This is a genomic window from Micromonospora yangpuensis (genome assembly GCF_900091615.1).
GTDB classification, from domain to species: Bacteria; Actinomycetota; Actinomycetes; order Mycobacteriales; family Micromonosporaceae; genus Micromonospora; species Micromonospora yangpuensis.
Genome location: NZ_FMIA01000002.1, coordinates 1,131,885 through 1,362,570 on the forward strand (window position 1 = coordinate 1,131,885; position 230,686 = coordinate 1,362,570).

General features: G+C 72.0%; 191 protein-coding genes, 2 tRNA genes and 11 pseudogenes (2 of these 204 only partly in view). 118 read left to right on the plus strand and 86 right to left on the minus strand.

Annotation, left to right across the window (positions count from 1 at the left end; genetic code table 11):
- Positions 1-104: the 5' portion of a DUF397 domain-containing protein gene (locus GA0070617_RS05455; protein WP_091434544.1), read on the minus strand. 82 nt of this gene lie to the left of the window's left edge; 104 of the gene's 186 nt are visible here — the first part of the coding sequence; it begins with the start codon at positions 102-104; its stop codon lies beyond the left edge, outside the window.
- Positions 95-865, minus strand: coding sequence for a helix-turn-helix domain-containing protein (locus tag GA0070617_RS05460; protein WP_091434546.1), 771 nt, complete (start codon positions 863-865; stop codon positions 95-97). Before GA0070617_RS05460 ends, GA0070617_RS05455 begins: the two co-directional genes overlap by 10 nt.
- Positions 866-1,118: 253 nt before the next feature.
- Between GA0070617_RS05460 and GA0070617_RS05465 the strand changes: the two genes are divergently transcribed.
- Positions 1,119-1,391: a hypothetical protein gene (locus GA0070617_RS05465; RefSeq protein WP_091434548.1), complete on the plus strand. Its 273-nt coding sequence runs from the start codon at positions 1,119-1,121 to the stop codon at positions 1,389-1,391.
- Between the two features lie 5 nt (positions 1,392-1,396).
- On the opposite strand, the gene GA0070617_RS05470 is transcribed toward GA0070617_RS05465, so the two are convergent.
- Together GA0070617_RS05470 and GA0070617_RS05475 are read right to left on the minus strand one after the other, a co-directional pair.
- The gene (locus GA0070617_RS05470) at positions 1,397-2,476 is read right to left on the minus strand and encodes a hypothetical protein (RefSeq protein WP_091434551.1); all 1,080 of its coding nucleotides are present in this window, start codon (positions 2,474-2,476) and stop codon (positions 1,397-1,399) included.
- Positions 2,477-2,498: 22 nt separating this feature from the next.
- On the minus strand, positions 2,499-3,857 hold the full coding sequence (locus GA0070617_RS05475; RefSeq protein WP_091434553.1) for a hypothetical protein: 1,359 nt from the start codon (positions 3,855-3,857) through the stop codon (positions 2,499-2,501).
- Positions 3,858-4,103: 246 nt separating this feature from the next.
- Between GA0070617_RS05475 and rsmA the strand changes: the two genes are divergently transcribed.
- From rsmA to GA0070617_RS05500, 5 genes are all read left to right on the plus strand, one after another.
- Positions 4,104-4,976 carry a 16S rRNA (adenine(1518)-N(6)/adenine(1519)-N(6))-dimethyltransferase RsmA gene (gene rsmA / locus GA0070617_RS05480; protein WP_091434555.1) on the plus strand — a complete coding sequence of 291 codons (873 nt, stop codon included), beginning with the start codon at positions 4,104-4,106 and terminating at the stop codon, positions 4,974-4,976.
- Between the two features lie 186 nt (positions 4,977-5,162).
- Positions 5,163-6,116, plus strand: a complete 954-nt coding sequence (locus tag GA0070617_RS05485) for a 4-(cytidine 5'-diphospho)-2-C-methyl-D-erythritol kinase (RefSeq protein ID WP_091434557.1) — start codon at positions 5,163-5,165, stop codon at positions 6,114-6,116.
- Between the two features lie 80 nt (positions 6,117-6,196).
- Entirely contained in the window at positions 6,197-8,002 is a 1,806-nt protein-coding gene (locus tag GA0070617_RS05490) for an ABC-F family ATP-binding cassette domain-containing protein (protein WP_091434559.1), read from the plus strand.
- Between the two features lie 96 nt (positions 8,003-8,098).
- Positions 8,099-8,554 carry a DUF4383 domain-containing protein gene (locus GA0070617_RS05495; protein WP_091434561.1) on the plus strand — a complete coding sequence of 152 codons (456 nt, stop codon included), beginning with the start codon at positions 8,099-8,101 and terminating at the stop codon, positions 8,552-8,554.
- A gap of 95 nt (positions 8,555-8,649) precedes the next feature.
- Complete coding sequence (locus GA0070617_RS05500) at positions 8,650-9,126, plus strand: DUF4383 domain-containing protein (RefSeq protein WP_091434564.1); 477 nt, start codon at positions 8,650-8,652, stop codon at positions 9,124-9,126.
- A 67-nt stretch (positions 9,127-9,193) separates the two neighbouring features.
- Here the strand turns inward: GA0070617_RS05500 and GA0070617_RS05505 are convergent, their stop codons facing one another.
- Positions 9,194-9,865: a TetR/AcrR family transcriptional regulator gene (locus GA0070617_RS05505; protein ID WP_091445933.1), complete on the minus strand. Its 672-nt coding sequence runs from the start codon at positions 9,863-9,865 to the stop codon at positions 9,194-9,196.
- Positions 9,866-10,003: 138 nt separating this feature from the next.
- Here GA0070617_RS05505 and GA0070617_RS05510 point away from each other — a divergent pair, with 138 nt between their 5' ends.
- From GA0070617_RS05510 to GA0070617_RS05550, 9 genes are all read left to right on the plus strand, one after another.
- Entirely contained in the window at positions 10,004-10,849 is an 846-nt protein-coding gene (locus tag GA0070617_RS05510) for a helix-turn-helix domain-containing protein (RefSeq protein WP_091445935.1), read from the plus strand.
- A 30-nt stretch (positions 10,850-10,879) separates the two neighbouring features.
- Positions 10,880-10,951, plus strand: a tRNA-Gln gene (locus GA0070617_RS05515).
- 104 nt (positions 10,952-11,055) lie between these two features.
- Positions 11,056-12,549, plus strand: a complete 1,494-nt coding sequence (glmU, locus tag GA0070617_RS05520) for a bifunctional UDP-N-acetylglucosamine diphosphorylase/glucosamine-1-phosphate N-acetyltransferase GlmU (protein ID WP_483308207.1) — start codon at positions 11,056-11,058, stop codon at positions 12,547-12,549.
- Positions 12,550-12,681: 132 nt separating this feature from the next.
- Positions 12,682-13,662 (plus strand): ribose-phosphate diphosphokinase, encoded by a 981-nt coding sequence (locus tag GA0070617_RS05525; protein ID WP_091434567.1) that lies wholly within the window; start codon positions 12,682-12,684, stop codon positions 13,660-13,662.
- Between the two features lie 258 nt (positions 13,663-13,920).
- Complete coding sequence (locus GA0070617_RS05530) at positions 13,921-14,601, plus strand: 50S ribosomal protein L25/general stress protein Ctc (protein ID WP_091434569.1); 681 nt, start codon at positions 13,921-13,923, stop codon at positions 14,599-14,601.
- Positions 14,602-14,698: 97 nt separating this feature from the next.
- Positions 14,699-15,289, plus strand: a complete 591-nt coding sequence (pth, locus tag GA0070617_RS05535; protein ID WP_091434571.1) for an aminoacyl-tRNA hydrolase — start codon at positions 14,699-14,701, stop codon at positions 15,287-15,289.
- Between the two features lie 119 nt (positions 15,290-15,408).
- The gene (locus GA0070617_RS05540; protein WP_091434573.1) at positions 15,409-16,218 is read left to right on the plus strand and encodes an inositol monophosphatase family protein; all 810 of its coding nucleotides are present in this window, start codon (positions 15,409-15,411) and stop codon (positions 16,216-16,218) included.
- 70 nt (positions 16,219-16,288) lie between these two features.
- Positions 16,289-17,200 carry a sulfate adenylyltransferase subunit CysD gene (gene cysD / locus GA0070617_RS05545; RefSeq protein ID WP_091434575.1) on the plus strand — a complete coding sequence of 304 codons (912 nt, stop codon included), beginning with the start codon at positions 16,289-16,291 and terminating at the stop codon, positions 17,198-17,200.
- 89 nt (positions 17,201-17,289) lie between these two features.
- Positions 17,290-18,534 (plus strand): sulfate adenylyltransferase subunit 1, encoded by a 1,245-nt coding sequence (locus GA0070617_RS05550; RefSeq protein ID WP_091445939.1) that lies wholly within the window; start codon positions 17,290-17,292, stop codon positions 18,532-18,534.
- Between the two features lie 51 nt (positions 18,535-18,585).
- Here GA0070617_RS05550 and GA0070617_RS05555 read toward each other — a convergent pair whose 3' ends face one another.
- The 3 genes from GA0070617_RS05555 to galE form a co-directional block, all read right to left on the minus strand.
- Entirely contained in the window at positions 18,586-20,298 is a 1,713-nt protein-coding gene (locus GA0070617_RS05555; protein WP_091434577.1) for a hypothetical protein, read from the minus strand.
- 48 nt (positions 20,299-20,346) lie between these two features.
- Positions 20,347-21,510, minus strand: coding sequence for a galactokinase (galK, locus tag GA0070617_RS05560; RefSeq protein ID WP_175440732.1), 1,164 nt, complete (start codon positions 21,508-21,510; stop codon positions 20,347-20,349).
- A 98-nt stretch (positions 21,511-21,608) separates the two neighbouring features.
- Positions 21,609-22,541, minus strand: coding sequence for a UDP-glucose 4-epimerase GalE (gene galE, locus GA0070617_RS05565; RefSeq protein WP_229688182.1), 933 nt, complete (start codon positions 22,539-22,541; stop codon positions 21,609-21,611).
- A 191-nt stretch (positions 22,542-22,732) separates the two neighbouring features.
- On the opposite strand from galE, the gene trpS reads away from it, so the two are divergent.
- From trpS to GA0070617_RS05585, 4 genes and pseudogenes are all read left to right on the plus strand, one after another.
- Positions 22,733-23,758: a tryptophan--tRNA ligase gene (trpS, locus tag GA0070617_RS05570; protein ID WP_091434585.1), complete on the plus strand. Its 1,026-nt coding sequence runs from the start codon at positions 22,733-22,735 to the stop codon at positions 23,756-23,758.
- A gap of 70 nt (positions 23,759-23,828) precedes the next feature.
- Complete coding sequence (locus tag GA0070617_RS05575; RefSeq protein WP_175440449.1) at positions 23,829-24,380, plus strand: 2'-5' RNA ligase family protein; 552 nt, start codon at positions 23,829-23,831, stop codon at positions 24,378-24,380.
- A gap of 99 nt (positions 24,381-24,479) precedes the next feature.
- Positions 24,480-25,337: pseudogene (locus GA0070617_RS05580) on the plus strand (YihY/virulence factor BrkB family protein); the annotation flags it as partial.
- A gap of 524 nt (positions 25,338-25,861) precedes the next feature.
- Positions 25,862-26,302, plus strand: a complete 441-nt coding sequence (locus GA0070617_RS05585; RefSeq protein WP_091434589.1) for a hypothetical protein — start codon at positions 25,862-25,864, stop codon at positions 26,300-26,302.
- Between the two features lie 276 nt (positions 26,303-26,578).
- Here GA0070617_RS05585 and GA0070617_RS05590 read toward each other — a convergent pair whose 3' ends face one another.
- Positions 26,579-28,243: a glycoside hydrolase family 13 protein gene (locus GA0070617_RS05590; RefSeq protein WP_091434591.1), complete on the minus strand. Its 1,665-nt coding sequence runs from the start codon at positions 28,241-28,243 to the stop codon at positions 26,579-26,581.
- Between the two features lie 148 nt (positions 28,244-28,391).
- A complete protein-coding gene (locus tag GA0070617_RS05595; RefSeq protein ID WP_268239623.1) occupies positions 28,392-29,471 on the minus strand; it encodes a LacI family DNA-binding transcriptional regulator in 1,080 nt (359 codons plus the stop codon).
- A gap of 196 nt (positions 29,472-29,667) precedes the next feature.
- Between GA0070617_RS05595 and GA0070617_RS05600 the strand changes: the two genes are divergently transcribed.
- Genes GA0070617_RS05600 through GA0070617_RS05615 form a run of 4 tightly spaced genes read left to right on the plus strand, consistent with a single transcriptional unit; the run spans position 29,668 to position 35,208 of the window.
- A complete protein-coding gene (locus tag GA0070617_RS05600) occupies positions 29,668-30,921 on the plus strand; it encodes a sugar ABC transporter substrate-binding protein (protein ID WP_091434594.1) in 1,254 nt (417 codons plus the stop codon).
- Positions 30,921-32,561: an ABC transporter permease subunit gene (locus tag GA0070617_RS05605; protein ID WP_091434596.1), complete on the plus strand. Its 1,641-nt coding sequence runs from the start codon at positions 30,921-30,923 to the stop codon at positions 32,559-32,561. The genes GA0070617_RS05600 and GA0070617_RS05605 overlap by 1 nt, the downstream gene beginning before the upstream one ends.
- Positions 32,558-33,412 (plus strand): sugar ABC transporter permease, encoded by an 855-nt coding sequence (locus GA0070617_RS05610; protein WP_091434597.1) that lies wholly within the window; start codon positions 32,558-32,560, stop codon positions 33,410-33,412. Before GA0070617_RS05605 ends, GA0070617_RS05610 begins: the two co-directional genes overlap by 4 nt.
- Entirely contained in the window at positions 33,409-35,208 is a 1,800-nt protein-coding gene (locus GA0070617_RS05615) for an alpha-amylase family glycosyl hydrolase (RefSeq protein ID WP_091434599.1), read from the plus strand. Before GA0070617_RS05610 ends, GA0070617_RS05615 begins: the two co-directional genes overlap by 4 nt.
- A gap of 51 nt (positions 35,209-35,259) precedes the next feature.
- Here the strand turns inward: GA0070617_RS05615 and GA0070617_RS05620 are convergent, their stop codons facing one another.
- Positions 35,260-35,991: a DUF305 domain-containing protein gene (locus GA0070617_RS05620; RefSeq protein ID WP_229688140.1), complete on the minus strand. Its 732-nt coding sequence runs from the start codon at positions 35,989-35,991 to the stop codon at positions 35,260-35,262.
- Between the two features lie 253 nt (positions 35,992-36,244).
- On the opposite strand from GA0070617_RS05620, the pseudogene GA0070617_RS05625 reads away from it, so the two are divergent.
- The 10 genes and pseudogenes from GA0070617_RS05625 to GA0070617_RS05670 form a co-directional block, all read left to right on the plus strand.
- Positions 36,245-37,654: pseudogene (locus GA0070617_RS05625) on the plus strand (LVIVD repeat-containing protein); the annotation flags it as partial.
- A gap of 395 nt (positions 37,655-38,049) precedes the next feature.
- Entirely contained in the window at positions 38,050-38,277 is a 228-nt protein-coding gene (locus GA0070617_RS05630) for a GntR family transcriptional regulator (protein ID WP_091434603.1), read from the plus strand.
- 225 nt (positions 38,278-38,502) lie between these two features.
- A complete protein-coding gene (locus tag GA0070617_RS05635; RefSeq protein ID WP_091445943.1) occupies positions 38,503-38,844 on the plus strand; it encodes a hypothetical protein in 342 nt (113 codons plus the stop codon).
- 269 nt (positions 38,845-39,113) lie between these two features.
- Positions 39,114-40,181, plus strand: a complete 1,068-nt coding sequence (locus GA0070617_RS05640; protein ID WP_091434604.1) for a BMP family lipoprotein — start codon at positions 39,114-39,116, stop codon at positions 40,179-40,181.
- 178 nt (positions 40,182-40,359) lie between these two features.
- Complete coding sequence (locus tag GA0070617_RS05645) at positions 40,360-41,835, plus strand: ABC transporter ATP-binding protein (RefSeq protein ID WP_342341803.1); 1,476 nt, start codon at positions 40,360-40,362, stop codon at positions 41,833-41,835.
- On the plus strand, positions 41,832-43,157 hold the full coding sequence (locus GA0070617_RS05650) for an ABC transporter permease (protein WP_091434608.1): 1,326 nt from the start codon (positions 41,832-41,834) through the stop codon (positions 43,155-43,157). Before GA0070617_RS05645 ends, GA0070617_RS05650 begins: the two co-directional genes overlap by 4 nt.
- A gap of 5 nt (positions 43,158-43,162) precedes the next feature.
- Positions 43,163-44,443, plus strand: a complete 1,281-nt coding sequence (locus GA0070617_RS05655) for an ABC transporter permease (RefSeq protein ID WP_091445945.1) — start codon at positions 43,163-43,165, stop codon at positions 44,441-44,443.
- A gap of 14 nt (positions 44,444-44,457) precedes the next feature.
- Positions 44,458-45,165: a cytidine deaminase gene (locus GA0070617_RS05660; protein ID WP_091434610.1), complete on the plus strand. Its 708-nt coding sequence runs from the start codon at positions 44,458-44,460 to the stop codon at positions 45,163-45,165.
- A 7-nt stretch (positions 45,166-45,172) separates the two neighbouring features.
- A complete protein-coding gene (locus tag GA0070617_RS05665) occupies positions 45,173-46,453 on the plus strand; it encodes a thymidine phosphorylase (protein WP_091445947.1) in 1,281 nt (426 codons plus the stop codon).
- Positions 46,454-46,550: 97 nt separating this feature from the next.
- On the plus strand, positions 46,551-47,231 hold the full coding sequence (locus GA0070617_RS05670) for a DUF4272 domain-containing protein (RefSeq protein ID WP_091434613.1): 681 nt from the start codon (positions 46,551-46,553) through the stop codon (positions 47,229-47,231).
- A gap of 29 nt (positions 47,232-47,260) precedes the next feature.
- On the opposite strand, the gene GA0070617_RS05675 is transcribed toward GA0070617_RS05670, so the two are convergent.
- On the minus strand, positions 47,261-48,226 hold the full coding sequence (locus GA0070617_RS05675) for a putative RNA methyltransferase (protein WP_091445949.1): 966 nt from the start codon (positions 48,224-48,226) through the stop codon (positions 47,261-47,263).
- A gap of 101 nt (positions 48,227-48,327) precedes the next feature.
- Between GA0070617_RS05675 and GA0070617_RS05680 the strand changes: the two genes are divergently transcribed.
- On the plus strand, positions 48,328-49,410 hold the full coding sequence (locus tag GA0070617_RS05680; RefSeq protein ID WP_091434615.1) for an adenosine deaminase: 1,083 nt from the start codon (positions 48,328-48,330) through the stop codon (positions 49,408-49,410).
- Here GA0070617_RS05680 and GA0070617_RS31330 read toward each other — a convergent pair.
- A complete protein-coding gene (locus tag GA0070617_RS31330; RefSeq protein ID WP_229688139.1) occupies positions 49,373-49,693 on the minus strand; it encodes a hypothetical protein in 321 nt (106 codons plus the stop codon). The two genes, GA0070617_RS05680 and GA0070617_RS31330, sit on opposite strands and share 38 nt — an antisense overlap.
- Before the next feature lie 500 nt (positions 49,694-50,193).
- Between GA0070617_RS31330 and GA0070617_RS05690 the strand changes: the two genes are divergently transcribed.
- The 4 genes from GA0070617_RS05690 to GA0070617_RS05705 all read left to right on the plus strand — a co-directional run bounded on the left by GA0070617_RS05690 (position 50,194) and on the right by GA0070617_RS05705 (position 55,221).
- A complete protein-coding gene (locus GA0070617_RS05690) occupies positions 50,194-53,745 on the plus strand; it encodes a sensor histidine kinase (RefSeq protein ID WP_091434619.1) in 3,552 nt (1,183 codons plus the stop codon).
- Positions 53,742-54,146, plus strand: coding sequence for a roadblock/LC7 domain-containing protein (locus GA0070617_RS05695; RefSeq protein ID WP_091434622.1), 405 nt, complete (start codon positions 53,742-53,744; stop codon positions 54,144-54,146). Before GA0070617_RS05690 ends, GA0070617_RS05695 begins: the two co-directional genes overlap by 4 nt.
- Positions 54,147-54,245: 99 nt before the next feature.
- The gene (locus GA0070617_RS05700) at positions 54,246-54,626 is read left to right on the plus strand and encodes a DUF742 domain-containing protein (RefSeq protein WP_091445951.1); all 381 of its coding nucleotides are present in this window, start codon (positions 54,246-54,248) and stop codon (positions 54,624-54,626) included.
- A 1-nt stretch (position 54,627) separates the two neighbouring features.
- On the plus strand, positions 54,628-55,221 hold the full coding sequence (locus tag GA0070617_RS05705; RefSeq protein ID WP_091434623.1) for a GTP-binding protein: 594 nt from the start codon (positions 54,628-54,630) through the stop codon (positions 55,219-55,221).
- 644 nt (positions 55,222-55,865) lie between these two features.
- Here the strand turns inward: GA0070617_RS05705 and GA0070617_RS05710 are convergent.
- The 9 genes from GA0070617_RS05710 to deoC all read right to left on the minus strand — a co-directional run bounded on the left by GA0070617_RS05710 (position 55,866) and on the right by deoC (position 68,282).
- Positions 55,866-58,622, minus strand: a complete 2,757-nt coding sequence (locus GA0070617_RS05710; RefSeq protein ID WP_229688138.1) for a transposase — start codon at positions 58,620-58,622, stop codon at positions 55,866-55,868.
- Positions 58,623-58,685: 63 nt separating this feature from the next.
- On the minus strand, positions 58,686-59,675 hold the full coding sequence (locus GA0070617_RS05715; RefSeq protein WP_091434628.1) for a DNA primase: 990 nt from the start codon (positions 59,673-59,675) through the stop codon (positions 58,686-58,688).
- Positions 59,676-59,781: 106 nt separating this feature from the next.
- The gene (gene cydC / locus GA0070617_RS05720; protein ID WP_091434630.1) at positions 59,782-61,722 is read right to left on the minus strand and encodes a thiol reductant ABC exporter subunit CydC; all 1,941 of its coding nucleotides are present in this window, start codon (positions 61,720-61,722) and stop codon (positions 59,782-59,784) included.
- Positions 61,719-63,494 (minus strand): thiol reductant ABC exporter subunit CydD, encoded by a 1,776-nt coding sequence (gene cydD / locus GA0070617_RS05725; protein WP_091445954.1) that lies wholly within the window; start codon positions 63,492-63,494, stop codon positions 61,719-61,721. Before cydD ends, cydC begins: the two co-directional genes overlap by 4 nt.
- 147 nt (positions 63,495-63,641) lie before the next feature.
- On the minus strand, positions 63,642-64,547 hold the full coding sequence (locus GA0070617_RS05730) for a M56 family metallopeptidase (protein WP_091434631.1): 906 nt from the start codon (positions 64,545-64,547) through the stop codon (positions 63,642-63,644).
- A gap of 10 nt (positions 64,548-64,557) precedes the next feature.
- Positions 64,558-64,956 (minus strand): BlaI/MecI/CopY family transcriptional regulator, encoded by a 399-nt coding sequence (locus tag GA0070617_RS05735; RefSeq protein ID WP_091434633.1) that lies wholly within the window; start codon positions 64,954-64,956, stop codon positions 64,558-64,560.
- 62 nt (positions 64,957-65,018) lie between these two features.
- Positions 65,019-65,843 (minus strand): aldehyde dehydrogenase family protein, encoded by an 825-nt coding sequence (locus GA0070617_RS05740; RefSeq protein WP_091434636.1) that lies wholly within the window; start codon positions 65,841-65,843, stop codon positions 65,019-65,021.
- A complete protein-coding gene (locus tag GA0070617_RS05745) occupies positions 65,836-67,287 on the minus strand; it encodes an aldehyde dehydrogenase family protein (RefSeq protein WP_091445958.1) in 1,452 nt (483 codons plus the stop codon). Before GA0070617_RS05745 ends, GA0070617_RS05740 begins: the two co-directional genes overlap by 8 nt.
- Before the next feature lie 5 nt (positions 67,288-67,292).
- On the minus strand, positions 67,293-68,282 hold the full coding sequence (gene deoC / locus GA0070617_RS05750; RefSeq protein ID WP_091434637.1) for a deoxyribose-phosphate aldolase: 990 nt from the start codon (positions 68,280-68,282) through the stop codon (positions 67,293-67,295).
- 134 nt (positions 68,283-68,416) lie between these two features.
- Here deoC and upp point away from each other — a divergent pair, with 134 nt between their 5' ends.
- Both upp and GA0070617_RS05760 read left to right on the plus strand, forming a co-directional pair.
- Positions 68,417-69,049 (plus strand): uracil phosphoribosyltransferase, encoded by a 633-nt coding sequence (gene upp / locus GA0070617_RS05755; protein ID WP_091434639.1) that lies wholly within the window; start codon positions 68,417-68,419, stop codon positions 69,047-69,049.
- 246 nt (positions 69,050-69,295) lie between these two features.
- Positions 69,296-69,973, plus strand: a complete 678-nt coding sequence (locus tag GA0070617_RS05760) for a GOLPH3/VPS74 family protein (RefSeq protein ID WP_091434641.1) — start codon at positions 69,296-69,298, stop codon at positions 69,971-69,973.
- 129 nt (positions 69,974-70,102) lie between these two features.
- On the opposite strand, the gene GA0070617_RS05765 is transcribed toward GA0070617_RS05760, so the two are convergent.
- Together GA0070617_RS05765 and GA0070617_RS05770 are read right to left on the minus strand one after the other, a co-directional pair.
- On the minus strand, positions 70,103-70,306 hold the full coding sequence (locus GA0070617_RS05765; RefSeq protein ID WP_091434643.1) for a DUF397 domain-containing protein: 204 nt from the start codon (positions 70,304-70,306) through the stop codon (positions 70,103-70,105).
- Entirely contained in the window at positions 70,299-71,183 is an 885-nt protein-coding gene (locus GA0070617_RS05770) for a helix-turn-helix domain-containing protein (RefSeq protein WP_091434644.1), read from the minus strand. The genes GA0070617_RS05765 and GA0070617_RS05770 overlap by 8 nt, the downstream gene beginning before the upstream one ends.
- A 293-nt stretch (positions 71,184-71,476) precedes the next feature.
- On the opposite strand from GA0070617_RS05770, the gene GA0070617_RS05775 reads away from it, so the two are divergent.
- The 3 genes from GA0070617_RS05775 to GA0070617_RS05785 are packed head-to-tail and all read left to right on the plus strand — an operon-like array spanning position 71,477 to position 74,987.
- The gene (locus tag GA0070617_RS05775) at positions 71,477-72,007 is read left to right on the plus strand and encodes a PadR family transcriptional regulator (RefSeq protein WP_091434647.1); all 531 of its coding nucleotides are present in this window, start codon (positions 71,477-71,479) and stop codon (positions 72,005-72,007) included.
- Positions 72,004-72,699, plus strand: a complete 696-nt coding sequence (locus tag GA0070617_RS05780) for an ABC transporter ATP-binding protein (protein ID WP_091434650.1) — start codon at positions 72,004-72,006, stop codon at positions 72,697-72,699. Before GA0070617_RS05775 ends, GA0070617_RS05780 begins: the two co-directional genes overlap by 4 nt.
- Positions 72,696-74,987, plus strand: coding sequence for an ABC transporter permease (locus GA0070617_RS05785; RefSeq protein WP_091434652.1), 2,292 nt, complete (start codon positions 72,696-72,698; stop codon positions 74,985-74,987). Before GA0070617_RS05780 ends, GA0070617_RS05785 begins: the two co-directional genes overlap by 4 nt.
- Before the next feature lie 60 nt (positions 74,988-75,047).
- Here the strand turns inward: GA0070617_RS05785 and GA0070617_RS05790 are convergent, their stop codons facing one another.
- Positions 75,048-76,766 (minus strand): phospho-sugar mutase, encoded by a 1,719-nt coding sequence (locus GA0070617_RS05790; RefSeq protein ID WP_091434655.1) that lies wholly within the window; start codon positions 76,764-76,766, stop codon positions 75,048-75,050.
- Between the two features lie 49 nt (positions 76,767-76,815).
- Complete coding sequence (locus GA0070617_RS05795) at positions 76,816-79,122, minus strand: serine/threonine-protein kinase (protein WP_229688137.1); 2,307 nt, start codon at positions 79,120-79,122, stop codon at positions 76,816-76,818.
- A 200-nt stretch (positions 79,123-79,322) separates the two neighbouring features.
- Between GA0070617_RS05795 and GA0070617_RS05800 the strand changes: the two genes are divergently transcribed.
- The gene (locus GA0070617_RS05800) at positions 79,323-80,906 is read left to right on the plus strand and encodes an acyl-CoA mutase large subunit family protein (protein WP_091434659.1); all 1,584 of its coding nucleotides are present in this window, start codon (positions 79,323-79,325) and stop codon (positions 80,904-80,906) included.
- A gap of 461 nt (positions 80,907-81,367) precedes the next feature.
- Positions 81,368-82,624 carry an amidohydrolase gene (locus tag GA0070617_RS05805; protein WP_091434662.1) on the plus strand — a complete coding sequence of 419 codons (1,257 nt, stop codon included), beginning with the start codon at positions 81,368-81,370 and terminating at the stop codon, positions 82,622-82,624.
- A gap of 86 nt (positions 82,625-82,710) precedes the next feature.
- On the opposite strand, the gene GA0070617_RS05810 is transcribed toward GA0070617_RS05805, so the two are convergent.
- Complete coding sequence (locus GA0070617_RS05810; protein WP_091434664.1) at positions 82,711-83,757, minus strand: DUF4349 domain-containing protein; 1,047 nt, start codon at positions 83,755-83,757, stop codon at positions 82,711-82,713.
- A gap of 116 nt (positions 83,758-83,873) precedes the next feature.
- Here GA0070617_RS05810 and GA0070617_RS05815 point away from each other — a divergent pair, with 116 nt between their 5' ends.
- The 3 genes from GA0070617_RS05815 (at position 83,874) to GA0070617_RS05825 (ending at position 86,448) form a co-directional block, all read left to right on the plus strand.
- Positions 83,874-84,500, plus strand: coding sequence for an MBL fold metallo-hydrolase (locus GA0070617_RS05815; RefSeq protein WP_091434666.1), 627 nt, complete (start codon positions 83,874-83,876; stop codon positions 84,498-84,500).
- 4 nt (positions 84,501-84,504) lie between these two features.
- On the plus strand, positions 84,505-85,572 hold the full coding sequence (locus tag GA0070617_RS05820) for a hypothetical protein (protein WP_373868299.1): 1,068 nt from the start codon (positions 84,505-84,507) through the stop codon (positions 85,570-85,572).
- Positions 85,573-85,659: 87 nt separating this feature from the next.
- On the plus strand, positions 85,660-86,448 hold the full coding sequence (locus tag GA0070617_RS05825; RefSeq protein WP_229688135.1) for a helix-turn-helix domain-containing protein: 789 nt from the start codon (positions 85,660-85,662) through the stop codon (positions 86,446-86,448).
- Between the two features lie 105 nt (positions 86,449-86,553).
- Here the strand turns inward: GA0070617_RS05825 and GA0070617_RS05830 are convergent, their stop codons facing one another.
- Positions 86,554-87,009, minus strand: a complete 456-nt coding sequence (locus GA0070617_RS05830; protein ID WP_091434668.1) for a gamma-glutamylcyclotransferase family protein — start codon at positions 87,007-87,009, stop codon at positions 86,554-86,556.
- Positions 87,010-87,115: 106 nt separating this feature from the next.
- On the opposite strand from GA0070617_RS05830, the gene GA0070617_RS05835 reads away from it, so the two are divergent.
- A complete protein-coding gene (locus GA0070617_RS05835) occupies positions 87,116-88,519 on the plus strand; it encodes an NAD(P)H-quinone dehydrogenase (RefSeq protein WP_091434670.1) in 1,404 nt (467 codons plus the stop codon).
- 74 nt (positions 88,520-88,593) lie between these two features.
- On the opposite strand, the gene GA0070617_RS05840 is transcribed toward GA0070617_RS05835, so the two are convergent.
- From GA0070617_RS05840 to GA0070617_RS05860, 5 genes are all read right to left on the minus strand, one after another.
- On the minus strand, positions 88,594-89,217 hold the full coding sequence (locus tag GA0070617_RS05840) for a DedA family protein (protein ID WP_229688134.1): 624 nt from the start codon (positions 89,215-89,217) through the stop codon (positions 88,594-88,596).
- A gap of 348 nt (positions 89,218-89,565) precedes the next feature.
- Positions 89,566-91,497 (minus strand): ABC transporter ATP-binding protein, encoded by a 1,932-nt coding sequence (locus tag GA0070617_RS05845; protein ID WP_175440735.1) that lies wholly within the window; start codon positions 91,495-91,497, stop codon positions 89,566-89,568.
- Positions 91,498-91,661: 164 nt separating this feature from the next.
- Positions 91,662-93,395 carry an ABC transporter ATP-binding protein gene (locus tag GA0070617_RS05850; RefSeq protein WP_091434676.1) on the minus strand — a complete coding sequence of 578 codons (1,734 nt, stop codon included), beginning with the start codon at positions 93,393-93,395 and terminating at the stop codon, positions 91,662-91,664.
- Positions 93,389-93,859, minus strand: coding sequence for a MarR family winged helix-turn-helix transcriptional regulator (locus GA0070617_RS05855; protein ID WP_091434678.1), 471 nt, complete (start codon positions 93,857-93,859; stop codon positions 93,389-93,391). The genes GA0070617_RS05850 and GA0070617_RS05855 overlap by 7 nt, the downstream gene beginning before the upstream one ends.
- A 25-nt stretch (positions 93,860-93,884) precedes the next feature.
- Positions 93,885-94,331, minus strand: coding sequence for a DoxX family protein (locus GA0070617_RS05860; protein WP_091434680.1), 447 nt, complete (start codon positions 94,329-94,331; stop codon positions 93,885-93,887).
- A 116-nt stretch (positions 94,332-94,447) separates the two neighbouring features.
- Between GA0070617_RS05860 and GA0070617_RS05865 the strand changes: the two genes are divergently transcribed.
- Complete coding sequence (locus GA0070617_RS05865; protein WP_175440450.1) at positions 94,448-95,029, plus strand: TetR/AcrR family transcriptional regulator; 582 nt, start codon at positions 94,448-94,450, stop codon at positions 95,027-95,029.
- A 73-nt stretch (positions 95,030-95,102) separates the two neighbouring features.
- Here GA0070617_RS05865 and GA0070617_RS05870 read toward each other — a convergent pair whose 3' ends face one another.
- A complete protein-coding gene (locus tag GA0070617_RS05870; protein ID WP_091434684.1) occupies positions 95,103-95,615 on the minus strand; it encodes a MarR family winged helix-turn-helix transcriptional regulator in 513 nt (170 codons plus the stop codon).
- Between the two features lie 54 nt (positions 95,616-95,669).
- On the opposite strand from GA0070617_RS05870, the gene GA0070617_RS05875 reads away from it, so the two are divergent.
- Positions 95,670-97,304 (plus strand): MFS transporter, encoded by a 1,635-nt coding sequence (locus tag GA0070617_RS05875; RefSeq protein ID WP_091434687.1) that lies wholly within the window; start codon positions 95,670-95,672, stop codon positions 97,302-97,304.
- Here the strand turns inward: GA0070617_RS05875 and GA0070617_RS05880 are convergent.
- The gene (locus tag GA0070617_RS05880) at positions 97,268-98,707 is read right to left on the minus strand and encodes a GuaB1 family IMP dehydrogenase-related protein (protein WP_091434689.1); all 1,440 of its coding nucleotides are present in this window, start codon (positions 98,705-98,707) and stop codon (positions 97,268-97,270) included. The genes GA0070617_RS05875 and GA0070617_RS05880 overlap by 37 nt on opposite strands.
- A gap of 67 nt (positions 98,708-98,774) precedes the next feature.
- Complete coding sequence (locus GA0070617_RS05885) at positions 98,775-99,371, minus strand: LysE/ArgO family amino acid transporter (RefSeq protein WP_091445961.1); 597 nt, start codon at positions 99,369-99,371, stop codon at positions 98,775-98,777.
- Between the two features lie 90 nt (positions 99,372-99,461).
- Here GA0070617_RS05885 and GA0070617_RS05890 point away from each other — a divergent pair, with 90 nt between their 5' ends.
- Positions 99,462-100,397, plus strand: a complete 936-nt coding sequence (locus tag GA0070617_RS05890) for a LysR family transcriptional regulator ArgP (RefSeq protein ID WP_091434691.1) — start codon at positions 99,462-99,464, stop codon at positions 100,395-100,397.
- A gap of 139 nt (positions 100,398-100,536) precedes the next feature.
- On the opposite strand, the gene GA0070617_RS05895 is transcribed toward GA0070617_RS05890, so the two are convergent.
- The 7 genes from GA0070617_RS05895 to GA0070617_RS05925 all read right to left on the minus strand — a co-directional run bounded on the left by GA0070617_RS05895 (position 100,537) and on the right by GA0070617_RS05925 (position 107,155).
- Positions 100,537-102,288, minus strand: coding sequence for an acetyl/propionyl/methylcrotonyl-CoA carboxylase subunit alpha (locus GA0070617_RS05895; RefSeq protein WP_091434694.1), 1,752 nt, complete (start codon positions 102,286-102,288; stop codon positions 100,537-100,539).
- Positions 102,289-102,479: 191 nt separating this feature from the next.
- Entirely contained in the window at positions 102,480-103,133 is a 654-nt protein-coding gene (locus tag GA0070617_RS05900; RefSeq protein WP_091434696.1) for an O-methyltransferase, read from the minus strand.
- Positions 103,134-103,142: 9 nt separating this feature from the next.
- Positions 103,143-103,799 carry a Maf family protein gene (locus GA0070617_RS05905; protein ID WP_091434698.1) on the minus strand — a complete coding sequence of 219 codons (657 nt, stop codon included), beginning with the start codon at positions 103,797-103,799 and terminating at the stop codon, positions 103,143-103,145.
- 9 nt (positions 103,800-103,808) lie between these two features.
- Positions 103,809-104,975, minus strand: a complete 1,167-nt coding sequence (gene mycP / locus GA0070617_RS05910; protein WP_373868298.1) for a type VII secretion-associated serine protease mycosin — start codon at positions 104,973-104,975, stop codon at positions 103,809-103,811.
- Entirely contained in the window at positions 104,972-106,408 is a 1,437-nt protein-coding gene (locus GA0070617_RS05915; RefSeq protein ID WP_091434700.1) for a coiled-coil domain-containing protein, read from the minus strand. The genes mycP and GA0070617_RS05915 overlap by 4 nt, the downstream gene beginning before the upstream one ends.
- Positions 106,405-106,863, minus strand: coding sequence for a hypothetical protein (locus tag GA0070617_RS05920; protein ID WP_091434702.1), 459 nt, complete (start codon positions 106,861-106,863; stop codon positions 106,405-106,407). The genes GA0070617_RS05915 and GA0070617_RS05920 overlap by 4 nt, the downstream gene beginning before the upstream one ends.
- Before the next feature lie 85 nt (positions 106,864-106,948).
- Positions 106,949-107,155 (minus strand): acyl-CoA carboxylase subunit epsilon, encoded by a 207-nt coding sequence (locus GA0070617_RS05925; protein WP_091434704.1) that lies wholly within the window; start codon positions 107,153-107,155, stop codon positions 106,949-106,951.
- A 92-nt stretch (positions 107,156-107,247) separates the two neighbouring features.
- Between GA0070617_RS05925 and GA0070617_RS05930 the strand changes: the two are divergent.
- A pseudogene (locus GA0070617_RS05930) lies at positions 107,248-108,408 on the plus strand (serine/threonine-protein kinase); the annotation flags it as partial.
- Between the two features lie 1,362 nt (positions 108,409-109,770).
- A complete protein-coding gene (locus GA0070617_RS05935) occupies positions 109,771-109,986 on the plus strand; it encodes a hypothetical protein (protein WP_139135585.1) in 216 nt (71 codons plus the stop codon).
- A gap of 25 nt (positions 109,987-110,011) precedes the next feature.
- On the opposite strand, the gene GA0070617_RS05940 is transcribed toward GA0070617_RS05935, so the two are convergent.
- The gene (locus tag GA0070617_RS05940) at positions 110,012-110,764 is read right to left on the minus strand and encodes a GH25 family lysozyme (protein ID WP_091434710.1); all 753 of its coding nucleotides are present in this window, start codon (positions 110,762-110,764) and stop codon (positions 110,012-110,014) included.
- Between the two features lie 100 nt (positions 110,765-110,864).
- The gene (locus GA0070617_RS05945) at positions 110,865-111,095 is read right to left on the minus strand and encodes a Uma2 family endonuclease (RefSeq protein WP_268239633.1); all 231 of its coding nucleotides are present in this window, start codon (positions 111,093-111,095) and stop codon (positions 110,865-110,867) included.
- A 114-nt stretch (positions 111,096-111,209) separates the two neighbouring features.
- Between GA0070617_RS05945 and GA0070617_RS05950 the strand changes: the two genes are divergently transcribed.
- From GA0070617_RS05950 to GA0070617_RS30410, 3 genes are all read left to right on the plus strand, one after another.
- Complete coding sequence (locus GA0070617_RS05950; RefSeq protein ID WP_091434712.1) at positions 111,210-111,953, plus strand: M50 family metallopeptidase; 744 nt, start codon at positions 111,210-111,212, stop codon at positions 111,951-111,953.
- A 128-nt stretch (positions 111,954-112,081) separates the two neighbouring features.
- On the plus strand, positions 112,082-112,582 hold the full coding sequence (locus tag GA0070617_RS05955; RefSeq protein WP_091434714.1) for a SigE family RNA polymerase sigma factor: 501 nt from the start codon (positions 112,082-112,084) through the stop codon (positions 112,580-112,582).
- The gene (locus GA0070617_RS30410) at positions 112,575-113,495 is read left to right on the plus strand and encodes a hypothetical protein (protein ID WP_091434716.1); all 921 of its coding nucleotides are present in this window, start codon (positions 112,575-112,577) and stop codon (positions 113,493-113,495) included. The genes GA0070617_RS05955 and GA0070617_RS30410 overlap by 8 nt, the downstream gene beginning before the upstream one ends.
- Before the next feature lie 147 nt (positions 113,496-113,642).
- On the opposite strand, the gene GA0070617_RS05965 is transcribed toward GA0070617_RS30410, so the two are convergent.
- Complete coding sequence (locus tag GA0070617_RS05965; protein WP_091434717.1) at positions 113,643-115,226, minus strand: acyl-CoA carboxylase subunit beta; 1,584 nt, start codon at positions 115,224-115,226, stop codon at positions 113,643-113,645.
- A 111-nt stretch (positions 115,227-115,337) separates the two neighbouring features.
- Here GA0070617_RS05965 and GA0070617_RS05970 point away from each other — a divergent pair, with 111 nt between their 5' ends.
- Positions 115,338-116,213 (plus strand): biotin--[acetyl-CoA-carboxylase] ligase, encoded by an 876-nt coding sequence (locus tag GA0070617_RS05970; RefSeq protein WP_091434719.1) that lies wholly within the window; start codon positions 115,338-115,340, stop codon positions 116,211-116,213.
- Positions 116,214-116,398: 185 nt separating this feature from the next.
- The gene (locus GA0070617_RS05975) at positions 116,399-117,010 is read left to right on the plus strand and encodes a PH domain-containing protein (protein WP_091434721.1); all 612 of its coding nucleotides are present in this window, start codon (positions 116,399-116,401) and stop codon (positions 117,008-117,010) included.
- A 13-nt stretch (positions 117,011-117,023) separates the two neighbouring features.
- Here GA0070617_RS05975 and GA0070617_RS05980 read toward each other — a convergent pair whose 3' ends face one another.
- Together GA0070617_RS05980 and GA0070617_RS05985 are read right to left on the minus strand one after the other, a co-directional pair.
- Positions 117,024-117,752, minus strand: coding sequence for a GtrA family protein (locus GA0070617_RS05980; protein ID WP_091434723.1), 729 nt, complete (start codon positions 117,750-117,752; stop codon positions 117,024-117,026).
- A gap of 64 nt (positions 117,753-117,816) precedes the next feature.
- Positions 117,817-118,353 carry a GtrA family protein gene (locus GA0070617_RS05985; RefSeq protein ID WP_091445967.1) on the minus strand — a complete coding sequence of 179 codons (537 nt, stop codon included), beginning with the start codon at positions 118,351-118,353 and terminating at the stop codon, positions 117,817-117,819.
- A gap of 428 nt (positions 118,354-118,781) precedes the next feature.
- Between GA0070617_RS05985 and GA0070617_RS05990 the strand changes: the two genes are divergently transcribed.
- The 3 genes from GA0070617_RS05990 to GA0070617_RS06000 all read left to right on the plus strand — a co-directional run bounded on the left by GA0070617_RS05990 (position 118,782) and on the right by GA0070617_RS06000 (position 122,341).
- On the plus strand, positions 118,782-120,626 hold the full coding sequence (locus GA0070617_RS05990) for a phosphoenolpyruvate carboxykinase (GTP) (RefSeq protein WP_091434725.1): 1,845 nt from the start codon (positions 118,782-118,784) through the stop codon (positions 120,624-120,626).
- Between the two features lie 43 nt (positions 120,627-120,669).
- Positions 120,670-121,509 (plus strand): hypothetical protein, encoded by an 840-nt coding sequence (locus tag GA0070617_RS05995; protein WP_091434727.1) that lies wholly within the window; start codon positions 120,670-120,672, stop codon positions 121,507-121,509.
- A 61-nt stretch (positions 121,510-121,570) separates the two neighbouring features.
- Entirely contained in the window at positions 121,571-122,341 is a 771-nt protein-coding gene (locus GA0070617_RS06000; RefSeq protein WP_091434730.1) for an isoprenyl transferase, read from the plus strand.
- Between the two features lie 51 nt (positions 122,342-122,392).
- Here GA0070617_RS06000 and otsB read toward each other — a convergent pair whose 3' ends face one another.
- The 3 genes from otsB to GA0070617_RS06015 all read right to left on the minus strand — a co-directional run bounded on the left by otsB (position 122,393) and on the right by GA0070617_RS06015 (position 124,286).
- Entirely contained in the window at positions 122,393-123,217 is an 825-nt protein-coding gene (otsB, locus tag GA0070617_RS06005; protein ID WP_091434732.1) for a trehalose-phosphatase, read from the minus strand.
- Between the two features lie 109 nt (positions 123,218-123,326).
- Positions 123,327-123,680, minus strand: coding sequence for a hypothetical protein (locus GA0070617_RS06010; RefSeq protein ID WP_091434734.1), 354 nt, complete (start codon positions 123,678-123,680; stop codon positions 123,327-123,329).
- Positions 123,681-123,845: 165 nt separating this feature from the next.
- Complete coding sequence (locus tag GA0070617_RS06015) at positions 123,846-124,286, minus strand: helix-turn-helix domain-containing protein (protein ID WP_091434736.1); 441 nt, start codon at positions 124,284-124,286, stop codon at positions 123,846-123,848.
- 264 nt (positions 124,287-124,550) lie between these two features.
- Here GA0070617_RS06015 and GA0070617_RS06020 point away from each other — a divergent pair, with 264 nt between their 5' ends.
- The 5 genes and pseudogenes from GA0070617_RS06020 (at position 124,551) to GA0070617_RS06040 (ending at position 128,995) form a co-directional block, all read left to right on the plus strand.
- Entirely contained in the window at positions 124,551-124,907 is a 357-nt protein-coding gene (locus tag GA0070617_RS06020) for a hypothetical protein (RefSeq protein WP_091445969.1), read from the plus strand.
- A pseudogene (locus tag GA0070617_RS31335) lies at positions 124,904-125,182 on the plus strand (hypothetical protein); the annotation flags it as partial. The gene GA0070617_RS06020 and the pseudogene GA0070617_RS31335, both read left to right, overlap by 4 nt.
- A gap of 595 nt (positions 125,183-125,777) precedes the next feature.
- Positions 125,778-127,217 carry an RNA 5'-3' helicase PhoH2 gene (gene phoH2 / locus GA0070617_RS06030; RefSeq protein ID WP_091434740.1) on the plus strand — a complete coding sequence of 480 codons (1,440 nt, stop codon included), beginning with the start codon at positions 125,778-125,780 and terminating at the stop codon, positions 127,215-127,217.
- Between the two features lie 296 nt (positions 127,218-127,513).
- Positions 127,514-128,233, plus strand: coding sequence for an aggregation-promoting factor C-terminal-like domain-containing protein (locus tag GA0070617_RS06035; protein ID WP_091434742.1), 720 nt, complete (start codon positions 127,514-127,516; stop codon positions 128,231-128,233).
- A gap of 120 nt (positions 128,234-128,353) precedes the next feature.
- On the plus strand, positions 128,354-128,995 hold the full coding sequence (locus GA0070617_RS06040; RefSeq protein ID WP_091434743.1) for a rhomboid family intramembrane serine protease: 642 nt from the start codon (positions 128,354-128,356) through the stop codon (positions 128,993-128,995).
- A gap of 51 nt (positions 128,996-129,046) precedes the next feature.
- On the opposite strand, the gene GA0070617_RS06045 is transcribed toward GA0070617_RS06040, so the two are convergent.
- Both GA0070617_RS06045 and glpX read right to left on the minus strand, forming a co-directional pair.
- Positions 129,047-129,991, minus strand: coding sequence for a DMT family transporter (locus GA0070617_RS06045; RefSeq protein ID WP_091434745.1), 945 nt, complete (start codon positions 129,989-129,991; stop codon positions 129,047-129,049).
- Between the two features lie 18 nt (positions 129,992-130,009).
- Positions 130,010-131,041 (minus strand): class II fructose-bisphosphatase, encoded by a 1,032-nt coding sequence (glpX, locus tag GA0070617_RS06050; RefSeq protein WP_091434747.1) that lies wholly within the window; start codon positions 131,039-131,041, stop codon positions 130,010-130,012.
- 171 nt (positions 131,042-131,212) lie between these two features.
- Here glpX and GA0070617_RS06055 point away from each other — a divergent pair, with 171 nt between their 5' ends.
- Together GA0070617_RS06055 and GA0070617_RS06060 are read left to right on the plus strand one after the other, a co-directional pair.
- Positions 131,213-131,860 carry a DUF4245 domain-containing protein gene (locus tag GA0070617_RS06055; RefSeq protein ID WP_091434749.1) on the plus strand — a complete coding sequence of 216 codons (648 nt, stop codon included), beginning with the start codon at positions 131,213-131,215 and terminating at the stop codon, positions 131,858-131,860.
- 231 nt (positions 131,861-132,091) lie between these two features.
- Positions 132,092-132,958, plus strand: a complete 867-nt coding sequence (locus GA0070617_RS06060; protein WP_091434750.1) for a hypothetical protein — start codon at positions 132,092-132,094, stop codon at positions 132,956-132,958.
- A 153-nt stretch (positions 132,959-133,111) separates the two neighbouring features.
- On the opposite strand, the gene GA0070617_RS06065 is transcribed toward GA0070617_RS06060, so the two are convergent.
- Positions 133,112-133,333 (minus strand): exodeoxyribonuclease VII small subunit, encoded by a 222-nt coding sequence (locus tag GA0070617_RS06065; RefSeq protein ID WP_091445971.1) that lies wholly within the window; start codon positions 133,331-133,333, stop codon positions 133,112-133,114.
- Positions 133,334-133,602: 269 nt separating this feature from the next.
- A complete protein-coding gene (gene xseA / locus GA0070617_RS06070; RefSeq protein ID WP_091434752.1) occupies positions 133,603-134,826 on the minus strand; it encodes an exodeoxyribonuclease VII large subunit in 1,224 nt (407 codons plus the stop codon).
- Between the two features lie 151 nt (positions 134,827-134,977).
- Between xseA and GA0070617_RS06075 the strand changes: the two genes are divergently transcribed.
- Positions 134,978-135,970 carry a 4-hydroxy-3-methylbut-2-enyl diphosphate reductase gene (locus GA0070617_RS06075; protein WP_091434754.1) on the plus strand — a complete coding sequence of 331 codons (993 nt, stop codon included), beginning with the start codon at positions 134,978-134,980 and terminating at the stop codon, positions 135,968-135,970.
- Between the two features lie 179 nt (positions 135,971-136,149).
- A complete protein-coding gene (locus GA0070617_RS06080; RefSeq protein WP_091434756.1) occupies positions 136,150-136,644 on the plus strand; it encodes a hypothetical protein in 495 nt (164 codons plus the stop codon).
- 209 nt (positions 136,645-136,853) lie between these two features.
- Here the strand turns inward: GA0070617_RS06080 and GA0070617_RS06085 are convergent, their stop codons facing one another.
- Positions 136,854-140,150, minus strand: a complete 3,297-nt coding sequence (locus GA0070617_RS06085) for a S8 family serine peptidase (protein WP_091434759.1) — start codon at positions 140,148-140,150, stop codon at positions 136,854-136,856.
- A 171-nt stretch (positions 140,151-140,321) separates the two neighbouring features.
- The gene (locus GA0070617_RS06090; protein ID WP_091434760.1) at positions 140,322-141,485 is read right to left on the minus strand and encodes a DNA recombination protein RmuC; all 1,164 of its coding nucleotides are present in this window, start codon (positions 141,483-141,485) and stop codon (positions 140,322-140,324) included.
- A gap of 156 nt (positions 141,486-141,641) precedes the next feature.
- On the opposite strand from GA0070617_RS06090, the gene GA0070617_RS06095 reads away from it, so the two are divergent.
- Positions 141,642-142,391: a hypothetical protein gene (locus tag GA0070617_RS06095; protein ID WP_091434762.1), complete on the plus strand. Its 750-nt coding sequence runs from the start codon at positions 141,642-141,644 to the stop codon at positions 142,389-142,391.
- Between the two features lie 166 nt (positions 142,392-142,557).
- Here the strand turns inward: GA0070617_RS06095 and ppc are convergent, their stop codons facing one another.
- The 7 genes and pseudogenes from ppc to GA0070617_RS06130 form a co-directional block, all read right to left on the minus strand.
- The gene (gene ppc, locus GA0070617_RS06100) at positions 142,558-145,344 is read right to left on the minus strand and encodes a phosphoenolpyruvate carboxylase (protein ID WP_091434764.1); all 2,787 of its coding nucleotides are present in this window, start codon (positions 145,342-145,344) and stop codon (positions 142,558-142,560) included.
- 211 nt (positions 145,345-145,555) lie between these two features.
- On the minus strand, positions 145,556-149,548 hold the full coding sequence (locus GA0070617_RS06105; protein ID WP_091434766.1) for a ThuA domain-containing protein: 3,993 nt from the start codon (positions 149,546-149,548) through the stop codon (positions 145,556-145,558).
- 39 nt (positions 149,549-149,587) lie between these two features.
- On the minus strand, positions 149,588-150,766 hold the full coding sequence (locus GA0070617_RS06110) for a multicopper oxidase domain-containing protein (protein WP_091434769.1): 1,179 nt from the start codon (positions 150,764-150,766) through the stop codon (positions 149,588-149,590).
- Positions 150,767-150,845: 79 nt separating this feature from the next.
- Positions 150,846-152,309, minus strand: a pseudogene (locus GA0070617_RS06115) (OmpL47-type beta-barrel domain-containing protein); the annotation flags it as partial.
- A 1,308-nt stretch (positions 152,310-153,617) separates the two neighbouring features.
- Positions 153,618-154,322 carry a cyclase family protein gene (locus GA0070617_RS06120; protein ID WP_091434771.1) on the minus strand — a complete coding sequence of 235 codons (705 nt, stop codon included), beginning with the start codon at positions 154,320-154,322 and terminating at the stop codon, positions 153,618-153,620.
- A 349-nt stretch (positions 154,323-154,671) separates the two neighbouring features.
- Positions 154,672-155,376, minus strand: coding sequence for a hypothetical protein (locus GA0070617_RS06125; protein WP_091434773.1), 705 nt, complete (start codon positions 155,374-155,376; stop codon positions 154,672-154,674).
- 610 nt (positions 155,377-155,986) lie between these two features.
- The gene (locus tag GA0070617_RS06130) at positions 155,987-156,874 is read right to left on the minus strand and encodes a helix-turn-helix domain-containing protein (RefSeq protein ID WP_091434775.1); all 888 of its coding nucleotides are present in this window, start codon (positions 156,872-156,874) and stop codon (positions 155,987-155,989) included.
- Positions 156,875-157,390: 516 nt separating this feature from the next.
- On the opposite strand from GA0070617_RS06130, the pseudogene mfd reads away from it, so the two are divergent.
- From mfd to GA0070617_RS06150, 4 genes and pseudogenes are all read left to right on the plus strand, one after another.
- Positions 157,391-160,861, plus strand: a pseudogene (gene mfd, locus GA0070617_RS06135) (transcription-repair coupling factor); the annotation flags it as partial.
- A gap of 49 nt (positions 160,862-160,910) precedes the next feature.
- Positions 160,911-161,693: a SurA N-terminal domain-containing protein gene (locus GA0070617_RS06140; RefSeq protein WP_091434776.1), complete on the plus strand. Its 783-nt coding sequence runs from the start codon at positions 160,911-160,913 to the stop codon at positions 161,691-161,693.
- A gap of 2 nt (positions 161,694-161,695) precedes the next feature.
- A pseudogene (locus GA0070617_RS06145) lies at positions 161,696-162,661 on the plus strand (nucleoside triphosphate pyrophosphohydrolase); the annotation flags it as partial.
- 108 nt (positions 162,662-162,769) lie between these two features.
- Positions 162,770-164,389, plus strand: coding sequence for a DUF885 domain-containing protein (locus GA0070617_RS06150; protein ID WP_091434780.1), 1,620 nt, complete (start codon positions 162,770-162,772; stop codon positions 164,387-164,389).
- 174 nt (positions 164,390-164,563) lie between these two features.
- Here GA0070617_RS06150 and nudC read toward each other — a convergent pair whose 3' ends face one another.
- Together nudC and GA0070617_RS06165 are read right to left on the minus strand one after the other, a co-directional pair.
- Positions 164,564-165,322 (minus strand): NAD(+) diphosphatase, encoded by a 759-nt coding sequence (gene nudC / locus GA0070617_RS06155; RefSeq protein ID WP_244891675.1) that lies wholly within the window; start codon positions 165,320-165,322, stop codon positions 164,564-164,566.
- 425 nt (positions 165,323-165,747) lie between these two features.
- Positions 165,748-166,437, minus strand: coding sequence for a hypothetical protein (locus GA0070617_RS06165; RefSeq protein WP_091434787.1), 690 nt, complete (start codon positions 166,435-166,437; stop codon positions 165,748-165,750).
- A gap of 325 nt (positions 166,438-166,762) precedes the next feature.
- Between GA0070617_RS06165 and eno the strand changes: the two genes are divergently transcribed.
- From eno to GA0070617_RS06200, 7 genes and pseudogenes are all read left to right on the plus strand, one after another.
- Positions 166,763-168,046 carry a phosphopyruvate hydratase gene (gene eno / locus GA0070617_RS06170; protein WP_091434789.1) on the plus strand — a complete coding sequence of 428 codons (1,284 nt, stop codon included), beginning with the start codon at positions 166,763-166,765 and terminating at the stop codon, positions 168,044-168,046.
- Between the two features lie 31 nt (positions 168,047-168,077).
- Positions 168,078-168,677 (plus strand): FtsB family cell division protein, encoded by a 600-nt coding sequence (locus tag GA0070617_RS06175; protein ID WP_091434791.1) that lies wholly within the window; start codon positions 168,078-168,080, stop codon positions 168,675-168,677.
- A 26-nt stretch (positions 168,678-168,703) separates the two neighbouring features.
- Positions 168,704-169,261 (plus strand): annotated as a pseudogene (locus tag GA0070617_RS06180) (DUF501 domain-containing protein); the annotation flags it as partial.
- An 80-nt stretch (positions 169,262-169,341) separates the two neighbouring features.
- A complete protein-coding gene (locus tag GA0070617_RS06185) occupies positions 169,342-169,872 on the plus strand; it encodes an amino-acid N-acetyltransferase (RefSeq protein WP_091434792.1) in 531 nt (176 codons plus the stop codon).
- Positions 169,873-170,059: 187 nt separating this feature from the next.
- Positions 170,060-171,304 (plus strand): hypothetical protein, encoded by a 1,245-nt coding sequence (locus GA0070617_RS06190; RefSeq protein ID WP_091434794.1) that lies wholly within the window; start codon positions 170,060-170,062, stop codon positions 171,302-171,304.
- A gap of 235 nt (positions 171,305-171,539) precedes the next feature.
- A pseudogene (locus GA0070617_RS06195) lies at positions 171,540-172,466 on the plus strand (Ppx/GppA phosphatase family protein); the annotation flags it as partial.
- 89 nt (positions 172,467-172,555) lie between these two features.
- Positions 172,556-173,233 (plus strand): endonuclease V, encoded by a 678-nt coding sequence (locus tag GA0070617_RS06200; RefSeq protein WP_373868297.1) that lies wholly within the window; start codon positions 172,556-172,558, stop codon positions 173,231-173,233.
- Here the strand turns inward: GA0070617_RS06200 and GA0070617_RS06205 are convergent.
- Complete coding sequence (locus tag GA0070617_RS06205; RefSeq protein ID WP_091434798.1) at positions 173,230-173,487, minus strand: hypothetical protein; 258 nt, start codon at positions 173,485-173,487, stop codon at positions 173,230-173,232. The two genes, GA0070617_RS06200 and GA0070617_RS06205, sit on opposite strands and share 4 nt — an antisense overlap.
- The gene (locus GA0070617_RS06210; protein WP_373868296.1) at positions 173,484-173,810 is read right to left on the minus strand and encodes a DivIVA domain-containing protein; all 327 of its coding nucleotides are present in this window, start codon (positions 173,808-173,810) and stop codon (positions 173,484-173,486) included. Before GA0070617_RS06210 ends, GA0070617_RS06205 begins: the two co-directional genes overlap by 4 nt.
- Before the next feature lie 313 nt (positions 173,811-174,123).
- On the opposite strand from GA0070617_RS06210, the gene GA0070617_RS06215 reads away from it, so the two are divergent.
- From GA0070617_RS06215 to GA0070617_RS06255, 9 genes and pseudogenes are all read left to right on the plus strand, one after another.
- Entirely contained in the window at positions 174,124-174,342 is a 219-nt protein-coding gene (locus tag GA0070617_RS06215; protein WP_091434800.1) for a winged helix-turn-helix domain-containing protein, read from the plus strand.
- 939 nt (positions 174,343-175,281) lie between these two features.
- A complete protein-coding gene (locus GA0070617_RS06220) occupies positions 175,282-175,968 on the plus strand; it encodes a dienelactone hydrolase family protein (protein WP_091434802.1) in 687 nt (228 codons plus the stop codon).
- A gap of 61 nt (positions 175,969-176,029) precedes the next feature.
- Positions 176,030-176,743 (plus strand): uracil-DNA glycosylase, encoded by a 714-nt coding sequence (locus GA0070617_RS06225; protein WP_091445978.1) that lies wholly within the window; start codon positions 176,030-176,032, stop codon positions 176,741-176,743.
- Between the two features lie 80 nt (positions 176,744-176,823).
- A complete protein-coding gene (locus GA0070617_RS06230; protein ID WP_091434804.1) occupies positions 176,824-177,576 on the plus strand; it encodes a DUF4129 domain-containing protein in 753 nt (250 codons plus the stop codon).
- A gap of 31 nt (positions 177,577-177,607) precedes the next feature.
- Positions 177,608-178,195, plus strand: a complete 588-nt coding sequence (locus tag GA0070617_RS06235; RefSeq protein ID WP_091434806.1) for a hypothetical protein — start codon at positions 177,608-177,610, stop codon at positions 178,193-178,195.
- A complete protein-coding gene (locus tag GA0070617_RS06240) occupies positions 178,192-179,193 on the plus strand; it encodes an AAA family ATPase (protein WP_091434808.1) in 1,002 nt (333 codons plus the stop codon). The genes GA0070617_RS06235 and GA0070617_RS06240 overlap by 4 nt, the downstream gene beginning before the upstream one ends.
- A pseudogene (locus GA0070617_RS06245) lies at positions 179,193-180,551 on the plus strand (DUF58 domain-containing protein); the annotation flags it as partial. The gene GA0070617_RS06240 and the pseudogene GA0070617_RS06245, both read left to right, overlap by 1 nt.
- A 10-nt stretch (positions 180,552-180,561) precedes the next feature.
- Positions 180,562-181,122: a hypothetical protein gene (locus GA0070617_RS31340; RefSeq protein WP_091445980.1), complete on the plus strand. Its 561-nt coding sequence runs from the start codon at positions 180,562-180,564 to the stop codon at positions 181,120-181,122.
- A gap of 91 nt (positions 181,123-181,213) precedes the next feature.
- Positions 181,214-182,545, plus strand: coding sequence for an NAD(P)/FAD-dependent oxidoreductase (locus GA0070617_RS06255; protein WP_091434810.1), 1,332 nt, complete (start codon positions 181,214-181,216; stop codon positions 182,543-182,545).
- Between the two features lie 89 nt (positions 182,546-182,634).
- On the opposite strand, the gene GA0070617_RS06260 is transcribed toward GA0070617_RS06255, so the two are convergent.
- Positions 182,635-184,524, minus strand: a complete 1,890-nt coding sequence (locus GA0070617_RS06260; protein WP_373868306.1) for a hypothetical protein — start codon at positions 184,522-184,524, stop codon at positions 182,635-182,637.
- 362 nt (positions 184,525-184,886) lie between these two features.
- Here GA0070617_RS06260 and GA0070617_RS06265 point away from each other — a divergent pair.
- The 3 genes from GA0070617_RS06265 (at position 184,887) to GA0070617_RS06275 (ending at position 186,551) form a co-directional block, all read left to right on the plus strand.
- Positions 184,887-184,967, plus strand: a tRNA-Leu gene (locus tag GA0070617_RS06265).
- A gap of 109 nt (positions 184,968-185,076) precedes the next feature.
- Positions 185,077-185,892, plus strand: coding sequence for a Bax inhibitor-1/YccA family protein (locus tag GA0070617_RS06270; RefSeq protein WP_091434812.1), 816 nt, complete (start codon positions 185,077-185,079; stop codon positions 185,890-185,892).
- Positions 185,893-186,227: 335 nt separating this feature from the next.
- On the plus strand, positions 186,228-186,551 hold the full coding sequence (locus GA0070617_RS06275; RefSeq protein ID WP_091434814.1) for a hypothetical protein: 324 nt from the start codon (positions 186,228-186,230) through the stop codon (positions 186,549-186,551).
- 177 nt (positions 186,552-186,728) lie between these two features.
- Here the strand turns inward: GA0070617_RS06275 and GA0070617_RS06280 are convergent, their stop codons facing one another.
- From GA0070617_RS06280 to GA0070617_RS06290, 3 genes are all read right to left on the minus strand, one after another.
- Positions 186,729-187,991 (minus strand): acetyl-CoA C-acetyltransferase, encoded by a 1,263-nt coding sequence (locus GA0070617_RS06280; protein ID WP_091434816.1) that lies wholly within the window; start codon positions 187,989-187,991, stop codon positions 186,729-186,731.
- 106 nt (positions 187,992-188,097) lie between these two features.
- Positions 188,098-188,898, minus strand: coding sequence for an SGNH/GDSL hydrolase family protein (locus GA0070617_RS06285; RefSeq protein ID WP_091434818.1), 801 nt, complete (start codon positions 188,896-188,898; stop codon positions 188,098-188,100).
- Positions 188,895-189,944 (minus strand): SGNH/GDSL hydrolase family protein, encoded by a 1,050-nt coding sequence (locus tag GA0070617_RS06290; protein ID WP_091434820.1) that lies wholly within the window; start codon positions 189,942-189,944, stop codon positions 188,895-188,897. The genes GA0070617_RS06285 and GA0070617_RS06290 overlap by 4 nt, the downstream gene beginning before the upstream one ends.
- Positions 189,945-190,246: 302 nt before the next feature.
- Here GA0070617_RS06290 and GA0070617_RS06295 point away from each other — a divergent pair, with 302 nt between their 5' ends.
- From GA0070617_RS06295 to GA0070617_RS06305, 3 genes are all read left to right on the plus strand, one after another.
- Positions 190,247-190,603: a YkvA family protein gene (locus GA0070617_RS06295; RefSeq protein WP_091434822.1), complete on the plus strand. Its 357-nt coding sequence runs from the start codon at positions 190,247-190,249 to the stop codon at positions 190,601-190,603.
- Between the two features lie 73 nt (positions 190,604-190,676).
- A complete protein-coding gene (locus tag GA0070617_RS06300) occupies positions 190,677-192,047 on the plus strand; it encodes a cystathionine beta-synthase (protein ID WP_091434824.1) in 1,371 nt (456 codons plus the stop codon).
- Between the two features lie 191 nt (positions 192,048-192,238).
- The gene (locus GA0070617_RS06305; RefSeq protein ID WP_091434826.1) at positions 192,239-193,201 is read left to right on the plus strand and encodes a peptidase associated/transthyretin-like domain-containing protein; all 963 of its coding nucleotides are present in this window, start codon (positions 192,239-192,241) and stop codon (positions 193,199-193,201) included.
- A gap of 63 nt (positions 193,202-193,264) precedes the next feature.
- Here the strand turns inward: GA0070617_RS06305 and GA0070617_RS06310 are convergent, their stop codons facing one another.
- The 6 genes and pseudogenes from GA0070617_RS06310 to GA0070617_RS31345 form a co-directional block, all read right to left on the minus strand.
- Positions 193,265-193,774 (minus strand): GNAT family N-acetyltransferase, encoded by a 510-nt coding sequence (locus GA0070617_RS06310; RefSeq protein WP_091434829.1) that lies wholly within the window; start codon positions 193,772-193,774, stop codon positions 193,265-193,267.
- Positions 193,775-193,783: 9 nt separating this feature from the next.
- Positions 193,784-194,698 carry a ribonuclease Z gene (locus tag GA0070617_RS06315; protein ID WP_091434831.1) on the minus strand — a complete coding sequence of 305 codons (915 nt, stop codon included), beginning with the start codon at positions 194,696-194,698 and terminating at the stop codon, positions 193,784-193,786.
- A 520-nt stretch (positions 194,699-195,218) separates the two neighbouring features.
- Positions 195,219-196,403 carry an osmoprotectant NAGGN system M42 family peptidase gene (locus tag GA0070617_RS06320; protein ID WP_091445983.1) on the minus strand — a complete coding sequence of 395 codons (1,185 nt, stop codon included), beginning with the start codon at positions 196,401-196,403 and terminating at the stop codon, positions 195,219-195,221.
- Positions 196,400-198,301, minus strand: a complete 1,902-nt coding sequence (gene ngg, locus GA0070617_RS06325; RefSeq protein WP_091434833.1) for an N-acetylglutaminylglutamine synthetase — start codon at positions 198,299-198,301, stop codon at positions 196,400-196,402. Before ngg ends, GA0070617_RS06320 begins: the two co-directional genes overlap by 4 nt.
- Before the next feature lie 2 nt (positions 198,302-198,303).
- A complete protein-coding gene (locus tag GA0070617_RS06330; RefSeq protein WP_091434835.1) occupies positions 198,304-200,088 on the minus strand; it encodes an N-acetylglutaminylglutamine amidotransferase in 1,785 nt (594 codons plus the stop codon).
- Positions 200,089-200,461: 373 nt separating this feature from the next.
- Positions 200,462-200,539: pseudogene (locus GA0070617_RS31345) on the minus strand (peptide-methionine (S)-S-oxide reductase MsrA); the annotation flags it as partial.
- Between the two features lie 29 nt (positions 200,540-200,568).
- On the opposite strand from GA0070617_RS31345, the gene GA0070617_RS06335 reads away from it, so the two are divergent.
- From GA0070617_RS06335 to GA0070617_RS30415, 9 genes are all read left to right on the plus strand, one after another.
- Complete coding sequence (locus GA0070617_RS06335) at positions 200,569-202,206, plus strand: recombinase family protein (RefSeq protein WP_091434837.1); 1,638 nt, start codon at positions 200,569-200,571, stop codon at positions 202,204-202,206.
- Between the two features lie 922 nt (positions 202,207-203,128).
- Positions 203,129-203,260, plus strand: coding sequence for a hypothetical protein (locus GA0070617_RS31990; RefSeq protein ID WP_268239621.1), 132 nt, complete (start codon positions 203,129-203,131; stop codon positions 203,258-203,260).
- A gap of 145 nt (positions 203,261-203,405) precedes the next feature.
- Positions 203,406-203,888 carry a hypothetical protein gene (locus tag GA0070617_RS06340; RefSeq protein WP_139135587.1) on the plus strand — a complete coding sequence of 161 codons (483 nt, stop codon included), beginning with the start codon at positions 203,406-203,408 and terminating at the stop codon, positions 203,886-203,888.
- A gap of 132 nt (positions 203,889-204,020) precedes the next feature.
- A complete protein-coding gene (locus tag GA0070617_RS29705; RefSeq protein ID WP_139135588.1) occupies positions 204,021-204,218 on the plus strand; it encodes a hypothetical protein in 198 nt (65 codons plus the stop codon).
- 189 nt (positions 204,219-204,407) lie between these two features.
- A complete protein-coding gene (locus tag GA0070617_RS06345) occupies positions 204,408-205,076 on the plus strand; it encodes a hypothetical protein (protein WP_091434840.1) in 669 nt (222 codons plus the stop codon).
- Positions 205,073-205,327: a hypothetical protein gene (locus GA0070617_RS06350; RefSeq protein WP_091434842.1), complete on the plus strand. Its 255-nt coding sequence runs from the start codon at positions 205,073-205,075 to the stop codon at positions 205,325-205,327. The genes GA0070617_RS06345 and GA0070617_RS06350 overlap by 4 nt, the downstream gene beginning before the upstream one ends.
- Before the next feature lie 391 nt (positions 205,328-205,718).
- Positions 205,719-205,916 carry a hypothetical protein gene (locus tag GA0070617_RS06355; RefSeq protein ID WP_139135589.1) on the plus strand — a complete coding sequence of 66 codons (198 nt, stop codon included), beginning with the start codon at positions 205,719-205,721 and terminating at the stop codon, positions 205,914-205,916.
- Between the two features lie 316 nt (positions 205,917-206,232).
- A complete protein-coding gene (locus tag GA0070617_RS29710; RefSeq protein ID WP_139135590.1) occupies positions 206,233-206,769 on the plus strand; it encodes a hypothetical protein in 537 nt (178 codons plus the stop codon).
- Positions 206,766-206,939, plus strand: coding sequence for a hypothetical protein (locus GA0070617_RS30415; protein WP_175440451.1), 174 nt, complete (start codon positions 206,766-206,768; stop codon positions 206,937-206,939). The genes GA0070617_RS29710 and GA0070617_RS30415 overlap by 4 nt, the downstream gene beginning before the upstream one ends.
- 270 nt (positions 206,940-207,209) lie before the next feature.
- Here GA0070617_RS30415 and GA0070617_RS06365 read toward each other — a convergent pair whose 3' ends face one another.
- The 3 genes from GA0070617_RS06365 to GA0070617_RS06375 all read right to left on the minus strand — a co-directional run bounded on the left by GA0070617_RS06365 (position 207,210) and on the right by GA0070617_RS06375 (position 209,963).
- Positions 207,210-208,166, minus strand: coding sequence for an HNH endonuclease (locus GA0070617_RS06365; protein WP_091434848.1), 957 nt, complete (start codon positions 208,164-208,166; stop codon positions 207,210-207,212).
- Between the two features lie 4 nt (positions 208,167-208,170).
- Positions 208,171-209,304, minus strand: coding sequence for a hypothetical protein (locus tag GA0070617_RS06370; RefSeq protein ID WP_091445985.1), 1,134 nt, complete (start codon positions 209,302-209,304; stop codon positions 208,171-208,173).
- A 476-nt stretch (positions 209,305-209,780) separates the two neighbouring features.
- Positions 209,781-209,963, minus strand: a complete 183-nt coding sequence (locus GA0070617_RS06375) for a hypothetical protein (protein WP_139135591.1) — start codon at positions 209,961-209,963, stop codon at positions 209,781-209,783.
- Positions 209,964-210,166: 203 nt separating this feature from the next.
- Between GA0070617_RS06375 and GA0070617_RS06380 the strand changes: the two genes are divergently transcribed.
- On the plus strand, positions 210,167-210,382 hold the full coding sequence (locus GA0070617_RS06380) for a winged helix-turn-helix domain-containing protein (protein WP_229688128.1): 216 nt from the start codon (positions 210,167-210,169) through the stop codon (positions 210,380-210,382).
- Positions 210,383-210,433: 51 nt separating this feature from the next.
- On the opposite strand, the gene msrA is transcribed toward GA0070617_RS06380, so the two are convergent.
- Positions 210,434-211,096, minus strand: a complete 663-nt coding sequence (gene msrA / locus GA0070617_RS06385; RefSeq protein WP_091434854.1) for a peptide-methionine (S)-S-oxide reductase MsrA — start codon at positions 211,094-211,096, stop codon at positions 210,434-210,436.
- A 131-nt stretch (positions 211,097-211,227) separates the two neighbouring features.
- Here msrA and GA0070617_RS06390 point away from each other — a divergent pair, with 131 nt between their 5' ends.
- Complete coding sequence (locus GA0070617_RS06390) at positions 211,228-211,692, plus strand: hypothetical protein (RefSeq protein ID WP_091434856.1); 465 nt, start codon at positions 211,228-211,230, stop codon at positions 211,690-211,692.
- A 367-nt stretch (positions 211,693-212,059) separates the two neighbouring features.
- On the opposite strand, the gene GA0070617_RS06400 is transcribed toward GA0070617_RS06390, so the two are convergent.
- The gene (locus GA0070617_RS06400; RefSeq protein ID WP_175440738.1) at positions 212,060-212,461 is read right to left on the minus strand and encodes an HIT family protein; all 402 of its coding nucleotides are present in this window, start codon (positions 212,459-212,461) and stop codon (positions 212,060-212,062) included.
- A 123-nt stretch (positions 212,462-212,584) separates the two neighbouring features.
- Between GA0070617_RS06400 and GA0070617_RS06405 the strand changes: the two genes are divergently transcribed.
- From GA0070617_RS06405 to ilvA, 3 genes are all read left to right on the plus strand, one after another.
- Positions 212,585-213,727 carry a cystathionine gamma-synthase gene (locus GA0070617_RS06405; RefSeq protein ID WP_091434862.1) on the plus strand — a complete coding sequence of 381 codons (1,143 nt, stop codon included), beginning with the start codon at positions 212,585-212,587 and terminating at the stop codon, positions 213,725-213,727.
- Between the two features lie 16 nt (positions 213,728-213,743).
- The gene (locus GA0070617_RS06410) at positions 213,744-215,147 is read left to right on the plus strand and encodes an amidase (RefSeq protein ID WP_091434864.1); all 1,404 of its coding nucleotides are present in this window, start codon (positions 213,744-213,746) and stop codon (positions 215,145-215,147) included.
- A gap of 101 nt (positions 215,148-215,248) precedes the next feature.
- Positions 215,249-216,469, plus strand: coding sequence for a threonine ammonia-lyase (gene ilvA, locus GA0070617_RS06415; RefSeq protein ID WP_091445987.1), 1,221 nt, complete (start codon positions 215,249-215,251; stop codon positions 216,467-216,469).
- 53 nt (positions 216,470-216,522) lie between these two features.
- Here the strand turns inward: ilvA and greA are convergent, their stop codons facing one another.
- Entirely contained in the window at positions 216,523-217,023 is a 501-nt protein-coding gene (gene greA, locus GA0070617_RS06420) for a transcription elongation factor GreA (RefSeq protein WP_091434866.1), read from the minus strand.
- Positions 217,024-217,156: 133 nt separating this feature from the next.
- Positions 217,157-217,591: a DUF4307 domain-containing protein gene (locus tag GA0070617_RS06425; protein ID WP_091434868.1), complete on the minus strand. Its 435-nt coding sequence runs from the start codon at positions 217,589-217,591 to the stop codon at positions 217,157-217,159.
- A 261-nt stretch (positions 217,592-217,852) separates the two neighbouring features.
- Here GA0070617_RS06425 and mca point away from each other — a divergent pair, with 261 nt between their 5' ends.
- The 6 genes from mca to purE all read left to right on the plus strand — a co-directional run bounded on the left by mca (position 217,853) and on the right by purE (position 225,986).
- Entirely contained in the window at positions 217,853-218,734 is an 882-nt protein-coding gene (mca, locus tag GA0070617_RS06430; protein ID WP_091434870.1) for a mycothiol conjugate amidase Mca, read from the plus strand.
- A 48-nt stretch (positions 218,735-218,782) separates the two neighbouring features.
- The gene (locus GA0070617_RS06435; protein ID WP_091434872.1) at positions 218,783-219,070 is read left to right on the plus strand and encodes a hypothetical protein; all 288 of its coding nucleotides are present in this window, start codon (positions 218,783-218,785) and stop codon (positions 219,068-219,070) included.
- Between the two features lie 209 nt (positions 219,071-219,279).
- Complete coding sequence (locus GA0070617_RS06440) at positions 219,280-221,784, plus strand: putative bifunctional diguanylate cyclase/phosphodiesterase (RefSeq protein ID WP_244891699.1); 2,505 nt, start codon at positions 219,280-219,282, stop codon at positions 221,782-221,784.
- 122 nt (positions 221,785-221,906) lie between these two features.
- A complete protein-coding gene (locus tag GA0070617_RS06445) occupies positions 221,907-224,045 on the plus strand; it encodes a thioredoxin domain-containing protein (RefSeq protein ID WP_091434876.1) in 2,139 nt (712 codons plus the stop codon).
- Between the two features lie 245 nt (positions 224,046-224,290).
- Positions 224,291-225,454 carry a 5-(carboxyamino)imidazole ribonucleotide synthase gene (locus GA0070617_RS06450; RefSeq protein ID WP_091434878.1) on the plus strand — a complete coding sequence of 388 codons (1,164 nt, stop codon included), beginning with the start codon at positions 224,291-224,293 and terminating at the stop codon, positions 225,452-225,454.
- A gap of 61 nt (positions 225,455-225,515) precedes the next feature.
- Positions 225,516-225,986 (plus strand): 5-(carboxyamino)imidazole ribonucleotide mutase, encoded by a 471-nt coding sequence (purE, locus tag GA0070617_RS06455; RefSeq protein WP_091445990.1) that lies wholly within the window; start codon positions 225,516-225,518, stop codon positions 225,984-225,986.
- Positions 225,987-226,126: 140 nt separating this feature from the next.
- Here the strand turns inward: purE and GA0070617_RS06460 are convergent, their stop codons facing one another.
- Positions 226,127-230,686 carry the 3' portion of an SCO7613 C-terminal domain-containing membrane protein gene (locus tag GA0070617_RS06460; RefSeq protein WP_229688127.1) on the minus strand. 537 nt of this gene lie beyond the right edge of the window, so the window shows 4,560 of its 5,097 coding nt (coding positions 538-5,097); the start codon falls outside the window, past its right edge; it ends in the stop codon at positions 226,127-226,129.

Here is a 230,686-nt window from a genome sequence, read left to right on the forward strand (position 1 = left end):
CGTACCGCGACCAGGTCGGGCAGATTGTCGGCCACCTCGACGCAGTCGCCGCCGTTGCCGCTGCTGCGGGTGCTGGTGCGCCACCGTGCTCCGGTCAGGTCCATGTCTCGGCCACCTCGCTGATCAGGTCGACTGACTGCCAGTGGGAGAGCGCCTCGGCCCGCACGTTCTCCCAGACGTTCAGTATCGCCGCGATGTCGTCGGCGTCGCTGACCACAGTGCCCTGCAACTGGTTGTCCAGGTAACCGGCCATCTGGTGGTCGTCGGCGGTGGCCAGCACGAACGGCCCGTTCAGCCCGGCGTAGGCCCCGACCGTGGCGGGCACCACCTGGATCTTGACATGGTCGGCCTGGGCGGCGGTGACCAGCGCGGTCAACTGCTCGCGCATGGTCGCCCGGCCGCCGACCGGGCGGCGTAGCACCGACTCGTCGACCACGGCGGCCAGCCGCGGCGGGTTCTCCGGCCGGGCGAGAATGGCCTGCCGGGCCAGCCGGTTGGCCACGTGCCGCTCGATGTCCTGGCGGGGCAGCAGACCACCGCCGGTGAGCACGGCGCGGGCGTAGGCCTCGGTCTGGAGCAACCCGGGCAACACCGTCGACTGGTACGACCGCAGCAGCACCGCCTCGCTCTCGATGTCCTGCCAGGGACGAAACCAGATGGGCTCCCGACGTCTGGTGGTGTCCGGCCAGATGTCCACGATGTCCCGGCCGAGCGCCTCGGCTGCCGCCGCCCGGTGCCGGGGATGCGGCACCCGGTCCTCCCGCAGCCACCGGGCGGGCGTCTTCGGGTCGACACCGACTCGCTCCGCGAGGGACTCCAAGGTGTGCCCGGTCTCGTGCAGAGCTGCTCGGAGCAGGTCGTTCATGGCTCTCCCCGGGGGTAGCAACGAATATCCACGCACCATATCGCTACGACCTGTAGTTGTCCGGTGACGTGCCGGAAGGTGGTGTCCAGGACGGCGTGGCCGGTGGAGGTCGATCCCCCTGACCCGGCGGTCACGTACGTCACCGGGAGCCGGCGCGGGCCCGCCCTGCCCACGCCGGCTCCCGTCCACCCCGGACGACCGCTGCAGTGAACGATGTCGCACCGGCCGCCGGGCCGGCCGCTGGGAGGAAACGATGCCGCACCCGTATTCGAACCAGCGTCGGTACCGCCTGGCGCACGAGCCGACCCGGCCGGCCTGGCGGTGTCAGGCGTGCGGGACCAGTTGGCCCTGCTCGGCGGCGAAGCTCCGCCTGCTGGGGCGGTTCCGGGCGGACCGGGCGGGGTTGGTGACCCACCTGACCGGCCTCCGGGAGCAGGCCGCGGCCCAACTCGCCGATCTCGGGCAGCCGATCCCGCCGGCGACCCTCGACGATCGTTTCGTCGACTGGGCCCGCCGCCGTGAGTAGCCCGCTCAGCGCGGGCCGCGCCCGGGGTTCGGCTGATTGGGGACGGGGCGGCGTTGGATGGGTGTGCCGGATGTGTTGGTGCCGAGTGGGGCGTCCGGGCGGACCTGGTTTCGTAGCCGTGCTTCGGCCATGCGGGCCACGTCGGGTGTGGCCGTCGTGGGGTTCGACTGACCGGGGACGGGTCGACGTTGGATGGGTGCGCCGGAGGCGCGGGTGCCGAGTGGGGCGTCCGGGCGGACCTGGTTTCGTCGCGGCGCTTCGGCCAGCTGGGCCACGTCGGGCACCGCCGCCTGTCGCGGGCGGTACTCCGGCAGGTTGATCCGGTCGTACTCGGCCTCGGTGATTCGACGTTCCCCCGGGCTGGGGTGCGCCAGGTACGGGGGAGTGCTGGCTACGTGGAACGTGCTGGGCCGGCTCGGACCCGGCACGAACGTCGCCGGATCGCTGCGGTCCGCGGGGCGGATCTCGACACTGCTCAACCAGGCGTACCGCGCGTTCAGTTCGGCGAGGCGCTGATCGGTGTGCAGGTTCCTCGGCGCCCAGCCGGCCCGGTGCCAGGCGTTCAGCTCGTGGTCGTCGATGGCGAACCGGTGTGGTTCGGTCATGCGCCGGCCCACCGCGACGGAGACGTGTCCGCCCCGTTCGATCCGGTAGTTCCGTGGATTCCTCGCCCAGAGCCGACTGAACGTTCGGGGATGGATGATCATCGCCGGGACGCGGATGCGGTCGTTCTTCTGGGGTTGTCGTCCCTGGCTCCGGCATCTGTCCAGGTAGGCCCGGGCGGCGAGGGCGTAGACGTCGGAGCTGTACTCCAGTCTTCGCGTGCCTACCCGGACGAAGCGGGCGCTTCCCTCGGGCAGCAGGCCGTCCGATTCGAGTAGTCGGCGCACCCGGACGGGCATGGTCGTAGGGCCCAGCCACTGGGCGCTCTCCTGGTTGGTCCAGTCACCGAGGGCTCGCAGGGCCCAGTTGTCGGCGGTGGTCGTACGCCAGTCCCGGACGTTGTCGACGGTGAGCCCACTGCGGCGTGCGGTCAGGTAGTGGCCGGTGAAGGCGATCCAGTCGGCATCGTTCCAGGTGTTCACGAGGACCCTCCTGTTGGTGTCATCAGGTGCGCCCGGAACGGGCGGTGCCGGGGCGGGGCAGGGAGGCCGGAGAGGTTGGCCGGCTCGGGGCAGACGACGGTGCGACGGTGGCCGAGCCGGCTGCGCCGTGCTGGGGTGACTGGAGGTTCGCCGCCTGGTCGACCTGGAACGTCGACGTCGGAGTCGGGGCAGTCAGGGCGGGCGGCTGCCGTCGTGGGTAGTCCGGCGGCGTTCCCTGGGTCGACTCCGGATTCTGCTGTCCGGTGGGTGCGTTGAACGCGTACGCCGGCAGGGTCAGCGGTTGGTTGTCGGCGTCCCGGGGCTGCGGGAGCCGCGGGGTGGGCGGGCGGGTCTGCTGGTACGGCGGCGGAGCGTCCGGCGTGCCGAGCGTCACGTACGTGGTCGGTCGATGCGGGCTGGGGACGAACGTCTCCGGACGGTCGGGCTGGGCGGGCACCTGCATCGTGTTCTTCGCCCAGTCATAGCGCAGGGCGAAATCCGAGTCCGGTGGCACGTTCCTCGGTTGCCAGCCGGCGGCGATCCAGGTCCTCAGTTGGTGATCGTCGATGTCGTGGAGATGGGGTCGCTCCAGCCGGTCGCGGATGTCGATGCTCATCGACTGCCGCTCGACCCGGCGGATCCCGTTCTCGCTGTTCCAGGCGTGGCTGACCGTCCGCGGGTAGACCACTGTGCCCTGGATGCTGATGTTCGTCGGTCCCCGGCTGTCCGGGCGGGAGCCCTGCCCACCCTGCCGGGAACTCTCGCCCGCGGGAACGGCACCCCGGCCCGCCTGGGCCGGACCGTCACCACCCTGGCGGGAACTCTCGCCTGCCTCGGCCGGGCCGTGGCCGTGCGGGGCGGGGGCCCGGGCGCTCTTGTCCCGAGGCCGGTCCGCCGGTGAGGGCTGTGCCGCCGTGGCCGTGGGTGGCGGCGGTGCCGAGTACCGTGCCAGGTGGGCCTTGCCGGCTGCGGCGTAGGCCGCGGAGCTGTACTCGTAACGGTGGGTGTAGTACCGGGCGAAGACGGCTGTTCCCGCCGGTAGGAGGCCGTTGTCTTCGAGACGTTGGCGGATGGCGGCGGGCATCCTCGCCGGGCCGAGCCAGTCCTTGCTCTTCGGGTCGACCCACCCGCGTAGGGCCCGCAGGGCCCACCGGTCCTGCGGGGTCATGAGCCAGTGCGCGCGGTCGCCCCGGAGGCGACCCTCAGCATGGGCAGCCAGGTAGTGCCGGGTGAACGCGATCCACTGCTCGTCGGTCCAGGCGTTCGCCGTCTCGGCGCGGGGGGTGGGATCGACGGGTATCCCGGTCGGTCGGGTGGGCTGGCGGGGTACTCCGGTCGGTGGGGTGGGCTCGACTGGCGTTCCGGTCGGTCGTGGGGGCATCGTGGCTGGTCCTTCCGGCTCTGCGCGCTTCTGCTGACTGACGGGCACGACGAGCGACCGTTCGGAAATGTGACCCGTGTCATACCTTCTCCTGGCCGCCCGCCGACGTCGTGTCGGGGCAGTTCGGGGCGGGCCGGATCCGCTCGGGTCGAGCCGCTCGGGCCGGTGAGAGGGGAACCCCGCTATACCGGATGCGTTAATAGGGGGCCCTTCCTTTCCAGAGGGTGAGCCGTAGGCTGTCGGGTCATGGCCGTAGACCTGCTCGGACCGGCGCAGATCCGGGAACTCGCCGCCCGGTTGGGCGTGGCACCGACGAAGAAGCTCGGCCAGAACTTCGTGCACGACCCGAACACCGTCCGCCGGATCGTCACCGCCGCCGGGCTCACCCCGGACGACGTGGCGCTGGAGGTCGGCCCGGGGCTCGGCTCGCTCACCCTGGCGCTGCTCCCGGTCGCCGCCGGGGTGCACGCCGTGGAGATCGACCCCACGCTGGCCGCCGCGCTGCCCGAGACCGCCGCCCGGCACGCCGGCCCGTACGCCGACCGGCTGACCGTGCACCGGGCCGACGCGCTCCGGGTCACCGCCGCCGACCTGGGCGAACCCGGCCCGACCGCGCTGGTGGCGAACCTGCCGTACAACGTCGCCGTGCCGGTGGTCCTGCACCTGCTGGCCGAGCTGCCCACCCTCCGGCACGGCCTGGTGATGGTGCAGAAGGAGGTGGCCGACCGGCTGGTCGCCGGTCCCGGTTCCAAGGTGTACGGCATCCCGTCGGTCAAGCTCGCCTGGTACTCCCGGGCCCGTTCCGCCGGCCGGGTGCCGCCGAACGTGTTCTGGCCGGTGCCGAACGTCGACTCGGGGCTGGTCGCCTTCACCCGACGCGAACCGCCCCGACCCGACGTACCCCGTAAACGGGTCTTCGCCGTGGTGGACGCGGCGTTCGCGCAGCGCCGTAAGACCCTGCGCGCCGCGTTGGCCGGCTGGGCCGGCGGCGCGGACCGGGCCGCCGCCGCGCTCACCGCCGCCGGGGTCGACCCCAGCGCGAGGGGTGAGTCACTCACCGTCGAGCAGTTCGCCGCCATCGCCGCGTCGGCCCCGACCGGTACGCCGGCGGCCCACTAGGCTGTCGCGGTGCCGGTCTCGCACGAGCCCGGCGCGTGCAGCAGAATCCGCAGGACGAGTACGCGGGTCACCTGGTGACCCGCCCACCTGGTCGGCAGCCGGCTACCCGCCGACCGCCGACTCCGCCGAGGAGTTGACCGTGGAGAAGCCGTTCGACATCCGGCAGTGTTTCCGGGGTCTTCCCCGGTGACCGAGGCCTGGCGACCGGACGAGGACGAGCAGCGTCGACGTGGGGCCAGCGGCCCGGTCCGGGTACGCGTCCCCGCCAAGGTCAACCTGCACCTCGGGGTGGGGCCGCTGCGTCGGGACGGCTACCACGAGCTGAACACGGTCTACCACGCCATCTCGATCTTCGATGAGCTGACCGCGCGGCGGGGTGACACGCTCAGCCTCACCATGGAGGGCGAGGGCACCGGTGAGCTGGCCCTGGACGACTCCAACCTGATCATCCGGGCGGCCCACGCCCTCGCCGGGTACGCCGGGGTGCTGCCGCACGCCCGCCTGCACCTGCGCAAGCAGATCCCGCTCGCCGGTGGGCTGGCCGGTGGCAGCGCCGACGCCGCCGCCGCGCTGGTGGCCTGCGACACCCTCTGGGGCACCGGGCTGTCCCGGGAGGAGTTGGCCGAGATCGCCGCCGACCTCGGCTCGGACGTCCCGTTCCTGATCCACGGCGGTACCGCGCTGGGCACCGGCCGGGGCGAGGCGGTCAGCCCGGTGCTGGCCCGCCCCACCACCTGGCACTGGGTGGTCGCCATCGCCGACGGTGGCCTCTCCACCCCGCAGGCCTACCGGGAGCTCGACCGGCTGCGCGAGGCCGGCTCGGCCGGCCCGCCGTTGGGCAGCATCGACGGGCTGCTCGCCGCCCTGCGCCAACGTGACCCCCGGGTGCTGGCCGCCGCGCTCGGCAACGACCTGCAGGACGCCGCGCTGGTCATGCGGCCCGCGCTGGCCGCCACGCTGAAGGCGGGCGAGGCCGCCGGCGCGCTCGGTGGCATCGTCTCCGGCTCCGGCCCGACCTGCGTGTTCCTCGCCGCCGACGCCGCCGACGCCGAGCGGATCGCCGTCGAGCTGGAGAACGCCCAGGTCTGCCGGGAGGCCCGGGTCGCCCACGGCCCGGTGCTGGGCGCCCGCGTCACCTGATCCGGCCGCGTACCCTTGGGGCTCAGGCGTCCCGTGGTGCTGCCGGCACCGGGACGCCTTGATCATGGGAGGTACGTGGGGTGGCCAACATCGTCAACCTGGACCGGGTGTCGAAGGGATACGGCGCGGCCGGGCCGTTGCTCACCGACGTGTCCCTCGGGCTGGACGACGCCGACCGGATCGGGGTCGTCGGGCTCAACGGCGCCGGCAAGTCGACGCTGCTGCGGCTGCTGACCAAGCAGGAGGAGCCGGACGACGGCCGGGTCACCCACCGTCGTGACCTGCGGGTGCTCTGGCTGCCGCAGGCGCTGACCCTCGACCCCGGGGCCACCGTCCGGGACGTCGTGCTCGGCACCGCGTGGCTGGCCGAGTCGATGGGCGCAGAACACGAGTGGGCCGGTGACTCGGGGGTGCGGGCGATCCTCGACGGGCTCGGCATGCCGCACCTCGGCCTGGACCAGCCGGTCGGGCCGATGTCCGGGGGCGAGCGCCGTCGGGTGGCCCTGGCCGCGCTGCTGGTCCGCGACGCCGACCTGCTGATCCTCGACGAGCCGACCAACCATCTCGACGTCGGCGGGGTGGACTGGCTGGCCCGGCACCTGGTCGGGCGCAAGTCCGGCGCGCTGGTCGTGGTCACCCACGACCGGTGGTTCCTGGACGCGGTCTGCACCGACACCTGGGAGGTCGGCGACCAGACCGTCCGGGCGTACGAGGGCGGTTTCGCCGCCTGGACGCTGGCCCGCGCCGAGCGGGAACGGGTCGCCGCCGCCACCGAGGCCCGGCGGCAGAACCTGCTCCGCAAGGAGATCGCCTGGCTGCGCCGGGGCCCGCCGGCCCGTACCTCCAAGCCGCAGTTCCGCATCGACGCCGCCAACGCGCTGATCGCCGACGTGCCGCCGCCGCGCGACACCATGTCGCTGCAACGGTTGGCCACCAGCCGGCTCGGCAAGCAGGTGTACGACCTGGAGCACGTCCGGCTGCACGCCGGGCCGAAGGAGATCCTGCACGACACCACCTGGCAGGTCGGCCCCGGTGACCGGATCGCCATCCTCGGCGCGAACGGCGCCGGCAAGACCACCCTGCTGCGGATGCTGGCCGGCGTGACCCGCCCCGACGGGGGGCGCTTCGCCGTCGGCTCCACCGTGCGGCCGGCCTTCCTCAGCCAGGAGCTGGCCGAGCTGCCGACCCGGCTGCGGGTGCTGGAGGCCGTCGAGGAGGTCGCCCGCCGGGTGCAGCTCGGCGACCGGGAGATCTCCGCCGCCCAGCTCGCCGAGGTCTTCGGCTTCGACGACCGACGGCTCTGGACCCCGGTCGGCGACCTCTCCGGTGGGGAACGCCGCCGGTTGCAGCTGCTGCGGTTGCTCGCCGCCGAGCCGAACGTGCTGCTCTTCGACGAGCCCACCAACGACCTGGACACCGACACCCTGGCCGCCCTGGAGGACCTGCTCGACTCCTGGCCCGGCACCCTCGTGGTGGCCAGCCACGACCGGTACCTGATCGAGCGGGTCACCGAGTCGACGTACGGGATGTTCGGCGACGGCCGGCTGGTGCACCTGCCCGGCGGGGTGGACGAGTACCTCGCCCGCGCCGCCGACCGGCGGCAGACGCCGGTCGCCACCGCGACCGGTGGGGCGGCGGCCGGCCCGACGGCGGCCGGCATGTCCGCTGCCGAGGCCCGTACCGCGAAGAAGGAACTGAGCCGCCTGGAGCGGCAGATCGGCAAGCTGGACCAGCGGGAGGCCGTACTGATGGACTCGCTCGCCGCGCACGCCACCGAGTACGCCAAGGTCGCCGAGCTGGACGGGGAGCTGAAGGAGGTCCGGGCGGAACGGGAACGCACCGAGGAGGCCTGGCTCGCCCTGGCCGAGCAGGTGCCCGGCAACTGACCCGGCCGGCCCCGGGTGGGGGTGTGCGGCGTCACAGCTCGACATGCGGGACAATCGTCGGCGACCCCGCACCCGAACGGCGTTGGAGACTCAGCCATGGCCCACACCCCCGTCAACCATCCCGCGCGGCCGATCTACCGGGCGCTGGGCGCGCTCACCGGTCTGTACTTCGTGGTCTTCGGCGGGCTCGGTCTGGTCGCCAGCGCCGGTGGCGAGCTCCTCGCCCGCGACGACACCAAGGTCCTCGGCCAGGGGACCAACCTCGGCTTCTCGCTGTTCAGCCTGGTGGTCGGGGTGGCCGTGCTGGCCGGCACCGCGCTCGGGCGCAACCGGGACGTGGCGATCCACGGCTGGCTGGCCTACCTCCTGATGGCGGTCGGCCTGGCCGGCCTGGCCTTCCTGCAGACCGAGGCGAACGTCTTCAACTGGACCATCACCACCGTCATCGTGGTGATGTCGCTGGCGCTGGTCCTGCTGATGGTCAGCATGTACGGCAAGGTCGGCACCGACGACGAGCACGAGGCCTGGCAGAAGGCTCGACTGGTGCTCTGAGGGCGCGCCGGGGCCGATCGGTCGGTTCGCCGGACGCCGCCGGACGCGACGGGTGACAATTCGCTCGAATCGTCACCCGTCGCGGAGGTCACGTCATGGCGCACTTCCCGGTGAACCACCCGGCCCGCCCGCTCTACCGGGTCTTCGCCGGCCTGGTCGGGCTCTACATCCTGGTCTTCGGCTGCTGGGGGGTCGTGGTGACCTGGGGGGAGCCGTTGTTCGACCGGGGCTCGATCTGGGTGCTCGGGTTGCGCACCAACCTCGCCTTCTCGCTGGTCTCGGTGCTCTTCGGCATCGTCCTGCTGGTCGGGGCCTCCCGCCGCGGCAACCTCGGGCACTACATGAACCTGACCGCCGGGGCGGTCTTCATGGTCACCGGACTGGCGATGATGTCGGTGCTGCAGACCGAGGCGAACGTCCTCAACTTCTCGATGTCCACGGTCGTCGTCTCGCTGCTGTTCGGGCTGCTGCTGCTCGCCACCGGCCTGTACGACAAGATCGGCCCGGAGGAGCACGCCGAGGCCCTGCGGCACAGCCGCAACCACCCGGTCGCCGACACCGGCTCCCGCTGACCCACCCCGGGCCCGGTCCACGCCCACCCCGGGCCCGGTCGACGCCCGGCCCGGGTCAGGCCGGGGCTCAGTGGTCCCGGGGGGTGATCAGGCCGGGGGTGGCCTCCAGGTGCGACAGGCCGTTCCAGGCCAGGTTCACCAGGTGGGCGGCGACCGTCTCCTTGCCCGGCTGGCGCGCCTCCAGCCACCAGCGCCCGGTCAGCGCGACCATGCCGACCAGCGCCTGCGAGTAGAGCTCGGCCAGCTTCGGGTCGTACCCCCGGTGGGAGAACGCCGTACCCAGGATGTGTTCGACCTGGTGTGCGACGTCGTTCATCACGCTGCTGAAGTTGCCGGTCGCGGACATCAGCGGGGCGTCCCGGACGAGTACCCGGAAGCCGCTGGTCTCCTCCTCGATGTAGGCCAGCAGCGCGAGGGCCGCCTGTTCCAGCAGCTCGCGGGGGTGCCCGGCGGTCAGCGCGGTGGTGATCCGGTCGAGCAGCGCCCGGACCTCCCGGTCCACCACCACCGCGTAGAGCCCCTCCTTGCCGCCGAAGTGCTCGTAGACCACCGGCTTGGAGACCTTGGCGCGGGCGGCGACCTCCTCTATCGAGGTCGCGTCGAAGCCGCGCTCGGCGAACAGTTGGCGACCGATCGAGATCAGTTGTTCCCGGCGTTGGGCGGCCGACATCCGTACCCGGGAGGTGCCCCCCACCGCAGCTCGTCGTCGTCGCGTGCCGCTCTCGTCGGGTTCCGGAATGCCCTTGGTGCCGTGCCCGTCTCGGTCTACCACCCGGCAATCCTGCCAGGTGCCGCCGGATCCGTCGGGACCGTCGTCGCCTTCCGGCCGGCTGTGCCGGGCCGGGAAACGTCGTACCGGCCGCCTAGCGTGTCGACCATGGTCGATGACGTCGCCGCCGAGGTCCGCCGGCTCCGCACCGAGGAGCAGCTCTCCGTCCCGCAGATCCGCGCCCGGACCGGCCTCGGCCGCAACCGGGTGCACGAGCTGCTGCGCGGCGTCCCACCGCCGGACTGGACCCGCCGGCCCAACGCTCGGGACGACCTGCGCGCTGAGGCGGAGGCGCTGCGGGCCGAGGGGCGGACGGTCCCCGAGATCGCAACTCACCTGGGCGTCAGCAAGTCCACCGCCCACACCTGGGTGGCGCACATTCCGCTACCGCTCGACGGCCCTGCAGCCGAGCGACGTCGGGCCCACGCCCGCCAGATGAACGAGGCCCGGTGGGCGCGGTACGAGAAGGACCGGGAAGCTGCCCGGGTCGACGTGCGGGAGCGGGCGGCCGAGGTGGTGGGTGTGCTCAGCGAACGAGACCTGTTGCTGCTGGGTGCCGCGATCTACTGGTGTGAGGGGACGAAGTCCAAGCCGTGGCGGCGCGACGACCGCCTCCAGTTCGTCAACACCGATCCAGGGCTACTGTCGATCTTCCTGGCGTTCCTGGCTGCCTGCAGCGTCGCGCGGACCGTACCGGCATATCGGGTGAGCATTCACGAGTCGGCGGACGCCGAGGTGGCAGCCAGGTGGTGGGCCGCTCGCCTCGACCTGCCCATCGGCAGGTTCCAGCGCCCCACCCTCAAGAAACACAACCCGAAGACGGTTCGTCGCAATGTCGGCGGGAGCTATCACGGCTGTCTGGTGATCACCGTGCCGAACAGCAGTGAGCTCTACTGGCGGGTTGAGGGTATGATCGCCAGGCTGTTCCGGATTTCCGGTGGTGCATCTCGGTAGTTGCAGGGGAGTGCATGGCTTGACTTCCGATGGGATGTGGGGTAACGGCAACCCGCAGGCCTTTGGAGCCTTGAGCTCCTGGTTCGAATCCAGGCATCCCAGCTCATATCGGACAGTTGGTATAAGTCGACAGGTCGGCTGGCGGGGCTGTCGCCGGTGGTTAGAGTGGCGGCGAGACTGTCCGCCGTACCGACGGGAGCCCTGTCGTGCCCCAGCCCCTCCTCCGCACCGTCGTCGTGCTCGCCGCCGGTGAGGGCAAGCGGATGAAGTCGGCGCTGCCCAAGGTCCTGCACCCGCTGCTCGGCCGGACTCTGCTCGGGCACGTGCTGACCGCCGCCGAGCCGCTGGCCGCGGACCGTACCGTGGTCGTGGTGGGCCACGGCGCCGACCAGGTCCGGGCGCACCTGACGGAGGTGGCCCCGCAGGCCGACGCGGTGCTCCAGGCCGAGCAGCTCGGCACCGGCCACGCGGTCCGGATCGCCCTGGACGCGGTCGCGGACGCGGCCGGCACCGTGGTGGTCATCAACGGCGACGTACCCCTGCTCCGTCCCGAGACGGTCGCCGCGCTGGTCGAGGCGCACGAGGGCGCGGGCGCGGCGGCGACCGTGCTCGCCGCCGAGGTGCCCGACCCGACCGGTCTGGGCCGGATCGTGCGGGACGCCGCCGGCCGGCTGGAACGCATCGTCGAGGAGCGTGACGCCACCGCCGAGCAGCGGGCGGTACGCGAGATCAACGCCGGCATCTACGCCTTCGACGCGCTCCGGCTGCGCGATGCGCTGGGCAAGCTCTCCACCGACAACGACCAGGGCGAGGAGTACCTGACCGACGTCTTCGCCCTGCTCGTCTCCACCGGTGAGCCGGTGGCCGTGCACGTGGCCGTCGACCACACCGAGACGCTCGGCTGCAACGACCGGGTCGAGCTGGCGGCGCTGCGCCGGCTGCTGCGCGACCGGGTCAACGAGGGCTGGATGCGTACCGGGGTCAGCATCCTGGACCCGGCGACCACCTGGATCGACGTGACCGTCGCGGTGGACCGGGACGCGGTCATCGACCAGAACACCCAGCTGCGCGGCGGCAGCGTGGTCGGTGCCGAGGCGGTGGTCGGCCCGGACGTGACGCTGATCGACACCGTCGTCGGCGCGGGGGCCAGCGTGTTGCGCAGCCACGCCGTGCAGGCCGAGGTGGGCCCGGGGGCCAGCGTCGGGCCGTACGCCTACCTGCGGCCGGCGGCGAGACTTGCCGAGCGGTCCAAGGTCGGCACCTTCGTCGAGGTCAAGAACTCCGAGCTGGGCGTGGGTGCGAAGGTGCCGCACCTGTCGTACGTGGGGGACGCGACGATCGGGGCGAAGGCCAACATCGGCGCGGCGACGATCTTCGTGAACTACGACGGGGTGAACAAGCACCGGACCACGGTGGGGGAGGCGGCCTTCGTGGGCTGCGACACCAGCCTGATCGCCCCGGTCGAGGTGGGCGCCGGGGCGTACGTGGCGGCGGGGAGCGCGATCAGCCAGGACGTGCCGCCGGGTGCGCTGGGGGTGACCCGGGCACCGCAACGCAGCATCGAGGGCTGGGTGGCCCGGAAGCGGCCGGGCACCGCCTCGGCCGCTGCCGCCGAACGCGCTGCTGCCGCGGCGGGCGGGGAGTCGATTTCCGTCGATGAAGGTCAAACGGTCGAGGATGCGCCGGGCGACGCCCGGTAGGCAAGCGAAGGTGAGCGAATCCACGGGGGCGGCCAGCCGGTGGGTCTGGCGGCCGACGGGGTAGATACTGCAACCGAAGAAGTCTCGGCCAACCCACCGCCGGGCACACCGACCAACGGGAGCAGACGGGCCATGGGCAGCATCGTCGCCGAAAACCGCAAGAGCCTGATGCTTTTCTCCGGACGTGGTTTCCCGGAGCTGGCCAGGGAGATCGGCGAGGTGCTCGGCGTCGCGCCGACCCCCGCCGACGCGTACGACTTCGCCAACGGCGAGATCTTCGTACGGTTCAAGGACTCGGTGCGTGGTTCGGACGCCTTCGTGGTGCAGTCCGTCACGCACGGGGTCAACACCTGGGTCATGGAGACCCTGATCATGGTCGACGCGCTGAAGCGTGGTTCGGCCAAGCGGATCACCGTCGTCCTGCCCTTCTACCCGTACTCCCGGCAGGACAAGAAGCACCGCGGCCGGGAGCCGATCTCGGCCCGGTTGATCGCGGACCTGCTCAAGACCGCGGGGGCGAACCGGATCCTCACCGTGGACCTGCACACCGCGCAGATCCAGGGCTTCTTCGACGGCCCGGTGGACCACCTCTTCGCCATGGACATCCTGGCCGAGTACGTGGAGCGTAAGTTCGCCGGCCGGCCGATGACCGTGGTGGCGCCGGACTCCGGGCGGGTCCGGGTGGCCGAGCGCTGGACCGACCGGCTCGGCGGCTGCCCGCTGGCCTTCATCCACAAGACCCGCGACCCGCTCAAGCCCAACCAGGTGGTGGCGAACCGGGTGGTCGGCGAGGTCGAGGGCCGGGTCTGCCTGATCGTCGACGACATGATCGACACTGGTGGCACGATCTGCAAGGCGGCGGACATCCTCAAGGACTCCGGTGCCGCCGACGTGATCGTGGCGTCCACCCACGCCCTGCTGTCGGACCCGGCGAGCGAGCGGTTGGCCAAGAGCCCGATCAGCGAGGTGGTGGTGACGAACACCCTGCCGCTGCCGCCGGACGCGCAGCTCGACAAGCTCACCGTGCTGTCGATCGCGCCGCTGCTGGCCCGGGCGATCCGGGAGGTCTTCGACGACGGTTCGGTGACCACCCTCTTCGGCGGCCTCAGCTGAGCCTGCCGGGGGGTGGCAGGTCCGCGCCGGAGGTGTCGGGCCTGCCGGGGGTACTGCCGTCGGGCCTGGAAGGCGCTCGGGTAGACTAGTGCGGTTGCCACGGCGAGGGTGCCCGGCGGGCCGCTGATGAGAGCGCCGCACGGAGGCACCGTCATCGACGCGGTGCTCCGGGCAGTCGATCCATTGAGCCCCTGCGAGCCCCTCGCCCAGCACCGCCAGTCGACAAGCCGCCGCAGCGAAAGCATCAGGAGTTTCCCCGTGTCCGAGGTAAAGATCAGCGCCGAGCCCCGTACCGAGTTCGGCAAGGGTGGTGCCCGTCGTACCCGCCGGGCCGGCAAGGTGCCAGCCGTGCTGTACGGCCACGGCGAGAAGCCCAAGCACATCGCGCTGCCGGCGCTGGAGTTCGCCGCGGCGATCCGGCGCGGTGGCGCCAACCAGCTCTTCGCGATCGACGTCAGCGACGGCACGCAGGTGCTGGCGCTGCCGAAGGCGATCCAGCGCGACCCGATCCGGGACACCTTCGAGCACGTCGACCTGCTGCTGGTCCGGCGGGGCGAGAAGGTCACCGTCGAGGTCCCGGTGCAGCTGACCGGCGAGGCGGCCAAGGAGACCCTGATCGTGCACGACCACGCCACCCTCTCGGTGATCGCCGACGCCACCAAGGTGCCCGACCACCTTGAGGTCTCGATCGCGGGCCTGGAGGCCGGCAGCCAGGTCACCGCCGGCGACGTCGAGCTGCCCTCCGGGGTCGAGCTGGCCGGCGACGCCGAGCAGACCGTCGCCACGGTCACCGCCGCGCCGACCGCCGAGCAGCTTGAGGCGACGCTGCCCGAGGCCGAGGTGGCCGCCGAGGAGACCGAGGCTACCGAGGCCGCCGAGGACGAGCAGGCCGAGGCGACCGAGGGCGAGCAGCCGGCCGAGGCGCGCGCCGAGGCCTGATCGGTCTCGCGCAACACCGGCCGACCGGCTGGATCTCATCGTTCGACAGGCGTCCCCGGCTCCGGGGGCGCCTGTCGGCGTATCGGAAGGGGCACGAGTGACCGACGAGGCGGGTCCGTGGCTGGTGGTCGGCCTGGGCAACCCGGGTCCCCAGTACGCGGCCAACCGGCACAACGTCGGGTTCATGGTGGCCGAGCTGCTGGCTGCCCGGGTGGGTGGCCGGTTCGGCCGGAACCGGCGGTCGATGGCCGAGGTCGCCGAGGGACGACTCGGGTACGGCGGCCCGAAGCTGGTGCTGCTGAAGCCGCTGACGTACATGAACCTCTCCGGCGGGCCGGTCGCCGCGCTTGCCCAGTTCTTCAAGGTGCCGCCGGCGCGGATCGTCGCGGTGCACGACGAACTGGACATCGCCTACGGCCAACTGCGGATCAAGTGCGGCGGCGGCGAGGGCGGGCACAACGGCCTGCGCTCGATGTCGAAGTCGCTGGGGACCAAGGACTACGTACGGGTGCGCTTCGGCATCGGCCGCCCGCCGGGCCGGCAGGACCCGGCGGACTACGTACTGTCGGACTTCTCCGCCGCCGAGCGCAAGGAGCTGGAGTTCCTGGTCGATCGGGCGGCCGACGTGGTCGAGTCGGTGGTCACCCGGGGCGTGGAGCCCACCCAGAACCTGTACCACGGCGGTTGAGCCGGACGGGCCGTCCTCGGCTTCCGGCTCGCTGGCCGGTAGTCTGCGGCCTTTGACGTTTCGACGGCGCGACCGGGGTCGTGTCGGGTCGACGGGAGCGGGTTGTGGGCAGTCCTCCGATGATCGACGGTGCGTTCGCCCGGTGGCTGGCGGACCGCGCCGGCCAGGCCCTGGTCGAGGTACGCGCCGAGCTGGGCTTCGCCGACGCGGGCGCGTTGAAGGCGGCCGGGGACAAGACCTCGCACGAGCTGATCCGCGCCGAGCTGGCGAAGTGGCGGCCGGCGGACGCGGTGCTCTCCGAGGAGGACGCGGACTCCCGGCAGGTGGGCGGGGTCGATCCGGCCGGCCGGCTGACCGCCGACCGGGTGTGGATCATCGATCCGTTGGACGGTACCCGGGAGTTCTCCGAGGCGGGTCGGTCGGACTGGGCGGTGCACGTGGCGCTCTGGGCGCGCGACGCCCCGACCTCGCACGGTCTGGTCGCCGCCGCGGTGGGGCTGCCCGCGCAGCACCGGGTCCTGGCCACCGACCAACCGCCGCCGTACCCGCCGATGACGCTGGCCGCGGCGACCGGGGCCGGTGAACGGACCATCCGGTTGGCGGCGAGTCGGAGTCGGCCGCCGGCCTTCCTGACCGAGTTGGCGGCCGACGTGGGTGCGGAGTTGGTGCCGATGGGGTCGGCGGGGGCGAAGATCGCGGCGGTGGTGACCGGTGAGGTGGACGCGTACATCCATGCGGGTGGCCAGTACGAGTGGGACTCGGCCGCGCCGGTGGCTGTGGCGACGGCCACCGGGCTGCACGCTTCCCGGATCGACGGATCTGCGCTGAAATACAACGGGACGGATCCTCGCCTGCCTGACCTGCTGGTCTGCCGCAAGGATCTGGCCAACCGGTTGCTTGCAGCGTTGCAGAGGCATTCCGTAGCCTGAGTGTTCTTCACCTGTCCGACCGGAAAGGTCTGGAATCCATGAGCGGCACCCACCGAAACGAGGCCGGGTCATGACCTCACCCGCGGCCTACCAGGTCTCCCATCTCGATGCCCTGGAGGCGGAGAGCATCTTCGTGATGCGGGAGGTGGTGGCGGAGATGGCGCGGCCGGTGTTGTTGTTCTCCGGTGGTAAGGACTCGATCGTGATGTTGCGGTTGGCGCAGAAGGCGTTCGCGCCGGGGTCGGTGCCGTTTCCGGTGATGCACGTGGATACCGGGCACAACTTCGTCGAGGTGCTGGAGTACCGGGACGCGCGGGTGGCGGGGTTGGGGCTGCATCTGGTGGTGGCGTCGGTGCCGGAGGCCCTGGCGTCGGGGTCGGTGCGGGAGTCCGCGGATGGGATGCGGAACCGGTTGCAGACGCCTGTGTTGTTGGAGGCGGTGGAGAAGCACCGGTTCGATGCCCTGTTTGGTGGGGCGCGTCGGGATGAGGAGAAGGCGCGGGCGAAGGAGCGGGTGTTCTCGTTCCGGGATGAGTTCGGGCAGTGGGATCCGAAGAACCAGCGGCCGGAGTTGTGGTCGTTGTACAACGGTCGGCATCATCCGGGTGAGTCGATTCGGGTGTTTCCGTTGTCGAACTGGACCGAGTTGGATGTGTGGCACTACATCGGTCGGGAGGAGATCCCGTTGCCGTCGATCTACTTCGCGCACGACCGTGAGGTCATCGAGCGGGATGGCATGTTGTACGCGGTGAACGAGTTCATCCGCCCGCGTGCCGGTGAGGTCCCGTTCGTGGAGCGGGTCCGCTATCGGACGGTGGGGGACGCCTCGTGCACGGCGGCGGTGCGCTCGGACGCGGCTGATGTGGCGGCGGTGGTCGCCGAGGTGGCGGCGACGCGGATCACGGAGCGGGGGGCGACCCGGGGTGATGATCGGGTGAGTGAGGCCGCGATGGAGGACCGTAAGCGGGAGGGCTACTTCTGATGAGCGTGCACGTGGAGTCTTCCGGGGCCGCAGCGCCCGAGGCGACGGTCGGGCCTGAGGCGACGGCTGCCGGGGTGGCCGGGCGGCCGATGGATCTGTTGCGGTTCGCCACCGCCGGCAGTGTCGACGACGGTAAGTCGACGTTGATCGGCCGGCTGTTGTACGACACCAAGAGCCTGTTCACCGACCAGTTGGAAGCGGTCGAGGCGGTGTCGGCGGCGCGGGGTGACGAGTACACCAACCTCGCGCTGCTGACCGACGGGTTGCGGGCGGAGCGGGAGCAGGGCATCACGATCGACGTGGCGTACCGGTATTTCGCGACGCCGCGGCGGAAGTTCATCATCGCCGACACCCCGGGGCACATCCAGTACACCCGCAACATGGTCACCGGCGCGTCCACCGCCGACCTCGCGTTGATCCTGGTGGACGCCCGCAAGGGCCTGGTCGAGCAGTCGCGGCGGCACGCGTTCCTGTGCTCCCTGCTGCGGGTGCCGCACCTGGTGTTGTGTGTGAACAAAATGGACCTGGTCGACTACGACCAGGCCGTGTTCGACACGATCGCCGACGAGTTCACCGCGTTCGCCGCGAAACTCGACATCACCGACCTGACCATCATCCCGGTTTCGGCGTTGAAGGGCGACAACATCGTCACCCGGTCGGCGGCGATGCCCTGGTACGAGGGCCCGGCCCTGCTGCACCACCTGGAACACGTCCACATCGCCTCGGACCGCAACCTCGTCGACGTCCGCTTCCCGGTGCAGTACGTGATCCGTCCGCAGTCGACCACCGTCACTGACTACCGGGGCTACGCCGGGCAGATCGCCTCCGGCGTGCTCAAGCCCGGTGATGAGGTGATGGTCCTCCCCTCCGGGTTCACCTCGAAGATCAGCTCGGTGGAGACCGCCGACGGGCCGGTCGAGGAGGCGTACCCCCCGATGTCGGTGACCGTCCGCCTGGCCGACGAGATCGACATCTCCCGGGGGGACATGATCTGCCGCCCCAACAACGCCCCGGCGGCCACCCAGGACATCGACGCGATGCTCTGCTGGATGGACGAGAGCCAGCCCCTGCGGGTGGGCGGGAAGTACGCCATCAAGCACACCACCCGCACCGCCCGGGCCATCATCCGGGCGTTGAACTACCGCCTGGACATCAACACCCTGCACCGGGACGAGGCGGCCACCGAGCTGAAACTCAACGACATCGGCCGGGTCCGGCTGCGCACCACCGTCCCGCTGCTGGCCGACGAGTACCGCCGTAACCGCACCACCGGCGGGTTCATCGTCATCGACGAGTCCACCAACCGCACCGTCGCCGCCGGCATGATCGTCTGACCCGAGGCCGGGCACAGCTGCCGCACTCCCCGTCAGGGGGAGTGCGGCAGTCTACTTGCGGTGGCCCTTGCCGGCCGGACGCTTGCCGTGCCGGTCGATGGGGGGCAGGGTCCGGGAGGAAGAGGGAACGGCCTCGGCTGAGGGTTCGCGGAGGGCTGCGGAGGTAGCCTGTGCGGTGTTCTGGGGCCGGTCCTGCGGGCTGTTGGGTGGGAGGTAGATGAGGGGATCTGTGGATTTTGCTGTCCAATCATGCTTCAGCCTCTCGGGGTCCAACCCTTCGGCCTGCGCATACAAGCTGACATCTTCCAACGTCGGGAGCCTGTGGGTTCCTCGGATGCGGTACATGAACCGAGCGACGGCGCCGTAGGTGTGCACGTTGGGATCGAACACACCCTCCGACTGGGGTGTGTAATCGATCGGCTTGGCCAGCTTGGCGGGCTGGGGGGCAGGTTCACCGCGAGGGGTTAGTATCAGTTTGGTAGTAGGCCCTCTTGCGCCTAGTGGGATGGACAGGGTCCCCTGGATCCCCTTCTCTTCGGCGAATCTTTTGAGATGACTGGCCCCCACGGTGTTGCGATAGAAGCTGCCCTTCCTCGTGCTTCTCACGAATTTCACCACCTCGTCGAGGTAGTAGTCCCGAGGGGCCTGGGTTGGATGGTTTCCCGCCTCCACGTGCGGGGAGTGGGTTCCGGAGGTGGCCCCTGCTGGCTGCTGCGGACTGAGTCGGGCGATCGCGGCCGTGGCGACCGACGCGGGGTCGCCGAGGTCGGGTAGGTGGCGGCGCTCCAATCGGGTGTTTCTTCTCTTCGGAGAATCGGGGAGCTGAAGCTCGTTGGGAGGAAGTCCTCTCGCTTTCTCGAACATTCTCAGATGCTCAAGTTTGATTTGGTTCACATCTATGACCATAATGCCTTTAGAGCGTAAGAAATCAACGACATCGCCGTAGGTGAAGTGTTCTGAGTCCTGAGAGGACTGCTCGCCTCCCGGCATGATCGGCTGATAAGTCGATCTGAGTGCCAGTTTCGCGTCGTACCTTCTGCGGGCAGGAAGTCTAAGTTGGCCGACAGGTAGGCCCTTGTGCTGCTCGAAGAGTCGAACGTGTTCGCTTTTGAGGTGCTCCGACCGGATGGATGGGGCACCTGTTTTCCGAATGAAATCGACGACCTCGCGGAGGGTGTACTCCTCGGAATTTCCGGGAGCCCGGTTCCCCGCCTCGCCCGGGATGGGCGCGCTGGCGGGTGTCCGGCGGGCAACTTCCCGGTGGCTCGGGCCCGCCCGCCCTGCCGGCACCGGCGACGTGAGTCGGGCGACCGCGGGCATGGTGGCAGGGAGTTGCGGGGAGGGAGATCGGGGCAGCGGCCGGGGTGGGCTGGTGGGGACCCCGAACCCCGGCGAGACCACCGACTCCGCCGGAAGGAACTGTGACGGGGAGTACCGGTTGATCTGGTAGGGCAGGGGGGTGCCCGACCGGAACGGGGGTTCGAGGTCGCCGAATGCGCCCTCGTGGCCCGGGTTGCCGAAGTTGTCCAGGTCGCCGCCGGTCGTCTCCATCCAGTCGGCCGGGGCGCCGATCTCCCCGTCCGGCTGGGTGTACTCGTACGACATGGGGTCGCCGAGGTCGGGCACGAGGTGGCCCTGGTCGGCGGTGGGAAAGGGTTCGTCGAACGAGAAGTCGGGGGTGGCAGGGTTCAGGGGTGGGGTCGCGTAGGAGAACTGATCCGCATCCCAGTCGTAGTAGTCGTAGTTCGGATCCGGGTAGGCCATAGGGCGGACACGCCTTCCGTCGTCGCGGGATGCGAGGGGGCTGCCTGATCACAGGAGGGGGGTGGCGCCGGCGGCGGGGAGGGCGGTGAACCAGGTGGGTGCGGGGAAGCCCCGTCGGGCGTAGGCAGCACGGACCGCCTCGGCCACCGCACCAGCCGAGTCGGACTCCACCAGGGCCAAGACGCAGCCCCCGAACCCGCCCCCCGTCATCCGGGCCCCCAGGGCCCCGGCGGCCAAGGCCGCCTCCACGGCGGTGTCCACCTCCGGCACGGTGATCTCGAAGTCGTCCCGCATCGAGTGGTGGGAGGCGGTCAGCAGGGGGCCGATCTCGCGGATCCGGCCCGCCCGCAGCAGGGCCACGGTGTCCAGCACCCGCTGGTTTTCGGTGACCACGTGCCGCAGCCGTCGCCGGTCCCGCGGGTCCGGTAGCCGGTCCAGGGCCCCGGGCAGGTCGGCGACCCCCACCTCGCGCAGGGCGGGTACCCCCAGCAGTCCGGCGGCCCGCTCACAGGAGGCCCGGCGGGCGGCGTACTCTCCGTCGGCGTGCCGGTGCGGGGCCCGGCTGTCCACCACCAGCAGGGCCAGGCCGGCGGCGGCCAGGTCGAACGGGATCTGCTCGACCTGCTCGGTACGGCAGTCCAGGAAGAGGGCGTGCCCGGCCCGGCAGCGGAGCACCGCCGACTGGTCCATGATCCCGGTGGGGGCACCCACGTAGGCGTTCTCCGCCCGCTGGGCCAGCCGGGGCTGCTCCTGCACCGGCAGGTCCAGCCCACCCAGGTCGACCAGGGCGGCCAGCACCGCCGCCTCCAGGGCGGCCGAGGAGGAGAGCCCGGCACCGAGCGGGACCTCCGAGGCGATCGTCAGGCGGGCACCGGGGACGGCATGCCCGGCCTCCCGGAGAGCCCAGACCACCCCGGCGACGTACGCCGCCCAGCCGGTGACCCGGCCCGGCCCGGCCACGTCGTCGGCGGTGAAGGTTACCGGCTCGTCGGCCAGCTCCGACCGGACCGTCCAGCGCTGCCCCTCCTGCGGCGCGGCGGCGACCACGGTACGCAGGGGCAGGGCGAAGGGCAGGACGTAACCGTCGTTGTAGTCGGTGTGCTCGCCGATCAGGTTGACCCGTCCGGGTGCCGCCCAGCGGCCGGCGGGCGGCTCGCCGTACCCGGACCGGAAGGCCGCCTCGGCCCGCTCCGCGACGTCCCCCGCGGACAGCTGCCCGGCGAACTCGGCGGCGGTCTGCCGCCCGACGGGCTGGACGGCGTTCCCGGTGGTCACTGCGGCCGACCGCTGCCCGGCGGTGTCCTTGGTGGTCACGACGGCTGGACCGGGTGGTGTGCCTGGTAGAAGGTCCAGGCGTCGGCGACCATGTCGTGCAGGGTCGGCTTCTGCGGCACCCAGCCCAACTCGGTGCGGGCCAGGGCCGACGAGGCGACCAGCTCGGCCGGGTCACCGTCGCGGCGGGGAGCCATCTCCACCGGCACCGGCCGGCCGGTGACCTCGCGGACCACCTCGACCACCTGCCGGTTGCTGAAGCCGCTGCCGTTGCCCAGGTTGTAGATCCGGTGCCGGCCGCCGACTGCCGCGTCGAGGGCGAGCAGGTGGGCGCGGGCCAGGTCGGCGACGTGGATGTAGTCGCGCACGCAGGTGCCGTCGACGGTCGGGTAGTCGTCGCCGAAGAGTTGGAGCTTCTCCCGCCTCCCGGCCGCGACGTCCAGGGCGATCGGGATCAGGTGCGTCTCCGGGTCGTGCCGCTCACCGAGGGCCACGTCGCCGGTCAGGTGGGCGCCGACCACGTTGAAGTAGCGCAGCGAGACGGCGGCCAGCCCGTGCCCGACCGCCTCCGAGGTCAGCGCCATGTCGACGGCGAGCTTGGTGGCCCCGTACGTGTTGGTGGGAGCCTTGACGGCGGTCTCCGGGATCGGCAGCTCCAGCGGGTTGCCGTAGACGGCGGCGGTGGAGGAGAAGACCAGTCGGGGGACCCGGGCGGCCCGGACCGCGTCGAGCAGGGCGAGCGAGCCGACGGTGTTGTTCTGCCAGTACAGCTCCGGCCGGACCATCGACTCGCCGGCGGCGATCAGCGCCGCGAAGTGCAGGACCCCGTCGAAGCCGGCGTCCGGGGTGAGCACCCGGGCGGCGTCGTGGATGGACGCCTCGACGTGGGTGGCCTCCGGGGCGAGCGCGGCCCGGTGCCCGGTACGCAGGTCGTCTAGGACGACCACCTGGTGACCGGCGTCGAGTAGCATCCGGGTCACCACGCTGCCGATGTAGCCGGCGCCGCCGGTGACGAGCAGTTTCACGTACTTCCTCCTGCCTTCGCCGCCGCTGCGGCGCGTTCGCGTCCTCCGGTGTCTACCACGTACCGCCCAGCGGGGCTCCCCGGCTTACCGCCGGCCCGTCATGACGTACCCCGGGGGTTGCTGACAGAATTACCGCCATGTCCGAAGCTGTCGCCCGTCCCCGCGTCTTCTCCGGTATCCAGCCGACCGCCGACTCCTTCCACCTCGGCAACTACCTGGGCGCGGTCTGGCACTGGGTGGCCCTGCAGGATACCCACGACGCGTTCTACTGCGTGGTCGACCAGCACGCGATCACCGCCGGACACGACCCGAAGGTGCTGCACCAGCGCACCCGCAAGGCCGCCGCCCAGCTGCTCGCCGTCGGGATCGACCCGGAGCGCAGCACCCTCTTCGTCCAGTCCCAGGTGCCCGAGCACGCGCAGCTGGCCTGGATCCTGGGCTGCATCACCGGGTTCGGCGAGGCCAGCCGGATGACCCAGTTCAAGGACAAGTCGCAGAAGCAGGGCAGCGACCGGGCCAGCGTCGGCCTCTTCACGTACCCGGTCCTGCAGGCCGCCGACATCCTGCTCTACCAGGCCGACGCGGTGCCGGTCGGCGAGGACCAGCGCCAGCACCTGGAGCTGAGCCGCGACCTGGCCCAGCGGTTCAACAACACCTTCGGCAAGACCTTCGTGGTCCCGGCGGCGCACATCGTCAAGGACACCGCGAAGATCACCGACCTGCAGGAGCCGCGGGCCAAGATGAGCAAGTCCGCCTCGGCACCCGGGGGCATCATCGACCTGCTGGAGGATCCGGCCCGTTCGGCCAAGAAGATCCGCTCGGCGGTCACCGACACCGGCCGGGAGATCATCTTCGACGCCGAGGCCAAGCCGGGCATCGCCAACCTGCTCACCATCTACTCCGCGCTCACCGGGCGCGGCATCGACGAGCTGGTCGGGGCGTACGCCGGCAAGGGCTACGGCGACCTGAAGAAGGACCTGGCCGAGGTGGTGACCGACTTCGTCAGGCCGATCCAGCAACGCACCAACGGGTACCTCGACGACCCCGCGCAGCTGGACAAGCTGCTCGCCGCCGGGGCGGAGAAGGCCCGCGCGGTCGCCGAGCCGACCAACCGTGCGGCCTACGAGCGGGTCGGCTTCTTCCCGCCGGTACGCAGCCGGTAGCGCCCCGGGACGCGGACGGTAGGCGGTTCGATAGGTGGACGGTTCGGGGCACAAAGGGGTGGCGCGGGGCGTGGAGCACAGGAACGGCTCGGTCGAGGTGGGCGACACGATCCAGATCGGGGTCGCGGTGGACATCCCGGAGCCCTGGGGTGCCCTGCTCACCCGACGCCGGGCCGAGGCCGGCGACCCGCAGGCGGCCGACATCCCGGCCCACGTCACGCTGCTCGGCCCGACCGAGATACCGGTGACCGCGCTGCCGGCCGTCGAGTCGCACCTGTCCTCGGTCGCCGCCGCCCACCTGCCGTTCACCCTGCACCTGCGGGGCACCGGCACGTTCCGCCCGGTCACCCAGGTGGTCTTCGTCGCGGTGGCCGCCGGGATCAGCGAGTGCGAGCTGCTGGCCGCCGCGATCGGCTCGGCGAGCGAACTGCACCGCGAGGCCCGCTTTCCGTACCATCCGCACGTCACCGTCGCCCAGGACGTCGCGCCGGAGGCCCTGGACCAGGCGTACGAGGACCTGGCCGACTTCTCGGCGATGTTCGAGGTCGACTCGTTCACCCTCTTCTCGCACAGCGGCCAGGCGCGGTGGCAACCACGCCGGGACTTTCCGCTGGGCGGCTGACGGGCCGCCGATCGGCGGATCGCCGGCGTGGAGCGGCTGGGCCTGCCGGTCGGTGACCGCAGGAGGGCGGAGATCGGCAAGGATGACACCGTGGACGTGATGGGTCGGCTGACCGCCGGCATCGACCGCCGGCTGACCGCCGTACGCCGAAGGTCCTCGGCCTTCGACCACTTCTGGCGGGCCGGGGAGCTGTACGCCGAGATGCTCGGCGGACGGCTCGCGGCGGCCATCGCGTACTACGGTTTCTTCGCCGTGTTCGCGTTGGCGCTGGTCGCGTACTCGGTCTTCGGCGCGATCCTGGAGGACAACGACGACGTCAGCGAGGCGGCGGCGGATTTCCTCGGGGAGAACCTGCCGTTCCTCGACCCCGCGCAGATCGCCCAGAGCAGCGGTACCGTCGGCGTGATCGGCCTGGTCATCCTGGTCTTCACCGGCATCGGCTGGATCGAGGCGATCCGCTCCTCGCAACGCCTGCTGTACCGGCTCAACCAACAGCCCGGCAACCTGGTGATCCGCCGGCTGGTCGATCTCGTGGTGCTGATCGGCATCTTCCTGCTGCTCGGCGTCTCGGTGGCCGCCGTCGACGCGCTGGAGTCGCTGCTGCGGTTCCTGCTGCGCAGCACCGGCTCGCTCGGCCTGACCACGATCAGCGCGGTACTCAGCGTGGTGGTCAACGCCGTCCTGGCCACCGCGTTGCTGGTCGCCGTGCCCCGGCTGCGGATGAGCCGGAACCGGCTACGTCCGGTGGTGCTCTTCGTGGCCGTCGGGATCACCCTGCTCAACACCGTCGGCCGGTTCTACGTGGTACGCACCGAGCGGAACCCGGCGTACACGGTGGTCGCCGGTGCTGTCGGGCTGCTGCTCTACCTCTACCTGCTCAACCAGTTGGTGCTCTTCGGGGCCGCGCTGGCCGCCACCAGCCGACGCGGCCGGGTGGTGGACCTCGCCGAGGCCCCCGCCCCACCCCCACCCCCGCCGCCGCCCCCACCGCCGCCGTCGTCCCCGGCCTCGGGCTCGGCCTCGGGCTCCGCGCTGTCCCCGGGCTCGGTCCCGGGTTCGGGCTCGGCCTCGGGCTCGGCCTCGGGCTCGGGCTCGGGCTCGGGCTCCGCGCTGTCCCCGGCCTCGGGCTCGGTCCCGGGCTCGGCCTCGGGTTCGGTCCCGGTTCCCGGTTCGGTACCGGTCCCCGCTTCGGTCCCGGTCCCGTCCTCGGTTCCGGGCTGGGCCTGTGCCCAGGCTCCGCAGGACCGGGACCTCGACGGGGAGACCGATCCCGGCACCCCAGGTGGGGCAGGTTGACCTGCGGCCGGCCGGGCTCCCCCAGCAAGATCGACGCAGTTTCCTGGATGTAGGGGCTCTCGGGGCGTCCGAATACCCCGACATCCAGGAAACTGAGTGGATCATGGGGCGAATGATCACGCGACTGGCTGACAATTCGGGCAAATGCCGTACAGCCCCTCACGTTTCCGGCCCATCATGAGCCGGTGGGCGCACTCGTGACGTTGGACCTGCCGGAGGACTCGCCGATCCTCGGCCTACCGTGGATCATCACCTTCGGGCCGCTCAGCGACGCCGACGAGTGGGAGCCGGTGGTCTGCGGGCCGTACGAGCGACCGCACGCGTTGGCCCTGGCCGAGGCGGTGGTCGCCGAGGAGCAGCTGATGGCGGTGGTCGAGCCCCTGCTGCCGGCGGTCTCCGCCGACGAGATCCGTGACGAGATCGCCGCCGCGCAGGCCACCGCCGAGTCCGAGGCGGCCCAGCTCGAAGAGGTCGACCTGTACGGCGACTACGAGGAGACCGTCGACGAGGAGCAGGAGCGCACCGAGGCCGAACGCCACGCCGAGCCGCTCACCGCCCCCACCGAGGCCGAGCTACGTGCCGGCTTCACCCGCATCGCCACCATGCTCACCGGCAAGGGCTCCTGACACCCCCGCCGCCCGCCGCCGCTGCCCCGCCACCAACCCCCCGCCGCCAACCCCCTGCCGCCAACCCCCCGCCGCTGCCCCGCCGAAGCGCCGCCAGCCCTGGCACCGGGGTGAGAGGGGTTCCCCTCTCTACCGAATGCGTTAACAGGGGGCCCTTCCTTACAGACGGAGCGGTGCCCGGGCCCCCCTTGGCCCGGGCACCGCTTCCACCACACCCCCCACCACAAGGGGTTCACGGCCGGTCGTCTCGCCCGAACGACCGGGATGCGGAGTCTGTTACCCCGCTGGGCGCCGGTCGAACCATGCCGCCGCGTCGATCGGCAGCAGGTGACCGGGGGACTGTTCGGTGAGGGGTGCGCTGGCGGCGATCGGCTGGCCGTAGCCGTCGACGGTCACCGGTGCCCCGCTGAGGTTGACCACGCAGGTCAGTTCGGTGTCGTCGGCGGCGCGGCGGAAGGCCAGCACGCCGGGGCCGGTCTCCAGCCAGGTCACCGCGCCGCCGTCGGCGGCCAGCGCCGGGTGTTCGCGTCGGATCCGCAGCGCGGTGCGGTACAGCTCCAGGGTGGAGCCGGGTACGCCGGTCTGGGCGGCCACCGACAGGACCCGCCAGGTGGCCGGGGCCGGCAGCCAGCTCAGCTCGCTGCCGGCCGGACCGAAGCCGTACGGGGCCAGTTCGCCGCTGAACGGGATGGGTACCCGGCAGCCGTCGCGGCTCTCCCCGGTACGGCGGAAGGACGGGTCCTGGCGCAGTTCGTCGGGGAGGTCGAGCACCTCCGGCAGGCCCAGTTCCTCACCCTGGTAGAGGTAGGCGCAGCCGGGCAGGGCGAGCATCAGCAGGCTGGCCGCCCGTGCCCGACGCAGTCCGATCTCGCCGTCGCCGTACCGGGTGACGTGCCGTTGCTTGTCGTGGTTGGAGAGCACCCAGGTGGTCGGCGCGCCGACGATGGTCGCCTCGGCCAGCGCCGTGTCGATCACCTTGCGGAACGAGTCGGCCGACCAGGTGGCGTCCAGGAAGTCGAAACTGAAGGCCTGGTGCAGCTCGTCGGGGCCGATGTAGCGGGCCAGGCGTTGCGGGGTCTCGGCCCACGCCTCGGCCACCGCCATCCGGCCGCCCGGGTAGCTGTCCAGGATCGGCCGCCAGGCCCGGTAGATCTCGTGTACCTCGTCCTGGTCGAAGTAGGGCAGTCGGCCCTTGCCGAGGAGTTCGGACTGGCGGCGACCGGTGGTCATGGTGCTGAAGCCGACGTCCGGCAGCCCCTCGGCCTTGATCATGCCGTGGGCCACGTCGATCCGGAACCCGTCCACGCCCCGGTCGAGCCAGAACCGCAGGATGTCCTCGAACTCGGCGCGTACCTCGGGGTGCCGCCAGTTGAGGTCCGGCTGGGCCGGGTCGAACAGGTGCAGGTACCACTGGCCGTCGGCGACCCGGGTCCAGGCCGGCCCGCCGAAGATGCTCTCCCAGTCGTTCGGCGGCAGCTCACCGTGCTCGCCCCGGCCCTCGGCGAAGAGGTAGCGGGCGCGTTCGGCCGAACCGGGGGCGGCGGCGAGCGCGGCGGTGAACCACGGGTGCGCGCTGGAGGTGTGGTTCGGCACCAGGTCGACGATGATCCGCAGCCCCAGGGCGTGCGCCTCGGCGATCATGTGGTCGAAGTCGGCGAGGGTGCCGAAGCTCGGGTCGACGTCCCGGTAGTCGGCGACGTCGTACCCGCCGTCGATCATCGGCGAGGTGTAGAAGGGGGTCAGCCAGAGCGCGTCGACGCCCAGGTCGCGCAGGTACGGCAGGCGGTCGCGTAGGCCGGGCAGGTCGCCGATGCCGTCGCCGTCACTGTCGGCGAAGCTGCGGACGTACACCTGGTAGACGACGGCGGCGCGCCACCAGTCGTCGTCGGTCAGCGGCGCGCAGGAGCGGGCGGTCAGCGGCGCGGAGGGGCTGGCGGTCATCGGTGTCGGACCCCGTTTCGTGACGCGGGACGGCGGCACCCGCAGCGGCGCGGATGGTGGATGGTGCGGTGCTGGTGTCCAGCAGAATGCCGGCAGAGGACTGCAAGAGTCAAGCAGCTCTTGCGCAAGGAACGCGGTAGTTCGACGGTCAGGCGGTCGCGGCGAGCGCGGACGAGGGGGCAGCCGGCGGGGTGGGGCGCTGCCGCCGGCCGCCCCGGGCGACGACCGCGGTGGAGCCCCGGACCACCAGCTCCGGGCGGAACAGGTACTCCGAGTGCGGGGCGGCGTGGCCGTTGATCTCGTCGACCAGGGCCCGTACGGCGGCCACCGACATCCGGGTCACCGGCTGGCGCATGGTGGTCAGCGGTGGGTCGGTGAACGCCATCAGCGGTGAGTCGTCGTAGCCGACCACGGAGAGGTCGCCGGGGACGGTGAGCCCGCGCTGCCGGGCGGCCCGGATCGCGCCGAGGGCCATCAGGTCGGAGCCGCAGACGATGCCGGTGACCCCGCGCTCCAGCAGGCGGCCGGCGGCGGCCTCGCCGCCCTCCACCCCGAACAGCGACAGCTCGGCCAGCTCGTCCAGCTCGGTGCCGTCCACTCCGGTCAGCCGGGTCATCGCGGCCCGGTAGCCGGCCACCCGGCGGCGTACCGGCACGAACCGGTCCGGGCCGGTGACCAGGCCGATCCGCCGGTGCCCGAGGGCGACCAGGTGGGCCACGGCCAGCTCGGTGGCCTCCCGGTCGTCGCAGGAGACGAAGGGCGCGGCGATGTCCGGGACGTACCCGTTGATCATGACGACCGGCAACGGCCGGGCGATCAACGTCCGGTAGCGGTCGTGGTCGGCGGAGGTGTCGGCGTGCCGACCGGAGACGAAGACGATGCCGGAGACCTGGCGGTCCAGCAGCATCTCGACGTACTCGTCCTCGGTGACCCCGCCCGGGGTCTGGGTGCAGAGCACCGGGGTGAACCCGCTCTGCGCCAGCGTCGACTCGATCACCTGGGCGAAGGCGGGGAAGATCGGGTTGTCCAGCTCCGGGACGACCAGTCCGACCAGGCCGGCGCTGCGTTTGCGCAGGCGGGCCGGGCGCTCGTAGCCGAGGACGTCGAGGGCGGTCAGGACGGCCTGCCGGGTCTCCGCGGCCACGCCGGGTCGGTCGTTGAGCACCCGCGACACCGTGGCCTCGCTGACGTCGGCCTGTTGGGCGATGTCGGACAGTCGAGCGCGCATGGCCGCACTGTAGCCCACCGACAACTTCTTGCGGACTGCTCTGCAAGACCTTCCATTCCATGCAACGTCTTGCTAACGTCCCGGCAACACGCGAGAGCAGCGGCGCAGGACATCGCGCGCCGGTTGGCAAGAAACTTCCAGCTTTCCACTGGCGAGTCGCCCGTCCCGGCGGCTCGCCATGACGACAGGAGTACCGATGCGCATCCGTACCGCGGGTGTGGTCGCCGCCCTCGGCCTGGCGCTCGCCGCGTCCGGCTGTGGCGGCGCCGACGGCAACGACGAGCCGGCCGCCACCGGGTCCACCCCGGCCACCAGCGGCAAGCTGGTGATCTGGGCCGACGACAAGCGGACCGCCGCCCTCAAGCCGTTCGCCGAGAAGTTCGGCCAGGAGAACGGGGTCACCGTCGAGGTGCAGGCCGTCTCCAAGGACCTGCAGACCAACTTCGTCACCGCCGCCCAGCAGGGCAGCGGCCCGGACGTGGTGGTCGGCGCGCACGACTGGATCGGCAACCTGGTGCAGAACGGCGCGATCGAGCCGGTGCAGCTCGCCGCCGACCAGCGCGGTGCCTTCAACGAGACCGCGATCAAGGCGGTCACCTTCAACGGCCAGCTCTACGGCGTGCCGTACGCGCAGGAGAACCTGGCGCTCATCCGCAACACCGAGCTGGCCCCGCAGGCGCCGAAGACCATCGAGGAACTGGTGGCCACCGGCAGGAAGCTGAAGGCGGAGAAGAAGGTGAGCGAGATCCTCTGCCTCCAGGTCGGGCAGAACGGCGACGCGTACCACATCTACCCGCTGTACACCTCCGGCGGCGGCTACCTCTTCGGCACCGCCGCCAACGGCGACTACGACCCGACCGACGTCGGGGTGGGCAAGCCGGGGTCGGTCGAGGCGTTCAAGAAGATCGCCGCGCTCGGCGAGAAGGGCGCGGGTGCGCTCAAGCGCTCCATCGCCGACACCAACTCGATCGCCACCTTCACCAGCAAGAAGTGCGCCTACCTGGCGTCCGGCCCGTGGGCCACGACCGACGTCAAGAAGGCCAACCTCGCGTACGACATCTCCGCCTTCCCCGGCTTCGCCGGCGGCAAGGAGGCGCAGCCGTTCGTCGGGGTCCAGGCGTTCTACGTCGCGGCCAAGGGCAAGAACAAGGCGCTGGCCCAGGAGTTCGTGGCCAACTACACCACCAAGCCGGAACTGGCCGTCGCCCTGTACGAGGCCGAGCCGCGCCCGCCGGCGCTGACCGCCGCCCTCGACCAGGTCAAGGGCGCCGACCCGGACCTGGCCAAGTTCACCGAGGCCGGACGCAACGGCCAGGTGCTGCCGGCGATCCCGGCGATGGCGGCGATCTGGGATCCGTTCGGCAAGGCCGAGGCGGCGATCATCGGCGGGGCCGACCCGGAGAAGACGATCACCGCCGCCGGCAAGACGATCACCGGTTCGATCAAGTAATGCGCACGTCGCTGTCCGGCCCGGGGTCCACGTCGACGACCCCGGGCCGGGAGCCCGCCGGCTCCCGGCCCACCCCAGGGCGTCGTACCGCGCGTCACGACGCGCCGATCACCCCGGCCGGCCTCGCGGTCAAGGTGATCCTGCTCGGCCTCACCGCCGGGATCGCGGTCTGGGCGGCCTTCCCGCTGGTGGCCGCCGGGGCGTGGGTCGGGTTGGCACTGCTGGTGGCCACCACCGCCGGCCTGGGCTACCTCTACCTGGGACGCCGGCACGTACCGGCGAAGTACCTGGTCCCCGGGACGCTCTTCCTGATCGCCTTCCAGGTGCTCCCGGTGCTGTACACGGCCAGCACGTCCTTCACCAACTTCGGCGACGGCCACCGGGGCAGCAAGGACGAGGCGATCGTGGCCATCCAGACCGCCTCGGTGCGGCAGGTGCCCGGCTCCACCGAGTACGCCCTGACCATCGCCACCACCGGCGACCCGGCCGGCGGGCCCCTGGTCTTCCTGGTCACCGACCCGGCCACCGGTGCCGTCTCGGCCGGCGACGGCGACGGACTGCGGCCACTCGACCCGGCCGAGGTCACCGTCGCCGCGGGCGGGCGGGTCACCGAAGCGCGGGGCTACACGGTCCTCAACGTCGGGCAGGCAAGCCTCCGCAGCCAGGAGATCACCGACCTCGTGGTGCCGACCGCCGGGGGCGCGCTGCGCTCCTCCGGCCTGTCCCGCGCCTACCAGGGCACGGCGGTCCGGGCGTACGACGCCGACTGCGACTGCGTCCGCGACACCGAGACCGGGCGGGTCTACCCCGCCGACGCCGAACTCGGCTCCTTCGTCGCCGCCGACGGTGAACGGCTGGCCCAGGGCTGGCAGGTGGGCGTCGGGCTGCGCAACTTCACCCGGGTGCTCACCGACCCGGCCATCTCCGGCCCGTTCTTCGGCACGCTGGTCTGGAACTTCGCCTTCGCCGTCGGCTCGACCGGGGGCACCTTCCTGCTCGGCATGTTCATCGCGTTGGCGCTGCACTCGCCCCGGATGCGGGGCACCAACCTGTACCGGGTGCTGCTGATCCTGCCGTACGCCATGCCGTCGTTCGCGATGCTGCTGATCTGGCGGGACATGTTCAACACCGACTTCGGCCTGATCAACAACGTCTTCGGGCTGGGCGTGGACTGGTTCGGCGGCGAGTGGACCGCCCGGTTCGCGGTGATCCTGGTGCAGCTCTGGCTCGGCTACCCGTACATGTTCCTGGTGGCCACCGGCGCGTTGCAGGCGATCCCGCGCGAGCTGACCGAGGCGACCAGCGTGGACGGGGCCTCACCCTGGCAGTCGTTCCGGGCGGTCACCCTGCCGCTGCTGCTGGTCGCGCTCTCCCCGCTGCTGATCGCGTCGTTCGCGTTCAACTTCAACAACTTCAACGCGATCTACCTGACCACCGAGGGTGCGCCCTTCCCGGCGGACAACCCGACGAACGGCGCCACCGACCTGCTGATCACCTACACCTACCGGTTGGCGTTCGGCGCGCAGGGCGCGGAGTTCGGGTTCGCGGCGGCGATCTCGCTGTTCATCTTCACCATCGTGGCGGTGGTCTCCGCGGTGAGCTTCCGCCGCACCCGCAAGCAGGAAGAGGTGTACGCATGACCACGCGCTGGTTCACCCGGGTCGGCTGGCGGCACCTGGTAGGCGTACTCGCGGTGGGGTTCAGTCTCTTCCCGATCCTGTTCGTCTTCTCCGCCGCGCTCAACCCGCAGGGCACCCTCTCCTCCACCACGCTGGTGCCCACCGACGGGCTCTCGCTGGCAAACGTCGGCGAGCTGTTCGAGCGCACCGCGTTCGGCAGGTGGTTCGTCAACTCGCTGCTGATCGCCGGGCTCGCCTCGTTCGCCTCGGTCTTCCTCTCCTCGCTGGCCGCGTACGCCTTCAGCCGGATGCGCTTCGCCGGGCGGCGGGTGGGGCTGCTCGCGCTGCTGCTGATCCAGATGTTCCCGCAGTTCCTGGCGATCGTGGCGATCTTCCTGATCTTCGGCACGATCACCGACCTCTGGCCCGCCATCGGCTTCAACACCCCGTGGGGGCTGCTGCTGCTCTACCTCGGTGGCGCGCTCGGGGTGAACACCTGGCTGATGAAGGGCTTCTTCGACACCCTGCCGAGGGAACTGGACGAGTCGGCCACCATGGACGGGGCCACCCACGCCCAGGTCTTCTTCCGGATCATGCTGCCGCTGGTGGCCCCGATCCTGGCGGTCACCGGCCTGCTCGCCTTCATCAGCACGATCAACGAGTTCCTGATGGCGAACGTCTTCCTCACCAGCACCGACTCGAAGACCCTGGCCGTCGGCATGTACGGGATGTTGCAGGGCAACGAGCGCAACAACAACTTCGGCATCTTCGCGGTGGCCACCCTGCTCACCGCGATCCCCACCGTGCTGGTCTTCCAGTTCCTCCAGCGCTACATCGTCTCCGGGCTGACCTCCGGGGCGGTGAAGGGATGAGGCCGCACCACGACGGGTCCGCGCTGTACGTACCGGAGCAGGCCCCGGCCCTCGGTGACACCGTGAGCGTCTTCGTCCGGGTCCCCGCCGACGACGACGTGCGCACCGTGCACGTGCGGACGACCCCGGACGGGGAGCCGAAGTTCGCCGAGGCGGTCCTCGACCGGCGTACCGGCGACGAACTCTGGTACCGGGCGGAGGTACCGGTCCGCAACCCGGTCAGCAGGTACCGGTTCCTGCTCAGCGGCCGGGGCACCCGCCGGTGGCTCGACGCCGCCGGGGTGCACGACCACGACGTGCCGGACGCCGGGGACTTCCGGCTGGTGGCGTACGACCCGCCGCCGGCCTGGGTGCGCGACGCCGTGGTGTACCAGATCTTCCCGGACCGGTTCGCCAGGTCCGCCGCCGCCGACACCCGGACCGTCCCGGACTGGGCGATCGGCTGCGACTGGGACACCCCGGTCGTCGGGTACGGCCCGCAGACGCCCCGCCAGTTCTACGGCGGTGACCTGGACGGGATCACCGAACGCCTGGACCACCTGGACCGGCTCGGGGTGAACACCGTCTACCTCACCCCGGTCTTCCCGGCCCGCTCCAACCACCGGTACGACGCGGCCAGCTTCGACCACGTCGACCCGCTGCTCGGCGGGGACGCGGCGCTGGCCCGGCTCGCCGCGGCGGTGCACGCCCGGGGTTGGCGGCTGATCGGCGACATCACCAGCAACCACACCGGGGACGCGCACGAGTGGTTCACCTCGGCACGCGACGGGTCCGCCGCCGAACGCGAGCTGTACTACTTCGACGCCGCCGGTGACTACGAGTCCTGGAACGGGGTCCGGTCGCTGCCCAAGCTGAACTGGGGCAGCGCCGAACTGCGCCGCCGGTTCGCCACCGCCGACGACTCGCTGCTGCGCCGCTGGCTGCGCCCGCCGTACGGGCTGGACGGGTGGCGGGTCGACGTGGCCAACATGACCGGCCGGCGGGGGCGGGACGCGTACACCCACGAGGTGGCCGCCCTGCTGCGCCGGACCGTCGCCGAGACCCGACCGGACGCGCTGGTGGTCGGCGAACACGGCCACGACCACACCGGTGACCTGGACGCCGACGGGTGGCAGGGCACCATGAACTACGTAGGCTTCACCGACCCGGTCTGGTCCTGGCTCAAGCACGGCGACGAGCCGGTGCCGAACTTCCTGGGCACCCCGGGCGGGGTGGTGCGGCGGTCCGCGCCGGAGGTGCTGGCCACCATGGACGTCTTCCGGTCGCTGGTGTCGTGGCGGGCCTACACCCACTCCTGGCAGCTGCTCTCCTCGCACGACTCGGCCCGGATCCGGACCGTGGTCGGCGACGCCGCCCGCCACGAGGTCGCCGCCGGACTGCTGGCCACCATGCCCGGTACGCCGATGGTCTTCGCCGGGGACGAGTGGGGGTTGACCGGCGGCAACGGCGAGGGATCGCGTACCCCGATGCCCTGGCACCGGCCGCAGGACGTCGACCAGGGCACGTTCGCGGCGTACCGGTCGCTGTTGGCGCTGCGGCGCGACGAGCCGGCGCTGCGCCACGGTGGCCTGCGCCGGGTGTACGCCGACGCGGACACCCTGGTCTTCCTGCGGGAGTCGCCGGCCGGGTCGGTGCTGGTGCTGGCCCGTCGGGCGGCCGGGCGGCCGGTCCGGCTGGTCGGGCTGCCGGCCGCCACCAACCGGTACGGCGGCGCACCGGACCTGCGTCCGGACGCCACCGGCGCGCTCGTGCTGCCCGCCGACGGCCCCACGTTCCAGGTCTGGCGACTCGGCTGACACTGGTCTCCCCGGCCCGGCGACTCGTCGTCGCGGCCGGGGTGCACCGGCTCAGCCGGCCAGGGCTTCCTTCATACGCTGGATCTCCACCGCCTGCTCCAGGGCGACGCTGGTGGCCGACTCGTTGACGATCGGGTCCACCCCGAGGGTCTGGGCCTGTTCGGCCATGGTGATCGCGCCCTGGTGGTGGTTGGTCATCATGTCGACGAACCGTTTGTCGAAGTCGGCGCCCCGGGCGTTCTCCAATGCCTTCAGCGCCTCCGCCGACTGCATCCCGGCCATGTCGTGTCCGTGCTGGTCACCGGCGGTGTCACGGGTGAGTCCCTTGGCCGCCAGCCAGCTCTCCAGCGCCTTGATCTCCGGGCCCTGGGCGGCCAGGATCCGGTCGGCGATCAGGGCGATCTGCTGGTTGCCGGCGCGCTCGGGGGCGAGCCGGGCCATCACCAGGGCCTGCTCGTGGTGCGGGATCATCATGGTGACGAAGCGGACGTCGGCCGCGTTGTAGGTGGCGGCCGGCCGGGGTGTGTACTCGTTGGACGGCACCTGCCGGGCGGTCTCGCCGGGGCGACCCGGCACCAGCACCGGTGCGGTGGAGTCCGGCAGACCGGGCAGGTCGATGGGGTCCGGGCTGGCGGCGGCGCTCGCCGTCGGCTCGGGATCGTCGTCGCCGGCCAGCCCGACGGCCACCGCGACTCCGGCCACCAGCACGCCGACGACGGCCAGCTCCACCAGCGCGATTCCCCGCCACCGGCGGGAACGTCCCCGGATCCGTTCGCCTAGCACAACCCGTCTCCTGCCGCTGACCCATGGTTGGCCGGGATCGTAGCGTGGCCTGGCCTGGGCTGGAAGGCCACCGGAAGCGATTTGGACGGTTACTCCGACCTGCGGTTTTTGTTCAACCCTTCGGGTGAGGGGCGTTACTTGATCGTTACCTGGTCCGGTTCCCGGATGTGATGCAGATCACAATCTCCTGGTGGGGGGCGCGATATGGTCCCGCTACCTCTCCGACCCATCCCCCGCAGAAGGGTGTCACTAGATGTTCAGAAGAACCCCACAAGGGACGCGGAGGCTCGGGGCCATCAGCCTTGCCGCCAGCACCCTCCTGCTCCTCACCACTGTGGCCGGTGCCCCCGCCAGCGCCGCCGCGGTCGAGGAGGCCGCCGACCCGGGCTACGTGATCCCCGGGGTCGACGAGATCTCGATGAGCAGCAACTTCCGGACCATCGCGAACCTGCCCAAGTCCGGCGCCTTCGGGGCGGAGTCCGCCTACAACACCGACATCGCCTTCCAGGGCAACTACGCGTTCGTCGGCAACTACGACGGGTTCACCACCTACGACATCAGCAAGCCGCGGAACCCGAAGGTCGTCAGCCAGGTCGTCTGTCCCGGCGCGCAGAACGACATCACTATCTACGGCAACCTGCTGTTCCTGTCGGTCGACTCGTCGCGCAACGACGACTCGTGCAACAGCGTCGCCCAGTCCGCCTCGATCAAGAGTTCGTGGGAGGGCATCCGGATCTTCGACGTCAGCAACAAGGTCAGCCCGACCTACGTCAAGGCCATCGAGACCGACTGCGGCTCGCACACCCACACCCTGGTCCCCGCCAAGACCAAGGACAAGGTGTACGTCTACGTCCAGTCGTACAGCCCGAACGCGAACTTCCCGGACTGCCAGCCGCCGCACGACAAGCTGTCGATCATCGAGGTGCCGCTGAACGACCCGACCAACGCGTCGGTGGTGGCCACCCCGAACCTCTTCCCGGACACCCTCGGGGCGACCTCGACCAGCGGCTGCCACGACGTCACCGTCTACGCGGAGCTGGACCTGGCCGCCGGCGCCTGCATGGGTGACGGTGTGCTGATGGACATCTCCGACCGGACCAACCCGGTCGTGCTCAGCCGGGTGCGGGACACCAACTTCGCCTTCTGGCACTCCGCCACGTTCAACAACAACGGCAAGAAGGTCATCTTCACCGACGAGCTGGGCGGCGGTGGCGCGGCCACCTGCAACCCGACCATCGGCCCGAAGCGCGGCGCGAACGCCCTCTTCGACATCGAGGGTGCCGGTGCCGACCGCAAGCTGGTCTTCAAGAGCTACTTCAAGATCCCGCGCGAGAACAAGAGCACCGAGAACTGCGTGGCCCACAACGGCTCGCTGATCCCGGCCATGGGCCGCGACATCATGGTCCAGGCCTGGTACCAGGGTGGCATCTCGGTCTTCGACTTCACCGACTCCAGCAACCCGAAGGAGATCGGTTTCTGGGAGCGGGGCCCGCTCTCGGACGCCCGCCTGGTCCTCGGCGGCTCCTGGTCGGCGTACTACCACAACGGCTTCATCTACTCGTCCGACATCCAGAAGGGCTTCGACGTCCTGAAGATCGCGGACGGCCGGACGAACAACGCCGAGGCCGTGGTCGTGGCCAACGAGAGCAACGTGCAGAGCCAGGTCAGCTTCCCGGACTGTACCCAGGTGCTGACCACCCGGGTCAACAGCGGCCTGAACATCAAGTCCGGCACCACCTGCCTGGACCGCGCCACGGTCAACGGGACCATCAAGGTCCACCCCGGGGCCAGCCTGATCGTCTACAAGGGCGAGATCAACGGTGAGGTCAACGCCAACGGGGCCGAGCTGGTCTCGCTCTTCGAGAGCACCGTCAACGGCGGCGTGAAGGCCGTCGGTGCCAAGACCACGATCAAGAACACCACGGTCACCGGCAAGATCAAGCTCAGCTAGTACGCCCCGCGCCACCGCCTCGGCGGTGCGGTCCGCACGTCACGACGCCCGGCCGGACCCCTTCCCGGCCGGGCGTTGCCGTACCGCGCAGTGGGGTATGCGGGACGATGAGCCCGGTGCCGATCCCGCGCACCGCCCGAGAGATCGAGGACGATCTCGTCCGGCGCATCGCCGCAGGCGAGTTCCCGCGGGGTTCCCGCCTGCCCACGTACGACGCCCTGGCCGCCGAGTACGGCTCGGCCCGGCGCACGGTGGCGCGAGCCCTGGACGCACGCAGGTCGCGTGGCGTCGTGGTGGGCGTACCCGGCTCCGGCAGCTACCTCTCGGAGGCCTAGCTCCGCCCCGCGCGCCCCACCCGACAACGCTGGATCGGGGAAACAGTGGCATCCCGGCGGGCCGAGGCCACCATTTCCTGGATCGTGTGGCGCGGCGGTGGCGCGGCGTGGCGGTGGCGGCGTGGCGGGGCGGCGCGAGCGCGGTGAGCCCGTGGAGATCACGGAACGGGCTCGGTCGGCGGGCCGTCTACTACGCGGCGTCGTTGATGGGGCAGGATGGTCGCCATGGAAGCTCTTCGGCTGGTACTTCTCTATCTGCACCTGATCGGTTTCGCGCTGCTGCTCGGCGGTGCGATCGCCCAGTACGTCGGCGGTCGGCTGCGGATCAACGCGGCGATGCTCTGGGGCGCGGTGATCCAGTTGGTCACCGGCATCGGGCTCTCCGCGCCGCTGCGCGACGGGGACGAGCCGGCGCCGGCGAAGCTTGTTACCAAACTGGTGCTCGCGCTGCTGATCTTTGTCATGGTCTTCTTCTCCCGCAAGCGGGACTCGGTCGCCCGGGGCCACTTCCTCGCGATCATCGGGTTGACCCTGGTCAACGCGGCGGTGGCGGTCTTCTGGCGGTGACCCGCAGCCGGTGTGGACCGGCTGGTGAAGCGAGTGTCGACCGGCCGATGACGGACCCGGTAAGTGATTTGTCCCACCCAAGGGTTACGTAGCGGTAACAAGGGTTCAACAGTCGTGCACGATTGTCGGCCGGTGGGTGGACGCGGGCGTACGCTTCGCGTCCGTAACGTGGGAGACCGGCGGCAAGGCGCAGGTCCTCCCCAAGGGCAGCCACCGCTTCTGGCGCGGTGTGCAATGGGAAGGGAGACGTCTTGCGCTCTGTGCGTGGGATGCGGATCGCCTCCGTCGTGGCGACGGGTGGGCTCGTGTTGGGTGCCGCCGTGGCGTGCGGCGAGGCACCCGAGGAGAACAACAGCGCCGGCAGCGGTGAGACGAAGTACACGGCCTGCATGGTGACCGACGTCGGCGGCATCGACGACAAGTCCTTCAACGCCTCGGCGTGGAAGGGCCTGGAGGACGCCAAGGCCGAGAACGACAACATCGAGGTCAAGTACACCGCGTCGAAGGCCGAGGCGGACTACGAGGTCAACCTGACCGGGTACGTCAACCAGAAGTGCGACTTCATCCTGGCCGTCGGTGGCCTGATGGGTGATGCCACCTCCAAGATCGCCAAGGCGAACCCGAACCAGCAGTTCGGCATCGTCGACGCGAAGGTCCCCGAGACCAACGTCTACCCGATGCAGTTCGACACCGCCCAGGCCGGCTTCCTCGCCGGGTACCTGGCGGCCGGCATGAGCCAGTCGGGCACGGTGGGCACCTACGGCGGCCTGAAGATCCCGCCGGTGACCATCTTCATGGACGGGTACGCCGACGGCGTGGCCCACTACAACACCGCCAAGAGCAAGAGCGTCAAGGTCGTGGGCTGGAACAAGGAGACCCAGAACGGCTCCTTCACCAACGACTTCGTCAAGCAGGACGAGGGCAAGAAGGTGAGCGACGCGCTGGTCGCCCAGGGCGCGGACATCATCATGCCGGTCGCCGGCGGCGCGGGCCTCGGCACCACCGGTGCGGCCCAGGCCTCGGGCGGCAAGTACAACACCATCTGGGTGGACGTCGACGGCTGTGAGAGCACCCCGAACTGCCCGGCGATCATCACCACCGTGGTGAAGAACATCCCGGGCGCGGTCAAGGAGGCCGTCCTCAAGGCCGCCGGTGGCGAGCAGCTGGAGGTGAACCCGGGCTACCTGGGCACCCTGGCCAACGAGGGTGTCTCGATCGCCCCGTACCACGACTTCGACAGCAAGGTTCCGGCCGAGCTGAAGTCCGAGGTCGACAAGCTGAAGGCGGACATCTCCGCCGGCACCGTCAAGGTCACCTCGGCCGCGCAGCCGAAGTGACCCGGTCCGGCCGGCCACCGGTGATCGACTCACCGGTGGCCGGTCGGTTGGTACCCGGTTCCGGGCCGTCGGCCGGCTACGCTGCACCATCCCCCGCTCGCACGCCCCGGAGGTTGCGCTGAGACTCGAACTGCGCGGCATCACCAAGCGGTTCGGTGACCTGGTCGCCAACGACCACATCGACCTGACGGTGGAGCCAGGAGAGATCCACGCCCTGCTCGGCGAGAACGGCGCGGGCAAGTCCACCCTGATGAACGTGCTCTACGGGCTCTACCAGCCGGACGAGGGCGAGATCCTGGTCGACGGGAAGGCGCTGAGCCTCAAGGGTCCCGCCGACGCGATCGCGGCCGGCATCGGCATGGTGCACCAGCACTTCATGCTGGTACCGGTCTTCACCGTCACCGAGAACATCATGCTCGGTGCCGAGCAGGTCCGGGGCGGCGTCGCCGGGTTCCTCGACCGGCGGCGGGCCCGCCGCGAGGTCGCCGAGGTCTCCGAGCGGTACAACCTGCGGGTCGACCCGGACGCGGTGATCGAGGACCTGCCGGTCGGCATCCAGCAGCGGGTGGAGATCGTCAAGGCGCTCACCCGCGACGTCGACCTGCTTATCCTCGACGAGCCGACGGCGGTGCTCACCCCGCAGGAGACCGAGGAGCTGCTGACCGTGATGCGGTCGCTCAAGGCCGCCGGCAAGTCGATCGTCTTCATCACCCACAAGCTCGGCGAGGTCAAGGCGATCGCCGACCGGATCACCGTGATCCGGCGCGGCCGGACCGTCGGCACCGCCTCCCCCGAGGCGAGCCGGGACGAGCTGGCCGCGCTGATGGTCGGGCGCAGCGTCCGGCTCACCGTGGACAAGCAGCCGGCCGCCCCGGGCCGGCCGATGCTGGAGGTCTCCGGCCTGGTCGTCGACGACGACCGGCAGGTCCGCGCGGTGGACGGCGTCGACCTGACCGTACGCGCCGGTGAGGTGCTCGGCGTGGCGGGTGTGCAGGGCAACGGCCAGACCGAGCTGATCGAGGCGGTGATGGGCCTGCGGCCGGTGCTCGCCGGCACGATCAGCCTGGACGGGCAACCGGTCGCCGGCTGGTCGACCAAGAAGGTGCTCCGCGCCGGGGTCGGCTACGTGCCGGAGGACCGCAGCGTCGACGGGCTGGTCAAGGAGTTCACCGTCGCCGAGAACCTGGTGCTGGACATCTACGACCAGCCGCCGTTCGGCCGGGGGCTGGCGCTGCGGCCGGAGGCGATCGCCAGCTCGGCCAAGGAACGGATCGACCAGTTCGACGTGCGTACCTCCTCGGCCGACGCGCCGGTGGGCACCCTCTCCGGCGGCAACCAACAGAAGGTGATCGTCGCCCGGGAGCTGTCCCGCCCGTTGAAGCTCTTCATCGCCGCCCAGCCGACCCGGGGCGTCGACGTCGGCTCGATCGAGTTCATCCACAGCCGGGTCATCCGGGAACGCGACGTCGGCACCGCCGTACTGGTGGTCTCCAGCGAGCTGGACGAGGTGATCGGGTTGGCCGACCGGATCGCGGTGATGTACCGCGGCCGGATCATCGGCGTGGTCGGCCCGGACACCCCCCGTGAGGAGATCGGCCTGCTGATGGCCGGCATCACCCCCGACACCACCGGGACCAGCGAGGACGAGGCATGACCAACCCAGTTCCCCCCTCGGGATCACCGGACAAGGAGCCGGCGACCGAGGAGCGGGCCACCCGGAGCGCCACCGCCGACACCGAGCGGGCCGAGGCGGCGACCACCGCGCCGGCACCGCAGCGGGGGCCCTCGCTGGGGCAGGCGTTCCTGGCCAACCTCTGGGCGGCCAACACCTTCATGGTGACCCTGCTGTCGCTGGTCCTGGCGATGCTCGTCGGTGCGGTACTGATGATCATCTCCGACCCGGAGGTGCTGGCCACCTACAGCTACATCACCGCCCGCCCGAGCGACGCGCTCAACGCCAGCTGGACGCTGGTCAGCGAGGCGTACGCGAACCTGTTCAAGGGCGCGGTCCTCGACCCCGACGCGGTCGGCTTCCAGGCCGCGATGGGGCCGATCTCCGAGACGCTCACGTACACCGCGCCGCTGGTCTTCACCGGCCTGTCGGTGGCGCTGGCCTTCCGCGGCGGCATGTTCAACATCGGCGCCCAGGGGCAGGCCACCATGGGTGTCATCCTGGCCGCGCTGGCCGGCTTCCTGCTGCCGCTGCCGCCGGGGCTGCACCTGCTGGTCGCGGTGCTCGCCGGTGCCCTCGGCGGGGCGATCTGGGGCTTCGTGCCCGGCATCCTCAAGGCCCGCACCGGCGCCCACGAGGTGATCAACACGATCATGCTGAACTACGTCGCCACGTACTTCCTGGTCTGGTTGATCGTGCAGAACGGCATCCAGGACCCGAACCGGACCGACGCGATCAGCCGGCCCGTGGACGCCTCGGCCCAGCTGCCCCGGCTGCTCGGCGACAACCTGCGGGTCCACGCCGGCATCATCCTCGCCGTCCTGGCCACCTGGGCGGTGGCCTGGCTGCTCAACCGCTCCACGCTCGGCTTCGAGCTGCGCGCGGTGGGCGCGAACCCGGACGCCGCCCGCACCGCCGGGATCAGCGTCACCCGGACGTACGTCCTGATCATGGTCTTCGCCGGGATCCTGGCCGGCCTGGGCGGCTCGAACATGGTCCTCGGCTCGACCGCGACCGCGTTGACCCCGCTGGTAGTGGCCCAGATCGGCTTCGACGGCATCCTGGTGGCGCTGCTCGGTCGGGTCAAGCCGTGGGGGGTGGCGCTGGCCGCGCTGCTCTTCGGCGCGCTGCAGGCCGGCGGGAACCGGATGCAGTCGTACGCGGGGATCTCACTGGAGCTGGTCACCGTGCTCCAGGCGCTGATCGTCATCTTCATCGCCGCCCCCGCCCTGGTGAAGGCGATCTTCCAGCTCCGGGCGGCCCGCGCCGCGCGGCTGCAGACGAGCCTGGCGAAGGGCTGGTGACCAACATGTCCACCATGGCTGTCGAAGACGTCGCGGTCGCACCTGTCGACGCGGGGTTCTGGACGCGTACCCGCAAGGTCGGCCTGGTGCTGGTCGCGCTCGGCCTGCTCGGCGCGGTGCTGTTCGGGGCGCTCGCCACCGGCGAGCAGGCCCGGTTCACCCTCAGCGAGGACTCCGCCGGGGCCGCGCTCTCCATCCACGGTACGGTCGGCGCGGTCGCGTTCGGACTCGTCGCCCTGCTCGCCGGGGTGGCGATGCTGGCCGGCCTGCCGAAGCGCTGGTTCACCCTGGTGCTCGGGGTCGGGCTGGTCGCCTTCGTGCTCTCCTTCCTCTGCTGGCAGGTCTCGGACGCGCCGCCGGGGCAGAACTTCATGCCGCTCGTCAACATCCTGCGCGGCACCTTCGTCCTGGCCCTGCCGCTGATCTTCGGTGCGCTGGCCGGGGTGCTCTGCGAACGCTCCGGCGTGGTCAACGTGGCCATCGAGGGGCAGTTGCTGATGGGGGCGTTCAGCGGGGCGCTCTTCGGCAGCATCAGCGGCAGCGTCTGGGTGGGCCTGGTCGCGGCGGCGATCGGCGGCGCGACCATCTCGTTGCTGCTGGCCGTCTTCGCCATCCGCTACCTGGTCGACCAGGTGGTCATCGGCATCGTGCTGAACCTGCTGGCGGTCGGCGTCACCGGCTTCCTCTACGAGCGGCTGATGCAGACCGAGGCGGACCGCTACAACAGCGCTCCCCGGTTCGGCAACTGGGAGATCCCGCTGCTGTCCGACATCCCGCTGCTCGGTCCGGCGCTGTTCCAGGGCAACATCTTCCTCTACCTGGGTCTGCTGCTGGTGCTGGTGCTGCACGTCGGGCTCTTCCGGACCCGGTGGGGGCTGCGGACCCGGGCGGTCGGCGAGCACCCCACCGCCGCCGACACCCTCGGCGTCAAGGTGCTCCGGCTGCGCTACCTCAACGTGCTGCTGGCCGGGGTGGTCGCCGGCATCGGCGGGGCCTCGTACACCCTGGCGCTCTACTCGTTCACCAAGAACATGATCGGCGGTAAGGGCTTCATCGCCCTGGCCGCGCTGATCTTCGGCCGGTGGAGCCCGACCGGGGCGCTGCTCGCCGCGCTCTTCTTCGGCTTCGCCGACCAGCTCGGCACCTACCTCGGCGCGATCAACAGCATCATTCCCAGCCAGTTCCTGGCCATGCTGCCGTACCTGGCGACGATCCTGGCGGTGGCGGGCCTGGTCGGTCGGGTCCGGGCACCCGCGGCCGACGGCAAGCCGTACATCAAGGGCTGAGTGGGGGACCGGACGTGACGGAGATCGACTGGGGGCGGCTGCGCGCCGCGGCCACCGAGGTGATGCGGCACGCCTACGTGCCGTACTCGAAGTTCCCGGTCGGGGCGGCGGCCCTGGTCGACGACGGCCGGATCGTGGTGGGCTGCAACGTCGAGAACGCCGCGTACGGGGTGGTGCTCTGCGCCGAGTGCGGGGTGGTCTCCGCGCTGCACGCCACCGGGGGTGGCCGGCTGGTCGCCCTCTCCTGCGTCGACGCCACCGGTGAGCCGCTGATGCCCTGCGGCCGGTGCCGGCAGCTGCTCTGGGAGCAGGGCGGCCCGGAGTGCCTGATCGAGTCGGCAGGCGGGCCGCTGCGGATGGCCGAACTGCTGCCGCACGCCTTCGACGTGGCCGACCTGGAGGCGGTGACCGGGGAACATCCGGTGCCGGTGGTGCCGGACCGGCTGGCCGCCTGGCGGGGCCGGGGCACGGTCTTCGTCCACCCCGACCTCTCCGCCGGTCAGCAGGTCTGGACGGCCTACTGGGAACGCTCCGCCGGGGACACCGAGGGCGCCGAGACCGGGGTACTGGAGGAGGGGCCGAGCTGGGCGGCCTCGGACGAGGCGATCGAGTGGGGACTGGCGCGTACGCCCCGGGTGGTCGTGGTGGACGCGGCAGGGACGATCTTCTGGGCGGGCGAGGGTGAGCCGCCGATGGAGATCCCGGTTCGGTGGGGTGGCTGAGGTAGTGATGGGTACTTTTGCGGCGGTCGACGTCATCCGGGCCAAGCGCGACGGCGGGGTGCTCTCCGACGGGCAGATCGACTGGGTGGTGGACGCGTACACCCGGGGGGTGGTCGCCGACGAGCAGATGTCGGCGCTGGCGATGGCGATCCTGCTCAACGGCATGACCGGGCCGGAGATCGCCAGGTGGACCGCCGCGATGATCGCCAGTGGGGAGCGGTTGGACCTCTCCACGGTGCCGCGCCCCACCGTGGACAAGCACTCCACCGGCGGCGTCGGTGACAAGATCACGTTGCCGTTGACCCCGCTGGTGGCCGCCTGCGGGGCCGCCGTGCCGCAGCTCTCCGGACGCGGGCTCGGCCACACCGGCGGCACGCTCGACAAACTGGAGTCGATTCCGGGCTGGCGGGCCACCCTGGGCAACGACGAGTTCCTCGCCCAGCTGCGCGACCTCGGCGCGGTGATCTGCGCCGCCGGTGCGGGCCTCGCCCCCGCCGACCGCAAGCTGTACGCGTTGCGTGACGTCACCGGCACCGTCGAGGCGATCCCGCTGATCGCCAGCTCGATCATGAGCAAGAAGATCGCCGAGGGCACCGGCGCACTGGTGCTGGACGTCAAGGTCGGCTCCGGGGCGTTCATGAAGTCCGTGGCCGACGCCCGTGAGCTGGCCCGGACCATGGTGGAGCTGGGTGGCGCGCACGGCGTCCGGACCGTCGCCCTGCTCACCGAGATGTCCACCCCGCTCGGCCGGGCCGTCGGCAACGCCGTCGAGGTCGCCGAGTCGGTCGAGGTGCTGGCCGGAGGCGGCCCGCCCGACGTGGTGGAGCTGACCCTGGCGCTGGCCCGGGAGATGCTCGACGCCGCCGGCCTGCCCGACGCCGACCCGGCCGCCGCGCTGGCCGACGGGCGGGCGATGGACAGCTGGCGGGCCATGGTCCGGGCCCAGGGCGGTGCCCCGGACGCCCCCCTGGCCAGCGCGAACGAGGTCGAGGTGGTACGCGCCGGAGCCGACGGGTACGTCGCCGCCGTCGACGCGTACGCCATCGGGGTGGCCGCGTGGCGGCTCGGTGCCGGCCGGGCCCGCAAGGAGGACCCGGTGGTCGCCGCCGCCGGGGTGGTGCTGCACAAGCGGCCGGGCGAGGCGGTGCGGGCCGGTGAACCGCTGTACGAGCTGCGCGCCGACGACGCCGGGCGGATACCCGCGGCGCTGGCCGAGGCGGCCGAGGCGGTCCGGATCTCGGCCACCGCGCCACCGGTCGCACCGTTGGTCATCGAGCGGATCGACTGAGCGGGGCGGCGTCGGTGCCGACCAGCTCAACGACTATTCTCCCTGGCCGGGGGGAACAGACCGGCGCCGGGACGACGTCAGACAGGGGTCTTCAGCCGTGACCGTACCTGCCCCCGACCCGCAGGCCGTCCGGGAGGCGAGCCTGGAGGAGCTGGAGCGGCTCCGGCTACCGCTGCCGCCCAGCCAGTTCCCGCTGGTGTGGGAGAGCGGCGACGAGATCGAGCTACGCCCCACCGGCGAGATCGAGGCCCGGATCGCGGTGCTGCACGTCATCCTGGCCCGCTGCTTCGGGATGCCGCCGCAGGCCGCGATGAGCTGGCTGCTCGGCTCGCACCTGGTCGACCTGGTCACCCCGCCGGAGTGGCAGTTCCTGATGGGCGGTCGGGGGGACCACCGCTCCTTCGTGCTGCACCACGACGCGCTCTTCTCGCTGGCCTGGGTGCTCGGCCTGACCAAGCAGCTCGACCCGACCCTGCCGGTCGACGAGCGGCTGGTGGAACGGCTGCCGCAGATCTCGGTGGGGGAGACCTTCGACCAGTGGCGGGGCCGGATCCTCGCCGCGCCGCAGCATCCGGCCGACGCCGCCGCCCTGCTCGACCTGCACTACTGCCTGGACTGGGCGTACCTGGAGTTGGAGAAGGCCGGCCGGGCGCTGCCCGGTCTGGTCGACGCGAACGCCATCGGCCAGCGCCGGTGGGCGCTGGAGTGGGCGGTGGTGCTGCGCGGCCCGTACCACGACGAGCCGCCCGGCTGGGAAGAGGTCGACCTCTCCACCTGAGGGCTCCGGCCGGTGGGTGGCCCGGCCGGTCAGCGGGGGCGGTGCACGCCGAGTCGGACGGCCAGGGTCACCGTGACCGGCTCGGGCCGGGTGGCGATCCGCTCGGCCAGCGCGCCCGGGTCGGTGTGCCAGGCGCTCGGGCCCATGCCGACCAGGGTGCCGACCTCGGCGTGGGTAAGGCTCAGCCGGCCGCGCAGCACCGTCGCGGCGACCTCGGTGAAGTGCCCGGCCAGGCTCCCGGCGACCCGGTCGGCCTTGGCCGGATCGACCCGGAGCAGCCCGAGCGCGTCGACCAGCTCGGTGAGATGGTCCTCGGCCGGCGTCACCACCAGCAGCCTGCCGTCGGTAGCCAGCACCCGACGGAACTCCGCGCCGTTGCGCGGGGCGAAGACGTTGAGCAGCACCGCGACGCAACCGTCGGCCAGCGGCAGCCGCTGCCAGGTGTCGACAAGCGCCGCCGCCGCGCGCGGATGCGCCCGCGCCGCCCGGCGCAGCGCCGGCTTCGACACGTCCAGGGTCAACCCCACGGCCCCGGGCAGCGCCGCCAGCACCGCCGCGAGGTGCCAGCCGGTCCCGCCCCCGGCATCGACCACCAGCGGGTACGCCGCCCGCCCTGGCTCATCGGTGCGGTCCGGCGGTACGGCCTCGGTCCGTGCGGCCCCGGTCCGTACGGCCTCGGTCCGTGCGGCCCCGGTCCGCGTGCTGTCGGTCGGCTCGGTGGCGGCCAGCGTGGCGGTGCGGGCGGCGTCGGTCAGGGCGGTGGAGATCGCGGCGTAGTGGCCGGCGGCCAGGAAGTCGCTGCGGGCGGCCACCATCTCGGCGGTGTCCCCGACGTGTGGGGCCCGTCCGGCGAGCAGGTTGACGTAACCCTGCCGGGCCACGTCGAAGCTGTGCCGGCGTGGGCAGCGCAGCGTCCGGGCGGTGCCGGCGACGGCCTCGGCAAGTGGCTCGGCACAGACCGGGCAGCGCAGCCGGTCGACGACGTACGGGTTCATCCGGGCCATCCTCGCAGTCGGCGACGGACCCGGTGCCCTCGACCGGCGTGGCGGTGGTGGTCCCGGCAGCGGTCCGGGCGGCGGCTGACTAGGGTCTGCCCATGGCAGCGATCTCGTACCAGGACATCGTCAAGGCGCCGAAGGCGCTACTGCACGACCACCTCGACGGCGGGCTGCGACCGGCGACGGTCGTCGAGTTGGCCGCCGAGGTCGACCACGAGCTGCCCACCACCGACCCGGAGGCGCTGGGCCGCTGGTTCGTCGAGGCGGCCAACTCGGGCTCGCTGGAGCAGTACCTGGAGACGTTCGCGCACACGGTCGCGGTGATGCAGACCGAGTCGGCGCTGCGCCGGGTGGCGGCCGAGTGCGCGCTGGACCTGGCCGCCGACGGGGTGGTCTACGCCGAGGTGCGGTTCGCCCCCGAGCAGCACCTGGAGCGGGACCTGACCCTGGACGAGGTGGTGGCGGCGGTGCTGGCCGGCTTCGCCGAGGGCAGCGCGGCGGCCGCCGCGGCCGGTACGCCGATCCGGGTGGGCACCCTGCTCACCGCGATGCGGCACGCCGCCCGGTCACAGGAGATCGCCGAGCTGGCGGTCCGGCACCGGGACACCGGGGTGGTGGGCTTCGACATCGCCGGTGCCGAGGCCGGCTTCCCGCCCACCCGCCACCTGGACGCCTTCGAGTACCTCCAGCGGGAGAACTTCCACTTCACCATCCACGCCGGGGAGGCCTTCGGGCTGCCCTCGATCTGGCAGGCCATCCAGTGGTGTGGCGCCGACCGGCTCGGGCACGGGGTACGGATCGTCGACGACATCACCGTCGGCGCGGAGCCGCAGCTGGGTCGACTGGCCGCGTACGTGCGGGACAAGCGGATCCCGCTGGAGCTGTGCCCGTCGTCGAACGTGCAGACCGGTGCCGTGGCGTCGATCGCCGAGCATCCCATCGGGCTGCTGCGGGACCTGCGGTTCCGGGCCACCGTCAACACCGACAACCGGCTGATGAGCGGCACCTCGATGTCCCGGGAGATGGCGCTGCTGGTGGAGGCGTTCGGCTACGGCTGGAAGGAACTCCAGTGGTTCACCATCAACGCGATGAAGAGCGCGTTCATCCCGTTCGACGAACGGCTCCGGATCATCGACGAGGTGATCAAGCCGGCGTACGCGAAGCTGCTCGGCCAGCGGTGACCGACGGCTGCCCCAGGCCGGCCACCCGGCGCAGCACCTCGGCGGCCCGGGTCGGTTCCGCACCGAGCGCGGCCTGTCGGCGCAGCACCTGAGGCTCGGCGCGCAGCAGCGCGATCCCGCGTCGTACCAGCAGGCCCGGGGCCTTGCGCCGCTGCGCCAGGTCGCGGGCGAGCCGGCGCAGGAAGGTCGTGCCGCGCGGCCGGCGCAGCGCGTACGCCCCGGCGAGCAGCCCCTGCCGGCGACATTCCGCGACGATCTCGGCGGCGAAGATACCTTCGGCCATGAAAAGTGGCGATCCGGTGAGTTCGAGTGTCCTTGTGTCCACTCTGCGGTCCGCGCCGAGCGCGTAGACGGGTACTTCGGCCCGGCCCTGTTGGGCCAGAAGGGCAATGGCCGCCACCGCCGCGCCCGCGTCCCAGGCCTCGGGTGAATCCCAGTCCACCAGCCCGTTACGCCGGGGCAACGTAGGGTCGTCACCGTCCTTGTAGAAGTCATCCAAACAGAGGACGGGAAGACCCGTTCGATGCGCTATGTACGACTTTCCGGAGCCGGACGCGCCGGCGAGCAAAACAACGCGATGAAGGTGTGTCATTACCGTGGGTGACTCCGCCCAGGCAGATTGCCAGCAAATTGCATCAACATCTCATCACACCGTCCGTGACTGCCAGGCTGGGCTTTCTCTTTGCGTGACGGCGTGATGGAATCTCGGAGGTCCGACCCGCCGGGTCGGTCGCTGGGCGTTGCCCTGGCAACGCGCGAAGCTGTGATCGCAAGGGCGGTGACGTGAGCAAACGACCAAAGACGGCAGGCTCCTTCCGGTCGCGGCTGCGCCCCACCGGGCGGCTGCGCGACATGCCGATCTGGTCCAAGCTCGGTCTCATCATGATCGTGCCGACCATCGCCACGGTGGTCGTGGGTACCAGCGGTCTGGTCGACCACCTGGACACGCTCAACACCGCGAACCGCGCCGGCGACCTGGCCAACCTCACCGGCTACTCGGGTGACCTGGTCAACTCGCTGCAGGACGAGCGGACCTCCGCGGTGCTGTTGCTCGGTGCCGCCAACGGCCCGACCAAGGAGCGCTACCGCGAGGCGTACGGTCAGGTCAACCAGCGGGTGGACGACGCCAAGGGCCCGTACTCCCAGCAGCGTTCCGAGGTCGACGACCTGCCGAACAGCCTCGACGTGCTGCTCAACCGGATCGACGAGAACCTCACCGAGCTGCCCGGCACCCGCAGTCAGGTCTTCAACGGCCGACTCAAGCTGACCGACGCGGTCCGCACGTACGAGGTGCTGATCAAGGACCTGCTCGACATCCGCGACTCCGCCGCGCAGCTGGCCGGGGACAACGACCTCGGCGAGCGCATGCGCGCCGCCGCGGCGACCGCCCAGTCCAAGGAATGGCTGTCCAAGCGCCGGGTGGTGGTCCACCGCGCGCTCATCCAGCAGACCCTCAACCCGGCCCTGCGTGAGGACTACATCGCCACCGGCACCGGCCAGGACCAGTTCCTGGAGAGCTTCTTCACGGTCGCCAACGAGGCCGAGGAGCAGTTCTACACGGCCACCGTCGCCGGCCCCGACCTGCGCGAGGCGGACAACTACAACGGTTGGATCAAGAGCAACACCACCGAGAGCATGGCCGACGCGCCCTTCGGACCGGACCAGTGGGACGGCGCGATGACCGCCAACGCCAAGCTGATGCGGACCGTGGAGACCAAGCTCGACGGTGACGTGGTCCGACAGGCCGACGCGATCCGCTCCGACGTCCAGCGTCAGGTCTTCCTGGAGACCGGCCTGCTGCTGAGCATGCTGCTGCTGGCCATCCTCTTCGCGTACCTGGTCGCCCGCTCGATGGCCAGGTCGCTGCGGGAGCTGCGCCAGGGCGCGCTCAACATCGCCCAGTACGGCCTGCCGCACGCGGTGGCCCGGCTGCGGGATCCGCAGCTGACCGGCCAGCTCTCCCCGGTGCAGCTGGCCAACCAGATCGCCGAGCCGCTGCCGGTGCGCAGCAAGGACGAGTTCGGTCAGGTGACCGAGGCGTTCAACGCCGTCCACCTGGAGGCGGTCCGGACCGCCGCCGAGCAGGCCGCGCTGCGGGCCTCCGTCGCCACCATGTTCGTCAACCTGGCCCGTCGGTCGCAGATCCTGGTCGACCGCCTGATCGGTCACCTCGACCGGTTGGAGCGCGGCGAGGAGGACCCGGACCGGCTGGCCGAGCTCTTCCAGCTCGACCACCTGGCCACCCGGATGCGCCGTAACGACGAGAACCTCCTCGTCCTCGCCGGCGCGGACTCCACCCGGGTCCAGCGTGAGCCGGCCGCCCTGATCGACGTGCTGCGCGCCGCCCAGTCCGAGGTCGAGCACTACACCCGGATCGAGTTCGGCGTGATCGACCGGGACATCGAGGTCGCGGCGCACGCGGTCAACGACCTGGTGCACCTGGTCGCCGAGCTGTTCGACAACGCCACCGCCTTCTCACCGCCGGACTCCCAGGTCATGGTGGAGGCCCGGCGGGTCGGCGAGCGCGCCTCGCTGTACGTCGAGGACCGGGGCATCGGCATCAGCGTCGACCAGCTCGCCGACCTCAACGAGCGGCTCGCCACGCCACCCCAGGTCGACGTGGCGGTCTCCCGGATGATGGGCCTGGTCGTGGTCGCCCGGCTGGCCTCGCGCCACGGCGTCAAGGTGGAGCTGCGTCCCGGCACCGACCGGGGCACGGTCGCCGACGTCACCATGCCCACCTCGGTGCTGGTGCCGCGGGCACTCTCCGGACGGCAGCAGATGCCGGCGCTGCCGGCCTCGGCGGGTGGCCTCCTGCCGGCCGGACCGCAGTCGTCCAGCCCGCAGTCGTCCGGTCCGCAGTCGTCCGGTCCGGCGCCGGCCTTCGGTGGCTCGTCGACATCGAGCTTCGCGGGCTTCGGTGCCGCGCCGGCGCTGGGCAGCGCGCCGACCGGCCAGATCCCGGCGCAGCGGACGGGCGGCTCGGGCAACCAGATGACCCTCGGTGGCCGGTCCGTCGACCCGGCTCCGCGCAACGGCACCCCGGTGACCGCCGGTCCGGGCCGGGCCCTGCCGGCCTGGTCCGACCTGACCGGCGCCACCGGCACCAACGGTGACGACTCCTTCGGCGCGCCCCGGACCGCCAACGGGCAGCAGATCGACCCGCTGCCGCAGCGTCGCGCCGGCGGCGACGGCGACCCGATCGGCTCCGGACAGCAGCCGGCCATCCCGCGTCAACCCACCTCGTACGCCCCGCCGGTGTCGAGCCCGCCGGTCTCCGGCGCCCCCATCTCCGGCGTGCCGGTCTCGGGTCAGCCGATCTCCGGTGCCCCGGTCTCCGGTCAGCCGGTGTCCGGGTCCCCGGTCTCCGGTCAGCCGGCGTACCCGGGCACCGGGCAGTCGGACAGCGGCGGCTTCGCCGCGTTCGGCGGGACGGGTTCCGGGCTGCCGTCGCGACCCGCCCCGAACGCGCCGGCACCGCCGGTCTGGCCACCGGTTCCGGGTACGGAGCGCGAGGCGGCCACCCCGCCGGTGCCTGAGCGGCTGGCCGCAGCCCTGGACATGACCACCGAACTGCCCCGGGTGCCCCGTACCGACCCGGAGCAGCGGCCCGCGGCGCAGGACACCGCCCGGCAGCCCGCCCCGGCTCCGGCCCGCCCCACCCAGCAGAACCGGAAGCCGTACGCCGACGAGACGATGGAACTGCCCATCTTCCGCGAGCTGGAATCGGCCTGGTTCCGGACCCGCCGACCGGGGTCGGACGAGACCACGGGAGCCGAGGCTCCGCAGCCGGTGCCGGTGAGCGCGGCGGCCACCCAGCAGATCCCGGTGGTCGACGCGAACGGCCGACCCGTGCAGCGGACCGCCACCGGGACAGGTGACACACCGATGGCAGACACCCCGAGATCCACCGGATCGCCGGGCGACGACGGGCCGGACCAGCGGGGCGGGGTCGCCGACGCCTTCGGCTCCCGTCGTGCCGGCCAGCCGCCGTACCAGGGTTGGCAGACCGCCGCCGACGACGGCTGGCGCGCGGCCACCGCGGCGAGCGAGGTGCCGGTCGCGGCCACCACCCAGACCGGTCTGCCGAAGCGGACCCCGATGGCGCAGCTCGTGCCCGGTGCGGTGGAGAAGCCGACCACGTCGGTCCAGCGGCGGACGCCGGAGGCCGTACGCGGTCTGCTCTCCGCCTACCATCGAGGGGTGCAACGCGGCCGGACCAATCCGTCCGACGGCAACCCGACCAACCCGGGGGAGACCCCGGGAGGGCAGCAATCCTCGCAGTCTGGCTCAGGCTCAGCGGCCGGGAGCGGGCAGAAGGAGCAACAAGGATGACTACTACGCAGGATCTCGGTTGGCTGTTGGCCAACTTCGCCGACCGGGTGCCCGGCGTCGCGCATGCGGTCGCCGTCTCCGCGGACGGCCTGCTCCTCGCGTCGTCACGAGACCTCCCCCGGGACCGGGCCGACCAGTTGGCCGCGATCGCGTCCGGGCTGGTCAGCTTGACCCAGGGCGCGGCCCGCTGCTTCGAGGGCGGCGCGGTGCTACAGACAGTGGTCGAGATGGACAATGGCTTCCTGTTCCTCATGTCCATCTCCGACGGCTCGTCGTTCGCCGTGCTCGCCGCCCGTAGCTGTGACGTCGGGCAGGTCGGCTACGAGATGGCGTTGCTGGTGGACCGGGTGGGCGACGCACTGACCCCGCAGACGCGGGCGGCTGCGGGCATGCTGGGCTGATCCACCCGCTGACCGGCAGGTCGGCAGGGCAACGAGAACAGGTACGACGAGTGCCACCGGTGAAGACCGGTGCCGGGTACGAAGGAGGTGAGCGGCGACATGGCCGATCGTGACGAACCGACCGGAGCGTTGGTCCGTCCATACGCCGTGACCCGCGGTCGTACCCGTCCCCGGTTGGACATCGCACTGGAGGCACTCGTCGAAACGACGGTGCGCGGCCGGGCCACCGCCAATGGCAACAGCGGTGGCCAGGGCCGGGAACACCAATATATTGCCGCGCTGTGTGACGGACGCGTGCAGTCGCTCGCGGAGATCGCGGCGCGGATGCAGCTTCCGCTTGGCGTGGCCCGGGTGCTCATCGCCGACATGGCGACGGATGGCCTGGTCGCGGTCCACGAGCCGACCATTCTGGACGACTCGGATGACGCGGTGGGCACTGAACTGCTGGAGAGGGTGCTGAGTGGACTTCGCAGGCTCTGACATGTCGCGCCGCCCGCCGACCCCGAGCGGGCGGGTGACCTCGGCGAAGATCGTTATCGCCGGTGGTTTCGGTGTCGGTAAGACGACGCTCGTCGGCTCGGTCTCCGAGATCACGCCGCTGACCACCGAGGCCATCATGACCTCCGCCGGTGTGGGCGTCGACGACACCCGGCAGGTGCCGGGCAAGATGACCACCACCGTGGCGATGGACTTCGGCCGGATCTCGATCGACCGGGACCTGATCCTGTACCTCTTCGGTACCCCGGGTCAGACGCGTTTCTGGTTCATGTGGGACGAGCTGGTCCGGGGCGCGATCGGGGCGGTGGTGCTGGTCGACACCCGTCGGCTGGCCGACTGCTTCGCGGCGATCGACTTCTTCGAGCACCGACGGCTGCCGTACCTGGTGGCCATCAACTGCTTCGACGGGATGCAGTACCACGACCCGCAGGACGTCCGGGACGCCTTGGCGATCTCCCACGACGTGCCGGTGGTGGCCTGCGACGCCCGTAACCGGGAGTCGACCAAGCACGTACTGATCTCGCTTGTCGAGTACGTGCTCACCATGCGTCGCTCGCGCGCCGTCGCACCGGCCTGACCGGCCCGCTCAGCACCCGGTGACGGCACTGCCGACCCCGGGCGTACGTCGCTGACCCCCGCTCGGCGAGTAACCGCGTCCGCCGGGTCTGTGGCGTCTGCACCGCGTCCGTCGGTCCTGCACGTCCCCACCGCGTCCGTCGGGTCTGTGGCGTTTTCATCGCCGTCCGTCGGTCCTGCTGCGGACCGACCAGCCTGTCCCCACCGCGTCCGCCGGGCCAGCGTCGGGCCCGCGCTGCGTCTCGCCTTGGTCTGCGGGAGCCGCACCGGGTGGGTCCCGGGCGTCCAAGAAGGCCCATCGCCGGGTTACCGGTGACGTGGTTGCCGGGGTCCTGACGGGTGCCATGCGCTCGGGCATGGTGCCCTGTGGCCGCCGGTCTGGCCGTCCGCCGGTCTGGCCGTCCGCCGCTCGGCCGGGCGCCAGTCTGGCCGGTGACGGCCCCCTGAGCCCGCCCGGTGGGAGTGTCGCGCCCGTGCGGTGGTTCCCGCACCGTCGCCGTGGCTCATCACGAAGCGGCAGGCGTCATCCCGCCGACAGCCCTACCGGTGCCAGGAGCCGCCGCGCCCGGGTACTCCCCGATCAGCTCTGTGAGAGGGGTGCCCCGCTCTACCGAAAGCGTTAAGAAGGGGCCCTTCCTTACACCTTTAGTAGCCGGCGGAGCGGAACTCGTACTCCCGGTCGTCGTCGCGGTCACCGGTGTCCCGGCTGAAGTCCCAGCCCCCGGCGGCCTCCCGGCCCGGTCGGCCGCCGACGGCGAAGCCGCCGATCTCCTGACCACGACGCCAGCCGCGGAAGTATCCGGTGGTGTTCTCGGCGAGGCTGGCCGCGTCACGCACTATGCGCAGGGGACGCTCCTCGCGGAGCGGCGAGCCGGGCACCAGGTTGGCCTGGGGTACCCGCTTGGGCAGGCCGGCCGAGGTCGCCGCACCAACCGCAGGCTCGGCGGCCTGCTCGGCGGCCTGCCAACCGGTGTCGGCGGTGCTCGTCCACTCGATGTCGGTCTCGTCGCCGTGCCCGACGAACCAGGCGGACTTCGCCGCGGCGAAGATGAGCAGGTCCCCGTCGCCCTCGTCGGCGATCGGCGGCGGCCGGTGCTCCACCGGGGGCCGGTGCTCCACCGGGGGCCGGTGCTCCAGCGGGGAACGCTGCCCCAGCGGCGAACGCTGCTCCAGCCCGGAGCGCTCACCCAGCGGTGAGCGGTGTTCCAGCGACGGGCGCTCCAAGGAGGCCCGCTGTTCCAACGAGGTCCGGTGCTCCAACGAGGACCGCTGGTCCGACGCGGAACGCTCCTCCAGTGGTGACCGGTGTTCGAGCGAGGCGCGCTGTTCCAGCGAGGGACGGCGCTCCAGGGACGACCGCTGCTCCAACGACGCCCGCTGCTCCAGGGAAGGCCGGTGCTCCAGCGACGAGCGCTGCTCCAACGATGGGCGCGGCTCCAGGGATGAGCGCTGGTCCAGGCCTCGGCGCTGGTCCACGGGGGAGCGTTCGCCCAGCGGAGGACGGTGGTCGAGCGGGGAACGGTGACCCGGCGGGGGCTGTTCGGCGCGGGCGGCGGCCCGGCCACCACGCGTGGCGTCCTCCCCGACCAGCCGCAGCGGCGGGTTCTCCAGCTGCGGCGGGTCGGCCGGCGCGGTGCCGCCGTCGCGGCGCGTCCGGTCGCCCAGCGGCGGCGGCTCGACGAGCCGCAGCATCGGCGGCTCCGGGGGCAGGTCGTCGGCCAACCAGGGCGGGGTGACCCGGCCGTCGGTCGTACCGGGGTCGGTGTTCGAGTCGATGCTCCGGCCGGCCGGCTCGCCGGGGTACGCCACCGCGTTGTCGGCGGAGCTGTCGGAGTGGTCGTCGGCGTTGGCGACCAGCGGCCAGTTCGCCCGTGACCCGGGCGGTGCGGTCGGCTCCGGACCGGGCCGAGGGGTGGGCACCGGCACATTCAGGTCGGTCACGCTGAAGCCGCCCGTCGGCGGGTCCCCGGCAGTGGTCTGCGGGCGGGGCGGGATCACCGTACGCTGCCGCTCCGCGCGGGCGCTGTTGATCGCCGCGGTGGTCAGTGTCGGACGGAAGGGCTCACCGGCCTCGGCGGGCGGCACCTTGTGGCGCTGCGCCGGGGTGATCGGGGTGATCCCGGGCGGCGGCGGTGGCGGCGCGGAGACCGGCCGGTTGGCCGGCGGGTCCACCCGGGTGGGCGCGTCGATCAGCGAGGGCCGGGGCTCGGTACGGCCGGGCGGCGTCGAGACCGGCGGTCCGGCCACCGCGGCCGGGGTAAGCGGGGACGGTGCCACCGGCGGCGGAGCGATCGGGGTCGGTGCCACCGGCGGGGGACCGAGGGGGCGGGGTGGCGGTGGTGGCGTGCCCTGCCCGACCGGCTCGGGGCGGCTGCGCCGCCCGCCACCGGGTGCCGGTGGCGTCTCGACCGGCCGGACGGACCGGAGCCCGGGGCCGCTGCCACCGGTCCCGGGCAGTTCGCCGACGGCTTCGCCCCGACGCGCGGCGGCCCGGCGGCCGGGGACCGGCGTGGGGGCGGTGACCCGGGCGCTGAGCGCGCTCACCAGCGCCTCGCAGCCGGCGTCGCAGGCCCGTACCGAGGCGACCGCCTGCCGGACGGTCTCCGCGACCGCAGAGGTGAGCGCGCGGTTGACGGTGGCCCGTCGGGGCGTCTCCGAGATGGCGACCCGCAGCGCGGTGACCGCCTCATTGATCTCGTCGGCCTCCGCCACGCCGTCGGCGGCGAGGTGCGCCGCGACCGCGTCGGCGGCGACCGAGATCTCCCGGCCCCGGGCCATGGTGCCGGTCAGCATGCCGGGCTCCGGCAACGCGTCGAGCACGGCCAGCGCGACCGGCTCGGCCGGGTCCGGGTACGCCCGCAGCGCGGCCGGGTACAACTCGCGGAGCACCTCACGCAGCGCCGCCGCCGCCGCGTGCCTGCCGGTGGACAGGGCCGCGTGCGCGGCGAGCACCTGCTTGTAGTTGGCCAGGTCACGGGGAGCGGGCAGGGTGACCGCCGACAGCGCGCCGGCCTGCAACGCCCGGGCCAGGCCGACGGCCCGCCGCTCGGCCGGTGCGGAGTGCATCTCCTCCACCGAGTCGTCGTCGGCGAAACGCTCGGCGAAGTCGTCCACCGAGTCGTCGTCGGCGATCGCGAGTGGACGACCGGCGGCACTGAGCAGCGAGGTGATCGTGTGGTCGTCGCTGTCGGCGGCGATCGCCGCACCGCTCGGGCCGCCCGAGCGCTCGACGAGCAGCGCGACCAGCCGGGCGTAACCGGCTGGTTCGTCGCCGATCTCACAGAGATGCAGCAGACGGCCTGCGTCGTCGACCACGGCGGAGGTCAGCGCCGAGCCGGCCGCGGCCGATCCCTCGGTCGCATCCGCCGAGGCCAGACCGCAGTACACGCGCACGAGCGCCACGGCGTCGTCCTCCTCACGAACACAGGTCGTTCTCTGCCAGTGACTGATGCTCCCTGGTGCGGGTCAGTCGCGCCAGTCCACCACTGCAGAGATCTTCCCGACAATGGTGCGCCAACCCAAACTGGCGGTCTGCGCCCCGATCTTCTTCAGCCGTCGGCGACCGAGGAAACCACCGACCCCGCCGTTGACGGTGGCCCGCAGCGCCTCGTCCAGGTCGTCGAGGCTGGAGCCCGAGGAGAGCATGTCCAACACCGACGGCAGACGCAGCGAGTACGCCAGGTCACGGGCCACCTCGCCGGCCTGGATCAGGAGGTTGGGATCCCAGGTGTCGTGCCCGCCGCGCAGGTTCTCCACCACCAGGTCGAGCTCGTAGGTGTCCTCGTCGAGCGGGACGACGTCGGCCGGTTCGAGCCGTTCGGACAGTTCGCGCCAACCATCCAGTTGGGACAGGTCGTTCGGCGCGCCGGACCGGACGAAGGTGACGAGCGACTCCGGGGTCTTGAAGAGCAGCAACCGCCCCTGGTGGGTCAGGAAGGCCGGCACCTCCTCGTCACCGGCGTCGTCGTCCGTCTCGTCCTCGTCCTCGTCGTCCTCGGCGGTGTCGCCGCCGGCCCGCTTGCCAGCGGCTTCCTTGTCGCTCTCGGCGAACTCCTCGGCGACCTCCTCGTCGAGGATCACCACCGTCTCGTCGTCCTCGTCCTCCGCCTCGGCGGCGGCCTGCCGGCGGGCGAGGAACGGGTCGTCCTGGTCCCGCTCGGTCACGTCCGTCGGGGTGACCTCGCGAGCCGGCCGGTACGCCCGCAGCGTGAAGCCGGTGCCGGCGGGCAGGGCGACCTCCACCGGATCGATCCGCGTCTCGGCCCAGAGCGCGCGGTCGGGTGCCGTGGTCGGCTCGGCGACAGCCTCGATGTCGACCTCGTCGGGCTCGGCCGACCCGGTGGTCTCGTCGGACTCGGCCGATCCCGTGGTGTCGTCGAGCTCGGGCTCGTCGGCGTCGGGCCGTTGGGGCGACTGACGGGCCACGCTGACCTCCGTATGCTTCGGGTTGCCCACTCGTCGGCCTTCCGACCGCCAAGTGACTCTGGGCACATACCCTAGTGGGCGACTCCGGTACCGCGCTGCGCGCACCCCGCCGGCACGTCGGATCAGGGCCGGAGGATCAGGGGGCCAGGGCGAGGTAACCCCGCTCGGCGGCCTCCTGCGCCAGCCACTGGTCCCGGTACCAGCCGGGCACCCGGACCAGCTCGGCGTGCGGACCCTGCTGCACCACCCGGCCGGAGTCCAGCACCAGGATGTCGTCCAACGCGTCAAGTCCGCTGAGCCGATGGCTGATCAGCAGCACCGAGTGCCCGGCCGGGGTGGCGGCCAGCGCCGAGGCGAGGACGGCGTCGGCGGCGGCCGGATCGAGCCCCTCGGTCGGCTCGTCGAGCACCAGCACCCCCGGCGCGGCCAGCAGGGCGCGGGCCAGGGCGAGTCGTTGCCGCTGCCCACCGGAGAGCTGTTCGCCCTGCTCACCCACGATGGTGTCGTACTGCTCGGGTTGGGCGCGTACCCAGTCCAGCAGCCCGGCCGCGGCGGTCGCCGCGGTCAGTTCCCCCGGGTCGGCGTCGGGGCGGCCGAGCAGCAGGTTCTCCCGGACCGAGGCGTGGAAGACGTACGCCTCGGCGAGCAGGCCGCCCACCGTGCGGGGCAGCTGCTCCGCCGGTAGCTCGGCGAGGTCCACGCCGGACAGGGTGACCCGCCCGGAGCGGGGCCGGACGGCACCGGTGAGCACGGCGGCCAGGGTGCTCTTGCCGGCGCCGCTCGGCCCGACCACGGCGACCCGGCGGCCGGCCGGCAGGTCCAGGTCGAACCGGTCGAGGGCGGCCGGGCCGCCGTCCCGGTACCGGACGGTCACCCGGTCGAACCGGACGTCGCACGGCCCCTCGGCCGGCTCCGAATGGGCCTCGGGCGGCCCCTCGGCCGGCTTCGAATGGGCCTCGGGCGGCCCCTCGGCCTGGCGCGCCGCGCTCGTCGGGGCGGGCGAGGTGGCCGGCGGGTCGAGCAGCGCGGCGACCCGGGCCAGCCCGGCGCGCAACTGGGTCCACTGTCGGGCGGCACCGACCAGGGCCAGGGCGATCTCGACGGCGGCGAGGGTGCCGACCGCGAGTACCCCGACGAGCACCCCGTCCACCCCGGCGCGGAGTGCGACCAGCACCACCGCGGCGGCGGTCAGTCCGGCCACCAGCACCCCGGCCGCGTCGACGGCGAACCCGACCGCGGCGAGGCGGCGCTCCAGCCGGCCCAGCCGGTCGGCCCGCTGCCGGGCGGCCCGCCACGCGTACCCGGTGGCGCCGAAGGCGGCCAGGTCGGCCGCGCCGTGGGTGAGGTCGACGGCGTCCGCGGCCAGTTCACCCCGCAGCGGGGCGACCTCGGCGGCCCCCCGGCGGGTGAGCGCGGTGGCCAGCACCGGCAGGACCACCCCGGCCACCAGCAGTCCCAGCGCGAGCGCCCCGGCGGCGGCCGGGGAGACCAGCGCCGCCCCGCCCACGGCCAGCACCCCGACCAGCCCGGCGGCGGACGCCGGTACGAGCACCCGCAGCAGCAGGTCCTGCACCGTCTCGACGTCGGAGACGAGCCGGCTGAGCGCGTCGCCCGAGCGTTGCCCGACGCTGTCCCGGCTGGCCGCCAGGCTGGCGAAGACCCGGGCCCGTACGTCGGCGACCAGGCGCAGCACGGCGTCGTGGCCGGCGAGGCGCTCGGTGTAGCGGAACACCCCCCGGCCGATGGCGAGCGCCCGGACGGCGACGATCGCCACGGTGAGCCGGTCCAGCGGTGGCTGGCCGGCGGCGCTCATCAGCAGCCAGGTCGCGGTCGCCATCAGGGCCAGTCCGGCCAGCTCGGTGGCCGTGGCGAGCAGCCCCGCGCCGAGCAGTCGGCGCAGGTACGGCCGGGTGAGCCGCAGCACGGCCCGCTCGGCGGCGAACCGGCCCGACCGGCTCGACCGGCTCGGTTGGCTCGGCTGGCCCGGTTGGCTCGGCTGGCCCGACTGGCTCTGCCGGCCCGGCTGCCCGGTCCGGGCCCCCGACCCGGCGGGGACGCTGGTGGGCTCGTCGCTCATCGCAGGGCCTCGGCGGTGGGGGTGAGTTCGGTGACCCGGCCGTCGACGACCCGCAGGATCCGGTCGGCGTCGGCGAGCAGGGCGGGGCGGTGCGCCACCAGCAGGGCGGTCCGCCCGGCGACGAGGCGGCGGGTGGCGGCCAGCACGGCCGTCTCGCTGGCGGTGTCCAGCCGGGCGGTCGGCTCGTCGAGCAGCACGATCGGGGCGTCCCGCAGGAACGCCCGGGCCAGCGCCACCCGCTGCCGTTGCCCGCTGGACAGGCCGTGGCCGCGTTCACCGAGCCGGGTGGCGAGTCCGTCGGGCAGTGCGGCGAGCACCTCGTCCAGCGCGGCGTCCCGGACCGCGCGGGCCAGCTCCTCGTCTGGGGTGTCCGGCGCGCCGAGCCGGATGTTGTCGGCAAGCGTGGTGGCGAAGAGGTGGGCCCGCTGCGGCACCCAGGCCAGCTGCCGACGCCAGGCGTCCCGGTCGACCCCGGCCAGGTCGATCCCGGCCACGGTGATCCGGCCCTCGGTCGGGGTGACGAAGCCGAGCAGGAGGCCGAGCAGGGTGCTCTTGCCCGCACCGCTGGGACCGACGACCGCGATCCGCTCGCCGGGCCGGATGGTCAACGTCACGTCGCGCAGCGCCGTGGTACGCGGGTAGGCGACGCTCACCCCCACCAACCGGATCTCGCCCCGCCCGTCCGGAACCGGCCCGCTCCCGGCCGGGCTGCCTCCCGCCGGGCTGCCTCCCGCAGGGCCGGTCCTGGCCGGGCCGGCGGTGGCGGTCGTTGTCACGGCGAGGGCCGGGCCGGCGGTGGCGGTCGTGGCGGTGTCCCGGCCGGGGGTGTCGGTGGTCACCTCGAAGGCGTCGTTGAGCGCGGTCAGCCCCTCCATGCTGGCGTGGAACCGGGCCCCGGCGGTCCGCAGCGGAAGGTACGCCTCCGGGGTGAGCAGCAGCACCAGCAGGGCGGTGGCCAGCGTCAGCCCGCCGTCGAGCAGCCGGATGCCCACCGGCACGGCGACCAGCGCCACCGACAGGGTGGCTACCAGTTCCAGCACCAGCCCGGAGAGGAAGGCGATCCGCAGCGTCCGCATGGTGGCGACCCGGTGCCCGTCGGCCATCCGGTGCACCACGTCGACCTGGGCGCGGGCCCGGCCGAAGGCCCGCAGGGTGGGCAGGCCGGCGACCATGTCGAGGAAGTGCCCGCCGAGGCGGGACAGCCGTCGCCACTGCCGTTCGGTGGCGGCCTGGGCCTGCCAGCCGAGCAGCGCGCCGAAGATCGGGATCAGCGGCAGGGTGGCCGCGATGACCAGCGCCGAACTCCAGTCGGCGACCAGGACCCGCAGCAGGACGGCGGCCGGCACGGTGACGCTGAGCAGCAGCTGGGGGAGGTACCCGGTGAAGTAGGCGTCGAGCGCGTCGAGCCCGCGTCCGGTGAGGGTGGCCAGTTGGCCGGCGCGCTGCCCGGCGACCCAGCCGGGGCCGTTGCGGCCGACCGCGCCGAGCAGCTCACCGCGCAGGGTGGCCTTGACGATCGCGGCCACCCGCGCGGCCACCGTGCCCTGCGCCCAGGTGAGCGCCGACCGGGCGGTCACCGCCACCAGGAAACCGGCAAGCGCGCCCCGGTCGAGCCGGCCGTCGAAGCCGGCCGCCAGCAGCGTGGCCAGCGCGGTGGCCTGCGCGACGATCAGCAGTGCCGCCAGCACCGCGAGGGCGGTGAGCAGCACGAGGTCGCCCCGGGCCGCGGGGACCCGGCGCAGCAGTCGCGGATCGAACGGACGGCGGTTCACCAGTACGTCGGTGTCCTGTCGTCGGGTCGTCCTCGGAACACCCACCAGCACATCGCCGGAGAGCCTAGTCGGGCCGGCAGGAGGGTTTCCCAGCGCATGGAGGCCACCTCGACGTGGGTCGGGGCCCGGGAACGGGCGGGCCGGGGATCAGGTGAGGAAGAGGGTGATGGGCAGCGCGGCCAGGGTGGTGGTGGCCGCCAGGACGATGGCGCCGATCAGGCGGGGCGGATGGTCGGCGACCAGCAGCCGCTGCACCCGGACGTCGAGGTCACGGTCGCCGAGGCCGAGGGTGCCGGCCGGGGTGATCCGGTTGCCGGCGGCGGCGAACCGGCGCAACGCCCCGGCCAGGGGGGCCTCGGCGTGCAGGTGCCGGGCCTTGTCGTCGGCGCGCATCTCGACCAGCAGGGCGACCCGGTCGTGCGCCCGGCGCACCCAGCGGAGCCAGGGCAGCGCCCGGCAGAGCGCGGTGAACGGCAGCAGCACCAGGTCGTGTCGCTCCTGGGCGTGGGCGCGTTCGTGGGTGAGCACCGCGGCCAACTCGGCCCGGTCCAGCAGGTCCAGCGTGCCGGCGCTGACCACCACCCGGGGCCGCATCCCGGGCAGGCAGTAGGCGGCGGCACCGGGATGGTCCAGCACCAGCGCGCCGGGGGCCGCCGGGTCGTCCCGGGCGACCAGGGTCAGCAGGTCCCGGTGGCGGCGCTGGGCGCGTACCGTGCCGTGGATGCTGCGCACGGTGGTGGCCAGCAGCACCGCGCCGATGCCGAACCCGACACCCACCAGCCCGAGGTGCACCGCCCCCACTCCGGCCGGCAGCCTGCCGTGCAGGAGGTCGTCGCCGAGGGCGACCAGCGCGCTGCCGGTCGGCCGGTCGTACGCGGCGACGCCGAGCGCCATCGGCAGACCCATCGCGGAGAGGCCGAGAGCCAGGCCGATCGCCTGCCAGCAGAGGATCGCCACCCCCGGGCCGCGCCAGGTCCAGGTCGACCGGGCCAGCACCTGGGCGAAGAGCCAGCAGGCCAGCACCGCGGCGGCGAAGTGCACGGCGTACGCCATGGTCGTCGCCCTACCGGGCCTGGGGCGGGGCGGGGCGTTCGGTGCCGGCGGCCTCGGCGGTGAGCGCCGCCCGGAGCACCTCGGCCTCGGTGCCGGTCACCGACCGGGCGAAGCGGACCAGCGCGGCGTCCCGGCTGCCACCGAGGTCGAGCGCGTCGAGCATGAGCTGGGCGATGTGCGCCTCCCGGGTGGCCGAGGCCCGGTACCGCCAGGCCCGCCCCTCCCGCTCGCGCTGCACCATGCCCTTGCCGGCCAGCCGGTCCAGGACGGTCATCACCGTCGTGTACGCCAGCTCGCGGCCGTCCAGCGCCTCGGCGACCTCCCGCACGGTCACCCCGCCAGACGTGTCGGGCACACCGTCCCACAGCACGTCCATCACCGCACGTTCCAACTCACCCAGCCGAGTCACCCCCCAATCCTACCCCCCGTAGTAGATCCCCACCCCACCCCGGGCCTGCCCCGGGGTGGGGGTCAGGGGGCTTTGGGGTGCCAGACGGTTTTGGTCTCCAGGAGGGTGGTCATTCGGGTCAGGGCGGGGGTGGTGGTCCAGTCGTGGTCGGGTGGGAGGGGGCGCAGGACCCGCTTGAGGTTCTCCGCCGCCTTGGCCTCCAGGTCGGTGGCGAGGGCGGGGTCAGCGATGCCGGCCAGGTCCAGGGCGTTGACGTCCAGGTGGGCGGCGAGGGTCGGGACGGTCTCGCCGATCGCGCCGGTGAGCAGGTTGACCACGCCGCCGGGCAGGTCGGAGGTGGCCAGCACCTCGGCCAGGGTCACCGCCGCCAGGGGGGCCGACTCGCTGGTGGCCACCACCACCGTGTTGCCGGTGACGATCGCCGGGGCGATCACGCTGACCAGGCCCAGCAGCGCCGGGGACCCGGGGGCCACCGCGGCCACCACCCCGGTCGGCTCGGGTGCCGAGAGGTTGAAGTACGGGCCGGCTACCGGGTTCGCGCCGCCGTACACCTGGGGGAGCTTGTCGGACCAGCCGGCGTACCAGACCCAGCGGTCGACCGCCGCGTCCACCTCGGCGGCCGGTACGCCGAGGGCGACGAACTGCTCGCGGCGGCCCTCCAGCATCTCGGCGATCCGGTAGAGGATCTGGCCCCGGTTGTACGCGGTCGCGCCCGACCAGCCCTTGCCGGCGGCGCGGGCGGCGACCACGGCGTCCCGGGCGTCCTTACGGGAGGCCAGGGCGACGTTTGCGGACTGCACGAGATACGACCGTCCCGACTCGCTGCGCGGGAACTTCCCGCCGATGAAGAGTTTGTACGTCTTGCGTACCGCGACCCGCTCAGACATCGAGATACGCCTCCAGCCCGTGCCGGCCGCCCTCGCGGCCGTAACCCGACTCCTTGTACCCGCCGAACGGCGAGGTGGGGTCGAACTTGTTGAACGTGTTGGCCCAGACCACCCCGGCGCGCAGCCGGTCGGCCGTCCAGAGGATCCGCGAGCCCTTCTCCGACCAGATGCCGGCCGAGAGCCCGTACGGCGTGTTGTTGGCCTTCTCCACCGCCTCGGCCGGGGTGCGGAAGGTAAGCACGGACAGCACCGGGCCGAAGATCTCCTCCCGGGCGATCCGGTGCGCCTGGGTGACCCCGGTGAAGATCGTCGGGGCGAACCAGAACCCGCGTTCGGGCAGCTCGCACGGGGGTGACCAGCGCTGCGCGCCCTCGGCGGCGCCGGCGTCGGTCAGCTCCCGGATCCGGGCCAGCTGGGCGGCGGAGTTGATCGCGCCGACGTCGGTGTTCTTGTCCAGCGGGTCGCCGACCCGCAGCCGGGCCATCCGGCGCTTCAACGACTCCAGCACCTGCTCGGCGACGTTCTCCTGGACCAGCAACCGGGAACCGGCACAGCAGACGTGCCCCTGGTTGAAGAAGATGCCGTTGACGATCCCCTCGACCGCCTGGTCGACGGGGGCGTCGTCGTACACGATGTTGGCGGCCTTGCCGCCCAGCTCCAGGGTGACCTTCTTGGTGGTCCCGGCGGCCGAGCGGGCGATGGCCTTGCCGACCTCGGTGGAGCCGGTGAAGGCGACCTTGTCCACGCCGGGGTGCTCGACCAGGGCGCGGCCGGTCTCGCCGGCCCCGGTGACGATGTTGACCACGCCTGGCGGCAGGTCGGCCTGCTGGCAGATCTCGGCGAAGAGCAGCGCGGTCAGCGGGGTGGTCTCGGCCGGCTTGAGCACCACCGTGTTGCCGGCGGCCAGCGCGGGGGCGATCTTCCAGGCCAGCATGAGCAGCGGGAAGTTCCACGGGATGACCTGCGCGGCTACCCCGAGCGGCGGCGGCACCGACCCGCCGCGCCGGCCCGCCGACCCGGGGCCGAACCCGGCGTACTCCAGCTTGTCGGCCCAGCCGGCGTAGTAGAAGAAGTGCGCGGCGACCAGCGGCAGGTCGACGTCGCGGGCCTCCCGGATCGGCTTGCCGTTGTCGAGTGACTCCAGCACCGCCAGCTCGCGGGAGCGTTCCTGCAGGAGCCGGGCGATCCGGAACAGGTACTTGGCCCGGTCCCGGCCGGGCATCGGACCCCACACCTTCCGGTACGCCTTGCGGGCGGCCCGGACCGCGCGGTCCACGTCCGCCTCGCTGGCCCAGGTGACCTCGGCGAGCACCTCCTCGGTGGCCGGGTTGACCGACTTGTGGCGGTCCTCGCCGTCGACGAACCTGCCGTCGACGAACAGCCCGTAGGACGGCTTCAGGTCGACGATCGCGCGCGACTCGGGCGCGGGGGCGTATTCGAACATCACGGTCAGTCCAGGGTGAAGTAGTCGGGACCGGAGTAGACGCCGGTCGTCAGCTTGGTGCGCTGCATCAGCAGGTCGTTGAGGAGACTGGACGCGCCGAACCGGAACCAGTCCGGGTCCAGCCAGTCCGCGCCGACGGTCTCGTTGACCAGCACCAGGTACTTGATCGCGTCCTTGGTGTTCTTGATGCCGCCGGCCGGCTTCACGCCCACCTGCCGCCCCGTGGCGGCCCGGAAGTCACGGACCGCCTCCAGCATCACCAGGGTCACCGGCAGGGTGGCCGCGACCGGGACCTTGCCGGTGGAGGTCTTGATGAAGTCGCCGCCGGCCAGCATCGCCAGCCAGGAGGCCCGGCGCACGTTGTCGTAGGTGGCCAGCTCGCCGGTCTCCAGGATCACCTTCAGGTGCGCTGCCGGCCGCCCCTGGCGACCGCCATCAGCAGAGCCGCAGGCCTCCTTCACCGCGACGATCTCGTCGTACACCTCGGCGTAGCGGCCGGCCAGGAAGGCACCCCGGTTGATCACCATGTCGATCTCGTCGGCGCCGGCGGCCACGGCCGCCCGGGTGTCGGCGAGCTTGATCTCCAGCGGGGCCTGGCCGGACGGGAAGGCGGTCGCCACGCTGGCCAGGTGTACGCCGGAACCGCGCAGCACCTCGGCCACGTGCCCGACCATCGCCGGGTAGACGCAGACCGCGCCGACGTGCGGGCAGGACGGGTCGGCCGGATCGGGGCGCAGCGCCTTGGCCGCGAGGGCGCGTACCTTGCCGGGGGTGTCCGCCCCCTCCAGGGTGGTCAGGTCGACCATCCGGATGGCCAGGTCGATGGCCTGGGCCTTGGCGGTGGTCTTGATGGAGCGGGTGCCGAGTTGGGCTGCCCGCTGCTCCGCGCCCACCTGATCCACGCCCGGTAGGCCGTGTAGGAAGGTCCGCAGAGCGGTCTCGGATCGTCCCAGCTCGGTGAGGTCCGACCGGGCCGACGTCGTTGTCGCCGTCATGCCGGGAAGTCTACGCAGCCCCGGATCGGTTGATCTTGAGCGAGCGGCGTGCGCACCCCGCCGGTGGTGAGCGAGGTCGCTGGTCTGCCCACGGGCACGGTGCCGACGGCGACCGGCGGGTAGGTTGAGCGATCGTGGACGTACACGTCATTGACCATCCGCTCGCCCAGTCGCGGCTGACCGCCATGCGGGACACGCGCACCGATTCCGCCACCTTCCGGGCAGCGCTGCACGAACTCACCACCATGCTGGTGTACGAGGCCGCCCGCTCCTTCCCCGTGGAGAAGTACCCGGTCCAGACCCCGGTCACCGGCGCCGAAGGCACCCGGCTGGCGAACCCGCCGCTGCTGGTCCCGGTGCTGCGGGCCGGGCTCGGGATGGCCGACGCCGCCCTCGGGCTGCTGCCGGAGTCGTCGATGGGCTTCGTCGGCCTGGCCCGCGACGAACAGACGTACGAGCCGCGCGCCTACATGGAGTCGCTGCCCCGCGACCTGACCGGCCTGCCGGTGCTGGTGCTCGACCCGATGCTGGCCACCGGCGGCTCCCTGGAGCACTGCTGCCGGCTGCTGGCCGACCGGGGCTGCACCGACATCACCGTGCTCTGCGTACTGGCCGCACCGGTCGGCATCGAACGCCTCGCCCAGTCGGGTCTCCCGCTGCGGCTGGTCACCGCCTCGATCGACGACGGCCTCAACGACAGCAAGTTCATCGTGCCCGGCCTCGGCGACGCCGGCGACCGCCAGTTCGGCGGCATGCCCCGCTTCTAGCTGTAAGGAAGGGCCCCCTGTTAACGCTTTCGGTATAGCGGGGTTCCCCTCTCACACCCGTAGGCCGGACACGCGGCGGCGGGGCGGGACACGCGGCGGCTGCGGGCGGGGCGGGGCGCGCGGCAGCGGGGCGGGGCGCGCGGCAGCGGTGGGTGGGGCGTGCGGCGACTGCCGGGGGAGGGCCGCTTCTCACCTCACGGGCGAGTCGATGCGCGGGGGTGCGGAGACCGGCTAGCGTCTGCGGCCATGACTGGTGTTGCGCTCGCCGAAGAGTTGCTCCTGCTCGCGTACGACGATGAAACCGGCAAGGCGACCATGCCCCGGATCAGCCTTGACCTGGGCATGGCCGCGGCGGTCCTGGTGGAGTTGGCGCTCGCCGGGCGGGTCGCGTACGACAGCGGGAACCTGACCGTGGTGGACCCCACGCCGACCGGTGAGCCGACCGTCGACGAGGTGCTCGCCCGGATGGCCGACGAGCAGCCCCACTCGCCCTCCTCCTGGGTGCAGCGGCTTCGCCACGGCCTGCGGGACCGGATCCTCGGCGACCTGGTCGAGCGGGGTGTGGTGCGTGACGTCGAGGAGACCGAACTCGACTTCATCGTGGTCCACCGGTACCCGACGGTCGATCCGGCGGTGGAGGAGGACACCCGGCGGCGGCTGACCGAGGCGCTCACCGGTGGCCCGGCACCCGACGAGCGGACCGCCGCCCTGGCCACCCTGGTCGCCGCGGTACGCATGGAGCCCGCGCTCGGGCTGACCGGCGAGGACGCCCGCGACGTGGGCAAGCGGCTGGAGGAGATCGCCGGGGGCGCCGGCTTCTCCGGTGAGATCAGCATGGAAGATTCGGTGGTACGCCCGTCGATCGCGCTGGTCGTGGCCGTGCTCGGGCAGGCGATCAACGCCGCCCTCGGCCCCCGCCGCTGAGGGCCCGGGACGCTGCGGGCCCAATGCCACTGAGCGCCCCGGACGCTGCGGGCCCATGCCACTGAGGGCCCCGCCCGCCGTACCTCATTGGTTTTCGGGTGGGGTGCGGCGGCCGGGCGGGGCGGGGAGTCAGTGCCCGAAGCGGTGGGTCCGGACGGCGCGGACGAAGTCGGCCCAGCCGGCCGGGGCGAGGGTGAGCACCGGTCCGGCCGGGTCCTTGCTGTCCCGGACGGCGACGACGCCGGTGAGGTTGTCGGCGACCTCCACACACTCGCCACCGTTGGTGCCGCTGTGGGTGCTGGTGCGCCAGCGGGCTCCGGTCAGGTCATTCATAGCACTCTCCCAGGATGGCGTCGATCAATTCCATCGATTGTCGCTCATCGAGGGCGAGGGATTCCAGCCCGGACCAGACCCGTTCGTACGCGATGATTTCCTCCGGCTGGTCGAGATAGAGCGCGCCGGTGAGCCCCTCGACGTAGACGGTCGGTGGCTCGCTCGGGTTGCCGACGGCGTTCGTCGGGAAGTCGAGCAGGACGAAGGTGCCGGCCTCGGCGGCCAGCGGCGGCCCGGCGGCCAGCGGCAGCACCCGGACGGTGATGTTGGACCGTTCGCCGACCGCGAGCAGGTGCCGGAGCTGCTCGGCCATCACCGGTCGGCCCGGCACCGGGCGGCGGAGCACCGCCTCGCTGAGAACGACGGTCAGGTCGGGAGCCGGTGGGAGCCGCCGGGCCAGTAGCCCCTGCCGCTGGATCCGCAGGCTCACAATTTTCTTCCGCTCCTCCTCGCTCAGCTCCGGCCGGTTGTGCAGGAAGAGTGCGGTGGCGTATCCCGGGGTCTGGAGTATTCCCGGGACCAACTCGGCGTTGTAGTACCGCACCTGGCGGGCGACATTTTCCAGCCCGATGTAGAGCGAGAACCAGATCGGAATGGACCGGCCGTACGCGTGCCACCAGCCCTCGGCCTTGCTCAACTCGGTGAGCCCGAGCAGCACGGCGGCCTGCTCCTGGTTGGCCCGGTACAGCTCGCAGAGCACCCGGACGTCGGGGCCGCGCGCCGCGGTCAGGCCCCGCTCGATCCGCCAGATCTTCTGCCGCGAGCAGTCCAGCTCGTCGGCGGCCGACTCGATGGTGACCTGCGCGTCCTCCCGGAGCTTGGTGAGCAGTCTGCCGAGTTGTCGGCGTGGTACCGAAGAACCGTTCGTTGCATGCATCGTGCAACACCTTTCCGTCCCGAAATGCAACAGCCGAAAGCCACAAATGAAACGTGCCGAAGAATGCAATCACCATGGCGTCGGTAAATGGCCGGACTTGACGCGGAGATACTAATTATCAAACGTTCTGCAGGCAAGCGATGACGGTGGGTGTCTGGGTGGGCGTCGGGTCGGTCAAGGTCAACTGCCGGCCGGGCGCGGCAGTCGCGAAGGGCCATCTCGGGTCTCGGGTGCGCGCTCCGCCTCCGGCTGGGTCTACACGCAGTGTATAGCTCGTGTGTATAGTGTGCCTCATGTCTGTTGGCTTTGCACTGTTGGGCCTGCTGGAGCACGGACCCCGGCACGGCTACGAGTTGAAACGCTCCTACGACGACCAGTTCGGTCACGGCCGGTCGCTGCACTACGGGCAGGTCTACGCGACCCTGGCCCGGCTGCTGAAGAACGGCCTCGTGGAGGTGGAGTCCGAGCCCGGTGACGGCCCGGACCGCAAGCGGTACGCGATCACCTCGGCCGGTGTCACCGACGTGGAGCAGTGGCTGAGAAAACCGGAGCAGCCCGAGGCCTACCTGCAGAGCAAGCTCTACACCAAGGTCGTGCTGGCGCTGCTCACCGGCCGGGACGCGACCGACCTGCTGGACATCCAGCGCGCCGCCCATCTGGGGCAGATGCGGGAGCTGACCAACCGCAAGCTCACCGGTGACCTCGCCGACCAGCTCGTCTGCGACCACGCCCTGTTCCATCTCGAAGCCGACCTGCGTTGGCTGGAGCTGACCGCCGCCCGGCTGGACCAGCTCAGCGCCCAGGTGCGGAAGGGGAACCGATGACCGTCCCGACGACCGACGCGCCGCTGCTGGCGGCGGAGGACCTGACCAAGGTCTTCGGTGCCACCCAGGCCCTGAGCGGCGCATCCCTGCGGGTGTACGCCGGTGAGGTGCTGGCCCTGATGGGGCCCTCCGGGTCCGGCAAGTCCACCCTGCTGCACTGCCTCGCCGGGATCGTCGCTCCCGACGCCGGCCGGGTCAGCTACGCCGGCCGGGACCTGTTCGCCGGCTCCGACGCCGAGCGCAGCGCCCTGCGCCGTACCGACTTCGGGTTCGTCTTCCAGTTCGGTCAGCTGGTGCCCGAGCTGACCTGCCTGGAGAACGTGGCGCTGCCGCTGCGGCTGGCCGGCACGCGGCGCAAGGAGGCGGCCCGGCGGGCGGCGGCCCTGCTGGCCCGGCTGGAGGTCGCCGAGGTGGCGGACAAGCGCCCCGGCGAGGCCTCCGGTGGGCAGGGCCAACGGGTCGCGGTGGCGCGTGCGCTGGTCACCGGCCCCAAGGTGATCTTCGCGGACGAGCCGACCGGCGCACTCGACTCCCTCAACGGCGAACGGGTGATGCAGCTGTTCGTCACGGCCGCCCGGGAGACCGGCGCGGCGGTCGTGCTGGTGACCCACGAGGCGCGGGTGGCGGCGTACTCCGACCGGGAGGTCGTGGTCCGCGACGGCAAGGTCCGGGCCCCGGAGTACGCCCGATGAGCGCCCCCGGCCGGCGCGGCCCGACGGCGTGGCTCCACGACCTGTTACTCGGGGTACGGCTCAGCGTGGCCGGCGGTCCGACCGGCTGGGCCCGGCTGGCGATGACCGCGGTCGGGGTGGGGCTGGGCGTGGCGATGCTGCTGACCGCCACCGCGTTGCCCACCGTCGGGCTGGCCCGCTCCGACCGGAGCGAGGGACGGGACCCGGGCCCCGACGTGACGGCGGCCGGCCCGGACACCCTGCTCTACGCCGAGGCCGACACCGACTGGCGTGAGCTCCGCGTCGAGGGGCTGCTCGTGCAACCCGAGGGTGGTCAGGCGCCGGTCCCACCCGGGTTGAGCCGGCTGCCCGCCCCCGGCGAGATGGTCGTCTCGCCGGACCTCGCCGAGCTGCTGGCCTCCCCGGACGCCCGCCTGCTGGTCGAGCGGCTGGATGCCACGGTGGTCGGCACCATCGCCCCGGAGGGCCTCGCCGGCCCCCGCGACCTCTACTACTTCCGCGGTGCCGACTCGCTGGCAGCCGGCTCCTTCGGCGTGAGCCGGACGGACACCTTCGGTGGCGGTGGCGGCCCGGGAGACAGCGGCAGCCTGCCGGCGGTGCTGCTGGTGCTCTCCCTACTCGGGGTGGTCGTCCTGCTCCTACCCGTCATGATCTTCGTGACCACCGCCGTACGCTTCGGCAGCGAGGCCCGGGACCGGCAGCTGGCCGCGATCCGACTGGTCGGCGCGGACACCACCATGACCCGCCGGATCGCCGCCGGGGAAACCCTGGTCGGGGCGTTGCTGGGGATGGTCGTCGGCGCGTTGCTCTTCTTCGGCGTCGGTCGGCTGGTCGGTGAACTCCTCCCGGTCAGGTTCAGCTTCTTCCCCGCCGACCTGCGGCCGGTGCCCGCCCTGGTGGCCCTGGTCGTCCTGGCCGTGCCGACCGCCGCCGTGCTGGTCACCCTCTCCGCGTTGCGGCGGGTGATGATCGAACCGTTAGGTGTGGTGCGGCGGGGTCGTGAGCGCCGTCGTCAGCTCTGGTGGCGGCTGCTGCCCCCGGCGCTCGGCCTGCTGCTGCTCGCCCCGCTGACCGGCCGGATGTCCGAGGTCACCGGCGAGCTGGTCGAGGTACAGGTCGTCGCGGGGATCACCCTGCTGCTGCTCGGCCTGGTGCTGCTGCTGCCCTGGGTGGTCCAGTCGGTGGTCCGTCGGCTCGGGGGCGGGGGTGTGGCGTGGCAACTCGCCGTGCGTCGACTCCAACTCGACAGCGACACGGCGGTCCGGGCGGTCTCCGGCATCGCCGTCTCGGTGGCCGGCATCATCGCCGTGCAGGGCGTGCTCGGGGCCGGGCAGCTCGCCGCGATCGGCCGGTACGGCGACACCAGCCAGTTCCAGGCCTCCGTGTCGACCTACCGCGAGCCGGCGGACCGGCTGGCCGGCCAGGTCGCCACGGCCCTCGCGGAGGCCCCCGGCGTGGGTCCGGTCACTGCGGTCTCCCAACTGCGCACCAGTCCGGACACGCCGGCCTACGTGGAGATGTGGATCGCCGACTGCGACGGTCTGCGACACTACGCCGACCTGCCGAGCTGCGCCGACGGGGACAGCTTCGTCGCCAGCGGTCGGGAGCGCCCGGAGGTCGCCCCCGGGGCGACCGTCACCTTCGACACCGACGGCGACCAGACCAGGTGGACGGTGCCGGCCGACATGCGCGCGGTCGAGCAGTACGACAAGCTTGTCATGGCGGACCTGCTGGTCACCCCGGGCGCGCTGGGCGCGCCCGCGCCAGAGCCGGTCACGTACCTCGCCGGGTTGGACGGCACCGACCCGGACGCGATCGAGCAGCTGCGCACCGCCGTCTACCGGATCGACCCGCTCGCCTTCGTCACGGGCTTCGCGCGGCCCGGCAACGGCCTGCTCGGTGACTTCGAACAGGCGCTGCAGGTGGGGGCGATAGCGCTGCTGCTGATCATCGGGGCGAGCCTGCTGGTCAACGTCCTGGAACAGCTCCGCGAGCGCCGGCGGCTGCTGGCCGTGCTCACCGCCTTCGGCACCCGACGCCGGACCCTCTCCGGATCGGTGCTCTACCAGGTGGCGATCCCGGTGCTGCTCGGGCTGGCCCTGGCCGTCGTCACCGGCGGAGGGCTGGGCGCGCTGCTGCTCGCCATGGTGGACGAGCCGATCGTCTTCAACTGGGCGGCGATCGCCGGTGTCTCGGGCACGGCAGCGCTGGTGGTGCTGGCCGTCACCGCCGCCAGCCAGCCGCTGCTGTGGCGACTCACCCGGCCCGACGGGTTACGCAGTGAGTGACCCCGGCACCGGCCCACCCACGGGCCGACGGGCTGCGCCGCGAGTGACCCCGGCACCGGCTCACCACCCCAGGGCCGTGGCCACCTCGGCGCGCAGGGCGCGCAGCGCGGCGTCCGCGCGCTGGCGGGCCGCGCCGAGGTCGCCGCCGTCGACCGGTTCCACCACCTCCAGGTACGCCTTGAGCTTCGGCTCGGTGCCCGACGGTCGGACCACCACCCGGGCGGTTCCGGTACGCAGGATCACCACGTCGGCGTCGGGCAGCAGGTCCTCCGCCGAGGTGACCGGTGCGCCGAGCAGACTCTGCGGGGTGTGCTGCCGGAGTCGGGCCATCGCGTCGGCGATCTGCGTCAGATCGGTCACCCGGACGGAGAGCTGGTCGGTCTGGTGCACGCCGAACTCGGCCGCCAGCTCGTCCAGCCGGTCGGTGAGCGTCCGCCCCTGCGCCTTCAGCCCGGCAGCCAACTCGGCGACGGTCAGCGCGGCGGTGATGCCGTCCTTGTCGCGTACGTGGTCCGGGGCGACGCAGTAGCCGAGCGCCTCCTCGTACCCGTAGGCCAGCGGGTCGGCGCCGTCACCAGCCCGGACGATCCACTTGAACCCGGTGAGCGTCTCGGCGTACGGCCGGTCCCGGGCCGCGCACATCGCCTTGAGCAGGGACGACGAGACGATGGTGGTGGCGAAGCAGCCCTGGACGCCCCGGCGCATCAGGTGGTCGGCGAGGAGCACCCCCACCTCGTCCCCGCGCAGCATCCGCCAGGCCGACCCCGCCCCGGCACTGTCTGCCGCCCCGGCACTGCCTGCCGCCCCGGCACCGGCGGGTTGGCGGACGACGACGGCGCAGCGGTCCGCGTCCGGGTCGTTGGCGATGGCCAGGTCCGCGCCGGTGGCCTCGGCGAGCGCCACGAGGCGGTCCACCGCGCCGGGCTCCTCCGGGTTGGGGAAGGCGACCGTCGGGAAGGCCGGATCCGGCTCGGCCTGGTCCGGCACGATCCCGGGGATGCCGAAGCCGGCCCGGGCGAAGGCGGCGGTCAACACGGCGGCACCTACCCCGTGCAGCGGGGTGTACGCCACGGCCAGGTCACGCGGGCCGCCCGGGGCGACCACCGCAGCGGCCCACTCCACGTACCCGGTCGTCAGGTCGTCGCCGAGCAGCTCACCGGTCGGACCTAGCGGCACCTCGGTGAGCGGGCCGACGGCCCGGATGGCCACCTCGATCCCGGTGTCGGCCGGCGGCACGATCTGCGCCCCGGCACCGGTGGCACCGCCCAGCTCGGCACCGAGGTAGACCTTGTAGCCGTTGTCCTGCGGCGGGTTGTGGCTGGCGGTGACCATCACACCGGCCGCCGCGCCGAAGTGACGGACCGCGTACGCGAGGACCGGGGTGGGCAGCGGTCGGGGCAGCACCAGCGCCGGGCGGCCCGCCCCGGTGGCGACCTGGGCGGTGCGGAGCGCGAACTCGTGCGAGCCGCGCCGGGCGTCGTACCCGATCACCAGCGGGCCGGTGGCACCCTGGGCGGCGAGCCAGCCGACCAGGCCGGCGGCGGCTCGGGTGACCACGGCCAGGTTCATGCCGTTGGGGCCGGCGCGCAGCGGGCCCCGCAGCCCGGCGGTGCCGAAGGTCAGCGGCCCGGCGAAGCGGTCGGCCAGCTCGGCGGCGCTGTCCGGCAGCCGGTCGAGCAGGGCCCGCAGCTCGTCCTGGCTGGCCGGGTCGGGGTCGTCGGCGAGCCAGCGTTGAGCCTGCCCGCGAAGGTCGTCGATGTCAGTGGTGTCCGCCGCCATCTGATGTTGATAGCACGACGGCGGACCGCCACGTGTCGCCCCCGGCAGCTCAGCCGGCGGAGGTGAGTTGGAAGGACTTCACCATCTCGTCGAAGATCGGTTTGCTCTCCTCGAACCGGTCGTGGCCGGAGGTGAGATAGAAGGAGTACGCCTTCCCCTCGTGCACCACCCCGCGCCACACCCCGTGCCGCCGCTTGTCACCCTCGCCGCAGGTGTACTCCAGCTCCGCCGCCGCCTTGCCGGCCAGCTCCTTCTCGTCCAACGCGAGTTGGTTGTACGGCTTGGCGCAGGTGTTTCGGGTCCGCAGCCCGTCCGCGGCGACCTCGGCCCAGCGGACCGAGGTGGTCCGGAAGTCCTCCACGATGATCCGCACCCGGCGGCCGGAGTCCTCCGGGTCGGTGTAGTCCACGAAGCTGCCGCCGGTGGCGCGCTTCCAGTCCTTGGGCACCATCACCCGTACCCCACGGGCGGAGTGTTCCCGCAGCTCCAGGTCACTGCCGACGGGAGCGGCCGAGGGGGTCGGGCCGGCCTGCGGCGCGACCGGCTCCTCGTCGCCGCCGCTGAACAGCACGATCGCGCCGATCAGCAGCACCACGGCCAGCCCGCCGGCCGCGGCGAGCTGCACCTTGCGGGGCAGCGCCCGCACGGTGGCGACCAGCCGGTCACCGGCCCCCCGGGCGCCGCCGGTGCCGCTGCTCGCGGCGGGGGTGGTCCACGGCTGGCCGGTGCCCGGCACCGACCACTGGTTGCCACCGTAGCCGCCGCCGGGCGGACCGGCGGCCGGAGCACCCCACGCCGGCACGGCCTGGGTGGCGTCGGCCCGCCCACCCGCGCCGGGCGGAGCACCCCACGCCGGTACGGCCTGGGTGGCGTCCGCACGGCCACCGCTGATCCGCTGGGTGGCCTCGGGGCCGCCGGCGTCGATCCGCTGGGTGGCCTCGGGCTGGCCACCGATCCGCTGGGTGGCCTCGGACTCACCGGCACCGGCACCGGCATCGGCACCGAAACCGGCGGACCGGTTGGTGCCGTAGGTGGTCTGGGGGCGCTTGCCGAAGGGGACCGCCTGGGTGGCGTCGGCCGCACCGGCCGCGGACCGGCCGGCCGCGTCGGCCCGGTCACCGGCACCCAGCCGCAGGGTCGCCTCCGCCTGGTCGTCGCCGCCGGGCTTGTCGGTCGACCCCGTCCGGCCCGGGGCCGGCATCGCCCCGGTCGGCGTGTGCAGCGGACCGGCCAATGCGTCCGCGCTGGTCTCGTCCAGTGCGGCGGCGCTGGCGGCGGGCTTCTTCGGCCGTCCGAGCCGGCGCAACTCGGCGAGCCGGTCGGTGAGCGACTCGCCGGGGCCGATCATCGCCCGGCCACCGATCTGACCGCTCGGCTTCGGCTCCGGCGTCGCCACCGCCGGTGCCGGTGGCGACACCGGGCGCTGCACGGGCACCACGGCGTACGGGTCGGTCACCGAGTGCACCGCGGTCGCGGTGCTGGTCAGCGGCCCGGCGAGCAGCTCACGCAGGGTGGCGCGGGCGGTGTGCACGTCGGTACGGCGGGCCGGGTCCTTCTCCAGCAGACCCATCAGCACCGAGGTCAACGGGCCGCTGCGGGACGGTGTGGCGGGCGGATCCTCGACCACGGCGTGCATGGTCTCGATCGGGTCACCCTTGTCGAAGGGAGGCCGGCCCTCCACCGCCGTGTAGAGCGTCACGCCGAGCGAGAACAGGTCGCTCGGTGGCCCGAAGTCCTGCCCCATGGCCCGTTCCGGGGAGATGAAGTGCGGCGAGCCGAGCACCATTCCCGGGGTGGTGAGCTGCACGTCGGTGGGCATCCGGGCGACGCCGAAGTCGGTGAGCACACAGCGCCCGTCGGTGCAGATCAGCACGTTGGCCGGCTTGACGTCGCGGTGCAGCACCCCGATCGAGTGCGCCACCTCCAGCGCGCCAAGCAACGCGATGCCGATCTTGGCAACCGCCCGGGGGGCGACCGGACCGTCCTCGATCACCATGTCGGCCAGGCTGCGGGCGTCCAGCAGCTCCATCACGATCCAGGGGCGACCACCCTCGGTCACCACGTCGTACACCTGGACCACGGCGGGATGCTGGATGGCGGCGGCGGCGCGGGCCTCCCGCAGGGTGCGTTCGTACATCGAGTCACGGTCACTGGGGGCCAGGCCCGGGGGAAGGATGACCTCCTTCACCGCGACGTCACGGCGGAGCAGGGTGTCGTTGGCACGCCAGACCGTGCCCATACCGCCGTTGCCCACCGGCGAACGCAGTGAGTAACGGTCACCGATGGTGGTGCCGGGTGCCGCACGTCCGTTCGGGGGACTGACTTGTCCACCGCTCCACGTCGGAATCTGAGTCACAGAAAAGCCACCGGGGGAGTTCGAGGGGGGCTGGGACACAACCCCCCTATCTTGCTTGTTCCGACGCCCGATGCGAAACCCGGCGCGACGGACGTTTACTGAAACGATGGTCCCGACCCGGGGGTTCACCTCCGGTGTCGGCGGCGTGATGTGCGCAATCCCTCACCCGGCTGACCAGCTGAGCGGCCTACCATCCGGTGATGAGCGAACGGCGGTCGAGCGAGTCCGGTTTTCCCATCAAGGACGTCTACACGGCGACGGACCTCCCTGCGGACCTCGACGAAAGCCTCGGTGACCCGGGCAGCTACCCGTACACCCGGGGGGTCTACCCCACCATGTACACGTCGCGGCCGTGGACCATGCGCCAGTATGCCGGGTTCGGCACCGCCACCGAGTCCAACGCGCGGTACCACCAGTTGTTGCGGGCCGGCACCACCGGCCTGTCGGTCGCGTTCGACCTGCCCACCCAGATGGGGTACGACTCGGACGACCCGATCGCGCACGGTGAGGTGGGCAAGGTCGGGGTGGCCATCGACTCCATCGAGGACATGCGGCTGCTCTTCGCCGAGATCCCGCTGGACAAGGTCTCCACCTCGATGACCATCAACGCCCCCGGCTCGGTGCTGTTGCTGCTCTACCAGCTCGTCGCCGAGGAGAACGGGGTGCCGGGCACGGCGCTCAACGGCACCATCCAGAACGACATCCTCAAGGAGTACATCGCCCGGGGCACCTACATCTTCCCGCCGAAGCCCTCGCTGCGGCTGGTCGCCGACACCTTCGCGTACTGCCGGGCGGAGGTGCCCCGGTGGAACACCATCTCCATCTCGGGCTACCACATGGCCGAGGCCGGCGCGAGCCCCGCGCAGGAGATCGCGTTCACCCTGGCCAACGGCGTGGAGTACGTCCGCGCCGCGATCGCCGCCGGGCTGGCCGTGGACGACTTCGCGCCCCGGCTGTCGTTCTTCTTCGTGGCCCGGACCACCCTGCTGGAGGAGGTGGCGAAGTTCCGTGCCGCCCGGCGGATCTGGGCCCGCCTCATGCGCGACGAGTTCGGGGCGAAGAACCCCAAGTCGATGATGCTGCGCTTCCACACCCAGACCGCCGGGGTGCAGCTCACCGCCCAGCAGCCCGAGGTGAACCTGGTCCGGGTGGCGGTGCAGGGCCTCGGTGCGGTGCTCGGCGGCACCCAGTCGCTGCACACCAACAGCTTCGACGAGGCGATCGCGCTGCCCACCGAGAAGGCGGCCAGGTTGGCTCTGCGCACCCAACAGGTGCTGGCGTACGAGACTGACCTGACCGCCACCGTCGACCCGTTCGCCGGCTCGTACGTGGTGGAGGCGATGACCGCGGAGCTGGAGACGGCGGCGGACGTGCTGATGCAGCGGGTGTTCGAATACGGGTCGGCGGTGGAGGCGATCGAGGTCGGCTTCCAGAAGCGGGAGATCGAGCAGTCGGCGTACCGGATCGCCCAGGAGATCGACTCGGGGGAGCGGGTGGTGGTCGGCCTCAACCGGTTCACCGTCGACACCGAGGAGCCGTACGAGCCGTTGCGGGTGGACCCGACGATCGAGAAGGCGCAGGCCGAGCGGTTGGCCACGCTCCGTGAGCAGCGGGACGCCGACGCGGTACGGCGGTGCCTGGCCGAGCTGCGCTCGGCCGCCTCGGGCACCGGCAACGTGCTCTACCCGATGCGCGAGGCGCTGCGGGCGCGGGCCACGGTGGGTGAGGTGTGTGGCACCTTGCGCGAGGTGTGGGGCACCTACCGCCCGAACGACCGGTTCTGACCCCGGTACGGGTCGCGCAGGGCGCCGGTCGAGGTGATGATCGTGAGCGCACGGGGTAATCCGATCGGGTGAAGCGGGACGCACAGCGTGTGCGGTCGAGCCGGGGTCCGGCGTGTGAGCGTCGGGGCTCCGCTGTTGCCGGGTGTCGTCGGGTAATTGTCGGAGGGTCACTCTCCTAGAGCGGCCAATGCGACAATTCGGCACGACGATCGTTGGTCCTCGGTACCGATTTGGTGATTGCCGGCCGGTTACGCGTTGTAGGAGGTGTGGGGCAGATGACCGCCTTGAACCCCGATCTACCTGCTGTCCCGCAGATTGTCGACCCCTCTCACCAGGGCGTACGTGACGCTTTGCGGTCTGATCACTACCGGAACGAGGTTGCGCAGCGTCACCGTCGGCGGTCTAGGCTGTCTGCTGTCCCACCCGAAGATCCATCCATTTCTAGTGATCGAGAATTCGACGTGACGAGTGCTTTGACGCTGCCCGGTGCCGGCCAACTCGGCTCGGATCCGCAGCTTCCAGCCGGGTCCCAGCCGCTGCCCTTCGAGCTCGACCACCTGCTCGCCCGCCGGGTGCCGGGGCTGATCGCCACCCGCCGTCACATCCACTCCCACCCGGAGCTCTCCGGCACGGAGTTCGAGACCGCGGCGCTGGTCGCCCGGGAGCTTTCCCTCGCCGGGCTGCACCCCCGGCTGCTGCCCAAGGGCAACGGCGTGATCTGCGACATCGACGGCCGCCCCGACGGTCCGGTGGTGGCCCTGCGGGCCGACATCGACGCGCTGCCGCTGACCGACGCCAAGGACGTGCCGTACCGCTCGACGGTCGACGGGGTCTGCCACGCCTGCGGGCACGACGTGCACACCACCGTGCTGCTCGGGGTCGGCATGCTGCTGGCCCAGCTCGCGGACGCCGGCCAGCTGGACGGTCGGGTCCGGCTGCTCTTCCAGCCGGCCGAGGAGATCCTGCCCTGCGGGTCGCTGGAGGTCATCGAGGCCGGCGGGCTGGAGGACGTGGTCCAGATCTTCGCCCTGCACTGCGACCCGAACCAGCCGGTGGGCAAGGTCGGCCTGCGGGTCGGCCCGATCACCGCTGCCGCCGACAACGTCACCGTCCGGCTCAGCGGACCGGGCGGGCACACCGCCCGCCCGCACCTCACCGTCGACCTGGTCGACGCCCTCGGCCGGCTGGTCACCGAGGTGCCGGCCCTGGTCAGTCGCCGGGTACCGGCGAACAGCGGCCTGCTGCTGGTCTTCGGCCACGCCGCCGCCGGCACCCGGAACAACGTCATCCCCTCCGAGGCCTCCGCCTCCGGCACCCTGCGGGTGATGGACCGCGACACCTGGGAGCTCGCCCCCAAGATCGTGTCCCAGGTGGTCCGGGACGTGATCGCCCCGACCGGGGCCACCGTCGACCTGGAGTACCTGCGCGGACGTCCCCCGGTCAGCAACGACGCCCGCGCCATCGACGTGCTCACCGCCGCCACCGCCGCCGCGCTCGGCCCCGAGGGGGTCGCCGAGACCCCGCAGAGCATGGGCGGCGAGGACTTCTCCTGGTACCTGGAGCACGTTCCCGGCGCGCTGGCCCGGCTCGGCGTCGGCCGGACCGGCCCCAACGTCGACCTGCACCGCCCCACCTTCGACGTCGACGAGCGGGCCATCCCGGCCGGCGTCCGGGTCCTGGTACAGACCGCCCTGCGGGCCCTGGCAGCGGCTCGCTGACCGTCGGGCCCGTGCTCGCTCCGCGCTCCACCAAGCTCTAGATCTTGGACACTTACCGTCCAAATAGGACGGTAAGTGTCCAAGATTCACTTCGGGTCGTACCCTGAGGGTTGGGTGGGGGGTGCGGGGGGCGGGGTGGGTGCGCCTGTCGGGGTGGGTGTGGGGGGCGGGGTGGGGGTGGGGGTTTGGGTGGGCGGGGCCAGCCCGAAGCGGGTGGGCGGCCCGCCCGGTGGGGGCGGCGTCGACCGCTTCCGGCGGCGCAGCCACACGACCAGTGCCCCTACCGGTACGCCGAGCACGATGAGCCACGGCAGCAGTGCGCCCAGCACGGTCAACAGGACCGTCACCGATATCCCGAAGACCCGCCAGCCGGCGCGCAGGCCGGCCAGGAAGCCCGTCTCGGACTCCTCCTCGGCGGTGCTCGCGTCCGCCCCGACCAGGGTCACCGTGATGGTGGAGAGCGCCGTCAGGTCCGCCAGCCGGCGCTTCTTCGCCTCCAGCGAGGCCAGGTCGGCCTCCCGCCGGGCCAGTTCGCTCTCCAGGGTGACCAGGTCGCTTATCGACTCCGCGCGGGCCAGCAGCCGTCGGGCGCTCTCCACCCGGGCCCGCTGGGTGGCGATCCGCGCATCGAGGTCGACCACCGCCTCGGTGACGTCCTCGGTGCTGATCCGCCGGGACTCCTGCCGGCCCAGGCCGGCGAGCTGGTCGAGGATCGAGGTGAACTTCTCCGCGGGTACCCGAAGTTGCAGTTCGGCGCGGGCGTTGCTGCCGGTGCTGTGCCGTTCGTCGGCGCCGACGAACCCGCCGGCCCCGGTGGCCGCGGCGGCGGCGTCCCGGGCGGCGGCCTCCACGTCGCCGTCCACCCGGACCCGCATCGTTCCGCTGTAGACGATCGACCGCTGCTCCACCCGCAGGTCGGTGGCCCCCCGCTCCGGCGGCGGGGCCTCGCCCTCGGCCGGGGCCCGCCCCGCCTCGGGGGCCTGCGGCAGGGCCGGCTGCGGGGCTGCCGCATCCGACCTGGCGGTGCCCGAATCCTCCGAGCCGCCCCGGCTGCACCCCCCGGCGGCCAGTACCGCTACCAGACCCAGCGCCGCCAGGGTCCGCACCCGTCGCCGTCTACTGCCTGTCGTCATTCCCCGCTCCCGTCCTCGACCCTCGGCGTGCGATACGTCGGACGCGGCGCGGTGCCGCGCCGGTTCCGGCAGACTGCGCTTCAGGACGTCACGATTGAGTAAATCGAGGAGGAGCGATGCAGCTCACCAAGTACGCCCACTCCTGCCTCCGGATCGAACACGAGGGTGCGGTGCTCGTGGTCGACCCGGGTGGGTTCTCCGAGCCGGCGGCGTTGACCGGGGCGGACGCGGTGCTGATCACCCACGAGCACCCGGACCACGCCGACGTCGGGGAGATCACCCGACAGCTCGACCGCAAACCGTTCGTCATCCACGGCCCGGCGTCGCTGTCCGGGGTGCTCGGCGACGCCGCCGAGGTGCTACGCCCGGTCGAGCCGGGCCAGACGTTCACCGCGGCGGGCGTGCCGGTCCGGGCGTACGGCGGCCGGCACGCCCTGATCCACCCCGACATCCCGGTGGTGGACAACCTCGGGTACCTCCTCGACGGGACCGTCTACCACCCGGGGGACTCACTGGTGGTCCCGGACGTACCGGTGGAGACGCTGTTCGCGCCGATCCACGCGCCGTGGTCGAAGTTCTCCGAGGTGCTCGACTTCATCCGGGCGGTCGCCCCACGCCGCGCCCTGGCCCTGCACGACGGTCTGCTCAACGACAACGGCCTGACCGTGCTCAACCGGCAGTTCACGGCCCTGTCCAACTGCGAGTACCAGCGGTTGGCACCGGGCACCCGGCTCGACGGCTGAGCCGGTGCCGGAGTCCTCCTCCGACGACGTCGTCCGGCGGCTGTACGGCACGCCACCGGCGCGGTTCGTCGCCGCCCGGGACGCCGCCGTCGCCGAGGCCCGCCGGGCCGGCGACCCGGCCACCGCCCGTCGGCTCGCCCGACTGCGCCGACCCACCGTCGCGGCCTGGCTGGTCAACCTGCTCGCCCTGCGCCGGCCGGACCTGGTCGCCGAACTGGCCGGGCTCGCCGAGGCGCTGCGGTCGGCCCAGCGCGAGCTGCGCGGCCCCCGGCTACGGGAACTTTCCGCCCAACGGCGTGCCGTCGTCGGTGCGCTGGTCGCCGAGGTCCGCCGGCTCGCCGCCGAGGAACCGGCGGCGCCACCGGCCGGGAAACTGCCGCTGGCCGAGGTGGAGGCCACCTTCAACGCCGCGCTCTCCGATGCCGGGGTGGCCGAGCAGGTCCGCTCCGGCCAGCTCCGACGGGCCGCCAGCTACGCCGGATTCGGCGAGGTGCCCCGACCACACCTGCGGCTGGTCACCGGCGGGGAGGAGGTGCCGGCCGTACCCGAACCGGCGCCGGCACCGTCGCGCGGCGGGCCGGACCGGGCGGCCCGGACCGAACGGGCCCGTCGGCGTCGGGCGTTGGAGCGGGAGCTGGCGGCGGCGCGTACCGGGGCGGACCGGGCGGCGGCGGAACTGGCCGGCGCGGCGGCGGCCGAGCGCGACGGCGTCGCCGCCCTGGCCGCTCTCGACGCCGAACTGGCCGAGCTGGAACGGCGTCGGGCCGGTGCCGAGCAGGAGGTGCAGCGGGCCCGGTCGGCCCGCCGGGCGGCGGAGCGGACCCACGCCGCCGCCCGGCGGCGCGCCGGCGAGGTGGAGGCCGCGATCGAGGCCCTCACCGAGCAGACCTCCGCAGCCCACCCCACCGAGGACGGTCCCGGCGACACCACCGGGCAGCCTCCGGACGCCGGGCCGGCATCGGGCGGTGGGCAGGCTTCGGCCGCCGGTGCCGCCGGTGCCGCCGGTGCCGCCGGTGCCGCCGGTGCCGCCGGTGCGCGGGGCAGCGGACCGGGCCGTCGCCGGGCACACTGACCAGGATGAATGGGTACGCTCAGTGAAGCCGGGCGGGGAGGCGGGAATGAGTACATGCGGTGGGCTGGGCCGCCCGGGACCTCGGACATGACGCCGGAGCAGATCGCCACCGCCAGCCGGGCCGTGGTGCTCGCCCTCGGCGATGCCTACAACCGGGATGCCGGCACCCTGCGCCGGGCCCGGTTGCTCGGCATCTCCGTGTGGGCGTTCCGGGTCACCGGCTGGGCGGGGCCGCTCGGTGACGTCTCCGCCGGTACGGTCACCGCCGCGCTCGGCCTGGTCGCCCCCGACGCGGTGGCCGAGGGGTGGGAGACGGCGACCCGGACGGTACGCCCGGTCGAGGTGGCCGCCGTGAGCCTCGCCGAATGCTGCCGGTGGGGTGACGAGCGGCTCACCGCGCTGCCCGGGGTGGACCGGCTGGCCGCGCTGCTGGTCCGGGTGGTCGCCGCGGCGGACGCCACCGGGATGCCACTCTTCGCCGCCTGGCGGGCCATGCCGGTGCCCCGCGACACCCCGGGCGCGCGGGCCGCCGTGGGGCTGCGCCTGCTGCGCGAGCACATCCTCGGCGGGTACCTGATCGCGTCGCGGGCCAGCGGGCTGAGCCCGCTTGAGGCGCTGCTCGCCGGAGGGCGGGGTGAGGCCGACGCGATCGCCTGCGGATGGCTGCCGCCGTACCCGCCGGTCGGCCCGCTGATCCGGCGGCAGCTGCGGGCGGAGATGGTGACCGACCGGCTGATCTCGACCGCGTTCCGGGCGCTCAGCTCGCGTGAGGGCATCGAGCTGGTGCGCCTGCTCAACGAAGCCCGGCGGCACCTGACGGAACCCGAGGTCCGGCGGCACCTGACGGGGCCCGGGGACCGGCGGCAGCCGGACTGACCGGCCGGGTCAACCATCCGTCACTCTGTGTGATTCACCGCCGGGGTGGCCCCCCGGCGGGCGCCCGGTGTGCCGACGGCGCAGACTGTGGGGGTGACAGTCGTGCTACGCCGAGGCGGTGCCGGTGGGGCGGGACCGCAGCTCCAGGACGTAGTCGTCCGGCGCGCCCGCCTTCTCGGCGGCGTTGGCGATCTCCGAGAGGTACCAGGACGTGGGCAGGCCGCCCTCGTACCCGGTGAAGACGTAGATCCAGGCGGTCACGTCCCCGTCCAGCGTCTCCACGCGTACGTGCAGCTTGCGGTAGGTGCCGGCGGTCACGCCCTCCAGCTCGTCGAGCTGGGCGGCGTCGTACGGGTGGATGTCGTAGAGGGCCACGAAGACCCGGTCGCCGGGCGACTCCACGACGGTGCTTACCGCACCCTCCCAGCCGATCACGTCCTCACCGGCGAAGGTGAGTCGCCACCCTTCGAGCCAGCCGACACCCACCATGGGCGAGTGCGGGCAGTAGGCGCGCATCCGGGCGGGGTCCAGGTTTGAGCCGTAGGCGGCGTAGTGACGCACGGCGATGACGATAGCCCGACGGACGGGTGAGGGAGAATACGACGGTGCGTGTCGGACGCGATGGGGAGAAGAAAGTCACTGTGGGCACGAGCGAGGGGCGGAACCGGTGAGCCAGATCGTGATCATCGGCGGTGGGCCGGCCGGTTACGAGGCCGCACTGGTGGCCGCGCAGTTGGACGCCGAGGTGACGGTGGTCGAGGCCGAGGGCGCCGGGGGCGCCTGCGTGCTCTCCGACTGCGTCCCGTCGAAGACCTTCATCGCCAGTTCCCAGGTGGTCACCGCGTACCGGGACAACGAGGCCTTCGGGGTTCTCTCCGCCGGGCTGGAGGCGGTCACCGTCGACGCCACCCTGGTCCACGAGCGGGTCAAGCGGCTCGCCCTGGCCCAGTCCGCCGACATCCAGGCCAAACTGGTCAAGGCCGGGGTGACCTTCGTGGCCGGCAGCGCCCGGCTCGGCGAGGACATGCTCGGGCACACCCACCGGGTCATCGTCACCCCCGCCGACGGCGGCCCGGAGTACTCGCTGGACGCCTCGACCGTGCTGGTCGCCACCGGCGCTACCCCCCGGCAGCTGCCCACCGCCGTGCCCGACGGGGAGCGCATCCTCACCTGGCGTCAGGTGTACGACCTGCCCGCCCTTCCGGAGCACCTCATCGTGGTCGGCTCCGGCGTCACCGGCGCCGAGTTCGCCAGCTCCTACCTCGCCATGGGTGTCGAGGTCACCCTGGTCTCCAGCCGGGACCGGGTGATGCCCCACGAGGACGCCGACGCCGCGATGGCCATCGAGCAGGTCTTCCGGACCCGCGGCATGAGCATCCTGAACAACTCCCGCGCCCAGGGCGTCCGCCGTACCGCCGACGGCGTCGAGGTCGAGCTGGCCGACGGTCGTACGGTCACCGGCTCGCACGCGCTGATCGCGGTCGGCTCGATCCCCAACACCGACGGGCTCGGCCTGACCGAGTACGGCGTGGAGCTGGCCAAGGGCGGTTACGTGACGGTGGACCGGGTCTCCCGGACCAACGTGCCCGGCATCTACGCCGCCGGTGACTGCACGGGGGTGCTGCCGTTGGCGAGCGTCGCCGCCATGCAGGGGCGGATCGCGATGTGGCACGCCCTGGGCGAGGCGGTCCGGCCGCTGCGGCTGCGTACCGTCGCCGCCAACGTCTTCACCGACCCGGAGCTGGCCACCGTCGGCGTCTCGCAGGACGAGGTGGACGCCGGCCGGATCCCGGCGCGTCCGGTGATGCTGCCGCTGTCCGGCAACGCCCGGGCCAAGATGGACGAACTCTCCGACGGCTTCGTGAAGCTGTTCTGCCGGCCGGCCAGCGGGCAGGTGATCGGTGGTGTGGTGGTGGCGCCCAAGGCCAGCGAGCTGATCCTGCCGATCACCATGGCCGTGGAGAACAACCTGACCGTCAACGAGCTCGCCCAGACCATCACCATCTACCCCAGCCTCTCCGGCTCCATCACCGAGGCCGCCCGCCAGCTCATGCTCCACGAGCTCGAATAACCCGCCCCGAGCGCCCGCCGGTCGCGGCAGCTCCGTGGCTGTGGTCTGCCGCGCAGGTGGGCGCCACCCCGCGGTCAGGTGGCCGGTGGCAGTGGGGGTGCGGGTGCGGGTGCGGGGTTGCGGGGGCCGAGCAGGGCCATCGCCCAGCCGGCCGCCGCGAAGCCCACCGCCGCCACCCCGGCCACCAGGGCGAGACGCCAGGCCGACCCGGTGAGGGCCACCCCGCCGAGATGCCCGACCAGTACCCCGTACGTGGCCCAGCCCAGCGCCGCGGCCGCGTCGTAGCAGAGGAACAACCGGTACGGGTACCGGCTGCGGCCGGCGGAGAAGCAGGCCGCCATCCGTCCGCCGGGCACGAAGCGGCAGAGCAGGATGACCAGCGGCCCCGGCTGGCGTAATCGGTGCAGGACCCGGGCGGCGGCCCGCCGGGCCCGGCCGGCGACGGTGGTGCGGGGTGGCCGGCGGTCCGGGGCGACCCGGCCGAGCAGGTAGCAGGCCAGGTCGCCGACGAAGACGCCGAGCGCGCCGACCCCGATCGCCAGCGGCAGGTTCAGCTCGCCGTAGACCGTGAGCGCACCCGTGGTGATCATGAGGAGCTGGGTGGGGATGATCGGCACGAAGGCATCCGCCACCAGCAGCCCCAGCAGGACGAGGTACGCCCAGAGGGGTGACGTGACATCAACGGGTGCTTCGAGCATGACCGCCATCTCGCCGGGTTCGGCCCATCGGACGTTGCCAGCCTGAGGGTACGTCCCTCGTCACCTGGGATGGGCCCGGCTGCTGGTGACGCCGACCACCGTAGCGATCAACCAGAAACAACGACACACCGTCACGACGGTGACGGGACAACCGTGATCTGACCGCAACGGGTGACCGCCAGTCGTCGGATCGGGGTCGACCGCGTACCGTTGTCTGCGCGCGGCCAAACGACGTCAGGTCCCCCGTTCCTGGCGGTCGGGGCCGCCGGGCCGCCGGCAGGTCCCGTGCCGGCGGCCCACCCTCAACCGCCCGGCCCCGCGCCCGCCAGTTGCCGTTACCGGGCGGGATCAGCCCGCGACGGGCTCGGGCACCGCCTCGCTGTCGGTGGCCACCACCGGCTGGGAGAACTGCGCCTGGTACAGCCGGTGGTACGGCCCGTGCGCGGCGAGCAACTCCTCGTGGGTGCCCTTCTCGACGATCCGGCCCCGCTCCATCATCAGGATCAGGTCGGCGTCGCGGATGGTGGAGAGCCGGTGGGCGATGACGAAGCTGGTCCGGTCCGAACGCAGGGCCGCCATCGCCCGTTGCAGCAACACCTCCGTGCGGGTGTCCACCGAGCTGGTCGCCTCGTCCAGGATCAGCAGGGACGGCTCGGCGAGGAAGGCGCGGGCGATGGTGATGAGCTGCTTCTCCCCGGCGCTGATGTTGCTGCCCTCGGAGTCGATGACGGTGTCGTACCCCTCGGGCAGGCTGTGCACGAACCGGTCCACGAAGGTGGCCCGGGCGGCGGCCAGGATCTCCTCCTCGGTCGCCTGCGGCCGGCCGTAGGCGATGTTCTCCCGGATGGTGCCGCCGAAGAGCCAGGCGTCCTGGAGCACCATGCCGACCCGGCCCCGCAGGTCGTCGCGGCGCATGGTGGTGACGTCCACCCCGTCGAGGGTGATCCGCCCGGCGTCCAACTCGTAGAAGCGCATGATCAGGTTGACCAGGGTGGTCTTGCCGGCACCCGTCGGCCCGACGATCGCCACCGTCTGACCCGGCTCGGCCACCAGGGACAACTCCTCGATCAACGGCTTGTCGGCCGCGTACCTGAAGCTGACCTGCTCGAAGGCGACCCGGCCGCGCGGCTCGGTGATCCGGGCCGGCTCGGTCGGGTCGGGGCTCTGCTCCTCGGCGTCGAGCACGGCGAAGACCCGCTCCGCCGAGGCCACGCCGGACTGCAGCAGGTTGGCCATCGAGGCCACCTGGGTCAGCGGCTGGGTGAACTGGCGGGAGTACTGGATGAACGCCTGCACGTCGCCGAGGCTCATGGTGCCGCTGGCCACCCGAAGGCCACCGATCACGGCGATCACCACGTAGCTCAGGTTCCCGATGAACATCATCGCCGGCATGATGATCCCGGAGACGAACTGGGCACCGTAGCTGGCCTTGAACAGCTCCTCGTTCTTGGCGTGGAAGGCCGCCTCCACCTCGTGCTGCCGGCCGAAGACCCTGACCAGCTCGTGGCCGGTGAAGGCCTCCTCGATCTGCGCGTTCAGCTGGCCGGTGTGGGTCCACTGGGCGATGAACTGCCGCTGCGAGCGCTTTGCGATCTGCTGGGTCACCACCACCGACAGCGGCACGGCGACCAGCGCCACCAGGGCCAGCAGCGGCGAGATCACGAACATCATCACCACCACCCCGACCACGGTGAGCAGCGAGGTGAGCAGCTGGCTCAACGTCTGCTGGAGGGTCTGCGAGATGTTGTCGATGTCGTTGGTGACCCGGCTGAGCAGCTCACCCCGGGGCTGCCGGTCGAAGTAGGGCAGCGGCAGCCGGTTGAGCTTGTCCTCCACGTCGGCGCGCAGCCGCAGCATGGTCCGCTGCACCACCCCGGTGAGCAGCCACCCCTGCCACCACAGCAGCAGACTCGCGGCGAGGAAGAGCACCAGCGCCAGCAGCAGCACCCGGCCCACGGCGGCGAAGTCGATGCCCACCCCGGGCACCACGTCCATCCGGGCGAGCATGTCGGCGTAGCTGTCGTTGCCGGCCGCCCGGGCCGCCGCCACGGCCTGCTCGGCGGTGGTCCCCTCGGGCAGGGACCGGCCGATCACGCCGGTGAAGATCAGGTCGGTGGCGTGCCCGAGCAGCTTCGGCCCGATGACGGTCAGCGCGATGCTGACCACCGCCAGCGTGATGATCGCGACCAGCTGCACCCGGTGCGGCTGTAGCCGGCGCAACAACCGACGAACCGACGGACCGAAGTTCATCGACCGCTCGGCGGGCATCCCGGCATTCATCCACCCGTGACCGCCACGAGGCCCGCCCGGCAGGCGCTTGGGCGTCACCTCACCCTCCGGCGTCGCCCCCTCCGCGGGCTCCGGTCCGTCGGTCGGTCCCGGTCGTTCGGTGTCGCCGGGTTTCTGCTCGGGTACGGCCACTGCCCGCTCCTCGCTCTGCTCGCTCATGCCGGCACCTGCGTGGTCTGTTGGGAGGCGACGATCTCGGCGTAGGTGGGGCAGCTCTCCAGCAACTCGGCGTGGCGTCCGACGCCGACGACGGCACCGTCCTCCAGCACGATGATCTGGTCGGCGTCGATGATGGTGGAGACCCGTTGCGCCACGATCACCACCGTGGCGTCCGCGGTGACCGGCCGGAGCGCGGCGCGCAGGCGGGCGTCGGTGCCGAGGTCGAGCGCGGAGAACGAGTCGTCGAAAAGGTAGATCTCCGGTTTGCGGATCAGCGCCCGGGCGATCGCCAACCGTTGTCGCTGACCGCCGGAGACGTTCGTGCCGCCCTGCGCGATCGGCGCGTCCAGGCCCTCCGGCAGCTCCGCGACGAAGTCGCGGGCCTGGGCCACCTCCAACGCCGCCCAGAGGTCCGCGTCGGTGGCGTCCGGGTCGCCGTACCGCAGGTTGCTGGCGATGGTGCCGGTGAACAGGTACGGCCGTTGCGGGACCAGCCCGATCCGTTGCCACAGCTGCTCGCCGGCCAGCTCGCGGACGTCCACCCCGTCCACCAGCACCGCGCCGGAGGTGACGTCGACCAGCCGGGGGATGAGGGAGAGCAGGGTGGTCTTGCCGGCACCGGTGCTGCCGATGATCGCCGTGGTCTGGCCGGCCCGGGCCCGGAACGAGACCCCGCGCAGCACCGGGGCTGCCGCCCCGGGGTACTGGAATCCGACGTCCCGTAGCTCCAACTCGCCGTGTGTGGTCAACTCGCCGGCCGGCCGGGTCGGGGGCAGCACCGAGGAGGGGGTGTCCAGCACCTCGACGATCCGCTCGGCGCAGACCGCCGCCCGGGGCACCATCATCAGCATGAAGGTGGCCATCATGACGGCCATCAGGATCTGCATCAGGTACTGCAGGAAGGCGGTGAGCGCGCCGACCTGGATCGCTCCGGCGTCCACCCGCTGGGCGCCGAACCAGAGGACGGCGACGCTGGAGACGTTCAGCACCATCATCACCACGGGGAAGATCAGCGCCATCAACCGACCGGTACGCAACGCGGTGGCGGTCAGCTCGGTGTTGGCGACGCCGAACCGCTCGGTCTCGTACGGCTCGCGGACGAAGGCCCGGACCACCCGGATGCCGGTGATCTGCTCGCGCAGCACCCGGTTGACCGCGTCGATGCGGGTCTGCATGAGCCGGAAACCCGGCACCATCCGACGGATGACCGCGCCGAGCGTGACCGTCAGCACCGGCACGCTCACCAGCATCAGCCAGGAGAGCCCGATGTCCTCCCGCAGCGCCATCACCACCCCGCCGACGCTCATGATCGGCGCGGCGACCAGCATGGTGCAGCTCATCAGGACGAGCATCTGCACCTGCTGCACGTCGTTGGTGTTGCGGGTGATCAGCGAGGGCGCGCCGAAGTGGGCCACCTCGCGGGCGGAGAACCGGTTGACGTGTCCGAAGATCTCCGCCCGGAGATCCCGGCCGAAGCCCATCGCGGTGCGCGCGCCGAGCCGGACCGCGGCGATCGCGCAGACGATCTGCAGGAGACTGACCAGCAGCATCCACCCGCCGGTGCGCACGATGTAGTCGGTGTCACCGCGGGCCACCCCCAGGTCGATGATGTCGGCGTTGAGGCTCGGCAGGTAGAGCGAGGCCATCGTGCCGACGAACTGGAACAGCACCACCGCCAGCAGCGGCCGGTGGTAGGGCCGGAGATAGCCCCGCAGCAGCCGGATCAGCATCGATGACCTCCGTCGGTGGTGAGCTGTGGATCCTCGCCGTTGCCGATGACTTCGAGGAGGAACTCGCGGACCACCGCGGCCCGCGCGGGGTCGTGGTCGACCGAGGTGAGTGGCTGCTCGGCCCGGCTGGCGGTATTGACCGCGGTGACCTTCGCCCGCCCGGCGGCGGTGAGGGCCAGCCGCACGGTACGCCGATCGGTGGCGTCGCGCTGCCGAATTACCAACCCGTCGCGCTCCAGCGTGTCGATGATGCCGGTGAGGGTGGCCGGCCGGACGAAGCACCGCTCGGCGACGACGCCGTGCGGCTGCTCCCCGTGCTGGCCGATGGCGGTCAGCGCGCCGAGCCCGGCCTGGGTCAAGCCGTGCTCGTCGGCGAGGTAGCGGTTCCACCGTTGGCTCGCGACGTGCGCCGCGACCACCAGCAGTCGCCCGAGGGGCACGTCGCTGAGCGTTATCAGGTCCACACCCGGAAGCTTAGCCCCCTGACTGTCAGGGGCCAAACGATATGGTCAGGGCCGTGCCGACGAAGAGGAGCTGCAGGACGGTGCGCGGCAGGAGGGGGGTGACCGGTCGCCCGTCCAGGGTCAGTCGACGCCGCGCGGCCGACACGTTCGCCGGGAACATGGCGACCATCAGCACCGCCAGCGCGGCGGCCGTCGGTCGGGCGGTGGTCGGGAGGAGCAGGCCCACCGCGCCGGCCAGTTCCAGTACGCCGGTGAGGGTGACCAGGAGGTCGGGTCGGGGGAGTCGGGGCGGCACCATGGCGATCAGGTCCGCCCGGCGGCGGGGGGTGAAGTGCGCGATGCCGGTCAGGATGAAGAGGGCGGCGAGGCCGACCCGCAGGGCCGGCTGCCAGGCGTCGAGCGCGTCCACGCCGAGCAGGCCGGCCAGCCGGGCCAGGGCGGCGCCGACGATCAGTGCGAGCAGGGGTGCCACGGGACCTCCTCCGTCCGGAACTTGTCAGTGACAAGACTTCCTCGCGGATCGCTATCTTGTCAATGGCAAGATTCTCCCGAGCTGTCATCTTGTCAACGACAAGTTATTCTTTCCGGGTGACCGGACCACGTGCGTACCATCACGGCGACCTGCGCCGGGTCTTGCTCCGCGCCGCCGTGACGGCGCTCGACGAGGTCGGGCCGGCGGCGCTCAGCCTGCGCGACCTGGCTCGGCGGGCGGGTGTCTCGCACGCCGCGCCGGCCCACCACTTCGGCGACAAGGCCGGGCTGCTCACCGCCCTGGCCGTGGAGGGCTTCGACCTGCTGGCCGAGGCACTGCGAGCCGCCGGCGGCGACCTGCTCGACGCCGGCGTGGCGTACGTCCGGTTCGCGGTCGACCACCGCGCGCACTTCGAGGTGATGTTCCGGCCGGAGCTCTACCGGCCCGACGACGCCGCGGTGGTCGCCGCCCGGGCCAGGGCCGGTGCCGAGTTGCGCGCGGGGGTGGGCGGCCGGTCGACCGGCCCGGCCGAGGAGCGGGAGGCCGACGTCCTGGCTGCCTGGTCGATCGTGCACGGCTTCGCCACCCTCTGGCTGTCCGGCGCGTTCCCCGAGCGGGTCGGCGCGGACCCGGAGGCCGCCGCCCGGGTCGTCATCCGCCGGCTCTTCACCTCCCGCCCCGAGTCGGCCGACAGCTGACGGGCGCCGAGCGGCTGCGGGTCGCGCGGGTCCGGCCCCGGACCGGACTGGCCGCGCAGCCTCGGCGCCGGGGTCAGGCCGGGCGGCGGGGCGGGTCGGTGGGGCTGGCCGCGGCGTACCCGCGCATCACCTCGGCGACCTCGCGCAGGAACGCGGTGGTGGCGGCGGCCTGCTCCGGGGTGAGCCGGTCGACCGCCTGCTCGATCCCGGCCAGCATCGGGTCCAACGCCTCGACGACCTCGGTGAAAGCCTGCTCGGTGACCTGCAGGGCGACCCGGCGGCGGTCGCCCGGGTGCGGGGTCCGCTCGACGTGGCCGGCCTGTACCAGGCGGTCGACCAGGGTGGTCGCGGAGGCGGACCGGATGCCGAGCCGGTTGCCCAGCTCGACCGGGCCGAGCGGCTCCGGGCTGGAGACGAGGTGGTCGATCGCGGCGGCGTCGGTCGCGCCGATGCCCAGCCGTCTGGCGAGGGCACCCCGGGTGTCCCCGGCGGCCCGGATCACCGCGCGCAGGGCGCGGGCGGTCTCGCTGCGGCCCGGACTCTCCCGGGGTCCCTGGTGTGTCGACGTTGACCCGGTGCCCGCCATGGGTAGAAGCTAGCAGCACAGGTAGCTAGATAATCTAGCAATCAGGGAGGCGTCGTGCCGACTCAGGGACGTGGGCGCTGGTGGGGACTGCTGGCGATCAGCCTCGGCGTCGCGACGATCATCGTGGACGCCACCATCGTCAACGTCGCCGTACCGGCGATCATCGACGACCTCGGCATCACCTCCAGCGACGCGCAGTGGGTGCAGGAGGCGTACATCCTGGTCTTTGCGGCGTTGTTGCTGGTCGCGGGCCGGTTCGCGGACCGGGTCGGCCGGCGGCGGATCTTCGTGGTCGGCGTGGTGGTCTTCGTCGCGGCCAGTGTGCTCGCCGCGCTGGCCGGCTCGGGCGAGGCGCTGATCGGCGCCCGGGTGCTGCAGGGACTCGGCGGCGCGATGATGCTGCCCACCTCACTGTCCCTGCTCAACGCCACCTTCACCGGCCGGGAACGGGGCACCGCCTTCGCCATCTGGGGGGCCACCATCGGTGGGGCCGCCGCCCTCGGGCCGTTGCTGGGCGGCTGGCTCACCACCGAGTACTCGTGGCGCTGGGCGTTCGGGATCAACGTCCCGGTCGGTGTGGTCGTCGTCGCCGCCACGCTCGCCCTGGTCGCCGAGTCCCGCGACGAACGCGCCGAGCGCGGCGTCGACTGGCTCGGCGCGCTGCTGTCGGTGCTCGGCACCACCGGCGTGGTCTTCGCCCTCATCGAGGGACGTAGCTACGGATGGTGGCGGCGCGAACAACCGTTCCGCCTCTTCGGGCTGGACTGGACCAGCGACATCTCACCCGTGCCGGTCGCCGCCGGGCTGGGCCTGCTCGCCCTGACCGCCCTCGTCGCCCAGCAGTGGCGCCGCAACCGGGCCGGGCGGCCCGCCCTGCTCGACCTGTCGCTGTTCGGCATCGGCTCGTTCCGCAACGGCGTCGTCGCGGCGGCCATCGTCAGCCTCGGCGAGTTCGGCCTGCTCTTCGCGTTGCCACTGTGGTACCAGAACGTCCTCGGCTACAGCGCCTTCGGCACCGGGCTGGCCCTGCTGCCGCTGGCGGTGGGCAGTTTCCTCTCCAGCGGGCTCGGCGCGCTCCTCACCCGACGCTTCGGCGCCGTGCGGGTGGTCCAGGTGGGCGTCGCCGCCGAGCTGGTCGGGGTGGCCGGGCTCGGGCTCGTCGTCGCACCGGACACCACCTGGTGGGCGCCGCTCGGCCTGCTCTTCGTCTACGGCGTCGGCGTCGGACTGGCCACCGCCCAGCTCACCGGGGTCTCGCTGCGCCAGGTGCCGGTCCGGCAGAGCGGACAGGGCTCCGGGGTGCAGAGCACCGCCCGGCAGGTGGGGTCCGCGTTCGGCGTCGCGGTCCTCGGCACGGTGCTCTTCGCCAGCCTCGGCGGCATCCTCGGCGACCGCCTCGCCGACCAGCCCGGCCTCGACCCGGGCCAGCGCGACCAGATCGTCACCGCCGTCCGGCAGAGCGGCGGCGCGGCCATCGGCGGCCTCGCCGCCGACCCCCGGACCGCGGCCGTCGCCGAGGAGGCCCGTACCGCCTTCTCCACCGCCACCCGGTACGCGGCCTTCGCCGCCGCCGGCTTCCTGCTGCTCGGCCTGGCCGCCTGCGCGCGGCTGCCCCGCGAAGCCCCCGCTTCCGAACCGGATGCGGGCGCCGGTCACCAACTGGTGGGCAGGGGCATCCCCTCGGTGTAACCGGCGGTGCTCTGCACGCCGACCACCGCCCGCTGGTGGAACTCGGCCAGGTTGCGCGCCCCGGCGTAGGTGAACGCGCTGCGTACCCCGGCGATGATCTCGTCGATCAGGTCCTCCACGCCCGGCCGCTGCGGGTCGAGGTACATCCGGGCCGAGGAGATGCCCTCCTCGAAGACCGCCTTGCGGGCCCGGTCGAAGGCGCTGTCCTCGGCGGTCCGCGCGCTCACCGCCCGCGACGAGGCCATCCCGAAACTCTCCTTGTACCGGCGACCGTCCTCGTCGGTGTAGAGGTCGCCGGGGGACTCGTACGTGCCGGCGAACCAGGAACCGACCATCACGTTGGACGCCCCGGCGGCCAGGGCGAGCGCGACGTCCCGGGGATGCCGTACCCCACCGTCGGCCCAGACGTGCCGCCCCAGCTCACGGGCGGCCCTGGCGCAGTCGAGCACGGCGGAGAACTGCGGGCGGCCGACCCCGGTCATCATCCGGGTGGTGCACATCGCCCCCGGACCCACGCCGACCTTGACGATGTCCGCCCCCGCCGCCACCAGGTCACGCACCCCGTCGGCGGTCACCACGTTGCCGGCCGCCACCGGCACCGGCGGGTCCAGCGCCCGGACCGCCCGCAACGCGGAGATCATCCGCTCCTGGTGGCCGTGCGCGGTGTCCACCACCAGGGTGTCCACCCCGGCCTCCAGCAACGCCCGGGCCTTGCCGGTCACGTCACCGTTGATGCCGACCGCCGCCGCGATCCGCAGCCGTCGCCGGTCGTCCACCGCCGGTCGGTAGAGGGTGGCCCGCAACGCGCCCTGCCGGGTCAACACCCCGATCAACCGGCCCGCGTCGTCCACCACCGGCGCCAGCCGGCGGCGGGCCGTCGAGAGCCGGTCGAAGCCGGTACGCGGGTCGGCGTCGGCCGGCACGGTGTGCAACTCGGTCGACATGACCTGCTGGACCTGCGCGAACCGGTCCACGCCCTCGGTGTCGGCCTCGGTGACCACCCCCAGCGGCCGGTCCTCGTCGTCCACCACGATCACCGCACCGTGCGAACGCTTCGGCAGCAGGTGGATGGCGTCGCCGACGGTGTCGGTCGGGCCGAGGGTGATCGCCGTGTCGTGCACCAGGTGCCGCTGCTTGACCCAGCCCACCACGGTCGCTACGACCTCGATCGGGATGTCCTGCGGGATCACCGCGATCCCACCCCGCCGGGCCACCGTCTCGGCCATCCGCCGACCGGCCACGGCGGTCATGTTCGCCACCACCAACGGGATCGTGGTGCCCGTACCGTCGGCGGTGGCCAGGTCCACGTCGAGCCGGGAGCCGAGGTCGGAGCGGGCGGGCGCCATGAAGACGTCGTTGTAGGTCAGGTCGTGCGCGGGAACGGTGTCATGAAGAAACCTCACCTGGTCATTCTTCCCGCGAACCGCCCGCCGCGCCCGTCGGTGCCGCCGCAACCACCGGTAACGGTGGTCACCCCAGCAGCAGCGTCGCGGCCACCACGACCATCACCACCGCGATCAGGCCGTCGAGCACCCGCCAGGCCCCGCCGCGCGCCAGCAGCGGCGCCAGCCGGTGCGCACCCGCGCCGAGCGCGGTGAACCAGACCACGCTCGCGGCCACCGCACCCAGCCCGAAGACCCAGCGGTACGCCTGCTGCTGGGCGATCCCACCGAGCAGCAGCACCGTGTCCAGATAGACGTGCGGATTGAGGTACGTGAAGGCGAGCGCGGCCAGCAGGGTGGCCCGCAACGTGGCCGGTGGCCGGTCCGCCGGGGAGAGCGTGTCGGGGCGCCACGCCCGACGCAGCGCCAACCCCGCGTAGCAGAGCAGGAAGGCGGCCCCGCCCCAGCGGATCGCGGTGAGCAGGGTGGGCTGGCCGGCGACCACCTGACCGACCCCCGCGATACCGGCGGTGATCAGCAGCGCGTCGGAGACGGCGCAGGTCACCACCACCGGTACCACGTGCTCCCGGCGCAGCCCCTGGCGCAGCACGAAGGCGTTCTGCGCGCCGATGGCGACGATCAGGGCGAGCGAGATGGAGAACCCGGCCAGCGCCGAGGTGACCAGTTCGGTATCGGTGGAGAGCACCAGGTGACGGTACGAGCGGGTGGTCACACCAGTCCAACTGAACTTTCTGCACTGCCATAAGCTGAGCTGATGGAAAGGCTGGACGCCACGCAGCTGCGTACCCTCGCCGCCGTGGTGGCCGAGGGCAGCTTCGAGGCCGCCGCCCAGACGCTGCACGTCAGCCAGTCGGCGGTCAGCCAGCGGATCCAAGCCCTGGAGGCCACCGTCGGGCAGGTCCTGGTCCGGCGCAGCCGCCCCTGCCGGGCAACCACCGCGGGCCAACCGCTGCTACGGCTCGCCGGGCAGCTGCTCCTGCTGGAGCGGGAGGCGTTGACCGAGGCCCGCGGCCCGCTGACCGGTACGCCCCACGCCCCCGGCGCACCCGTCCGTACCCGGGTGGCGGTGGTGGCCAACGCCGACTCCCTGGCCACCTGGTTCGTCACCGCGCTGGCCCGGCTCCCGGCGGAACTGGCGGTCTCCTTCGACATCCGGCAGGACGACCAGGAGCACACCGCCGAGCTGCTCCGCGACGGCTCGGTGATGGCCGGGGTGACCGCCCAGCGGGTAGCGGTGCAAGGCTGCCGGGTACGCCCACTCGGCGCCATGCGCTACCTCGCGCTGGCCGCACCCGCCGCGGCCGCCCACTGGTTCCCGGACGGCCTGACCGTCCCGGCCCCGCCTGCGGCGGCTTTGGCGCTTGCGGTGGCCCCGGTTGTCGTCTTCGATCGCCGGGACCGGGTGCAGCACCGGTTCATCCGGTCGCTGGTCGGGCGGGACCTCGACCCACCGGTGCACTACGTGCCGTCGGTGCCCGCCTTCAGCGAGGCGATCCGCCGTGGCCTGGGCTGGGGCCTGGTGCCCGAGCAGATCGCCCACGCCGACCTCGCCAGCGGTGCCTGCGTGGACCTCACCCCCGGCCGGTACGTCGACGTGCCGCTGTACTGGCAACACTGGCGGCTCGACTCACCGGTCCTGGACACCCTCACCGACGCCGTCCGCTCCGCCGCCGCCGACGCCCTACGCTGAACCGCGCCGTAGCGCCTTCCGCCGTAGCAACCCCCGCCGTAGCGCCTTGCGCCATCACGCCTTCCGCCGGTAGCGCCTCGGGCCCGAGGTGTGAGCGGGGTGCCCCGCTATACCGAAAGCGTTAACAGGGGGCCCTTCCTTACGAGATGGTGCAGATGGGGGTGCCGGCGGTGATCACCGCGCCGACCTCGGCGGCCAGGCCGTTGACCGTGCCCGCCCTGTGGGCGTGCAGCGGCTGCTCCATCTTCATCGCCTCCAGCACCACCACCAGATCGCCCTCGGTGACGATGTCGCCGTCGGCCACCGCGATCTTCACGATCGTGCCCTGCATCGGGGAGGTGAGCGCGTCCCCGCTCACCGCCGCGCCGGCCTTGGCCCCGCCGCCGCGTCGGGCCGGCTTGCGGGCACCGGGGACGGCGCTGGTCGTACCACCGCCGAAGCCGGCGGGGAGGCTGACCTCCAGCCGCTTGCCGCCCACCTCGACCACGACGGTTTCCCGCTCGGCGGCCGGCTCGGCGGGGCCGGCCACGGCGGCGAACGGTGGCACGGTGTTGTCGAACTCGGTCTCGATCCACCGGGTGTGCACGGTGAACGGCTCGGCGGTGAAGGCCTCGTCGCGCACCACGAGCCGGTGGAAGGGCAGTGCGGTGGCCATCCCCTCGACCACCATCTCGTCCAACGCCCGGCGGGCCCGTTCCAGGGCCTCGGTCCGGGTCTCACCGGTGACGATCACCTTGGCCAGCAACGAGTCGAAGTTGCCGCTGACCACGTCACCGGCGGCGACGCCGGTGTCCACCCGCACCCCCGGTCCGGTGGGCAGCCGCAGTGCGGTGACCGTGCCCGGGGCGGGCAGGAAGTCGCGGCCCGGGTCCTCCCCGTTGATCCGGAACTCGATGGCGTGCCCGCGTGGGGTCGGGTCGGTGGTGTGCCGTAGCTGCTCCCCTTCGGCGATCCGGAACTGCTCACGGACCAGGTCGATGCCGGCGGTCTCCTCGGTGACCGGGTGCTCCACCTGCAGCCGGGTGTTCACCTCCAGGAAGGAGATGGTGCCGTCCCCGCCGACCAGGTATTCCACCGTGCCCGCGCCGTGGTAGCCGGCCTCCCGGCAGATCGCCTTGGCGCTGTCGTGGATCTGGGCCCGCTGGGCGTCGGTGAGGAACGGCGCGGGTGCCTCCTCCACCAGCTTCTGGTGCCGGCGCTGCAACGAGCAGTCCCGGGTGCCGACCACGATCACGTTGCCGTGCTGGTCGGCCAGGACCTGCGCCTCGACGTGCCGGGGCTGGTCCAGGTACCGCTCGACGAAGCACTCGCCCCGACCGAACGCGGCGACCGCCTCCCGGGTGGCCGACTCGAACAGCTGCGGGATCTCCGTCATGCTGCGGGCGACCTTCAGGCCACGCCCGCCACCACCGAAGGCGGCCTTGATGGCGACCGGCAGCCCGTGCTCGGCGGCGAACGCCATCACCTCCTGCGGGTCGGCGACCGGGTCGGCGGTGCCGGGGACCAGGGGAGCGCCGGCCCGTTGGGCGATGTGCCGGGCGGTCACCTTGTCGCCGAGGTCGCGGATCGCCTGCGGGGTCGGCCCGATCCAGGTCAGCCCGGCGTCGATCACCGCCTGGGCGAAGTCGGCGTTCTCGGAGAGAAAGCCGTACCCGGGGTGGACGGCGTCCGCGCCGGAGCGGGCGGCCACGTCCAGCAGCTTGTCGATCCGCAGGTACGTCTCGGCCGCGCTGTCCCCACCGAGGGCGTACGCCTCGTCGGCCCCGGTGACGTGCAGCGCCTGCCGGTCGGAGTCGGCGTAGACGGCGACGCTGCCCAGCCCGGCGTCGCGGCAGGCCCGGATGACGCGGACGGCGATCTCGCCGCGGTTGGCGATGAGTACCTTGCGCACCTTGGTGGCTCCTCCCGGGAGGTCGTTGACCGGGAGTGTATCGGCCCCACTACGCTCACCTAACGATCGCTAAGTGTGGCATTCTGCACTCCACCCCAGCTCACCGCCACCCACCCCCACCTGCAAGGAAGGGCCCCCTGTTAACGCTTTCGGTATAGCGGGGAACCCCTCTCACACCTCGCGGACAGGCGTCAGCGGACCCGGGCCAGGGTGAGGCCGTCCGCCACCGGCAGCATGACCGCCTCGACCCGGACATCGGCGAGCACGTCGTCGTTGAAGGCGGCGATGGCCCGGTCGGCCTCGTCCCGGGGCGCCACCACCCGGCCGCCCCGCAGCACGTTGTCCACCAGGATCAGCCCACCCGGCCGCATCCGGGGCACCAGCTCCGCCCAGTAGACCGGATAGCCGGTCTTGTCGGCGTCGACGAACGCCAGGTCCAGGTACCGTTCCTGCGGCAACTCGCGCAGCGTCTCGGCGGCCGGCCCGATCCGCAGCTCGATCCGGTCGTCGACCCCGGCCCGCGCCCAGTAACGCCGGGCGATGCCGGTGTACTCCGTCGAGATGTCGAAGCAGGTCAACCGCCCGCCGTCGGCGAGACCACGGGCGATCGCCAGCGACGACAGCCCGGTGAAGGTACCCACCTCCACCGCCTGCCGTACGCCGGCGATCCGGGTGAGCAGGGTCAGGAACGCGGCCTGCTCCGGCGCGATCTGCATGCCGGCCTCCGCCGGCAACGCCGCCAGGGTCTCCTCGGCCAGGTCACGCATGATCTGGTCCGGCGGCGATCCGTGCGCCACCAGGTACGCGTGCAGTTCATCGGTAAGCGGCAGCGACTTCAAGGTCATGCCTGGACGTTAGACCAGTGGTTGCACCGATTGTCCGCCCGGCGCGACCTTCGTCCACAGATCGACGATCCGCAGCCCCAGGTCGGCGAGCAGCCGGCGCAGCAGCGGCAGTGACAAGCCGACGACCGTACTCGGGTCGCCCTCGATCCCGTCCAGGAACACCCCGCCGATCCCGTCGATCGTGAACGCACCGGCCACCGCCAACGGCTCACCGGTGGCGACGTACGCCGCGATCTCCTCGTCGTCGATCTCGGCGAAGTGCACCACGGTCGAGGCGACCGCCTCGGCCCGCCGCCCGTCACCGACCTCGATCAGGCAGTGTCCGGTGTGCAGCACCCCGCTACGCCCCCGCATCCGCTCCCACCGCCGGCTGGCGTCCGCCGCGTCGACCGGCTTGCCGAGAATCTCCCCGTCGAAGGCCAGCACCGAATCGCAGCCGATCACCAACGTCCGCTCGTCGGCACCGGTCCGTAGCCGACCGAGCACCGCCTCCGCCTTCAGTCGGGCCAGCTCCAGACACAGATCCTCGGCCCGCTCGCTGACCACCTGGGACTCGTCGACCCCACTGACCAGCACGTCGGGCTCGATCCCGGCGGCCTGCAGCAACTTACGACGGGCAGGGCTCGCCGAGGCGAGCACGAGACGTAACGGCATCGAGTCAGGCACGCCCCGAACCTACCGGCTGATCCTCGGCGGTGGATCGTCGCCACGACGCCGACGCCGGACCACGTACGCCCACGCTCCGCCGCCCACCACCAACACCCCGAGCGTGACCAGACCGCGCACCGTCGACCCGTCGCCGCCCGCCCCCCGACCATCCGCCACCGGCCCGGCCGCCGTCGAGGTCGGTCCCTGACCCGCCGACGCATCCGCCGTCGGCAGTGCCGACCAAGACGGGGGTACGTCTGCCGTCAGCGCCGCCACCAGATCGATCACCCCATACCCGTACTGGTCGTCCCGACCGGGCGGCCCCTTGTCGACAGCGGTGTAGGTGAGCCGGTGTACGACCTCACGTGCCGGCAGCGACGGGTACTTCGCCCGAATCAACGCCACCGCCCCCGCCACAATCGCAGTGGCCCCGCTGGTGCCGGTTCCCTTCGAATACTTGCCCTGGTAGCTGGTGCTGTAGAGGTCGACAGCGGGCGCAACCACATCGATCTCCGGCCCGGTAACCGAAACAGTTGCGTGGTTGCCCTCCCGATCGATGCCTCCCACCGCAACGACGCCGGGTTCGCTGGCCGGGTACCCGACAGCCTGCTCCCGGGGCTGATTCCCTGCGCCCGCAACTACAACAATATTTGAAGCGGCTGCTTGTCGGACTGCCTGAGTAAGTCGAGGGCTGGAGCCTCCACCGCTGGAGATGCTGATGACATCTGCGCCGCGGGAGACAGCATACTCAACGCCTTGAGCGAGGGCCTCCGGGTCGCCATCTGCCAGCGGCGGGGAATCATAGATGGGAAGGATCTTTGCCTTTGGTGCGACCCCTAGAGCGCCGAGTTGACCTTGTCCGTGGGCGGCGATGAGGCCAGCCATGGAAGTGCCGTGACTGTCCTGGTCGCGTCGGCCGTCCCCGTTGCCCCCGGGAATTATATCTGTTCCTGGAAGAAGGTTTTCGCGAAGGTCGGGATGGGGATCAACGCCCGTATCCGGGACGGCTACTAAGATTCCTTCACCCTTGCCGAATTTGTGAACTTTAGCAATTCGCAGGAATTGCAAGTGCCATTGCTCTCCTCGAATTCTCTCAAGGTCTGGATTTTGGTTGAACTGGAGACTGTTGGTGGGCGGGGCGGCTGCCAGAGTTAGTGCAATAATGGCCAGGAAGCGAAACGCGTAGGATGTCAACGGTTCAGGCCGATTGCCGGACCAGGATCGATCGGACCGTCCTCGTCTGGCGGCCGGACTACCGGCGCAACCCCCTGATCGGTCTCCCACGGGTGATCGGGATCCCAGTGGCGTGAATCGGCATCTTCGTAATCTCGGCGACTTGGTCGGCTAGGAGCGGCACCAATTCCCGGGGCGCCGCCAAGCCCGAAAGCACCACCACCCGGTGTCATGCCGTGTCCGTTGAAATGAGGTCCTCGCCCGGAGTTGGGACGCGAACCGGCCCCACCGGTCGGCCCAGTGCCAGCACCACCGCCACCGATGAGACCTCCGATGGGATTTACCCGCCGAGGTGGGACGCCCCCGGGTCCCGGCTGTCCCAGGCCCATTCCTGGTGCTCCGCCGATGATGCCGCCGGGCGGCATCGCTCGTGGCGGGGGCGGCTGCACGGTGTGAGGGGAGCCGGTCCCTAGCCTTCCGACCGGACTGTGAACGGGGCCGGGTAAACCCCGGCCTGTCGTGGTGCCAGGGGAGACAATTGGTGGTACGCCCAACCCGAGACCAGGCGAAGGCGATGGCGCAGCGGGCATGGTTGCCGGAGATCCGAGGTTCACGGCTGCCGGAGCCGGTATCAGTCCACTGCCGGTGCCCCCGAGTACTGGACCCACCACTGGTGTGGACGATCCCGCTGCCGGTCCGCCCAGCACCGGGCCTGTAGTCGGCGCGGTGGGTGTGGAGACCGGCCCGATCGTCGTTGCCGGATTGTTCGACGAGACGTTTCCGGCCGCCGGAAGCGGCACCGGGACAATCGGCGGAATTATTGGTGCTTGGGTGCTCGTTATTGCAAACACGTCAGGGTCAGTATTTTGAATCGGAGAGCGTGGAAGAGGTGGTTTTTGGAGCATTACCTGGGCGTGTTGGAGTTCGCTGCCGAGCCCCGACATCATGCGGCGGGCCTGTGAGTTCAGTGCCTCCAGGTCGGCGTCGCTGACCGGTGGCCGTGCCGGTAGGCGGCTTCCCGCCACCGCCTTCGGATCGGCGACCATCGTCTCGTACGCCTGCTTGTCCTGGCTCTTCGCGACGTACTGGTCGTAGATCTTCTTCAGGTCGTTGCGGGTGGTGGTGATGGCCTGGGTCGCGGCGGAGAGCGCGGTGTAGTTCGCGGCGGCGGCGTCGTGGGTGCGCTGCACCCGGTCGATCAGATCGTCCAGCTCGCCGAGGTAGGCGCGGGCGGCGGCGTTGGTCTCGGGCGGCCAGGCCTGGGCCAGGCCGCGACGGTACTCGTGCAGTCGACCGAGGTGGGTGGTGGCCAGGTCACAGACCTTGCGCCAGCCGGCGACCTGCTGCCACTGGGTGGTGGTGTCCTGGTCCTGCAGGCAGGCCCACATGTTCGGCACGCTCATCAGGTGCCAGTCGGTGAGCCCGGCGGTGCGTCCGCCGCCCCGCTCGATCATGGGAGCACCACCGGGCCGGCATCGTCGGGGCCGGTGGGGTCGACCAGTCGGGGCGCGGGGACGGGCAGCGCGGGAGTGTGCGCGCCGGCAAGGGCCTGTTCGACGTCACCTACCCGGGCGGCCGAGAAGGCGTCGGTCTTCTCGTACTCCCGGGCGACCGTGCCGGCGGCCTGGGCGAGCCGGCCGGTCATCCCGCCCACGGCGTAGACCGTGTCGGTGGTGGCCTGCTGGGTCTCGTGATGGGCCCGGAGGAAGTGGACCAGCTCGATGAACGCGTCGCAGGGATTCGGCAGCTTCGCCTGCATGTCGTGGGCGATGTACGCCAGGTGCGGTGCGTAGTTCTTCTGCACCTCGGCTTCGAGCTTCACCGCGAACTCGCGCAGCTGGCGGATGTCGGCCTCGATGCTGCCGTAGCCGCTCAACCAGGAAGCTGGGCGGTCCTCCTCCGGGATCATCGACCCTCCCCATGCGTCACGGCATCGTCTCCCTGAGTGAGATTAGCCGCTCCCAGGTGGCCCGTCAGCCCCGCATCCCGGTGTCTCAGCGGGGCAGGCCGGAGGCGCGCCACCCGCCGGTGCCGCGGGTCGCACCGGCCGGGTGGGCGCTGCGGGCCCAGGCGGACGCGGTGGGCCGGACGGGCGGGGCGCTCGGACGGGACCGGGCCGCGAGCACGCCCACCAGGGCGACCAGTTCCTCGTCGCTCGGCACGCCCCGGACCACGCGGAACAGCGGCTCTTCGGATGACATGGCATCAGGGTACGCGTCGTCCTGCCGACCTTTGTGGCACAGTGGCGTGCCGCCGGTGTGAGCGTCGCACCCGCCGGGTACCGTCTCTGGCGATGTCTGACGCGCTGCCCCAACTTGTCGCCAACCGGTACCGGCTCATGTCGCCGCTCGGTCAGGGCGGCATGGGACGGGTGTGGAAGGCCCGCGACGAGGTGCTGCACCGGGACGTCGCGATCAAGGAGTTGGTCCCGCCGCCCAGTCTCACCGACGAGGAGCGTCGGGAGATGCGGGAGCGTTCGCTCCGGGAGGCGCGGGCCATCGCCCGCCTCAACAACATCAACGTGGTACGCATCTTCGACGTGCTGCGCACCGACGGCGACCCGTGGATCGTCATGGAGTACGTCGCCTCGAAGTCGTTGCAGGACACCCTCGCCGAGGACGGTCCGGTGACACCGGCGCGGGCGGTCGAGATCGGGCTGGGCGTGCTCGGCGCGCTGAAGGCGGCGCACAAGGCCGGCGTGATGCACCGGGACGTCAAGCCCGGCAACGTGCTGCTCGGCACCGACGGTCGGGTGGTGCTCACCGACTTCGGGCTGGCGACGATTCCCGGCGACCCCAACGTGACCCGGACCGGCATGGTGCTCGGCTCACCGGCGTACATCGCTCCGGAGCGGGCCCGCGACGGCACGGCCGGGCCGGAGGCCGACCTCTGGTCGCTGGGCGCGACGCTCTACGCCGCGGTCGAGGGCAAGTCGCCGTACGCGCGGCCGTCGGCGATCGCCACGTTGGCGGCGCTGGCCACCGAGCCGATGCCGCCGGCGAAGAACGCCGGTCCGCTCAAGGCGGTGCTGAACGGTCTGCTCCGCAAGGACCCGGCGCAACGCATCGACGCCGAGGTCGCCGAGCGCCTGCTGCGCCGCGCCCGGGGCAAGCGGACCCGGACGATCGCGCTGCTCGACGGGGTACGTCGGCCGGGGCCGAACGGTCCGCGGGAGCCGCGTCCCCTGGTGGTGCCGGCCCCGCGCCCGGAGCCGCCATCCGCGAGCACGCCGCCGACGAAGCAACCGCCCGCAACCACGCAACCGCCCGTGGCCAGGCCGACGTCACCGGCCCCCCGGTCCACGACGGGTGCCGTCGCCGGCGCGGCAGCCGGAGACGCCACCGCCAGGGTTCCCGCTCCGACCGGGCCGACGGACGCGGTCGACGCCACCGCGAAGATGCCGCCCGGTGGCGCGGGCGACGCCACCGCGAAGATGCCGCCCGGCGGCGCGGCCGACGACAAGACGACGGCTCTGACCAACGGGGATACCGACCGCACGACCGCAGCGGCCCCGACCACCGGCGACGACTCCGCCGCCGCGGCCAGCGGGAGGAAGACGACCGGCGCCGCCGGTACGGCCGGTGGCAAGGCTGCCGGTGGTGCGGTGGCCGGTGCCGGTACGGCTGGCGGATCGGACGCGGCCGGCGGTTCGGAGGCGGTCGGAGACACGACGGCCGGTGCCGAGGCTGGCGCCGTCGATCCGGCCGGCGGTGCGGCCACGACCAAGCTGCCCTCGCCGGATGCCGCCGGAAAGACCGGTGCGACCAACTCGATCGGCGCCGCCGGCGCGGCGGGTGCCGCCGCCGACGTCGCGGCGACCGCCAAGGTGGACCTGCCGACGACCGGCGGGGCGTCGACCGACGGCACCGGCAGCGGATCGCCGGGCGGGTCGGCCGGGCCGTCGGCGAAGCGGGCTCCGGTCGGCTCCGCTCAGACCAACCCGACCTCGGTGCTGCCCCCGGCCACCTCGTCGTCCGGGCGGGCCCCGGTGCGGCCCGGCGTGGCGGCCGAGCCGACCGACAAGCGGCGCAATCTGCTGATCGGCGTGGTGGCGGTGGTGCTGCTGATCGCGGTCGCGGTGGCGGTGCCGCTGTTGAACTCCGGCGACACCGAGAGCCCGCCGAACGAGCAGGCGGCCGGCACCAATGCCGTGCCGACCGCCGCGTCCGAGCCGGCCGCTCCCGCACCCACCAGCGCCGCACCGAGCCCGTCCGCCAGTCCGAGTGTCTCGCCCAGCCCGTCCGCGCCCAGTCCGACGCCGAGCGCCCCGGCGCAGCCGGGTCTGCCGGCCGGCTGGAAACTGCACCGGGACCCGGCCGGCTTCAGCGTGCCGCTGCCCGACGGTTGGCGGCGCAGCAGCCCGGGCCGCAACACCGTCGTCTTCACCGAGCCCGGCGGGGTGGGTGAGCTGCTCATCCAGTGGACCAGCAGCCCGCAGGAGGACGCGGTCGCGGACTGGCGGGCACAGGAGCCGAACCGGAAGAACTTCGTCCGCAACTACCAGTACATCGACATCAAGCGCTGCGACTACTACATCACCTGTGCCGACTGGGACTGGCGGGAGACCCGCGACGACACCCGGATCCGGGTCCGCAACCGGGGCTTCGCCACCGCCAGTAACCGTGGGTACGCCATCCGCTTCGAGGTCGCCGACCGGGACTGGTCGGCTCAGCTGGCCAACTTCGATCTGATCACCAAGGGCTTCGTGCCGGATCGCAAGGACTGACGCCGGGAATCGCACCGAGCGTGACATTCACGCATGGGTCGTACCCCAGCTGGGTATCTCATCTCCTGAGGACGGAAGGAGGTGCGACCGATGAGTTACCGAAACCGGGCCAGCAAACCCTGCGTGGCCCTCTGGATGCTCATGGCGCTGCTGCTGGTCGCCGCCGGGATACCCACAATGATCGCCCTGCTCGGTGCCATCACCGCGACGCTCGTCGTGTTGTCCGGCTGGCTGCTGGTACGCCGCGGCGGCCTGGCCCGGACCGAGACGTCCGCAGCCCCGCTGCCCGCCCGCCGTCGGGCCTGACCCCCCGCACGTAACGCCTGTCGAGTCAGGTGTTGTTGGCCAGGGCGATCAGGCGGGTGCGGTCGCCGTTCCAGTTGTTGCGGTCGACGCCACCGCTGATGCCGGAGACGCTGCCCGAGTCGGTGTACTGCCAGAAGCTCCAGACCGACGCACCGGCCGGCAGCGCACCCGGGGTGCTGGACCAGCGGGCCAGCCAGAGTGGATGGTTGGCCCACGGTCCGGTCCAGCTGCCGGTGCACTGGTTCCACCAGCTCGTGGTGGTGTAGATGACCGCGTACCGGCCGGTGCGCGAGCGGTAGGTGGTCAGGAAGTCCTGGATCCAGCTGCGCATCGCGGTGGTGCTCAGGCCGTAACAGGTGCCGCCCGCGTACGGGTTGGCCTCGACGTCGAGGGCCGCCGGCAGGGTCCGGCTGTCCGCCGACCAGGCACCGCCGTTGCCGGCCAGGAAGTTCGCCTGGGTCGCCCCGGAGGAGACGTTCGGCCGGGCGAAGTGGTACGCCCCCCGGATCACCCCGGCGTTGTACGAGTTGACGTAGTTCGTGTTGAAGTTCGGGTCCCGGTAGGTCGTACCCTCGGTTGCCTTGATGAAGGCGAACTGGACGCCGGAGTTACGGACGCTCGTCCAGTTGATCGCTCCCTGGTAGTGGGAGATGTCGATGCCGGGTGTGGTGGCCGCCGCCGCCGGGCCGCCGGTGACGACGAGCGCTGCGGCGCTGGTGGCGAGCGCGGCGAGGCCGGCAGCGAACAGTCGGCCCAGCGATGATCCGGTACGGAGCATGGTCCCTCCCCAGGAACGCCTGTCATAGACGTCCATCTTTGGAGGAGGGTTGCCTGTCACGCAATAGATGACGACAGATTTTACGGCGCGGACACGAAGGTCAGCGCAGCGTGGCCGGGTCGATCCGCCAGCGGAACGGCTCGGTGACGCAGAGCTCCTCGCCCGCCTTGGCCACCTGGTCCTCGACGTAGTGGTCGCCGGTCAGCCGGAACAGGCGCAGCGAGTGACTGTCGCCGTCCTGCTCGGCCAGCAGGTACCAGGGAATCCGGGCGATCGCGTAGAGCTGCATCTTGAGCACCCGGTCGGCGGCGGCATCGCCGGGCGAGACGATCTCACCGAGTCACCGGCCGCCACCTCCGACTCCGCTCACCACCCGGTCAGTCTCCCGTACCCGGATCCGGTGGGTTGGCAGTGACACCCGACCAGGCGGGTAGGCTCGCGGGCCATGCCCCTGATCGACGGCCTGACCTCCCTCTGGGACCGGTTGCTCAGCGCCCAGCCCGACCCGCCGCAGTGGCTGGTGCTGCTCACCGCCGCCGTGGCCCTGGTGGTGGTCGCCACCCGGTTGCCGTGGCGGATCGCCCGCAACACCATCACCATCGCCCACGAGGGCGGACACGCCCTGGTCGCCCTGCTCACCGGCCGGAAGCTGCGCGGCATCCGGCTGCACTCGGACACCTCGGGGTTGACCCTCTCGGCCGGCCGCCCGTCCGGGCCGGGGATGGTGCTCACCCTGTTGGCCGGGTACGTCGCGCCGTCGCTTGTCGGATTGGCCGGTGCCTGGCTGCTCGGCGGCAACCGGATCACGCTGCTGCTCTGGGTCGCGGTCGCCCTGCTGCTGGCCATGCTGCTGCTGATCCGCAACGTCTTCGGCGTGGTGTCCCTGCTGGTCACCGGCGGGGTGGTGCTCGCCGTCAGTTGGTACGCCTCCCCGCAGGTGCAGGCCGCGTTCGCCTGGACCGGAGTGTGGTTCCTGCTGTTCGGCGGCGTACGACCGGTGGCCGAGCTGCAGCGGATGCGTACCTGGGGTCGGATGCCGGAGTCCGACGCGGACCAGCTGGCCCGGCTGACCCCGTTCCCGGCGCTGTTCTGGGTGGCCCTTTTCGCCCTGGTCAACCTGCTGGCCCTGGCCGTCGGCGCGGCTCTGCTGGCCGGCCCGGTGCTGAACGCCGCCGGCCTCACCGGCTGACCGCCGGTCCGCGCGGATCTCTTCGACAGCCGGTCGGTGCGTGCCGAAGGTCGACGCGGATCGAACTGCCGGCAACCATCCCGCTACGTCACGCGTGTCACCTGTGAGGCGACACGGGGAGGTAGCAGGTGGCTGACGTCGAAGGGTTCGACGAGTTCTATCGCGGCAGCAGACAACGGCTCCTCGGCTTCGTGTACGCGCTCACCGGGAACCTCGCCGAGGCGCAGGACGCCGTGCAGGAGGCGTACATCCGGGCCTGGCAGCGTTGGTCGACGGTGAGCGGGTACGAGGATCCGGAGGCCTGGACCCGGGTGGTCGCCTCCCGGGTCGCGGTGAGCCGCTGGCGCAGCCTGCGCAGCCGGGCCCGCGCCTACCTGCGGCACGGGGCCGTCGAATCCGTCGCCGCCCCGAGCACCGACACCGTCGCGGTGGTCGCCGCCCTGCGCCGGCTGCCCGAGGGACAGCGCGTCGCCCTCGCCCTGTACTACCTGATCGGCATGCCGGTCGCCGAGGTGGCCCGGGAGACCGAGGCCCCCGTCGGCACGGTGAAGGCCCGGCTGCACCGCGGCCGGGCGGCATTGGCTGACCTGCTCGCTGTTTCCGACCTGGAGGAGGTCACCGATGCGTGAGAACCTGTCGCTCGTCGCCCAGATGCAACGCGACCTGCGCGACGTGCGGTGGCCGGAACCAGCGGAGATCCGGGACCGGGCCCGGCGGCGCAGCCGTCGGAGGGCGGCGGTGGTGGCCGCCATCGTCGTGGCGGTCGCCGTGGGCTCCGCCAAGGCGGTGGTGGGCGGGCCCGGCCGGGACGTGGTCGTGCCAACGGGGGTCGACCGGCCGCCCTCCACCGCTGCGGCGGCCCCGGCGAGGCGGGTCGAATTCTCCCCGGCGGCGCTGCTGACGTCGAGCGACGTGCGGGTGCCGACCAACCTGCGGCTCGGGGAGTCGGGGATGGGTAAACCGGTCCGGTTGGACGGGCTGTTGGAAAGCTGCCTGGACGAGCGGGGACTGCCGCCCCGACCGGAGTCCCGCTACTCCCGCTCGCAGACCCTGCTGCAGACCGACCCCGGTGCCGGCCCCGGGGCGACCGGTACGGTGGTGGTCAGCCAGGACCTCTACCGGCTCGCCCCGGCGGAGGCCAACGGCTTCTTCGTCGAGCTGGAGCAGGGCGTGGCCGCCTGCGGCGGCTGGGCGTCGGAGGGCGGTGAGTTCTCCGACAACGGCACCCTCCACCTCGTGCGGTCGACGCACTCCTGGCAGGTCGCCGCCCGCGGCTTCGCCGGGACGGAGGCGGTGCTGCTGCGGTACAGCGGGTCCCGCTCACCGAAGGTGGGCCGGGACACTCCCGCCAACTTTGAGTCCCCGACCGATGTCACGGTCATCGTCCGGGTCGGCGATCTGGTCAGCGTCATCGTGCCGGCACCCGACCTCGGCGTGGACCGCCCGGAGGCGGGCAAACTGGTCAGCCGGGAACGGCTGCTCGCCCTGGGCCGGGCGGCCGCCGACCGGATGTGCCTGGCCGCCAACCCGGAGTGCCGCTGACCCCACGCAGCCCCCGCGCGGCCCCCGCGCGGCCCATGCCGGCCCCCCCCGCGCGCTGATCGGCGCGGCGGCGGGTCGCCCCGGACCGAGTGTTTGGAGGGGCCCCTTCCTATACAGAAAGCGTTAACAGGGGGCCCTTCCTTACACCTAGAGAGGGATGTTGCCGTGTTTTTTGGGGGGGAGGGTCTCGCGCTTGGTGCGCAGGATCCGTAGTGCCCGGACGATCTGGGTACGCGTCTCGTGCGGCGGGATCACCGAGTCGACATAGCCCCGCTCGGCGGCCACGTACGGGTTGGCCAGGGTGTCCTCGTACTCGGCGATCTTCTCGGCCCGGACGGCGGCCGGGTCCTCGGCGTTGGCCAGCTCCTGCCGGTAGAGGATGTTCACCGCGCCCTGGGCCCCCATCACCGCGATCTGGGCGGTGGGCCAGGCGAAGTTCAGGTCCGCGCCGAGGTGCTTGGAGCCCATCACGTCGTACGCCCCGCCGTAGGCCTTACGGGTGATCACGGTGACCTTCGGCACGGTGGCCTCGGCGTACGCGTAGATCAGCTTCGCGCCCCGGCGGATAATGCCGTCCCACTCCTGTCCGGTGCCGGGCAGGAAGCCGGGGACGTCCACGAAGGTCAGCACCGGGATGTTGAACGCGTCGCAGGTGCGCACGAAGCGGGCGGCCTTCTCCGAGGCGGCGATGTCCAGGGTGCCGGCGAAGTGCATCGGCTGGTTGGCCACCACCCCGACCGGGCGGCCCTCGACCCGGCCGTAGCCGATCACGATGTTCTGCGCGTAGAGCGGCTGCACCTCCAGGAACTCGCCGTCGTCGAGGACGTGCTCGATCACCTGGAGTATGTCGTACGGCTGGTTGGCCGAGTCCGGGATCAGTGTGTCCAACTCCCGGTCGGTGTCGGTCACCGCCAGGGTGGCGGGGGCGTCGAGCACCACCGGCTCGTCGAGGTTGTTCGACGGCAGGTACGACAGCAGCGCCTTGACGTACTCGACCGCGTCGGACTCGTCGCTGGCCAGGTAGTGGGCGTTGCCGCTGCGGGTGTTGTGGGTACGCGCCCCGCCGAGCTCCTCCATCGCCACGTCCTCGCCGGTGACCGTCTTGATCACGTCGGGGCCGGTGATGAACATGTGCGAGGTCTGGTCGACCATCACGGTGAAGTCGGTGACCGCCGGTGAGTAGACCGCACCGCCCGCGCACGGCCCCATCACCAGGGAGATCTGCGGGATCACCCCGGAGGCGCGCACGTTGCGGAAGAAGATCTCCCCGTACAGGCCGAGGCTGACCACGCCCTCCTGGATCCGGGCGCCGCCGGAGTCGTTGATGCCGACCACCGGGCAGCCGATCTTCATGGCCAGCTCCATCACCTTGACGATCTTCTGCCCGAAGACCTCGCCGAGGGAGCCACCGAAGACCGTGAAGTCCTGGGCGAAGACGCAGACCTGCCGGCCGTCGACGGTGCCGTACCCGGTGATGACGCCGTCACCGTAGGGGCGGGTCCGGTCCAGGCCGAAGTTGGTGGACCGGTGCCGGGCGAGCTCGTCCAGCTCGACGAAGGAGTCCGGGTCGAGCAGCAGCTCGATCCGCTCCCGGGCGGTCTTCTTGCCTCGGGCGTGTTGCTTCTCCACCGCCCGCGCCGAGCCGGCGTGCACCGCCTCGTCGACCCGTCGCTCCAGGTCCGCCAGCTTGCCCTCGGTGCTGTGGATGTCGATCCCGGTCTCGGTAGTCACCCTGGGAATATAACGATGGTTCAGCCGGTCGGGGCTGTGCAGTTCGCCTCAGCACCCCACGGGCGTGGATGCCCGGGCGACCGCCGTGAAGCCCGGCCGTAGGCTGACCGGATGCCCGGCTCGCCGTACACCGACCTGGACCGACCGCCGTTGTCCGCGGCCCGGCTGCGGCGGGCGCTGATCGCCCCGCACGGGCCGTGGCGTCGGCTGGAGCTGCGGGTCCAGACCCCGTCCACCAACGCCGAGGTCGCCGACGCGGCCCGGGCCGGTGAACCGGAGGGGCTCGTGGTGACCGCCGAGCAGCAGACCGCCGGCCGTGGTCGCCGCGGTCGGACCTGGCAGTCGCCGCCGCGGGCCGGGATCGCGGCCAGCGTCCTGCTCCGGCCCGGCGTGGCCGTCACCGAACGCAACTGGCCGCCGGCACCACCGGCCGGGTACGGCTGGCTGCCGCTGCTCGCCGGGGTGGCGCTGGTGGAGGCGGTGGCCCGGCTGGCCGAGCTGGACGCCGGCCTGAAGTGGCCGAACGACCTGCTGGTCGACGGGGCCAAGTGCGCCGGGGTGCTGGCCGAGGCGGTGCCGGCCACCGAGCCGACCGCGCCGCCGGCCGTGGTGGTCGGCATGGGCCTCAACGTCACGCTGCGCGCCGACGAGCTGCCGGTGAACCCGACCGGACTGCCGGCCACCTCGTTGCAGCTCGCCGGGGCGACGGCCACCGACCGGGACCCGCTGCTGCGGGCGCTGCTGCGGAGCTTCGCCGAGTGGTACGACCGCTGGCGGCGCGCCGGTGGGGACGCCGTGGCCAGCGGCCTTCGGGAGGCCTACCTCGACGCCTGTCACACCGTCGGCCGTCCGGTACGGGTCCTGCTGCCCGGCGGCGAGGAGCTGACCGGCGAGGCGACCGGCGTGGACGCCGACGGCCAACTGCTGGTGGCCACCGCCACCGGCGAGCGCCGACTCGCCGCCGGCGACGTCCTGCACCTGCGCTGATCCCACCACCTCCGGTAGCGGGTCGAGCCGGTCCTCGCGGCAAGAACCTGGAAACAGTGCCGTTGCCGGGCGCGGTGGCCACTCGTTCCGGAAAACTGCCCGGCGGGGATCGGCCGCGTGGGTGAGGCGGTTGCTGGCGGTGGGCGGTTACTGTCAGCGCGTCCCGTTCTGCGAGGAGGTCGTACGTGGCGTTTCCCGATGACGTGCTCATCGAGGATGAGCAGGTCGTGCTGCACCTGCATCCGCACTGGCGGGCGTTGATCCGCCCGGTCGCGGTCGTGGTGGCCGCCGTGGCGGTGGTGGTGGCCGGCGGGATCCTGCTGCCGGCCGACGGTGGCCGGATCGTCTGGTACGTGCTGATCGGCCTGGCCCTGCTGGCGGTGCTCAGGCTGGCCGGCTGGCCGTTCCTGGTCTGGCAGACCACCCACTATCTCTTCACCGACCAGCGGGTGCTGCTGCAGCACGGGGTCTTCTCCCGGGACCGGCGGGACATCCCGCTGGCCCGGATCAACGACCACTCGATGAGCCAACGGCTGGTCGAGCGGATGTTCGGGTGCGGCACCCTGACCATCGAGTCGGCCGGGGAGCGGGGCCAGTCGGTGCTTGTCGACGTGCCCCGGGTCGGGCAGGTGCAGACCCGGCTCTACGAGCTGATCGAGGCCGACCACGACCGCCGGACCCTGGACGACGGTGAGCTGCGGGAGATCCTCGCCGAGAACGGCGAACGCGAGTCCTCGGGTGGCCCACGCCCCAGCCGACGCCCCCCGGGCGAGCCCGTTCCGGCGGACGGACCCTAGGTGCTGCCGCGGATCACCGACGGGGCGAGCGGCGGTTGCCGGCGGGCAGTCCGGCGGTGAGTTCGGCCTCGATCTCCCGGCTCAGGGCCTCCGGTAGGCGTGGATCGAGCGGCAGCGGTCGGCCCTGGACCGGCGTGGCGTACGCCACGCCGGTTGGGGCCGGGGGAGGAGCCTGCCGGACCGGGGCGACCTGCTCCGCCTCGGCCTGCTCGGTGACCGACTCGGCCAGCTCGGCGACCGGGTCCATGCCGGCCATGGTGTCCCACTCGTCGCGCGGGATGACCGGTGGCCTCGCCCCGGGGTCGGCCGGGGCGGCCTGGAAGACGAAGGTCCGGTAGGACCAGAACCGGAACAGGGTGGCCAGCACCACGCCGACGGTCTTGGCGACGTTCAGCGCGAGCAGGCCGTGGACGCCCAGGCCGTACTTGGCGGCAGCCAGGACGCCCAGCTCGATGAACAGGCCGGTGGCGTTGAACAGGAAGAAAAGGGCGTATTCCCGACGCATCGCCGATTTCGGGCGATCCCGGTACGTCCAGTGCCGATTCATCAGGTACGACGTGATCGTCGCCACGATGGTCGCCACCACGGTCGCCTTCAGCTGGCCGCCGACGAAGACCGTCAGTGCGAGCGCGTTGAACACCGCGTAATTGATGACGGTGTTGACGCCGCCGACGATGCCGAATTTGAGCGCCTCAGGGACGAACTTCTGCCAACGCTCAGGCAGCAATCGGACAAGACGCATGCGAAACACCTTAGGCGAGTGGGGTGGGCCCGCAGCGGGCCGGCCGGACGAGGTGGGCGGACTCTCACGCCCCGGACTCTCGGTCACGCTTCGTATCCGTGACCTGTGGTGTTCCCGCTTCGACGAAGACGAACCGCCGGTACGACCAGAAGCGGAAGAGGGTGCCGAGGCCGGTGCCGACGACGAAGCTGGCGATGTTGTCGGCCAGCGGGGTCTGGAACACGCTCGGCCAGACGCTGCCCAACCCGTACCGGCTGATCGCCAGGCAGGCCACCGCGATGCCGAGGCCCACGGTGTTGAAGAAGAAGAAGAGCGCGTACTCCCGGGCCGGGTTGGAGCGCTGGCGGTGCCGCCAGGTCCAGAACCGGTTGCCGAGGAAGGCGATCGTCGCCGCGGTCACGGTGGAGATCGTCTTCGCGGTGACCTGCTCGACCCCGCGCACCGTGGTGAGGTAGTTGAAGAGCGCGAAGTCGATGAGGAACGCGATCCCACCCACGGTGGCGAACTTGCTCAGCTCCCGGACGAGGTGCCCGAACCGGTCGATGAGGGCGCCGACCAGCCCAGGGCGGGTCGGTGGGGCGTCGGACTGCCCGCCGGTCATCGTCGCGGCCACGCGCTGAGCCTACCGGTTGCATGCGACTCCGACGGGTAAGCACGTGCCGACCGGTACGGGGGCGTCGGAGGGTGGCTCGGCGGGGGATCGCCGTCCGGCAACGTCGACGAACGGAGCGTGACCGAATGTGAGCTGATCAACTGGTTGCCCGCGAAACGCAAAGGTGTCCGGTCCCACATCAGACGGGAGGTGGACCGAAGGATTTGCGTGAAACTGCGCGTGAAAGCGGGTATCAGATCGAGATACCGCAACCTGGCCGCACCTTGTGCAGTTCTTCACAAGCGGTATCACTGACTCGCGGCGCAGTCCGGTTTAGTCTGAGCCCAATCCCAGGTTTCACGATGGCGACGCGGCTCGCGTCAGCCTGGACTCGTGCACCCACAGATCGGTCAGCGTCGACCACAAGGAGATGTGTCATGGTTGCTCCGGCTACTGTTCGCGGCATCGATCAGGCTCCGACCTCCCACCGCCCGCTGCTCGACTGGGTCAGACAGGTCGCCGAGCTGACCACTCCGGACCGGGTGGTGTGGGTCGACGGCTCCGACGAGGAGTGGCGTCGGCTCACCGACGAACTCGTCGAGGCGGGCACCCTGATCCGGCTGAACCCGGAGAAGAAGCCCAACTCCTTCTACGCCCGTACCGACCCGTCGGACGTCGCCCGGGTCGAGGAGCGGACGTACATCTGCTCGGTGGACGAGGCGGACGCCGGCCCCACCAACAACTGGATGGCGCCGGCCGAGATGAAGCGGACGATGACCGACCTGTACCGCGGCAGCATGCGCGGGCGCACCATGTACGTCATCCCGTTCTGCATGGGCCCGGTCGAGGCCGAGAACCCCATGTTCGGCGTCGAGATCACCGACAGCCCGTACGTGGTGGCCTCGATGCGGATCATGACCCGGATGGGCGCGACGGTCCTGCAGGCGATGGGTGACGACGCGGACTTCGTCCGCGCGCTGCACTCCATCGGTGCGCCGCTCGCCCCGGGCCAGCAGGACGTGGCCTGGCCGTGCAACGAGACGAAGTACATCTCGCACTTCCCGGAGAGCCGCGAGATCTGGTCCTACGGCTCCGGCTACGGCGGCAACTCGCTGCTGGGCAAGAAGTGCTACTCGCTGCGGATCGCCAGCGTGATGGGGCGCGACGAGGGCTGGCTCGCCGAGCACATGCTGATCCTCAAGATCACCTCACCGGAGGGGAAGGTCTACCACGTCGCCGGGGCGTTCCCGTCGGCCTGCGGCAAGACCAACCTGGCCATGCTGGAGCCGACCGTCCCGGGCTGGAAGGTCGAGACCATCGGTGACGACATCGCCTGGATGCGGTTCGGCCCGGACGGCCGCCTCTACGCGGTCAACCCGGAGTACGGCCTCTTCGGCGTCGCGCCCGGTACCGACTGGAAGACCAACGCCAACGCGATGCGGACGCTGGACCGCGGCAACTCGGTCTTCACCAACGTGGCGCTCACCGACGACGGTGACATCTGGTGGGAGGGCATGGGGGAGCCCCCGGCCCACCTGATCGACTGGAAGGGCAACGACTGGACGCCGGAGAGCGAGGGCCTCTCCTCGCACGCGAACAGCCGGTTCTGCACCCCGATCACCCAGTGCCCGATCCTGGCCGACGACTACTTCGACCCCAACGGGGTGCCGATCGACGCGATCCTCTTCGGCGGCCGTCGGCGGGACACCATCCCGCTGGTCACCGAGGCCCGGGACTGGGTGCACGGCGTGTACCTGGGCGCGACGCTCTCCTCGGAGACCACCGCCGCCGCCTCCGGCGCGGTCGGCGTGGTCCGCCGCGACCCGATGGCCATGCTGCCGTTCATCGGCTACCACGCCGGCGACTACTTCAACCACTGGATCGAGATGGGCAAGGGTGCCGACGGCGACGCCGCCAAGCTGCCCAAGGTCTACTACGTCAACTGGTTCCGCAAGGACCCCGAGGGTGCCTTCCTCTGGCCCGGCTTCGGCGAGAACTCGCGGGTGCTCAAGTGGATCATCGAGCGGATCGAGGGGCGGGCCGACGCGGTCGAGACCCCGATCGGCATGGTCCCGGCGCCCGACGCGCTGGACGTCGAGGGCCTGGACATGACCCCGGAGGACATCCGGATCGCGCTGAAGGTCGACCCGGAGGAGTGGCGCGCGGAGCTGCCGCTGATCACCGAGTGGTTCGAGAAGTTCGGTGACAAGCTGCCCGGCGTGCTCTGGGCCGAGCTGGACGCGCTGCGGGCCCGGCTGGACGCGTCACCGGCCGCCCGGTAGGTGTGACCGACGCCCGATGCGGGCACCAAGCACGACCATGAGCATGAGGACGGCCGCCGTGACCCAGGTCCGGCGGCCGTCCGCCGTCCGGGCGTTGACCATCCTGCTCGGCGTGACCGCGGCGGCCACCGTCGTGGTCGAGCTGCTCAACTGGTGGTACGCCCCGGAGCAGGGCTTCGGTCTCGCCGTCCGGACCGGCTGGGCGATGCTGCGTACCCTCGGGTTCCTGGTGTTGATCTCCCATGTCCGGCGCGGGCGGGCGGCGGCCCGGCCGCTGGGGTTGATCCTCGCCGTCACCACGGTCTTCGCGGTGGGTCGCCTGATCGTCCCCCGGCAGGGGATGCCGCCGCTGCCCGGGGTGCTCGGCTTCGCGCTGCTCGGCACGCTCTGCCTGAGCGTGGTCTGGCTGCTGTACCGGTCGCCTGCCGTCGCCGCGCACCTCATCCGGCACCGCCGGGGCCTGGTCCTCGCCGAGGGCCGGATCGCCTGGCGGGAGGTCGCCCCGAAGCGCCCCGAGGCCACCGGGTGGCTGCTGACCAGCCGGGTCGCCGCGCTCACCTACAGTCCGCTGATGCTGGTGCCGGCCCTGATCGCCGGCGGAGCCGTGCTGGACGGCCGGTTGGTGGCGGTACCGGCGGTGTTGTTCTGGTTTGTCGCCGGGATGGCGGTCAGCCACCTGGTGCTGTTCTGTGTCGCGTTCCTGATGCGGGGCAAGCGCTGGGCCGGCACGCTGCTGGTGGCGATCACCCTGGGTGTGCTCGCCGTCCACCTGCCGCTCTGCTGGTGGCTGCTCGGCGTGGACGGCCTGATCCGCGACGGCGCCCCCCTGGTGGCCGCCGCCGGCCTCGCCCTCTACTCCCTGCGCCGGGCCGCGACCAGTTGACGGCGGCGGGTCGCGGCTCCCCGCCCCTGACCTTGCGCCCGGGTCGCTACTCTGCAAGGTGATGAATCTGCGGGACCTCATGTACTCGGTGTACGAGCGTCGGCTGACGGCGAAGCTCGCTGGTAAGACGGTGCCCCGACACGTCGGCGTGATGTGCGACGGCAACCGCAGATGGGCCCGGGAGATGGGCTACGTCGACCCGAACGACGGCCACCGGGTCGGTGCCGCCAAGATCAAGGACCTGCTCGGCTGGTGCGACCAGGCCGGGATCGGGCACGTCACGCTCTACCTGCTGGCCACCGACAACCTGCGCCGGCCGGCCCGCGAGCTGGACCCCCTGCTGAAGATCATCGAGGATCTGGTGGTGGAGTTGGCCGAGGAGGGCAACCCCTGGCGGCTACGCATGGTCGGCGCGCTCGACCTGCTGCCGGCGACGACCGCCACCGCGCTGAAGGCCGCCGAGGAACGCACCCGGGACCGCAGCGGCGGTGCCGAGGTCAACATCGCCGTCGGGTACGGGGGCCGCCGGGAGATCGCCGACGCGGTGCGCTCCCTGCTGGTCGAGCACGCGGCGGCCGGCGGCACCATCGAGGAGCTGGCCGAGACCCTCGACGTCGAGCACATCGCCGAGCACCTCTACACCCGTGGTCAACCCGACCCGGACCTGGTCATCCGGACCAGTGGCGAGCAACGGCTCTCCGGTTTCATGCTCTGGCAGTCGGCCCACTCGGAGTTCTACTTCTGCGAGCTGAACTGGCCCGAGTTCCGCCACATCGACTTCCTGCGCGCGCTGCGCTCGTACGCCAACCGGCAGCGCCGCTTCGGGGTCTGACGACCGGCCCCGCCGTGACGGGGCCCGGACGTCGGCCCGCTGTCGGGGCGGTCAGCCCAGTTGGTGGGCGGCGGCGGTGAGGAAGTCACCAAGCGCGGCGGGGGAGTCGATGGTCAGGTCGGCGGCCTCGGCGACCTCCTGCCCGGTCTCCGGGTTCGCCACCGCGACGCAGACGCCGACGAAGTCCGGGTCGGCGGCGGCCCGGGCGCGCAGCGCGGCGAACGCCTTGATGTCCGAGACGTCGTCGCCGAAGTACCAGGCGCCCGCGGCGGTCCGCACCACCTCGCCGATGACCATGCCCTTGTCCCGGTCGACCGGCGGTTTGATCTCCAGCACCATCCGGCCGGCCTGCACCCGCAGCCCGAGCCGTTCGGCCTGCTCCCGCCCCCACCGCTCGACCGCCGGGCCGAGTTCCGGTGCGGTGCGCCAGTGCAACGCGACCGAGAGCCGCTTGAACTCGACCAGGGCACCCGCCGGCAGTTCGGCGCGGGCCAGGTCGGCCAGCTCGGCCATGGTCGGCACCCAGGGCAGGGCGGCCGGCTCGGTGACCGTCTCGCCGCCGGAGTGGCTGTGCTCCAGGCCGTACAGGCCGTAGAGGTCGACCCCGTCGAGCCCGTCGAAGTGGTCCCGGAGGAAGTCCACCGGTCGGGCGGAGACGATCGCCACCCGCTGCATGGCCGGGGCCAGCACCTCGATGGCGGCCAGCACCTTCGGTGCCGGTTGCACCGCGGTGGGGTCGTCGTCGACCGGCGCCAGGGTGCCGTCGAAGTCGAAGAAGAGCACGGTGTCGGCCGCCCGGTCGGCGGTCGCCCGCCAGGCCTGGTCGGCGCTCAACGGGGTCAGTGGCTGGTGGTTGCCCACATTCAACGGCGGCACGCGCGACAGCGTACCCCGGGAATCACGGCTCATTCGTGGTCGCTGTCACACCCGAAAGGCTTGCGTGAGCGTCGATGCGTGGGTTGTGGCCGGCGCCGCCGTGGGCGCATCACCGTTCGGCGGCGTCGCGGCCCGGCCGGAAGAGCGGCACCACGGGTGCCTCCCGGCCGTGGTTGAGCAGGTAACCCTCGACGAAGCCGGCGTTGCGGTCACCGGTCTGTGTCTCGATCTCGTCGAGTCGGGACACCAGGAACTCGGTGAGCGCGGTGAGTCGGTCGTTGAGTCGGTCGTTGAGCTCGGCGATGACGGCCAGGACCACCGCCGTGCCGGCGACGGTGAGCGCGAAGAGGTTGACCACCAGCGGAAGCTGCCCCGCGTCGGCCACCCCGAGCACCACGTTGCCGGTCAGCCACAGGGTCAGGGAGACCGCGGCGACCACGACTGCCAACCACTTGAGGGCCATGCCCCTCCTTCATGTCCCGCGGGGCCGGGCCGACAGGTGTCATCCCCATCGATCCCATCCCCCACCGATGACGAGCCCACGCAGTACGTCCAGGACGCTAGCGCGCATGGTCGACCGGCGGAGCGGAACCTTTCGGACGCCACCGGCGTTCTTTCGCCATCTGAACTACCCGGCCTTCCTGCCGCGTCGCCGCCCGTCCATCGGAAGAGTCGGGCGATACGCGAGGTATCGGATGGTTTCCCGGATGTGGAACTTTTCCGCGTCCGAGACGTTCGGATCGACCAGCCGGCGCAGCAGCGCCTCCACGTCGGGATCCATCGGCGGCGGGGTGGGCGCGCTGCGCGGCGGGGTGTTGCGGTCCCAGCCGAGCGCACCGAAGGCGGCCACCGCGTTGAGCCCCAGCCCCTCGCAGAACGCCACCACCCGTTCCGCCTCCGGGTCGCTGGCCCAGTCACCGCGTACCCAACGGTTGATGGTCTGGCGGGAGACGCCGGTGCGTCGGGACACCTCGGTGCCGCTCCAGGCGCGAGTCGCGCGGGCGTCGTCGAGGGCCCGACGGATGAAGGTGGCGAAGGCGATTTTCCGTGCGTGAGCGTTCCCGGTCACCAGGTGACGGTACGGCGTAATGCCCGCCGGGGCACGGGCAAGCGCATTCCTGTCACGTGAACGTGACGCCGAAGTCGGGTTCACAGAATCCCCCCAGACGCCGGCAAAGCCGGGTGTTGTCGGCGCAAAATAGCGGCCTCCGAGTGCGGACGTAATCGGACGAAAAGCTGATACTGTCACGCTCATGGGACAACCTACGGTGTGTCACGTGCATGAGACCGCTAGTGCTCGCATGCGCCACGCACCCCGACCGAGGGGGGCGTGGTGACCGAACTCGTCACCCGTGCCCAGGCCTTCGGCCTGATCGCCGAGGGGGTGGCCGCCGGGCTCAGCGCGCCCTGGCGACTGCACCTGGCCCGAGGTGGCCCGTACCTGTCGCTGGATGTGGCGGACCGGGCCGAGTGGAACGCCTGGCGGGCCCATCTCGACTGTGCGGAGCTGAGCGTCCGGGTCTACGACGCCGGCGGGGAGATCCGCCGGGTCTCGGTCGCCGCGGCCAACCGGGCCGGTTACCGGATCAGCGTCGAGCTGGTCGAGGAGGTCAGCACCGACGACCTGGAACAGCTGCTGACGGCCGACTCCCTGGCCGGGGCGGCGCATCGGGGCGGAGCTGTCGGATGAGTCCCTTCCTCGCGGTCTTCCTGGTCCTGCTGCTCGGCTCGACCAGCTACGCGGCGGGGCGGCTGCACGGCCAGCTCAGCTACCGGATCGGCTACCGGTTCGGTTACCGGCAGGGCTACTTCGACGGCGACCGGGGCGCCTGGAACCGGCGTCGCCGGACCGCCCAGGCCGCGATCGCCTCGGCACTGGCCGTCCCCGCCCGGCAGGTCGGCCCCGCCCGCCAGGTCGGCCCCGCGACCCAGGACAGCGGCACCGACGTGCGTCCCGCCGGATCGGCCGGCATCGCGACGGTGGGCACCGGGACGGCGGGTGCCCCGACGGTGGTCAGCGGAGCGGCGGGTGCCCCGACGGTGGTCAGCGGAGCGGCCGGTGCCCCGACGGTGGTCGTCGGGGTGGTCGGTGCCACCGCCCGTCCGGTGACCCGGGAGGGCACCACGTACACCGGTTCCTCCTTCACCGCGTCGGCCGGCCCCACCGGCGTCCGGCATCCCACCGGTGCCGGCACGCTCGTCCAGCGACCGGGCTGAGCCCGCCACCCGCTCGGTGCGTCGTCGTCCACGACGGATGCGCACCGTCGGGACCGCGCCGCAGACCGTGACGTGGTCCCGGCCGGCCGGGATGCGCGCAGGGGGCAAGGCATCCCGGCCGGCTCCGCCCTGTTCACGAGCTGCTTTCGCCAGATCCACGATCACCCTCTAGCCCCCACGCCTCCGCGCGGCTAGCGTCTAGGCATGGCGCGGGGTTCTCCCGGGCCAGCCGGCCAGCCCGGATCTGCGACCTCGCGCACGGGGCCCGCATCCGACCCCGTGTCCCCGGGCACCGGAGGAGGCGGAACGCGGGTGGCGGGTGCCCATCCGTCGGAGCAGGCCTGTGACGACTCGCCGTACCGATGCCGGGGCCGACCAGACCCCGACCGCGACAGCCACGACCCGCCGGGCCACCCGGAGCCGCCGTACGGCGGCCGCCGCGCCGGCCGATCCCAAGGAGCCCCGACCAGCCGGCGCCGCGGAGCCTGGCGCTGCCGGTGCCGCCTTCGTCCTGGACACCTCGGTGCTGCTCTCCGACCCGGCGGCCTTCCACCGGTTCGCCGAGCACGAGGTGGTGATACCGCTGGTGGTGATCTCCGAACTGGAGGGCAAACGCCACCATCCGGAGCTGGGGTGGTTCGCCCGCCAGGCGCTCAGGATGCTCGACGAGCTGCGGATCACGCACGGCCGGCTGGACCAGCCGGTGCCGGCCAACGACGCCGGCGGCACGCTGCGGGTGGAGCTCAACCACACCGACGACGGGATGCTGCCACCGGGTTTCCGTAACGAGTCGAATGACGCCCGGATCCTCTCCGTCGCGCTCAACCTCGCCGGCGAGGGGCGGCAGGTGACCCTGGTCAGCAAGGACATGCCGCTACGGGTCAAGGCCGCCTCGGTGGGCCTGCGCGCCGACGAGTACCGGCACGGCCAGGCCAGCGACCCCACCTGGACGGGCATGGCGGAGCTGGGGCTGACCGAGGAGCAGATCGGCGCGCTCTACGCCGGTGACGCCCTCGACCTCGACGCGGCGGCCGGGCTGCCCTGCCACACCGGGTTGGTGCTGCAGTCCGGGCACGGTTCGGCGCTCGGCCGGGTGCTGCCGGACAAGACGGTACGGCTGGTCCGCGGCGACCGTGAGGCGTTCGGCGTGCACGGGCGCTCCGCCGAGCAGCGGGTGGCGCTGGACCTCCTGCTGGACGAGTCGATCGGCATCGTCTCGCTGGGTGGCCGGGCCGGGACCGGCAAGTCCGCGTTGGCGCTCTGCGCCGGTCTGGAGGCGGTGATGGAGCGCCGCCGGCACAAGAAGGTGGTCGTCTTCCGCCCGCTCTACGCCGTAGGTGGGCAGGAGTTGGGCTACCTGCCGGGCTCGGAGTCGGAGAAGATGTCGCCCTGGGCACAGGCGGTCTTCGACACCCTCGGGGCGGTGGTCCACGAGAACGTGCTGGAGGAGGTCACCTCCCGGGGCATCCTGGAGGTGCTGCCGCTTACCCACATCCGGGGCCGGAGCCTGCACGACGCCTTCGTGATCGTGGACGAGGCCCAGTCTCTCGAGCGTGGGGTGCTGCTCACCGTGCTGTCCCGGATCGGCCAGGGGTCCCGGGTGGTGCTCACCCACGACGTGGCGCAGCGGGACAACCTGCGGGTGGGGCGGCACGACGGGGTCACCGCGGTGATCGAGGCGCTCAAGGGTCATCCGCTCTTCGCGCACGTCACGTTGAGTCGTTCGGAGCGTTCGCCGATCGCGGCGATGGTCACCGACCTGTTGGAGGACGTGCCGCTCTGACTCCTACCTTCGGATGCATTTGTCCGGACATATAGGTTATTTTTGTGTGGCGCAGGTCACAAAAGACGTCATTGGTTTCCCATCCGTCCCACGGTGCGCGATGGTGTCCCACGAGCGCCCGCGCACCAGGGACATCACCGGTGATCGTTCGCCCCGGGGGCGAGCCGGCACCGGGATGGGAGCCAGTGCGTCGGCTGCGACCGGCGACCAGGGTCGGGGCGCTCACGGTGGCGAGCGCGGCCCGAGGAGGGCCTGACCCGCCACCGTGTCCATGCCCCCGACGAAGGGATCACTTCGTGAGTCGGCTGTGGAGCCGGTTCGGCGCCCGTACGGCTGCTGTCGCACTGCTCTCCGTGGGCGTTGCCGGCGGCATCTACCTGGGCGACCACCAGGAGACCCAGCAACAGGGTCGGACCGCGCAGGTCTCGTTGCAGGTCGACGAGGCCGAGCATGACTACCAGCGGGAGCGGCAGGCGGCGCACCACGTCCAGTCCGCCAAGCAGCGCAGCGCCGAGTACCAGGCGAAGCTGCGGGCCGCGAAGGCCGCCAAGGAGGCCGCCCAGCGGGCCAAGGAGGCCGAGGCCGCCGCCGCGTCACGGAAGAAGGCGCGCGAGGAGGCCGAGGCCAAGAAGAAGGCCGAGGAGGCCGCCAAGAAGGCCGCCGAAAAGGCGAGCAAGCCGTACGACGGCCCGGTGCCGGACTCCTGCACCGAGTTCAGCGGCAACCGCCGCACCGGCTGCTCGATGATGGTGCAGGCCGGCTTCGGGATGGACCAGTTCCCCTGCCTGAACAAGCTCTGGAACAAGGAGAGCGGCTGGAACCACAAGGCCCGCAATCCCTCCTCCGGTGCGTACGGCATCCCCCAGTCCTACCCCGGTAACAAGATGGCCTCGGCGGGCTCCGACTGGCAGACCAACCCGGTGACCCAGATCAAGTGGGGTCTCGGCTACATCGAGGGCCGCTACGGCAGCCCCTGCAAGGCCTGGCAGCAGTCCCAGAACACCGGTTCGTACTGACCGACGCGGATCGACGGCACCGGGGCGGGGGGTGATTCCCCCGCCCCGGTGCCGGTTCCGGCGGGTACGCCGTGGCCGCCGAGGTGGCGGGTCGCGGTTTTTGCTGATACTCCTTGGGGGGTGACCCTGGGCCCAGGCGGCAATGATCCCAACCGGTTCGGCACCGAGGCGTTCTACGCCTCGCTCGGCCGGGCCTTCGTCGCCATGTGCGCCGTCGTACCGATCCTCTTCCTCATCGAGGCGCTGGACGTCTGGCTCGGCGCCGGCTTCGACATGGCCGCCGGGATCATCCCGCGCCGGATCGACGGCCTCGACGGGGTCTTCTTCTCCCCGTTCCTGCACCACGGCTTCGACCACCTCTACAGCAACAGCATCCCGCTGATCCTGCTCGGCACCTTCGTGCTCGCCGCCGGGGTGCGCCGGTTCCTCTGGTCGACCCTGGTCATCATCCTGGTCAGCGGCCTCGGAGTGTGGTTCACCGGCTCACCGAACTCCATCGTGGTCGGTGCCAGCGGGGTGATCTTCGGATACCTCGGCATCCTGTTCATGCGGGGCATCGTCGAGCGCAGCTGGTGGAACTTCGCGGTGGTGCTCCTGGTCGGCCTGCTCTACGGCTGGCAACTGCTCGGCATCCTCCCCACCGACGAGCGCATCTCCTGGCAGGGGCACCTGTTCGGGCTGCTCGGCGGGCTGGTGGCCGCGGTGATCTTCCGCCGCCGTCGGTCGGAGACCGAGCCGTACTCCGACTCCTCGTTGCTCTGAGCTGGCACCGGCCGCGGTCAGCCGCGTCGAGCCGATCCGAGCCGGCCGCGGTCAGCCGCGTCGACGCCGACCGGAGCCGAGGGCGGCGATCAGCACCGCGACCAGGGTCAGGGCCGCCCCCACCAGGGTGATCGGCCCGGGTCGCGAGGCCGCCGTGGGCAGCACCAGATCCAGCAGTACGGCACCGAGGATCTGCCCGGCGATGGTCGCCAGGCCGAGCAGCAGCACGCCGGTGAGCCCGACCAGCGCGGCGGCGACGGCAATGAAAGCGACCCCGATCGGGCCGCCCAGATAGAGCCACGGCTCGGTCGGCAGGCTGCCGGTCGGCCAGCCCCGTACCGCGACGTCCACGGCGAACGCGAGCAGCAGGGCCGCCAGACCGACGACGAAGTTGACGAGCGTGGCGGTCGGCGTGCTGCCGGCGGCGGCCCGGACCCGGCCGTTGACCGCCTGCTGCCAGGCCACCCCCACCCCGGCCAGCAGCGGCAGCACGGCCAGCGCCAGGGCACCCGGGTCTCCCAACCGGTCGCCGACGGCGAGCAGCACCGCCAGCACGGTGAGCACCGCCCCGGCGAGCCGGGTGACGGTGACCGGCTGCCGGCCGGCCGGGCCGATCCCCGCCCGGTCGACCAGCAGGCTGCTGCCGGACTGCCCGGCGACCACCGCCACGGTGAAGATCGCCACGCCGAGGGTGCCGATGGTCAGCCCCTGGGCGGCGACCAGGAAGGCCCCGCACACCCCGCCCAGAAGGTGCCAGGGGCGCAGCGAGCCGTCGCTGAGCGCCGTCCGCAGGGCGACCAGCCCGCCCCGCCCGGCCGCGGTGGCCAGGACCAGCACCAGCAAGATCAGCAGCCCCAGGCCGAACGAGATGACGGCGGCGGCGAACCCGTCGGCCAGCCGTACGCCCAGCTCGCCGTTGATCCGGGACTGCACCGCGACGGTGAAGCCGGCCGCGGTCGCCAGCGCCACCCCGGCGACCCGACGGGAGGTGGGCAGAGTTGCGTGTTCCGTGGCCTACTCCTGCTCAGCGAGGGGGCGGCCGTCGAAGTCGATGGCCGAGTAGAGCGCCAACTTCTCCAGCCGGTGGTACGAGTCGATCACCCGGATCGTGCCGCTCTTGGACCGCATCACGATCGACTGCGTGTACGCCCCACCGGCCCGGTAGCTGACCCCGCGCAGCAGGTCGCCGGAGGTGACCCCGGTCGCGACGAAGAAACAGTTGTCCCCGGTGACCAGGTCGTCGGTGGTGAGTACCCGGTCCAGGTCGTGCCCGGCGTTCAGCGCCCGGTCCCGCTCGGCGGCGTCCTGCGGCCAGAGCTTGGCCTGCATCACCCCGCCGATGCACTTGAGGGCGCAGGCCGCGGTGATCCCCTCGGGGGTGCCCCCGATGCCCATCAGCACGTCGATCTCGGACTCGTTGCGGGCCGCGGCGATGGCCCCGGCGATGTCGCCGTCGGAGATGAACCGGATGCCCGCGCCGGTCCGGCGGATCGTCTCGACAAGTTCGTCGTGGCGGGGGCGGTCGAGGACGCAGACCGTGACCTCGGACACGTCGGTGCCCTTGGCCCGCGCGATCCGGCGGATGTTCTCCACGGCGCCGGCTTCGATGTCCACCACGTCGGCGTAGGCCGGGCCGACGGCGAGCTTCTCCATGTAGAACACGGCGCTGGGATCGAACATCGCGCCCCGCTCGGCGACCGCCAGCACGGCGAGGGCGTTCGGCATCCCCTTGCTCATCAGGGTGGTGCCGTCGATCGGATCGACCGCCACGTCCACCTCGGGGCCGGTGCCGTCACCCACCTGCTCGCCGTTGTAGAGCATCGGCGCGTTGTCCTTCTCGCCCTCGCCGATCACCACGACGCCGCGCATCTGGATCGAGTTGATCAGCTTGCGCATCGCGTCGACGGCGGCCCCGTCGCCGCCCTCCTTGTCCCCCCGGCCGACCCACCGACCGGCGGCCATCGCTGCCGCCTCGGTGACCCGGACCAGGTCGAGGGCGAGGTTACGGTCGAGATCCTGGGGGATCCGCGTCCTGGTGTTCGTCATGGCTCTCCTCGCGACGCTGCGGGGTGGACCGGCGCACGGCCCGCTGCCGGCTCTGCCGCGCGGCTGCGCTGCCGGCTTCGCCGCTGATCCTCACACGCTGGTCAATCTAGCGCCGGGGCGGGTCGGTGGTGGCCCGGTTCCCGGGACCAGGGGGGCTGTCAAGATGGGGAGGTGGAACCCGTCCAGCCAGCCAACCGCGTACCCGCCGACCCGACGCCGCCGGACGGCCAGCCGCCGGTGACCCCGGCGACCCCGGCCCCCGACGAGCCGGTCGAGCCGACCGCTGACGCCCCGCCGTCGGTGCGGCCGTCCGAGCGCGGCCGGCGACCCCGGGACATGGCGATCTCGCTGCTGGTCCTGCTGATCCCGATCGCCCTGCTGTTCGTCTTCTACCGGGGGTTCCTCGGTGGGGACCAGCCGATCTCGATGGACCCGGCACCGGCGGTGGAGCAGGCCCGGGACGCCGGCCTCTTCCCGGTAAGCGAGCCGACCGGGCTCGGCCCGGACTGGCACCCGGTGCGGGCCAGCTACCAGACCGTCGAGGGCGGGGCGAACCTGCGGATCGGCTACGTCACGCCCGAGGGCCGTGGTGCCCAGCTGGTGCAGAGCAACGTGCCGGCGGAGCGGCTGCTCCCCGCCGAGCTGACCGCCGAGGGGCAGCCGCAGGGCTCGGTGGACCTGGCCGGGCGCAGTTGGCAGCGGTACACCGCCCGGGGCAACGAACAGGCGTACGTCCTGCTGGAGCCGAACCGTACCGTCCTGGTCGTCGGCGATGCCCGGGACAACGAACTCCGTCAGTTGGTCACCTCCCTGGGGTGACGGTGCGGTGGGATTGGTCACCGCCCTGCGGTGACGGTGCGGTGGGATTGGTCACCGCCCTGCGGTGACGAAGCGGTGGGATTAGCGAAGCCGACGTTCGGGAACAGAAGGTACGGATCCCGTCGGTCGCAGGTCGGACCGGGCGGGACCGGTGCCCGGGGTGGGCGTACGCCTCGGCACCCCACCTCCTGCGGCCCCACCCGGGCCGGACGACCGGTTGGAGATGCTCACGTGACGATTCGGCGCTTCGGCGCGGCGGTCTTCGCCGCGACGCTTCTCGCCCCCACGCTGTCCGCCTGCACCGGGACCGCCGAGACCGGGGCCGGGGCAACTCCCACGGTCTCCGGCAGCGCCTCGCCCGCCCCGTCGGGAACCGTCTCGCCCGGCCCGTCCGGCGCGGTCAGCGGCGACGCCAAGCAGGCCCTGCTGAACTCGACCAACGAGATCAAGAACGGCAACTTCCGGTTCACCATGTCCGGTGCCGGATCGACGGCACAGGGCCAGGTGCACCAGCCGAGCCAGAGCGCCCAGCTGAAGATCAGCCTCGGCGAGGCGGGATCCGACCTGATGCTGGCCCTGGACCTCATCCACGCCAAGCCGGACAGCTGGGTCAAGCTGGACCTCGGTGGTCAGGTGGCCCCGAGCCTGCCGCCGGCGCTGCGCGAGCTCAACCTCGACAAGTACCAGCACCTCGACCAGACCAAGATCCAGGGCAACCGGAGCCTCGGCTTCGACTTCGACAAGCTCGACCCGGCCGGCAGCGCGGTGCTCACCCAGGGGATCACCGAGGTCCGGCAGACCGGCGAGGGCGCGTACGCCGGCACCGTCGACGTGTCGAAGGCGGCCGAGGCCGGGTCGTTGGACACCAGCCTGATCACCGCGCTGGGCGCCCAGGCCCAGTCGCTGCCGTTCACCGCCCGGCTCGACCCGCAGGGGCGGCTCAACGAGCTGATCATCAAGATCCCAGCCACCGGCCAGACCGAGGCGCAGGACGTGAAGATCACGTACTCGGATTACGGCAACGCCACCGAGGCGCCGAAGCCGCCGGCCGACCAGACCGTCGAGGCCCCGGCGGAGCTGTACAACCTGCTCAAGTGACCCGCCGCCCGGCCGGGCAGTGACCCGCCGCCCGGCCGTGGCCGGGCAGTGACGCGGGCCCGGCGCTCGCCGGGCGGATGATGCGGGTGCCCGACCGTGACCGGGCGGGTGGACCCGGCGGCCTGCCGCCGGCCGGCTTCCTCGACCTCCGGGTCAGGAGTCGGTCGGCTGTCGGGCCGCGTCGATGCGGGTGCGCGCCCCGTCCAACCAGCGTTGACAGATCACCGCCAGCGCCTCGCCGCGTTCCCACAGCGCCAGCGACTCCTCCAGCGAGGTCCCGCCGGTCTCCAGGCGCTCCACCACCGAGGCCAGTTCGGCGCGGGCCTGCTCGTAACTGAGCCGTTCGTCCGGCCCGGCCTTCTTCTCGTCAGTCATCGCCACCATCTCAACACACCGGGTCCCGGCCACCCTCAGGCCAGGTAGCCGCTCGGATCCCGTGTCGCGCCAGCTCCGTGCCACCAGTCCCGGGCCGGGCCCAGCTTCGGGCCGGGCCCAGCTTCGGGCCGGCTCAGCTTGGGGTCGGGCTCAATACCGGGTCGCGTCCAGCTTCGGGCCGGGCTCAGCTTCGGGCCGGGCTCAGCTTCGGGCCGGGCCCAGCTTCGGGCCGGGCTCAGCTTCGGGCCGGGCTCAACCTCGGGTCGGGCTCAACCTCGGGTCGCGGTCACGGTGGCCGCGATCTCGCCCTCGGCCAGCCGGACCCGCAGCGGATCACCCCCGGCCACCTCGGTCGCGGCGCGTACCACGTGGCCGTCGGCGCGTTGCACGATCGCGTACCCCCGGTCGAGGGTGGCGGCGGGGGAGAGCGCCCGCAGTCGGGCCAGGATGTGCCGCAGGTCCTCGCCGGCGGCGGTGAGCCGATGGTCCAGGCTGCGTCCGGCGCGCTGCCGCAGGGCGGTCAGCTCGCTCGCCCGCTGGTCGAGCATCACCTGCGGCCGGGCCAGCACCGGCCGGGACCGCAGTCCGTCGAGGCGGTGCTGTTCCCGGTCGACCAGGTTGCGTACCGAACGTTCCAGCCGGTGCCGGGCCTGCCGGATGAGGCGTACCTCCTCGGTGAGGTCGGGCACCACCCGCTTGGCCGCGTCGGTCGGGGTGGAGGCGCGCACGTCGGCGACGTAGTCGACCAACGGTGCGTCGGTCTCGTGGCCGATCGCGCTGACCACCGGGGTACGGCAGGCGAAGACCGCCCGACACAGCGCCTCGTCGGAGAAGGGAAGCAGATCCTCGATGCCGCCACCACCGCGGGCCAGGACGATCACCTCGATGCTCGGATCGGCGTCGAGCACCTTCAACGCGTCGATGATCTGCGGTACCGCGCCCGCCCCCTGCACCGCCACGTTGACCGTGCGGAACTCCACCGCCGGCCACCGACGACGGGCGTTGGTCAGCACGTCCCGCTCGGCCGCCGAGGCCCGGCCGGTGACCAGACCGATCCGGCCGGGCAGGAACGGCAGCCGACGCTTGCGGGCCCGGTCGAAGAGCCCCTCGGCGGCGAGCAGCTTCTTCAACTTCTCCAACCGGGCAAGCAACTCACCGAGGCCCACCTGGCGGATCTCGTCGGCCCGCAGGCTCAGCGTGCCCCGGGCGGCGTAGAACTCCGGCTTGGCGTGCAGCACCACCCGGGCACCCTCCCGGAGCTCCGGCGCACCGGCGTCGAGCACGTCCCGGTTGGTGGTGACGGTCAGGCTGAGATCCGCCGATGGGTCACGCAGAGTGATGAAGACCGTGCTCGCTCCCGGCCGTCGGCTGATCTGCGCCACCTGCCCGTCGACCCAGACCCAGCCGAGTCGGGCGATCCACGCCCCCACCTTCTGGCTGACCACGCGTACCGGCCACGGCTGTTCGGAGCTGCTCCTACCATCCTCACCCACCCGCCCACCCTACGGACGCCCGCCACCCCCCACGACCCCACCACCTGTAAGGAAGGGCCCCTTCCTATCGCTTTCTGTTGTACAGGGGGCCCTTCCTTACCCCCGGTCGCGGTGGATGTCGGGGGTGGGGAGAGGCACGTACGATGGGTGGGTGACTGAGGCTGACCCGACTCCCCGGACCGGCAAGCGCGTGCTCCTGGCCAACCCCCGCGGCTACTGCGCGGGCGTGGACCGCGCGGTGCAGACCGTCGAGGAGGCGCTCAAGCTCTACGGCGCCCCGATCTACGTCCGCAAGCAGATCGTGCACAACAAGCACGTGGTGCAGACCCTGGAGGCCCAGGGTGCGATCTTCGTGGAGGAGAACGAGGAGGTGCCGGAGGGTGCCACCGTGGTCTTCTCCGCGCACGGCGTGGCACCCGAGGTCCACGAGCAGGCCAAGGCCCGCTCGCTCAAGGCGATCGACGCGACCTGCCCGTTGGTGACCAAGGTCCACCACGAGGCCCGCCGGTTCGCCGCCGAGGACTACGACATCCTGCTGATCGGTCACGAGGGGCACGAGGAGGTCATCGGTACCGCCGGTGAGGCTCCGGCCCACATCCAGCTGGTCGACGGTCCGGACGACGTACAGAACGTCACCGTCCGTGATCCGAACAAGGTCGTCTGGCTCTCCCAGACCACCCTCTCGGTCGACGAGACGCTGGAGACGGTCGCCCGGCTCAAGAAGCGGCTGCCGCTGTTGCAGTCGCCGCCCAGCGACGACATCTGCTACGCCACCTCCAACCGGCAGCACGTGGTCAAGGAGATCGCGGCCGAGTGCGACGTGGTGATCGTGGTCGGCTCGCGCAACTCCTCCAACTCGGTACGCCTGGTCGAGGTGGCCCTGGACGCCGGAGCCCGCGCCGGGCACCTGGTCGACTTCGCCACCGAGATCGACGACGCCTGGCTGACCGGGGCCGGCACCGTCGGTGTCACCTCCGGCGCCAGCGTGCCGGACGAGCTGGTGCAGCAGGTGCTGGCCCACCTGGCCGAGCGGGGTTTCACCGACGTCGAGGAGATCACCACCGCCGACGAGCGACTCGTCTTCTCCCTGCCGCAGGAGCTGAAGCGGGACATGAAGGCCGCCGCTGCCGCCGCCCGGGACTGAGCCCGCTGAGCACCGCCGGGGCTGAGCACCGTCCGGGAGTGAGCACCGCCCGGACGGGTGGTTCCGGCCGTGGACCGACGGCGCGTGCGGGTGGCGTGACCGGGCCGTCGGCCCCGCTCCGACCCGGGTCCGCGCCAGCGGGTGGGAACGGAACTTCTCCCGGGTACGTCAGAGCTGGTATGAGGACTACTCGGATCGCCCTTCCCGCCCTCGTCGCCTGCCTGGTGCTGAGCGCCTGCGGTGGCCAGGGCCCCGGTGACGTGACCGGCGAACCCGGCAGCACAGGAGGACCGTCGATGGCCACCCCCACCGATCCGACCGACCCCACGGGCCTGCCCGATCCCACCGCCTCGGCCGATCCGACCGCTGCGGTGTCCCCGTCGCCCCCGACCCGGCTGCCGAAGCTCAGCCCGCCCGCCACCCGGCCGGCCGAGCCGCCGGTGCCAAACCCCGGTGGCTCCGGCGGACCGGCCGCCACCACCCTGACGGGGACGGTCGAGGCCGGGGTGGAGCCGGGCTGCCTGTTGCTGGACGGCCACCAGTTGGTCGGTGGCCCCCGTGACGTGCTGCGGGCCGGCGCCCGGGTGACCGTCACCGGGCAGGTCCAGCAGGACCTGATGACCACCTGCCAGCAGGGCATCCCGTTCCTGGTGGCAAGCGCCCGCGCGGCCTGAGCCGCGCTCACCCGGCCTGGGCCGGAGCCCCGCTCGCGCCCGCGCCGGAGTGGCGCTCACCCGGCCTGGGCCGGAGCTCGGACGTGCCGGAGCTCGGACGCGCCGGGGCCCCGATGTGCCGGGGGCCCGATGTGCCGGGGGCCCGATGTGCCGGAGCCCGGCCCCGAGGATCGGGGGCCGGGCTCCGGTGTCGAGCGGGTGCCGGTGGGTCAGTTCACCGCGTCGATGGCCACCGCACCGCGGCCGACGACCGCGCCCTCGGTGGTCACCACGGCCAGCTCACCCTGCAGTTCCCGGCCGGCGGCCGGGGTGGACAGGGCGGTCACCGTACCGGTGAGGGTGGCGGTGGCGCCGTACGGCAGGGTGAGCGGGGTGCTCGGGGCGGCGAGCGTGCCCAGCGACGGGGCCGAGAACGAGTCCCGGTAGTCGTAGGCGGTGCTGGTGCCCGGCCCGTCGACGGAGTAGCCGTCCACCACGATCCGGTAGGTGCCCGGTGCCGGGTTGGTGATGGTCACCGCCTCCTCGGAGTCACCGTCGGCCTGCTGGCCCACCAGGGTGGTGCCCCGGTAGACGAAGAGATCGAGGTCGGCACCGGGGTTGGCGGTGTTGCCGATCCGGGCGGAGAGGGTGGTCGCCCCGGCCGGAACCTCCACCGTGAACTCCTGCTGCGCGCCGTCGGCGATGGTCGGCCGTTCGGTGTGCACGCTGGAGAGCGGGCCACCCCGTCCGGTCACCGAGACCGGACCGAAGGTGTTGGTCAGGTCCCAGGTCACCGGGGTCGGCGTACCGGCGGTGACCGCCGGCAGTTCGACCACGGCCGGCGAGAGTGCCACGCCCTGGATCCGGGCCCGCAGGTGGAACGGGTTGTTCAGCGCCGGCGAGGTACGCCGTGACTCCACCTCGATCTCCCAGACCCCGGGAATCGGGTTCTGGTAGTCGCGTTCCTGCGGCTTGCACGCGTTGGCGTCGGAGAAGTTGGTGAAGCAGGCGGTGCTGGCGGTGCTCTCCACCGGCACGCCGTACGGGTTGATCGCGATGAACCGGGTCTGCGAGCCGGTGGCGATGCCGGAGAGGTTCACCTGCAGCGCGCCGGCACCCGGCGGCACCGTCACGAAGAACGAGGTGAAGCTGTTGCGGTCGACCGTACCCTCACCGGAGAAGGAGAAGCTCGGCCTGGTCGGCTCGTGCGGAACGACCACCGTGACCGGGATCTCGAAGTCCACCGTGGAGGTGTTCGGGTCGTCGATCGTCATCAGCACGGCGTGCAGTCCACGGGCGGTCGGCCGGGCGGTGACCGGGATGGTGACCGGCCGGTTCAGCGCCAGCGACACCTGCTGACGGGCCCGGAAGGTCCCGTCGTTGCCGCGCAGCGTGATCTGGTGCGGGATCCCCTTGGCCGGGCCGCTGGTCCGGGTGATGGTCACCTCGTACGCCCGGGACTGGTTGATCCGGTGGCCACCGTCGGCGGTCGCGCACCGGTTGTACACGCCGCTGCCCCGGTGCGGGTTCGGCACGAAGGTGCCGAGGTCCCGGTCGTACCGGGTCAGGTTGGCCGACAGCGGGGTGCAGACCGGCGCGTCCGAGAGGTACGAGCGGGCCTCCACGCCACCGGCGAGCAGCTCCCAGCTGGCCGGTACGTCGAACATGCCGTACCCCTGGGCGTAGGTCGGCACGTCGGCGATCGGCTTGCCGGCGGTGTAGATGGCCCGGCGCAGCGCGGCCGGGCTGACCCCGCGGTCGGTCGCCTTGGCGGCCGAGAGCAGCAGCGCGGCGGCACCGGCGGCCTGCGGTGAGGCCATCGACGTGCCGTTGAGCATCTGGTAGCCCGGGGGCAGCGGGTAGCCGGCCTCCGGTACCGGGTTGCCCGGCTGCCAGAGCGGCGCGGTGGAGATCGCCGAGCCGGGGGCGGCGATGTTGGGCTTGAAGCCGCCGTCCTCCCGCGGACCCCGGGAGGAGAAGTTGAACAGCGCGTTCTCCTTGCGCACCACCGAGCCGTAGTTGGCCAGCCAGGTGTCCTTGCTGATGCTCGCCGCGACGCTCACCACGTTGCTGGCCACCGACGGGTCGCCCACGGTGTTCGCGCCCGGGCCGGAGTTGCCGGCCGAGATGAACATCTGCACGCCGTAGATGTCGATCAGGTCGTTGTAGAGCTGCGCGCGGGCGTTGGACCCGTCGTTCAGGGTGGGCAGGCCACCGATCGACATGTTGATCACGTCGACCTTGCGGTTGACCACCAGGTCGACCATGCCGGTGGTGAGCGCCGCGGCGGTGCAGCCGCCGCCCCACGAGCAGGCCCGGGAGGAGACCAGCTTGGCACCGGGTGCGGCACCGTCGAAGGCGGCGTTGCCGAGCATGTCGTTGGCGGCGGTGATGCCGGCGACGTGCGTGCCGTGGGTGCTCTCCACGATGCCGATGTTGACGTAGTCGACCAGGCCGGGGCCGCCGGCCGGGCTGGTGTCGACGTTCTTGCGGTACTCCACCACGAACGGGATCTGCTCCCGGACCGGGGTGGCCGGGTTGTCGGTGCCGAAGTGGCCGACCTGGAAACGCTCCCGGTACGGCCGGATCAGCTCGTCGGCCGAGAAGTTGCGGTCCTGGTTGGCGTCGACCCAGATGTTGTTGGTCTGCGGGTCGAACAGGACGCCCCAGGCGTCGGTGGTGTCACCGTCGCGGTTGACGTCACCGCGGGCGTCGCTGTTCGCGGTGATCGACTCGCTGAACCGGTTGAACCGGTAGGTGCCGGCCGGCGCGGTCCAGGTGAGGCCGGCGGCGGTGAAGGTGGGGCCGGCGACCTCGGTGATCATCGCACGCCAGCTGGCGTCCTCCAGCGGGTCGGTGGCGGTCACCCAGTCGACGATCTTGCGCTCGCCCGTGGTGGTCTGCTGCAGGGCCGGGTGGTCCAGGTCCACCCCGGAGTCCATGATGCCGATCGTCACGCCCCGGCCGTCCCACTGCGGGTTGTCGGCCTTGAAGGCCTCCGCGCCCGTCTCGTTCGTGGGCATGTACGGGTTGACGCCGGGCGTCTGCGCGTCCGGGCCGGCCAGGGTGCTGCCCTGGGCGGTGGCCGTCGCGCCGTTCGGGGCCCGCTCCGGAGCCGGGTCGGGCAGCGGGATCGTCTCGTCGAGGTCGACCGCGGCGACCCCGGGCAGGGTGGCGGCCTTGAGGACCTGGCCGGTCGGCACCTTGGCCAGCACGTAGCCGACCCGGTCGAATTGCTGGCTGACCGTACCGCCGAGCTTGCGGACGCCGTCGGCGACCTGCTTGGTCTCGCCCTTGTCGGCGGCGACGATCAGGGTCACCGTGGCGGCCTTCTTCGCCTGGGCCTGGGCCAGCAGCTTGGCGTCGTGCGCGCCGAGGGCCTCGGCGGCGGTGGCCGGTGCGTCGGAGGTGCCGGGGGCGGCGCTGGCGGTGCTGGCACCACCGGCCACGGAGATGGCTCCGGCCGCCATGACCGAGGCGATGAAGGCGGCGGAGGTACGCCGACTCCGATTGCGGGGTTTGCTCACGTTCGGTATCCCCCAGGATGATGAGGGCCCCGAGAGATCGCGGGGCGTGGTGTGAGCGCATCCTTTGTCGTCCCGCCCGTCGATGTCACTACTCGGCAGTGCGTTGTGACCAGGTCGTGACGTGTGGCCGTACACAGTGTCATGTTTAAGGTGATGAAACTCGGACACACCTCAGCGGTCGGTCGATGTGGACGCCGCCCCGTCGGCCAACTCGGGCGCCTGCGGTTGGCGCGGCGCCACCTCAAGCTGACCCGGGGTGGCCAACTCCTGATCCGAAACGCCCAACTCGGCGAGCTTGCGGGCGCTGACCAGCACCCGCGCCTCCAGCGACCCCACCGCCCGGTTGTACGCGGTCACCGCCCCGCCCAGCGAGGTGCCCAGCTTGCCGACGTGCTCACCGAGGGTGGAGAGCCGCCCGTACAGCTCCCGGGCCAGTGAGTGCACGGCCACCGCGTTGCGGGCCAACGACTCCTGCCGCCACGAGTACGCCACCGTACGCAGCAACGCGACCAGGGTGGCCGGCGTGGCCAGCACGACGTTGCGGGCGAAGGCGTGCTCCAGCAACGTCGGATCGCGCTGCAACGCCACGTCGAGAAAGGTGTCGGCCGGCACGAACAGCACCACGAACTCCGGCGTGCTGTCGAACGCCGCCCAGTACGACTTGGCCGCCAACGCCTCGACGTGCATCCGCAGGTGTCGGGCGTGCAGGGTCAACTGGGCCTCGCGGCCCCGCTCGTCCCGGGCCTCCATCGCGGTCAGGTACGCGTCGAAGGGCGCCTTGGCGTCCACCACCACGCTCCGGCCGCCGTGCAACCGGACCACCAGGTCGGGGCGTACCGTCTGGTGGTCGGCGGCGGCGGTGACCTGCTCGTTGAAGTCACAGTGCTCCAGCAGGCCGGCGGCCTCGACGATCCGCCGCAACTGGTGCTCGCCCCAGCGGCCCCGGACCTGCGGCGCACGCAGCGCCGACACCAACTGCTTGGTCTCGGTACGCAACTCACCCGAGACCGCGCCCATCGCCCGCACCTGCTCCCGCAGTTCGGCGTACGCGTCGACCCGGTCCCGTTCCAACTCGGCCACCCGGGACTCGTAGCGCAGCAGCGTGTCGTGCAGCGGTGCCACCGCCCGCGCCACCGCCTCCTGGGACTGGGCGGTCGCCTCGAAGCTCAACGCCCGCATCGACTGCTCCAGCCGTCCCTCGCCGGCCTGCGCGGCGGCCAGGGTCGCCTCCAACCGGGCCACCTCGGCGGCCGTCCGGGACCGGGCGGCGAGCCAGCCGAGCGCACCACCGGCGGCGAGGCAGACGACCACCACGGCCAGCGTCGAGAACTCCATCCCCGAAGCTTGCCAAACCCCACCCCCACCGCTGTGTAAGGAAGGGCCCCTTGTTAACGCTTTTCGTATAGCGGGGCACCCCTCTCACACCCCCGAAGTTGATCAACGTCGGTCGCCCGGAGGGCGGGTGTGGGCCGGCCCGGGTACCGTCGAGTCATGGATTTTCTGCTGGTGGTCGTACTCGTGGCGCTTGTGGCGGGCGGTTTCCTGTGGTGGCGGCGGGAGAGCGCCGCGCGGCAGGCCCGGGAGTTGGCCGACGTCCGGGCCGACGCGCAGCGCTGGTACGAACGGCTCGGCGGCCAGGTGATGAACCTGCACGGCGACGAGCCTGCGGTCCGGCAGGCTCTCGTCGACGCCGGCGAGCGGTACAACGCCGCCGGCAGTCAGCTGGAGCAGGCCCGCACGGCGCAACAGTTCCGGCTGGCCCGGGAGACCGCCCTGGAGGGACTCGCCTACGTCCGGGCGGCCCGTACGGCGCTCGGCATCGACCCGGGGCCGGAGCTGCCGCCGCTGGCCGCCGCCCAGGGCGTGGGGCAGATCACCAAGGAGCGGCAGGTCGATGTGCAGGGGCAGACCTTCAAGGCCGGCCCGCAGCCGGGGCGGGACACGCCGTACTACTACCCGGGTGGGCGGATGCAGGGCCGACCGGTGCCCGCCGGGTGGTACTCGACGCCCTGGTGGAAGACGGCGCTCGGAGCCGGTGCCGGTGTCCTCGGTGGCATGCTGATCGCCGACGCCCTGCTCTCGCCCAGCTTCGGCGACCCGGGCTACGCCGAGGGTTACCAGGACGGCATGGGTGACGCCGGTGACATGGGTGACATGGGCGGCGACATGGCCGGCGGGGACATGGGCGGCGACTTCGGCGGTGGTGACTTCGGAGGCGGTGACTTCGGCGGCGACTTCTGAGCCGACGCCGACGCACCTCGGTGGCCGACCCGCTCCGGGTCGGCCACCGCTTTTTTCGATCTCGCCGCTGCGGGCCGGTCTCACCGCCGCGCCGCTGCGGGCCGTAGCCGGTGAGAAGGGGCCCCTGCTATACCGAAAGCGTTAACAGGGGGCCCTTCCTTACACCTCAGCCGGTGTTGCGCATGCCGGCGGCGATGCCGTTGACCGTGGTGAGCAGGGCGCGCTCCAGGGCGGTGCCGTCACTGGGGGCGCGGCGGCCACCGGGGGCGGTGACGACCGCCCGGCCGGCGGCACCGGAGTCGCGGTACTGGCGCAGCAACGCCACCTGCAGGTGGTGCAGCGGCTCCAGGTAGGTGTCCCGCACGGCCAGGGTGCGTTGCAGCACCGGCGAGTTGTCCAGCAGGTCGGGTGAGGCGGTCACCGCCAGCACCTCGCGCCGGGTCAGCTCGTACTGCTCCTCGATGGTGTCGAAGATCGGGTGCAACGGCTCCGGCACCAGGGTCTCGACGTACCGGCGGGCGATGCTCAGGTCGGTCTTGGTGAGCATCATCTCCACGTTCGACAGGAACGTCCGGAAGAAGTGCCAGTTGCGGTACATCTCGGCGAGCACGTCGGCGTGGCCGGCCTCCCGGGCGGCGGCCAGCCCGGCGCCCACGCCGAACCAGCCGGGCACGATCTGCCGGGTCTGGGTCCAGCCGAAGACCCACGGGATCGCCCGCAGGCCGGACAGGCCCGCGCCGGTGTTGGGCCGCTTCGCCGGCCGGGAGCCGATGTTCAGCGCGCCGAGCAGCTCGGTCGGGGTGGAGGCCCAGAAGTACGCCGGCAGGTCCGGGTTCTCCACCAGCGAGCGGTACGACCGGAAGGCCGCCTCGGAGACCACGTCCATCGTCGCGTCCCAGCGTTCCAGCATCTCGGCCGGCTGCCGGGGCGCGGTGTGCAGCAGCGTCGCCTGCAGCACCGCCGCCAGGGTCAGCTCCAGGTTCTCCCGGGCCAGCGAGGGCAGGGTGTACTTGTCGGAGATGACCTCACCCTGCTCGGTGACCTTGATCGCGCCGTCCAGGGTGCCGTACGGCTGGGCCAGGATCGCCTCGTGGGTCGGGCCGCCACCGCGCCCGACGGTGCCGCCGCGACCGTGGAACAGCCGCAGGTGTACGCCGTGCCGGGCGGCCACGTCCCGCAGCGCCCGCTGGGCCCGGTGGATGGACCACTGGCTGGTGGTGATGCCGGCCTCCTTGTTGGAGTCGGAGTAGCCGAGCATCACCTCCTGCACGTCACCCCGGGCCGCCACCAGCGCCCGGTACGCCGGCAGGGAGAGCAGTTCGTCGAGGAGTTCGCCGCCGGCGTTCAGCTCGGCCGGGGTCTCCAGCAGCGGCACGAGGCCGATCCGGGCCCGGCCGCTGTGCACGTCCACCAGACCGGCCTCGCGGGCCAGCACCACGGCGGCGAGCACGTCGTCCACCCCGAGGGTCATCGAGATGATGTACGACTCGATGATCTCGGAGCCGAACCGGTCCTGCGCCTCGCGGATGGTGGTGAAGACGTCGAAGGTCTTGCGGGCCGACTCGGTGAGTGGGGTGTCGGCGGCGGAGAGCGGTCGACGACCGGCCAGCTCGTCGGCGAGGAGCTTGGTGCGTTCCAGCCGGCTCAGCGCCGGGTAGTCGTCGACCTCACCCACCGAGCGGTAGAGCTGACCGAGCACCTCGTGGTGCTTCTCGGCGTGCTCGCGTACGTCCAGGGTCGCCAGGTGCAGCCCGAACGCGGAGACCGTACGGATGGTGGAGGCGAGCCGGCCGACGGCGGTGAGCTGGCCGGCGTTGCGGGCCAGCGAGGCGCGCAGCAGCTCCAGGTCGGCGATCAGCTCGGCCGAGCCCCGGTAGTCCCGCCCGGGTACGTGCGGGGTGGCCTGGCGCAGCCGCTGGCGGGTGTTGGCCAGCTTGGCCTTCACACAGCGGGCCTTGAGCCGGTACGGCTCCTCGGCGTTGACCCGACGGAACCGGGGGGCCACCTCGGGCAACGCGTCCAGGTCGGCGGCGAGGCTGGCGGAGAGGTCCAGCGACACCCCGCGCAGCCGGCGGGAGACGCTCACCTCGTCGATCAGCGCCTCCATCGCCGCCTCGGTGGCAGCGATGCCGTGCTCGTGCTGGATGGTCAGCACCTCGCGGGTGACCAGCGGGGTGACGAACGGGTTGCCGTCCCGGTCGCCGCCGATCCAGCTGCCGAAGGTCAGCGGCCGGGCGGTGGGGGAGGTCTCCACCCCGAGGGTACGCAGCGTCTCGGCGAGGTCGTCGAGGACCTGCGGGGCGGCCTCGGCGTACAGGTCACGCAGGTAGTAGATGGCGTTGCGCGCCTCGTCGGTCGGGTCGGGCCGGTCCAGCCGCAGCTCGTCGGTCTGCCACATCAGGTCGAGCAGCTCGGCCAGTCGCCGGTTGGCCGGTCCCTCGTCGCTGGCGCCGTAGAGGATGGCGTTGGCGGTCTCGGTGTCCAGCTCGTCGGCGACGGCCCGCAGCTTGGACAGGATCGAGCGCCGGGCCGCCTCGGTCGGGTGGGCGGTGAAGACCGGCCGGACCGCCAGCCGGCGGGCTGCCGCGGCGATCTCCTCCGCCGGCACCCCCCGCTCGGCGATCATCCGGGCCGCCTGGTCCAGCCAGCCGCCCTGGACCGCCCGGCGGCGGCGCAGGTCCCGGGCCCGGTGCACCTGCTCGGTGATGTTGGCCAGGTGGAAGTAGGTGGAGAAGGCGCGGGCCAGCTTGGTGCCGGTGGTCACGTCCAGCCCGCCGAGCCGCTGGGCGGCGGCCGGGGCGTCGGTGCGCACCTGGGCGCGGATCTCCTCGACCAGGTCCAGCAGGGGACGGCCCTCCTGCCGGGCCAGGGTCTGGCCGAGCAGGGTGCCGAGCCGGCGGATGTCCGCCCGCAGGGCGGCGTCGGGGCCGTCGTGGTCGTGGTGGTCGGTCACGATGCGCTCCTTACGCGAGTACGAAGGACAGCGCTGTCCGACTCCCCCCGATCGTATCCGCGCCCACCCGCCCGCAAGGAAGGGCCCCTTGTTAACGCTTTTTGTATAGGAAGGGTCCCTTCCTTACCGCTGGGGGTGGTAGGGGGAGGGGGTGCGGGCACGGCGGTGCCGGGTACGGGGGCTGTCCCCGTACCCGGCATCTGGTGGAACGTCAGAGCGCGCGGACCCGGATGTCCCGGAAGTCCATCACGTCACTGTTGCCGTGGTTCTGCAGACCGACGAACCCGCTGGTGAACTGACGCAGGTCGGTCGGGGGGTCCCCGGCCCGGGAGGACTGCTTGCCCGGGACGTTGTCGAAGACGTTCAGGGTGACCCCGTTACGGATGATCGTGTAGCGCTGCCCGACCACCCGGATCTCGTAGTCGTTCCACTCACCCTTCGGGGTGGCCCCCGACTGGTCCAGGGTCAGCGGCTGGAAGTTGTACACCGAACCGGTCTTCTGGGGCTCACCGGTCGCCCCGTCGTACAGCTGAATCTCGTGACCGCACATGATCGCCACCCAGGCCTGGGAGGTGCGGGCCGAGCCCAGCGTGGAGCAACTGCCCTCGGGCCGCTCCTCCAGCGGCGTCCGCGGGTCCGGGAACCGGACGAAGACACCGCTGTTGGCTCGGGTGGTGCCCGGCGAGGAGTCCCGGAACTTGAGCTTGATCGAGTAGTCGGCCAGTTCCTGGCCGGCGTACCAGAGCATGCCCATGCCGCCGATACTGCGGATGGACCCGTCGGGGTTGAGCGCGAACGACCCGCCGGGTGCCTGCCGCCAGTCCGCCAACGAGTACGCCGACCCGTCGAAGATGGGCTGGTAGCCGGGGGTACGGCCGATCGGGGACGCCTCACCGGCGGTCCGCAGCGCGGCCTTCTCCTCGTTGTTGATCACCCGGGTCTTGCTGAGGTGGTCGAGCACGGAGTCCAGGTGGGCCAGGAACGAGCCCTGGTTGGGCCAGCTCCGCTCGTCGTCGATCAGGTCGTTGATCGTGCACCCGCCGTTGGCCTTCCGGTTGGGCAGGCCGGTGTCGGTGTCGAGCAGCCAGACCGTGTCGCGCCGGTCCGGCGCGACGCAGCCGGTGCTGACGTCGATGGTGCTGGTGGCGGTCTTGCCGTCGGCGTACTTCACCTTCAGCGTGACCTGGTACGAGCCGTGCGTGCGGTAGGTGTGTGTCGGGTGCGGCTGGGTGGAGCCCTTGGTGCCGTCGCCGAAGTCCCACTCCCAGGAGACGCCACCGACCTTGGCGCTGGAGAAGGAGACCGTCCGGTAGTTGCTGGCGGCCTCGATCTGCGCGCTGGCGTGGCTCGGGCCCGGGGTGGGCTCGCCGCCGGTGTAGACGATCCGGATCAGCTTCTGGTTGCCGTGCAGGCTGAAGAAGCCACCGGCGTAGTCCAGCATGTAGAGCGCGCCGTCCGGGCCGAACTTGGCGTCCATCCAGGACTGGAGCTGGTTGGCCCCGTTGCCGCCCGGGATGATCGCCCGCAGGTCCTCGGCGAAGGACGGTGCGCCCTGCTCGGGCACGGCGGCCGGGTCGACGGTGACCGCCACCCGGTTGCCCGAGTTGGACTGGTCGCCGATGAACCACTTGTTGTCCCAGTGGGCCGGCCAGGCCACCCCGCTGTCGGTGTCGACCTTCGAGCGCTGGTAGGTCGGGCCGTCCATCACGGCCTGGCCACCACCGCGCAGGTACGGGCGGGTGAAGGTCTCCTCACCGAGGACGTACGAGGGCAGCCCGCTGCCGTCGGTGCGGGTCGGGTAGACCGGCCCACCACCCTGCGGCGAGTACCAGATCATGCTGGGCCGGGACGGCGGAATGTCCACCAGACCGGTGTTGCGCGGCGAGGTGTTCTTCAGGTTGTCGCAGTCGTACCAGCCGGTCAGCTGGGTCGCGTCGGTGTTGCTCCGGTCCCGGTACGGCTGGTTGTTGCCCATGCAGTACGGCCAGCCCTGGTTACCGGCGGAGGTGATGATGGTGGCGTGCTCGTACTTGGCCGGGCCCAGCTCCGGGCTCGGCGTGGCGGCGTCCGGGCCGACCCAGGCCGCGGTCAGCCAGTTGTTCACCGGGTCCCAGTTGAGCCGGGAGATGTTGCGGACACCCATCACGTAGATCTCGGGGAGGGTCTTGCCGCCACCCTCCTCCTGCCCGGTGAAGAGGTTGCCCTCGGGAACGGTGTACGTGCCGTCGTCCTCCGGGTGGATCCGCAGGATCTTGCCGTTGTAGCTGTTGGTGTTGCCGGAGGTACGGCGGGCATCCTGGAACGAGATGCCGGCGTACTCCTGGGTCCAGTTGTTGCCGGAGTAGCCGTTGGAGCCGCCGGAGGAGTTGGCGTCCCCGCTGCCGATGTAGAGGTTGCCCTCGTTGTCGAAGGCCATCCCGCCACCGGCGTGGCAGCAGCTGTGGATCTGGGTGTCCCAGCTCAGCAGGTCCTTGCGGGTGTCCTGGTCGATCGAGTCGGCCTGCTTGTCGTAGGTGAACCGGGAGACGGTCCGCTTGCCGACCCGCTTCTCCCGGTCGATGGACTCGTGCGGCATCCAGAACGCGTAGACCCAGCCGTTCTCGGCGAACTTCGGGTCGAGGGTGATGCCGATCAGGCCCTCTTCGTTCTTGACCAGCTCGCTGCCGCTGCCCCGGTTGCCCATCACCGGCAGGGTGGTGAGCAGCTTGACCTGCTTGCTCTCCGGGTCCCAGCGGTGGATGGTGCCGCAGCCCAGGCCGACGTTGGGGTTGTTCCAGTCGGCGATCGGGCCGGACGGGCAGGCCGCCTTGCCGATGTAGAAGACCGAGCCGTCCTCGGCGATGGTCAGCCCGTGCGGCTCGCCGATCTGGTCGAGCTGCCCGGACTGGTTGGCCACGGTGAGCCGCTCGACCCGGTAGTTGGCCGAGATGGTCGCCTTGCAGTCACCCTGGACCGTGCCGGCGGTCCACTGCAGCGCGCCGAGCAGGTGGCTGCGGAACTGGGTGTCGGAGGTCCAGGTGTCCTCGGTACGCCCCATCCCGGTGTAGAAGGACCGGCCGCCGTCGTAGTCACGGCACCAGGAGACCGGGTGGAACGGACCGTTGCCGGCGAGTCCGGCGTCGTAGCTGGTCTCGTCGACCTGGGCGATGGTGTGCACCCGGCCGACCGGGCTCGGGTCCCAGTTGATCCACTGGTCGGAGCGGGTCCAGTTCAGCGGCAGGCCCTTGTTGGCCGGGTGCTGGCGGTCGGTCACCTGGACCACCGCCTCCTGCACCTTGGTCTCCGGGGCCGCCGGCGCGTCGTTGCCGATCAGCCACAGCTCGGCGAGCTGGATGAGCGGCTCACCGCTGTTGGCGGTGATGTTGAGCCGGTAGTGCTGGTAGGCCTGGGTGTTGGTGAACGAGTACTGCTTGGTCTGGAAGCGCTGCGGGAAGCTCTCGCCGGTGCGCTTGTCCAGGTCGGTCCAGGTCTGTCCGTCGGCGGAGCCCTGCAGCGTCCAGTCCTTCGGGTCCCGGCCGGGGAAGTCGTTGGCCGAGGAGAGGGCGTACCGGTCGACCACGGTCGGCTCGGCGAGCTTGCCGGCCAACCAGCCGGTGTTGGTCCGGGTCAGCCACTTGGTGCTGGTGGTGCCGTCGAAGGCGTGGGTGGCGGCCTCGTTCGGCGGGTTCTGACCGCTGGCGGTCGCCTCCACCACCTTCTCGGCGGCGGGCAGGCTGGGTGCCGGCCGGGTGCCGATCAGGCCGGTGAACCACTCCGAGCTGGGCTGGGCGTACGCGGCGTCGTGGATGCCGACGAAACCGCCGCCGCCCTTGACGTACGACTGGAAGGCCGCCTCCTGGTCGTCGCTGAGGGTCACCCCGTTGGCGGAGAGGAAGACGACGCTGCGGTACTTGGCCAGGTTGTCGGCGGTGAAGACGCCCGGGTCGGCGGAGGTGTGCACGTAGAACCCGTGCTCGCTGCCGAGCTGGCGGATGATGTTGGCGGCCCGGTTCACCGGGTCGGCCTGGTCGGCGGCGGGTCCGTGGAAGACCAGCACGTTGACCACCCGGGATCCCCAGGTGGGCGGGGCCGCGCTGGCCGGCTCGGACGCGGCCGGGACCACGGCGAGCAGGCCGGCGGTGAGGACGGCGGCCGAGGTCACGGCGAGCGCGCGGCGGGTGGAGGTGGTCAGTCGGGTTAGTCGGAAATGGCGTTTAAGGGCCATTTCTGCTCCTTCGGTGGACGGGTGGGGGTGGTGGGCAGGTCAGGAACCGGCGGGTTGGTGCCCGGCGTGTGCCGCACTTCCGGCCGTGGTGGGGTTGCCGGCCGGCCCGTTGACCTGGGCCGGGCCGTGGTGCCCGTGGTGCGGCGGCATCTGGCCGTTCTTGTCGAGGATGTGCAGCGACGTCGCCATGCCGAGGTCGGAGTGGAACTGCATGTGGCAGTGCAGCATCCAGTGCCCCGGTCCGACCGCGTCACCGGCGACGATCGTCACCCCGAAGGAGTCACCCGGCCCGAGTGTCTTGTTGTCGATCACCGGAATCGAGTCGACCAACGCCTTGTTGTCCCCGGCGACCACCCCGGTGCGGGTGTCCGCCCAGGCATGCCCGTGCAGGTGGAAGGTGTGCATGTCGTTGCCGATCCCGACCACGATGAACTCCACCCGCTCGCCCTGCTTGGCGACCAGGCAGGTCGGTCCGGGCTGTGGGTTCTCCGCGTCACAGGTGTCCACCTCGGCACCCCGGCGCAGGTTGATGGTCTGCCGGTCACCGAAGAAGCTCACGTAGGTGCGGTCCGGCCGGAGGTCGCCCTGCCGCCGTACCACCAGGCCGCCGAAGAGGCCGGCGTTGAGACCCTGGGTACCGTGGGTGCCGCCGACGACGTGGTCGTGGTACCACCAGTAGCCGGCGGTGCCCGGCGAGCCGGTCTTGGCGTTGCGCGGCTTGGCGTACCAGGTGTAGGTACGCGACTCGCCCGAGGCCACGTACGAGCCGCTGTGCACCGTGCCGTCGGAGTCCTGGGTGTACTTGACCCCGTGCACGTGCAACGAGACCCCGAGCGGATGCTCCGGGTCGGTGCGCAGCTGCGCCAGGGTCGCCTCCGGCACCTGGTTGTGCAGGGTGATCGCCAGGCACTCGCCCTCGATCATCTCCATCGTCGGCCCCGGGTACGAGGCGGTCTGCGGGGTCAGCCCGTACCCGAGCCGGACCTGGTTGGTCGACGGGTCCTTGGGCAGCTCCACCGCGTACAGCTGCAGGGTGCGGTCCGGTGCGACGCAGCCGTCGGGCTTCTCGGCGAAGAAGCCGGACTGGACCGCGAAGGCCGTTCCCGCGCTGCCCAGCGTGACCGCGGCCACCGCCAGCGCGAGCAGGGTACGCAGGCCGCTTGTTCGGCGTCGTCGCGGAGGTTCGGGTTGGTTGTCGAGCACGTCGTTCTGATCCACGGTGGTTCCAATCGGGTCGGTCAGCCGTGGCCGGCGGCCCTGCCGGCCACGGCTGACGAGAAGTGGAGGCGGGGTGGGGTCAGGGGGTCAGCGGCGCGACGCGGACGTTGCGGAAGCTGACGATGTCGTTCGCCCCGTGCACCTGGAGGCCGATGTACCCGTGGGTGTTCTGCCGGCCGGCGCCACCCGGGTCGTCCGCCCGCGGCGGGCTGAAGGCCGCACCGGGGTCGTTGACGTACTCGTTGATCAGCACGCCGTTGCGGAAGATCGAGTAGTGCTGCCCGACCACCCGGATCTCGTAGTCGTTCCAGGTGCCCTTCTCGGTGACCCCGGCCCCGGCCAGGTTCACCTGGTCGAATCCGTAGACCGACCCGGTCTTGTACTGGTCACCGTCGGTGCGGTCGAGGATCTGGATCTCGTGGCCGTACTTGATCGCCACCCACTCGGGCCGGGACTCCTGCGGGTGCTGGTGCACACCCGGGAAGCGGACGAAGACCCCGCTGTTGGCCCGGCCGTCGCCCGGGGCGTCGTCGCGCCACTGCAGCTTCAGCGAGAAGTCACCGTAGCTGCGGACCGGGTACCAGAGCATGCCCAGGCCGGCGACCGGCTTGCTGGTGATCGAGCCGTCGGAGCTGCGGGTGAACCCACCCGGGCCGACGTGCTCCCACTCCTTGAACGAGGCGCCCGAGCGGCTCAGCAGTGACCGGTAGCCGGTCTGCTCGTCGGACTTGCCGACGTTCGACTCGCGGGCCGAGTCGACCAGGAGCTGCCGCTCGTCCCGGTTGATCACCCCGAGGTGCATCAGGTGCTGGGTGGTCGCCCGGACGTGGGTCATGAACTCGGCGTGGTTGAGCCAGTTCCGCTCGCTGGCCATCAGGTTGTTGATCGTGCAGCCGGTGCCCACCGTCCGGTTCGGCAACCCGCTGTTGACCGTGCCGAACCAGACAGTCGTCCGGGTGTCCAGCACCGGGCAGTCCGGGTCGGTACCACCCATCACCACCGAGAAGCTGACCGTCTCGGCCGTCGAGGTGTTGCCGGCGTTGTCGGTGGCCCGGTAGCTCACGCTGTGCTGACCCGGCCGGTTGACCGCGAACGGACCGGTGTACGTGGTGAACGGCTGGCTGTCCAGGGAGTACTCGATCCGGGCCACGCCGGAGTCGGCGTCGCTGGCGGTCAGGGTCACCGTGGCCGCACCGACGTACGCGCCGTCGGCGTCCCGCTCGCCGCTGACCGCCACCGTGACCGTCGGCGCGGTGGTGTCCGGGTCCGGCGGAGCGACCACCGTGAAGTCCACCGACCGGACCGCCGAGGTGTTGCCGGCGACATCGGTGGCCCGGTAGTCGACCTTGTGCGCACCGGGCTCGTTGACTGTCAACGGCGCGGTGTACGTGGTGTAGGGCGCACCGTCCAGGGAGTACTCGACGCTTTCCACACCGGACCCGGCGTCCTCGGCGGTCAGGGTGACGGTGGCCGCCCCGACGTACGCGCCGCTGTTGTCCTGTTGTCCGGCGAGCGAGGCGCTCACCGTCGGTGCGGTGGTGTCCTCCCCCTCGTCTCCGCCGGTGACGACCAGCAGGCCGGTCATCGAGCCGTGCCCGGGGATCGCGCAGAAGAAGCGGTACGTGCCGGGGGTGAGCACCACGTCCACCGTCCACCGGCCACCGTTGGCGTCGAACGGGTCGGCCAGGATGTTGACGTTGACGTCCTGGTTGTACCGCGGGTCACCGGTGTCGAAGGTCAGGGTGTGCTGCATGCCGCTGGTGTTGCCGGTCGCCGCGCTGTTCTCGAAGACCAGCGTGGTCGGCCCGGCCACGGCGGTGGTGGGCGCGGTCTTGTACCTGGTGACATCGTTGTCCGCCGTCCAGGTGAGGGTCTGCTCCAGTTGCTGGGCGCTGCTCTCCTGGGCACCCACCGGCACGGCGTTCAGCGCGGAGGTGACCACCAGGGTGAGCGCCAGGGTGAGGGCGGCCAGCGGCCGGCGGAACCGGCCGGAGGGTGCTATGGGAGGACGGGGACCGCTCGGTGTGCCGTCTCTGAGGGAGCGCAATAGCATCTCCGGCATACCTTTCATCAACGTCTTTTTCAGACTTTGTCGGGCATCCCGGGGGTGAGGTCCGCCGGGACGTCGGGGTGGTGGCCGTTGTCGGGCGCGCGGCAGCCGCACCTGCCCGGTGTCGCTGGTGGGCAGGCTTGCCTGGGGTACGACGTGATGTGCGGTGCGACCTGACGCGCGGTGCAACGGTGGCGTGCGGTGCAACGGTGGCGTGCGGTGCAAGGTGGCGTGCTGTGCAGCGGTGGCGTGCTGTGCAACGGTGGCGTGCGTGGGGTCCACGTGCGGTGAGGCTCAGCGTGAGGCGGGCTCAGGCAGGCGACGGCCCAGCGTGCGGCGATCGTGGTGAGGCGGTGGTGGATCGTCCGGGCTGGTCTCGCTGCGCGGGGGAGGGCGGGCGGAGTCGGAGGGGCCAGGGACAGGACGCGCGCCGACGCGTCGGAACTGGAGCTGTTCCGCTGGGGTGCGACCCCGACGGAACGACCGTGGCCGTGGGCGCGTGAGGCTCGCCCCGTTGCCAGGTCCCGCGAGGTAGCCGCGCCGCCGGATACCTCGTCGAAACAAGTTCGTGGCCTGACCCTAACGGACTTGCAGTCAGGGTGTCCACAGCTTTCATCGATCTGGCAACTACTTTTATCGAAGTGAACGAAAGTGATGGCTAAGGTCCACTTCGACCGATCGGCGAGGTTGCGCCCTTCCCCCGTTAGCCCAGCTCAGACGGTCAGCAGACGCTGCTCAGACGGGGAGCAGACGCTGCTCAGGCGGGCAGGGGACGCTGCTCAGGTCAGGACGGGGCCCTGCTCAGCCGGGCAAGGTCGCGAAAGCTCGGACCGGGAAGGTGCCCATGCCGGCGACCATCGGAGGGGCGGCGGTGAACCGGAAACCCTGCGGAGGCAACGCCGCCAGCCCGGTCAGATGCTCCACGATGGGCACCCCGGCAGCCAGCAACGTGCTGTGCGCGGGACGGGTGCCGACCTCGGCCGGCCGCATGTCGTCGATGTTCACCGAGTCGATCCCGACCAGCACGGCCCCCGCCTCGACCAGCCACCGGGCGCCCGCCCCGGTCAGGTACGGCGCCTCCGGGCCGGAGTACCGTCCGGTGCCGAAGTGGACATCCCAGCCGGTGTGCAGCAGCACCGCCCGCCCCGCCACCTCGTACGTCGCCAGCAACGGCCGGTCGACCGCCCGGGAGCCGGCGGGCACCCGGACCACGACCCCGGGCAGGTCGGCGAGGCGGTCCAGGGGCACACCGGTCAGGTCCGCACCGTCGGCGTACCGGTGCGACGGAGTGTCCAGATAGGTGCCGGTGTTGGCGATCATGTCGATCCGCCCGACGTGGAACTCGGTGCCGGGGGCGTACCGGTCGCGGGACGCCTCCCGGGAAAGCCAGTCGCTGATCCGGGGTCCCGGCCAGTCCGGCAGGGTCGTCATGCCGTCCGAGATCACATGGCTCAGCTCCACGTGCCGGCGGGCACCCGGGAGCTCACGAACGGGATCGGTAGGCATCACCGCATCGTGCCCGGCCGCCGGTGGGCCCGTCCACCCCGCCCGGGAAACCGCTCGATCGCCACCGCTCAGGCGGGACCAGTCGCGGGCCTCGACCGGGAAGAAGCCCGACAAAAGTGACCTACTGAACCCCGAACCGCCTGCTGGTCGGCCACCGAGTGCCGCGCCGCTTCGCGTCGCCGGACGTCAGGGGCAACGAAAGGTGTGGGGAGATCTGTTGTCGCCAGGGCGACAACAGATCTCCCCAGACCCGCGGCTACTGGTGGTTCGCCCGTGGTCAGGTGGGTGGGGGGTGGGGGGCGTGCTTGGGCTACTTGTCTCGGGTGGGCCTGTCCGCGCCGCTTTTTGTTCAGCGGAGGGGGCAACGGCCGGCGCTGTAGTACTGGACGGCGGCCAGGATCTCCGCCTCCGACCTGTCGGCGAAGTTGAGCGTGGCGACCAGCCCGGAGCCGTAGAAGGCCTTCAGGAGTCCGCTGTCGAAGGCGGTGTACGCGCCCAGGTTCTGCAGCGTCCGGGGGTCGTGGGGCTGAACGACCAGCATCTTCTCCAGACTCCAGCGGCGACGGGAGATCTGCGCGACGGCCTCCCAGGGCAGCCAGACCGCCTGACCCCGGGTCGGTCGGGACCGGATCCACAACCCGTCGGGGCCGAGCGCCAGCACCGGCCCACCGGACGCGAGCAGCCAGATTTGGAGTCCCAGCGGCAGCACGAGCCCGAGCAGGCTGATCACGGCGATGACCACGGTGATGCCGACGGCGCTTCCAGCACTGCCGGCCTGGGCGATGGCGAAACCGACACAGCAGAGGATGGGCAGGAGGACCGCACCCACGACCGCGCTGATCAGCCCGACTCGCTTGGCGATGTTGGGCCGGGCCACGAAGGGCTGGTCCTCGGGGATCCGCTTGGTCGTCGGTGCCGGTGGAGGCACCGGCGGGTAGGACTGCGGGTAGCCGGGCTGCGACTGCCCCGGCTGCGGCCATCCCTGCGGGTACGCCGAGGGTGGCCCGGACTGCGGTTGTTGGTCGGGCGACGACCAGGACGGCGGGGTGGACACCGGAGGCACTCCAGAGATCGACGGGTGAGGCGGAGTCGTCCCACGAGCGCGGTCTCGTCCCCGGCGCTCGATCAACTCCGCCCACCGTAGTCCGGGCGTGCACTTCCCGCCCGGCACGGCAACCCTGGCGTACCCGGGGCGGGGGCCGCGGGCCTCCCCGAACAGGTCCGCGCACCCCCGGGCCGCCAGCACGGCGATCTCCCCGGGCCCCGTGGACCATCTTCGGCCGGCTACCGGGCCCGGGTCTTGAACATCGTTGCTCACTTCACCGACACAGCCACCCCACCCCACCCCACCCCACCCCCCAGGCCGCCGCCCCACCCCCGGGCCACCCGCACCGGCACTCCGCCAACCTGGTGTCGCCTCCGCCCGGCGGAGAAGATCTTGGAAGTTATCGGCCCCCGGAGGGGCACTTTTCTTCCAAGATCTTGTGCGCCGCTCCGTGTGCGCCGCTCCGTGTGCGCCGCTCCGTGTGCGCCGCTCCGTGTGCGCCGCTCCGTGTGCGCCGCTCCGTGTGCGCCGCACCGGGTTCACCGCCCGCCCAGGGGGTGCCAGACACCGCCGTCCCTCGGGACACCGGACGCCCAGTCATCGGGCTGGGCAGAAAGGGTCAGGTGAGCAGCCGGCGTAGCTGGGCCGGCGGCTGGCCGAGTTGGTCCCGGACCACCCGGGTGAGGTGGGCCTGGTCGGCGAAGCCGTGGTCGGCGGCGACCGCGCGCAGCGGCCGGCCGTTGGACTCGGCGAGGGTGTCGAGCACCGCGCGGACCCGCAACCGGTTCCGGTACGCGGTCAGGCTCTCCCCGGTGACCCGCTGGAACACTCGGCTCAGATGGTGCGGTGAGCTGCCCACCTCACGGGCCACCTCGTCGAGGGTACGGGTGAAGCCGTGGCCGGCCAGCACCTCGCGGGCCCGGTCGGCCAGTCGCCGGTGCGCGACCAGGGTGGCCGGCCGGCGGCGGACGGCCCGGTCCACCTCGGCACCGGGTGGGTCGGCGGCGCGGGTGGTGTGCTGCAACAGCCGGCCGAGGAACAGGTGCAGCCGTTCGGCAAGCTCGAAGGCGTCCAGGCCCCGACTCGCCTCGGCGACCAGCAGCCGGTGTGCCAGGTCCAGCCGGGCGTCGGAGCTGCCCGCCCAGCCACCCCGGTCGAGCCAGTGCGCGGCGTCGGGTCGCTCGGCCAGCACCTCGGCGTCGACCTCCAGACAGGTGTACGAGTCTCCGCAGCCCAGCGGGTGGGAGACCGACAACTCGTCACCGGGGCGGGTGAGCACCACCGAGGTGGCGTCGGAGAACTCGATCCGGTCGTTGAGCCGCCGCCGGTACACCCCGGAGCGGCCGAGCAGCACCCGGTGCCGGGCCTCTGGTGCGGGCTCGGTCCAGCCGTGCTGCTCGACGAGGCATCGCGCCTGGAAGATCAGCATGCCGTCGGGGTGCCCGAGCACCCGCCACCGGGCGGCGGTCGTGGCCCGGCGGGGATCACTGCCGACCCCCTCAGACACCGAACCACCCCAGGTCGGACCCGCACAGCTCGGACCGCGCTGAACTGGATCTTCGTGGGCCGGACCGTACCGGGCCGTGGCTACCGGCTGGCCGAACGGATGTCACCACAGAGAGATAGTGTCGACTGGTGTAACCCCCCGTCCAGCCCGGACGCGGGGTGATCGTCGTGTCCTCCCGCTGGAAGTGATCACATGCTCGCCGGACTTTTCTCCGCCGCCCTGGCCGACCCGGGGCTGGCTCGGGCGCGTGACCTCGCGCGGTCCGGTGCCGCGCAGGTCGACGGGCTCGATCTGACCGCCCCACCGGCGTTGCGCCCGTTCGCGGTGGCGGCGGTCGCCGCCGACCCCGACGGCCACCCCGACACCGAGAACGACACCCGGCGACCGGGCGGCGGAGCAGCGGCACCGGGCACCGGCGCCGGGCACCCGGGCGGAGGCGCCGGGCACCCGGGCACCGGCACCGGGCGGCCAGGCACCGGTACCGGGCACCCGGGCGGAGGCGCCGGGCGGCCGGGCACCGGCGGCGGGGCCGGGCGGCCGGTGCTGGCGGTGACCGCGACCAGCCGGGAGGCCGACGACCTGGCCGCCGCGCTGGGCGGTCTGCTGCCGGCGGAGCAGGTGGCCGTCTTCCCGTCCTGGGAGACGTTGCCGCACGAGCGCCTCTCGCCCCGCTCCGACACGGTCGGCCGGCGGCTGGCGGTGCTGCGCCGGCTGGCGCACCCGGACGCCGCCGACGCCCACGGTCGTACCGGGGCGTTGCGGGTGGTCGTCGCTCCGGTCCGTTCGCTGCTGCAACCGCAGCTCAAGGGGCTCGGTGACCTGGAGCCGGTGCGGTTGACCGGTGGGGCCGAGGCCGATCTGGAGCAGGTCGCCCGCCGGCTGACGGACCTGGCGTACGCCCGGGTGGACCTGGTCACCAAGCGCGGCGAGTTCGCGGTGCGCGGCGGGATCCTGGACGTCTTCCCGCCCACCGACGAGCATCCGTCCCGGGTCGAGTTCTGGGGCGACGAGGTGGAGGAGATCCGTACCTTCGCCGTCGCCGACCAGCGCACCATCGAGGCGGTGCCGGGGCTGTGGGCACCGCCCTGCCGGGAGCTGCTGCTCACCCCGGACGTGCGGGAGCGGGCCGCCGCGCTGGCCAAGGAGCATCCCGAGCTGGCCGAGATCCTCGACAAGCTGGCCGAGGGCATCCCGGTGGAGGGGATGGAGTCGCTGGTCCCGGCGCTGCTCGGCGACGACAGCCTGGAGCTGCTGCTGGAGACCATGCCGGCCGGCACCCACGTACTGCTCTGCGATCCGGAGCGGATCCGCACCCGGGCGCACGACCTGGTCCGTACCTCGGAGGAGTTTCTGCAGGCCAGCTGGGCCGCGGCCGCTGTCGGAGGCCAGGCCCCGGTGGACCTCGGCGCCGCCGCCTTCAAGACCCTGGCCGAGGTACGCGCCACCGCCGCGACGCGGCGTCAGCCCTGGTGGACGCTGTCGCCGTTCGGGCTGGCCCAGGCCGACGCGGCACCGGCCCGGCAGCCCTGGGAGGACGCGCCCGGGGAGGTGGACGTCACCCCCGACGACGCGATCGCCGTCACGCTGGCCGCCCAACCCGCCCCGCTGTACCACGGCGAGACGCCGCGCCTGGTCGACGACCTCACCCGCTGGTCCGGCGAGGGCTGGTCGATCGCGCTGGTCTTCGAGGGGCACGGTCCCGCCCAGCGGGCCGTCGAGGTGCTGCGCGACGCCGGCCTCGGTGCCCGCCTGGTCGACCAGGTGCCGACCGCCCCGGCCCCGGGTGAGCTGCTGGTCGCCTGCGGTCCGCTGCGCCACGGCTTCGTCGACGAGGCGTCCCGGTTCGTCCTGCTCACCGGCGACGACATCACCGGCGGCCGGGGCAGCTCGACCCGGGACATGCGCAAGATGCCGAGCCGGCGGCGCAACACCATCGACCCGCTGGAGCTGAAGGCCGGCGACCACGTGGTGCACGAGCAGCACGGCATCGGCCGGTACGTGGAGCTGGTGCAGCGCACCGTGAACGGGGCCTCCCGGGAGTACCTGGTCATCGAATACGCCCCCAGCAAGCGCAACCAGCCGGGCGACCGGCTCTTCGTCCCCACCGACCAGCTCGACCAGCTCAGCCGGTACGTCGGCGGCGAGCAGCCCACCCTGCACAAGATGGGCGGCTCGGACTGGCAGAAGTCCAAGGCCCGGGCCCGTAAGGCGGTCCGGGAGATCGCCGCCCAGCTCATCCAGCTCTACGCCGCCCGCAAGGCGTCCAAGGGGCACAACTTCGGTCCGGACACCCCGTGGCAGCGGGAGCTGGAGGACGCCTTCCCCTGGCAGGAGACCCCCGACCAGCTGGCCGCCATCGAGGAGGTCAAACGGGACATGGAGCAGACCGTCCCGATGGACCGGCTGATCTGCGGCGACGTCGGGTACGGCAAGACCGAGATCGCGGTCCGGGCGGCGTTCAAGGCGGTCCAGGACGGCAAGCAGGTGGCGGTGCTGGTGCCCACCACGCTCCTGGCCCAGCAGCACTACAACACCTTCGCCGAGCGGATGGGGCAGTTCCCGGTGGTCATCCGGCAGCTGTCGAGGTTCCAGACGCCGAAGGAGACCGAGCGGACCCTGGAGATGGTCGCCGACGGCAGCGTCGACATCGTCATCGGCACCCACCGGCTGCTGCAGACCGCCACCCGGTTCAAGCAACTCGGCCTGGTGATCGTGGACGAGGAGCAGCGCTTCGGCGTCGAGCACAAGGAGCACCTGAAGACCCTGCGCGCCTCGGTCGACGTGCTCAGCATGTCGGCCACCCCGATCCCGCGGACCCTGGAGATGGCGATCACCGGGATCCGGGAGATGTCCACCATCGCCACCCCGCCGGAGGAGCGGCACCCGGTGCTGACCGCCGTCGGGGCGTACGACGACCGGCAGGTGGCCGCCTCCATCCACCGTGAACTGCTCCGCGACGGGCAGGTGTTCTACCTGCACAACCGGGTCGAGTCGATCGACCGGACGGCCCGGAAGCTGCGCGAGCTGGTGCCCGAGGCCCGGGTCGCGGTGGCGCACGGGCAGATGGGCGAGGAGGCCCTGGAGAAGGTGATGGTCGGCTTCTGGGAGAAGGAGTTCGACGTGCTGGTCTGCACCACGATCGTGGAGTCCGGCATCGACATCCCGAACGCCAACACGCTGATCGTGGAGCGGGCCGACCTTCTCGGCCTGGCCCAGCTGCACCAGATCCGGGGCCGGGTCGGCCGGGGCCGGGAGCGGGCGTACGCGTACTTCCTCTACCCGCCGGAGAAGCCGCTGACCGAGCACGCCCACGAGCGGCTGGCCACCATCGCCCAGCACACCGAGCTGGGCGCCGGCATGTACGTGGCGATGAAGGACCTGGAGATCCGGGGCGCGGGCAACCTGCTCGGCGGCGAGCAGTCCGGCCACATCGAGGGCGTCGGCTTCGACCTGTACGTCCGGATGGTCGGTGAGGCGGTCTCGGCGTTCAAGGGTGAGCAGGCCGAGGAGGAGACCGACGTCAAGATCGATCTGCCGGTCGACGCGCACCTGCCGCACGACTACGTCGGGGTGGAGCGGCTGCGCCTGGAGATGTACCGCAAGCTCGCCGAGGCCCGCGACGACGACCGGCTGCGCGAGGTGGCCGCCGAGATGACCGACCGGTACGGCGAACCGCCCGCCCCGGTGCAGAACCTGATCGCGGTGGCCCGGTTCCGGCTGCTGGCCCGCCGCTACGGCCTGACCGACGTCAGCATGCAGGGCAAGCACCTGCGCTTCGGCCCGCTGCCGCTGCCCGACTCCAAGCAGCTGCGACTCAAGCGGTACCACCCGGACTCGGTCTACAAGCAGGCCACCGACCAGGTGAGCGTGCCCCGGCCGAGCACCCGCCGGGTGGGCGGCGAGCCGCTGCGCGACCAGGCCCTGCTGCAGTGGTGCGAGCAGTTGCTCACCGACGTCCTCGGCGCGCCCGTCGGGGCCGGGAAGTGACGCCCCGGGCCGGTCGGGGCCGCCCGGAGGGTGTGAGAGAGTGATCCGTATGCGTGTTCGTCGTCTCATCGCCGCTGCCAGCGTCGCGGCTCTCGGTCTTGTCTCCGTCGCCGGCTGCGGCAACAGCTCACCGGACGTCGCCGCGTACGTCGGTGACGCGAGGTACTCGCTGGAGCGGGTGGACGAGGTCTACGACGACGCCCAGGCCCGCTACGGCGCGGCCGTACGCGAGCAGGCCACCCAGGCCGACGCCACCCCGTCGCCCGAGCAGTTGCGCTCGAAGGTGACCCGCCAGGACGTGGTCAACCTGCTGGTCAGCCTGGAGCTGGGCCGGCGGGTGGCCGCCGACAAGGGTGTCCAGGTGCCCGACGAGATCCGGCCCGAGCAGCTGGCGGAGCAGCTCCAGATGCCCGCCACCGCCGAGTACACCAAGCTCTGGAGCGAGTGGCTGGACGTCTCCACCGCGCTCGGCGGCGCGCTGCCGCCGGCCCAGCTCAGCGACGACGCGGTGCTGGCGGTCTACCGGGCGATCGAGAAGACCGGGGCGATCCAGCCCGGCCTCTCCGTGGCCGAGGTGCGGCAGGCCTTCGGCGAGGGCACCTTCGTCCGGCAGGCCTCCGCGCTCAGCGCCGCCCTCACCTCCGAGGCCGAGCGGGTCGGCACGACGATCAATCCGAGGTTCCGGCCGATCGGGGTGCCGTCGGTGGTCAGCACCGGCCAGTCGCTGGTCTTCTACTCGCTGCCCTACATCGACGAGGCCGGCCCGGTGACCGACATCTCGACCCCGCGCGCCCCGGCCGGCGGCCCGAGCGCCGCCCCGGCCGCCGGTTGAGCATGACCCGGCGGATCGTACTGCTGGTCACCTCACCGCGGCTGCCGGCCGGCCTGCTGACCGCTGCCGCCTGGGACGTGCTGCGTACCCGTCCGGTGTTGGCCGGGGAGCGCAGCGCGCTGACCGCGGCGCTGGACGCGACGGGCGTCGAGGTCACCGTGGTCGACGGCCCACCGGCGCAGGCGTTGCTGGACGCCGCCGCCGAATACGGCACGGTGGTCTGGTTGGCCGGCCCGGCCGGCGACGAGTCGCTGGCCCGGCAGGTGGGGCTGCGGCTGGCCCGCGAGCCCGGCCTGGCCGAGCTGGAACTGATGTACGGCTCGTGGGACCCGCCGGGGGCCCGGCTGCTCGACGCGGTCGAGGTGATGGACCGGCTGGCCTCGCCCGGCGGCGACCCGTGGAAGCGGGCGCAGACCCACCGCAGCCTCGCCCACTTCCTGCTGGAGGAGTGCTACGAGGCGTACGACGCGATCAGCGCCGACGACACCGAGGCGCTCCGCGAGGAGCTGGGTGACGTGCTGCTCCAGGTGCTGCTGCACGCCCGGCTGGCGGAGAACCTGCCCGACGACGAACGGTGGAGCGTCGACGACGTGGCCGGCGCGCTGGTGGAGAAGCTGGTGCGGCGCAACCCGCACGTCTTCGCCGACGGCGAGGCCGGCTCGTTGGCTGACATCGAGGCGAGCTGGGAGCGGATCAAACAGGCCGAGAAGGCCCGGGACTCGGTGCTGGACGGCATCGCGCTGAGCCAACCCGCCCTTGCCCTGGCGGCCAAGATCCTGGACCGGGCCGGCCGGGTCGGGCTGGCCGTCCCGCCGCCGCTGGCCGACTCCCAGGTCGACCCGGAGGCCAGGCTCGGCGCGAGCCTGCTCGCCACCGTCGCCGCCGCCCGCAGCGCCGGCCTGGACCCGGAGGCGGCCCTGCGCCGCGCCGCCCTGGCCTACGCCACCGCCGTCCGCGCCGCCGAACGGGAGCCGGTAGTGGACCCGGCCGCCGAAGGGCGACCCGTCGCGGATTCCGCCGCCGAGCACGCCGTCGGCGAGCGCACCGACTGAGGACGGTCCGGCTAGGGTCGTCGCATGTCGTCCTTCGCACCCCGGGCCGAGCGGATCGTGGACGCCCTGCTGGCCAGCCGTCCCGGCGTCGCCACCTCGCTCGGCGACCACCGGTACGACGACCGGCTGCCCGACCTCTCCGCCGAGGCGACCGCCGTCGACCGGGCGATGCTCACCGAGGCCTCGCACGCGCTGGCCGAGCTGGACCCGGACGCCCTCGACCCCGACGAGCAGGTCGACCACGAGCTGCTCAGTGCCCTGGTCGACCGGGAGCTGTTCGAGTCGACCGAGATCCGTACCCACGAGTGGGACCCGCTGCGGCACAACCCCGGCCCCCTGCTGCACGCCCTGCTCGCCCGCCCGTACGCGCCGGCCGAGGTCCGGTTGACCGCCCTGACCGGGCGGCTGGCCGCCGTACCGGATGCGTTGGCGACCGCGCGGGCGACGCTGGCGCAGATGCCCCGGATCCATGCCGAGACGGCGGTCGGGCAGTTCACCGGCGCGGCGGCGCTGGTCCGCGACGAGGTCCCGGCGTTGCTCGCCCAGGCCCCCGCCCTGCGGAGCCAGGTCGAGCCGGCCGCCACCGCCGCGATCGCCGCGCTGGAGGAGTTCGTGGCCTGGCTGCGGGCCGGGCTGGCCGCCGACGCCGGGCCGGGACCGGACCCCCGGCTGGGACGGCGACGCTTCGAGGCGCGGCTCTGGCACACCCTCGACACCGAGCTGAGCGCCGCCGAGATCCAACGTCGGGCCTGGGCCGCCCTGGACGAGATCACCGAGGAGATCCGGGCAGCGGCCGTCGAGCTGGTAGGTGGCCCGGCCGACGACGAGACGGTACGCCGGGCGCTGGACCTGCTCGCCGCCGAGCACCCCGACGACCACACCATCGTCGACCTCGCCTCGACCACCCTGGACGAGGCCACCGACTTCGTCCGCGACCACGACCTGGTCACCCTGGTCGACGATTCCTGCGTGATCCAGGAGATGCCCGGCTTCGCCCGGGGCGTCGCGGTCGCCTACTGCGACGCGCCCGGCCCGCTGGAGACGGCGAACCTGCCCACCTTCTACTGCATCGCGCCGACCCCCGAGAACTGGCCGGCGCAGCGGGTCGAGACGTTCTACCGCGAGTACAACGATCACCTGATCCGTGGGCTGACCGTGCACGAGGCGATGCCCGGCCACTTCCTCCAGCTCGCCCACGCCCGCCGGTACGCCGGCTCCACCCGGGTCCGGCCGATCACCCGGTCCGGGGTCTTCATCGAGGGCTGGGCGGTCTACGCCGAGCAGCTGATGGTCGAACGGGGCTTCGGTGGCCTGCCGGTCCGGCTCCAGCAGCTCAAGATGCAGCTCCGGATGGTCATCAACGCCCTGCTCGACCAGCTCGTGCACGGCGAACAGCTCGCCGAGGCCGACGCGTTGGCGCTGATGACCGGCCGGGGTTTCCAGGAGGAGGGCGAGGCGGTCGGCAAGTGGCACCGGTCGCTGCTCACCTCCACCCAACTCTCCACCTACTTCGTCGGCTACACCGAGATGGCCGAGATCGCCCGGTCCCGCCCGGCCGAGGTGCCGCTGCGCGACTGGCACGACGCGATGCTCGCGCACGGCTGCCCCCCACCCCGCCACCTCCGCACCCTCCTCCACCTGTAAGGAAGGGCCCCCTGTTAACGCTTTCGGTATAGAAGGGCCCCCTTCTCACACCGCCAACGGCAGCGGCGCGGAGGATGGCCGGGACCGCCCGAGAGGGGCAGCGGCGCGGAGGATGACCGGGACCGCCCGAGAGGGGCGGTGGCGCGGGTGGCCGAGGGGACAGTCCGCGTGGCGTCAGCCGGTGGCGCGGGTGGCGGCGGCGTCGATCAGCCAGCGCGAGATCGAGTACGCCGGCGGTAGCGCCTCGGGGAGCGCGTCCAGCGGGAACCAGCGGGCCTGGACCAGCTCCCGACCGTCCACGACCGGCTCGGCGGCCGGATCGGTGACCGTGGCCGTGAAACCGGCGAGCAGCACGCCCGGCCCCGACATCGCCCACGGTTGACTGCCGAAGTAGACCGGCGGACCAAGATCGAGTCCAACCTCCTCGGCCACCTCCCGGTGGACGGCCGCCTCCAGCGACTCGCCGGCCTCCACGAACCCGGCCACCAGGGCCCACAGCTCGGTCGGCCCGTACGAGTGCCGGACCAGGAGCAGTTCGTCGACCGGGCCGGGGCGGGTGACCGCCACCAGCACGGCGGGGGAGAGCTGCATCGGCACGTACAGCCGGCAGTCGGGGCAGCGCCGGGCCGGTTCGCCCGGCACGTCGGCCAGTTCGGCCCGGCAGGCACCGCAGTACCGGTGCCCGCGCCGCCAGGTGACGACCTGCAGGGCCCGGCCGGCCAGGGCGGCCAGCGGCTCGGGGACCTGCGCGGCGAGCGCCCGCCAACTACGCCACCGACCGGGTACGTCGCCGGTCGCCGTCACAGCCGCACCCCAGGCCGGTACGCCGTCGAGGGTGCCCAGCGGCAGCCAGCCGGTGTCGGCGGGCAGGTCGGCGACCCGAGGAAACCCACCGTTCGGGCTGGTCAACAGCTTGCGCCCGGCCACCACCACGGCCGTATCGTCCGGTCCCGGCGGCCCCGGATGCCCAGCCCCCGGCACGAACCGCGCCCCGAACTCGGCCCGAGCCGTCCACCCCGGCCCCGCGACCTGTTCGGCTCGCGCCTCCGATCCGGCCCGCGTACCCGATTCGGCTCGCGCGACCGGCTCGGTTCGTGCCCCTGGTTCGGTCCGGTCCTCTGCCTCGGCTCGCGCGCCCGGTTCGGTCCGCGCGCCCGGTTCGGTTCGCGCGACCGGCTCGGTTCGTGCCCCTGGTTCGGTCCGGTCCTCTGCCTCGGCTCGCGCGCACGGTTCGGTCCGCGCGCTCGGTTCGGTCCGCGCGCCCGGTTCGGTCCGCGCGCCCGGTTCGGTCCGCGCGGCTGGGGTGTGTGTTTCCGGTACGGGCGGTGCGGCTGGCTCAGCCCCGGTGGGGGCGTCGGTCACGAGTCGGTGGGTCGCTGGTCGACCACGCCCGCGCCGGACGGTACCTCGAACGCGGCCTGGTCGACGGTGTTGGCGTAGCGGGTCAGGGCCAGCTCGACCCGCTTGCCCTCGACGTCGCCGGTGAAGCTGCCGAGCACGCCCTCGGTGGTGACGCAGGCGCTGAACGGGTCGGGCACCTGGGAGACCTGCACACAGGTGGCGTGGTACCCGGCGAGGGTGGTGTCGCTCTGCTCGATGACCGCGGCCGGTTCCAGGGCGGCGGCCGTCAACAGCCCCACCACCACCGGCGGGGTGACCAGACCGCGCCGCTTGGCCTCGGCGAAGACGGCCACCGAGGGCGGGCCGCTGGCCGGCGGCTCGACCACGGTGCAGACCGGCCGCTCGCTGGCGGTCTCACACTCCGTGGTCGCTTCCCTGGTGACGGTGAGCTTCCCACCCGGGTACGTGTACGCGGTGCGGGCCGGCTTCTGCTCCTGGGCGATCGAGGCGCTCTCCCCGCCGGCGAGCTGGTACTCGGCCAGGTAGGTCGACTCCATCGCCTGGTCCATCCGGGCGGCGACGTCGTTGACGAGGTCGGATCGCCCGAGTACCCGGCCGGCGTCGTCGAGTGTCTGGCAGCCGGAGACGGTGAACAGGGCGATGACCGAGAAGACGAGCACACGGAGAGTGGTCGTGGCGGCGGGCATGGCGCCCAGCCTTGTCGATCGGGTCCGCCCGGCGCAAACCCGTTGCCCGGTTGAGCCACGAGAATTCGGGAATGTCCGTCCTTGACGGTGGCCCAGAGTGAGCGGCGGCGTCGGCCCTCGGGCGACTCCCGGCCCGGTGGGCGGGCGTCGGCCGAAGACGAGGCAATCACCCTCGGTAGCCGGAGTGCCGCGTTCCGGTGCGGGTGTGCTGCCGGGTGACGCCGGGTCGGTGAGCGTCGCCCGATACGCTGCGTGGTAACACCTTCCTCAGCCGCACCGTCGCGGCCCATACCGCACCGGAAACAGACAAACGAGGAGCGACTTAGTGGCAACCATCGAGGGAATCGTCGCCCGGGAGATTCTCGACTCGCGGGGCAACCCGACGGTCGAGGTCGAGGTCGGGCTGGACGACGGCACGATCGCCCGCGCCGCGGTGCCGTCCGGCGCCTCCACCGGGGCCTTCGAGGCGGTCGAGCTGCGCGACGGTGACGCCGACCGCTACCTGGGCAAGGGTGTCGAGAAGGCGGTCTCGAACATCGAGGACCGGATCGTCGACCAGCTGGTCGGGTACGAGGCCAGCGAGCAGCGGCTGATCGACCAGAAGATGCTGGACATCGACGGCAGCGACAACAAGGGCGAGCTGGGCGCGAACGCCATCCTCGGGGTCTCCCTGGCGGTGGCGAAGGCGGCGGCCGGCAGCGCCGAGCTGAGCCTCTTCCGCTACCTGGGTGGCCCGAACGCGCACCTGCTGCCGGTGCCGATGATGAACATCCTCAACGGTGGGGCGCACGCCGACTCCAACGTCGACGTCCAGGAGTTCATGATCGCCCCGATCGGCGCGCCGAGCTTCCGGGAGGCGCTGCGCTCCGGCGCGGAGGTCTACCACGCGCTGAAGTCCGTACTCAAGAAGAAGGGCCTCTCCACCGGCCTCGGCGACGAGGGCGGCTTCGCGCCCAACCTGCCGACCAACGCCGCCGCCCTGGACCTGATCGCCGAGGCGGTCGAGAAGGCCGGCTACCGGCTGGGCACCGACATCGTCTTCGCGCTCGACGTGGCCGCCACCGAGTTCTTCGCCGACGGCACCTACACCTTCGAGGGCACCGGCAAGTCCGCGGAGGAGATGAGCAACTACTACATGAAGCTCGCCGACGACTACCCGATCGTGTCGATCGAGGACCCGCTGGCCGAGGACGACTGGAGTGGCTGGCAGACGCTCACCGCGTCGGTCGGTGAGCGGATCCAGATCGTCGGCGACGACCTGTTCGTCACCAACCCGCTGCGGATCGCCCGGGGCATCGCGGAGAGCGCGGCGAACGCCGTACTGGTGAAGGTGAACCAGATCGGCTCGCTCACCGAGACCCTGGACGCGGTCGACCTGGCCCACCGGGCCGGCTTCCGCTGCATGATGAGCCACCGTTCCGGCGAGACCGAGGACACCACCATCGCCGACCTGGCGGTGGCCACCGGCTGCGGGCAGATCAAGACCGGCGCCCCGGCCCGCTCGGACCGGGTCGCCAAGTACAACCAGCTGCTGCGCATCGAGGAGGAGCTGGGCGACGCGGCGCGCTACGCCGGGGCCGGCGCGTTCCCGCGTTACCGTTCCGCCTGACCAGACCGCGACGCTTCGGGGGAGGGGTGTGATGCAGCAGCGGCGCACACCGGGCGGCCCACGTCCGGCCCGTCGGCCCACCGGCCGGCCGGGCGGGGCCCGTGGTGTCCGCGCCGAGCCGCGTGGACGCGCGTCGGGCACGGCCCGCGCCGGTGACGGGGTACGCTCCGCGAACCGGCCGGCCGCAGCCCGGCGTAAGGTCGCCGGCGGCGGCGTCAAGCGGCTCTCCGCACCCCACCCCCGACGCATCACCGGGCGGGCCACCGTGCTCTTCGCGGTGCTGATCGCGCTCGCCCTGGCCTACACCTATCCGGTGCGGGTCTACCTCGACCAGCAGGCCGACATCGAGCGGATGGAGTCGGCCCAGAACGCCCAACGCGCGGTGATCGAGCAGCTGTCGGTCGAGGCGGCCAAGTGGCGCGACCCGGCGTTCATCGAGAGCGAGGCCCGGCGCCGCTTCTACATGGTGTACCCGGGCGAGGTGCCGGTGATCGTCCTCAACGACCCGGCCGGCGCCGCCCGGGAGGCCGGCGCGGCCGGGCAGCCGACCCGACCCGAGACCCCCGATCCCTGGTACGACACCCTGTGGTCGAGCATCCGAGCCGCCGACGCCGAACCCACCGGCCGGTGAGCCCGCACCGACGAGAGATGGACAACGTGACTGTCGTACCCCCGCCGGAGCCGGCGGCGGACTCCGTACCCCTGCCGGAACGGCAACCGGCCACCCGGGCCGACCTGGCCGCGGTGGCCGCGCAGCTCGGACGCCCGCCCCGGGGCACCCGGGCGGTGGCCCACCGCTGCCCCTGCGGCCTGCCCGACGTGGTGGAGACGACGCCCCGGCTGGCCGACGGCACCCCGTTCCCGACGTTGTTCTACCTGACCTGCCCCCGGGCCACCGCCGCCTGCAGCCGGCTGGAGTCGGCCGGGCTGATGAAGGAGATGGCCGAGCGGCTGGCGACCGACCCGGACCTGGCCGCCCGGTACCGGGCGGCGCACGAGGACTACCTGGCCCGCCGGGAGGCGATCGGCGAGGTACCGGAGATCGCCGGGATCTCCGCCGGTGGGATGCCCGGCCGGGTCAAGTGCCTGCACGTGCACCTCGGGCACGCCCTGGCCGCCGGCCCGGGGGTCAACCCGTTCGGCGACGAGACGCTCGCTCTGGTGGAACGCTGGTGGGCCGCCGGCCCCTGCGTCGAGCCGGCCGAGCCGGCTGAGCCCGAGCGGGCTGAGCCCGAGCCGGCTGAGCCCGAGCGGGCCGAGTCCGAGCCCGACGGGGCGGACGGAGCGGCCGGGGCGTGAGCGACGGCCCGGGGCAGACCGGTCAGGACGTCGTCGTGCGGCGGGCCCGCACCCGGGACGTCCGGGGCATCCGGTCGCTCGTCGACACGTACACCAACGACCGGCGGCTGCTCAGCAAGGCCACCGTCACCCTGTACGAGCAGGTGCAGGAGTTCCGGGTCGCGGTCCGCCACACCGACGAGGCGGTGGTGGGCTGCGGCGCGCTGCACGTGATGTGGGAGGACCTGGCCGAGATCCGTACCGTCGCGGTGGACCCGTCCTGCCGGGGCCAGCGGATCGGCCAGCGGATCGTCGACGAGCTGATCGACGCGGCCCGCGAGCTGGGCGTACGTCGGATCTTCGTGCTCACCTTCGAGACCGACTTCTTCGGCTCGTTCGGCTTCCGGCCGATCGACGGCGCCCCGGTACCGCAACCGGTCTACGAGCAGCTGCTCCGCTCGTACGACGAGGGGGTGGCCGAGTTCCTCGACCTGGAACGGGTCAAGCCCAACACCCTGGGCAACACCCGCATGCTCCTCCGCCTGTAAGGAAGGGCCCCCTGTTAACGCCTACGGTCGAGAGGGGTACCCCGCTAACCACGCCGGGTCCGCGTTGAGCACGCCTGGTCCGCGTTGAGCACGCCGGGTCCGCGATGAGCACGCCGGGCCACGTTGAGGGGGCGCGCGAGTGGGTGGGGCAGCGCGCGGGCTTGACGCGTACCCGCACTGTGGCGGGGTGAGGAAGCGGACGGTCGGCGCGTTGCTGGTGGGGGTGCTCGCCCTGGGCGGCGTGTTACGGCTGGTCGCCCCGGCGACGGCCGGCGCCGACGGCGAGCCGCCCGGGGTGGGTCGGCAGCTCACCTTCGTGCGGGCGGCGCTGGACGACGGGGCGGGTGGGGATGCCCAGCGGCTCTTTCCCGAGGGCTACTTCTTCGCCCACGCCCTGTACGGGTTGGCCCGGGTCGAGTCGGGGCTGCGCCGGCCGGTGGGGGATCCGCAGCGGGCGGTGGCGCTGCGGGAAGCCCGCTGGGCCTTGCAGCGGTTGGATTCCCCGGCCGGCCGGGCCCCGTTCAGCCCCGAGCTGCTCCCCGCATACGGCGTCTTCTATGTGGGTTGGACGAACTGGTTGCGCGGCGGGATGCTCGCCCTGCAACCGCCCGAGCGGCGCAACCCGACCGAGGTGGGCAGGTTCGCCGACGACTCGGCCGCGCTCGGGGCCGCCTTCGCCTCCGCCGGCACGCCGTACCTGTCCGCGTACCCGGGGCAGGCCTGGCCGGTCGACTCGACGGTGGCCGTGGCCTCGCTGCGGCTGCACGACTCGCTGCTGACGCCCCGGTACGGGCCGACCGTCGACAGGTGGCTGGCCGGGGTACGACAGCGGCTGGATCCGGCCACCGGGCTGATGCCGCACCGGGTGGACCCGGTCAGCGGTGGCCCGGTCGAGGTGGCCCGGGGCACCTCGCAGAGCATGATCCACCGTTTCCTGGTCGACGTCGACCAGGAGTTCGCCCGCGAGCAGTACCTGCGCTTCCGGGACCGGTTCGTGACCACGCCGCTGCGGCTGGGCCCCGCCGTGCGGGAATATCCCGAGGGGACCACCGGGGCTGGCGATGTCGACTCCGGCCCGCTGCTGCTCGGGGTGAGCCTGTCGGCGACCGTGGTGACCCTCGGCGCGGCCCAGGCCCACGGCGACGACCGGCTCGCCGGTGCGCTTGCCAACTTCGGTGAGTTCGCCGGTCTGCCGCTGCACACCCCGTGGACCAAGCGGTACGCCCTCGGCGCGCTGCCGATCGGGGACGCCTTCCTGGCCTGGTCGAAGACCGCCCGCCCGTGGGTGGCGGACCCGCCCGCGCCGCCACCGGCGAACGTGTCCGGCTGGTGGCGGCTGCCGCTGCTGACGGCCCTGCTCGGGCTGGCCCTGCTGCCCTGGACCCCGTTGCTGGCCGCCCGGCGACGCGCCGCCGGCCGGCCAGCTGGCTGACGGCCGCGCCGCCCCGGCAATCTCGCCGGCCGACCCGCTGGCCGGCGGCCGCCGCGCGCCGGCTCGCGGTCAGATCGGCCGCGCGCCGGCTCAGGGTCAGGGTCAGATCGGCCGCGCGCCGGCTCAGGGTCAGATCGGGGGTCCCGGGCCGATTCGCCCTCCGGTGACGCCCCGCCGGGCCGTCGACTGTCGCGGGAGGGCGGTGGACCGTAGGCTTCCCGGGGTGACGACGCGTGTGGCGGCCATCGACTGCGGAACCAACTCGATCCGGCTCCTGGTGGCCGACCTGCCCGATCCCTCGGCCGGCCCGCAGGCACCGCTGGTGGACGTCAGCCGGCGGATGGAGATCGTCCGGCTGGGGCAGGGCGTGGACCGTACCGGCCGGCTCGATCCGGCGGCGATCGAACGGACCCGGGTGGCGTTGGCCGACTACGCCACCGAGATCGAGAAGCTGGGCGCGGAGCGGGTCCGGATGTGCGCCACCTCGGCGTCCCGGGACGCCGCCAACGCCGACGACTTCACCACGATGGTCCGCCGCACCCTCGGCGTCGACCCCGAGGTGGTCACCGGGGACGCCGAGGCCCGGCTGTCGTTCACCGGCGCGGTGCGGGGACTGCCCGACCACACCGAGGAGCCGTACCTGGTGGTCGACATCGGGGGCGGTTCCACCGAGTTCGTGGTCGGTACCCGTACCGGCGGGGTCGAGGCGGCGGTGTCGACGGACATCGGCTGCGTCCGGATGACCGAGCGGCACCTGGCCGGCGACCCGCCCACCCTGTCCCAGGCCGCCGCCGCCCGCGCGGACATCGCCGCCGCCGTGGACCAGGCCCTGACCGCCGTGCCGGGCCGCGAGGCCGCCACCCTGGTCGGGCTGGCCGGTTCGGTCACCACCGTGGTCGCCATCGCCCAGGGCCTGACCGGGTACGACCCGGAGCGCATCCACCACGCCCAGGTGACGTACGAGCAGGTCGTCGAGGTCACCACCGACCTGCTGGCGAAGACCCGCGAACAGCGGCTGGCCATGCCGGTGATGCACCCGGGCCGGGCCGACGTGATCGGCGCGGGTGCCCTCATCCTGGAGATCATCATGAAACGGGCCGGCCTGCCCACGGTGATCGCCAGCGAACACGACATCCTCGACGGCATCGCCTGGAGCCTCCAGGAGTCCGACGGCGGGGCAGCCCCCAGATTGCGGAACATCGCTCACGAAGTGGCCGAGCGTGACGCGGAGTTGCTGCGTCGACTGGGCGAGTGACCGAGGTCGCCCCGGTCACCGTGGCCGAGGCCGAGCGGGTGCAGGAGGCGTTGCGCCGCCGGGTCGACCTGACCATACCCCTGCCCGGCCCTCCGGCGACGGTGGCCGGCCTCGACGTGTCGTACGAGGTGGGTAGTGACCGGGTGGTCGCCGCCGCCGTGCTGCTCGACGTGGCGACCGCGCGGGTACGCCGGGCGGAGTTCGCCGTCGGCGAGGTGAACTTCCCGTACGTGCCGGGGTTGCTGGCGTTCCGGGAGGTGCCGTTCCTGCTGGCGGCGCTGGAGAAACTGACGGTACGCCCCGACGTGCTGGTCTGCGACGGCTACGGGGTCGCCCACCCGAGGCGGTTCGGCCTCGCCTGTCACCTGGGGGTGCTCACCGGACTGCCGAGTCTCGGCGTGGCCAAGACCCCGTTCACCGCCCGCTTCGACCCGCCCGAACAGGCCCGGGGTGCCTGGTCGCCGCTTGTCGACGGGGGCGAGACGGTGGGTCGGGCGGTGCGTACCCAGACCGGGGTGAAGCCGGTCTTCGTCTCGGTGGGGCACCGGATCGGCCTGGCCGAGGCGACCGGGTTGACGCTGGCGCTCGCGCCCCGGTACCGCATCCCGGAGCCGACCCGCCAGGCCGACCTGCTCTCCCGTACCGTCCTGCGCGAGCTGCCACCTGCGGGTTAGCGGGGTAGTCGGGGCGTGCAGGGGGTCTGGTGGTCGGCGCGCAGCACGCACCGCCGACCACGGTCGAGCCGCCGATCGCAGAACACCCGGTGGCGTACCCCCTGCTCGTCCTCGGCCGACACGGTGGTCTCGCCGGGATCGACCTGGGTGAGGAAGGCCAGCGCGCGGACCGCCGTGCGGGCCAGGATCCGGGCCCGGACCAGGTCCGTCGCCACCACCGGCAGGTGGATCACGTACCTGCCGACGCGGCTCACACCGGCCCCGCCACGCCCGGCACCTGCTGGGACTGCCACCGGCGCAGCGCGTCCCGGACCCGGGCGGCCTCCTGCCGGCTCGCGGCGAGCGCGACCTGCGCGGCGGCCAGCTCGCCGGCCACCCGGTCGAGGTACGCGGCCACCTCCACCGGGTCCGCCCCGCGCCGCCGGATCGTGAAGGTCCGGCTGCGCACCTGCCACGGCCGCAACGCCGGGTACGCCCCGGACGGCTGAACGTCGGGCAGCCAGGTCGGATTGTCGGTGCGACGATGCGCCGGCCGCGCTCGCCTTCGCCAGGTCAGGGATCTCAGCAGGTCACGCACGATGTCCTCACCCTTTCGTGGAGTTGGTCCGGTGCCGCGTGGAGGCGGCCCGGCCGGACCCGGAACCCGGCCCGGACCGCCCGCCCTGTCGCCGCAGCCCTGCTGGCGGTACGTCGACAGAGCCGTGCGCGTGATCGGGGCGGACCACCGGGGCTCACCCGCCCCGATCACGCTGAGCACTCCAAGTGCCACCCGGGAGTGTTCGTGACGAACCTACAATCGGTACCGGTTGTAGGTCAATGGCTGACCCGCGATTGCTTGAGGTTGGAGGTGTCGTCGTGGTCGAATGGGCGTGCCATCCGGGGAGTGTGCAATGCCCAAGCAGCAGTACCAGGTTCTCGCGGACACCCTGCGGGAGAAGATCGAATCAGGCGAGTGGCCGCCCGGCACAAAATTGCCGAGCCGCGCTCAGCTCTGCAAGGAGTACGGCGTCTCGGACACCGTGGTCGGCAAGGCCATGATGATCCTTCGTGCCACCGGCCGAACGGAAACCCTGGAGGGAGTCGGCGTCTTCGTGGCGGAGCGGGCCTGAAATAGATATTGGAAGATTTCGGCCCCTCCAGGGGCACATTTCTTCCAAGATCTTCCGTAGGTCGGCCGCCCGGCCCGGCTGCAGAGGTCGCGCAGGCGCACAAACGGGACAAATCGCCGCAAAGAGTTTCGGCTTCCCGATCCGCCCCACCGACCCACCCGCCCCCGTCACTGCCGAAGCGGGCAGCGAGGTAGATCTTGGACACTTACCGTTCTATTTGGACGGTAAGTGTCCAAGATCTACGCGTCCCTCGCGCCAGCCGTGCCGACCACACTCACTGCGCAACCGCGCCGAGACGCGCACTGCGCAACCGCGCCGAGACGCGCACTGCGCAACCGCGCCGACCGCGCCATCAGTGCTGGACCGAGGAGCAGCCCGACCGCCAGGTGCCGGCGTATCCGTACTGCCCGGAACTGGCACCCTTCCGGGCAGCACCCGGAGCACCCGCAGTGCCAGCAACGCCCGGAGGATCCGGAGCACCCGCAGAGCCCGGCGTGCCCGCAGTGCCGGGAGCACCCGGAGCGCCCGCGCCGGAATTGCCCTCGGTCCCGCCCACCTCGACCACCGCACCGGCTGCCGGTCCGTCGCCGAGCCAGGCCGCCCCGACGACGGTCGGGCCGCTGCCCACCGGGCCGACCGATGCCGGCACGCCCGACCTGCCGCCGACGAGCGACCCCCCGCCCGCAGGCCCGGGACCGGTACCCGCTCCGACCGCCTGACCTGCCGCGGACGAGCAATGCCCGGCCCGGGACCGGTACCCGCTCCGACCGCCTGACCTGCCGCGAGACGTGAGCGGCGGGGGTTGGGGACGAAACGAACAGGAGGCGAATGCCACTGGTCCGGCGTCTTTCCCCGGCCGGTCACCGCGTGGCAGGCTACCGGCACGTATCACCACTGTGCGACCAGCCAATGTTGACTGACCGCTAGGAGGACGGGCCGATGGGCGAGATGGTGACCTACCGCGACAACGGGGGCACGAGTCAGGGGTATCTGGCGGTACCCGCCACCGGGACGACCAGCCCGGCCGTCATCGTCATCCAGGAGTGGTGGGGCCTGGTGCCGCACATCACCTCGGTGGTGGACCGGTACGCCGAGGCCGGCTTCGTGGCCCTCGCCCCGGATCTCTACCGTGGCGAGTCCGCCGACGAGCCGGACGAGGCGCGCCGGCTGATGATGGCGCTGCGGATGGACGACGCCGCCAAGGACATCGCCGGGGCCGCCGACTACCTGGCCGGTCGGCCCGAGGTCGCCGGCAAGGTCGGCGCGGTGGGCTTCTGCGCCGGGGGGAGCCTGGCCCTCTGGTCGGCGACCCTCTCCGAGCGGATCGTGGCCACGGCCGGCTTCTACCCGGTGCTGCCGTGGGAGAAGATGAGCCCGGACTGGGCCGACTACGCCGGCAAGAGCGCCATCATCCACTGCGCCGAGGCCGACGGCACGTCCAGCGCGGACGGGGTGCAGACCGCCCGTGCGGCCATCGAGGCGGCCGGCGGCACCTGCCAGACCTACGACTACCCGGGTACCGCGCACGCCTTCTTCAACGACGACCGGCCCGAGTCGTTCGACCAGCCGGCCGCCGCCAGCGCCTGGGCCCGTACCCTCGAACTGTTCCGGGCCAAACTTGGCTGACCGACCCATCCCACCCGCCGCCGCCGACCCGGGCGGCGTGGTGTCGCGTACCCCGGTGGAGGTGGTCGGGCGCGCGGCGCGGGCGGCCGACCTGGCCGACCTCGACGGCGCGGTGGTCGACTGTTTCGCCTGCCCACGGCTGGTGGCCTGGCGCGAGGAGGTGGCCCGCACGAAGCGGGCGGCCTTCCGGGAGCAGGAGTACCAAGGTCGGCCGGTGCCCGGATTCGGTGCACCGGACGCCCGGATCGCGATTCTCGGGCTCGCCCCGGCCGCGCACGGTGGCAACCGGACCGGTCGGGTCTTCACCGGGGACCGCTCCGGTGACGTGCTCTTCGCCGCGCTGCACCGTGCCGGCCTGGCCAACCAGCCGACCAGCGTCGCCGCCGACGACGGACTGGCGCTGACCGGCACCCGGATCTTCGCCGCCGTACGCTGCGCGCCGCCGGACAACAAGCCCACCCCGGCCGAGCGGGACACCTGCGCGCCATGGTTGCACCGGGAGGTCGCGCTGATCCGGCCGAGCCTGCGCGTCGTGGTCGCCCTCGGGGCCTTCGCCTGGGCCGCGTGGTGGCCGGTGCTGCGTGACGTGTACGGGGTCCGCCCGCCCAGCCCGCGACCGGCGTTCGGCCATGGGGCACACTGGTCCGGCACGGCCGCACCGGAGTTGCTCGGCTGCTACCACGTCAGTCAGCAGAACACTTTCACGGGGCGGCTGACGCCGGGGATGCTGGACGACGTGTTCGTCCGGGCGAAACAGGTGGCCGGGTTGGACTGAGATCGCGTGGGGCGGTGGCGATGACGGACGTACGGCGTACGCCCCGGCCGAAGCTGACGCTGGCCCGGAGGTAACCGCCGGTGGAGTTCAGCGTGCTGCGCAGGTGGTGGCCGATCGCGGTGGTTGCCGCCCTGCTCGGGCTGGCCGCGTTCGCGGCGGGACACTCGTCGATCGGGGCGCAGCGGATCCCGCCCGCCGCCGAGAACCTCCCCCTGGTGCCGGAGTACCCGGAAGGGGTGGCCGAGACCGCGATCCCGATCGAGCCCCGGCAGGACGCCGAGGCCACCCAGTTGGAGATCCCGGCGTGGCTGGCCACCGGTGCGCTCGCCGTGCTCGGCGTCGCCCTGCTGGCTGCCGCCGGCTACCTGGTCTGGACGCTGCTGCGGGGCGTGCTGCGTCGGCGTACCCGGGCCCTGCCGCAGCAACGGGCCCGCACCGCTGCCGGTACCGCCGCGGAGGTGGTCGCCGCCCTCGACGCCGGCCTGGTCGAGTTGGACGACACCGACACCGATCCACGTACGGCGGTGATCGCCTGCTGGGTACGCCTGGAGGAGGCCGCCGCCACGGTCGGGGTGCCGCGCCGGGCCGGCGATACCCCCACCGACCTGGTCACCCGGCTGCTCCGGGGCGACCCGACCGCCGGGGTGCCGGCGATCGTCAGCGCCGACGTGCTGGCCGGCTTCGCCGAGGTCTACCGGGAGGCCCGGTACGCTCCCCGCGCCGTCGACGAACGGACCCGGGACCAGGCCCGGGTGGCGTTGCGTCGGTTGCGTGGCGAGCTGACCGCCACCGCCGGGAGCGACTCGTCGACCGGGGACGGGGTGCCGGCGTGACCGGGCGGCGTACCGGGGACGGGATGTCCAGGTGAGCAGCACCAGCATCGACGACCTGCTCGGCTCCGACGAGGAACGACCGGCCACCGTGGAGCCCCGCCGCTCCGGTGGGCGGATCCGGGCGGTGCTGAAGTTTCTCGCGGTCACCGCGGCGGCCAGCGCGGTGGTGGTCGCGGTGCTGCGTGCGGTCGGTCTCACCGTCTCGCTGGAGGTGGTGGTGGCCGGGGTGGTCGCCGTGCTCACCGTGCACCGGGTGAGCAGGGCGCTCGCGCCGCCGCCGACCCGGCGGGTGGGCACCCGGCTCAACTCCGGCGAGGAGCCGGGCACCTGGAACTTCGGGGCGCGTGACGCCCTGCGTACCGCGATCAACGGTTGGGGGGCGCCGCTGGAGTGGTCGGCGGGCAAGCCGGAGCGGTTCACCAGCGTGCTGCTGCCCCGCCTCGGTGAGCTGGCCGACGAGCGGATGCGCCAGCGGCACGGCCTGACCCGCGACTCCGACCCGGTCCGGGCCCGCGCCCTGCTCGGCGAGAAGCTCTGGACCTTCCTGGAAACCCCGCCCCGACGCACCCCGTCGCCGCGCGATCTCGCGGCGATCGTCGCCGATCTGGAGAAGATATGAACGACGTGGACCGCACCATTTCCCCCGCCGAGGTCGGCCGGCTGGCCCGGGCGGTGCTGGACGCGGTCGGCACGGTCGTGGTCGGCAAGCGGGACACCCTGGAGCTGGTGCTCGCCGGCATCCTGGCCGGCGGCCACGTCCTGCTGGAGGACCTGCCCGGGCTGGGTAAGACGCTGACGGCACGCTCCTTCGCCCAGGCGCTGGGGCTGGACTTCCGCCGCCTGCAGTTCACCCCCGACCTGCTGCCCGCCGACGTCACCGGCTCCTTCCTGTACGACCAGAGCAGCGGGGACTTCTCGTTCCGCGCCGGGCCGGTCTTCACCAACCTGCTGCTGGCCGACGAGATCAACCGGACCCCGCCGAAGACCCAGTCCGCCCTGCTGGAGGCGATGCAGGAGAAGCAGGTCTCGGTGGAGGGCGTCACCTACCGGTTGGACGAGCCGTTCCACGTCCTGGCCACCGCCAACCCCATCGAGTACGAGGGCACGTACCCGCTGCCCGAGGCGCAGCTGGACCGGTTCCTGCTGCGGGTCTCGTTCGGCTACCCGGAGCCCGAGCAGGAGTGGGAGGTGCTGCGTCGGCGGATGACCCGCCGCCGCGAGGAGGCCGAGATCTCCCCGGTGGTCGACGCCAAGACGCTGCGGGCCATGCAGGCGGCGCTGGAGAACGTGGTGGTGGAGGACTCCATCGGCCGGTACATCGTGGCGTTGACCTCGGCCACCCGGGAACACCCGTCGGTGCTGGTCGGTGCCTCGCCCCGCGGGTCGCTGGCGCTGCTGCTGCTGTCCCGGGTCCGGGCGGTCTTCGCCGGCCGGGACTACGTGGTGCCCGAGGACGTCAAGGCGGTGGCGGTGCCCGCCCTGGCGCACCGGATCACGCTGCGTCCGGAGATGTGGCTGCGCCGGGTCGATCCGTCCTTCGTGGTGGGTGAGGTGCTCGACGCCACCCCCGCGCCGGCCAGCGGCGCGCTGCCCAGTCACGGCCGGCCCGGGTACTGATGGCCGCTGACACCACACCGGAGCAGGAACCGACGTCCGGCTGGACACCCACCGCGGCGCTGGGGCGGGCGGTGCTGCTCACCGGGCTGCTGTTGATCGCCGCGGTGCTGCTCGGCCGGGCCGACCTGGTCGTGCTTGCCGCGCCGTTCGCGCTCGGCACCGCGTACTCGTTGCGTCGCCGGCCGACGGCCGCCCCGCAGCTCTGGGTGGCCACCGGCGACGCGCACCTGGTCGAGGGGGGCGAGCTGAGCGCGGCGATCACCGTCGGCAACCCGGACCGGGTGGCCTACGACCTGACGGTGGTTCGCACCCGGGTCTCACCCTGGCTGCGGATCACCCGCGCCGGCTTCGGTGGCGCCCAGGTGGACGTGACCCCCGGCACCGCGGACCGGCCCTTCGTCACCTCGGTACCCGTCGGCGCGGCGGTCGACCTGGAGCTGACCGGCACCGCCCGGCGGTGGGGCCGGCACCCGCTCGGCCCGGCCGGCGCGCGGGCCGCCGCCGCCGACGGCCTGCTGGTGTCCCGGGCGACGGTGGTCGAGCCGGAGCGGGTCCGGGTCTATCCGAAGACCGAACCGTTCGAGGCGGTGGAGGCGATGCCCCGGGCCGCCGGCCTGGTCGGCGCGCACCGGTCCCGCCGCCCCGGCGAGGGCGGTGAGCTGGCCGGGGTACGCGTCTTCGCCCCCGGCGACCGGCTGCGCCGCATCGACTGGCGGGTCTCGTTGCGGGCCCGGCAACTGCACGTCGCGGCGACCCTGTCGGACCGGGACGCCGAGGTGGTGCTCCTGCTCGACGTGCTGGCCGAGGCGGGCCGCTCCGGTGGCGTCGACGGGGCCGCCTCGGTGCTGGACACCACGGTCCGCTCCGCCGCCGCGATCGCCGAGCACTACCTGCACCGGGGCGACCGGGTCTCGATGCTGGAGTACGGCCCGACCGCCCGGCGGCTGCGCCCCTCCACCGGCCGGCGGCAGTACCTGACGGTGCTGGAGTGGCTGCTGGACACCCACGCCGAGTCCTCCCCGCACGAGCCGTACGACCAGGTCTTCGGCCCGCACCTGCTCTCCTCGGACGCGCTGGTGGTGGTGCTCACCCCGCTGTTGGACGAGCGGTCGGCGCAGATGCTGGCCCGGCTGGCCCGCTCGGGCCGGTTCGTGGTGGCCGTGGACACCCTGCCGACCGAGCTGTCCCCACCGGGCGACGCGGGCTGGGCGAAGGTCGCCTACCGGCTGTGGCGGCTGGACCGGGACACGATGATCGGCCAGCTCCGTGAGCACGGCGTGCCGGTGGTCCGCTGGGCCGGGGCGGGCAGCCTGGACGAGGTGCTGCGGGACGTGGCCCGACTGGCCACCGCGCCCCGGGGGGTGCCCGGTGACGGCGCTCACCGCCCGGCTGCGCGCGCTGCGGCACGGCGTCACCCGGATCACCCTCGCCCCGCTGCTGGTCCGCTTCGGCATCTTCCTGACCACCCTGGCCGGCCTGGTCCTGGCGTACCCGACGGAGCTGCTGGTCGGCCGGACGCTCGGCGTACTGGCGGTCGTCGCGTTGTTGCCGGCGGTGTCACCGGGCCGGTTCTGGCCGACCTTCGCGGCCCTGGTCACGGTGGGTGGCTGGTGGCTGGCCACCGCCGGGTACGGCCGCCCGGTGGCGCTGTGGCGGTTGCTGGCCGTGGCGGCGGCGCTCTACCTGGCGCACACCCTCTGCGCGCTGGCGGCGCTGCTGCCCTACGACGCGGTGCTCGACCCGGACGTGGTGACCCGCTGGTTGACCCGGACGGCGGTGGTGCTGCTGGCCACCTCGGTGCTGGGGGTGTTGCTGGTCGCCGTGGGGGCGGTCGGGCCCGGTGCCGGATTTCGCGCGGTCACGGTGGCGGGGCTGCTGGTGGCGGTGGGCCTGAGCGGGCTGCTGGGCTGGTTGTTGCGACGCAGGTGAATGGCACGTCATGCAGGTCACAGGGTTGTGCTCCGTCACAGAACAGGGGCGTGGACGGGATTAGGCGGGCCGGCCGGGGAAAGATGTAAGCGTGAATCCGAAGCGGATCCTTGTCGTTGGTGCCGGACATGTCGGGCTGTACGCGGCCCTGCGGCTGTCGAAGAAGCTCAGCTCCCGTGAGGCTGAGGTGATCGTGGTCGACCCGCAGCCGCACATGACCTACCAACCGTTCCTGCCCGAGGCGGCGGCCGGCAACATCTCGCCCCGCCACTCCGTGGTGCCGCTGCGCCGGGAGCTGCGCAAGTGCACGGTGGTGGCCGGCGCGGTCACCTCGATCGCGCACGACCGCAAGGTCGCCACCGTCCAGCCGATCATCGGCCCGCCCCGGGAGATCGCCTACGACCACGTCGTGGTGGCCCCCGGCTCGGTGTCCCGCACCCTGCCGATCCCCGGCCTGCACGAGCACGGCATCGGCTTCAAGACCATCGGCGAGGCCATCTACCTGCGCAACCACGTGCTGGACCGGCTCGACGTGGCCGCCGCCACGACCGACCCGGACGTCCGCCGTTCCGCGCTTACCTTCACCTTCGTCGGCGGCGGGTACGCCGGCATCGAGGCGCTGGCCGAGATGGAGGACATGGCCCGGGACGCGCTGCGGTACTACCCGGAGCTGAAGCCCGCGGACATGCGCTGGGTGCTGGTCGAGGCGACCCAGCGGGTGCTGCCCGAGGTCGACCGGGACATGGGTGCCTACACGGTGCAGCAGCTGCTCAAGCGGGACATGGACATCCGGCTGGACACCCGGCTGGAGTCCTGCGTCGACGGGCTGGTCAAACTCTCCGACGGCGACAGCTTCCGCTCCGACACCATCGTCTGGACCGCCGGGGTGAAGCCCTCGCCACTGCTGGACGCCACCGGCTTCCCGCGCGACGAGCGGCGGCGGGTCACCTGCCTGCCCACCCTCCAGGTGGTCGACGGCGAACAGGTGATCGAGGGGGCGTGGAGCGCCGGTGACTGCGCGGCCGTGCCGGACCTGACCGGCCCGCCCGGGGCGTACTGCTCGCCGAGCGCCCAGCACGCGGTGCGCCAGGCCGCCGTGATGGCCGACAACATCCGCGCGGTGATCCGGGGCCAGGAGCCGGTGGAGTACAAGCACAAGCACGCCGGCAGCGTGGCCAGCCTGGGCCTGCACAAGGGCGTCGCCCAGGTGTACGGGATCAAGATGACCGGCTGGCCGGCGTGGTTCATGCACCGGACGTACCACATGAGCCGGATCCCCTCGTTCAACCGCAAGGTCCGGGTCGTGGTCGACTGGACGCTTGCCTTCTTCCTCAAGCGGGAGGTGGTCGCGCTCGGCCAGCTGCACGACCCGCGTGAGGAGTTCGAGGTCGCCTCGCAGCCGGTCGACGCGAAGCGGTCCTGAGGCCCCGGCCGGTTGCGGCCTGCCTGGCGGGTCCCGGCCGGTTGCGGCCTGCCTGGCGGGTCCCGGAGGGTGGCGGTTTGTCTGCCGGGTCAGACCCGCCAGATCCAGGCGTCGGCTACCCGGCGGGGCGGGCCGTAGAGCTGCTGCAACGTGGCGAGCAGGTTGCCCACGTGCGGGGCGTCCTCGGTGAGCACCACGCAGGACGCCCCCCAGAAGGCCGCGTCCCGCGCCGCCTGCCGGCGTTGCGCGTCGCCGATCGCCGGCGAGCCGCCCTCCCTGGCGACCCGGGCGAGCATGGCGGAGGTGGGCTGCTTGAAGGTGCCCATCGCCGCCGTGCCGCCCTTGCCGTACGGGCCGATGAAGAAGCCCTCCGGCAGGCGGAACTCGGCGTCGGCGGCGGTCGCCCAGCGCATCGGCCAGGGTTCCTTCGGGGTGGGAGCGGGCACCGGGACGAGCACCCCGCCCGGTGACACGCACTCGCGCCAGTGCCCGCCGGTGATGAACTCGGGCAGCGCCGGGCGTTCGGCGGTGGGCAACGGCGTCGGCAGCGTCGGCAGCAGGGCCGCCGCCACGGCAACGGGCACGATCCACCGGGTCGGGCCGCCACCGCGCAGCGCCCGGTCCACGACCAGCGCCAGCACCACCCCGAGCAGCGGCAGCACGGCGAGGGCGAACCGCATCGGCAGCGCGCCGTCGACCACGGGCAGACCCATCAACAGCCGGTACGGCCCCGGCACGGTGCTCCGGTCGCCGGCCACCACCACGTCGGGGCCGAGCGACAGCCCGCCCATCACCAGGGCGGAGACCAGACAGGCCAGCACCAGCGGCCGGTACCCGCAACGGCCGGAGCCGCGCTGCGCATCGGGCCGCTCGGCGGTCGTGGCCTGCGCGTGGGGTTGGTCGGCTTCCTCGGCGGGCGCGGGGGTGCGGCGGGCGCCGGTCAGGAGCCAGCCGGTGCCGGCCAGGGCGACCACCAGCAGCGGCCAGCCGAGGAACGTGTTGTACTCGGCCGGACCGGTGGTCAGCCCGGCCGCCTCGGCGCTGCCGGCCACCGAGAGCGGGGAGAACGTCCACCAGCTGCTCAGATCCGCCGAGAAGTAGTACGGGCTGAACATTCCGTCGGCGACCCCCTGCGGGCCGGCGAACTGGAACCACAGCGGGTATCCCACCACCATCAGCGAGAGGCCGGCGGCGAGCAGCAGCCCGCCGGCGAACCCCGGCAGCACCCGGCGGACCAGGGCCCGGTCGGCGACCGCGTAGGTGAGCGTCATCACGATCAACGTGACGGCGGCGAGGAAGAGCACCTCCTCGCCGATGAAGATCTGCGCGCTGACGGCGGCGGCCAACCCGAGCGACGAGGTGATCATCCGCCGCCGGTCCACCCCGCCGTCACGGGAGCCGTCGGCGGCCGGGTCGGCGGCCCGGACCAGCCGGACCACCAGCCAGACGATCACCGGAACCAGCCACTGGGCCGTCATGTGCAGGTGGCTGTTGCTCTGGGACAGGATGCCCGGCCCGAACCCGGCCAGCCCGGCACCGAGCGCGGCGGCCAGCCGCCGGACCCCGGTCGTCCGGGTGAACAGCAGGTACCAGGCGACCGCGGTACCGGCCAGGTTCGCCCCGGCCAGCAGCGCGAAGGTGACCGGGGCACCGAAGACCAGGGTGACCGGCGCGAGGAGCACGCCGAGCGCGATGACCGTGGTGTTGGTCATCAGGTTCACCCCGTCCGGGGCGTTCAACTTCTCGGTGAGCAGCGAGAAGTCACCCAACAGCGCCCGCGCGTCCACCGCCAGGAACCACTCGTACAGTGCCTGGTCCTCCGGGTTGAGCGCGAGCACCCGGCGGGCCGGATCCGGCCAGAGACCGTGGGTCAGCCACCCGGCCAGCAGGACGAAGATCCCGATGACGACCAGATCGGCCCGGTGCCGCCGGACGCCGGCGACCAGCGCAGCGGGGCTTTTCCTGGCGGCGGTGACCAGCCGGACGGGGCTTTGCCGGACGCCGGCGACCAGCGCGGCGCGGTACTGCCGGACGCCGGCGACCAGCGCGGCGCGGTACTGCCGGACGCCGGCGACCAGCGCGGCGCGGTACCGTGCGGTGGCGGGCAGCGGCCGGTCGGCGCGCTCGTCGCGGGTCGCCTGGTCACCCGGTGGGACCGGCTGGTCCGAGCCGGCCTCGGCTGCCGTGGGGGCTGTGCTGGTCACGGCCTCGACCCTAGTGTTCCGGACCCACCCGGGTACGCCGGGACGTGCCGGCGAGGTCCGGGCAGGGTACGCCAGCCCGGTCGGGACCGGTTACCGTGACACTGCACCGCCGCGCGTCGACCACGCCGGTGGGGGTCGCCCGGGTGGTGGAAAGGCAGACACGGCCGCCTTAAAAGCGGCTGCCGCAAGGCGTGCGGGTTCGATCCCCGCCCCGGGCACCGACACTCTCAGCTTCCATCCAGCTTGCCGATCTGCGCTGGGCTGCCCCGGGCGTTTACTCTTGGGGTGCACGTTCACGTGCGACGACCCCCTGAGGGAGGCCTGAAAGTGAAGACTTCGAACCCGGTGCTCGCCCGTCTCGGCCAGGCGGCCGAGCGGGAGCGTTCCGCCGGGTACGCCCCGACCGGGCCGTACGGACAGCCCGGCCATCCGCAGCAGTACCCGGGCGCGCCCGGGTACCCGGCCGCACCGCCGACCGTCTCGCCCATGTCGATCGACGACGTGGTGGTCAAGACCGTCATGCTGCTGGCCATCGTCGGCGCTTCCGCCGCAGCAGCCTGGGTGCTGGTGCCGGACGCGCTGCTCGGCGCCGCGTGGATCGGCGCGGCCGTGGTCGGCCTCGTACTCGGCATGATCATCTCGTTCTCCCGGATGGCCAACCCGGCGCTGGTGATCGCGTACGCCGTCGTCGAGGGCGTCTTCGTCGGCATGATCAGCAAGTTCTTCGAGTCGCTGTACGACGGCATCGTGCTGCAGGCGGTGACCGCCACCTTCGGTGTCTTCTTCCTGATGGCGATGCTCTACAAGGCGCGCGTCATCCGGGCCACGCCGAAGTTCGTCCGCGGCATGATCGCGGTGATGGTCGGCCTCTTCGCGGTGATGCTGATCAACCTGGTGCTGGCGCTGTTCGGCATCAACACCGGTCTGCGCGACGGCAGCCCACTTGCCATCGGCTTCAGCCTGGTCTGCATCGTGGTCGCCTCGTTGAGCTTCGTGCTCAGCTTCCACGAGGTGGAGGAGGGCGTCCGGATGGGCCTGCCTCAGCGCTACTCCTGGACGGCCGCCTTCGGCATCCTGGTCAGCCTGATCTGGCTCTACATCGAGATCCTGCGTCTGCTGAGCTACTTCCAGGGCGACGACTGACGTTCGTCATCGACCGGCGCCCGCCCCCGCGATCCCGCGGCGGCGGGCGCCGGTCGTTTCACCGGGCTGTTCGGCCCGGAAGTCGCCCGAGGGCTTGCCCCCGCCCATTCCACGAGCGCACCACAGCCTGCCGTCCCGCCGTCCCGCCGTCCTGCCGTTCCGCCGTCCCGGCGAGGCAGCAGCAGCGCCGCCGTGGTTCGAGTGCCGCAGAAGATCTTGGAAGAAAAGTGCCCCTCGTCCAGGAGCCGAAATCTTCCAAGATCTTTAAAGCCCACCAGCCACCAGCCGCCAGCCGCGGGGGCGCTCGGGGCGCTGAGGGCCGTAGACTCTCTCGGATGGGCGCAGGGGTGGACCTTCAGCGGGCGGTGGAGTTGCTGACCCGGCAGGTGGGGCACTGGCAGCAGCCTCGCTGGGCGGCCATCGCCACCGGTGGCAACGTCTCCCGGGCCGACCTGGTGCACCGGCTGGTCCAGGAGATCGCCAACCTCGCCGCCGACGCGGAGGGTCAGCCGCGACGTTCCGTACCCCGGCTGGCCAACGACCTGGCCCTGCCCGACCAGCTCCGGGTGGTCAGCGCCGATCTGGTCGCGGCCGACCCGCCCGCCGAGCTGCTGGCGCGGGCCGACGCGGAACTGACCGCCACCCGGCGCGCTCTCTGACACCGGCTCCCGCCGACCCGCCCAACGGTCGCCCCGCCCCGCCCAGCCCGTCCCGGCCCCAGCGAGAGCCCAGCCCGGTCCCGGATAGCCCGGCCAAGCGCCCGCACCGGCCCGGCCAAGCGCCCGCACCAGTCCGACCGATGCCCGTGCCGGCCCACCTCCGGCCGGTGGTACGGGTCAGCTCAGGCGTTCGAGGACCATGGCCATGCCCTGGCCGCCGCCGACGCACATGGTCTCCAGGCCGATGCTCTTGTCGTGCCAGTCCAGGGCGTTGAGCAGGGTGCCGGTGATCCGGGCCCCGGTCATCCCGAACGGGTGGCCGACGGCGATGGCGCCACCCGCGACGTTCAGTTTCTCCAGCGGAATGCCGAGCTGCCGGTAGGAGGGGATGACCTGCGCGGCGAACGCCTCATTGATCTCGACCAGGTCGACGTCGTCGATGGTCATGCCGGCCCGCCGCAGGGCCTGCCGGGAAGCCTCGACCGGACCCAGGCCCATGATCTCCGGGGAGAGGGCGGTGACGCCGGTGGAGACGATCCGGGCCAGCGGGGTGATGCCCAGGTCCCGGGCCCGCTGGGCGCTCATCACGATCACGGCCGCCGCGCCGTCGTTGAGCGGGCAGCAGTTGCCGGCGGTGATGCGGCCGTCCGGGCGGAACACCGGCTTCAGGCCGGACACCCCGGCCAGGGTCACTCCGGCGCGCGGGCCGTCGTCGGTGCTGACCACGGTGCCGTCCGGCGTGGTGACCGGGGTGATCTCGCGGGCCCAGAAGCCGTCGGCGATCGCCTTCTCGGCCAGGTTCTGGCTGCGGACGCCGAACTCGTCCATCTCGGCCCGGGTGACGTCGTACACCTGGGCGAGGTTCTCGGCGGTCTGCCCCATGGCCAGGTAGACGTCCGGTAGTTCGCCGGCCTCGCGCGGGTCGGTCCAGACCTCCGCGTCGCCCTGCGCCCGGCGTTCGGACCGCTTGCCGGCCTCGGCGAAACGCGGGTTCTCCCATCCGCCGCCGACCAGCGCCTGCGCCGCCGACGGCAGGCCGTCGGAGTTGCCTCGGGCGTACCGGGAGACGGTTTCGACCCCGGCGGAGACGAACACGTCGCCCTCGCCGGCCCGGATCGCGTGCATCGCCATTCGGGTGGTCTGCAGCGACGACGCGCAGTACCGGGTCACGGTCGTACCGGGAAGGGTGTCGTGCCCGAGCAGGGTGGCCACCACCCGGCCCAGGTTGAAGCCCTGCTCACCGCCGGGCAGTCCGCAGCCCAGGTGGAGGTCGTCGATCTCGGTGGGGTCGAGCTGGGGAACCTTGTCCAGGGCGGCCTGGACGATGGTGGCGGCGAGATCGTCCGGACGGACGTCGCGCAGGGAACCCTTGTGCGCCCGGCCGATGGGGGAGCGGGCGGTGGCGACGATGACGGCGTCGCGGGACGACTCGGTCGGCATGAACCAACGTTAACCTGCAGGTAACTTTCCGTGGAAGGCGTCGTCCCGGCGGGAAATGTCACCCCGGCGGGCCCCCGTGGGACCGGAGGCGACGGTTACGGCGGCGTCAGTGCGGGGAGGTGACCGCCGCGGCGGCGGCGACCGCGGGCAGCAGCGCGTGCGCCCAGATCCGGTACCCGTCGGCCGACGGGTGGAAGCCGTCGTGACAGAGCGTCCCGGCGTCGGCCCGGAAGACCGGACCCGTCTCGGTGGCCAGGTCGACCACGGTGCCGCCGGCCTCCAGCACCGCGATGGTCTGGGCGTACGCGATGCGCCGGCCGGACCACCCGACCACCTGTCGCAGCGGCGGCGCGATCGCCCGGACGGCACCCAGATCGGGGCAGGTCCCCACCACCACCTCGGCGCCGGCCTCCCGCAGCCGGTGCACCGCCGAGGCGAGGTAGGCGGCGGAGTCGGCCGGCCGGCGCAGGGTGGTCGCGTCGTTGGCGCCGATCAGGATCAACGCCACGTCGGGTGGCTCACCCAGCAGCGACCTGGCCACCTGGGTGGCCAGGTCGGTCGAGCGCGAGCCGGAAACGCCGACGCTGGACAGGTGCACCAGGCGGCCGGTCGGACCCTCGGCGAGCAGGCCGGCCAGCATGCCACCGACGGTGTCCTCCAGGTGCGTCACGCCGACCCCGAGCGCCGCGGAGTCGCCGAGCAGCACCAGCCGCAGGGCGGGCGCGCCGGGCCGTCCGATGGTGGCGCGCAGGCCCAACCCGAACTCCGGCTGGGCGTACCGACGGTGGCGGGCGGCGAGCACCTCGCCAGCGAGCAGTGCCGCGCCACCCACGGTCCCGGCGACCACGGAGAGAGCCGCCGCCCGACCGAGGCGGGCGGTGAGACCGCTGATGATCTGACCGCTCATGACAGTCCTTCCACTGTGGGTGACTCGGCGGTGGTGCCGGGGCGCGGCATTGTGGCGGCGCTGGCCGGGTGCCGGCGGCGCAACTGGGCCCACCGTCCCGCCGGCCCGCGCTCGCGGCCGCTGACCTCGGTGCCGCTGACCTCCGTACCGGCCTGGTGGGCCGCCTCCTGAGCCGCCTGGGGCAGCGACCGCACGCCTTCGCCGTGGGTCAGCGGTAGCCGTTCCTGGCCGGTGCCGAGCGCGGCGAGCACGGTCGGCAGCAGCGCGGCGGCGACCGCCGCATACCCCTGGGCCGAGGGATGGAACCGGTCCCAGGCGAACATCCGGACGGGATCGGCGGTGAACCGGGGGCCGATCAGGTCGCCGAGCGAGACCGTCCAACCGCCGGCCTCCACCACCGCCACCGTCTGCGCCGCCGCCAACTGCCGGCTCCACCGCCGGGCCACCCAGCGCAGCGGCGGCTGGATCGGCCGGATCGCACCCAGGTCGGGGCAGGTGCCCACGACCACCTCACAACCCGCGGCGCGCAGCGTGCGCACCGCGTCGACCAGGTGGCGCACGGCCGCCCCGGGGGCCGACCGGTTGGTCACGTCGTTGCCACCGACCATGATCACCGCAACGTCCGGTGCGGTCTCCAACGCCGACTCGACCTGCGGCTTCAACCCTGCGGAGAGCGCACCGACCACGGCGAAGCGGTGCACCCGCACCGGTCGGCGCAACCGGCGGGACAACCCGGTGCCGAGCAACCCACCGGGGGTCTCCCGGCGACGGTGCACGCCGTAGCCGGCGGCCGAGGAGTCACCCAGGATCACCAGGGTCAACGGTCGGCCGGGGAACCGTGGGCCGTAGACGCCGTCGCAGCGGGGCGGGGGTGCCTGGGCCATCGGGATGGTGCGCCGGGCCTGCCGGGCCTGACCGAGCAGCACCCCGGTGGCCGCGGCGAAGGCCGCCGCGGTGGCACCCGTGCCGATCGCCGCGAACCGGGCGACCTGCCGGGTGCGCTGCCAACGCGGACCGGTCGGTACGACGGAACCAGCGACCCCCATACCGCGACATTATCTCGCCGCTACGACAGACCGCCGTCGTCGAACGGCCGGGAGGTGGCTGGAAGACGACGGTTCTGGGTACCAGATCCGACAGTCGGACGTCGATGACCGTACCGTCGTGCCGAAGCGGCGGGCAGTGGACGGCGCGGCGAGCCGGCGGCGGGCCGGTCGGCGTGGCGGGTCGGCGCGGCGGGTCGGACGGCGCGGCGGGTGTGCCGGCGGCGGGCGTGCCGGCGGCGGGCGGGGTGGCTGCCGGTTGCGGCGATCCCGCACGATGGGCGACGACAGAAGGAGGCGACGGGATGGGTAGGACGCTGAAGCGGACCGCGGCGTTCACCGCGTTGGCGAGGGCGCTGGCCGCCGGGTCCCGGGGTGGACCGGCGCTGGGCACCCGGGTGGCGGCGGTACCCCGGATGATCCGGGCCAGCATGCGGGGCGAGTACGACGGCGGTCTGCGACTGGCCCTGATGACCGCCGCGGTGGCGTACGTGGCCTCCCCGGTGGATCTGGTGCCCGAGTTGATGCTGAGCGTGTTCGGCCTGGTGGACGACGCCGTGGTGGTCACCTGGCTGGCCGGTACGGTGCTCGCCGAGACCGAGCGCTTCCTGCAGTGGGAGAAGACCCGCAGCCCGGTGGTCCCCGGACACGTCGTGCCCTGACGGGACGTACGCTGGGCGTTGAGTCAGCAGCGCCCGGCACCGCCGCCGGGGCCGGAGTGAGGGGCACAACGAGGTGCGGTACTACGACAACGTCGTCGACATGATCGGCGACACCCCGCTGGTGCGGCTGCGCAACGTCACCGAGGGCATCCGGGCGACCGTGCTGGCCAAGGTCGAGTACCTCAACCCCGGCGGTTCGGTGAAGGACCGCATCGCGCTGCGGATGGTCGAGGACGCCGAGGCCGCCGGGATCCTCAAGCCCGGCGGCACCATCGTCGAGCCGACCAGCGGCAACACCGGCGTCGGACTGGCCCTGGTGGCTCAGCTCAAGGGCTACCACTGCGTCTTCGTCTGCCCGGACAAGGTCAGCCAGGACAAGCAGGACGTGCTGCGGGCGTACGGCGCCGAGGTGGTGGTCTGCCCCACCGCGGTCGCCCCGGAGGACCCGCGCTCCTACTACAACGTCTCCGACCGGCTGGCCCGGGAGATCCCCGGCGCCTGGAAGCCCGACCAGTACAGCAACCCGGCCAACCCGCGCTCGCACTACGAGACCACCGGTCCCGAGCTGTGGCAGCAGACCGAGGGCCGGATCACCCACTTCGTCACCGGGGTGGGCACCGGCGGCACCATCTCCGGCATCGGCCGGTACCTCAAGGAGGTCTCCGACGGGCGGGTCCGGGTGGTCGGTGCCGACCCGGAGGGCTCGGTCTACTCGGGCGGGACCGGCCGGCCGTACCTGGTCGAGGGGGTCGGTGAGGACTTCTGGCCGGAGACCTACGACCGCTCCGTCGCCGACGAGATCGTCGAGGTGTCGGACAAGGCCTCGTTCGAGATGACCCGGCGGCTGGCCCGCGAGGAGGGGCTGCTGGTCGGCGGCTCCTGCGGGATGGCCGTCGTGGCCGCGCTGGAGATCGCCCGGCAGGCCGGCCCGGACGACGTGGTCGTGGTCCTGCTGCCGGACAGCGGCAAGGGCTACCTGTCCAAGATCTTCAACGACGCCTGGATGGCCCGGTACGGCTTCCTGACCGCCTCCGGCACCGAGCCGACCGTCGCGGACGCCCTGTCCAGCAAGCCGGGTGGCCTGCCCGAGCTGGTCCACGTGCACCCGACCGAGACGGTCCGCGACGCCATCGACTACATGCGCGAGTACGGCGTCTCCCAGCTTCCGGTGCTCAAGGCCGAGCCGCCGGTGGTCACCGGCGAGGTGGCCGGCTCGATCGCCGAGAAGGACCTGCTCGACGCCCTCTTCACCGGTCAGGCGCACCTGCACGACACGATCGAGCGGCACATGGCCGACCCACTGCCGATGATCGGTGGCGGGCAGCCGGTGAGCGAGGCGGTGGGCCTGCTGGAGAAGTCCGACGCCGCGCTGGTCCTGGTCGACGGCAAGCCCAAGGGTGTACTCACCCGACAGGACCTGCTGGCCCACCTCGGCGCCCACTGACCCGCGTGTAAGGAAGGGCCCCCTGTTAACGCCTGCGGTATAGAAGGGCTCCCTTCTTACCGTACGCGGGTGGGGACCCGAGGCTGGCCGGATCCACAGCGCCGGCACACCCGCCGCACAGCGCCCGCGTAACCGGTCTCCCTAACGTCCGTGGTGGATCACCTGATCCACCACGGACCTGGGAGGACCGCATGGAACACGCCCACGACCACCACGAGGGGCAACGGGTCAGCCGGCGTCGGCTGATCGCCGGGATCGGCTCGGTCGGCCTGGCCGGCCTGCTGACCGCCTGCGGCCGGGACGGGGGCACCGTCACCACGTCGACCGGCGAGACCGTCACCCCGCAGGCCAGCACCACGAGCGACCTGACCGGCTTGTTCGCCGATGCGAACACCTGCACGCTCACCGCGAGCACCACCCAGGGCCCGTACTACTTCGACGCCGACAAGATCCGTAGCGACATCCGGGAGGACCGGGCCGGTACCCGGTTGCGGTTGGCCATCCGGGTGCAGGACAGCGAGGCGTGCGGGCCCCTGCCGAACGCGGTGGTGGAGATCTGGCACTGCGACGCCGCCGGGCTCTACTCGGGCGCTGAGGCGCAGTCCTCGGGCGCGGACGACGGGCCCGGCGGCGCTGCCGGTGGTCCGGGTGATGCTGGTACGCCACCGAGCGGCGGTCCAGGCGACGCTGGTACGCCGCCGAGCGGTGGTCCGGGTGACGCTGGTGCGCCGCCCAGCGGTGCCGCGGGCGGTGCCCCGGGCAGTGGCGGACCCAGGGGCGACGGGGGCGGGGCCGCAGACCTCACCCCGACCGACGATCAGCGGTACCTGCGCGGGGCGCAGGTCACCAACGCCGATGGGATCGTCGAGTTCACCACCATCTGGCCTGGTTGGTACCGGGGACGCACCGTCCACGTGCACGCCATGGTGCACGTGGACAACAGTCGGGTGCTCACCACCCAGGTCATGTTCGACGAGGCGCTCAACACGAAGGTCTTCGCCGCCCAGCCGTACGCCGCGCACAGCGGCCGGGACACCTTCAACGACAACGACAGCATCTACGCCGACAGCATGCTGTTGACGCTGAGCGAGGAGGGAGACGGCTTCCTCGGAGTGATCAACTTCTCGGTCGACTCCGACCAGGACGGCTCCTGACCCGCATCCGGATGGTGAGCGGGGTGCCCCTCTCTACCTAAAGCGTTAACAGGGGGCCCTTCCTTACACGGGGCGGTGGTAGCGGAGTTGGGTGGTGGGGATGGTGCCGATCCGGTCCGTACGGCGCTCACCGGTGGGCCGCCAGTCGCCCCGTTCGTAGAACCGGCGGGCCAGGGTGTTGCGTTCCAGCACCCAGAGGGTGGCCCGCCGCCAGGCCCGGTCCCGCATCACCGCCAGCGCGTCGACCATCAACAACCGGCCGGTGCCCCGCCCCCGCTCGGCGGGGTCGAGGTGCAGGGCGTTGAGCAGGCCGGTGGCCGGGTCGCCACCGTCGTCCGGGCCCAGGTAGCTGAAGCCCACCAGCTGGCCGTCGCGCTCGGCGACGGTCATCAGGTGGTCGTCGCGCTCCCAGACCCAGCGTTCGGCCCAGTACGCCCCCATCGCCTGCGCGGACGGCTCGGCCAGCGCCTCCACCGGCAGGAACGCCGAGTAGGTGGCGACCCGGGAGCGGTGGTGCAGGGCACCGACCGGGTGCAGATCGTCGAGGGTGGCGTGGCGGAGGGTGAGCGTCACCGTCCGAGGCTACCGCCGGGGTGGCACCGGCACGACGCTCAGGTCCTCGGCGATCACCAGCTCCCCGGCGAAGTGCTCCCGCGCCTCGGCGGCGAAGCGTTCCGGGTCGGCGTACCGCTGGGAGAAGTGGGTGAGCACGAGTCGGCGTACCCCGGACTCGGTGGCCACCCGGGCGGCCTGCGCCGCGGTCAGGTGGCCGACCTCGGCGGCGAGGGCGGCCTCCGAGTTGAGGAAGGTCGACTCGATGACCAGCAGGTCGGCCCGCTCGGCGAGGGCGTACACCCCGTCGCAGAGGCCGGTGTCCATCACGAAGGCGAACCGCTGCCCGGGTCGGGGCCGGCTCACCTCGGCCAGGGTGACGCGACGCCCGCCGACCTCCAGGTAACCGGCGCGCTGCAGCTCGCCGACCGCCGGCCCGACGATGCCGTACGCGGCCAGCCGCTCGGGCAGCATCCGGACGCCGTCCGGTTCGACCAGCCGGTACCCGTAGGTCTCGATCGGGTGTCGCAGTCGGCGGGCCTGGAGCGTCGCTCCGGTCAGGGCGAACCGCGCGCCGTCGGTGTCGACCGGCTCGGGGCGCAGTTCGGCGGTCTCGTGGAAGGAGCTGGCGTGCCGTAGCCGGGCGAAGTAGTCGACGCCGCCGGCGGGGAAGTGCACCGGCACCGGGTGCGGGACCCGGTCCAGGCTGAGCCGTTGGATCAGGCCGGGCAGGCCGAGGCAGTGGTCGCCGTGGAAGTGGGTGACGCAGATCCGGGTCAGTTGGGTGGCGGTGACGCCGGTGTGCAGCAGTTGCCGCTGGCTGCCCTCGCCCGGGTCGAAGAGGATCACCTCGTCGTCCCAGCGCAGCACGTACCCGTTGTGGTTGCGCTGCCGGGTCGGCGTCTGGCTGGCCGTCCCGAGCACCACCAGTTCCCGCGTGGACAAGGGCCCTCCCGGACATGAAGCGACCCCCGGGGCTTCCGCGCTCGCGCGCGGGCCGGCTGGACTTGGGCCGGCACCCCGGGGGTCGGGTGGCTGTCGTGGTTTCGCCGCACCGCTGCCACACGGTCTCGACGATCTTGCGTGTCCGCCTCGCGACGGACGAGTTTTCACTGTCGAGGACAGCGGCTAGCGGACAGCCACCTCACGAGTCCGATTGCTATACAAGTCTGGACCACCTCCTTTCCCGTGTACCGCCACGCTACCCAGTCGTCGGCCGGGTCCGGTACTCCTTTTTCGGAGTTCTTCTCTCCTGGTGCGGCGGATCACGGCGTCGGGAGGTGTCCGGCGCCTCGTGCGGTGGCGGGAAACCGGTCACCGACCACGGACCGCTGCGCAAGCGGGACATCGGCGACTGCGCCGCACCGCCCCGCTGCGCGAGGCCGAGCGGCTCGACGGCCAGATGGTTGGTGAGAAGGGGCACCCTCTCGACGTTATGCGTTAAGCGGGGGCCCTTCCTTACACCTCAGTCGAGGCCGATGGGGCCCTCGCGGGGGCCCTCCTCGCTGGCCGGCTGCACCGACAGGGACGGGAAGTCGGCCAGCTCCCCCTCGGGCTCGGCGTCCCACTCCGGGAAGACCAGGTCGCTCTGCAGGTAGAGGCAGAGCAGTTGGGTCAGGTGGCGCAGCCCCTCCAGGTGGGTGCGCTCGTGCCCGTGGGTGGCGTCCACGCCGAAACCGAGCAACGCCACCCGGGCGTGCGCCCCCGCCTCGACGGCCGCCGCCACGTCCGAGCGGTAGTAGTCGAAGACGTCCCGGACCAGGTCGACCCCGTGCTCGGCGGCGATGCCGGCGAGTTTGCGGGTCAGGTGGTAGTCGAACGGTCCCACCCCGTCGCCCATGGCCAGGGTGGCTGAGGTCTCCCGGGACTGCTGTCCGGGAGCTACCACGGCCGCGTCCACCGAGATGATCTCGGCCACGTCCGGGTCGAGGCCGTGACTGGCCCCGTGCCCGATCTCCTCGGTGACCGTGACCAGCAGGTGGGCGGTGACCGCCGGCGTGATCCCGGCGTCGACGATCGCCTTGAACGCGGTCAGCACCGCGGCCACCCCGGCCTTGTCGTCCAGGTGCCGGGACTTGACGTACCCGCTGGGGGTGATCGTGGCCGTCGGGATGATGGCCACGAAGTCCCCGGCGTCGATGCCGAGCGCCCGCAGGCCGGCGATGCCCTCGACCGGCTCGTCCACCCGGACCTCGACGTGCTCCCAACCGACGCCCTGCAGGTCCACGTCGTCGTTGTAGCGGTGCCCGCTGGCCTTCAACGGCAGTACCTGACCGGTGATGACCTGGTCCAGTTCGTCGGTGAAGATCCGGACGTGGGCGCCCTCAGCGAACCGCGCGCTGTGGGTGCCGATCGGCTTGAGTTCCAGCCGGCCGTTCTCCTTCAGCCGCTTCACCATCCCGCCGATGGTGTCGGTGTGCACCACGATCGCCCGGTCGGCCCCGGTCTGCCGAGGGCCGGCCAGGCACGCGCTGAGCGCGCCCCGGCGGGTCAGCGTGGACGAGATGCCGAGTGCCGAGAGGCGCTCACCCACGTACTGCTGCACGTGGTCGGTACGCCCCGACGGACTCGGGATGTCCAACAGTTCCAACATCACCTGCTGGAGGTAGTCAAGATCGAGTTTGAGCGGAGCGATGGTGCGTGCGGTCATGTCCCAGATGGTGCCGCACCCGCCGGAGTCCACAGCCGTTGCGGTGCCCGTGTTCCGGGGAACAGCAGGTCGACGAAGCGTTCGGCGGTCGGTTGGGGCTCGTGGTTGGCCAGGCCGGGCCGCTCGTTGGCCTCGATGAACACGTGTTCGGGCCGGTCGGGGGCGGGCACCAGCAGGTCCAGCCCGGTGACCGGGATGTCCAACGCCCGGCTGGCGGCCACACACGCCTCGGCGATCTTCGGGTGCAGCTCACCTGTGACGTCGTGCATCGTGCCGCCGGTGTGCAGGTTGGCGGTCCGACGGACGGCGAGCACCTCCCCCTCGGGCAGCACGTCGTCCATCGCGTACCCGGCCTCGGCCACCACCTCCCGGGTCAGGTCGTCGATCGGGATCCGGGACTCACCGCCGGTGGCGGCGGCCCGGCGACGGCTCTGCCGCTCGATCAGTTTGCCGACGGGGTGCACCCCGTCACCGGTGATCGACGCGGGCCGGCGCACCGCGGCGGCCACCACCTCGTGGTTGATCACGATCACCCGCAGGTCCTCGCCGGCGCGCAGCTCCTCGATCAACACGTCCGGGCAGAACTGGGAGGCCAACGCGACGGCGGTGACCAGCGCCTCCGGGGTGCGTACCCCGACGGTGATGCCGTTGCCCTGCTCACCGCGGGCCGGCTTGACCACCACCTCACCCAGCTCGGCGAGGAAGGCCGCATCGGCCTCGTCCCGGGTCGCGGTGCGGCCCCGGGGGACCGAGAGGCCGGCCGCGGTGAGGATCCGGCGGGTGACCCGCTTGTCGTCGCAGCGGCTCATCGCCACCGCCGTGGTCAACTCCGACAGCGACTCCCGGGTGAGCACCGTCCGTCCGCCGTTGCTCAGCCGCAGCTCACCCCAGTGCGGGTCGGTGACCTCCACCCGGATGCCGCGGCGCATCGCCTCGTCGGCGACGATCCTGGCGTACGGATTCAACTCGTCGTAGCCCACCGGCACGCCGGGCAGGAAGAGCCGCTCGTTGATCGGGTTCTTCCGCTTCACGCAGAGCGTCGCGATGCGGTAGAAGCCGAGCCGCTCGTAGAGCCGGATCGCCCCCTCGTTCTCGGCGAGCACCGACAGGTCGACGAAGGCCCGCCCCCGGTCGGTCAGCCGGGCCGCCAGCTCCAGCAGCAGCGCCTGGCCGGTGCCCGGAGGGGCCTGGTTGAAGTCCACGGTCAGACACCAGAGGCTGGCACCGTTCTCGGGGTCGTCGAAGACCGCCGTGTGGTCCACGCCGGTGATGGTGCCGACGATCTCGCCGGTGACCGCCTCGGCGACCAGGTGCAGGAACTTGTCCGTGCCGGCGTTGGCCACCAGCACGTCGACCGGGGCGGTGACCATGCTGTTGCGGGCGTAGATCCGGTTCACCGCGTCCGCGTCGGCGGCGTCCCGCAGCTGACGGATCCGCAGTCCCGGGACGTCACCGTGCTCGACTGTCGCCCCGGTACCGGCAGCGGCCCGCGGGGTGTCGCCGATGCCGTCGTCGGTGGTCGGCCCGGCCGTCCCGGTGAAGCGGCCGGGACCGAGCGGCAGCCGGTACGTCAGGGACGGGTCGATGAAGATCTCGTCCGGCAGTCGGGACACCAGCACGTGCGGGTCGCGCAGGTAGACGCAGATGTCCCGGGCACCGGCGGCCTCCGAACGCAACACGTCGGCCACGGCGGCCTGCTCACTGAAGGTCTGCCCGAAGACCAACCGGCCCCAGCCGCAGTCGAGGACCACACCGGTGTCGTCGCCCGACCGGCGGACGGCGTCGTCCGCGGCGGTGGGGGCCATCGGGTCGCCGCCCGGCCCGACCCGCTCGTAGCGGCTACCGCGCCCACGGGACCGGTCGGTACGCGCCACTCCGGTGGCCAGGGTGTCGGTCACGGTCAGTCGATTCCGTGGCTCTGCAGCCACATCTCGAGGAGTCCGAGCTGCCACAGCTTGTTTCCCATCAACGGGGTGAGTTCGGCGTTCGGGGCGTCGAGCAGGGTGTTGACGTAGTCGGGACGGAACAGGTTGCGGCGGCGGGCCTCCGGGGCACCCAGCGCGTCACGTACCCGGTCGAGCAGCTTGCCCTCCAGGTGGGTGATGCCGGGCACCGGGAAGTAGCCCTTGGGCCGGTCGATCACCTCGTGCGGCAGGACCCGCCGCCCGATCTCCTTGAGCACGCCCTTGCCGCCCTGGGCCAGCTTCAGCTCGGGCGGGCAGGTAGCGGCCAGCTCGACGAACTCGTGGTCGAGGAAGGGCACCCGGGCCTCCAGCCCGTGCGCCATCGTCATGTTGTCCACCCGCTTGACCGGGTCGTCGGTGAGCATGACCTGGGTGTCCAGGCGCAGACCGGCGTCGACCGCGGTCTCGGCACCGGCGCGGGCCAGGTGCGCCGCGACGAATTCGCGCGCCGGATCGCCGTCGGCCAGCCAGGCCGGGTCGAGCACCCGGGCCAGCCCGGCCGCGTCCCGGTCGAAGAAGGCCTTCGCGTACGTCTCGACCGCCTGCTCCCGGCCGACCGAGGCCAGCGGCGGGTACCAGTGGTAGCCGCCGAGGATCTCGTCCGCGCCCTGACCGGACTGGACCACCTTGACGTGCCGGGCGACCTCCTGGCTGAGCAGGTAGAACGCCACACAGTCGTGGCTGACCATCGGCTCGGCCATCGCCGCGACCGCCGCCTCCAGCGGGGGCAGGAGGTCCTGGGCGGCGACCCGGATCTGGTGGTGGTCGGTGTCGAAGGTCTTGGCGACCACGTCGGAGTAGCGGAACTCGTCGCCCTCCCGACCGCCCACCGAGTCGAAGCCGATCGAGAAGGTGGCCAGGCCGCGCTGGCCCTCACCGGCCAGCAGCGCCACCACCAGGCTGGAGTCCAGGCCACCGGAGAGCAGCACGCCGACCGGCACGTCGGCGACCATCCGGCGGCGTACCGCGGTGGTCAGCGACTCGTGCAGGGCGTCCTCCCAGTCCCGGGCCGACCAGTCGGCCCGGTCGGCCCGGCGGGTGAAGGACGGGTCCCAGTAGACCCGCTCGTCGACCCGCCCGTCGGGCTCGTAGACCCGGACGGTGGCCGGCGGGAGCTTGCGTACGCCGCGCAGGATGGTCCGCGGCGGCGGGACGACGCTGTGGAAGCTGAGGTAGTGGGCGAGCGCCACCGGGTCGAGGTCGGTGTCGACGTCGCCGCCGGCGAGCAGGGCGGGGACCGTGCTGGCGAAGCGCACCACGCCCGGCGTCTCGGCGACGTAGAGCGGCTTGATGCCGAGCCGGTCGCGGGCCAGCACCAGCCGGCCGGTGGCCCGTTCGGTGATCGCCACGGCGAACATGCCGATCAGGTGGTCGACGAAGTCCAGACCCCACTCGGCGTACGCCTTGAGCACCACCTCGCTGTCCCCGGTGGAGAAGAAGCGGTGGCCCTTGGCCTGCAGCTCCTCGCGCAGCTCGCGGTAGTTGTAGACGCAGCCGTTGAAGACGCCGGTGAGTCCGGCGGCGGAGTCGACGATGGGTTGACCACTGGCGGCGGAGAGGTCGATGATCTTCAGTCGTCGGTGACCGAACGCCACCGGCCCCTGCGCCCACAGCCCGCCGTCGTCCGGCCCCCGGTCACTCATCGTCGCCGCCATGCGGGCCACCGCCGACACGTCGGCGGCGCGACCGTCCCGCCGGAGCTCCCCTGCCAGTCCGCACATGCGGTCAATGGTGCCAGGAATGCCGGAGAATTGCCCGTTCGGCTAGTGGGCGATGGTGCAACAGGCTGATACGGTTGCGGGCTTTGGGTAGGGTGCATACTGCGGAAAAGTCCGAAAAGCGCGGGGACGTTCATCCTGTTTTGCCGCATCAGCGGTGTGGTGTTGACCACAAAACTGCCGACCCTGCCGCGCGGGCGATTCGCCCGCGCGGCAGGGTCGGCAGTCGCTTTCCGCCACGTTTCACCTGCGGTGAGTGTCGACGTCCCGGTCGCGATCGGTGGGCTCCGCGATCCGGCGGGCTCCGTGATCGGTGGGCTCCGCGATCCGGTGGGCTCCGGCGGGCTCCGCGATCCGCGCCAGCGCCCTGCCGGGGTCAGGCCGTCCTGGCCACGCCCACCGGGCAGGTCATCCCGTTCGGGCCGTGGTTGCAGTAACCTCCCGGATTCTTGGAACCTGACGGACCATGACTACTGTGGAGCCATGATCACCGCTCGCCCCGCCGCCTACGTGCGGCAGTCGTCCGCCCGCGCGAACAAGTCCGAGGCGTCCCCGGCAACGCAGCGCACCGCCACCACCGAGCGCGCCAACCACGACCACCCCGGCGCAACCGTCCGCATGTTCGAGGACATCGACCGATCCGGCTATCAGGTCGGCGTGGTTCGTGAGGCGTACGACCAGATGGTAGCGGCGATCAAGGCCGGCGAAATCACGCACCTCTATGTCTTCTACGTCTCCCGCCTCACCCGCCAAGATCCGCGTATCGCCCTTGCCGAATGGCTGCCGCTGCTCGCCGGTGGCCTGACCATTGTCAGCATCACCGAAGGCACATTCGGCCCGGATAACACGATGGATCTGATCCACCTCCTGCTGCGAATGGACGCTGCCCACAACGAGTCAAAGAACAAGTCCGCCGCAATCAAAGCCGCAAAGGCCCTTGCGCACGCCGCCGGGGGACACCTCGGAAACCCGCCGTTCGGATTCCGCACCGTCGAGCGCATGGCGCAGACCCCCGCAGGCGAGCCGGTCGCCATCCGCGCCCTGGTCATCGAGCCGACCGAGGCCCGCGCGCTACGGGTGGCCGTGCGCGCCGTGCTGCTCGGCTTCGCTGTGCACGCCGTGTGCCGCTACTTCGACCGCCGGGGCATCCGCACGCGCGGCGCGACGGTGGGCCGCTCTCGCGCGTCGGGTGCCTGGTCGGACCGGAACCTACACAAGCGGCTGCGTGACCCCCGCATCGCTGGCCTGCCGGCCGTCGCCATCCTCGATGACCGGGACAACATCACCGGCTACCGCACCGCGTACGACCTGGAAGACGCCCGCGTGTTGCCGCCGCCGGCCGAGCCGATCATCACCACCGAGGAGTTCTGGCGTCTGCAAGCCATCCTCACCGGCACCGCCCGGTCGATCCAGTCCGCCGACGAGCCGGCCCTACTCTCCGGTCTGGGCATCCTGTGGTGCGAGTGCGGGTACCGGATGAAGGCGCGTCGGTTCGTCGCAAACGCCACCCTGGCGAATCGCGACGCCTACATGTGCACCGCCCCGGCGGGCCGGCATTCCAACACCATCAGCCTGACCGCGCTCGATGGATGGGTCCGCATGCGAATCGACCGCCTGCTCAACTCGATCGATCCGGCCGACGAGGACCAGACCACCGCCTCGATCCTGGCCGAGGCGACCCGCCGCTACGGCGCAGCGACGGCAACGCCGGAGACCGCCGTGCAGCGCGCCGCAGTGTCCGCCGAGCTGGCCGACGCAACCGCAGCCCTCGACCAGCAATCCGAGGCCCTGGGGACCGCCACGGGTGCCGCCGCCGCAGCGCTTACCCGCGCCGTCACGGTGACCGGTGCCCGCGTCGATGCCCTTACCGCCCGCCTGGCCGAGCTGGACGACCAGGCCACCGCCAAGCTGCCGCTGGACCTCTGGACATCCAGCGCCTACGGCGACGAGCCGGCGTGGTGGGACGGTGCCACGGTGGGGGAGCGGCGCGACTTCGTGACCCTGTTCGTTGACCGGATCACGGTTCGCCGTGCGGCATCCAAGGGTGGCCGCCCGACCAAGGCCGACCCGTGGGGCACCGTGAACGCCCGCGTAACGCTGGATTGGGCCGGCACTACATAGGTCGCACGCCCCTGTCCCGCCCAGCGTCAACAAGTGCCCGCTACGTGCCCCGTAGCGGGCCGCTGTGCGTCCGACGTCCGGGTAAGCACCCGGACAGTCCGCACGGCCGACAGCGTGGCGTACAGCCCGTTTCCGATGCCATCCCGCCGCAGCCCTGCCCCGCTGGTCGGTAGCGCCGCCGAGGGGTGACGACGTGGGTGCGCCATTCGGGGGGTAATGGCGTTCGGACTCTTGTCGCCTCGCCGCCCGTTTTCCTTCTCTCTCAATCTGTCCTATTTCATCCTCTTATAACCCTCTACTATAATAACTGTAGTTAACTTAAGTGCCCTCTGTAGTCCCTGGGCATCCCCCGCTGCGCCTGCGCCCGAGGATGGGTGCGTTATCAGGGGGGTAAGTGACAACGGGGTGACGACACTTACCGGCCCGGGGTGCGCCATCCGGGGGGTAATTCTTGGGCAGCCCCGGCTGCGCCCGCGTCCGGCCCCCGTAACCCACGGGCGCGCCGCCGGCAGTCGGGCCGCCCGGCTGCGCCCATGCCCTTACAACGCTGAGGACTTACCTAGTACAGAGATTTACCGCTGTAGGACGTACCGGGTGGGAGCAGGCAGAGCCCACCCGCCGCCGAAAGTCGGCCCCCCGTCGCAAGCCTGCGACCAGGGCGTTTTACCGCTGTGGGACATATTCAGTGACCCCCCACAGCCCCCCGGCCCCCGCGTTTCCCCCCTTGGGGGACATACATAGTGAGCCCCCGTACGACCACCGCCCGAGACGGGCGGACCCCGCGCACCGCGACGACCGGCAACCCGTCGCGCCCCCCGACCCCGCCCGGTCATGAGTGAGCCGATCTTGGTTGCCGTCAGGAGATCGGCCCACCCATGTCCGGGCGGTTTCGCCGTCTGCCACTGCCCAGAGTGGAGGAACCATGACTGCCCCGACGATCACCCGCCGCCCCACCGCGACCCGGCCCCGGCCACTGACTGACGAGGCCACCACCGCGTTCCGCGCGAACGTGGCCGACTACCTGGCGCACCGCGCCGCCCGCCTGTCCCGGTAGGGCAGCACCCCGCACCGCGTGTATGCGACACACACGGCGCGGACAGCAACACCGAAAGACCAGCGCCCCGGCGCTGTGAGAGGTCGCATCTCTCACAGCCGCCGGGGCGTTTTTCGTTGCCCTGCAACCGATTGGAGGTGACCCCGTGGACGCATACCGATACGGCGATGAGATGACCCCCGCCGCCCGCTCCGCAGCCTGGGCCATCGAAACCTGGCTGACCGACCTGCAAACGTTCCGCTGGCTGATCGGCCGGTTCACGTCAGGCCCGGACCTGTTCGACGCCTACATGTCGACTATGGACACCCTCGACTACGACGCCGACCCGGTGCTGTTGACCGGTGCCCCCGGTGGCATGTTCGCCGACACGCAGATGATCGGCGCTCGCGTGGCCGTCAAGCGCGGCCCGGCCGTTGGCGAGATCATGCCCGCCGGCCGCAAGACGTTCGCCACCGTGGCCCGCGAGTACCTGATGAGCGCCGTTGTCCACGGCAAGCGCGGCTGGATGGGTGTGCATCTCTGGCGGGGTGCCCCGATCTACACGGACCGCACCCGCCGCGAACGCCTGATCATGCGCGACCGCACGTACCCGCGCACCGGTGATCGTCCGCTGTGGGAGCGGCTGTGATGCGCCGGCTCATGCACACGCTCGCCCGCCTGGCCGCCGCGTGCCTGGCACCGTCGCCGCTCGGCCGCTCGACGCCGCAGACCTGGACGGCCCCCCGGTGACCGCCGCTCAACATCGCTTGGAGTCCCCCCGATGTCTAAACCGCTGACCGCTATCCATGTCTCGCCCGAGCGCCGGCACGAGCTGCTGATGGCATCCGACTTCCACTGTGAGGCCAACGGATGCGGGCACCGGGCCGGGTACGTAGCGATCCTGCCGACCGGCGAGATCGGCACCGCCTGCGGACGGTGCGCCACCCCGCCGCGTGCCGCCCTGGGCGTCGCCGGCTAGCACCCCGGCCGCCGCTGATAGACCCCGCGCGCTCTTGAGGAAGGTAGCGCGCGGACATGGCGCGCCCCCGGTCGCTACTCCTGAAAGCGACCGGGGGAGCAGCGCCCCCATACCCCCGCGCCGGGCGGTTTCCCCGGCATCCCCTTACACCGCCTGTTGGATGACACGCGGTCAACCACTGGAGTCACAGTGATCAACCCCATCACCGATCCCGCCGTTCTCGCCTCGCGCCGCAACGCGAAGAAGCTTGCCGATCTGCCGCTGCCGGCCGACATCGTGGCCGCCGTGCCGGCCCTGGTCGCCGCGCTGGGCGATGTGGATGCCGCCGAGCAGGCTTACCGGGCTGCCGAAGACACCTACCTCGACGTGGACATGATCCCGGCCGAGCACAAGGCTGAGGTGCGGGCCGCGATCCGGGCCGGTAAGAAGCCGCCGACGTTCGACGCGATCACGCACGAGGTGCAGCTTGAGGAGGCGCACATCGCCAGGAAGGCCGCCGAAGGCCGCCTGCGCGAAGCCCGCATCGCGTACGGCCTCGCCATCGCTGAGCACGCCGACCACCTGGCCGACCTGCTGGCGCAGCAGGCGATGGACGCCTACGCGCAGCTTGAGTCCGCGTTGGACGCTGCCCGCGCGGCGTTCTCCCGGTACGGCACGGTGTCGAACCTGCGTAACTCGCTTGTCCCGCAGGCCGAGCGTGCGCCGTGGGTAGGCCCGAACGAGGTTGTCTATTCCGGCCCGGTCCGCCTCGGACGGGTGGTCGATGCGTTCGAGATTCTGACCCGCGCGATGGACCCGACCAACCTGCGACCGGCCGCTGCCCGCGAAGCAGTGCGCACGACGGGACGGCTCAAGTGACCCAGCGATACGACGAGGCCGGCCAGCCGATGACCGCCGCCGAGGCCGCCGCGTGGGATGCCGAGGTGGACGCGAGATTCGCCGCCATTCGGGCCGAGCGTGAGGCCGCCGAGCAGCCCGCCGAGGAGCAGCCCCCGGCGGGCCGGTCCGCCGGTGACATCGGCCGTATCGCCCGCCAGATCAAGGGTTACGAGCGCCAAACGCCCGAGCACATCGAAGACATCGCCAAGAGAATCCGAGGCCCGTTCTGATGAGCCAGCAACGCCACGACATCGGCTGGCAGAAAGCCAACCGCGAGGGTGCGCCAACCCGAGGCCGCGCCGCCGCCGAGCGCCGCCGGCAGGCCAAGCGCGCCAGCGCGGCTGCCGTGCTCGCCCGCGCGGACGCCGCCGCACTGGTCGCACTGAGAGACGAGGAGTTCCACGTCCGCGAGCGTGCCCGCGCCGCTGGCGTCCCTGGTGGCCGAGGAGGTGCCCGCGCCGCTGCCGGCCCCGCCCGCGCTGGTCGACGCGTGCGCCCACTGCGGCGGGCCGTTGAACCCCGGCAGCAAGCGGTATTGCTCGGTGGCGTGCCGGAAGGCGCACCAGGCCGCGCGTAACACCCCGACCCCCGCGCTTTCGACCCCCTGGGGAGGTGAATTCGATGAACCTGGATCACGCTATGGCCAATTTCTTCTACGCCGTGGAGAGGTCCGGCCGATCCCGCACTGTCCGCCGGGCCGGCATGACCGATGAGCAGTTCTATCGTGCCGAGCTGGCGGCAGGAACGCCGGATGAGTTGGCCCGCCGGCTCGCCGGCCTGCCCCCTATTGAGCAGGGCAGCGACGACGAGAATGCGTGAGTGATGTGGTTGGTGTGGTTGCCTTGTTGCCTATCAGCAAGGCAGCCACATCGACACGCATTTGCCCGCGTTGTCGACGCAGAACCATTCTTGCAGACGAGGTAATGTGTGCTGCGTGTTGGCATGAAGTGTAGTTGCGCTCGAATGAATTGATTACTTGAATGGCGAATGTGTGAGCGAACGTATTGCGCCGTTCCTTTATGGAATTGTGCGCGTGCGTTCGCCGCGCCGTTCGCCGGCCCGCGTGGGGGTGGGGGGAGCCCCCCCACACACACACACACACACAAAGCCCTCCCGGTAGGCATGGCGCGTCACTGTGAGCCCGAATCCGTTCGGCATTTCCAAAAACCCAAAAACCATTCCATGGAAAGGGAATGGCATGATTGCGAATATCGGTGGCGGCTCAAAACCAGGCCACATCGACCCCGCGACCGCTACCCGACTCGCCCAACTCGCCGGCCGCCGCGCCCGGCTGACAATGCGCCACATCACCGGTGCCGGTCAACAATGGCGTCGAATTGGGCAGTGGCCGAGCGACGCTGCGGACGTTTCTACCCTCGACATAAAGGTGCTAACAAACACCGCGCTCGCTATGGAATGGGGCATGGAACGTGCCGAGATTGGTAGCCATAGGGGCATTGACCACATGGCAATTCGACCGCACCGCCTTATTATGCCGGGCCGCCCTCCCATTTATGGCGACGATCCGGAGAAGTTGGCCGCCATTGCCGAGCGCGAACTACGCGACGAATTGGCCGTCCGTTCGGTCGCCTGGCACGCGACGTACAACCCCGGCTCTGTGGCTCGCGCTGTCGAGATCCACCGCGCCAACCGGCGGAAGGCCCTCACGTGACCACTAGGAAGTGTCCGCAGTGCGGCACCGACCGCCCGCTGTCGGCGTTCGGCCGCGACCGGCGCACCCTCGACGGCTTCCGCCGGCTGTGCCGGCCGTGCCGCAACGAAAACCGCCGGCTGCACGCCCGCGTACGCGAGGCCATGAGCCGCCGGGACCGCGCCGCATGAGCTGCCCGGACGATCCCGCCCACGAGATCGGCCCAGCCCGATTGACCGGTCAAGTGACCGCCGGGCTGGCCTGGGTCCCGGAGACTTACACCGCTGGCACGCGCGTGCGAGGGCGGCGCGGTCGACCCTGACGACGCCGGGCACTATGCATTCTGCCGCGTGCCGAGGCCGGACCACGGCCGGTCTGCTAGGTCCGGCGGACCATGCACTCATCTGCCGATGAGAGTATGTTCCCAGTCGAACGTCAATACGTTCTCGAAGAGTCGCATGTTAAGCCGGATACCACCGCTCATACAGCAAGCGGGGTGCGAGAACTTGAGCGCCCTTTTCGTTATTACAAATGTGGCACAAGAGTTGGATGTTCGTTACATCGTTAAGGCCGCCCTCGGCCAGAGGTACCATGTGATCGAACTCCGCTCTCTTGATCGGCGTGCGAAGGGTTCCTAACTCGATTTTGCAGTTCGCGCATCGCCCACGCTCGCGGAACTCGACCGCCGTCTTGACCCAGTCCGGAATATCCGCTCGTCTCAGTCGAGAACATCCATCTTTACGACTAGTGAATATGCTGTTTGGATCGACCTCGTCGGGGCTGCTGAATGAAGCGTAACTAGTCACATAGCTGGCCATCATATGGTTGAAGTCATAGAGGAATGAGCGGTTTGCAAAGAGAACAAAGAAGACCTCCTCCGCGAGACGATCGCACAACTCTTCGATTTCGCCGGTAAGCTGCAACTCGGTGAAGTATTCGTTGTACTCGTCAGGAAGGCTTTCATGCTCCGGGCATTCGTCACACGGTGATCGGTGAGCATGATAAAGATGACGCTCGAAGCCTGGCTTCAGGGCTGGCCATCCCTTGGCAGACCGAAACTTCACGAAGGTCGTGTGCGGAAGGTTTAGGGCCTCGAAAGCATTCTCGACCGGAAGCACATGCATTTGGTGGTCATAGAGTGGAGCGCCTGCAAAAACTTGGGAGCGGCTCGGAGCCAGAGTTGGCAGACCTAGTAGATCTTCATCGAAGGTTCTATTAATCACGATGGATGCAAACTTGTGTAGTGCGCTGACTTTATCGAACGGCTCACAGAAGTAGTCGAATCCGTCGTCCGACAGCATCTCGCTGAGATCATGCATGTAAGCCATTGGGTCGCGCGCCATTGCATCTACAATCCGAGCATAATGATATGTATCGTAATGTCGAATTTCGATGAGGTCCTTGAAGTCCTTTGGCATTGACTCACTCCGGCCTGATCGGCTGCTGGTTCGTTACGGTCGCCATATCCGCCGCAGGAAGCCTCTTGCAGAAGAAGACGCCAGCCTCGTCATGGATAACGACCTCAGTGCCAGGCAGGTCCTCGTACATGTCGGAGATTCCTTCTGCTGCACCGACTGCCTTACAGTGGGCGCCATCAGATTCTGTCTGGATCAGATATGCTTGTGGGCACGCGCATCCCGTCGCGAACGCGTGGAATCTGCCTCGGAAAGCCTCCGCAAGGAGGACTGCCGGATAGCGATAGGAGTGTTTTCCGCACAGCGCGGGGACGTGAACCTTGCCGTCCACGATGACACTTTGCGGCAACTCGGTTGCGGGAGTCCAAGGTCGGAGCTCCACACTTTCAACGGCTGACCTTAGCATTTGTCCATTCGCAAAGCGTCGGAACGTTTCCTCAGTGCACGGTTGCCCTGTCGGCCATCCAACTGAACCTTGAGGCGGCCATATTTGGGGTATCCCCAGAACCATCGTTACGTCAATTTCCAGTGCCGGCGTGGTGAAGACTAGCCCGTGCAGGGCGAGTTTGCCGAGGACGATCGTCATCGCGTAGCACTGTGGCCTGTCGGGTTCCGCAATCCCTGGAATACGAACCGCGAGCGGGGTCACGTGGACAGCTGAGAATCCCACTGTTCCCTCATACTGCCCTACCCAAAATCGGCTGGCACCCAAAGGCTCCATCCGGCTTTGGCACTCGTAGAACGTCGTGTAGACCGATTGCGACAGGCCGTATCCACGGCTTCTTTGTTCCTTGCTTGATAGGAGCATCGCAGTTAGCGCGGTCTTCTGCGCCCACACCGCGATCGCAGGCTGGTCTTGGGTTGATATCGCCCCAGGTTTGCCGAGGATTATGGGAGACAGGACTCGTCGAGCGGTATCTTCGAGCCGACTCATCCAGCCGTTGTTGCAGGAGGAACAGAAATCCTTGACCGTCTGCCGATATGGAGGCTGTTCGCCCATATCACGGGGCAGACCGTTCAACGGGCCTGCCATGTGTCGGACCGGACTGAGGTCCAAGCCGATCTTACTGACCCATTGGCCGAAGACATGCTCACGAGTCAGTGGCCCTGTCGAGCCGCAGAAGGCACAGAAGTCAGTCATAGGCCCATCCTGCAGTATCCGGAGCGGAAGAAGAAAGTCCCTTTCGTCAGCCAAGATCGGTCTCACGCTCATGCCGCGATGCGCGTTCATGGCGGAGTTGAGCGCGCTACCCAGTCGGCCTGGCCGCCTCGCTCGCCGTGATGGCTCGCCCCGTTCAGCCCCCGCTAGCGACCGGCACGGCCGAGACGCGAGGGTGACGGTCGTAGACCACGGCAGGCGGCCGGCGTACCCATGTGCGCAGTTGGCGGGTATTGAGGAAGCCCGTCGCCTCCACACATGGGGTCACGAGCAGCTCCGATGACCTGCGGACCAGGAAAGAACGAGATCATGAGCACCGCCGTCACGAGGCCCGGCCGCCGCAACACCGCCGAGCCGACACAGGACGCCGCCGCCCTCACGCTGTAGCCCTTCCTGTCTGCTTGACCGCAGACACACGAACCCCCGACACCCGCATGGGTACCGGGGGTTTTGTCGTTTCAGGCTCGCCGGCACCTCGAAGCGTGCAGCTCGATCGCCTCGGCCAGTTCGGAGAGCGCCGTACATCGCTCGGCGGCGACCACCTCGCCGCACTCGCCGCACTCCACCCGCCCGACCCACAACGGCCACCGCCACCCGTTGATGTCGACCGGCACCCGTAGCGGTTTCTCTTCGGACAGCATCGGCACCCCTCCAGAAACGGAACGGGACGCCCCGCCGCTTGCCAGGCGACGGGACGCCCCTCGTGCGTGCAGCGACCCGCGCCGCCGTCACGGCTACCGCTGATCGCGCCTCCACCTGGCAACCTAGTGCCAGCAATGCGACCAGGGCAAGCAGTGCCAGGGGTGTAAGTAGGGCATGCATGGGAACGCGCGACCCTGTGCGCGTGCCGATCCCGCACACCGCCCGAGAGATCGAGGCCGACCTAACCCGCCGCATCGCTGCGGGGCAGTTCCGGCCGGGCGCGCGGCTGCCCACGTATGACGCCCTGGCCGAGGAGTACGGCAGCGCCCGCCGGACCGTCGCCCGCGCCGTGGACGCGCTCAAGGCTCGCGGCTTGGTCGTCGGGGTGCCCGGCAGCGGCACCTACGTGGCCGAGTAGCCCCCGGCCGCCTGCTCCCCGCAGCGGCGACCAGGGGTGTGTTTTCGCTGCTCAGCCGCCCATCCGGGCGACCCCCACGGGGCACGTCATGCCGTTCGGGCCAATACCACACCATCCGTCAGGGTTTTTCGTCGGGGCCAGGTACTGCTGGTGGTACGTCTCGGCGAAGAAGTAGTCGCCCAGCGGAGCGATCTCCGTGGTGATCTCACCCTTGCCGGCGCTGGCCACGATCGGCGCGAACGCGTCCCGGGAGGCCTGGGCGGTGGCGAGCTGCTCGTCGGTGCTCGCATAGATCGCCGACCGGTACTGGGTGCCCACGTCGTTGCCCTGACGCATGCCCTGGGTCGGGTCGTGGTTCTCCCAGAAGACCTTGAGCAGGTCCTGGTAGCTGATCGTCGACGGGTCGTACACCACCTGGACCGCCTCGGTGTGCCCGGTCATCCCGGAACAGACCTCCTCGTACGTCGGGTTCGGGGTGCTGCCCCCGGCGTAACCGACGGACGTGGTGTACACCCCCGGCAGGGTCCAGAACAACCGCTCGGCGCCCCAGAAACAACCCATCCCGAAGACGGCGACCTCGGTGCCCGCCGGGAACGGGCCCTTCAGCGGGGTCCCGAGAACCTCGTGCCGGTCGGCGACGGGCATCGGCAACGGGCGACCCGGCAGGGTCTGGTCGGCGGTGGGTAGCTCGGCCTTCATGCGGCGAAGGAACACGGTGGAACTCCTCTCGTACCTCTCGCAGCCTGCAACGCCAACGGGCCCGGCTTCCTTACCCGCCTGTTGCCGGATCAGGCGACTGCCGGCGTCGGCTTGCCATGAAGTATGAAAAAGTTCAGAATTGAGGCATGCCGACGACCAGGGAAGTCCAGTGGAGTGAGCTGCAGCGCGATCCCAAGAGCGTGGCTGCGCTGGCTGACTCTGGGGACGTCAGAGTCCGCCGCCGGGACGGGGCCGCGCTCCTCTTGACCCGGGAGGACCGGATGATGGCAGCCGGTGAGGGTGCGGTGGCCGCTGCCCGGGCCCTTCGTAACGCCCTGGCGCACCTTCCCCGGGAGGTCGCTGCCGAGGTCCTGATGGACGAGTTTCCGTGGCTCGGGCTGCTTCCGGAGGAGAGTCTCGCGCAGTTCGTGACGGATTTCGTCACGGCAACCCGGATCTCGGCCGACCTGGGAGAGTGGTCGGTGCTGGCGCAGACCGTCCGAGAATGGCGGGCTACCGCAGCTGTCTACACCGACCCCCGTCTGGTGCGGGAGCTCAGCGAGCCGCTGTCGGAGGACCATGGCCCCGTTCCCGGTCCCACGGAGGCATGATCCGTGGGAGCCAAACGTGGTGACCGGGTCGCACCGCCGGGACGACCGGGCGGATGGGAGGCCCGGTTCGCGACCTCAGAGGCGGCCAAGGGTTGGGAACAGCTCTGCCAATCCGCCCGTTCCAACACCTGGGAAGCGTGGGTCGTGCTCACCGAGCGGCCCACGGAGCCGGAGAATCCGGCGCGGCAACACCGGCTGAGAGGCCCTCTCGCCACCCGGGAGGTGGGCGGCCGAGCCTTGTCGCAGTGGCAGTACGAGGTGACTGCCGGTGGTCGAATCTGGTACTGCCCGGATACGGAACGTCGTATCGTCTGGATCGTGTCGGCCGGGCCGTCCCACCCGAAGCTCACCGAGTGAATGCCCCGGATCAGGCGAGTGCGGCGGTGATCCGGGCGGCGTGGTCGGTCGCCTCGGCGTCGTCGGCGTAGCGCCTGCGGGGCCAGAAGAACCCGCGTAGGCCGTCTCCCCGGGTCCTCGGTACCACGTGGGTGTGCAGGTGTGGCACGGACTGGGACACCTTGTTGTTCATCGCGACGAACGTGCCGCCGGCACCGAGCCCGCTCTCCACCGCGAGTGCCACCCGCTGGACCAGCGCGAAGTAACCGGGCAACGCCGCCGCCGGCAGGTCACCGAGGGTCACCAGGTGCGGGCGCGGCACCACCAGCACATGTCCGGGGAAGACCGGTCGGGTGTCCAGGAACGCCACGCCGTCCGGCTCGTCGGTGACCCGGAACGCCGGCAGGTCGCCGGCGACGATCCCACAGAACACGCAGTCGGCCATCCGCCGAGGCTAGCCCCGCGGACCCTCGAACGGTCAACGGCGGTGAGAAGGGTGCCCCTCTTTACCGTAGGCGTTAATGGGGGGCCCTTCCTTACAGCTAGCCTCACGGGAATGAACCACGGCTTCGAGACGCTCGCCATCCACGCCGGTCAGGACCCCGAGGCCCGCACCGGCGCGGTGATCCCACCGATCTACCAGACCAGCACGTACGCCCAGGACGCCGTCGGCGCGCCCCGGCTCGGGTACGAGTACAGCCGCTCCGGCAACCCGACCCGCGACGCCCTCCAGGAGTGCCTGGCGGCCCTGGAGGGCGGTCGGGTCGGGCTCGCCTTCGCCAGCGGTCTGGCCGCCGAGGACGCCCTGCTGCGGGCGGTCTGCCAGCCGGGTGACCACGTGGTGATCCCGGACGACGCGTACGGCGGCACGTACCGGCTCTTCGCCCGGGTGGCGCAGCGGTGGGGGCTGGACTTCACCCCGGCGCGGGTCTCCGACCCGGACGCGGTACGGGCCGCGATCCGCCCCGGCAGCACGAAGATCGTCTGGGTGGAGACGCCGACGAACCCGCTGCTCGGCATCGCCGACATCGCCACCCTGGCCGCCGTGGCGCACGACGCCGGGGCGCTGCTGGTGGTGGACAACACCTTCGCCTCGCCGTACCTGCAACAGCCGATCGCCCTCGGTGCGGACGTGGTGGTGCACTCCACCACCAAGTACGTCGGCGGTCACTCCGACGTGGTCGGCGGCGCGCTGGTGGTCGCCGACGCCGGCCTCGGCGACGAGCTGCGCTACTACCAGAACGCGATGGGCGCGGTGAACGGCCCGTTCGACGCCTGGCTGACCCTGCGCGGTGTCAAGACCCTCGGGGTACGGATGGACCGGCACTGCGACAACGCCGAGCGGATCGTCGCCTACCTGGACGGGCACGCCAAGGTGGCCGAGGTGCTCTACCCGGGCCTGCCGTCGCACCGGGGACACGAGGTGGCCGCCAAGCAGATGCGCCGCTTCGGCGGGATGATCTCCTTCCGGGCCGCCGGTGGCGAGGCGCACGCCGTGGAGATCTGCAACCGGGCGAAGCTCTTCGTTCTCGCCGAGTCGCTCGGCGGGGTGGAATCCCTGATCGAGCACCCGGGGAAGATGACACACGCAAGTGCTGCCGGCTCGCCGCTTGAAGTTCCCGCCGATCTCGTGCGACTGTCTGTCGGCATCGAGACGGTCGAGGACCTGCTCGCCGATCTGGAGCAGGCGCTGGGCTGACCGCTGGCTGGGGAGGGTGGCCGTGCAGGACATCATGCCGACCTGGGTGGGGGCAACCGCCAAACAGATCGCCCGGGGCGTACGCCGGGGTGATGTCTCGGCGACCCAGGTGGTGGCCGACCATCTCGACCACATCGACCGGGCCGACGCCGGACTCGCCGCGTTCCGCACGGTACGCGGCGGGGCGGCGATCACCGAGGCGGAGAAGGTCGACGAGCAGGAGGACCTGGCCAACCTCCCGCTGGCCGGGGTGCCGGTCGGGGTCAAGGAGAACACCCCGGTGGCCGGGCTGCCCACCTGGAACGGCTCCGCCGCGGTGCGGACCGCGGTCGCCGAGGCCGACCACGAGGTGGTCCGCCGGCTGCGCGGGGCCGGCGCGGTGATCCTCGGGGTGACCCGGATGCCGGAGCTGGGGCTCTGGGGGCTCACCGACGACGAGACCGCCGTCACCCGCAACCCGTGGGACACCGGGCGTACCCCCGGCGGCTCCTCGGGCGGGGCCGCCGCCGCGGTGGCCGCCGGGCTGGTGCCGATCGCGCACGGCAACGACGGGCTCGGCTCGATCCGCATCCCGGCCGCCTGCTGCGGCCTGCTCGGTCTCAAGCCCGGCCGGGGCGTGGTCCCCTGCCAGCTCGGTGCGGACGACTGGTTCGGCCTCACCGAGCACGGCGTGCTGACCGGTACGGTCGCCGACGCCGCCGTGGGCTTCGCCGTCCTGGCCGGTCGACGGCCGGAGAAGCTGGTGCCGCCGCAGCGGCTGCGGGTCGGCGTCTCGCTGCGCTCGCCGGTCCGGGGCGTCCACCCCGACCAGCCGAACCGGGACGCGGTCACCGCCGCCGGCCGGCTGCTCGCCGCCGCCGGACACGACGCCGTACCCGCCGACCCGGTCTACCCGACCGCGCTGGGCCTGCAGGGGATGGCTACCTGGTTCGCCGCCGCGGCCGCCGACGTCCGGGCCGCCGGCGTCGACCGGCGCAGCCTGCAACGGCGCAGCCGCCGGCACGTCGCGCTGGGCGAGTGGGCCCAACGACGCGGGTACGTCCGCGAGGCCGACCGCGCCGCCTGGCGGGACCGGTCGATCGGGTTCTTCGGCGACCACTCGGTCGACCTGCTGCTCACCCCCGCGCTGGCCAGCGCCCCGCCGCCGGCGCACGCCTGGTCGGGCCGGTCCTGGCGGTCCAACCTGCTGACCAACATCCGGTACGCCCCGTACGCCGCCCCGTGGAACGTCGCCGGCCTGCCGGCCCTGGTGGTGCCGGTGGGCCGCCGCCCGGACGGGCTGCCGGTGGGGGTGCAGCTGATCGGGCCACCCGGCTCGGAGCTGCTGCTGCTGGCCGTCGCCGGGCAGTTCGAGCTGCAGGCCCCCTGGCCCCGGCACGCCCCCGGCTACCCCCGGGTCGGCACACCGGTCGTCGCCTGAGCGTCCCGCTCCCGGTGACGGGGTCGTTGCCGCAGGTAGTGGCCGGTGTGCCCGCCGATGTCGCCGTCGGCGGCGGGCCGGGCGGGTGGCACGATCGGGGCATGACGGAACTGGTAGGCCTCGCCGACGTGCAGGCGGCCCGGGACGTGCTCGCCGGGGTTACCCGGGTCACCCCGCTGGAGCCCTCCCGGCCGTTGAGCGCGGCGCTCGCCGGTCCGGTCTGGCTCAAGTGCGAGAACGTGCAGCGCGCCGGGTCGTACAAGGTGCGCGGGGCGTACCTGCGGATCTCCCGGCTGTCGGCGGCGGAGAAGGCCCGGGGGGTGGTGGCGGCCAGCGCCGGCAACCACGCCCAGGGGGTCGCGCTCGCCGCCGGGCTGCTCGGCACCCACGCCACGGTCTTCATGCCGGTCAACGCCCCGCTGCCCAAGGTCGCCGCCACCAAGGGGTACGGCGCGCAGATCGAGCTGACCGGCGCGAACGTCGACGAGGCGCTGGTCGCCGCGCAGGCGTACGCCGAACGGACCGGTGCGGTGCTGATCCACCCCTTCGACCACCGGGACGTGATCGCCGGCCAGGGCACCGTGGCGCTGGAGATCCTGGAGCAGTGCCCCGACGTCAGGACCATCGTCACCGGCGTCGGCGGCGGTGGGCTGATCTCCGGGATCGCGGTGGCCGCGAAGGCGCTGCGCCCCGACGTCCGGGTGATCGGCGTGCAGGCGGCGAGCGCCGCGGCGTACCCGCCCTCGCTGGCCGCCGGTGAGCCGGTGCCGCTGACGGCCTTCTCCACCATCGCCGACGGCATCGCGGTCGGCCGACCGGGGGTGATCACCTTCGAGCACGTGCGCAAGCTCGTCGACGAGATCGTCACGGTCACCGAGGAGGACATCTCCCGCGCCCTGCTGATGCTCCTGGAACGGGGCAAGCAGGTGGTCGAGCCGGCCGGGGCGGCCGGCGTGGCCGCGCTGCTGGCCGGCGCGGTGCAGGTCGAGCCACCGGTGGTGGCGGTGCTCTCCGGCGGCAACATCGATCCGCTGCTGATGCTCCGGGTGATCGAGCACGGGCTGGCCGCCGCCGGCCGGTACCTGCGGGTCACCGTCCGCTGCTCGGACCGGCCGGGTCAGCTCGCCTCACTGCTGGCCGAGATCGCCGAGCACCGGGCGAACGTGGTCGACGTGGAACACCAGCGGGCCAACCCGCACCTGCACCTGGGCGAGGTGGAGGTGGCCCTGTCGGTGGAGACCCGGGGGGAGGAGCACTCCGAGGAGCTGATCGGCGCGCTGCGCGCCAGCGGCTACCAGGTCGGCTTCCCCGGCCTGGCCTGAGCCGTACGGCGGTGCCGCGCCCGTCGGCGGGCGCGGCACCGGTGCGCGGTGGGTCAGCCGGAGAACGGCTCGTAGTTGACCACGGTGACCTTGATGTCGGCCCCGCTCGGCGCGGTGTAGGTGACGGTCTGGCCGGACCGGCTGCCGAGGATCGCCTGACCGAGCGCCGACTCCGGGCTGTAGACGGTCAGGTCGGTGGTGGAGGCGATCTCCCGCGAGCCGAGCAGGAACGTCTCGGTGTCGGCCTGGTCGTCGTCGAAGTAGATCGTCACGACCATGCCGGGGGCGACCGCGTCGGCACTCGGCGCCTCGCCGACCTTCGCCGTGCGCAACAGCTCCTGCAGGTAGCGGATGCGCCCCTCCTGCTTGCCCTGCTCCTCGCGGGCGGCGTGGTAGCCGCCGTTCTCCTTCAGGTCGCCCTCCTCGCGCCGGGCGTTGATCTCGGCGGCGATGACCGGACGGCCCGCGATCAGCTCGTCGAGCTCGGCCTTGAGGCGGTCGTGCGCGTCCTGGGACAGCCAGGTGGCGGGCGCCTCGTTGTCAGTGGTGGACACAGGCGGTCTCCTCGATTCTGCGGTTCTGGCTGACAGGTGAATGTCCAAGTTACCAGTGCCGCGCACCACAGCGGTGTCGTCGATCACCGGCCGTACCGACGGCCCTGCCCGTCGTGCCGGCGCTCGGGTGGGCTCAGTCGGGGGCCCGGCAGCGCAGTACCTCGCCGATGAACGGCCGGCCGGTGGTGGTCAACCGGTGCCGGGAGGTGAGGTGCCGTTCGTCGGGACCGGCGGTCACCGTCACCTCCTCGCGGGCCACCTCCGCACCGGCCTGGTCGCGGGCCCGCAGGACACAGAGCGCCGAACCGCCGGCCGGCACGGTGACCCGGAAGTCGACCACGATCTGCGTGTCGGTGATCCCGGTGTAGGTGATCACCTCGGCGTCGTAGTTCGGGTCACCGTAGAGCTGGTACTGCCGGACCGCGACCAGGCTCAGCACCGCCGCCATCGCGACCGCCACGAGCACGACGAGCACGGTCCGCCGACGGCCGGGCGCGCGGCGACGGCCGTAGCGCCCGGGTGGGAACACCGGTGCCCCGGCGGGAATTGTGGCGTGCGTCTCGGTCACCGGCGGGTATCTCCTGGCGTTGTTGTCGGTGGCATCGGCAAGAATGGTCAGAGTCCATCTTTCCAGCCCGGCGCTGAGTCAACGATGGCAGGTCGGCACGGCTTGTGGTCACGATCTTGCAGGCACGATCTTGCGGGCACGATGTCGGGGTCACGATGTCGGGGTCACGATCTTGCGGTCACGATCTTGCGGTCATGGTCCGCTACGGTTCGGGCCGACCCGGGTGGGTCTGCCGCCGGGCACAGACGAGGAGCGCCGAAGTTGGCAGAGCAACTGCGTCTCATGGCCGTTCACGCACACCCCGACGACGAGTCGAGCAAGGGTGCCGCGATGATGGCCAAGTACGTCGCCGAGGGGGTGGACGTGCTGGTCGTGACCTGCACCGGCGGCGAACGCGGCAGCGTGCTCAACCCGAAACTCGACAGGCCCGAGGTGTGGGCCGACATCGCCGACATCCGCCGCCGTGAGATGGACGCCGCCCGGGCCGTCCTCGGCGTCGACCAGGCCTGGCTGGGCTTCGTCGACTCCGGGCTGCCCGAGGGCGATCCCCTGCCCCCGTTGCCGGAGGGCTGCTTCGCGCTGCAGGACGTCGAGCAGGCGGCGGGGCCACTGGTGCGGCTGATGCGACAGTTCCGGCCGCACGTCGTCACCACGTACGACGAAGAGGGCGGTTACCCGCACCCCGACCACATCATGTGTCACAAGGTCACCGTGGCGGCCTTCGACGCCGCCGCCGACGCCTCGCGCTATCCGGAGCTCGGCGCGCCCTGGCAGCCGCTGAAGCTCTACTACGACATCGGCTTCTCCAAGGGCAAGATCATGGCGCTGCACGAGGGGATGCTCGCCGCCGGCCTGGAGTCGCCGTACCAGGACTGGATCAAGCGGTGGGAGGACCGGGTCGACAAGGGCCCGCGGATCACCACCCGGGTGGAGTGCGCCGAGTACTTCCCGGTCCGCGACGACGCCCTGCGGGCCCACGCCACCCAGGTCGACCCGGACGGCTTCTGGTTCCACGTGCCGATGGAGATGCAGCAGCGGGCCTGGCCGACGGAGGACTTCGAGCTGGTCCGATCGCTGGTGGACAGCCCGCTGCCGGAGTCCGACCTGTTCGCCGGGGTGCGGGAGACCGTTGATGCCCGCTGACCACCGCCGGGGCTACCCTGGTGGGCAGTCATCCACCGGAGGTCCCTCATGCTGACCGCAGCCCAGGTGCTCGCTGCGAACAATTTCGGCAACACCCGTACGGGTGGCCTGGCCGGTCCGATGGGCCTCTTCCTCATCCTGGTGCTGGCCATCGTCACCGTGCTGCTCATCCGGAACATGAACTCCCGGCTGCGCCGGCTGCCCGACCGGTTCCCGGAGTCGCCGGGCGAGGCGTCCCGGGCCGAGGCGACCGCCGCCGAACCGGCCGACGTGAGCGTCGCGCAGGAATCCTTACCGAATGCCGGCAAGGGGCGCCAGCAGCGCCGCAACGGGTAGTTCATTCGTGATTCACGCCGAACCGGATGGTCGCCCCCTGTTGCGACCATCCGGTTTGGCTTAGCCTTCCGCCGGGGGACCAGACGTTCCCCGAGCCGTGCGCGGAAGGGGGCGCCGATGAAGGTCACCGCACCGGTCGCCCGTGGTGCCCGCCACCGGCCGACCGACGGAGGCGTCCGGTGATCCCCGGCCGGGCCGGCGAGGATCCGATCGACCGGCTCGGGTGGCGCGGCACACCGACGCGCGTACTGCTGCTCACCGGCGCGGTCCTGCTGACCGCGCTGGCAGCCGCCGTGGTCGGATTGACCCTGCCCGCCCGCCTGCCTGCCGACGACCCGCTACCGGGTCCCGCCCGCTTCGGCCTCGCGGTGGCCGCCTTCGCGGTGGCCCAGCTGGCCCGGCTGCGCTTCCGCACCACAGCGGGCATGGTGAGCATCACCTGGGGCGAGGCCGCCCTGATCGTCTGCCTCTACCTGGTACCGGCCGGCTGGCTGCCCGCCGCCGCGCTGCTCGGCACCGGACTCGCCTGGTGGGCGATGTCCATCGCCGGGGACCGTCAACCGACGCTGGAGATCGTCCGCATCGCGGCCTCGTTGGCCGCGGCGACCGCGCTGGCCGCCTCGGTCGCCACCACCCTGGGTCGGCCCCTGCTCGCCGCCCCCACGCCCGGGCTGGCGCTCGCCCTGGTCGCCGGGTCGGTGACGTACCTGCTGGTGACGGCCTGGCTCGGCGGGGTGATGCTGGGGCTGCGACACAGCGTGCCGATCGGCACCCCGCTGCTGGCCGCGCTCCGCGGCAAGCTGTTGATGTTCGTCGGCAACATCGCCGTCGGCCTGGTCGTGGTCGCCCTGATGGAGATCGACCCGCGCTGGCTGCTGCTGCTCCCGCCACCACTGTGGCTGCTCCAGCAGACCTACCGGCACCGGCTGCGCTCCGATCAGGAACGTCGTACCTGGCGGGCCTTTGCCGAGGCCACCGCCGCACTCAACCAGCTGGAGGAGCGGGGGGTGGCCACCGCCGCGGTCACCGGCGCGCTCAACCTGTTCGGCGCGGAGACGGTCGAGGTGGACGTGGCCCGCCCGGACGGCCACTGGCGACGTTACCGGTGCGACGTGGGTGGCCAGGTGACCGAGCTGGACGCCGACCCGCCGACCGGTCACGAGCCCGGTGAACACGAGCTGCTCCGCCGGCTCGGCGTCGGCTCGACCGAGGTCGGCGAGCTACGGCTGCGTTTTCCCCGCTCGGCACCGCCGGAGGCCCGGGAACGGGACGCCCTCGCCGCCTTCGGTGACGCGCTGGCCGCGGCCCTGCACGACGCGGCGACCCACCGGGAGCTGCGGCGGGTCACCGAACGCTCGTCGTACGAGGCGGTGCACGATCCGCTCACCGGACGGCTGAACCGGACGGCCATGCTCAGCCGGGGCGACCAGGCGCTGCGCCAGTTGGCCCACGAGCACCCGGTGGCGCTGCTGCTGCTCGACATCAACCAGTTCAAAGAGGTCAACGACACCCTCGGGCACGCCGCCGGTGACCAGCTGCTGCGGCTGACCGCCGACCGGCTGGAGGCCCTGGTCCGCCCCGGTGACCTGCTCGGGCGGCTCGGCGGCGACGAGTTCGCGCTGCTGGTGACCTCTGTCCCGGTGGTCGGCGACCGGGCCGCCCCGAGCGCGTACGCGCTGCGCCGGGCCCGGGAGATCGCCGAACGACTCGCCGCCCCGACCGAGGTGGCCGGGGTGCGGATGTCCGTCGAGGTCTCGGTGGGGGTGGTGGTGACCGCCGCCGGCACCGCCGACCTGACCGAACTGCTGCGCCGGGCCGACATCGCGATGTACCAGGCCAAGGGCAGCGGCGGCAGCATCGTCGCGTACGACAGCGCCCGGGACGCCGCCAGCACCGACCAGCTCGCCCTCCTCGCCGAGCTACGGGAGGCCCTCGCCGCCGACGACCAGCTGGTGCTGGCCCTGCAACCGGCCGTCGACCTGACCACCGGGGCACCGACCGGGGTGGAGGCGCTGATCCGCTGGCACCACCCGCGCCGGGGCTGGCTCAACCCGGTGGAGTTCATCCGCCCGGTGGAGCTCAGCGAGCAGCTCGGCACCTTCACCCGGTACGTCCTCGACAAGGCGCTGGCGGTGGCGGCCGGCTGGGCCCGGGAGGGGGTGGACGTACCCATCTCGGTCAACCTGTCGGCGCGTAGCCTGCTGGACCCCCGGCTGCCGGCCGACATCGCCGACCTGCTGCGTCGCCACCAGGTGCCGGCGCACCGGCTGGTGCTGGAGATCACCGAGACGGTGGTGATGAGCGAGCTGGAGATCATCGACGAGGTGCTGGCCACGCTGCGGGCGATGGGTGTGCAGCTCGCCGTGGACGACTTCGGCACCGGCTTCTCGTCGTTGACCTTCCTGACCCGGATCACCGTGGACGAGCTGAAGGTGGACCGCTCGTTCGTGCTCCGGATGGCCGACTCGCCCGAGGCGGCGGCCATCGTACGGACCACCGTCGGGCTCGCCCACGAGCTGGGGCTGCGGGTGGTGGCCGAGGGCGTGGAGACCGCCGAGCAGCGCCTCGCCCTGACCGAGCTGGGCTGCACGGCGGCCCAGGGCTACCACTTCTTCAAGCCGATGCCGGCCGACAAGATCAGCGCGGTACTCGGCTCGATGATCGACACGAGCCGCCCCACCGTCGTCCCGCTCCGCGCCGACGGCGCCTCCTGACCGCTGCGCGCCCGGCGGGGCCTCCCAGGCGCTGCGCCGATGGGGCCTTCTGGGCGCTGCGCGCCGGGCGTGGGCTTTCATGGGCGCTGCGCGCCGGGCGTGGGGCTGGGTAGGGTCGTCGGGTGAACCGACTCGTCGACGCCACCAGCCCGTACCTGCTCCAGCACGCCGACAACCCGGTGGACTGGTGGCCCTGGTGTGACGAGGCGTTCGCCGAGGCCAGGCACCGGGACGTGCCGGTGCTGATCTCGGTGGGCTACGCGGCCTGCCACTGGTGTCATGTGATGGCCCACGAATCGTTCGAGGACGAGGCGGTCGGTGCCCTGCTCAACGAGGGCTTCGTGGCGATCAAGGTGGACCGGGAGGAACGCCCCGACGTCGACGCCGTCTACATGACCGCCACCCAGGCGATGACCGGGCAGGGCGGCTGGCCGATGACCGTCTTCGCCACGCCGGACGGTACCCCGTTCTTCTGCGGCACCTACTTCCCGAAGGCCAACTTCGTCCGGCTGCTGGAGTCGGTGGGCACGGCCTGGCGGGAGCAGCGGGACGCCGTACTCCAGCAGGGGGCCGCGGTGGTCGAGGCGATCGGCGGCGCGCAGGCCGTCGGAGGTCCCACCGCGCCGCTCACCGCCGACCTGCTCGACGCCGCCGCCGGTCAGCTTGCCAAGGAGTACGACCGCCAGCACGGCGGTTTCGGCGGGGCGCCCAAGTTCCCGCCGCACCTGAACCTGCTCTTCCTGCTCCGGCACCACCAGCGCACCGGGTCCGCCGAGAGCCTGGAGATCGTCCGGCACACCTGCGAGGCGATGGCCCGGGGCGGCCTGCACGACCAGCTCGCCGGCGGTTTCGCCAGGTACTCGGTGGACGCGCACTGGACGGTGCCGCACTTCGAGAAGATGCTCTACGACAACGCCCTGCTGCTGCGGGTCTACACCCAGCTCTGGCGGCTCACCGGTGACCCGCTGGCCAAGCGGGTGGCCCGGGACACCGCCCGGTTCCTCGCCGACGAGCTGCACCGCCCCGGTCAGGGCTTCGCCTCCGCGCTGGACGCCGACACCGACGGCGTGGAGGGGCTCACCTACGCCTGGACGCCCGCTCAGCTCGTCGAGGTGCTGGGCGAGGAGGACGGGCGGTGGGCCGCCGACCTCTTCGCGGTCACCGAAGCCGGCACCTTCGAACACGGCACCAGCGTGCTGCGGCTGGCCCGGGACGTCGACGACGCCGACCCGACGGTACGGGGGCGCTGGCAGCGGGTGGTCCGGCAGCTGCTGGCCGCCCGGGACACCCGCCCGCAACCGGCCCGCGACGACAAGGTGGTGGCCGCCTGGAACGGCCTGGCGATCACCGCGCTCGCCGAGTTCGTCCGCCTCGTCGAGGCCGAGGTAACCGCCGGCCCGCCTGGTGGTCCGGCGTCGCCCGGTGAGCGGGCCGGGGCTGACGATGGCACCGATGCCGCCGACCGTGCTGCTGACGCGGCCGGTGCCGCCGGGGTCGCGGGGGCCGGTGACGACAACCTGCTGGCGGGGGTGACCATCGTCGCCGACGGGGCGATGCGCGACGCCGCCGAACACCTGGCCCGGGTGCACGTCGTCGACGGCCGGCTGCGCCGGGTCTCCCGCGACGGCGTGGTCGGCGAGCCGGCCGGGGTGCTGGAGGACTACGGCTGCGTCGCCGAGGCGTTCTGCGCGATGCACCAGCTCACCGGTGAGGGGCGCTGGCTGGAGCTGGCCGGGCAGCTGCTGGACACCGCCCTGGCCCGCTTCGCCGCCCCCGGTGGCGGCTTCTACGACACCGCCGACGACGCCGAGCAACTCGTCGCCCGGCCGGCCGACCCGACCGACAACGCCACCCCGTCCGGTCGGTCGGCGATCGCGGCGGCGCTGGTGACGTACTCGGCGCTGACCGGCGAGACCCGCTACCGGGAGGCCGCCGAGGCCGCCCTGGCCACCATCGCCCCGATCGCCGCCCGGCACGCCCGCTTCACCGGGTACGCGACCACGGTGGGAGAGGCACTGCTCTCCGGGCCGTACGAGATCGCGGTGGCCACCACCGACCCGGCCGCCGACCCGCTGGTCGCCGCCGCGTTCCGGCACGCCCCACCCGGGGCGGTACTGGTCGCCGGCCTCCCGGACCAGCCCGGGGTGCCGCTGCTGGCCGACCGCCCGACACGCGACGGCCAGCCCACCGCGTACGTCTGCCGGGGTTTCGTCTGCCAACGTCCCGTCACCACCGTCCCCGACCTCCTCACCCAGCTGTAAGGAAGGGCCCCCTGTTAACGCCTGCGGTAGAGAAGGGTCCCCTTCTTACCGCCCGACCGACCGCCCGTCCGGCGCGGCCCCGTCCGGCGCGGCCCCGTCCGGCGCGGCCCCGTCCGGCGCGGCCCCGTCCGGCGCGGCCCGTCCGGCGCGGCCCGTCCGGCGCGGCGCGGTCTGGCGTGATGCGGACTGCGGGGGCGGGGGGCGAGAGGGGGGTACCGGAGCGCGCGGTTAGGCTGGCGGCCGAGATGGATACCCGAACCGGTCTGCCTGTTGTCGGCATGGTGGGGGGCGGCCAGCTGGCCCGGATGACCCACCAGGCCGCGATCGCCCTCGGTCAGTCGCTGCGCGTGCTCGCGCAGTCGCCCGACGATGGTGCCGCCCTGGTCGCCGCCGACGTGCAGTACGGCGACCACACCGACCTCGCCGCGCTGCGTACCTTCGCCAAGAGCTGCGACGTGGTCACCTTCGACCACGAGCACGTGCCGACGGAGCACATCCGGCTGCTCGCCGCCGAGGGGGTGAAGCTCTTTCCGCCGGCTGACGCCCTGCTGCACGCGCAGGACAAGCGGATCATGCGGGAACGCCTCGGCGCGCTGGGCGCGCCGAACCCGGTGTGGCAGCCGGTCACCGAGCCGGCCGACCTCGTCGCCTTCGGCACCGAGCAGGGCTGGCCGGTGGTGCTCAAGGCCGCCCGGGGCGGGTATGACGGCCGGGGCGTCTGGCTGGTCGACGACGCCGCACAGGCAACCGAGCTGGCCGGCACCCTGCTGGCCGGCGGGACCCGGCTGATCGTCGAGGAGCGGGTACGGCTGCGCCGCGAGCTGGCCGTGCAGGTGGCCCGCTCGCCGTTCGGCCAGGTGGCGGCGTACCCGGTGGTGGAGACCGTGCAGGTCGACGGCGTCTGCGTCGAGGTGCTGGCCCCGGCCCCCGGGTTGGCCGAGGAGGTGGCGGTCGCCGCCCAGCAGCTCGCCATCGACCTGGCCACCGCGCTCGGGGTGGTCGGCCTGCTCGCGGTGGAGCTCTTCGAGACCCCGACCGGCCTGGTCGTCAACGAGCTGGCGATGCGACCGCACAACTCGGGGCACTGGACCATCGAGGGGGCCCGGACCTCGCAGTTCGAGCAGCACCTGCGGGCGGTCCTGGACTACCCGATGGGGGACACCGCGCTGACCGCCCCGGTGGTGGTGATGGCGAACGTGCTCGGTGGTGAGCCGGGTGGGATCTCCGTCGACGAGCGGTTGCACCACCTCTTCGCCGCCGAGCCAGGGGCCAAGGTCCACCTGTACGGCAAGCAGGTGCGTCCCGGTCGCAAGATCGGGCACGTGACGGTGCTCGGTGACGAGCTCGACGACGTACGGGCGCGGGCCGCGCGGGCCGCCCGCTGGCTGCGAGAGGGAACCAGTGAGTGAGCTTGCCAACGTCGGGGTCGCCGACGAGGGACTGCCGACCGCCAGTACGGTCGGACTGATCATGGGCAGCGACTCGGACTGGCCGACGATGCGGGCCGCCGCCGAGGCGCTTGACGAGTTCGGGGTCGCCTACGAGGTGCACGTGATCTCGGCGCACCGGACCCCGGTCAAGATGATCGAGTACGGCCGGGCCGCCGCTGACCGGGGGATCAAGGTGATCATCGCCGGGGCGGGTGGCGCGGCGGCCCTGCCCGGCATGGTCGCCTCGGTGACCCCGCTGCCGGTGATCGGCGTACCGGTGCCGTTGAAGCATCTCGATGGGATGGACTCGCTGCTGTCGATCGTGCAGATGCCCGCCGGGGTGCCGGTGGCCACCGTCTCCATCGGCAACGCCCGCAACGCCGGCCTGCTCGCGGTACGCATCCTGGCCGCCGCCGACCGGGCCCTGCTGGACCGGATGGCGACCTACCAGGCAGACCTGGAGCAGTTGGTCGCCGAGAAGGACGCCACCCTGCGCGCCTCCCTGGCCTGACCCCACCCGCCCCACCCTGCCTTTCGCACGGCCCTGCCTTCCGCACTGCCTCGGCTTCGCGTCGGGCTGGCCTCCGGCTGGTGAGAGGGGTACCCCGCTATACCGAAAGCGTTAACAGGGGGCCCTTCCTTACACCCTCATCAGCGCATGCCGCGTAGGGCGGTCTGGAGGCGTTCCTGGGCGCGGCGGCGGCGTTCGTTGCTCGCGCCCAGGACCAGTAGCACCAGTCCGACCGGGATCAGCACCAGCCACGGGCCGAGGCTGAACAACGCGTGCAGTGCGGCGATCGCGGTCACCACCGCCCCGATGATCACCGGTGCCTGCTGCTGACTGGTCGAGCCGAAGACCAGCACGGCCACCGCGCCGAGCAGCAGCAGCACCTGGCGCATCAGGCTGGTGTCGGTGGCCAGCACGATCGCCAGGGTGGGTACGAAGGCGGCGACCAGCGCCGGACCGTACGCCACCCAGCTGCTCAGGTCCGCCCGCTGCCGCAGCTCCAGGAGCCCGACCAGGAGGGCGAGCAGGGCGAACGGCAGGGTGTACGCCTCCGGCAGGGCCACGTCGGCGACCCGCATCAGGATCCACCAGGCGGTGATCTCGCAGAGCACCACCGCCCAGAACAGGATGCGCCGTTCCGTCGGCCGGCGGCCGGGCCTGGTGGCCGCCACTCCGAGGACCGCGCCCCAGGCGGCGAGCAGGCCGGCGATGTGCCGGGGCGAGTCGAAGGCCAGGGCCAGCGCGATGAGTGCCGCGGCGAACCCGCTCCACTCGACGGTGGCCGCCTCGCGCTGCGCCTCGGGGCGACGCAACCGGGGCAGGGTCACCGCGAGCACCTGCAGGGCCGCCCCCACCGCCAGCACCCCGAACGCGGACCAGACCGCCGGGAAGCCGGCGGCCAGCCCGAGGGTGAGCACGAAGAGTTGGGCCTTGAGCGAGGCGAAGAGCCAGCCCAGGATCCGGGCCCGTCCGGTGGTGCCGAAGATGGCCGCGACCAGGCCTACCGCCGCGCCGCCGCCGAGGACGAACAACGTCAGCTCCTGGGTGGCCAGTCCGGCCGCCAGTCCGGCGCCGCCGGCGGCCAGCCCGAGGCCGAACACCAGCACCCGGGCCCACCGCAGCGAGCGGGCCCGCTCGGCGGGCGGCGGCGGTGGGGTCAGCGCCAGGCCGAGCATCGAGATGGTGAAGACCGCGAGTCCGGCCAACGCGCTGGCCGGCCAGGGCTGTCCGAGGGCGATCGGCGCGATCAGCAGCGTGACGCCGATCCCGGGCAGGATCACCGGTACGGCCCGGGACCGGCGTCCGTCGCTGAAGCCGACGGCGGCCAGTGCGGCGGTGACGGTGAGCAGCAGCGTGGTCAGCACGTGGGTCGGGTCGGCGGCGGCCGGCGGCACGCTGAGCAGCTCCGGTGGTGGCCCCTGCCAGGTCGCCGACAGCGTCCGGTACGGCTGCGCCAACGCCATCACCAGGGCCGGCCCGATCGAGTAGAGCGCCAGCAGGATCGGCACCGTGGCGGCGGCGAGCGCCCCGGCGGCGGGGCTGACCCGCCAGCGCAGCACCGGATCGTCCGGGTCCCGGCGCAGCGACCCGTCGAACCGGACCGACCAGCGGCGGACCGGCCGGGCCGACTCGGCAGGTGGTGCGGTGGCCGCGCGGAGCAGTTCGGCGAGTACCCCGAGCAGCGCCGCGGCGGCGGCGTACACGCCGACGGGCAGGCCGACGGGGATCGCCGCCAGCGCGGTGACCGTCGCACCACCGGCGACCGCGCCGCTGCCGTACGGCAGGTACTGCGGCACCCGGTCGCGGACCGTGCCCAACGCGACCAGCCCGAGGCTGGTCGCGGCCAGCGCCGAGGTGAGGATGACCTGGGGCGAGCGACCGAACTCGGCGGCCAGCGCGGCGACCGCGCCAGGGGTGGCCAGCAGGGCGGCACCGGCGGCGGCACCGCCGATCTGGACCAGGTGCGGCGGCATGCCCTCGGTCGTCAGGTCGTTCACCTGCCAACTGGCCTGGACCCGGGCCACCACGGCGACCGCCACACCGAGCAGCACGATGCTGCCCAGGGCGAGGGCGGTGGTCCACGGCCGGACCAGCCCGGCGCCGGCCGCGTACAGGCAGAGCAGGCCGGCCAGCAGCGCCCGGGAGAGCCCGGCCCGGGGGTCCACGGTGGCCACCGCGGCCATCGCGAAACCGGTGGCGACCATAATGCCGACCAGGACCGGCGACCACCACGGCAACCCGAAGGCAGCCGGTACGGCGATCGTGGCGAGCACGGCCGCGCCGCCCGACACGTCGTACCGCCAGGGCGGTGGTAGCAGCACCGCGGCGGCGACCGCCAGCAGCGCCAGCGCGACCGGCGCCTGCCAGGTCGAACCGCCGGTCGGCGCGGCCGGCCAGTTGGTCAGGTCACCGGACCAGATCGGGCCCGGCGTGGCCAGCACCCCGAACCCGCCGCGCACCGCCGACCAGCCGGCGAGCACGCCGATCAGGACGCCGCCGACGGCCACCCCGAGGATGGGGCCCCGTCGCCACTCCACCGGCATCGCCCGGGCGGCGACCGCGATCACCAGGACCAGCACGGCGGCGACCACGAGCTGACCACCCGGGGTGAGCACCGCCGCGATCCGGACCATGGTGGCGACCAGCGTCGTGGTCACCGCGGCGAGGGCGAGGTCGGCACCGTCCACCGAGGCGTCGGAACGGCGACTCGCGTCGATCGACGGGGCGAGGACCACCAGGGCCGTGGTGGCCAGCACCAGTACGCCCACCCACAGGTCGGCCGCGGTTCGCCCGGGTGCCACCACCGCGGTGGCGCCGACGACCAGGGCGCCCAGTCCGGCGCCGGCGGCCAGGGGTGTGGGGATGTGCCGCTGGGACACCTGGACCACCGCGGCGTAGCCGAGGGTGACACAGACCGCCAGGAAGCTGGCGGCCAGCACCGGCACGGTCATCTCCCGCACGCTCGCCGGGGTCGGCGTGGGATCGACGACGATGTTGGCGGCGACGAACGCGGCGACCGACCCGGGCAGGGCGAACGCCGCACCGCCGGCGGCCCACGCGGCGACCGTTCCGGTGCCGGCCGGGGTCATCCGGTAGCGCGGGGCCAACGCCACCGCGATGCCGGCCAGGCAGAGCGCCAGCAACACCGCGCTGGTCAGCCCCGGTCGGGCCAGCGACGCCCCGGCGCCCGCCGCGCCCACGACGGCCGCGGTGACCACGTGTGCCAGCGCGGACCGCTCCGTCGTGGTGCTCAGCCCGAGCGCCCCGATGCCGACCGCCGCCAGCACCATCGGCCAGGGCGCGGCCGACCAACCCAGACCGAAGGCCGCCGGTACGGCCAGCGCGGTCAACGCCGCCCCCACCACGGCGAACTCCCGGCGGATCGGCACCGGCAGGGCCAGTACGGCGGCCACCGTCAGCAGCAGCGCGGCGGCCGGCAGCTGCCAGGCGGCCGGGCCGACGGCGGCGGCCAGCTCACCGGGGTACCGGTCCAGGTCGGCCGCCCAGGCCGGCAGGGCGGCGCGGACCGGTGCGAGGCCGGCGCGTACCGCGTCGACGGCGACCAGGACGCCGCAGACCGTCAGCGCCGCGGCCGAGGCGAGCTGCGGGCCGCGCCGGGCCGCCTCGGGTACCGCCCGCACGGCGAGCCCGGTCAGCGCGATCACCGCCGCGATCAGCAGGACCGCCCGGCCGGGCAGGGCCACCGCGGCCACCCGGCTGAACGCGGCGATCACCGCGAGCGTGACGATGCCCGCGCCGAGGTCCGGCAGCGGCGGCTGGCGCAGGGTCAGGGTGCCGGCCAGGCAGACCACCGCGGCCAGCAGCAGCGCCATCCCGGCCCCGGCGGCGGCCGGCACCGTGTCGGCGCGCAACAGGCCGGTGACCGCGTACGCCAGCGCCACCGCGATCGCGACGCCGTGCAGCGTGAAGGTCAACTCCCGCAGCCCCGGTACCGGTCGGGCCGGGCCGGTGGTCACCCGGGGGCGGGTGGGCCCGGCCCCGAGGACCTCGCCGGTCTCCTCCTGCGCCGTCTCGGGGCGGCCCTCGGTCGGCATCGTCAGCGGTGGGTACCGGTCGGCGAGGTCCTGGCGTACGGGTCGTTCGACGGTCAGCGGGGACCGGGCCAGCCAGAGGTCCACCGCGGCGACCACGGTCAGCACCAGCGCCCAGCCCACCGGCCCGCTGATCCAGTCGTACGCCAGCAGTGGCACCACCGGTTGCGCGGCCAGCACGGTGGTGAAACGCGGCACCCGCAGCCCGGTCCACCGCGCGTACGCCAGGCTGCCCCCGGCGGTGCCGCCGAGGACCAGGGCGGCGAAGAGCGCGCCGGAGACGGCGCCGGAGCCGATCCGGTCCACGGCCCAGAGGGCGTACCCGGCCAGCGGCAGCAGGAGCAGCCCGACCGCCGCGATGGTCTCGGCGGTGGAGGTGAGGCCCCGGTGGGCCAGTACCGGCGGCGCGAGCAGCATCAGCACCGTGGCGACCAGCAGCACCCCGAGCCGGCCCAGCGCCCCCATCGAGCTGGTCCCCAGCACCGCGAAGACCACCGCGGCCACCCCGAGCACCAACGCGCTCAACCCGAGGGGGATGTTCTGTACCTCCCGGGAGGAGGCCTCCGGCGGGTGCTCCGGGTCGTCGGCGTCCAGCCAGGTGGCCCGGGACAGCGGCGGGTCCTCCGGTGGGGGCGCGACCGTGGGGCCCTG

Excerpts from the sequence above, each read along its gene's own strand:
- GA0070617_RS05460 (WP_091434546.1), bottom strand. The coding sequence starts at position 865 with ATGAACGACCTGCTCCGAGCAGCTCTGCACGAGACCGGGCACACCTTG.
- GA0070617_RS05465 (WP_091434548.1), top strand. The coding sequence starts at position 1,119 with ATGCCGCACCCGTATTCGAACCAGCGTCGGTACCGCCTGGCGCACGAG.
- GA0070617_RS05475 (WP_091434553.1), bottom strand. The coding sequence starts at position 3,857 with ATGCCCCCACGACCGACCGGAACGCCAGTCGAGCCCACCCCACCGACC.
- rsmA (WP_091434555.1), top strand. The coding sequence starts at position 4,104 with ATGGCCGTAGACCTGCTCGGACCGGCGCAGATCCGGGAACTCGCCGCC.
- GA0070617_RS05495 (WP_091434561.1), top strand. The coding sequence starts at position 8,099 with ATGGCCCACACCCCCGTCAACCATCCCGCGCGGCCGATCTACCGGGCG.
- GA0070617_RS05500 (WP_091434564.1), top strand. The coding sequence starts at position 8,650 with ATGGCGCACTTCCCGGTGAACCACCCGGCCCGCCCGCTCTACCGGGTC.
- GA0070617_RS05510 (WP_091445935.1), top strand. The coding sequence starts at position 10,004 with ATGGTCGATGACGTCGCCGCCGAGGTCCGCCGGCTCCGCACCGAGGAG.
- GA0070617_RS05525 (WP_091434567.1), top strand. The coding sequence starts at position 12,682 with ATGGGCAGCATCGTCGCCGAAAACCGCAAGAGCCTGATGCTTTTCTCC.
- GA0070617_RS05540 (WP_091434573.1), top strand. The coding sequence starts at position 15,409 with ATGATCGACGGTGCGTTCGCCCGGTGGCTGGCGGACCGCGCCGGCCAG.
- cysD (WP_091434575.1), top strand. The coding sequence starts at position 16,289 with ATGACCTCACCCGCGGCCTACCAGGTCTCCCATCTCGATGCCCTGGAG.
- GA0070617_RS05550 (WP_091445939.1), top strand. The coding sequence starts at position 17,290 with ATGGATCTGTTGCGGTTCGCCACCGCCGGCAGTGTCGACGACGGTAAG.
- GA0070617_RS05555 (WP_091434577.1), bottom strand. The coding sequence starts at position 20,298 with ATGGCCTACCCGGATCCGAACTACGACTACTACGACTGGGATGCGGAT.
- galE (WP_229688182.1), bottom strand. The coding sequence starts at position 22,541 with ATGCTACTCGACGCCGGTCACCAGGTGGTCGTCCTAGACGACCTGCGT.
- trpS (WP_091434585.1), top strand. The coding sequence starts at position 22,733 with ATGTCCGAAGCTGTCGCCCGTCCCCGCGTCTTCTCCGGTATCCAGCCG.
- GA0070617_RS05590 (WP_091434591.1), bottom strand. The coding sequence starts at position 28,243 with ATGACCGCCAGCCCCTCCGCGCCGCTGACCGCCCGCTCCTGCGCGCCG.
- GA0070617_RS05595 (WP_268239623.1), bottom strand. The coding sequence starts at position 29,471 with ATGCGCGCTCGACTGTCCGACATCGCCCAACAGGCCGACGTCAGCGAG.
- GA0070617_RS05600 (WP_091434594.1), top strand. The coding sequence starts at position 29,668 with ATGCGCATCCGTACCGCGGGTGTGGTCGCCGCCCTCGGCCTGGCGCTC.
- GA0070617_RS05605 (WP_091434596.1), top strand. The coding sequence starts at position 30,921 with ATGCGCACGTCGCTGTCCGGCCCGGGGTCCACGTCGACGACCCCGGGC.
- GA0070617_RS05610 (WP_091434597.1), top strand. The coding sequence starts at position 32,558 with ATGACCACGCGCTGGTTCACCCGGGTCGGCTGGCGGCACCTGGTAGGC.
- GA0070617_RS05615 (WP_091434599.1), top strand. The coding sequence starts at position 33,409 with ATGAGGCCGCACCACGACGGGTCCGCGCTGTACGTACCGGAGCAGGCC.
- GA0070617_RS05630 (WP_091434603.1), top strand. The coding sequence starts at position 38,050 with ATGAGCCCGGTGCCGATCCCGCGCACCGCCCGAGAGATCGAGGACGAT.
- GA0070617_RS05635 (WP_091445943.1), top strand. The coding sequence starts at position 38,503 with ATGGAAGCTCTTCGGCTGGTACTTCTCTATCTGCACCTGATCGGTTTC.
- GA0070617_RS05640 (WP_091434604.1), top strand. The coding sequence starts at position 39,114 with ATGCGGATCGCCTCCGTCGTGGCGACGGGTGGGCTCGTGTTGGGTGCC.
- GA0070617_RS05650 (WP_091434608.1), top strand. The coding sequence starts at position 41,832 with ATGACCAACCCAGTTCCCCCCTCGGGATCACCGGACAAGGAGCCGGCG.
- GA0070617_RS05655 (WP_091445945.1), top strand. The coding sequence starts at position 43,163 with ATGTCCACCATGGCTGTCGAAGACGTCGCGGTCGCACCTGTCGACGCG.
- GA0070617_RS05665 (WP_091445947.1), top strand. The coding sequence starts at position 45,173 with ATGGGTACTTTTGCGGCGGTCGACGTCATCCGGGCCAAGCGCGACGGC.
- GA0070617_RS05675 (WP_091445949.1), bottom strand. The coding sequence starts at position 48,226 with ATGAACCCGTACGTCGTCGACCGGCTGCGCTGCCCGGTCTGTGCCGAG.
- GA0070617_RS05680 (WP_091434615.1), top strand. The coding sequence starts at position 48,328 with ATGGCAGCGATCTCGTACCAGGACATCGTCAAGGCGCCGAAGGCGCTA.
- GA0070617_RS31330 (WP_229688139.1), bottom strand. The coding sequence starts at position 49,693 with ATGGCCGAAGGTATCTTCGCCGCCGAGATCGTCGCGGAATGTCGCCGG.
- GA0070617_RS05695 (WP_091434622.1), top strand. The coding sequence starts at position 53,742 with ATGACTACTACGCAGGATCTCGGTTGGCTGTTGGCCAACTTCGCCGAC.
- GA0070617_RS05700 (WP_091445951.1), top strand. The coding sequence starts at position 54,246 with ATGGCCGATCGTGACGAACCGACCGGAGCGTTGGTCCGTCCATACGCC.
- GA0070617_RS05705 (WP_091434623.1), top strand. The coding sequence starts at position 54,628 with ATGTCGCGCCGCCCGCCGACCCCGAGCGGGCGGGTGACCTCGGCGAAG.
- cydC (WP_091434630.1), bottom strand. The coding sequence starts at position 61,722 with ATGAGCGACGAGCCCACCAGCGTCCCCGCCGGGTCGGGGGCCCGGACC.
- GA0070617_RS05730 (WP_091434631.1), bottom strand. The coding sequence starts at position 64,547 with ATGGCGTACGCCGTGCACTTCGCCGCCGCGGTGCTGGCCTGCTGGCTC.
- GA0070617_RS05740 (WP_091434636.1), bottom strand. The coding sequence starts at position 65,843 with ATGTCTGAGCGGGTCGCGGTACGCAAGACGTACAAACTCTTCATCGGC.
- GA0070617_RS05745 (WP_091445958.1), bottom strand. The coding sequence starts at position 67,287 with ATGTTCGAATACGCCCCCGCGCCCGAGTCGCGCGCGATCGTCGACCTG.
- deoC (WP_091434637.1), bottom strand. The coding sequence starts at position 68,282 with ATGACGGCGACAACGACGTCGGCCCGGTCGGACCTCACCGAGCTGGGA.
- GA0070617_RS05760 (WP_091434641.1), top strand. The coding sequence starts at position 69,296 with ATGACTGGTGTTGCGCTCGCCGAAGAGTTGCTCCTGCTCGCGTACGAC.
- GA0070617_RS05765 (WP_091434643.1), bottom strand. The coding sequence starts at position 70,306 with ATGAATGACCTGACCGGAGCCCGCTGGCGCACCAGCACCCACAGCGGC.
- GA0070617_RS05770 (WP_091434644.1), bottom strand. The coding sequence starts at position 71,183 with ATGCATGCAACGAACGGTTCTTCGGTACCACGCCGACAACTCGGCAGA.
- GA0070617_RS05775 (WP_091434647.1), top strand. The coding sequence starts at position 71,477 with ATGTCTGTTGGCTTTGCACTGTTGGGCCTGCTGGAGCACGGACCCCGG.
- GA0070617_RS05780 (WP_091434650.1), top strand. The coding sequence starts at position 72,004 with ATGACCGTCCCGACGACCGACGCGCCGCTGCTGGCGGCGGAGGACCTG.
- GA0070617_RS05785 (WP_091434652.1), top strand. The coding sequence starts at position 72,696 with ATGAGCGCCCCCGGCCGGCGCGGCCCGACGGCGTGGCTCCACGACCTG.
- GA0070617_RS05790 (WP_091434655.1), bottom strand. The coding sequence starts at position 76,766 with ATGGCGGCGGACACCACTGACATCGACGACCTTCGCGGGCAGGCTCAA.
- GA0070617_RS05800 (WP_091434659.1), top strand. The coding sequence starts at position 79,323 with ATGAGCGAACGGCGGTCGAGCGAGTCCGGTTTTCCCATCAAGGACGTC.
- GA0070617_RS05810 (WP_091434664.1), bottom strand. The coding sequence starts at position 83,757 with ATGACGACAGGCAGTAGACGGCGACGGGTGCGGACCCTGGCGGCGCTG.
- GA0070617_RS05815 (WP_091434666.1), top strand. The coding sequence starts at position 83,874 with ATGCAGCTCACCAAGTACGCCCACTCCTGCCTCCGGATCGAACACGAG.
- GA0070617_RS05825 (WP_229688135.1), top strand. The coding sequence starts at position 85,660 with ATGACGCCGGAGCAGATCGCCACCGCCAGCCGGGCCGTGGTGCTCGCC.
- GA0070617_RS05840 (WP_229688134.1), bottom strand. The coding sequence starts at position 89,217 with ATGCTCGAAGCACCCGTTGATGTCACGTCACCCCTCTGGGCGTACCTC.
- GA0070617_RS05845 (WP_175440735.1), bottom strand. The coding sequence starts at position 91,497 with ATGAATGCCGGGATGCCCGCCGAGCGGTCGATGAACTTCGGTCCGTCG.
- GA0070617_RS05850 (WP_091434676.1), bottom strand. The coding sequence starts at position 93,395 with ATGCTGATCCGGCTGCTGCGGGGCTATCTCCGGCCCTACCACCGGCCG.
- GA0070617_RS05870 (WP_091434684.1), bottom strand. The coding sequence starts at position 95,615 with ATGGCGGGCACCGGGTCAACGTCGACACACCAGGGACCCCGGGAGAGT.
- GA0070617_RS05890 (WP_091434691.1), top strand. The coding sequence starts at position 99,462 with ATGGAAAGGCTGGACGCCACGCAGCTGCGTACCCTCGCCGCCGTGGTG.
- GA0070617_RS05900 (WP_091434696.1), bottom strand. The coding sequence starts at position 103,133 with ATGACCTTGAAGTCGCTGCCGCTTACCGATGAACTGCACGCGTACCTG.
- GA0070617_RS05915 (WP_091434700.1), bottom strand. The coding sequence starts at position 106,408 with ATGATCGAGCGGGGCGGCGGACGCACCGCCGGGCTCACCGACTGGCAC.
- GA0070617_RS05920 (WP_091434702.1), bottom strand. The coding sequence starts at position 106,863 with ATGATCCCGGAGGAGGACCGCCCAGCTTCCTGGTTGAGCGGCTACGGC.
- GA0070617_RS05925 (WP_091434704.1), bottom strand. The coding sequence starts at position 107,155 with ATGTCATCCGAAGAGCCGCTGTTCCGCGTGGTCCGGGGCGTGCCGAGC.
- GA0070617_RS05935 (WP_139135585.1), top strand. The coding sequence starts at position 109,771 with ATGAGTTACCGAAACCGGGCCAGCAAACCCTGCGTGGCCCTCTGGATG.
- GA0070617_RS05940 (WP_091434710.1), bottom strand. The coding sequence starts at position 110,764 with ATGCTCCGTACCGGATCATCGCTGGGCCGACTGTTCGCTGCCGGCCTC.
- GA0070617_RS05950 (WP_091434712.1), top strand. The coding sequence starts at position 111,210 with ATGCCCCTGATCGACGGCCTGACCTCCCTCTGGGACCGGTTGCTCAGC.
- GA0070617_RS30410 (WP_091434716.1), top strand. The coding sequence starts at position 112,575 with ATGCGTGAGAACCTGTCGCTCGTCGCCCAGATGCAACGCGACCTGCGC.
- GA0070617_RS05970 (WP_091434719.1), top strand. The coding sequence starts at position 115,338 with ATGCCCGGCTCGCCGTACACCGACCTGGACCGACCGCCGTTGTCCGCG.
- GA0070617_RS05980 (WP_091434723.1), bottom strand. The coding sequence starts at position 117,752 with ATGCGTCTTGTCCGATTGCTGCCTGAGCGTTGGCAGAAGTTCGTCCCT.
- GA0070617_RS05985 (WP_091445967.1), bottom strand. The coding sequence starts at position 118,353 with ATGACCGGCGGGCAGTCCGACGCCCCACCGACCCGCCCTGGGCTGGTC.
- GA0070617_RS05990 (WP_091434725.1), top strand. The coding sequence starts at position 118,782 with ATGGTTGCTCCGGCTACTGTTCGCGGCATCGATCAGGCTCCGACCTCC.
- GA0070617_RS05995 (WP_091434727.1), top strand. The coding sequence starts at position 120,670 with ATGAGGACGGCCGCCGTGACCCAGGTCCGGCGGCCGTCCGCCGTCCGG.
- GA0070617_RS06000 (WP_091434730.1), top strand. The coding sequence starts at position 121,571 with ATGAATCTGCGGGACCTCATGTACTCGGTGTACGAGCGTCGGCTGACG.
- GA0070617_RS06010 (WP_091434734.1), bottom strand. The coding sequence starts at position 123,680 with ATGGCCCTCAAGTGGTTGGCAGTCGTGGTCGCCGCGGTCTCCCTGACC.
- glpX (WP_091434747.1), bottom strand. The coding sequence starts at position 131,041 with ATGACGAACACCAGGACGCGGATCCCCCAGGATCTCGACCGTAACCTC.
- GA0070617_RS06065 (WP_091445971.1), bottom strand. The coding sequence starts at position 133,333 with ATGACTGACGAGAAGAAGGCCGGGCCGGACGAACGGCTCAGTTACGAG.
- GA0070617_RS06080 (WP_091434756.1), top strand. The coding sequence starts at position 136,150 with ATGAGGACTACTCGGATCGCCCTTCCCGCCCTCGTCGCCTGCCTGGTG.
- GA0070617_RS06090 (WP_091434760.1), bottom strand. The coding sequence starts at position 141,485 with ATGGAGTTCTCGACGCTGGCCGTGGTGGTCGTCTGCCTCGCCGCCGGT.
- GA0070617_RS06095 (WP_091434762.1), top strand. The coding sequence starts at position 141,642 with ATGGATTTTCTGCTGGTGGTCGTACTCGTGGCGCTTGTGGCGGGCGGT.
- GA0070617_RS06105 (WP_091434766.1), bottom strand. The coding sequence starts at position 149,548 with ATGGCCCTTAAACGCCATTTCCGACTAACCCGACTGACCACCTCCACC.
- GA0070617_RS06120 (WP_091434771.1), bottom strand. The coding sequence starts at position 154,322 with ATGCCTACCGATCCCGTTCGTGAGCTCCCGGGTGCCCGCCGGCACGTG.
- GA0070617_RS06140 (WP_091434776.1), top strand. The coding sequence starts at position 160,911 with ATGCGTGTTCGTCGTCTCATCGCCGCTGCCAGCGTCGCGGCTCTCGGT.
- GA0070617_RS06150 (WP_091434780.1), top strand. The coding sequence starts at position 162,770 with ATGTCGTCCTTCGCACCCCGGGCCGAGCGGATCGTGGACGCCCTGCTG.
- GA0070617_RS06165 (WP_091434787.1), bottom strand. The coding sequence starts at position 166,437 with ATGCCCGCCGCCACGACCACTCTCCGTGTGCTCGTCTTCTCGGTCATC.
- GA0070617_RS06175 (WP_091434791.1), top strand. The coding sequence starts at position 168,078 with ATGCAGCAGCGGCGCACACCGGGCGGCCCACGTCCGGCCCGTCGGCCC.
- GA0070617_RS06215 (WP_091434800.1), top strand. The coding sequence starts at position 174,124 with ATGCCCAAGCAGCAGTACCAGGTTCTCGCGGACACCCTGCGGGAGAAG.
- GA0070617_RS06220 (WP_091434802.1), top strand. The coding sequence starts at position 175,282 with ATGGGCGAGATGGTGACCTACCGCGACAACGGGGGCACGAGTCAGGGG.
- GA0070617_RS06240 (WP_091434808.1), top strand. The coding sequence starts at position 178,192 with ATGAACGACGTGGACCGCACCATTTCCCCCGCCGAGGTCGGCCGGCTG.
- GA0070617_RS06275 (WP_091434814.1), top strand. The coding sequence starts at position 186,228 with ATGGGCGCAGGGGTGGACCTTCAGCGGGCGGTGGAGTTGCTGACCCGG.
- GA0070617_RS06280 (WP_091434816.1), bottom strand. The coding sequence starts at position 187,991 with ATGCCGACCGAGTCGTCCCGCGACGCCGTCATCGTCGCCACCGCCCGC.
- GA0070617_RS06285 (WP_091434818.1), bottom strand. The coding sequence starts at position 188,898 with ATGAGCGGTCAGATCATCAGCGGTCTCACCGCCCGCCTCGGTCGGGCG.
- GA0070617_RS06290 (WP_091434820.1), bottom strand. The coding sequence starts at position 189,944 with ATGGGGGTCGCTGGTTCCGTCGTACCGACCGGTCCGCGTTGGCAGCGC.
- GA0070617_RS06295 (WP_091434822.1), top strand. The coding sequence starts at position 190,247 with ATGGGTAGGACGCTGAAGCGGACCGCGGCGTTCACCGCGTTGGCGAGG.
- GA0070617_RS06305 (WP_091434826.1), top strand. The coding sequence starts at position 192,239 with ATGGAACACGCCCACGACCACCACGAGGGGCAACGGGTCAGCCGGCGT.
- GA0070617_RS06320 (WP_091445983.1), bottom strand. The coding sequence starts at position 196,403 with ATGACCGCACGCACCATCGCTCCGCTCAAACTCGATCTTGACTACCTC.
- GA0070617_RS06330 (WP_091434835.1), bottom strand. The coding sequence starts at position 200,088 with ATGTGCGGACTGGCAGGGGAGCTCCGGCGGGACGGTCGCGCCGCCGAC.
- GA0070617_RS06335 (WP_091434837.1), top strand. The coding sequence starts at position 200,569 with ATGATCACCGCTCGCCCCGCCGCCTACGTGCGGCAGTCGTCCGCCCGC.
- GA0070617_RS31990 (WP_268239621.1), top strand. The coding sequence starts at position 203,129 with ATGACTGCCCCGACGATCACCCGCCGCCCCACCGCGACCCGGCCCCGG.
- GA0070617_RS29705 (WP_139135588.1), top strand. The coding sequence starts at position 204,021 with ATGTCTAAACCGCTGACCGCTATCCATGTCTCGCCCGAGCGCCGGCAC.
- GA0070617_RS06355 (WP_139135589.1), top strand. The coding sequence starts at position 205,719 with ATGAACCTGGATCACGCTATGGCCAATTTCTTCTACGCCGTGGAGAGG.
- GA0070617_RS06365 (WP_091434848.1), bottom strand. The coding sequence starts at position 208,166 with ATGCCAAAGGACTTCAAGGACCTCATCGAAATTCGACATTACGATACA.
- GA0070617_RS06370 (WP_091445985.1), bottom strand. The coding sequence starts at position 209,304 with ATGACTGACTTCTGTGCCTTCTGCGGCTCGACAGGGCCACTGACTCGT.
- GA0070617_RS06375 (WP_139135591.1), bottom strand. The coding sequence starts at position 209,963 with ATGCTGTCCGAAGAGAAACCGCTACGGGTGCCGGTCGACATCAACGGG.
- GA0070617_RS06390 (WP_091434856.1), top strand. The coding sequence starts at position 211,228 with ATGCCGACGACCAGGGAAGTCCAGTGGAGTGAGCTGCAGCGCGATCCC.
- GA0070617_RS06405 (WP_091434862.1), top strand. The coding sequence starts at position 212,585 with ATGAACCACGGCTTCGAGACGCTCGCCATCCACGCCGGTCAGGACCCC.
- ilvA (WP_091445987.1), top strand. The coding sequence starts at position 215,249 with ATGACGGAACTGGTAGGCCTCGCCGACGTGCAGGCGGCCCGGGACGTG.
- GA0070617_RS06435 (WP_091434872.1), top strand. The coding sequence starts at position 218,783 with ATGCTGACCGCAGCCCAGGTGCTCGCTGCGAACAATTTCGGCAACACC.
- GA0070617_RS06450 (WP_091434878.1), top strand. The coding sequence starts at position 224,291 with ATGGATACCCGAACCGGTCTGCCTGTTGTCGGCATGGTGGGGGGCGGC.
- purE (WP_091445990.1), top strand. The coding sequence starts at position 225,516 with ATGGGCAGCGACTCGGACTGGCCGACGATGCGGGCCGCCGCCGAGGCG.